The 230,686-nt window shown below is 69.6% G+C and carries 191 protein-coding genes and 3 pseudogenes (1 of these 194 cut by a window edge); 80 read left to right on the top strand and 114 right to left on the bottom strand.

What is annotated here, in order from left to right; all coding sequences use genetic code 11:
• From EMA17_RS23145 to pdxR, 3 genes are all read left to right on the top strand, one after another.
• Window positions 1–930, top strand: partial view of an acetate--CoA ligase family protein gene (locus EMA17_RS23145; RefSeq protein ID WP_126639029.1) — the end only. 1,179 nt of this gene lie to the left of the window's left edge; only the last 930 of its 2,109 coding nucleotides appear in the window; its start codon lies beyond the left edge, outside the window; it ends in the stop codon at window positions 928–930.
• An 82-nt stretch (window positions 931–1,012) separates the two neighbouring features.
• Window positions 1,013–1,594, top strand: a complete 582-nt coding sequence (locus EMA17_RS23140; RefSeq protein ID WP_126639028.1) for a GNAT family N-acetyltransferase — start codon at window positions 1,013–1,015, stop codon at window positions 1,592–1,594.
• A 65-nt stretch (window positions 1,595–1,659) separates the two neighbouring features.
• Window positions 1,660–3,060 carry a MocR-like pyridoxine biosynthesis transcription factor PdxR gene (gene pdxR / locus EMA17_RS23135; protein WP_246126832.1) on the top strand — a complete coding sequence of 467 codons (1,401 nt, stop codon included), beginning with the start codon at window positions 1,660–1,662 and terminating at the stop codon, window positions 3,058–3,060.
• Window positions 3,061–3,239: 179 nt separating this feature from the next.
• Here pdxR and EMA17_RS23130 read toward each other — a convergent pair whose 3' ends face one another.
• The 3 genes from EMA17_RS23130 to EMA17_RS23120 form a co-directional block, all read right to left on the bottom strand.
• The gene (locus tag EMA17_RS23130; RefSeq protein WP_126639026.1) at window positions 3,240–4,094 is read right to left on the bottom strand and encodes an NAD-dependent epimerase/dehydratase family protein; all 855 of its coding nucleotides are present in this window, start codon (window positions 4,092–4,094) and stop codon (window positions 3,240–3,242) included.
• A gap of 69 nt (window positions 4,095–4,163) precedes the next feature.
• The gene (locus EMA17_RS23125; RefSeq protein ID WP_126639025.1) at window positions 4,164–4,568 is read right to left on the bottom strand and encodes a cupin domain-containing protein; all 405 of its coding nucleotides are present in this window, start codon (window positions 4,566–4,568) and stop codon (window positions 4,164–4,166) included.
• 331 nt (window positions 4,569–4,899) lie between these two features.
• Window positions 4,900–7,569 carry a tetratricopeptide repeat protein gene (locus tag EMA17_RS23120; protein WP_126639024.1) on the bottom strand — a complete coding sequence of 890 codons (2,670 nt, stop codon included), beginning with the start codon at window positions 7,567–7,569 and terminating at the stop codon, window positions 4,900–4,902.
• A 507-nt stretch (window positions 7,570–8,076) separates the two neighbouring features.
• Here EMA17_RS23120 and EMA17_RS23115 point away from each other — a divergent pair.
• The gene (locus tag EMA17_RS23115; protein ID WP_218042991.1) at window positions 8,077–9,552 is read left to right on the top strand and encodes an FAD-binding protein; all 1,476 of its coding nucleotides are present in this window, start codon (window positions 8,077–8,079) and stop codon (window positions 9,550–9,552) included.
• Between the two features lie 104 nt (window positions 9,553–9,656).
• Here EMA17_RS23115 and EMA17_RS23110 read toward each other — a convergent pair whose 3' ends face one another.
• Entirely contained in the window at window positions 9,657–10,004 is a 348-nt protein-coding gene (locus EMA17_RS23110) for a DUF1330 domain-containing protein (protein WP_126639023.1), read from the bottom strand.
• A gap of 88 nt (window positions 10,005–10,092) precedes the next feature.
• Window positions 10,093–10,458 (bottom strand): SH3 domain-containing protein, encoded by a 366-nt coding sequence (locus tag EMA17_RS23105; RefSeq protein WP_126639022.1) that lies wholly within the window; start codon window positions 10,456–10,458, stop codon window positions 10,093–10,095.
• A 217-nt stretch (window positions 10,459–10,675) separates the two neighbouring features.
• Between EMA17_RS23105 and EMA17_RS23100 the strand changes: the two genes are divergently transcribed.
• Window positions 10,676–11,338 (top strand): hypothetical protein, encoded by a 663-nt coding sequence (locus EMA17_RS23100; protein WP_126639021.1) that lies wholly within the window; start codon window positions 10,676–10,678, stop codon window positions 11,336–11,338.
• 36 nt (window positions 11,339–11,374) lie between these two features.
• Here EMA17_RS23100 and EMA17_RS23095 read toward each other — a convergent pair whose 3' ends face one another.
• The 14 genes and pseudogenes from EMA17_RS23095 to EMA17_RS23030 all read right to left on the bottom strand — a co-directional run bounded on the left by EMA17_RS23095 (window position 11,375) and on the right by EMA17_RS23030 (window position 27,754).
• A complete protein-coding gene (locus EMA17_RS23095; protein ID WP_126639020.1) occupies window positions 11,375–12,475 on the bottom strand; it encodes a hypothetical protein in 1,101 nt (366 codons plus the stop codon).
• Window positions 12,472–13,107, bottom strand: coding sequence for a class I SAM-dependent methyltransferase (locus EMA17_RS23090; protein WP_126639019.1), 636 nt, complete (start codon window positions 13,105–13,107; stop codon window positions 12,472–12,474). Before EMA17_RS23090 ends, EMA17_RS23095 begins: the two co-directional genes overlap by 4 nt.
• 27 nt (window positions 13,108–13,134) lie before the next feature.
• Window positions 13,135–14,595, bottom strand: a complete 1,461-nt coding sequence (locus EMA17_RS23085) for an MFS transporter (protein ID WP_126639018.1) — start codon at window positions 14,593–14,595, stop codon at window positions 13,135–13,137.
• 413 nt (window positions 14,596–15,008) lie between these two features.
• Window positions 15,009–15,466 (bottom strand): annotated as a pseudogene (locus EMA17_RS23080) (GNAT family N-acetyltransferase); the annotation flags it as partial.
• A 96-nt stretch (window positions 15,467–15,562) separates the two neighbouring features.
• Complete coding sequence (locus EMA17_RS23075) at window positions 15,563–16,225, bottom strand: SDR family NAD(P)-dependent oxidoreductase (RefSeq protein WP_126639017.1); 663 nt, start codon at window positions 16,223–16,225, stop codon at window positions 15,563–15,565.
• A 63-nt stretch (window positions 16,226–16,288) separates the two neighbouring features.
• Window positions 16,289–17,551, bottom strand: coding sequence for an acyl-CoA dehydrogenase family protein (locus tag EMA17_RS23070; RefSeq protein ID WP_126639016.1), 1,263 nt, complete (start codon window positions 17,549–17,551; stop codon window positions 16,289–16,291).
• 85 nt (window positions 17,552–17,636) lie between these two features.
• Window positions 17,637–19,115, bottom strand: a complete 1,479-nt coding sequence (locus tag EMA17_RS23065) for an aldehyde dehydrogenase family protein (protein ID WP_126639114.1) — start codon at window positions 19,113–19,115, stop codon at window positions 17,637–17,639.
• A 2-nt stretch (window positions 19,116–19,117) separates the two neighbouring features.
• Window positions 19,118–20,236 (bottom strand): ABC transporter permease, encoded by a 1,119-nt coding sequence (locus EMA17_RS23060; protein WP_218042989.1) that lies wholly within the window; start codon window positions 20,234–20,236, stop codon window positions 19,118–19,120.
• The gene (locus EMA17_RS23055) at window positions 20,233–22,722 is read right to left on the bottom strand and encodes an ATP-binding cassette domain-containing protein (protein ID WP_126639015.1); all 2,490 of its coding nucleotides are present in this window, start codon (window positions 22,720–22,722) and stop codon (window positions 20,233–20,235) included. Before EMA17_RS23055 ends, EMA17_RS23060 begins: the two co-directional genes overlap by 4 nt.
• Window positions 22,723–22,835: 113 nt before the next feature.
• Window positions 22,836–23,960, bottom strand: coding sequence for a substrate-binding domain-containing protein (locus EMA17_RS23050; RefSeq protein WP_126639014.1), 1,125 nt, complete (start codon window positions 23,958–23,960; stop codon window positions 22,836–22,838).
• A gap of 197 nt (window positions 23,961–24,157) precedes the next feature.
• Entirely contained in the window at window positions 24,158–24,682 is a 525-nt protein-coding gene (locus tag EMA17_RS23045) for a nuclear transport factor 2 family protein (RefSeq protein WP_160161523.1), read from the bottom strand.
• Between the two features lie 95 nt (window positions 24,683–24,777).
• Window positions 24,778–25,668, bottom strand: a complete 891-nt coding sequence (locus EMA17_RS23040) for a TIGR03619 family F420-dependent LLM class oxidoreductase (RefSeq protein WP_126639012.1) — start codon at window positions 25,666–25,668, stop codon at window positions 24,778–24,780.
• Window positions 25,665–26,090 carry a cupin domain-containing protein gene (locus EMA17_RS23035; protein WP_126639011.1) on the bottom strand — a complete coding sequence of 142 codons (426 nt, stop codon included), beginning with the start codon at window positions 26,088–26,090 and terminating at the stop codon, window positions 25,665–25,667. The genes EMA17_RS23040 and EMA17_RS23035 overlap by 4 nt, the downstream gene beginning before the upstream one ends.
• 131 nt (window positions 26,091–26,221) lie before the next feature.
• The gene (locus tag EMA17_RS23030) at window positions 26,222–27,754 is read right to left on the bottom strand and encodes an acyl-CoA carboxylase subunit beta (RefSeq protein WP_126639010.1); all 1,533 of its coding nucleotides are present in this window, start codon (window positions 27,752–27,754) and stop codon (window positions 26,222–26,224) included.
• A 98-nt stretch (window positions 27,755–27,852) separates the two neighbouring features.
• Between EMA17_RS23030 and EMA17_RS23025 the strand changes: the two genes are divergently transcribed.
• Window positions 27,853–28,347: a MaoC family dehydratase gene (locus EMA17_RS23025; RefSeq protein WP_126639009.1), complete on the top strand. Its 495-nt coding sequence runs from the start codon at window positions 27,853–27,855 to the stop codon at window positions 28,345–28,347.
• Window positions 28,348–28,439: 92 nt separating this feature from the next.
• Here EMA17_RS23025 and EMA17_RS23020 read toward each other — a convergent pair whose 3' ends face one another.
• The 8 genes from EMA17_RS23020 to EMA17_RS22985 all read right to left on the bottom strand — a co-directional run bounded on the left by EMA17_RS23020 (window position 28,440) and on the right by EMA17_RS22985 (window position 38,717).
• Entirely contained in the window at window positions 28,440–28,916 is a 477-nt protein-coding gene (locus EMA17_RS23020) for a MaoC family dehydratase (protein WP_126639008.1), read from the bottom strand.
• Window positions 28,913–29,803 (bottom strand): HpcH/HpaI aldolase/citrate lyase family protein, encoded by an 891-nt coding sequence (locus EMA17_RS23015; protein ID WP_126639007.1) that lies wholly within the window; start codon window positions 29,801–29,803, stop codon window positions 28,913–28,915. Before EMA17_RS23015 ends, EMA17_RS23020 begins: the two co-directional genes overlap by 4 nt.
• A gap of 56 nt (window positions 29,804–29,859) precedes the next feature.
• Window positions 29,860–31,659 (bottom strand): acetyl/propionyl/methylcrotonyl-CoA carboxylase subunit alpha, encoded by a 1,800-nt coding sequence (locus EMA17_RS23010; RefSeq protein WP_126639006.1) that lies wholly within the window; start codon window positions 31,657–31,659, stop codon window positions 29,860–29,862.
• Window positions 31,659–32,498: a fumarylacetoacetate hydrolase family protein gene (locus EMA17_RS23005; protein ID WP_126639005.1), complete on the bottom strand. Its 840-nt coding sequence runs from the start codon at window positions 32,496–32,498 to the stop codon at window positions 31,659–31,661. The genes EMA17_RS23010 and EMA17_RS23005 overlap by 1 nt, the downstream gene beginning before the upstream one ends.
• Before the next feature lie 136 nt (window positions 32,499–32,634).
• A complete protein-coding gene (locus EMA17_RS23000; protein WP_126639004.1) occupies window positions 32,635–33,267 on the bottom strand; it encodes a TetR/AcrR family transcriptional regulator in 633 nt (210 codons plus the stop codon).
• An 89-nt stretch (window positions 33,268–33,356) separates the two neighbouring features.
• Window positions 33,357–34,862, bottom strand: coding sequence for a class I adenylate-forming enzyme family protein (locus tag EMA17_RS22995; RefSeq protein ID WP_218042987.1), 1,506 nt, complete (start codon window positions 34,860–34,862; stop codon window positions 33,357–33,359).
• 126 nt (window positions 34,863–34,988) lie between these two features.
• On the bottom strand, window positions 34,989–37,463 hold the full coding sequence (locus EMA17_RS22990; protein ID WP_126639002.1) for a SpoIIE family protein phosphatase: 2,475 nt from the start codon (window positions 37,461–37,463) through the stop codon (window positions 34,989–34,991).
• A gap of 183 nt (window positions 37,464–37,646) precedes the next feature.
• Entirely contained in the window at window positions 37,647–38,717 is a 1,071-nt protein-coding gene (locus EMA17_RS22985) for an alanine racemase (protein WP_160161522.1), read from the bottom strand.
• Window positions 38,718–39,301: 584 nt separating this feature from the next.
• On the opposite strand from EMA17_RS22985, the gene EMA17_RS22980 reads away from it, so the two are divergent.
• Genes EMA17_RS22980 through EMA17_RS22970 form a run of 3 tightly spaced genes read left to right on the top strand, consistent with a single transcriptional unit; the run spans window position 39,302 to window position 43,130 of the window.
• Entirely contained in the window at window positions 39,302–41,110 is a 1,809-nt protein-coding gene (locus tag EMA17_RS22980; protein ID WP_160161521.1) for a non-ribosomal peptide synthetase, read from the top strand.
• An 11-nt stretch (window positions 41,111–41,121) separates the two neighbouring features.
• Window positions 41,122–41,889 carry a thioesterase II family protein gene (locus EMA17_RS22975; RefSeq protein WP_126638999.1) on the top strand — a complete coding sequence of 256 codons (768 nt, stop codon included), beginning with the start codon at window positions 41,122–41,124 and terminating at the stop codon, window positions 41,887–41,889.
• Window positions 41,886–43,130 carry a cytochrome P450 gene (locus tag EMA17_RS22970; RefSeq protein WP_126638998.1) on the top strand — a complete coding sequence of 415 codons (1,245 nt, stop codon included), beginning with the start codon at window positions 41,886–41,888 and terminating at the stop codon, window positions 43,128–43,130. Before EMA17_RS22975 ends, EMA17_RS22970 begins: the two co-directional genes overlap by 4 nt.
• Window positions 43,131–43,187: 57 nt before the next feature.
• Here the strand turns inward: EMA17_RS22970 and EMA17_RS22965 are convergent, their stop codons facing one another.
• Together EMA17_RS22965 and EMA17_RS22960 are read right to left on the bottom strand one after the other, a co-directional pair.
• Window positions 43,188–43,979, bottom strand: coding sequence for an alpha/beta fold hydrolase (locus EMA17_RS22965; protein ID WP_126638997.1), 792 nt, complete (start codon window positions 43,977–43,979; stop codon window positions 43,188–43,190).
• 153 nt (window positions 43,980–44,132) lie between these two features.
• Window positions 44,133–44,738 (bottom strand): dihydrofolate reductase family protein, encoded by a 606-nt coding sequence (locus tag EMA17_RS22960; RefSeq protein ID WP_126638996.1) that lies wholly within the window; start codon window positions 44,736–44,738, stop codon window positions 44,133–44,135.
• A gap of 620 nt (window positions 44,739–45,358) precedes the next feature.
• Here EMA17_RS22960 and EMA17_RS22955 point away from each other — a divergent pair.
• Together EMA17_RS22955 and EMA17_RS22950 are read left to right on the top strand one after the other, a co-directional pair.
• A complete protein-coding gene (locus EMA17_RS22955) occupies window positions 45,359–45,916 on the top strand; it encodes a hypothetical protein (protein ID WP_126638995.1) in 558 nt (185 codons plus the stop codon).
• 137 nt (window positions 45,917–46,053) lie between these two features.
• Complete coding sequence (locus EMA17_RS22950) at window positions 46,054–47,067, top strand: hypothetical protein (protein WP_126638994.1); 1,014 nt, start codon at window positions 46,054–46,056, stop codon at window positions 47,065–47,067.
• A gap of 88 nt (window positions 47,068–47,155) precedes the next feature.
• On the opposite strand, the gene EMA17_RS22945 is transcribed toward EMA17_RS22950, so the two are convergent.
• Window positions 47,156–49,093, bottom strand: a complete 1,938-nt coding sequence (locus tag EMA17_RS22945) for a PD40 domain-containing protein (protein WP_160161520.1) — start codon at window positions 49,091–49,093, stop codon at window positions 47,156–47,158.
• Window positions 49,094–49,202: 109 nt separating this feature from the next.
• Between EMA17_RS22945 and EMA17_RS22940 the strand changes: the two genes are divergently transcribed.
• Complete coding sequence (locus tag EMA17_RS22940; RefSeq protein WP_126638992.1) at window positions 49,203–49,868, top strand: alpha-ketoglutarate-dependent dioxygenase AlkB; 666 nt, start codon at window positions 49,203–49,205, stop codon at window positions 49,866–49,868.
• Window positions 49,869–50,506: 638 nt separating this feature from the next.
• A complete protein-coding gene (locus tag EMA17_RS22935; protein WP_126638991.1) occupies window positions 50,507–51,310 on the top strand; it encodes an endonuclease I family protein in 804 nt (267 codons plus the stop codon).
• A gap of 125 nt (window positions 51,311–51,435) precedes the next feature.
• Here the strand turns inward: EMA17_RS22935 and EMA17_RS22930 are convergent, their stop codons facing one another.
• The gene (locus EMA17_RS22930) at window positions 51,436–52,740 is read right to left on the bottom strand and encodes a patatin-like phospholipase family protein (RefSeq protein ID WP_126638990.1); all 1,305 of its coding nucleotides are present in this window, start codon (window positions 52,738–52,740) and stop codon (window positions 51,436–51,438) included.
• Between the two features lie 242 nt (window positions 52,741–52,982).
• Between EMA17_RS22930 and EMA17_RS22925 the strand changes: the two genes are divergently transcribed.
• From EMA17_RS22925 to EMA17_RS22915, 3 genes are read left to right on the top strand one after another with little or no spacing between them, the layout of a single operon-like run.
• Entirely contained in the window at window positions 52,983–53,213 is a 231-nt protein-coding gene (locus EMA17_RS22925) for a hypothetical protein (RefSeq protein WP_126638989.1), read from the top strand.
• A gap of 23 nt (window positions 53,214–53,236) precedes the next feature.
• Window positions 53,237–53,902, top strand: coding sequence for an MFS transporter (locus tag EMA17_RS22920; protein ID WP_126638988.1), 666 nt, complete (start codon window positions 53,237–53,239; stop codon window positions 53,900–53,902).
• Entirely contained in the window at window positions 53,881–55,083 is a 1,203-nt protein-coding gene (locus EMA17_RS22915; protein WP_126638987.1) for a hypothetical protein, read from the top strand. The genes EMA17_RS22920 and EMA17_RS22915 overlap by 22 nt, the downstream gene beginning before the upstream one ends.
• Before the next feature lie 31 nt (window positions 55,084–55,114).
• Here EMA17_RS22915 and EMA17_RS22910 read toward each other — a convergent pair whose 3' ends face one another.
• Complete coding sequence (locus tag EMA17_RS22910; RefSeq protein WP_174861421.1) at window positions 55,115–55,903, bottom strand: hypothetical protein; 789 nt, start codon at window positions 55,901–55,903, stop codon at window positions 55,115–55,117.
• A gap of 187 nt (window positions 55,904–56,090) precedes the next feature.
• On the opposite strand from EMA17_RS22910, the gene EMA17_RS22905 reads away from it, so the two are divergent.
• Window positions 56,091–56,411 carry a PadR family transcriptional regulator gene (locus EMA17_RS22905; RefSeq protein ID WP_218042985.1) on the top strand — a complete coding sequence of 107 codons (321 nt, stop codon included), beginning with the start codon at window positions 56,091–56,093 and terminating at the stop codon, window positions 56,409–56,411.
• A gap of 102 nt (window positions 56,412–56,513) precedes the next feature.
• Here the strand turns inward: EMA17_RS22905 and EMA17_RS22900 are convergent, their stop codons facing one another.
• From EMA17_RS22900 to EMA17_RS22875, 6 genes are all read right to left on the bottom strand, one after another.
• A complete protein-coding gene (locus tag EMA17_RS22900) occupies window positions 56,514–57,002 on the bottom strand; it encodes a MarR family winged helix-turn-helix transcriptional regulator (protein WP_126638986.1) in 489 nt (162 codons plus the stop codon).
• 79 nt (window positions 57,003–57,081) lie between these two features.
• Window positions 57,082–58,614: an RNA-guided endonuclease InsQ/TnpB family protein gene (locus EMA17_RS22895; RefSeq protein ID WP_160161519.1), complete on the bottom strand. Its 1,533-nt coding sequence runs from the start codon at window positions 58,612–58,614 to the stop codon at window positions 57,082–57,084.
• A 169-nt stretch (window positions 58,615–58,783) separates the two neighbouring features.
• Window positions 58,784–59,857: a hypothetical protein gene (locus tag EMA17_RS51910; RefSeq protein WP_160161518.1), complete on the bottom strand. Its 1,074-nt coding sequence runs from the start codon at window positions 59,855–59,857 to the stop codon at window positions 58,784–58,786.
• Window positions 59,858–60,115: 258 nt separating this feature from the next.
• Complete coding sequence (locus tag EMA17_RS22885) at window positions 60,116–60,874, bottom strand: metallophosphoesterase (protein WP_126638984.1); 759 nt, start codon at window positions 60,872–60,874, stop codon at window positions 60,116–60,118.
• A 797-nt stretch (window positions 60,875–61,671) separates the two neighbouring features.
• Window positions 61,672–62,343, bottom strand: coding sequence for a hypothetical protein (locus tag EMA17_RS22880; protein ID WP_126638983.1), 672 nt, complete (start codon window positions 62,341–62,343; stop codon window positions 61,672–61,674).
• Between the two features lie 8 nt (window positions 62,344–62,351).
• Complete coding sequence (locus EMA17_RS22875; protein WP_126638982.1) at window positions 62,352–63,434, bottom strand: C40 family peptidase; 1,083 nt, start codon at window positions 63,432–63,434, stop codon at window positions 62,352–62,354.
• 519 nt (window positions 63,435–63,953) lie between these two features.
• Here EMA17_RS22875 and EMA17_RS22870 point away from each other — a divergent pair.
• On the top strand, window positions 63,954–65,045 hold the full coding sequence (locus EMA17_RS22870) for a RodZ family helix-turn-helix domain-containing protein (protein ID WP_160161517.1): 1,092 nt from the start codon (window positions 63,954–63,956) through the stop codon (window positions 65,043–65,045).
• Window positions 65,046–65,430: 385 nt separating this feature from the next.
• On the opposite strand, the gene EMA17_RS22865 is transcribed toward EMA17_RS22870, so the two are convergent.
• Window positions 65,431–66,321, bottom strand: a complete 891-nt coding sequence (locus EMA17_RS22865; protein ID WP_126638980.1) for a hypothetical protein — start codon at window positions 66,319–66,321, stop codon at window positions 65,431–65,433.
• Window positions 66,322–66,332: 11 nt separating this feature from the next.
• On the opposite strand from EMA17_RS22865, the gene EMA17_RS22860 reads away from it, so the two are divergent.
• Entirely contained in the window at window positions 66,333–67,373 is a 1,041-nt protein-coding gene (locus tag EMA17_RS22860) for an NlpC/P60 family protein (RefSeq protein WP_126638979.1), read from the top strand.
• A 155-nt stretch (window positions 67,374–67,528) separates the two neighbouring features.
• A complete protein-coding gene (locus tag EMA17_RS22855) occupies window positions 67,529–68,476 on the top strand; it encodes a LysR substrate-binding domain-containing protein (RefSeq protein ID WP_160161516.1) in 948 nt (315 codons plus the stop codon).
• Between the two features lie 98 nt (window positions 68,477–68,574).
• On the opposite strand, the gene EMA17_RS22850 is transcribed toward EMA17_RS22855, so the two are convergent.
• The 4 genes from EMA17_RS22850 to EMA17_RS22835 form a co-directional block, all read right to left on the bottom strand.
• A complete protein-coding gene (locus EMA17_RS22850; RefSeq protein WP_126638977.1) occupies window positions 68,575–68,985 on the bottom strand; it encodes a hypothetical protein in 411 nt (136 codons plus the stop codon).
• A gap of 138 nt (window positions 68,986–69,123) precedes the next feature.
• Complete coding sequence (locus EMA17_RS51905) at window positions 69,124–69,318, bottom strand: hypothetical protein (protein ID WP_160161515.1); 195 nt, start codon at window positions 69,316–69,318, stop codon at window positions 69,124–69,126.
• A gap of 130 nt (window positions 69,319–69,448) precedes the next feature.
• Complete coding sequence (locus EMA17_RS22840; protein ID WP_126638975.1) at window positions 69,449–70,126, bottom strand: response regulator transcription factor; 678 nt, start codon at window positions 70,124–70,126, stop codon at window positions 69,449–69,451.
• Between the two features lie 169 nt (window positions 70,127–70,295).
• Window positions 70,296–70,793 carry an ATP-binding protein gene (locus EMA17_RS22835; RefSeq protein ID WP_126638974.1) on the bottom strand — a complete coding sequence of 166 codons (498 nt, stop codon included), beginning with the start codon at window positions 70,791–70,793 and terminating at the stop codon, window positions 70,296–70,298.
• Between the two features lie 347 nt (window positions 70,794–71,140).
• On the opposite strand from EMA17_RS22835, the gene EMA17_RS56015 reads away from it, so the two are divergent.
• The 4 genes from EMA17_RS56015 to EMA17_RS22805 all read left to right on the top strand — a co-directional run bounded on the left by EMA17_RS56015 (window position 71,141) and on the right by EMA17_RS22805 (window position 76,398).
• Window positions 71,141–71,398, top strand: coding sequence for a WhiB family transcriptional regulator (locus EMA17_RS56015; protein ID WP_126638973.1), 258 nt, complete (start codon window positions 71,141–71,143; stop codon window positions 71,396–71,398).
• 1,010 nt (window positions 71,399–72,408) lie between these two features.
• Window positions 72,409–73,191, top strand: coding sequence for a glycosyltransferase family A protein (locus EMA17_RS22820; protein ID WP_160161514.1), 783 nt, complete (start codon window positions 72,409–72,411; stop codon window positions 73,189–73,191).
• Between the two features lie 480 nt (window positions 73,192–73,671).
• Window positions 73,672–74,841: a carboxylate-amine ligase gene (locus EMA17_RS22810; RefSeq protein ID WP_126638970.1), complete on the top strand. Its 1,170-nt coding sequence runs from the start codon at window positions 73,672–73,674 to the stop codon at window positions 74,839–74,841.
• 393 nt (window positions 74,842–75,234) lie between these two features.
• On the top strand, window positions 75,235–76,398 hold the full coding sequence (locus EMA17_RS22805) for a thioester domain-containing protein (protein WP_160161513.1): 1,164 nt from the start codon (window positions 75,235–75,237) through the stop codon (window positions 76,396–76,398).
• Window positions 76,399–76,535: 137 nt separating this feature from the next.
• On the opposite strand, the gene EMA17_RS22800 is transcribed toward EMA17_RS22805, so the two are convergent.
• The 3 genes from EMA17_RS22800 to EMA17_RS22790 form a co-directional block, all read right to left on the bottom strand.
• Window positions 76,536–76,883 (bottom strand): histone-like nucleoid-structuring protein Lsr2, encoded by a 348-nt coding sequence (locus tag EMA17_RS22800; protein ID WP_126638968.1) that lies wholly within the window; start codon window positions 76,881–76,883, stop codon window positions 76,536–76,538.
• Between the two features lie 348 nt (window positions 76,884–77,231).
• Window positions 77,232–78,758: an RNA-guided endonuclease InsQ/TnpB family protein gene (locus tag EMA17_RS22795; RefSeq protein WP_126638967.1), complete on the bottom strand. Its 1,527-nt coding sequence runs from the start codon at window positions 78,756–78,758 to the stop codon at window positions 77,232–77,234.
• A gap of 306 nt (window positions 78,759–79,064) precedes the next feature.
• The gene (locus EMA17_RS22790; RefSeq protein ID WP_126638966.1) at window positions 79,065–79,892 is read right to left on the bottom strand and encodes a hypothetical protein; all 828 of its coding nucleotides are present in this window, start codon (window positions 79,890–79,892) and stop codon (window positions 79,065–79,067) included.
• 431 nt (window positions 79,893–80,323) lie between these two features.
• Here EMA17_RS22790 and EMA17_RS22785 point away from each other — a divergent pair, with 431 nt between their 5' ends.
• The 7 genes from EMA17_RS22785 (at window position 80,324) to EMA17_RS22755 (ending at window position 89,803) form a co-directional block, all read left to right on the top strand.
• Window positions 80,324–82,042 (top strand): PucR family transcriptional regulator, encoded by a 1,719-nt coding sequence (locus EMA17_RS22785; protein ID WP_126638965.1) that lies wholly within the window; start codon window positions 80,324–80,326, stop codon window positions 82,040–82,042.
• Window positions 82,043–82,273: 231 nt separating this feature from the next.
• On the top strand, window positions 82,274–83,644 hold the full coding sequence (locus tag EMA17_RS22780) for a type III PLP-dependent enzyme domain-containing protein (protein WP_126638964.1): 1,371 nt from the start codon (window positions 82,274–82,276) through the stop codon (window positions 83,642–83,644).
• A gap of 31 nt (window positions 83,645–83,675) precedes the next feature.
• Window positions 83,676–84,107 (top strand): hypothetical protein, encoded by a 432-nt coding sequence (locus EMA17_RS22775; RefSeq protein WP_126638963.1) that lies wholly within the window; start codon window positions 83,676–83,678, stop codon window positions 84,105–84,107.
• A gap of 239 nt (window positions 84,108–84,346) precedes the next feature.
• The gene (locus EMA17_RS22770; protein ID WP_246126831.1) at window positions 84,347–85,360 is read left to right on the top strand and encodes an AAA family ATPase; all 1,014 of its coding nucleotides are present in this window, start codon (window positions 84,347–84,349) and stop codon (window positions 85,358–85,360) included.
• Window positions 85,360–86,529, top strand: a complete 1,170-nt coding sequence (locus EMA17_RS22765) for a DUF58 domain-containing protein (RefSeq protein WP_126638962.1) — start codon at window positions 85,360–85,362, stop codon at window positions 86,527–86,529. Before EMA17_RS22770 ends, EMA17_RS22765 begins: the two co-directional genes overlap by 1 nt.
• On the top strand, window positions 86,526–88,832 hold the full coding sequence (locus EMA17_RS22760) for a transglutaminase TgpA family protein (protein WP_126638961.1): 2,307 nt from the start codon (window positions 86,526–86,528) through the stop codon (window positions 88,830–88,832). Before EMA17_RS22765 ends, EMA17_RS22760 begins: the two co-directional genes overlap by 4 nt.
• A gap of 293 nt (window positions 88,833–89,125) precedes the next feature.
• A complete protein-coding gene (locus EMA17_RS22755) occupies window positions 89,126–89,803 on the top strand; it encodes a hypothetical protein (protein WP_126638960.1) in 678 nt (225 codons plus the stop codon).
• Between the two features lie 199 nt (window positions 89,804–90,002).
• On the opposite strand, the gene EMA17_RS22750 is transcribed toward EMA17_RS22755, so the two are convergent.
• Together EMA17_RS22750 and EMA17_RS22745 are read right to left on the bottom strand one after the other, a co-directional pair.
• Window positions 90,003–91,814, bottom strand: coding sequence for a hypothetical protein (locus tag EMA17_RS22750; protein WP_126638959.1), 1,812 nt, complete (start codon window positions 91,812–91,814; stop codon window positions 90,003–90,005).
• Between the two features lie 5 nt (window positions 91,815–91,819).
• On the bottom strand, window positions 91,820–92,620 hold the full coding sequence (locus tag EMA17_RS22745) for an ABC transporter ATP-binding protein (protein WP_126638958.1): 801 nt from the start codon (window positions 92,618–92,620) through the stop codon (window positions 91,820–91,822).
• 214 nt (window positions 92,621–92,834) lie between these two features.
• Between EMA17_RS22745 and EMA17_RS22740 the strand changes: the two genes are divergently transcribed.
• From EMA17_RS22740 to EMA17_RS22725, 4 genes are all read left to right on the top strand, one after another.
• Entirely contained in the window at window positions 92,835–94,118 is a 1,284-nt protein-coding gene (locus tag EMA17_RS22740) for a helix-turn-helix domain-containing protein (protein ID WP_307721557.1), read from the top strand.
• A 218-nt stretch (window positions 94,119–94,336) separates the two neighbouring features.
• Entirely contained in the window at window positions 94,337–94,912 is a 576-nt protein-coding gene (locus tag EMA17_RS22735) for a hypothetical protein (protein ID WP_126638956.1), read from the top strand.
• Window positions 94,913–95,639: 727 nt separating this feature from the next.
• A complete protein-coding gene (locus tag EMA17_RS22730) occupies window positions 95,640–96,305 on the top strand; it encodes a ParA family protein (RefSeq protein ID WP_126638955.1) in 666 nt (221 codons plus the stop codon).
• Entirely contained in the window at window positions 96,305–97,408 is a 1,104-nt protein-coding gene (locus EMA17_RS22725; protein ID WP_126638954.1) for a ParB/RepB/Spo0J family partition protein, read from the top strand. Before EMA17_RS22730 ends, EMA17_RS22725 begins: the two co-directional genes overlap by 1 nt.
• A gap of 371 nt (window positions 97,409–97,779) precedes the next feature.
• Here the strand turns inward: EMA17_RS22725 and EMA17_RS22720 are convergent, their stop codons facing one another.
• The 4 genes from EMA17_RS22720 to EMA17_RS55400 form a co-directional block, all read right to left on the bottom strand.
• A complete protein-coding gene (locus EMA17_RS22720) occupies window positions 97,780–98,421 on the bottom strand; it encodes a hypothetical protein (protein ID WP_126638953.1) in 642 nt (213 codons plus the stop codon).
• On the bottom strand, window positions 98,421–98,786 hold the full coding sequence (locus tag EMA17_RS22715; protein ID WP_126638952.1) for a hypothetical protein: 366 nt from the start codon (window positions 98,784–98,786) through the stop codon (window positions 98,421–98,423). Before EMA17_RS22715 ends, EMA17_RS22720 begins: the two co-directional genes overlap by 1 nt.
• A gap of 119 nt (window positions 98,787–98,905) precedes the next feature.
• On the bottom strand, window positions 98,906–100,369 hold the full coding sequence (locus EMA17_RS22710) for a hypothetical protein (RefSeq protein WP_126638951.1): 1,464 nt from the start codon (window positions 100,367–100,369) through the stop codon (window positions 98,906–98,908).
• A gap of 268 nt (window positions 100,370–100,637) precedes the next feature.
• Window positions 100,638–101,585, bottom strand: coding sequence for a transglycosylase family protein (locus EMA17_RS55400; RefSeq protein WP_281290531.1), 948 nt, complete (start codon window positions 101,583–101,585; stop codon window positions 100,638–100,640).
• An 855-nt stretch (window positions 101,586–102,440) separates the two neighbouring features.
• Here EMA17_RS55400 and EMA17_RS22700 point away from each other — a divergent pair.
• Window positions 102,441–104,840 (top strand): hypothetical protein, encoded by a 2,400-nt coding sequence (locus tag EMA17_RS22700; protein WP_126638950.1) that lies wholly within the window; start codon window positions 102,441–102,443, stop codon window positions 104,838–104,840.
• A gap of 121 nt (window positions 104,841–104,961) precedes the next feature.
• Here EMA17_RS22700 and EMA17_RS22695 read toward each other — a convergent pair whose 3' ends face one another.
• On the bottom strand, window positions 104,962–105,837 hold the full coding sequence (locus tag EMA17_RS22695) for a helix-turn-helix domain-containing protein (RefSeq protein ID WP_160161510.1): 876 nt from the start codon (window positions 105,835–105,837) through the stop codon (window positions 104,962–104,964).
• Between the two features lie 1,079 nt (window positions 105,838–106,916).
• On the opposite strand from EMA17_RS22695, the gene EMA17_RS22690 reads away from it, so the two are divergent.
• Window positions 106,917–109,679, top strand: a complete 2,763-nt coding sequence (locus EMA17_RS22690; RefSeq protein ID WP_160161509.1) for a helix-turn-helix transcriptional regulator — start codon at window positions 106,917–106,919, stop codon at window positions 109,677–109,679.
• 27 nt (window positions 109,680–109,706) lie between these two features.
• Here EMA17_RS22690 and EMA17_RS51895 read toward each other — a convergent pair whose 3' ends face one another.
• A complete protein-coding gene (locus EMA17_RS51895; RefSeq protein ID WP_160161508.1) occupies window positions 109,707–110,018 on the bottom strand; it encodes a putative quinol monooxygenase in 312 nt (103 codons plus the stop codon).
• A gap of 562 nt (window positions 110,019–110,580) precedes the next feature.
• Between EMA17_RS51895 and EMA17_RS22680 the strand changes: the two genes are divergently transcribed.
• Both EMA17_RS22680 and EMA17_RS22675 read left to right on the top strand, forming a co-directional pair.
• Complete coding sequence (locus EMA17_RS22680; protein WP_126638946.1) at window positions 110,581–111,678, top strand: VOC family protein; 1,098 nt, start codon at window positions 110,581–110,583, stop codon at window positions 111,676–111,678.
• Between the two features lie 121 nt (window positions 111,679–111,799).
• On the top strand, window positions 111,800–114,661 hold the full coding sequence (locus EMA17_RS22675; RefSeq protein WP_126638945.1) for a helix-turn-helix transcriptional regulator: 2,862 nt from the start codon (window positions 111,800–111,802) through the stop codon (window positions 114,659–114,661).
• 208 nt (window positions 114,662–114,869) lie between these two features.
• Here the strand turns inward: EMA17_RS22675 and EMA17_RS22670 are convergent, their stop codons facing one another.
• The 11 genes from EMA17_RS22670 to EMA17_RS22625 form a co-directional block, all read right to left on the bottom strand.
• The gene (locus EMA17_RS22670) at window positions 114,870–115,355 is read right to left on the bottom strand and encodes a DUF4913 domain-containing protein (protein ID WP_126638944.1); all 486 of its coding nucleotides are present in this window, start codon (window positions 115,353–115,355) and stop codon (window positions 114,870–114,872) included.
• Between the two features lie 52 nt (window positions 115,356–115,407).
• Window positions 115,408–117,162, bottom strand: coding sequence for a type IV secretory system conjugative DNA transfer family protein (locus EMA17_RS22665; protein WP_126638943.1), 1,755 nt, complete (start codon window positions 117,160–117,162; stop codon window positions 115,408–115,410).
• Window positions 117,159–118,754 carry a putative type IV secretion/conjugal transfer ATPase gene (locus EMA17_RS22660; RefSeq protein WP_246126830.1) on the bottom strand — a complete coding sequence of 532 codons (1,596 nt, stop codon included), beginning with the start codon at window positions 118,752–118,754 and terminating at the stop codon, window positions 117,159–117,161. The genes EMA17_RS22665 and EMA17_RS22660 overlap by 4 nt, the downstream gene beginning before the upstream one ends.
• Before the next feature lie 52 nt (window positions 118,755–118,806).
• On the bottom strand, window positions 118,807–120,306 hold the full coding sequence (locus tag EMA17_RS22655) for an SCO6880 family protein (protein WP_126638942.1): 1,500 nt from the start codon (window positions 120,304–120,306) through the stop codon (window positions 118,807–118,809).
• A gap of 31 nt (window positions 120,307–120,337) precedes the next feature.
• A complete protein-coding gene (locus EMA17_RS22650; protein ID WP_126638941.1) occupies window positions 120,338–121,966 on the bottom strand; it encodes a hypothetical protein in 1,629 nt (542 codons plus the stop codon).
• Between the two features lie 83 nt (window positions 121,967–122,049).
• Window positions 122,050–122,847 carry a DUF8175 domain-containg protein gene (locus tag EMA17_RS22645; protein ID WP_126638940.1) on the bottom strand — a complete coding sequence of 266 codons (798 nt, stop codon included), beginning with the start codon at window positions 122,845–122,847 and terminating at the stop codon, window positions 122,050–122,052.
• Window positions 122,848–122,885: 38 nt separating this feature from the next.
• Window positions 122,886–123,248, bottom strand: a complete 363-nt coding sequence (locus EMA17_RS22640; protein WP_126638939.1) for a hypothetical protein — start codon at window positions 123,246–123,248, stop codon at window positions 122,886–122,888.
• A 7-nt stretch (window positions 123,249–123,255) separates the two neighbouring features.
• Window positions 123,256–123,843, bottom strand: coding sequence for a DUF6668 family protein (locus tag EMA17_RS56010; protein ID WP_371863033.1), 588 nt, complete (start codon window positions 123,841–123,843; stop codon window positions 123,256–123,258).
• Between the two features lie 514 nt (window positions 123,844–124,357).
• On the bottom strand, window positions 124,358–125,260 hold the full coding sequence (locus EMA17_RS22635; protein ID WP_126638938.1) for a hypothetical protein: 903 nt from the start codon (window positions 125,258–125,260) through the stop codon (window positions 124,358–124,360).
• 310 nt (window positions 125,261–125,570) lie between these two features.
• Entirely contained in the window at window positions 125,571–128,426 is a 2,856-nt protein-coding gene (locus EMA17_RS22630) for a LuxR C-terminal-related transcriptional regulator (RefSeq protein WP_160161507.1), read from the bottom strand.
• 441 nt (window positions 128,427–128,867) lie between these two features.
• On the bottom strand, window positions 128,868–130,475 hold the full coding sequence (locus EMA17_RS22625; RefSeq protein WP_126638936.1) for a hypothetical protein: 1,608 nt from the start codon (window positions 130,473–130,475) through the stop codon (window positions 128,868–128,870).
• Between the two features lie 468 nt (window positions 130,476–130,943).
• On the opposite strand from EMA17_RS22625, the gene EMA17_RS22620 reads away from it, so the two are divergent.
• Window positions 130,944–131,399 carry an ATP-binding protein gene (locus EMA17_RS22620; protein WP_160161506.1) on the top strand — a complete coding sequence of 152 codons (456 nt, stop codon included), beginning with the start codon at window positions 130,944–130,946 and terminating at the stop codon, window positions 131,397–131,399.
• 50 nt (window positions 131,400–131,449) lie between these two features.
• The gene (locus tag EMA17_RS22615) at window positions 131,450–131,668 is read left to right on the top strand and encodes a hypothetical protein (protein ID WP_126638934.1); all 219 of its coding nucleotides are present in this window, start codon (window positions 131,450–131,452) and stop codon (window positions 131,666–131,668) included.
• A 54-nt stretch (window positions 131,669–131,722) separates the two neighbouring features.
• Here EMA17_RS22615 and EMA17_RS22610 read toward each other — a convergent pair whose 3' ends face one another.
• Window positions 131,723–132,190 carry a hypothetical protein gene (locus EMA17_RS22610; RefSeq protein ID WP_126638933.1) on the bottom strand — a complete coding sequence of 156 codons (468 nt, stop codon included), beginning with the start codon at window positions 132,188–132,190 and terminating at the stop codon, window positions 131,723–131,725.
• Window positions 132,191–132,251: 61 nt separating this feature from the next.
• The gene (locus EMA17_RS22605) at window positions 132,252–133,109 is read right to left on the bottom strand and encodes a hypothetical protein (protein WP_126638932.1); all 858 of its coding nucleotides are present in this window, start codon (window positions 133,107–133,109) and stop codon (window positions 132,252–132,254) included.
• 468 nt (window positions 133,110–133,577) lie between these two features.
• On the opposite strand from EMA17_RS22605, the gene EMA17_RS22600 reads away from it, so the two are divergent.
• The 5 genes from EMA17_RS22600 (at window position 133,578) to EMA17_RS22580 (ending at window position 139,151) form a co-directional block, all read left to right on the top strand.
• Window positions 133,578–134,147: a hypothetical protein gene (locus EMA17_RS22600; RefSeq protein WP_126638931.1), complete on the top strand. Its 570-nt coding sequence runs from the start codon at window positions 133,578–133,580 to the stop codon at window positions 134,145–134,147.
• A 669-nt stretch (window positions 134,148–134,816) separates the two neighbouring features.
• Window positions 134,817–135,824 (top strand): bifunctional DNA primase/polymerase, encoded by a 1,008-nt coding sequence (locus tag EMA17_RS22595; RefSeq protein WP_126639109.1) that lies wholly within the window; start codon window positions 134,817–134,819, stop codon window positions 135,822–135,824.
• Window positions 135,821–137,401 carry a DNA primase family protein gene (locus tag EMA17_RS22590; RefSeq protein ID WP_126638930.1) on the top strand — a complete coding sequence of 527 codons (1,581 nt, stop codon included), beginning with the start codon at window positions 135,821–135,823 and terminating at the stop codon, window positions 137,399–137,401. Before EMA17_RS22595 ends, EMA17_RS22590 begins: the two co-directional genes overlap by 4 nt.
• 102 nt (window positions 137,402–137,503) lie before the next feature.
• The gene (locus EMA17_RS22585; protein WP_126638929.1) at window positions 137,504–137,887 is read left to right on the top strand and encodes a DUF6009 family protein; all 384 of its coding nucleotides are present in this window, start codon (window positions 137,504–137,506) and stop codon (window positions 137,885–137,887) included.
• Between the two features lie 283 nt (window positions 137,888–138,170).
• Window positions 138,171–139,151: a hypothetical protein gene (locus tag EMA17_RS22580; RefSeq protein WP_126638928.1), complete on the top strand. Its 981-nt coding sequence runs from the start codon at window positions 138,171–138,173 to the stop codon at window positions 139,149–139,151.
• Window positions 139,152–139,227: 76 nt separating this feature from the next.
• On the opposite strand, the gene EMA17_RS22575 is transcribed toward EMA17_RS22580, so the two are convergent.
• A complete protein-coding gene (locus EMA17_RS22575; protein ID WP_126638927.1) occupies window positions 139,228–139,824 on the bottom strand; it encodes a hypothetical protein in 597 nt (198 codons plus the stop codon).
• A 557-nt stretch (window positions 139,825–140,381) separates the two neighbouring features.
• Window positions 140,382–140,828 (bottom strand): MarR family winged helix-turn-helix transcriptional regulator, encoded by a 447-nt coding sequence (locus EMA17_RS22570; RefSeq protein ID WP_126638926.1) that lies wholly within the window; start codon window positions 140,826–140,828, stop codon window positions 140,382–140,384.
• Window positions 140,829–141,065: 237 nt separating this feature from the next.
• Between EMA17_RS22570 and EMA17_RS22565 the strand changes: the two genes are divergently transcribed.
• From EMA17_RS22565 to EMA17_RS22555, 3 genes are all read left to right on the top strand, one after another.
• On the top strand, window positions 141,066–141,743 hold the full coding sequence (locus EMA17_RS22565) for a DUF1989 domain-containing protein (protein WP_126638925.1): 678 nt from the start codon (window positions 141,066–141,068) through the stop codon (window positions 141,741–141,743).
• 13 nt (window positions 141,744–141,756) lie between these two features.
• The gene (locus EMA17_RS22560; protein WP_126638924.1) at window positions 141,757–142,899 is read left to right on the top strand and encodes an oxidoreductase; all 1,143 of its coding nucleotides are present in this window, start codon (window positions 141,757–141,759) and stop codon (window positions 142,897–142,899) included.
• A 94-nt stretch (window positions 142,900–142,993) separates the two neighbouring features.
• Window positions 142,994–143,863, top strand: coding sequence for a polysaccharide deacetylase family protein (locus tag EMA17_RS22555; RefSeq protein ID WP_126638923.1), 870 nt, complete (start codon window positions 142,994–142,996; stop codon window positions 143,861–143,863).
• Between the two features lie 120 nt (window positions 143,864–143,983).
• Here EMA17_RS22555 and EMA17_RS22550 read toward each other — a convergent pair whose 3' ends face one another.
• Both EMA17_RS22550 and EMA17_RS22545 read right to left on the bottom strand, forming a co-directional pair.
• Window positions 143,984–145,402 (bottom strand): amidase, encoded by a 1,419-nt coding sequence (locus EMA17_RS22550; protein ID WP_126638922.1) that lies wholly within the window; start codon window positions 145,400–145,402, stop codon window positions 143,984–143,986.
• Between the two features lie 139 nt (window positions 145,403–145,541).
• Entirely contained in the window at window positions 145,542–147,020 is a 1,479-nt protein-coding gene (locus EMA17_RS22545) for a purine-cytosine permease family protein (protein WP_126638921.1), read from the bottom strand.
• 146 nt (window positions 147,021–147,166) lie between these two features.
• On the opposite strand from EMA17_RS22545, the gene EMA17_RS22540 reads away from it, so the two are divergent.
• The 3 genes from EMA17_RS22540 (at window position 147,167) to EMA17_RS22530 (ending at window position 151,790) form a co-directional block, all read left to right on the top strand.
• Window positions 147,167–148,726, top strand: a complete 1,560-nt coding sequence (locus EMA17_RS22540; RefSeq protein WP_126638920.1) for a PucR family transcriptional regulator — start codon at window positions 147,167–147,169, stop codon at window positions 148,724–148,726.
• Window positions 148,727–148,967: 241 nt separating this feature from the next.
• Window positions 148,968–150,089: a DUF6183 family protein gene (locus tag EMA17_RS22535; RefSeq protein ID WP_126638919.1), complete on the top strand. Its 1,122-nt coding sequence runs from the start codon at window positions 148,968–148,970 to the stop codon at window positions 150,087–150,089.
• A 453-nt stretch (window positions 150,090–150,542) separates the two neighbouring features.
• Window positions 150,543–151,790 carry an SLC13 family permease gene (locus tag EMA17_RS22530; protein ID WP_126638918.1) on the top strand — a complete coding sequence of 416 codons (1,248 nt, stop codon included), beginning with the start codon at window positions 150,543–150,545 and terminating at the stop codon, window positions 151,788–151,790.
• 80 nt (window positions 151,791–151,870) lie between these two features.
• Here EMA17_RS22530 and EMA17_RS55775 read toward each other — a convergent pair whose 3' ends face one another.
• The 8 genes from EMA17_RS55775 to EMA17_RS22490 form a co-directional block, all read right to left on the bottom strand.
• Window positions 151,871–153,196 (bottom strand): SDR family oxidoreductase, encoded by a 1,326-nt coding sequence (locus EMA17_RS55775; RefSeq protein ID WP_160161505.1) that lies wholly within the window; start codon window positions 153,194–153,196, stop codon window positions 151,871–151,873.
• 10 nt (window positions 153,197–153,206) lie between these two features.
• Window positions 153,207–154,178, bottom strand: coding sequence for a helix-turn-helix transcriptional regulator (locus EMA17_RS22520; RefSeq protein WP_126638916.1), 972 nt, complete (start codon window positions 154,176–154,178; stop codon window positions 153,207–153,209).
• Window positions 154,157–154,771 carry a TIGR03086 family metal-binding protein gene (locus EMA17_RS22515; protein WP_126638915.1) on the bottom strand — a complete coding sequence of 205 codons (615 nt, stop codon included), beginning with the start codon at window positions 154,769–154,771 and terminating at the stop codon, window positions 154,157–154,159. Before EMA17_RS22515 ends, EMA17_RS22520 begins: the two co-directional genes overlap by 22 nt.
• A gap of 115 nt (window positions 154,772–154,886) precedes the next feature.
• Complete coding sequence (locus EMA17_RS22510; RefSeq protein ID WP_126638914.1) at window positions 154,887–155,864, bottom strand: hypothetical protein; 978 nt, start codon at window positions 155,862–155,864, stop codon at window positions 154,887–154,889.
• Window positions 155,865–156,066: 202 nt separating this feature from the next.
• Window positions 156,067–157,011 carry a hypothetical protein gene (locus tag EMA17_RS22505; RefSeq protein WP_126638913.1) on the bottom strand — a complete coding sequence of 315 codons (945 nt, stop codon included), beginning with the start codon at window positions 157,009–157,011 and terminating at the stop codon, window positions 156,067–156,069.
• 330 nt (window positions 157,012–157,341) lie between these two features.
• On the bottom strand, window positions 157,342–158,064 hold the full coding sequence (locus EMA17_RS22500; protein ID WP_126638912.1) for a DUF3558 family protein: 723 nt from the start codon (window positions 158,062–158,064) through the stop codon (window positions 157,342–157,344).
• 158 nt (window positions 158,065–158,222) lie between these two features.
• Window positions 158,223–158,927 (bottom strand): L,D-transpeptidase, encoded by a 705-nt coding sequence (locus EMA17_RS22495; RefSeq protein WP_126638911.1) that lies wholly within the window; start codon window positions 158,925–158,927, stop codon window positions 158,223–158,225.
• A gap of 265 nt (window positions 158,928–159,192) precedes the next feature.
• Window positions 159,193–161,019, bottom strand: a complete 1,827-nt coding sequence (locus EMA17_RS22490; protein ID WP_126638910.1) for a type IV secretory system conjugative DNA transfer family protein — start codon at window positions 161,017–161,019, stop codon at window positions 159,193–159,195.
• A gap of 945 nt (window positions 161,020–161,964) precedes the next feature.
• On the opposite strand from EMA17_RS22490, the gene EMA17_RS22485 reads away from it, so the two are divergent.
• On the top strand, window positions 161,965–162,579 hold the full coding sequence (locus EMA17_RS22485; protein WP_126638909.1) for a cupin domain-containing protein: 615 nt from the start codon (window positions 161,965–161,967) through the stop codon (window positions 162,577–162,579).
• Between the two features lie 416 nt (window positions 162,580–162,995).
• Window positions 162,996–163,397 (top strand): DUF1266 domain-containing protein, encoded by a 402-nt coding sequence (locus EMA17_RS22480; protein WP_126638908.1) that lies wholly within the window; start codon window positions 162,996–162,998, stop codon window positions 163,395–163,397.
• A gap of 247 nt (window positions 163,398–163,644) precedes the next feature.
• On the opposite strand, the gene EMA17_RS22475 is transcribed toward EMA17_RS22480, so the two are convergent.
• Window positions 163,645–164,133 (bottom strand): hypothetical protein, encoded by a 489-nt coding sequence (locus EMA17_RS22475; RefSeq protein ID WP_126638907.1) that lies wholly within the window; start codon window positions 164,131–164,133, stop codon window positions 163,645–163,647.
• Window positions 164,134–164,448: 315 nt separating this feature from the next.
• Between EMA17_RS22475 and EMA17_RS22470 the strand changes: the two genes are divergently transcribed.
• Complete coding sequence (locus EMA17_RS22470; RefSeq protein WP_126638906.1) at window positions 164,449–165,384, top strand: SGNH/GDSL hydrolase family protein; 936 nt, start codon at window positions 164,449–164,451, stop codon at window positions 165,382–165,384.
• A 59-nt stretch (window positions 165,385–165,443) separates the two neighbouring features.
• On the opposite strand, the gene EMA17_RS22465 is transcribed toward EMA17_RS22470, so the two are convergent.
• Window positions 165,444–166,376, bottom strand: coding sequence for a LysR family transcriptional regulator (locus EMA17_RS22465; protein WP_126638905.1), 933 nt, complete (start codon window positions 166,374–166,376; stop codon window positions 165,444–165,446).
• 102 nt (window positions 166,377–166,478) lie between these two features.
• On the opposite strand from EMA17_RS22465, the gene EMA17_RS22460 reads away from it, so the two are divergent.
• From EMA17_RS22460 to EMA17_RS22445, 4 genes are all read left to right on the top strand, one after another.
• The gene (locus EMA17_RS22460; protein WP_126638904.1) at window positions 166,479–167,492 is read left to right on the top strand and encodes an MDR family NADP-dependent oxidoreductase; all 1,014 of its coding nucleotides are present in this window, start codon (window positions 166,479–166,481) and stop codon (window positions 167,490–167,492) included.
• Window positions 167,493–167,599: 107 nt separating this feature from the next.
• On the top strand, window positions 167,600–168,388 hold the full coding sequence (locus EMA17_RS22455; RefSeq protein ID WP_126639108.1) for an ArsR/SmtB family transcription factor: 789 nt from the start codon (window positions 167,600–167,602) through the stop codon (window positions 168,386–168,388).
• 94 nt (window positions 168,389–168,482) lie between these two features.
• Window positions 168,483–169,295, top strand: a complete 813-nt coding sequence (locus EMA17_RS22450; protein WP_246126829.1) for an alpha/beta hydrolase — start codon at window positions 168,483–168,485, stop codon at window positions 169,293–169,295.
• Window positions 169,296–169,327: 32 nt separating this feature from the next.
• A complete protein-coding gene (locus EMA17_RS22445; RefSeq protein ID WP_126638903.1) occupies window positions 169,328–170,218 on the top strand; it encodes a hypothetical protein in 891 nt (296 codons plus the stop codon).
• 37 nt (window positions 170,219–170,255) lie between these two features.
• On the opposite strand, the gene EMA17_RS22440 is transcribed toward EMA17_RS22445, so the two are convergent.
• The 8 genes from EMA17_RS22440 to EMA17_RS22405 form a co-directional block, all read right to left on the bottom strand.
• Window positions 170,256–170,948, bottom strand: coding sequence for a hypothetical protein (locus tag EMA17_RS22440; RefSeq protein WP_126638902.1), 693 nt, complete (start codon window positions 170,946–170,948; stop codon window positions 170,256–170,258).
• Between the two features lie 240 nt (window positions 170,949–171,188).
• Complete coding sequence (locus EMA17_RS22435; protein ID WP_126638901.1) at window positions 171,189–171,758, bottom strand: hypothetical protein; 570 nt, start codon at window positions 171,756–171,758, stop codon at window positions 171,189–171,191.
• Between the two features lie 472 nt (window positions 171,759–172,230).
• Window positions 172,231–173,703, bottom strand: coding sequence for a SulP family inorganic anion transporter (locus EMA17_RS22430; RefSeq protein ID WP_246126828.1), 1,473 nt, complete (start codon window positions 173,701–173,703; stop codon window positions 172,231–172,233).
• Between the two features lie 47 nt (window positions 173,704–173,750).
• Window positions 173,751–174,347, bottom strand: a complete 597-nt coding sequence (locus tag EMA17_RS22425; protein WP_126638899.1) for a carbonic anhydrase — start codon at window positions 174,345–174,347, stop codon at window positions 173,751–173,753.
• A gap of 830 nt (window positions 174,348–175,177) precedes the next feature.
• Window positions 175,178–175,885 carry a hypothetical protein gene (locus tag EMA17_RS22420; RefSeq protein ID WP_126638898.1) on the bottom strand — a complete coding sequence of 236 codons (708 nt, stop codon included), beginning with the start codon at window positions 175,883–175,885 and terminating at the stop codon, window positions 175,178–175,180.
• A 111-nt stretch (window positions 175,886–175,996) separates the two neighbouring features.
• Window positions 175,997–176,932, bottom strand: coding sequence for a DMT family transporter (locus EMA17_RS22415; RefSeq protein WP_126638897.1), 936 nt, complete (start codon window positions 176,930–176,932; stop codon window positions 175,997–175,999).
• A gap of 665 nt (window positions 176,933–177,597) precedes the next feature.
• Window positions 177,598–177,924 (bottom strand): rhodanese-like domain-containing protein, encoded by a 327-nt coding sequence (locus tag EMA17_RS22410; protein ID WP_126638896.1) that lies wholly within the window; start codon window positions 177,922–177,924, stop codon window positions 177,598–177,600.
• A 409-nt stretch (window positions 177,925–178,333) separates the two neighbouring features.
• Entirely contained in the window at window positions 178,334–179,248 is a 915-nt protein-coding gene (locus tag EMA17_RS22405; protein ID WP_126638895.1) for an MBL fold metallo-hydrolase, read from the bottom strand.
• A gap of 101 nt (window positions 179,249–179,349) precedes the next feature.
• Between EMA17_RS22405 and EMA17_RS22400 the strand changes: the two genes are divergently transcribed.
• The 3 genes from EMA17_RS22400 (at window position 179,350) to EMA17_RS22390 (ending at window position 183,225) form a co-directional block, all read left to right on the top strand.
• Complete coding sequence (locus EMA17_RS22400; RefSeq protein WP_126638894.1) at window positions 179,350–180,279, top strand: AraC family transcriptional regulator; 930 nt, start codon at window positions 179,350–179,352, stop codon at window positions 180,277–180,279.
• A 1,460-nt stretch (window positions 180,280–181,739) separates the two neighbouring features.
• Entirely contained in the window at window positions 181,740–182,156 is a 417-nt protein-coding gene (locus EMA17_RS22395) for a YybH family protein (protein WP_126638893.1), read from the top strand.
• A 511-nt stretch (window positions 182,157–182,667) separates the two neighbouring features.
• Window positions 182,668–183,225 (top strand): GNAT family N-acetyltransferase, encoded by a 558-nt coding sequence (locus EMA17_RS22390; protein ID WP_126638892.1) that lies wholly within the window; start codon window positions 182,668–182,670, stop codon window positions 183,223–183,225.
• Between the two features lie 226 nt (window positions 183,226–183,451).
• On the opposite strand, the gene EMA17_RS22385 is transcribed toward EMA17_RS22390, so the two are convergent.
• Window positions 183,452–183,862, bottom strand: a complete 411-nt coding sequence (locus EMA17_RS22385) for a carboxymuconolactone decarboxylase family protein (RefSeq protein WP_126638891.1) — start codon at window positions 183,860–183,862, stop codon at window positions 183,452–183,454.
• Window positions 183,859–184,608, bottom strand: coding sequence for a dienelactone hydrolase family protein (locus EMA17_RS22380; protein WP_126638890.1), 750 nt, complete (start codon window positions 184,606–184,608; stop codon window positions 183,859–183,861). The genes EMA17_RS22385 and EMA17_RS22380 overlap by 4 nt, the downstream gene beginning before the upstream one ends.
• A 137-nt stretch (window positions 184,609–184,745) precedes the next feature.
• Here EMA17_RS22380 and EMA17_RS22375 point away from each other — a divergent pair, with 137 nt between their 5' ends.
• Window positions 184,746–185,648, top strand: coding sequence for a helix-turn-helix transcriptional regulator (locus tag EMA17_RS22375; RefSeq protein WP_126638889.1), 903 nt, complete (start codon window positions 184,746–184,748; stop codon window positions 185,646–185,648).
• A 90-nt stretch (window positions 185,649–185,738) separates the two neighbouring features.
• Here EMA17_RS22375 and EMA17_RS22370 read toward each other — a convergent pair whose 3' ends face one another.
• From EMA17_RS22370 to EMA17_RS22355, 4 genes and pseudogenes are all read right to left on the bottom strand, one after another.
• Window positions 185,739–186,662, bottom strand: a complete 924-nt coding sequence (locus tag EMA17_RS22370; protein WP_126638888.1) for a helix-turn-helix transcriptional regulator — start codon at window positions 186,660–186,662, stop codon at window positions 185,739–185,741.
• Between the two features lie 840 nt (window positions 186,663–187,502).
• Window positions 187,503–188,348, bottom strand: a pseudogene (locus EMA17_RS22365) (ABC transporter ATP-binding protein); the annotation flags it as partial.
• Window positions 188,345–189,328: a FecCD family ABC transporter permease gene (locus tag EMA17_RS22360; RefSeq protein ID WP_218042982.1), complete on the bottom strand. Its 984-nt coding sequence runs from the start codon at window positions 189,326–189,328 to the stop codon at window positions 188,345–188,347. The pseudogene EMA17_RS22365 and the gene EMA17_RS22360, both read right to left, overlap by 4 nt.
• Before the next feature lie 155 nt (window positions 189,329–189,483).
• A complete protein-coding gene (locus EMA17_RS22355) occupies window positions 189,484–190,539 on the bottom strand; it encodes a FecCD family ABC transporter permease (RefSeq protein WP_126638885.1) in 1,056 nt (351 codons plus the stop codon).
• Window positions 190,540–190,545: 6 nt separating this feature from the next.
• On the opposite strand from EMA17_RS22355, the gene EMA17_RS22350 reads away from it, so the two are divergent.
• Window positions 190,546–191,601 (top strand): ABC transporter substrate-binding protein, encoded by a 1,056-nt coding sequence (locus tag EMA17_RS22350; protein WP_218042980.1) that lies wholly within the window; start codon window positions 190,546–190,548, stop codon window positions 191,599–191,601.
• 81 nt (window positions 191,602–191,682) lie between these two features.
• Window positions 191,683–192,639 carry an NADP-dependent oxidoreductase gene (locus tag EMA17_RS22345; protein ID WP_307721556.1) on the top strand — a complete coding sequence of 319 codons (957 nt, stop codon included), beginning with the start codon at window positions 191,683–191,685 and terminating at the stop codon, window positions 192,637–192,639.
• A gap of 169 nt (window positions 192,640–192,808) precedes the next feature.
• On the opposite strand, the gene EMA17_RS22340 is transcribed toward EMA17_RS22345, so the two are convergent.
• On the bottom strand, window positions 192,809–193,801 hold the full coding sequence (locus EMA17_RS22340) for a hypothetical protein (protein ID WP_126638883.1): 993 nt from the start codon (window positions 193,799–193,801) through the stop codon (window positions 192,809–192,811).
• Window positions 193,802–194,040: 239 nt separating this feature from the next.
• Window positions 194,041–194,415: a MerR family transcriptional regulator gene (locus EMA17_RS22335; protein ID WP_246126827.1), complete on the bottom strand. Its 375-nt coding sequence runs from the start codon at window positions 194,413–194,415 to the stop codon at window positions 194,041–194,043.
• Window positions 194,416–194,460: 45 nt separating this feature from the next.
• Here EMA17_RS22335 and EMA17_RS22330 point away from each other — a divergent pair, with 45 nt between their 5' ends.
• Window positions 194,461–195,396: an NmrA family NAD(P)-binding protein gene (locus EMA17_RS22330; RefSeq protein WP_126638882.1), complete on the top strand. Its 936-nt coding sequence runs from the start codon at window positions 194,461–194,463 to the stop codon at window positions 195,394–195,396.
• Between the two features lie 613 nt (window positions 195,397–196,009).
• Window positions 196,010–196,429, top strand: a pseudogene (locus tag EMA17_RS56395) (winged helix-turn-helix domain-containing protein); the annotation flags it as partial.
• Between the two features lie 68 nt (window positions 196,430–196,497).
• Here EMA17_RS56395 and EMA17_RS56005 read toward each other — a convergent pair.
• Window positions 196,498–197,316, bottom strand: a complete 819-nt coding sequence (locus EMA17_RS56005) for an alpha/beta hydrolase (protein ID WP_176605553.1) — start codon at window positions 197,314–197,316, stop codon at window positions 196,498–196,500.
• Window positions 197,317–197,998: 682 nt separating this feature from the next.
• Here EMA17_RS56005 and EMA17_RS22320 point away from each other — a divergent pair.
• The gene (locus EMA17_RS22320; RefSeq protein ID WP_126638881.1) at window positions 197,999–198,346 is read left to right on the top strand and encodes a hypothetical protein; all 348 of its coding nucleotides are present in this window, start codon (window positions 197,999–198,001) and stop codon (window positions 198,344–198,346) included.
• A gap of 166 nt (window positions 198,347–198,512) precedes the next feature.
• Here EMA17_RS22320 and EMA17_RS22315 read toward each other — a convergent pair whose 3' ends face one another.
• Entirely contained in the window at window positions 198,513–199,415 is a 903-nt protein-coding gene (locus EMA17_RS22315) for a serine hydrolase (RefSeq protein ID WP_160161504.1), read from the bottom strand.
• 537 nt (window positions 199,416–199,952) lie between these two features.
• Here EMA17_RS22315 and EMA17_RS22310 point away from each other — a divergent pair.
• The 6 genes from EMA17_RS22310 (at window position 199,953) to EMA17_RS56000 (ending at window position 204,910) form a co-directional block, all read left to right on the top strand.
• On the top strand, window positions 199,953–200,651 hold the full coding sequence (locus EMA17_RS22310) for a TetR/AcrR family transcriptional regulator (protein WP_126638879.1): 699 nt from the start codon (window positions 199,953–199,955) through the stop codon (window positions 200,649–200,651).
• Window positions 200,648–201,559, top strand: coding sequence for an NADP-dependent oxidoreductase (locus EMA17_RS22305; RefSeq protein WP_126638878.1), 912 nt, complete (start codon window positions 200,648–200,650; stop codon window positions 201,557–201,559). The genes EMA17_RS22310 and EMA17_RS22305 overlap by 4 nt, the downstream gene beginning before the upstream one ends.
• A 918-nt stretch (window positions 201,560–202,477) precedes the next feature.
• Window positions 202,478–202,825 (top strand): hypothetical protein, encoded by a 348-nt coding sequence (locus EMA17_RS22300; protein ID WP_126638877.1) that lies wholly within the window; start codon window positions 202,478–202,480, stop codon window positions 202,823–202,825.
• Window positions 202,826–202,869: 44 nt separating this feature from the next.
• Window positions 202,870–203,802, top strand: coding sequence for a WD40 repeat domain-containing protein (locus tag EMA17_RS22295; protein WP_126638876.1), 933 nt, complete (start codon window positions 202,870–202,872; stop codon window positions 203,800–203,802).
• Between the two features lie 239 nt (window positions 203,803–204,041).
• Complete coding sequence (locus tag EMA17_RS51890) at window positions 204,042–204,434, top strand: WD40 repeat domain-containing protein (RefSeq protein WP_160161503.1); 393 nt, start codon at window positions 204,042–204,044, stop codon at window positions 204,432–204,434.
• A gap of 86 nt (window positions 204,435–204,520) precedes the next feature.
• The gene (locus EMA17_RS56000) at window positions 204,521–204,910 is read left to right on the top strand and encodes an alcohol dehydrogenase catalytic domain-containing protein (RefSeq protein WP_126638874.1); all 390 of its coding nucleotides are present in this window, start codon (window positions 204,521–204,523) and stop codon (window positions 204,908–204,910) included.
• A 938-nt stretch (window positions 204,911–205,848) separates the two neighbouring features.
• Here the strand turns inward: EMA17_RS56000 and EMA17_RS22280 are convergent.
• A complete protein-coding gene (locus tag EMA17_RS22280; RefSeq protein ID WP_246126826.1) occupies window positions 205,849–206,193 on the bottom strand; it encodes a WhiB family transcriptional regulator in 345 nt (114 codons plus the stop codon).
• A 457-nt stretch (window positions 206,194–206,650) separates the two neighbouring features.
• Here EMA17_RS22280 and EMA17_RS22275 point away from each other — a divergent pair, with 457 nt between their 5' ends.
• Both EMA17_RS22275 and EMA17_RS22270 read left to right on the top strand, forming a co-directional pair.
• Window positions 206,651–207,193, top strand: coding sequence for an RNA polymerase sigma factor (locus tag EMA17_RS22275; RefSeq protein WP_126638872.1), 543 nt, complete (start codon window positions 206,651–206,653; stop codon window positions 207,191–207,193).
• Window positions 207,174–207,947 (top strand): hypothetical protein, encoded by a 774-nt coding sequence (locus tag EMA17_RS22270; RefSeq protein ID WP_126638871.1) that lies wholly within the window; start codon window positions 207,174–207,176, stop codon window positions 207,945–207,947. The genes EMA17_RS22275 and EMA17_RS22270 overlap by 20 nt, the downstream gene beginning before the upstream one ends.
• 136 nt (window positions 207,948–208,083) lie before the next feature.
• On the opposite strand, the gene EMA17_RS22265 is transcribed toward EMA17_RS22270, so the two are convergent.
• The 12 genes from EMA17_RS22265 to EMA17_RS22205 form a co-directional block, all read right to left on the bottom strand.
• Window positions 208,084–209,169, bottom strand: a complete 1,086-nt coding sequence (locus EMA17_RS22265; RefSeq protein ID WP_126638870.1) for a hypothetical protein — start codon at window positions 209,167–209,169, stop codon at window positions 208,084–208,086.
• A gap of 953 nt (window positions 209,170–210,122) precedes the next feature.
• Window positions 210,123–211,382: a HEAT repeat domain-containing protein gene (locus EMA17_RS22260; RefSeq protein WP_126638869.1), complete on the bottom strand. Its 1,260-nt coding sequence runs from the start codon at window positions 211,380–211,382 to the stop codon at window positions 210,123–210,125.
• Window positions 211,383–211,968: 586 nt separating this feature from the next.
• On the bottom strand, window positions 211,969–215,268 hold the full coding sequence (locus EMA17_RS22250) for a S8 family serine peptidase (protein WP_126638868.1): 3,300 nt from the start codon (window positions 215,266–215,268) through the stop codon (window positions 211,969–211,971).
• A gap of 91 nt (window positions 215,269–215,359) precedes the next feature.
• Window positions 215,360–215,923: a hypothetical protein gene (locus EMA17_RS22245; protein WP_126638867.1), complete on the bottom strand. Its 564-nt coding sequence runs from the start codon at window positions 215,921–215,923 to the stop codon at window positions 215,360–215,362.
• 143 nt (window positions 215,924–216,066) lie between these two features.
• Window positions 216,067–216,627 (bottom strand): SigE family RNA polymerase sigma factor, encoded by a 561-nt coding sequence (locus tag EMA17_RS22240; protein ID WP_246126825.1) that lies wholly within the window; start codon window positions 216,625–216,627, stop codon window positions 216,067–216,069.
• Window positions 216,628–216,851: 224 nt separating this feature from the next.
• Window positions 216,852–217,829, bottom strand: coding sequence for a serine hydrolase (locus tag EMA17_RS22235; protein WP_246126824.1), 978 nt, complete (start codon window positions 217,827–217,829; stop codon window positions 216,852–216,854).
• A 305-nt stretch (window positions 217,830–218,134) separates the two neighbouring features.
• On the bottom strand, window positions 218,135–218,884 hold the full coding sequence (locus EMA17_RS22230; RefSeq protein WP_126638865.1) for a sulfite exporter TauE/SafE family protein: 750 nt from the start codon (window positions 218,882–218,884) through the stop codon (window positions 218,135–218,137).
• Complete coding sequence (locus EMA17_RS22225) at window positions 218,881–219,756, bottom strand: fumarylacetoacetate hydrolase family protein (protein ID WP_126638864.1); 876 nt, start codon at window positions 219,754–219,756, stop codon at window positions 218,881–218,883. Before EMA17_RS22225 ends, EMA17_RS22230 begins: the two co-directional genes overlap by 4 nt.
• Window positions 219,753–220,190, bottom strand: a complete 438-nt coding sequence (locus EMA17_RS22220; protein WP_126638863.1) for a RidA family protein — start codon at window positions 220,188–220,190, stop codon at window positions 219,753–219,755. Before EMA17_RS22220 ends, EMA17_RS22225 begins: the two co-directional genes overlap by 4 nt.
• Window positions 220,187–220,711 carry a cupin domain-containing protein gene (locus EMA17_RS22215; protein WP_126638862.1) on the bottom strand — a complete coding sequence of 175 codons (525 nt, stop codon included), beginning with the start codon at window positions 220,709–220,711 and terminating at the stop codon, window positions 220,187–220,189. Before EMA17_RS22215 ends, EMA17_RS22220 begins: the two co-directional genes overlap by 4 nt.
• Window positions 220,708–222,225 carry a purine-cytosine permease family protein gene (locus EMA17_RS22210; RefSeq protein ID WP_126638861.1) on the bottom strand — a complete coding sequence of 506 codons (1,518 nt, stop codon included), beginning with the start codon at window positions 222,223–222,225 and terminating at the stop codon, window positions 220,708–220,710. The genes EMA17_RS22215 and EMA17_RS22210 overlap by 4 nt, the downstream gene beginning before the upstream one ends.
• 71 nt (window positions 222,226–222,296) lie before the next feature.
• Window positions 222,297–222,983 carry a GntR family transcriptional regulator gene (locus tag EMA17_RS22205; protein ID WP_160161501.1) on the bottom strand — a complete coding sequence of 229 codons (687 nt, stop codon included), beginning with the start codon at window positions 222,981–222,983 and terminating at the stop codon, window positions 222,297–222,299.
• Window positions 222,984–224,063: 1,080 nt separating this feature from the next.
• Here EMA17_RS22205 and EMA17_RS22200 point away from each other — a divergent pair.
• The 3 genes from EMA17_RS22200 (at window position 224,064) to EMA17_RS22190 (ending at window position 226,770) form a co-directional block, all read left to right on the top strand.
• Entirely contained in the window at window positions 224,064–224,672 is a 609-nt protein-coding gene (locus EMA17_RS22200; RefSeq protein ID WP_246126845.1) for a helix-turn-helix domain-containing protein, read from the top strand.
• A 538-nt stretch (window positions 224,673–225,210) separates the two neighbouring features.
• A complete protein-coding gene (locus EMA17_RS22195) occupies window positions 225,211–225,816 on the top strand; it encodes a hypothetical protein (RefSeq protein ID WP_126638858.1) in 606 nt (201 codons plus the stop codon).
• Window positions 225,817–226,008: 192 nt separating this feature from the next.
• Window positions 226,009–226,770: a DUF1266 domain-containing protein gene (locus EMA17_RS22190; RefSeq protein WP_126638857.1), complete on the top strand. Its 762-nt coding sequence runs from the start codon at window positions 226,009–226,011 to the stop codon at window positions 226,768–226,770.
• A 186-nt stretch (window positions 226,771–226,956) separates the two neighbouring features.
• Here the strand turns inward: EMA17_RS22190 and EMA17_RS22185 are convergent, their stop codons facing one another.
• Window positions 226,957–227,784 carry a glycosyltransferase family 2 protein gene (locus EMA17_RS22185; protein ID WP_126638856.1) on the bottom strand — a complete coding sequence of 276 codons (828 nt, stop codon included), beginning with the start codon at window positions 227,782–227,784 and terminating at the stop codon, window positions 226,957–226,959.
• A gap of 1,022 nt (window positions 227,785–228,806) precedes the next feature.
• On the opposite strand from EMA17_RS22185, the gene EMA17_RS22180 reads away from it, so the two are divergent.
• The gene (locus EMA17_RS22180; RefSeq protein WP_246126823.1) at window positions 228,807–229,757 is read left to right on the top strand and encodes a LysR family transcriptional regulator; all 951 of its coding nucleotides are present in this window, start codon (window positions 228,807–228,809) and stop codon (window positions 229,755–229,757) included.
• Window positions 229,758–229,853: 96 nt separating this feature from the next.
• On the opposite strand, the gene EMA17_RS22175 is transcribed toward EMA17_RS22180, so the two are convergent.
• Complete coding sequence (locus tag EMA17_RS22175) at window positions 229,854–230,366, bottom strand: hypothetical protein (RefSeq protein ID WP_126638854.1); 513 nt, start codon at window positions 230,364–230,366, stop codon at window positions 229,854–229,856.
• Between the last annotated feature and the right edge of the window lie 320 nt (window positions 230,367–230,686).

Below are 230,686 nucleotides of genomic sequence, written 5' to 3'. Positions count from 1 at the left end.
CAGGAGGCCGGCACTCCGGACACCGTCGCACACCTGGCCGAGGAACGACACGCGTGCACCGTGTTCGTCACCGGCGGGCTCGATCGGGATGTGCTGCCGCAACGGACCGCGCTTCGCGCCGCCGGCATCCCCGTCTACACCGCGCCCGAACGCGGCGTCACCGGATTGCGCGCCCTCCTCGACGACGCCCACGCCCGCGCCCTCGGCCGGATGTCCGCGATCGTGGTGCCCACGGACCCGACGGGCCCGGCCGTACCCGACCGCGGCGCGCTGGACGAGGATCAGGCCAAGACCGTCCTCGCCGGCCTCGGCCTGCGCAGCCCGCGGCGGATCGTCGCCTCGACCCACGCCCGGGCGCACGCCGCCATGGCCGAGCTCGGGAACCCCGTCGTGGTGAAACTGTGCGACGCGCGGGTGCTGCACAAGTCCGACATCGATGCCGTCCACGTGGGCGTCGCGACGCGGGCGGACCTGGACCACGCCCTGCGACGCATCGACGCGGCCGGCATCGACGCGAGTCCCCGCTACCTGCTGGAGGAACTGGCGCCTGCCGGTACCGAGTTGATCGTGGGCGCGGTGCGCGACGCGTCCTTCGGTCCGTTCGTGCTGCTCGGGGTCGGCGGAGTGGACGTGGCGACCCAGGCACCGCCCGCGGTACGGGCCGCTCCGCTGAGTCGGGCCGAGGCGCGCGAGATGTACCGGCAACTCCCCGAGCCCGTCCGGGCCGGGGCCCGGGGCAGGGCGCCGGTACCCGAGGAGGAGACGATCACCCTGCTCGTCGGGTTGGGTCGGCTGATGACGGAGAATCCGCATGTGGGGGAGGTCGACATCAATCCGGTCCGGGCCACGGCCGAGGGTCTGCTCGCGCTGGACGCCGTGATCCTCCCGCACCGAAGCCCCGATCGGGGGTCGACGTCCCACCGGGGATGAACCCGCCCGCGTCCGGGCACCGACGCCCGTACCCGAGACGTCGTCCATGGAACCTCGATGGAATCAGGAGAGCACGGCGAACATGAAGGAACGCGAACAGGTGTCGGACATCGAGATCCACCGTTTGTCGCCCGCCGACCTACCGGCGCGTCTGGAGGGGATGCGCGACGTCTACCGGGCGGTGTTCTGCGCGGAGCCGTGGAACGAGGACGAGACGGCGGCCGAGCGGTACCTGGAGCGCCTCGACGCCGACCGCCGACGTGACGGATTCGCCGTCACGGTCGCCGAGAACGACGACGTGCTGGGCTTCGCCGTCGCCTGGACGACGCCCTCGGTGTTCCCGACCACACGCAGCTACGCGCGGGTCGCGGCGATCGTGGGGGCCGAGCGCACCGAGGCATGGTTGTGCGGCGCCCGGGAGGTGGACGAACTGGCGGTGCGTCCCGGTGTCCGGGGCGCGGGAGTGGGCCGCGCGCTGCTGGCGGCGGCGACCGACGACGCCCCCTCCGGGAGGTGCTGGCTGCTGACGTCCGCTCACGTCGACCTGGCCGTCCGCTTCTACGAACGCGCCGGATGGCATCGCCTCGGCACCGACGACTCGGGCCTCACCGTCTTCGTCGGGCCGCGGCACCCCGCCGTGAACGACCCCTCCGCCGCCCGTTGACCGCCTCCCGCCGCGGGCATGGCGAGGGGGCGCGTGTCGCCGGCGTCGATCTCCACATCGACCTCGTGCGACGGGCGGCCGGGACCGGCCGCTCCCTCGAGGACGCGTTGCGCGAGGCGGTACGCTCGGGCCGGCTCGCCGCCGGGACACGCCTGCCGGGATCACGCGCGCTGGCGTCGGATCTGGGGCTGGCTCGTGGCACGATCGTCCGCGCGTACACCCAACTCGCCGCCGAGGGCTGGTTGATCGGCTCGTCGGGCTCCGGCACGCGTGTGGCGCACGTGAACGTTCCCGAATCGGTCGACGTCGATCGCCGGTCCGAGCGGGCGCCGACCGAACACCGTTGGCGGGTCGACCTGCGGCCCGGTCGACCCGACCTCGCGTCGTTCCCACGGACCGCGTGGGCGACGAGTGTCCGTCGCGTGCTGGCCCGCGCCGAGGCGGGAGTCCTCGACTACGGTGACTTCGAGGGGAGCGCGACCCTGCGCGCGAGCGTGGCCGCGTACGCCGCGCGGGCCAGGGGTGTGCGGGTCACTCCGGACGCGGTCGTCGTCACCGCGGGATTCAGCCACGGACTCGCGTTGCTGGCACGCGCGTTGCGGGACTCGGGGGTACGGGAGGCCGCGACCGAGGACCCGGGGCTCGCCCGGCATCGCGAACTGCTCACGGCGGCGGGCCTGACCTGCGTGCCGCTGCCTGTCGACGAGTTCGGCGCCGATCCGGCCGACCTCACCGCCGAAACGGGGGTCGCGTTGCTCACACCGGCGCACCAGCACCCCAGTGGTGTCGTGCTGTCGCCCGCACGGCGTGGCGAGTTCGTCGCCTGGGCCCGACGCACCGAGGGTTTCCTGATCGAGGACGACTACGACGGCGAGTTCCGCTACGACGGCAGACCGGTGGGGGCGCTCCAGGCGCTCGACCCCGAACGGGTCGTGTTCGCCGGCAGTGCCAGCAAGGCCCTCGCGCCGGGTCTGCGTCTCGGCTGGCTCGTCGTGCCGCCCGCGCTGCGCGCGCCGGTGTCGGCGGCGATCCGCGACAGCGGCGCGGGCGTGTCCGTGATCGAGCAGTTGACGCTCGCCGACCTGGTCGCCCGCGGCGACTACGACCGGCACGTGCGCCGCGTGCGCGCGGTGTACCGGCGGCGGCGCGGCGAACTCGCCGACCGTGTCCGCGCGGTCACCGGACTCGTGCTCGGGGGCGCGGCGGCCGGCCTGCACGCGTTGTTGCCCGTGCCCTCCGCCGAGCACGAACGTCGACTGGTCGCCGCCGGCGCGTACGTGGGACTGCGGCTGCAGGGCCTGCATACGTCCGGCTATCGCCATCCACCCGACCCCTCGGCCCCGGCCGCACTCGTCCTCGGCTACGCCACACCACCACCGCACGCCTGGAGACAGGCCCTGGACCTGCTCGGCGACGTGCTGGAGGCCGAGGGACCACGGGCGGGTCCCACCGCCTCCCGGCCCTGACCCGTCGACCGCCCGGCACGTGCCGACGGCTCCCGGACGTCGATACGCGCGGTCGCACGGCGCGGTCGAGGCCCATGCCGGGTCGGACGTGCCGGACGCGACGCCGTGGATGGGCGCGCGGCGCCTGGTCGGCGCCGCGCGCGGCGATCCGACCGGGCGGCCCCTCGGGGTCGTCCGGTCTACAGGGTGTCGAACCCGGATCGCCAGGAGGGGTGGGTCAAAGACCACCCGAGGTGTTTGCGGGCGAAATGGTTGTCCGCGCCTCGGGCCCAGTCGGCGCGGGGCGCGTCGCCCACCGTCGCGGGCGGTGGCGCGCCCACCGCTCGGGCGAACACCGGTGCCCACGCGTCGGCGGTCGCCGGTTCGTCGTCGACCACGTTCACGACGCCGGACGGCCAGTGCAACGCGGCCACCGCCGCCTCGGCGGCGTCGTCGACGTGTACGAAGCTCGACACGTCGCGCCCACCGGGCAGTCGGCCCGCTCGCGCGTCGTCCGCCTTGATTCCGTCCTTCGCGTACCAGGTGTCCGGGCCGTAGAGCAGGCCGTAGCGCAGCACCACCCACTCGGGTGCCTCGCGTACCGCCGTCTCCAGGGCGATCACACCCTCGATCGTGCCGCGCCGGGGCTGGGTCGTCGTGTCGTCGAGCGGCGTCGTCTCGTCGGCGGGCTCGTCACCCGCCTCGTACACCCACGCGATGCTCTGGGCCACGATGCGCCGCACTCCCGCCGCGTGGGCGGCGTCGACGAGATTGCGGGTACCGACCCGGCGCATCCTCGCGTTGGCCTCGAGGTCGGCCCGGGACAGGTCGGTGAGTTGATGCATCACGACGTCGGGTTCGGCCCGTGCCACCGCGCGGGCGAGCGACTCGCGGTTGTAGACGTCTGCGGACACGACCGTGACGCCGGGTGCGCGCGGGTCGACCGCGGCGTCCGCGCGGCGGGTCAGCGCGGTGACGCGATGCCCCGCGGCCACGAGCGCGGGCACGACCCGCCTGCCGAGGACGCCGGTCGAGCCGGCGAGGAGAACATGCATGTCGGGATTCGGCTTTCGGTCGGGGCGGCGGCGGAGGCGTCCGCGCCGCCGGCGATGCGCGGGCGGGGCTCACGGGGTCGGTCGAGGCGCCCGCCGATCGCGCCGTGCGAGCAGTTCCTCCTCCTCGACGATGGTGAGCATGGGTTCGCCGGGAACGCCGACCATCACCACCACGAAGCGGCTCCACGCGTCCGCGAGGTTGTTGCCGGCCTGATAGTGGATGACGTCGCCGCCCGGCTCCCAGAACGCCTCACCGGCACGGATGATCCGTTCGGGCTCGCCTTCGAGTTCGAACACCATCTCGCCTTCGAGCATGTAGCCGAAAACCGGACCCGAGTGTCGATGGGGAGGGGTTCCCGCGTCGCCCGGCGGCAATTCGACGGTCATGACCATCGCCTCGCCGGGTGTGGGCAGGAACGGCGGAATCTGGTGAAGGAGGGAGGTAAGTACGATCCCACCGCGCTTTTCGATCATGGCGACAACGCTAGGCGCGGATAGGTCCACGCAAGTGGTCCACTCGGACCCACATCGGGTGGACCGGTTGCCGCGCACGTGGGCGAACCCGTCCGGGTACCGCCGGAGCGAGGGCGTACCGCCGGAGTCCGCCGGCCTGCGGATGTCGGCAGCACCCGACGGAGCGCGCGAACGCCATGGTCCCGGCGAGCGAGTGGACCACCGGCGCGGGACGAGGACACGAAGCAATCCGAACTCCGGTCCGTGCCATCGGACGCCTCCGCACACCCGGTAGACCCGCGGACGTACTGCGGGCCGGTGTCGCGGCTCGCAGTACGTCCACCGGGACGGTTCACCAGTATTTGGTGAAGTCCGTCCCCTTCTTGATCAGGCGCAGGTAGCGTGCTTCGTCCTTCGCGGAGGCGTCCACCACCGTGCTGGTGAACGCGCCGTACGGGGTGGCGTCCTGTTCGACCTCGCGCAGTCGCGGGAGATGACCGCGAAGAGTCAACTCCCAGTACGTCACCGCGTTGATGTGGATCCGGTGCAGGTCCTCACAACCGGCGAACTCCAGGCGCCCGGGGAAGGCTTCGCTGTAGTCCTCGTCGAGTACGTTCCTGAAGTCCACCAGTCGCGCGTGCGGCCCGACCAGCAGTGTGTCGGCCTCGACCACGCAGTCCCGGAACGAGATTTCGCGAAGCCGGGTTCCGTCCCGGCCGTCGACGTCGACGAAGGTGCCGACGCGGATGTCCCGGGCGCCCCGGTAGTGGCCCTCCTCCAGCGCGAATCGCTCCAGCGCGGGGTGCGCGAACACGGACTCGTCGACCGTCGCGCCACGGAGGTTCAAGACGCGCAGGTTCGGGCAATGGGCGGCGAAGTCGAAACCCGAGAAGTCGGTTCTCGTGAAACCGAAGCGCTTCATCTCGAGGTGGTACAGCAGTGCTCCGTGCCGCTTCAGGAACAGGATCAGTCGCGCACGGTCGACCTCGTCGAGCCCGTCGACGATCAGCCGGAGGCGGCCGGCGCCGATCCCGGAGACATCGTCCAGGCGGTCCAGACCGTTGGGGGCGATGCGCCACTCGTGTTCGCCCGCTTCCTCGCACAGGGTGGCGAGGAATGTCGCAACGTCCGGGGCGAGGTAGGTCGGTGGCCGGTCGTGTCGGGTCACGAACACCTCGCCGGTCTCGCCGTCGACGGCCACCCCCCGGTAGGGGTCCTCGTAGAACGAACCGAGTTGCGACAGCCCGCCCCAGCCGTCGGGATTCTCGCCGCCCGAATACCGCTGAAGTGCCTGGTCGCCGTGGGTGATCTCGTGGGCGACGTGGAACGTGCCCATGTAGCGGGGGAGTCCAACCTTGGCGAGGACGGCTCGAAGGGTGGGGTCGATCGTGCCGTCGCCCAGGCGCTTCGCTTCCACGACGCACGGCTCGTAGTTGCTGTACGTATCGCGCAGTCGCTCGACCGCGGCGACCGCCGCGGCGGGGTCGGTGCGGGGCGGGGTGCGCTCGCCGTCCGGACGCAGCCCGGCGCGAACCGCCCGGTGGTAGGGGCCCGCGTATTCCTCGGCCAGCGCGGGCAGTGCGCGAAATCGCGGGTGTTCCCGCAGCGGGGCGAGGTCGTTGTCGTCGACGATCTCGCGTACCATCCCGGGCCGCACCCGCAGCGCCTGCTCGACGCAGTCCAACGCGGCGTCCGTCTCACCCGCCATGAGGCGGGCGTACCCCAGCCAGTGCCAGAGTCGACCGTCCGGGTGCTGCTCCAGCGCCTCGGTGAACACCCGGATCGCTTCGTCGTGTCGGCTCCGACGCAGCAGCAGCGCCCCGTGGTCGATCCAGGCGCCCACGGATCCGGAGCCGTCCGCCGTGGCCTGGGCGTAGTAGCCCAGTGCGGTGTCCGGGTCGCGGAGCAGGGCCTCGTGGACATGGGCCTGCAAGTGCCGGGCCGCGCCGGTCACTCCCCCTTCGGTGGCGGCCACGTCCGATTCCCGAAGCGCCCGGTGCGGATCGTGCCGGCACGACAGCCAGGCTCGCCATAGTCGGGGCAGACCACCTCCGGCGCCCAGTTCCGTCGCCCGCCGGAACGCGGTGTCCGTCACGTGGAGCAGGCAAGCGTCGTACGCGGCGAACCCGGTCTCCAGCCACAGTGCGCCGTCGTCGGGATTGCCCTGGAGCATCGTCACGATCTCGTCGAGGGGGCGGGCCGGGGGATTCGGCAGCCCCCGAAATGTGCGTACGACGAAGACGGGTCGTGTCGGTTCCCATGTGCGCTCGTACACGGAGGCGACGGTGGTCAGCGCCCGCAGGGTGTCCATGGCGCCGGGCGCCGTGCCCGCCAGAACGTCCGCGGCCTTCGCGGCCCGCGCCGCCGCCGGGTCGTCGAGCGGCGCGTCGGCAGGCAGGCGCGGATCGTCGAGCCCTCGCAGGTCCACGAGGAAGTCGAACTTCGACCACGACGTGTACAACTCGTCGGATCGCCACCGCAGTGCCTCCGGCACGCGCGGGTCCCCGGTGAGCACGTAGGCGCACCGCTGACGCGGTACGCCGGGGTGTTTGCGGGCGACCTCCGCGAGCACCTCGAGGCCGAGTTCGCCTCGCTTGGTTCGGCGCACCACGGCCCGCCATCCGCCTCGACGCATCGTCTCGGCCCAAGCCCGAGCGCGTGCCCGCGGTTCGTCCGCCGCCGGCGTCGTGCCGGCCACCACCGGGGCGTGATCCGTCGTCAGCGCCGCCAGGAGCGGCGTGGCTCGCGGATCCTCGGCCGGGGTCCGGGTGCGCCCCGGCCCACGCCCCAGCGAAAGCCACTCGCCGCCCGCTTCCCGGACGTACATGTGCGTCTCGCGTCGGATCCGGTCCGACCAGGGGCCGGCCGCGCCCGCCGCGATCATCTCGGGCCCGGCGAGCAGCAGGTCGACGAGCCGCCCGAACGTCTCGAAGCCGGCCTCGTCAATGAATGCGCGACCGTCTCGCACCACTCCGGCGAACTCGACGGCGCGGCCGTCGACGCACACGTCCAACCGGAGCATGTCCGGATTGGGAAGACCGGGTGCGTTCACCGAATACTCGCACCGGGGAGCCGATATCCCCTCTTCGCAGCGGCCCGCGACGACCTCCAGGACCGATGACGCGTCCGCGCGTTCGCCATCGACCGGCCGCCATCCGACTCGGTCGGCTCTTTCACACATGATCCGAATGCGGTTGTTCTGCCTACGAGTCAACAACACGAACAATGCCTCACTGTCGTTTCGGTGGTGCATGGATCACCGGCACCCTCACAGAGCGCACCGACGCTCGACGTCGCGACGGATCAGGGCTGCATCCGGCAGTGGCGAGAACGCCCGCCGCCGTGGGCGCAATGGCCGTTCGCGACGCGTTTGTCCGATCGGAAGCGCGCTTGGGGACACCAGGATCGGAACTACCGCCAAGGAATGTTGCGGTAGCAATCAATCGTGCGCGGAGTCGGATGAACGAGGTTCCGTTCCGTCGGGACGAACACCCTGTCGACTCGGCGAAGCGAGAGGAGAACCTCACCCATGTCCGATCGGAGTCTCCCCGACATCAGTCGCCGCACCTTCGCCCGCGGGCTCGCCGCCACGGCGACGGTCGTCGGCATCGATACCCTCTCCGGGCGGTGGATCACCCGGGCCGCCGCGGCCGAAGCCGGCTCTTCCGCGTTCGACGCGGTTCCACGCCTGGACGGTGAACTGCTGCTCGACGAGCCCTCGCGCCAGGCCGTCGCCGTGGACAACGGCAACCTGACCCGGGTGGTGCCGCGAGCGGTACTGCATCCGGGATCGACGGCAGACATCCAGACGATGATCCGGTTCGCCCGACGCAACGGCATCAAGGTGGCCGCGCGCGGGGCCGGACACACGACCGACGGCCAAAGCCTGTCCCCCGGGCTCGTCATCGCGACCGGATCGCTGAATCGCATCCACTCGATCGGACCCGCCGGCGCCGACGTCGACGCCGGCGTGCTGTGGAGTGACCTCGTACGGGCGACGCTGGCCCAGGGCCTGGTCCCGCCCCAGCTCACGGACTACACGAATCTGTCCGTGGCCGGGACACTGTCGGTCGGCGGTGTCTCCGGGCGCTTCGCGCAAGGCGCTCAGATCGACCGGGTCCGCCGCCTCGAAGTGGTCACCGGCACCGGCGAATCGCTGATCTGTTCGGCGACCGAGAACCGCGAACTGTTCGAGGTGATGCTGGGCGGCCTCGGGCAGTGCGGAGTGATCACCCGCGCCAGGGTCGACCTCGTCCGCGCACCCACGGCGGCGCGGATCCACACCCTCAGATACACCGACAACGCACGCTTCTTCCGCGACCTGCGCACACTGCTGCGCCGGGGAGAGCTCGACGAGGTCTACAACATCTGGGCGCCGGGGCCGACGGGTTGGGACTACCTGCTCCAGGCCGTCTCCTACTACGACGCCCCGTCGTCCCCGAATTCGGCTCGACTGTTGCGCGATCTGAGCGTCTCCCCCACCGAGGCGTCCGTCGTGGACCTGCCCTTCGCGGCGTACCTGGAGCGGATCAACAACGTCATCGACGCCACGAGCGGGTACGAACGCCTGGTCAAACCATGGTTCGACGTTTGGCTGCCCGACAGCACCATCGAAGGATTCGTCGGCGCGGTGCTGCCCACGCTGACCCCCGAGGACGTGGGTCCCTCGGGATTCCTGCTCCTGTTCCCGCAACAACGCGCCAAGCTCACCCGGCCCTTCTTCAACGTCCCGGATTCGAACACCTGGGTCTTCCTCTTCGACATCCTGACCAGTTCGCCCACCGATACCCCGCCGGCCGGCTTCGCCTCGGCTATGAAGGCGCGCAATCGCACGCTCTTCGACCGGGCCCGCGCCGCAGGCGGGACGCGGTATCCGATCGGAACGCTCGACTTCGATCGCGCGGACTGGAAACGCCAGTTCGGTGCTCGCTGGCCCGAACTCGTCAGACGCAGGCAGCGCTACGATCCGGACGGCATCCTCGCCCCCGGAGTCGGCATCTTCTGAGGCTGTTCGGGACGGAGCGGGAAGCGCCGACGACCGAAGGGACCGCGGGGCGGGCCACCGCCCCGCGGTCCCTCACCGACGCAACGATGGTGCCGCTCCCCGCCTCACCCGACCGAGGTCGAGGTGGCGCCGGACACGTAGCCCTCGGGGACACCGTCGACGATCACCAACGAGCTGTCCATGTGCGCCGTGCGCAGAGCGATGATGTCCCGGTAGGCGGGAGACTCGTACCAGGAGATCGCGGCGGCCCTGCTCGGGAACGCGATCACGACCAGGGACCCGGTCCAAGGATGCTCCAATACCTCCGACTCCCCTCCGTGGACGAGGTATCGCCCGGAGAAGGGAGCCAACGTGTCCTGTACACGATCGAGGTATTCGTCGACCTCCGCGTGCGGGGCTACATTCGCCAGGATCGCCACGACATACGCCGGCGGCACATTCACTTCGGTCATTCGAACCCGCTCTTCGTCTTCTCGTCTTCAGGGCACACCCGGATTACACGGGTTCCGCCGAGACCGTCCTCCCGTGGCGCCAGGGAGATCAGGCCGGAACGCATGTGGCGGCATAGTTGACCACCCACGTCGACGACACCCAGCCCCAGCGACCGTGACGGAAGCTGAACACGTACTTGTAGCCGTTCGTCGAGATCCGCAAGTCGGGACTGGCGCCCCAATAGCCCTGAACGGTGTTTCCTCGATACAGGGATCCGTAGACCGCGTACCCCGCGCCCGGCCCCGAGCGAAAATTCACCCCGTCCCCGGTGATACCGCCCACGCACTTGTACACCGACCTCACGTACGGCCCGGTCGGCACCGGGGCTGCCTGTGCGGCGGGCGCGAGGGCTGCGCCGCCACCGACGAGAACCATCGCCAGGGCAAAGCTCTTCGCTATCGCTGATTTGCTCATGTTCGCTCCTAGGGTGTAGAAGAAATGATTCGGCTCCGCTCGCCCGTCCCCATAGGAGAAATGCGTCGAGTACAGGGGTCCCATTCCGGGTGAGGACCCAACGGGCCGGGTACACGGGCAACTCGTCCGGCAACCATCGAAGGTCGTGTTCTTCCAAGCCAGGCACCGCGTCTCCGTCGAAGCTGAGTTTCCACTCACACCACACCGAGGACGGACGATGCGCTCTTTTGTCGAGGCCACGACGCGCCGCCGGAGCACGACCACCCTCGTCGCGGCTCTGGCCACAACGGCCGTCCTGGCCCTGGGCGGTTGCGGGAACAAGGACGACACCCCTTCGGCAGCCCCCTCGACCGCGTCGACATCGGCCACTTCCGCTCCCTCCCCGAGTGGGACGGACCGCACGAAGCCGACGTCCGCCGTGACCGCGCCCGCCAAGCCGACGGGGGTCGAGTTCCCGGCGCAGGTCGCGGGACACCAGCGGCTGGAGCAGAAGAACGCGCCCAAGGTGTCCTCACTGGTCGGTCTGCAGAACGCGCTGCACACGAAGGGGCTCACCCAGGTGCAGACCGCGGTCTTCGGGCCGAGCGCCGACAACGAGGCGAAGATGGTGTTCGTGTCGACGGGGCAGCCGGGCCAACTCGGGCCGCAGGCGTACGTCGAGAAGATCTCGTTCCCCCAGGCGAAGCCGGTCGACACCGGAAAGGTCACCTCGCCGGGCGCGTTCCGTTGCTGGGCGACGACGGGCGCCGACGCCGTGATGATGTGTCTATGGGGCGACGAGAAGAACTTCCTGGCCATGGGCACCGCCACCGGCTACGCCTCGACGCAGGAGCTGATCGACGCTCTCCTCACCGTGCGGCGCCAGATGTTCGGCCTCTGATCCGCGGCGCTCGACCGGCCGGGGTACACGCACCCGTCAACGGGACGTGATCGCTCGGAGCTCCATCTCGTGTCGCGCGTTCCTTCGTAGCAGCGCCTCCAGGTGGTACAATTCGGCGACAAGCCCGTCATCGTCGCCGTCGAGCACCCGGCGCGCCAGGCCGATCAACGAGTCGTCCTCGTGGGGCGAGGACCATTCGAACAAGAGATCACACAGCGCGTCGCCGCTCTCATCCGGCTCCGGCGCCATGCGCAGGCCGAGCCATTCCCGGTTCTCCCAATGACGCAGGAGAGCGGTGAACGTCGCGATGCAGTGCCGTTGACGCTCGGGGTCCGTATCGGAGTTCAACGCCGCGATCAGATCGGCGTACAACCGCGGCATGCCGAGCCCCAACGCACGCGCGCCCGCATACGCCCACCGGTCCGATCCCGTCCCGCCGCCGTACGCCTCCCAGTGCGGATTCCACAACAGTCGCGCGAACTCGGCGCGACCGGCGTCGCCGTGCAACGCGATGCCGAGAATCAGCCCGCCGTTGCAGTCCGTGGACGCACGGGTCTCGCCCCACTCGACGAGCCTTCCCAACCACGACGGATCACCCGTCTTGCCGGCGAGGACCGGCAGGAACTCGGGAAACAGGTGGGACCCGGCGTGCCGTTCCAGAGCCTCCGCGATCTCGGTGCGCAGACCTCGACACGACAGGTGCAGCAGGCCCAGGCACGCGTCCATCGACGTGTGGTACGAGTACGAGGACGCACCCTCGACGTGCTCCCACAGGATCCGTTCGGCCGACTCGCACCCCAGGTAGCCGACGGCGCGCAGCACCTCGGTCGGCACATCGTCGCGCAGCCGGCCCGCCTCGACACCGACGTCCAACAGGCGCTCGGCCACACCGATATCGCCGTACCGAGCGAAGATCGGAACCAGATTCGCGCGAGCCGCGGGATCGTCGACGAACACCGGGAGCAGCGCCTCCACGTCGGACCGCGACCCGTGTCGCAACACCACGTCCACGACCGTCGACTCCCACCGACAGGTCACCGTCGACGGATCATCGACGTACCTGTCGAGCAACGTCCGCGTCGCCCACGACACCGCCATGCCGACCACCACCTCCATCCGGACAACGCCGTTCGTCACGGCCGAGAACCCGGCCCTGGGCCCGGCAGGCGCGCGGGCCTGTCCGTCACCGTTTCGGATTCGTCCACACCAGGGAGTACCGCCACAACAGGTGCCGCCGCCACCGCACGCCCGGAAGCAGCTCGACGGCCAGGCCGCCGCATCGTGGCGTAACGCTCCGGCGGCGGCCAGACGATCGGGGCCGTGGGCGTGTCGTTGTTCCGGTTCCGCTTCGGCCGAACCCGACCGACGATCTGGGCTGCCACCTCGACCGGGATGTCCTTGGGCAGTTCGGGCCTGGCCATGCCGATGACGACCAGGACGCCGCCCGGCGCCACCAGTTGCCGCAGCCCGACGAGTCCGGCGCGGGCATCCATGTGATGCAGCGAGGCGACGGCGCTCACCAGATCGAAGCTCGACGGTGCCGGCCGGCCGGTGACCACGTCGCCGATGACGTAGTCGATGTCACCGGCTTCGGGGTGGGCTCTGCATCGTTCGACGCACGGCCGATCCCGATCGATGCCGACGACCTCGGGGATGCCCCTCCGGCGCAGTTCGCGGGTGAGGCCGCCGTTGCCGCAACCCACGTCCACCGCCCCCGTGCAGCCGGGCGGGATGGCGTCGAACACGAGCGGCTCGTACCTGGAACCCATCCGGCCGAGTATCCCATGGCACAGCCGTCAATCCGGGTTCGTCGGGGGCCGGTTGCCGGTGCGGATGAAGCGGGTCGAGAGGGTCAGGATCGCGAGGGCCAGGATGACGAGCAATCCCGGTCGGAGCATGGACAGTTCCGTGCCCGGCGTGATCGCGGCGGTGACGACGGCGAGGCCGAAGGCACCGCCGATCTGGAGCGAGCTGTTGAGCAGGCCGGCCGCGAGTCCCTGCTCCTCGTCCGCCACCCCGGCGGTGCCGGCGACCATGAGCGCGGCGATGCTGAAGGCGAAGCCCACTCCCCAGAGCACGGACGCGGGCAGCAGCACCGTCCACAGGTCGGGCTCGGGCCCGATGCGCAGCATCAGCAGGTAGCACGGCAGGAACGCGACGAGCCCGACCATCAGGACCCGGTCGACTCCGAACCTGTTCATCAGCGCCCCGAGCCCAGGTCCGACGGCGACCACCGTCAGGCCCGCCGGCAGGAGCACCAGTGCCATCTGCCAGGGGCGCCATCCCTGGAGATCCTGGAGGTACAGCGCGAGCACGAACTGGAAGCCCATCGCACCTCCGTACAGGAGGGCGATGCCGATGTTCGCGACCACCAGCGTTCGGTTGCGGAAGACGCCCAGGCGGATCAGTGGCTCCCTCACCGTGCGCTCGATCACGACGAAGGACGCCAACAGGAGTCCGGACAGGGCGAATCCGCCGAGAGTACGCGGCGAGGTCCAGCCCGTCTCCGCCGTGGAGACCACCGTGAACACCAGAAGCAGCATGCCCGCGAGCAGCGTCAGCGCGCCCCCGACGTCGAGGCGTTGACGCCGGGGGCGCGGCGGGTCCGGCGGCAGGAATCGCAGTGCGCCCAGGAGCAGCAGGACGGACAGCGGGATCGGCAGGACGAAGATGAATCGCCAGTTCAGCCCCGCGAGCAAGCCGCCCACCAGGAGCCCGGAGGAGTATCCCGAGGCCTCGAAGACGTTGAAGATCCCGAACGCCTTGTTCCGCTGCGGGCCTTCGGGGAACGTCGTGGTCAGCAGCGACATGGCCGCCGGTGCGGCGAAGCCGGCCGCCATGCCCTTGACGAAGCGCGAGACGATCAGCGGGGCCGCGGCGTCGGCGAACACGCCGAGCAGCGACACGATCGCGAACGCGGCCATCGCGAGCACCAGTACGCGCCGCCGGCCGAACAGGTCGGCCACCCGTCCGCCCAGCAGCAGGAATCCGCCGAAGGCCAGGATGTAGGCGCCCACCAGCCACTGCGCGGTGGCCGCGCTCATGCCGAGTTCGTGCCGAATCTCGGGAATGGCCACGACGACCATCGAGATGTCGAGCCCGTCGAGCAGGATCACCCCGCTGAAGATCAGGATCGAGATCCACAGTCTCGACGACCAGCGTGGGGAATCCGCGCCGATTTCGGATGACTCCGCCTCGGGTGTGCACGCCGCTCCGCTTCCCGGTCGCTGCTCGCTCGCTGCCGGACTGCTCGACATTGATGGGCTCCTCTCCAGAACGATCGGCCCCCGGGCACGCCGGCTCACGATTCGGTGGAGTCGAAGGTGGGCGCCGCACGGGCCGCGACGGTGCTCGTGGAGCATCGCGCGATCGAACGTCGCGCAATGCCCGACGGTGCCGTCGACTCCCCGGCGGGCGGGCCGATCACCAGCGTGCCGCAGCCGGGCGCGGGCACCCAGCCCTCTGTTCGGCGTACGACCGGTGTTCCCACCACCGCCGGGGTCAGGCTCGGCGCACCCGCGTGCGGCCGCACCGGGGCTCACGCGGGCGTCGGCCGGGGGGATCGGCTACCGCCGCCTCGAACCCCGGTGGTGCCGACGGGCGGGGCGCGCCGATCCGCGCCCCGCCCGTGCCCGGTCGCGTCGCCCCGCGGCGTCCCGCGAGCCGGTCGTCACCGGCGCTGCCACCGGTCTCGGGTGAGTTCGTACTCGACGTCGCCGTGCTCGGAGCCCTCGATCTCCTCCGGCCAGTCCTCGAAGAAGGTCCGGACGAAGGTCAGGCCCACCTTTTCCATCACCCGCCGCGATCCCGTGTTGACGGTCATCGTGTTGGCGGTGACCCGCTCGACGCCGAGTTCGGCGAAGCCCTTGTCGATCAGGGCGCGGGAACCCTCGGTGGCGTATCCGACTCCCCAGGGCGCCTTGCGCAGTCGGTATCCGAGTTCCACCACCGCGGGACTGTCGTCGACGAGGGGCGGAACGCGAACCAGCCCACGAACGCGCCTGCGGATCGTTCCTCGGCGATCCAATACCCCGGATGTCCCAGGCCCGGACGCACGTGCAGGAACCTCGGCAGGGTTTGCGACTCGATCGCCTCGCGACTCGTCGGCCGACCGCCGTCGATGAATCGCTTCGGGTCGACGGCATCACCGGCGGGCCCGTCCCGGCGTCGGCTCCGGCTCTCGGAGCGACTGCGGAACGGGCCCCGCCCCCGCGTGGCGGTCGATCAGGCCACGGGCTCTCCCGCGAAGACGACCTCGTGCTCCCATGCCTGCACGGCCTGGGTGTGCAGGCGCCAGTAGTGCTCGGCGATGGCGTCGGGGTCGTACTCGGTGCCGGGGGCGACCGGACCGCACACGGTGACCGTCGCGACGTGGACCCCGGCCGGCCCGTAGGACCGGCCCAGTAGTTCGGCGAACGCCCGCAGTCCGGCCTTGCCGAGCGACAGGCTCGTCAGAGTGGGTTCGGGGTTGGGCATTCCTCCCGTGAAGACGATGGTTCCCTTGCCGGCGTCGACCATCCGAGAGCCGATGTGGGTGGCCGCGGTCATCGCCCCGCCGACGTTGATCTTCCATGCCTCCAGGTGGTCTGCGATCGAGAGCTCGCCGGGAGCGTCGGCCCGGATCAGGCCCACGTTGTAGACGAGGACGTCGGGCACGCCTTCGTGGGCGACGGCGGTGTCCAACGCCTCGCGCAGCGCCCGCTCGTCGGTGACGTCGGCTCGAATGCCCCGAACCCGCGCGCCCGAGGCGGCGAGATCCGCGGTGGCACGGTCGATGGTCTCGGCCGTTCGTGCCAGCACGGTCACCGGCAGGCCCTCGTTGGCGAACCTGCGGGCGACGGACAGGCCGATGCCCGGACCGACGCCGACGACGATTGCACCGGACATGTGTTTCTCCTTCGAAACCATCGGTGCCGAACCGGCGTTCCGTCCGGTTCGGCACCTACACGTTCAATCACTTGCCGACACACGACCCTCTGCGGCCGCTGCCGCGTCGTAGGAGGGAAGAGTGAACAGTTCGTGCAACTGGCGGCGACGGATGCCCATGTTGCCTCCGTCGTAGAGCGGAAACGCCAACGCGTCCTGCATGAATCCCGTGAACGGCAGATCCGTCGCGTAACTTTCCACGCCGACGATCTCCATGAGGTCCACGATCACGCGCACCGCGGTCTCGGACGCGAAGATCTTGGACATGACGGGAATTTCCGATCCGAGCCCGCCGGTCGCCTCGAAGTAGTGGCACGCCTTCCACGTCAGATATCGGGCGGCCTCGATGCGCGTCTTGACGTCGGCGAGCCCATAGCCCACGTTCTGATGGGTGATGATGGGCGCGCTGCCGCCGCGACGTTCGGTGCGGGCGAACTCCAGTGCCGCGTCGAAGGCGGCCTTCATCACCGCGACGCATCCCGAGCCGACCAGGGCCGCGCTCCAGGAGAACGTCCGGGTCAGGATCTCGATGCCGTCCCCCGGCGCACCGAGGATGTTGTCGACCGGTACCCGTACCTCGTCGAAGGTGACCTGGGGGGAGAGCGCGGCGCGGTGGCCCATGGTGTCCAGGGCCCGTCCCACGTGGATGCCCTCGGCCGGACCCGGTACCGCGATCACGGCGAGCGAGCTTTGCGGCGGTCGGGTCGGATCCGTGCGACACACCACGGTGTACAGGTCGGCGCCGTTGCCGTCCCAGCCGGCGCCGTTGGTGGTGAACTGCTTGCGTCCGCTGATGACCCACTCGTCGCCCTCGCGGCGCGCGATGGTGCGAATGCCGCCCTCGGGGTCGGGGTTGTCGAAGTTCGCGGTCCCGCCGACCTCGCTGAAGGCGAACGCGCACAAGGGCGCGCCGTCGTCGACGAGGAACGGTGTCAGCAGTCGCGCCTTCTGTTCCGGCGTGCCCCAGTGGAGCAGCGGTTGCAGGCCCAGGCCGGAGGAGAAGAGCCCGCACGAGACGTTGACGTCCACGGCGGTGATCTCCTCCCCGGTGATCGCCAGGTCGAGCAGGCCGACGCCGGTTCCGCCGTCGGCCTCGGGGATCAGGCCCTTGAGGAAGCCCGCACGGACCATCTCCTCGTAGAAGGGCCGAATCGCCCGGAAACGTTCCTCCGGGGTGGGCAGACCGGCGATGGTGGCGGCGACCTTGGTCAGGTGAGCCTCGGCGAAGGCGCGGGCCTGGGCGCGGGCTTGCAGTTGTTCGTCCGTGAGAGAGAAGTCGACCGGCATGGGAGTGGCCCTTCGTGAAGATCGTGCGTTCCTGTCGCGTGGACCGGCGGTCGATGCGGGCCGCCGGTCCCGGTCCCCGAAATCCTCAGCCCAGAAAGATCGAGACGCCCTTGGTCTCGGTGTAGAGGTCGAGCGCGGATTCGCCGTGCTCACGGCCCCATCCCGATTGCCGATAGCCCCCGAACGGGAGCGCGGCGTCGGTGGTGTTGTACGAGTTGACGTACACCGCGCCCGCGCGCAACCGGCGAATCATCCGGTGTGCGAGCGAGAGGTCCTTGGTCCAGATGCCCGCGGCCAGTCCGTACGGGGAGTCGTTGGCGATCCGGGCGATGTCGTCCAGGTCGGAGAAGGGCTGGGCGACCAGGACCGGCCCGAAGATCTCCTCGCGGACCACGCGCATGTCCGGTCGGGTGTCGACGAACACGGTGGGGTCGAGGTAGAAGCCGTCCGTGTCGACCCGGTTGCCGCCCAGCAGCGTCTTCGCCCCTTCGTCGGCGCCGACCCTGAGGTAGTCGAGCACCCGGTCGAGATGCCGCTGCGACACGACGGGTCCCATCGTGGTCTCCGGGTCGAGCGTGGGTCCCACCTTGATCGCCCGAGCGAAGTCGCTCACGCCGTCGAGGACCCGGTCGAGGACGCGGTGGTGCACGTACAGGCGCGAGCCCGCGGTGCATGCCTCGCCGGCGTTGTAGAAGATGCCCTGCGACGCGCCGAGGATCGCCTGGTCCAGGTCGGCGTCGGGGAAGATGATGTTCGGCGATTTGCCGCCCAGTTCGAGGGAGACCTTCTTCAGGTTTCCGACGGCGGCTTCCACGACGCGCTTGCCGACGCCCGTGGAGCCGGTGAAGGCGATCTTGTCGACGCCCGGGTGCGCGGCGAGCGCGGCTCCCGCGGTGGGTCCGAACCCGGTGACCACGTTGACCACGCCCGCGGGTACACCGGCCAGCTCACAGATCGCGGCCAGGCGCAGCGCGGTCAGCGGCGTGTCCTCGGCGGGCTTGAGGACGACGGTGTTGCCCGTGACCAGTGCCGGGGCGAGCTTCCACGCCGCCATCAGCAGCGGAAAGTTCCAGGGGATGATCTGCCCCACCACGCCGATCGGCTCACGGAGGGTGAACGCGTGCCACTCCCCGGGTTGGGAGATGTCGACGGTCGATCCGCCCATGCGGGTGGCCCACCCGGCCATGTACCGGAAGTAGTCGGCGCTCAACGGAACGTCGGCCGCGCGGGAGGCGGTGATCGGTTTCCCGACGTCGATGGTCTCCAGCAGGGCGAATTCCTCGGCGTGCTCCTCCAGGAGGTCGCCGATCCGCCACACGACGCGCGAGCGGTCCGCGGGCGTCATCCGCGACCACGGGCCGCTCTCGAAGGCCCTGCGGGCGGCGCGGACCGCCAGGTCCACGTCGGGGGCGTCACCCTCGGCGACTCGGGCGATCTCACGACCGGTGGACGGATCGACCACCGCGAACGTACGACCCGAGACGGCGTCGGTCCACGCGCCGTCGATGTGGAGCTTGGGAATCACGGTCCCCAGGGCGGTATCCGCCTTGGCCAGGAGCGACATGGTCAACCTCTCGCTTTCGACGACGACAGACGGCTCTCGTCCGGGTCGGGTTCTGGTGGAATATCGGTCGGCTGTGAGGTTTCATACCCATTCATCTGGGTTTTCCGGGGCGCGGAGCCGGTGAACGGGCGGGTCGACCGGAGTCGGCGGGCGCCGGTGGCGGCCACGAGCGCGCAACTTTGCACGAGCAGTCGCAGCGAGGTGGGCAGCCCCATGGTGAAGAGCAGCTGATCGAGCTGCGACAGGAACAACGCGCCGACCGCGGTGGCCACGACGCTGCCCCGGCCGCCCGTGAAGGCGGTTCCGCCGATCACCACGGCCGCGATGACCGGCAGCAGGTAGCTGTTGCCCGCGCCGATGTCGGCGGTGCCCACGTAGGCCGCCAGCACCATGCCGGCCGCGGCGTAGCACAGCGCGGCGCACATGTAGGTCCCGATGGTGTAGCGGGTGACCCTGATCCCGGCGGCGCGGGCGGTGGCGGGGCTCGCGCCCGCGGCCACGAAGCGGCGCCCCACGACGGTGAAGCGGGAGATCACCGCCACCGCCGCCACCACGAGCACGGCGAGGTAGACCGTGTTGGGGATACCGAGACGGCTGCTCGACGCGGCGTGGTGGATGGAGTCCGTGACGGTGATCGGAAAGCCCGAGCTGTAGCTGTGCTCGGCGCCGACCAGCAACGAACCGGTGGCCAGGGTCGCCACCAGGGGCGTGATCCCCACGACCGCGACGAGCACGCCGTTCAGCGCTCCGCACACCAGCGCCACGCCGCAGGCGGCGAGGATCGCGAGCGGAATCGGCGTGCCCGACGCCGTCTGCTTGGCGAACACGAGTGCGGTCAACGACATGACACCGGGCACCGACAGGTCGATTCCGCGTGACTGGATGACCAGGGTCTGCCCGGCCGCCGCGAGGGCCAGCACGCTCGCGAACGGGAGCATGCTGGACAACGCGGCCGAAGTCAGGGTGCCGTCGGCGAAGACGGCGCCGGCGCCGAAGACGGCCAGGGTGGCGATCCAGATGCCCCGGTAGCCCTCGTGCGCCGCGCGCCGTCGGCGGGCCCGGGTCGGCCGCGGGTTCGTCTCGTTCGGTTCCGCGATGGTGGACGCGGCGATGTCGCTCACGACGCACCCGCCTCGATACTGCGGCGGCTGCGGGAGTAGGCGGCGACGGCCACGATGATCATGCCGCCGAGCAGGTAGGACTGCCAGGCGATGGTCAGGTGCAGGAACGCGGTCACGGTGGCGACCTGCTGGATCAGCAGCGCGCCCAGGACCGGTCCCACGAACGAGCCGCGACCGCCGAAGATGCTCGCGCCGCCGATCACGGCCGCCGCGACGCTGCCGAGGGTGTATGTGTTGCCGGCCGAGGCGACCCCGGAGCCGACCTGCGCCAGGAGGGGGATGGCGGCCAACGCGGCGAACAACGAGCAGGCGAGATAGGCCTTCAGACGGGTGAGGGCCGGGTTGACGCCGGTCGCGAACGCCGCGTCGGGCCGGGAGCCCACCGCACGGATGGACAGGCCCCACAGGGATCGACGCAGCAGTCGTTGCAACACGACGGCGACCGCGACCAGGCCGAGCAGACCGACCGGCACGAAACCGACGGCCGTGGTGATCCGGTCCGCCAGTCGCACCGAGATGAGGCCGCCGGGCGTGGGGCGCAGCGTGAGCGCTATGCCCTGGAGGGCCATGTAGGTGGCGAGGGTGGCCACCATGGCGGCCAGTCCGACGACTTCGACGAGGAACCAGTTCACCAGCCCGACCGCCGCCGCGATGGCGAACAGGAGCAGCCATCCGAGTGCCTGGTGCGCGGGGGCGGATCCGTCGACGAGGTAGTACGACTCGACGACGACGAGGAGGCCCATGAGGGGGCCCACGGACAGGTCGATCCCGCCGGTCATCATGACGAACTGCTGGGCGATCCCGGCCAGTCCGAGGGCGACGACCAACGTGAGCATGCCCTGCAGGTTGCGGTGGGTGAGGTAGGCGTCGTTGGCCACGGCGGCGTACAGGCCCAGGAGGGTGACCACCGCGCCCACCAGCACGCCGGGTGCGGAGTCCCGGGCCAACCAGGTGAGCAGGCGCGGGTTCGCGGTCGTGCGCCGTTCCCGGACGGTGGTGGCGGTGACGGCCGCCTCGGTGATGGTGTGCTCCGCGACCTCGCCGACGTCGAGGGTGCGCACGACCTGTCCCCGGGAGAAGATCATCACCCGGTCGCACAGGCCCGCGAGTTCCAGGCTGTCGGAGGAGAGCAGGAAGACGGTCGTGCCGGCGTCGGCGGCCTCGCGCAGGACGGTGTAGATGTCCACGCGTGCCCCGACGTCGACGCCCTGGGTGGGCTCCTCGGCGAGCAGTACCCGGGGTTTGGTGGCCAGGACGCCCGCCAGGACGCTCTTTTGCTGGTTGCCTCCGGAGAGGCTGGAGATGGGGGTTTCGATGTCGGGTGTCCGGATGCCGTATCGGGCGACGGCCGATCGTGCCGCGGCGGCGTCCGGTCGGCGTCGCACGAGGCCGTGGTGGGAGAGTTGCGGCAGTTGGCGCAGCGCGACGTTCTCCCGAACGGACAGGTCGGGCAGGATCCCCTCCCGATGTCGATCGCCGGGGATGTGGGCGATCCGCGCCTCCAGCGCGCGCGAGGGCGAGGTGAGCACGATCGGCCTGCCGTCGACGCGCACGTGCCCGCGGTTGGATCGGCGGCCGGCGAGGGCCCGCAGGAAGTCCTTCTGTCCGTTGCCGTCGACCCCGGCCAGCCCGACGATCTCTCCGCGTGCGGCCGTCATCGTGATCGGGGCGAATCCGGGGCCGGCGAAGTCGACGAGTTCGACGTGCGGGGTGGGGTCGATGTGGTCGGGGCGGTCGGGGAAGGCCATCTCCATCGGCCGTCCCACGATGAGGTCGATGATGCGTTGTTCGGACAGGTCGCCGGCCGACGCCTCGTGCGCCACCACGCGCCCGTCGCGCAGGATGGTGAGTTCGCCGGCGATGGCCCGGACCTCGCGGATGCGGTGCGAGATGTAGACGACCGCGGTTCCGGCGGCGGCGACCCGGCGCACGTGCTCGAACAGGCGGGCGGTGTCCTGGGCCGCGAGGTGCTCGGTCGGTTCGTCGAGAATCAGGGCCACGGGTTCGGCCGCGAACGCCTTGGTGATCTCGACCAGGAAGCGGTGCTCGGGGACGAGTTCGGCGACCCGGGTGCCGATGTCGAAGGGCACCGCGCCACCCCATGTCGTCAGTTGGCGTCGGGCCCACGCGTTCCGGTGGCCCGGGCGCGGCCGGTGGGCCTCCGGAACGCCGAGACAGAGGTTCTCCGCGACGCTCAGGTCGGGAAGCAGGGCCGGTTCCTGGCGGACGATCGCCAGGCCGAGGGTTCTGGCTCGTCGGGGTGTGGCCGGTCGCAGCGGTTCCCCTCCGATGGTCACCTCACCGGTGTCCGGTGTGATGATCCCCGCCGCGACCGCCATCATGGTCGACTTGCCCGCCCCGTTCTCGCCGACCAGACCGTGGATACGGCCGGGCTCGACGTGCAGATCGACGTCCGACAGGGCCTGTACTCCCGGAAACGCCTTGCTGACCCCGTGGATCGTCAGTCCTGCGGTCGACTGGAGCATCGGGTGTTCCCTTCCGAATCGTGGGGTGCGCCCGGCGCGCGGCCGGGCCTTCGTCCGCTGGGCTCCGGCGCCCCCGTTGGAGTCGGTCGCCGGATACCGGGTCGCGGGCATGCCTACTTGAAGATGGAGTCCAGTTCCGCCGGAGTCAGGCTCGATCCGAGGGAGGCGTCGGGCGGCAGGTTCGGCGAGCAGACCGGATTCTTGTTGGCCGCGGTGTCGACCTCGACGGGCATCGGAACCACGGACGGCTCGGTGTCGGTGATGTTGTTGAGCGCCGCCAGGCCCTTGCGCAGCGCGACGGCGGCGAGCTTGACCTGGCCGTCGATCGACATGTACGGGAAGGGCGTCGACTTCCAGTAGCACGCGGTTCCGTTGGAACTCGCGACGGCCGCCAGCGCCGGAGGTGCCATGCCGGCCTGCTTGTAGGCGTCCAGGGTGGCGTTGTCGATGGCGCCGTAGTCGGAGATGACCACGTCGATGCGCCCGTACTTGGCGAGCAGACCGGACATGACCTGCTTGCGCTTGCCGGGTTCCCAGTCGGTGTCCACGACCCGGTTCTCGACGAGCTTGACGTTGGGGTAGGCCGCCAGCGCCGCCTGCACCGGCTTGAAGAACTGTTGGCTGGACTGGGCTCCCGGAACGCCTCCCAGGAACACGGCCTTGCCGCTGGGGGCGACCTTGCCGATCCATTCGGCCCAGGCCCGGCCGGTCGCCTCGGTGTCGGGCAGGACCATGTCGGTGTAGTCCGTGCCGGCCTTGCCCCCGGGATCGTCGATCAGGGCGATGACCTTGGTGCCCGACTTGACGGCGGAGCGCATCGCCGACAGTTGGGCGGCGCCGAACTCGGCCATCACGACGATGATGTCGACGTCCTGCGCCACCAGGCTGTTGATGTCGGACAGTGACTTGGTCTGGTCACCGCCGGCGTCGGTGTACAGGGTCGCCTTGATGTTGGGACACTTCGCGGCCTCCTTCTTCAGCTCGGCCAGGGTGATCTTGGTCCAGCTGTCGCCCTTGCCCTTGGCGAACGCGATCTTGATGGGTCGTGTCCCGCACAGGGAGGCGATATCGCCCGGCGCTCCCGCGGGGGCGGCCCCGGGGGCCGGGGCGCCGTTGTTCGGGGCGCTGTTGCCGCTTGTCTCGGATGTCTTGGTTTCGGCGCAGCCGGCGAGCACCATGCCCAGCGCCGCGACGCCGGCGGCCCAGCCACGCGCGGCGCTCCAACTCTTGGATCGCATCTCGATCTCCCTCGCGATTGAAAAACTAACGATTGCTTTTCTTGGTTCGTCGCTTCGGGTCGACGAAAGGCGTCCGAGGATCGTCGTTCGCGAGACGGGAGTCTCGATCACTCCCCCGAGTTGATCGCTTCGACGCGCTGGACCGTTCGATCGGTCGTACCGGGACACTCCGGCGGGATCGATCCGCTCCGACGGTCCTAGACGGGCGATTCCTCGATGTATCGGCTCGGGACCCAGCCGCCCAGGTGGGTGGCGACGAGGTCCGCGTGCACCTGCACGGTGTAGAACTTCCAGACCCCGTCGACCCTGCGGTACTCGTCGGACTGCGTGCCGCCCAGCCAGGTCGCGGTCGGCACGCCGTCGACGTCGCGCGTGGACGGCATCAGCCACTTCCACGTGCCCGTCGCGGTCTCCAGGTCGTCGTTGACCCGGATGTCCAGCGGGATCATCACGTGCAGGACGAAGTCGTAGAGTCGGCCGTTGAGTTCCCAGAACCTCCGGATCTCGTCGTGACCGTGGTAGCGGGTCTGGCCGCGGCTTCCCGCCTCCAGGGGGTCGTCGATGTCGGTGAAGACCCCGAGCCAGGTCCCGTCCTCGCACCACAGGTCGACGAGCGCGTCGACGAGGTACCCGGCATCGGTCAGCTCGATGTGGTGCTGCTTCAGTCGTTTGATGTCCTCGATCGCCTCGAGCTTCGCGATGCGAGCTTCCAGAGCGTCCACGGGATCTCCCTGCACCATGATGTACAAACGATTGTTCGCATAGGACATACCCGACAGCGCGAGGTGTCAAGACCCCGATGTCGGGCACGTGTCGATCACCCCAGGGCGCGCCTGCACGCGCCCACCACGCCCGCCGCCTCGTCGAGGTCGCGCCACAGCGGATCGACGACGATCTCGTCGAAGCCCAGGGCCGCGTACTCCACGACGCGCTCCGGCAGATCGGGGAGGTCCTGGGGCGTGGTCGCGGTGATCCTGAGCACCGCGCGGAACCTGTCGCGCCCGCGTCCCGCCGTGTGCAACAGTTCCTCCGCCCGGCGCAGGCTCTCCCCGGGGCCTCGCGGCGACTGGCTCGGAGTCGCCAGCGCGATCCAGCCGTCGCCCATCGTCGCCGCCCGCTTGAGCGCGGCCTTCGACATGCCGCCGAACAGCAGCGGCACACCGCCGGGCCGGGCCGGCAGGGGTCGGCAGTGCACGCCCGGACCGTACCGGAAGTGCTCGCCCTCATAGGCGCGTCGATCCCCCGACCAGGCGCGCCGCAACACCTCCACGGCCTCGTGCATGCGTGCCACACGGGAGGGGAAGTCCCGGCCGAGGGCGGCGAACTCCTCGGCGAGCCACCCGGCGCCGACGCCCAGGAACAGCCGCTCGCCCGAGAGGCGGTCGATGGTCGCGGCGGTCTTGGCGACCTCGAACGGATGTCGTTGCGGAAGCACGAGCACCGACGGGCCCACCTCGACGCGCCGGGTGTGCGCCGCGATCCAGGCGCACGCGACCAGGGGGTCGAACACGTCGAGATCGGGAGGCCACGGGAACCTGCCGTCCTCCGCGTACGGATAGCGCGACGTGGCGCCCTCGACCAGGAGCACGTGGTCGGAGATGTGCAGGGAGTCCGCGCCCGCCTCCTCGGCCGTGGTCGCCATGGCCACCACGCCGGGCCGCACCGCTCGCTCCCCGGTGTTGGCCACCGCCACGCCCAACCGGGTCATCGCGCTCCTCCTGGAAGGTCGGCGTCGTCGACGTCCGGCAGATTGACCACGACGTTGTCCGGCGTGCGGGCGGTCAGCCACACCAGTTCCGCGTCGTCGCTGAGGTTGGCCTCGATGTGCGGGATCCTCGGCGGGACGAACACGAAGTCGCCCGCCTCCAGGTCGACGAACTCGCGGTACGCGCGCCCGAAGTAGATCCGCGCCCGCCCTTTGAGGACGTATCCGGCCGTCTCGGCCTCGCCGTGGTGATGCGGCACCGACCGGTACCCCGGGGCGTTCGAGACCTTGCCCAGCCAGATCCGGCTGCTCGGGGTGGCGCCCGGGCTCACCCCCGCCAGTCGTCGGGCGCCCTCGGACTGCGCGGTCTGCTCGGTCTCGGTGCCCGCGCGCACCACGAAGGGACGGTTGTTCTCGGTTGCCATGGTGAACTCCTGTGACAGGGGGGATGGGATGGACTCCGACTTCGTCGGGGTCGGGACCGCGGGCCGGCCGTGCCCGTCGTGCGCGCCCGTGGGGACGGGCACGCCCGTCGCGCCCGGGTGTCGCCGACGATTCAGACCGGGGTGATCGCCTGGCGTCGGGCGGCGCCTGTGGCGGGCCGGCGCCGATACACGTGCAATCTCTCGATCAGTTCGGCACGCAGATGGTTCGCGGGCACCACCGCTTCGACCGCGTTCTCGTTCGCGATCTTGAAGACGTCGATGTCGGCCGCGTACTCGGCCTGCTTCTCCGCGATGAATCTTTTGCGTTCGTCGGGGTCCGCGATGGCCTGGATGCGGTTGTAGTGGATGCCGTTGACGGCCGCGTCCGGTCCCATGAGAGCGGGTTTGGCGGTCGGCAGGGCGATCACCGCGTCGGGTCTCATGGGCGCTCCCGACATGGCCAGATAGCCGCCGCCGTAGGCCTTGCGGATCAGCACGGCGATCCTCGGCACCCGGCTCTCGGCGACGGCGAAGAGCATCTTGGCCCCGTGTCGGATGATGCCCTTGCGTTCGACCTCGGACCCGATCATGTAGCCGGCGATGTCGACCAGGAAGACGAGCGGGATGTTGTAGGCGTTGCAGATCCAGATGAACCGGGCGGCCTTGTCGGAGGAGTCGGGGAAGATGACGCCGCCGCGGGAGACGGACTGATTCGCCACCAGGCCCACGCTTCGTCCGCCCAGCCGGGCGAACCCGGTGACCAGTTCGGGGGCGAAGAGTTCCTTGTAGGGGAAGAAGCTGTCCTCGTCCACCAGCGCGTCGATCAACTCGTGGACGTCGTAGACCTCCGACTCGCTCAGTGGCACCACCTCCTCGACCGTGCGCGCGGAGCCCGGCGGCCGGGCGTCGACCGCGGGCGGGGAACCGCGCCAGTCGGACGGCAGATACGACAGCCAGACCCGAATCGCCGCTATCGCCTCCTCGTCGTCCTCGACGAGGCAGTCGCCCAGGCCCGAGGTGGTGCAGTGCATCTCGGCGCCGCCCATCTCCTCCAGGGTGACCCGCTCCCCCGTCACCATCTCGGCCAGGCGGGGCGATCCCAGGTAGGCGGTCGCGTGGCCGCGCACCATGACGGTGTAGTCGCACAGCGCGGGAACGTAGGCCGAGCCCGCCGGCGATGGACCGAAGAGCGCGCAGACCTGGGGAATCCGGCCCGACATCTGCACCTGGTTGTAGAAGATGTTGCCCCAGGCCCGGCGCCCCGCGTAACTCTCGAACTGCTCGTCGATGCGAGCGCCGGCGGAGTCGAAGAGATAGACCAGGGGCATCCCGGTCTCGTCGGCGATCTCCTGGGTGCGCACGATCTTCTCGAAGGTGCGTTTGCCCCAGGTGCCCGCCTTGACGGTGAAGTCGTTGGCGACGACGGCGACATCGCGCCCGTCGACCCTGCCGAAGCAGGTGACCACCGCGTCTCCGGGCAGCCCCTCGTCGAACCGCGCGAGCAGACCGTCCTCGAACGACCAGCCCTCGTCGAAGAGCAGCTCCAGTCGTCGACGCACCAGCAGCTTCCCGGACGCCGAGACCTTCTCCCGGGCCTCGGCCGATCCCCCGAGGCGAGCGTGGGCGAGGCGATCCCGCAGCTCGTCGTGCACAGTTCGCGCCATACGTCACATCCGATTCCGACGGGTTCGCCTGCTTGACCGCCCTCGAAGGTGCGCTTTAGCTTAGCGAACGAACGCTTGTAAGTTAAGGGAGGGATTCGATGTCCGTGGACCAACCGACGAAGATCTCGCGATTCGAGGTCACCGGTCAGTCGAGCCACTACTGGGAGGACCTCGCCGTCGGTGACGTCCTGCGCGGCCCGGGGGTGACGGTCACCGACGCCCACCTGGTGACCTGGGCCGGGCTCACCGGGGATTGGGTGTCACTGCATCTGGACGAGGAGTACGCGGCGAGCACCGGCTTCGGTGGTCGCGTCGGGCACGGCCCGCTCTCGTTGTCGCTCAGTCTGGGCCTGCTGACCCAGACCGGGTGGTTCGGCAACGTGCAGGCGTGGCTGGGGTTGGACGAGGTGCGCGCCCACGCGCCGGTCCGGATCGGCGACACCATCCGACCCACCGCCGAACTCGTCGCGGCCCGGCGGACCTCGAAACCCGGTCGGGGGCTGTGGACGCTGGCCTACACCACCGTCGACCAGCACGCGCGCACGGTGATGACGTTCACCGGCAGCTTCCTGGTCGCGTGCCGGGAGGTTTGACCCCCCTGTGACGCCGCGACGCGCGGACCGGGACGACGATCCCGGGCCGCCCGTCCGGCGTACGGGTCGAGGGCTCCCGCCGCAGGCGCGGCTCACGGACCACCGGATGCGGCGTCGGCCCCGTGCCGACGCCGCATCAGCGCGACCCGCCGCAGGCTGCACACCAGTTCCCCGTCCTGGTTGTACGCACGATGTTCGAGGCGGACGATCCCGGCGTCCGGACGGGACTTCGACAGCCGTTTCTCCAGCACCTCGCTCTCCACCCTGAGCGTGTCGCCGACGAACACCGGGCGGGGGAAGGACACGTCCTCGAAGCCCAGGTTTCCCAGGGTCGTGCCCAGGGTCAGGTCCGCCACGTGCAGTCCCGCCACCAGGCCCAGGGTGAACACACTGTTGACGATGCGCCGGCCGTAGATCGAGGCTTTGGCGAACTCCTCGTCCAGGTGCAGCGGTTGCGGATTCATCGTCAGCGTGGTGAACAGCAGGTTGTCGGTCTCGGTGACGGTGCGCGTGACACTGTGGCGCACGACCTCACCGACGGTGAACTCCTCGAAATGACGTCCGCTCACAGCGCTTCGACCTCCTCGTCGACGTGGGACGCGGCCAGCAGGTCTCGTGCGTGGCGCACGTGGGCCAGGTCGATGTGATCACCTTCGAACCGGACCGCGCCCTGCCCCGATCCGGCGGCGTGCTCGTAGGTCTCGACCAGTCTGCGGAGTCGATCGCGTTCGGCGTCGCCGATCGCGTACTCCTCGTTGACGACCTCGACGTGCGAGGGATGGATGAGGACCTGACCACCGAAGCCGAGCCCGCTGTTGGACCGGGCGAAGGCGCGCAGGCCCGCGAGATCGTCCACGTCCTGCCACAGGCCGAGGACGATGTGGCGCAGACCGGCCGCCCGGGCCGCGAGAACGATCCTGCTGCGCAGGTACAGCGTCTCCTCTCCGGTCGGCGTCCAACGAAATCCCACGTCGCGCGAGACGTCCGCGTCCCTGGCCGCCGCCGCCATCAGCGACGTCACCCGCGGGCCCGTCGCGATCGCGTCCACGGCCGAGATCGACCGCGCGGTCTCCAGGCAGGGCACGAGTCCCACCCCGCCGCGAGGCATGCCGCGCTCGATCTCGGCCGCCGTGACCAGCGCGTCGTAGGCCACCACGTCGTCGCGACCGTCGACCTTGGGCAGCAGCAGCCCGGTCAGCCCCGGATGCACGACGGCCGCGACGTCCTTCGCGAAGTGCTCGGTGTCCAGCGCGTTGACCCGCACGAACACCCCCACCCGGCCCCACCCGAGGTGTCGGATCACATCTGACACGGCCTCGCGTGCCCGGTCCTTGGCGGATTCGGGTACCGCGTCCTCCAGGTCGAGGATCAGCGCGTGGGCGCCGGAGCGCAGGGCCTTGGCCACCCAGGGCGGCTTGTGCCCGGGTACGAACAACATCGAACGGTACGGTTTCATGGCGACTCCCGGACGAAACGGCGATCACTCGGTGGACGACGGGGCCGGCTGCCCGGTCATCCCGGATCCGACGCGATGAGGGCGAGTGCCTCCCCGGCGGCCACGACGCTGCCCACCACCACCTTCAGGCCGGCCACGACACCCGCCCTCACGGCGCGGACCGGATTCTGCATCTTCATCGCCTCGACCACGAACAGGACTTGGCCCGCGGCCACGCGCTCGCCGTCGCCGACGTTCACCGCCACCACGGTCCCCTGCATCGGGCTGGCCACGGTGCCGTCGCCGACCGCGCCCGCGGCCTTGCGGGGCCCGCGGCCCGACCCACCGCCACGCGCTCGCCCGGCGACGGGGCCGAGCGTGGCGCCGGCGGCCGGAGCGCCCGAGGAAGGGCCGCCGTGGTGGGCGATGGTGTACGGGCGACCCGCCACCCACACCCGTTCCCGCCCGGTGCCGCCGTCCTCGCCCGGATCGTCGGCGATGTGCCCCTGATCGTCACGCGAGGCGGACGAAGGGAACTCCACGCGGGTCTCGAGCCAACGCGTCGAGATCGCGACCGCCGCGAAATCGGGATGGTCCAGCACCGCCGCGACGGCCGTCGCGGTGGTCGGCGGTCCCGAGATCACCAGTTCGTCGACCGCCGCCCGCAATCGACGCAGCGCGGTCGCGCGATCGGGGGCCCAGACCAGCAGCTTGCCGATGAGGCTGTCGTAGTACGGCTGGACCTCGTCCCCGCTCTCGTAGCCGGTGTCGAAGCGCACGCCCGGTCGCGGGGGCACCCGAAGATCCGTGATCCGACCGGGTACCGGCACGAAGAGCCCTCCGGCGGTGTCCTCGGCGTTGATCCGGCACTCGATGGCGTGACCCCGGGGCGCGGGCCCCGACTCGGTCACGGTCAGCGGCGACCCTGCGGCGACCCTCAGCTGTTCGGCGATCAGATCGAGGCCGAGGACCTCCTCGGTCACGGGATGCTCGACCTGGATGCGCGTGTTCATCTCCAGGAAGTAGAAGTCGTCGCCGTCGACGAGGAACTCCACGGTCCCCGCGCCGACGTAGTCCACCGCGCGCGCCAGCCGCACCGCGGCCTCGCCCATGGCGACGCGCAGTTCGGCGGACAGCCCGGGGGCCGGGGACTCCTCGACGAGCTTTTGGTGCCGCCGCTGGACCGAGCAGTCGCGATCGCCCAGCCAGATCGTGTGGCCGTGGCCGTCCGCGAACACCTGTACCTCGACGTGACGTGCCCCGCCGAGGAAACGTTCGACGTACACGTCCCCGTTGCCGAACGCCGCCGCGGCCTCCCGCGCGGTGGCCCGCAACGCCTGTTCGACCTCCTCCGCCGCGGCGACGGTGCGCATGCCGCGCCCTCCACCGCCGTACGACGCCTTGATCAGCAGCGGGTATCCGTGTTCCGCGCCGAAGGCCAGGACCTCGTCGGCGCGCGTGACGGGAGTCGTCGTGCCCGGGATGAGTGGTACGTCGGCGGCCAGCGCGACCTTGCGGGCCGCGACCTTCTCCCCCATGACGTGGATCGCGCCGGAGGAGGGGCCGACGAAGACCAGCCCCGCCTCCTCGACCGCGCGGGCGAAGTCCGCGTTCTCGGCGAGGAACCCGTAGCCGGGGTGCACGGCATCGGCCCCGGACGCGGCGGCGGCGGCGAGGATCGCGGCGATGTCGAGGTAGCTCTCGGCCGGGGTGATCCCGCCGATCGCCACGGCCTCGTCGGCGACCCGCACGTGCAGCGCGCCGCGGTCGGGCTCGGAGTACACGGCGACCGAGGAGAGCCCCAGTTCGCGGCACGTGCGCAGGACCCGGACCGCGATCTCGCCCCGGTTGGCCACCAATACCTTCGCGAAGGTCATCACGCGCTCGCTTCCTGGACGCAGGTGTTGCGACAGGTGCCGATGCCCTCGATCGTGGTCTCCAGTACCTGGCCGGCGCGCAGGAACTCGGGGGGTTTGCGCGCCGCCCCCACACCGCCCGGGGTGCCGGTCAGCACGATGTCGCCCGGGCGCAGCGTGGTGAACCGCGAGACGTAGGCGATGAGGTCGGCCGGCGCGAAGAGCAGTTGGGACGTGCTGCTGCGCTGCTTGAGCACACCGTCGACGGTGCAGGTGATCCCCAGGTTCGCCGCGCCGTCGAGTTCGTCGGGGGTGACCAGGACGGGCCCGAGCGGAGTGGTGGCGTCGAACGCCTTGCCCTGGAGCCATTGACCGCTGCGGTGCTGCCAGTCGCGCATCGACACATCGTTGGCGACGGTGAAACCGGCGATCGCGTCGCCGGCCTCGCTCACACTCGCATGACGCACGGTGCGACCGACGACGACGGCGAGTTCGGCCTCCCAGTCCACGGACGTGGACCCGCTCGGCAACACGAGGTCGTCATCCGCCCCCATCAGCGTGTCGCCGAACTTGGCGAAGAGTGTGGGGTACTCGGGGGGCACTCGGCTCATCTCGAAGATGTGGTCCCGGTAGTTGAGCCCGACGCACAACACCTTCGACGGTCGCGGGACCACCGGCGCGAATTCCGCGCGAAGGCCCGCGATCCTGGTGCCGGAGAGGTCGCGCAGGCCGTCGCCGCCCCGTCGGGCCGACGCGACGAGCAGCGATCCGACGTCGGGGTGGGGCAGAAGCTCCAGGTGGTCCGCGCCGACGACGACCGCGCGTGTGCCGTTGCCCTGCCGGACGGTGGCCAATCGCATGCGACACTCCTTGATACAAACGATCGCTTGTTTTTCAATCTATGTGGAACGCCCCGGATCGGTCAATGGGGGACGAACGACGAAGCGCCCGGCCCGAGCACAGGCTCGGACCGGGCGCCAAAACTGTTCCGGACGGTCAGGCCCCCACCGCGGAGGCGGCCTCGATGGCCTCGATCTCGTCGGCGGAGACGCCCAGTTGCCGCAGACACAACACGATGTTCTTGGCCACGATCTGATCGATCGACAACTCGCCCTGCGGCCGGTACCACGTGGACACATGCGTGCCGATCGCGACGATCGCGTACACGCTCAACCGCGTGTCCACCACGTCCGCCCGCCCCTGCGCCGCGGCCTCCTCGACCAGGACGCGCAGCACCTTCTCGTACTGGTCGCGCTTGGCCACCACGGTGCGGCGGTCCTTGTCGCCGAGGGACCTGAGCTCGGAGTTGCCGATGAACACCTCGCGAGCCTTGCCCGCGTGGAAGCGGATGTGGCAGTCGATGGCCGCCCGCAGCCGGTCCACCACGTCGGTCCGCCCCCGAAGCGCGGTGCGCTGAGCGGCGAGAAGGTCGTTCATCACGCCGAGCATGATGTTGCGGAGCAGGTCGTCCTTGCCGTTGATGTGGTTGTAGAGACTGCCCACCTGGATGTCGATCCGCGCGGCGACCTGCCGCAGACTCGTCGCCTCGTATCCATGCAGATAGAAGAGTTCGGCCGCTGCTTCGTGCATGGCGTCGGCGGTCCGTACGCCGCCGGTCGGGCGAGGCATGATCAACTCCAATCGGCTCGTTCGGTGAGGCGAGAACCGGATCCATCGTAGCGGACGAACAAACGAACGTCCGCTCAGCATGGGACGGCTCACCAACCGAGGTCGCTTTTGAGCCGCTCCTTGAGGGCCTTTCCGACCGCCGAACGCGGAATCTGCGACGCCTCCCGGAAGACCACCCGCTTGGGCACCTTGTAGGCGGCGAGCCGGGCGCGGAGGAAGCCCCGCAGTTCCGCCTCCGTGGGAGCGTGTCCGGGACGCGCGACCACGATCGCGCGCACCTCCTCGTCCCATTCCGTGCTGGGCGTGCCCACCACCATCGCCTCGATCACCCCCGGGTGGGTCAGCAACACCTGCTCGATCTCGGCGGAGTAGACGTTCTCCCCACCGCTCTTGATCATCTCCTTGGCCCGGTCCCGGAAGTAGAAGTACCCCTCGCGGTCGCGCACCGCGAGATCGCCCGTGCGCAGCCAACCGGCCCGAAATACCGCCGCGGTCTCCTCGGGACGGTTGAAGTAGCCGGACATCACGCTCGGCCCCCGCACGCAGATCTCGCCCGACTCGTCGGGGGCGACCTCCCTGCCCTCGTCGTCCTGGATCTGCGCCTCGACCAGCAGATACTCCTTGCCGATGGAGCCTTGGAGGTCCTCCCGCAGCATGTCGACCGGACGCAGTCGGGTCACCATGGGGCCGGCCTCGGTCAGTCCGTAGCGAAAGTACAGCGAGACGTCGGGCATCGCCTCCACCAGGGCCAGCTTGTCCGAGGTGCGGAGCAGGCCCGCCCCGCTGTGCAGGGCCCGGAAGAATGTCCGGAAGCCGGGTGTCTCGAAGGCGTTCGCGTTCATCAGGCGCCGGATCATGTTCGGCACCATGAACATGTTCGTCACCCGTTCCCGCTCGACGACGTCGGCCACCTCCGCCTCGTCGAAGCGGTGCAGCAGCACGCTGGTGGCCCCGGTGGCGTAGTGCGGCAGGAACCAGCACAGCAGGCCGGCGGAGTGGAACAGCGGCGTGGTGATCAGGCCGCGATCGGTGGCGGAACGACCGACGCCGCAGTCGATCACCTCGTTGCACATGTTCGCCAGGGCGGCCGCGTGCGAGAGCACGACGCCCTTGGAGACCCCCGTCGTGCCGCCGGTGAACAGGATGCACAGCGGGTCGCTCGGCGCGATGTCCACGGGCGGCGGCCCCCCGGGGCGCAGGAACGACTCGTAGCGCTCGCCCTGGGGCACCACCAGGCGCACGTCGTCCAGATCACCCGTCGCGCGCGCGGCCTCGAAGGCGTCGGTGAACATGTCCTCCACCAGCACGACCCGAGCCGCCGTCTCGTTCACGCCCGCCACCAACTCGGCGGTGGACCATCGCCAGTTGTACGGAACGAACACCGCGCCCGCGGTCGCGATCCCGAGGAACGCCTCCGCGCAGAACGCGCTGTTGCCGGCGAGGACCCCCACGCTGTCGCCGGGACGCACGCCGTTCTCGACCAGCCCCCGGGCCAGGGCCCAGGCACGGTGGGAGAGTTCCCGGTGGGAAAGCCTGCCCCGGGCGTCCACCACGGCTTCGCCGGACGGGCCGCGGCGTGAGTTGAGACGCACCATGTCGGCTACCGTGCGCATATGTTCCCTTTCATTGCTTTATCGAGCGTATTGCCCCAAAGGGTGGTGCGTCTCGCGGCGCGAGGCCCGCCATCGCGCGCCGGAGGCCGACGGCGGTCGGACCGACGGCTATCGACTCGTCACCGCGCACGCGTCGTCGACGCACACGTCCCACGTCCCGATCCGCATCGGCGCACGAGGGCCCCGTGCGGCGTCGTGCCCGACGGGAAGCGCCTGCTCGCACCAGATGGTCTTACCGATCGGCGACTGGCGCGTGCCCCAGCGTTGGGAGAGCTGCGCAACCAGCAGGAGCCCGCGCCCGCCCTCGTCGAAGGTCCGAGCCCGCCGCAGATGCGGAACGGTGTTGCTGCCGTCGGAGACCTCGCAGATCAGGGTGCGATCGCGGATGAGTCTGAGTCTGATGGGCGCCTCGCCGTGGCGGATCGCGTTGGTGACGAGCTCACTGACGACCAGCTCCGTACCGAAGACCGCGTCCTCGAGGTCCCATTCGGTCAGCTGCCGGGCCGCCTCGGCGCGCACGCGGGCGACGACCTCGGGCTCCGCCGGAACCTCCCACGAGGCCACCTGGTCGTCGCGAAATGCCCGCGGTCGGGCCAGCAGGAGCACCACGTCGTCCTTCGGCCCGTCGGGCAGCAGGGACGCGATGACGTTGTCGCAGATCGCTTCGAGCGAGGGGGCCGGAGCGGCCAGGGCGTGGCGCAGCTCGTCGATCCCCTGGTCCACGTCCCGATGGCGGGACTCGATCAGGCCGTCGGTGTACAGCGCGAGGACGCTGCCCTCGGCGAGTTCCACCTCGGTCGACTCGAACGGCATCCCGCCCAGCCCCAGCGGTGGCCCCGCGGGCAGGTCGAGCAGTTCCACCGCGCCGTCGGCACCGACCACCGCGGGCGGCGGGTGGCCCGCCCGCGCGACACTGCACCGGTTGGAGGCGGGGTCGTAGACCGCGTACAGGCACGTCGCCCCGATGTCCCCACCGGCCCAGTCCTCCTCGAGGTTGGCCTCCGCCGACAGCCGGATCACCAGGTCGTCGAGCTGGGTGAGCAGTTCGTCGGGGGCCAGATCGACATCCGCGAGCGTACGCACGGCGGTGCGCAGACGCCCCATCGCGGCGGCGGCGTGGATACCGTGGCCGACGACGTCCCCCACGACGAGCGCCACGCGCGCGCCCGACAGCGGAATGACGTCGAACCAGTCCCCGCCCACGCCCAGCTCGACGTCGGCGGGCAGGTATCGGTAGGCCGCCTCGGCCGCGGCCTGGTCCGGCAAACCCTGCGGCAGCAGACTGCGCTGCAGGGTGAGCGCCGCCGCGCGCTCGCGGGCGAAGCGCCGGGCGTTGTCCAGGCACACCGCCGCCCGGGCCACCAGTTCCTCCGCGAGCGCCAGGTCCGCCTCCTCGAAGGGCTCCTCGCACCTCGTGCGCCCGAACAGCACGACCCCCAGCGTCAGGCCGCGAGCCCGCACCGGGACGATCATCCAGGAGTGGAATCCGTACTCGGTGATCTTCGCCCCCCGGGCCGGGTCGGCGGCGACCCACGAGGCGATCGGTTCGTCCATCGTGCGATGCAGCGTCGATCGGCCGGTGGCCAGGCACACCGCCGGCGGGGAGTACTCGGTGTAGACGTCCACGTCCCCCAGCGCCACCACCGCCTCGGGCGCCCCGGGAAGCACGGACTGCTGGGCGACCCGCCGCAGCACCATCGTGCCGGTGATCGGTCCGGGAACGGGCTCCTCCCCGCGCAGCAGGCCGTCGAGCAGGTCGACGTCGACGAAGTCGGCGAGTCGCGGCACGGCGATGTCGGTCAGCTCCTGGGCCGTCCGCATCACGTCGAGAGTGGTGCCGATGCGCACACTCGCCTCGTTCAGCAGGGCCAGGCGCTCCCGGTCGCGAAATCGATCGGTGACGTCGAACGCCGTCGTACACACGCCGACGGCGTCCCCGTTTCGGTCCTGGAGCAACGACGCCGACATGGAGAACAGGTGATCGTGATCGGGGTCGGCGTGGGTTCGACCGCGGATCCGAAAGTCCAGGCACGGTTCGCCCGTCTCCAGGACGCGACGCATCCGCAGCTCCCATGCCTCCGCGTCGGGACCGCGCGGCAACCGTTGCGGACACGGACCGCACAGGTCCTCGGTCGAGACACCGCTGAGCGCGGACATCGCGTCGTTCTGCCACACGCACCGCAGGTTCGTGTCGTAGACCGTCATCGCCATGGGGGAACGGCTGCGCACCCAGTCGAGCATGGCCCGGTCCCCGGGCCGTGCGTCGATCCGCGACTCGACGAAGGTGACCAGCCACTGGAATCGGGCGCCGCCACTCGCCAGCCGCTGGGCCCGAAGGTGCACATCCACACGGCGACCGTCGCGATGGAGAAGCGGGAGGTCTCCGGTCCACTCCCCCACCCCGTGCGCGACGTCGCGGGCCGCGATCGCGTCGGCGGGTCGGGCCAGCAGGCGCAGCGCGGGGCGCTCGATCACCTCGCCCGCCTGGTATCCGAGCAGTACGGCCGCCTCGGGGTTCCACGCGGCGACGAGTCCGCTTTCGTCGATGACGGCCAGGGCAGTGGGGCCACCGAGCACGTCCATGACATCCACCTCATCGATGAGGGTCGCGGTTCGCACTCCTCCCGAGCGGCCGGTCCTGTCGACCAAAACGTGCAAACGCTTGTTCGTTAAACTACGCCTCTCGAGGCGGTCGGTCAACGTGATCACACGGATCTCGTCGAAGTCACCGTCGATCCGGCCCGCCGCCGGGGTATCGGCCCGGTGTCAACCGACGACGTGGACGGGCAGCGGTGCCAGGCCGTTGAAGCCGACGGCCGCGGTGGTCGTGGTGTAGGCGCCGACGGACCACACCGCGACGCGGTCGCCCTCGCGCAGCGCGGACGGCAGCCGGTAGGGGTCGCCTGCGCGGAGCACATCGGCGCCGTCGCACGTGGGGCCGCCGAGGAGCGCGTCCGAGACGGGCTCGTCGGGAGCGAAATCGGGCGCGGTGACCGGGTACTCGAATCTGCCGTCGCGGCCGTCCACCAGCCCGGCGTTCCAGACGCCCGCGCCGAGGAAGACCCATCGCACGGCGTCCTCGCGATGCGCCACGGCGTGCACGGTGGTGAACAGGACCGCCGCCTCGGCCACGAGGACACGGCCGGGGTTGATCGCCACCTCCGCCGGGGGTTCGTCGAATCCCCGCGCGACGGCCGCGCGGATCGCGGTCGCGAACTCCGTGAGCGGGGGCGTCGGCCGGCGGTCCCGGGCGGGCAGACCGCCGCCCAGGTCGAGGACGCGCGGGCTCATCCCCGTACGCCGCAACAGCTCCCACACGCGGGCGGCGGAGGCGACGGCGGCGTCCCAGGCGCGCGGGTCGCGCCGCTGGGTACCGATGTGCAGCGCCAGACCGACCACGTCGAGTCCGGCCCGTGCCGCCGACGACGCGATCGTCGTCGCCTCGCGGGGCAGGCAGCCGAATTTGCGGCCGGCCGGCGCCGGTTCGACCGCCAGGCGGATCAGCGCGCCCGCCCCCGGGGCCACCGCGCCGAGTCGACGGGCCTCGTCCGCGGTGTCGAGCGCGAACACGCGCACACCGCGGTCGTACGCCCGGGCGATGTCGCGGGTGGAGCGTATGGGGTTGCCGTAGGTCAGGTGCGCCGCGTCGGCACCGGCGTCCAGGCACAGGTCCGCCTCCGCGACGGACGCGACGTCGAAGCCGATCCCCCGCGCGGCGAACGATCGCAGCAGCGCCGGATGCGGGTTCGCCTTCACCGCGTAGCGGACCCGGAAGCCGGCGAACGCGGTGGCCGTCGCGGTGAGCGCGGCGCGGGCCGCGGCGACGTCCAGGGCCATGTGGGATGGTGCGAATGCCGGTCCTCGCGCCCCGGATCGCGGTGGTCGACTCATGCCGGTGACTCCTTCCTCCCGGCCCCGGTCGCGTCCCGGAGCGTGTCCGACCCCGTCCCCGCGTACGGCGCGCGACGGCCGCACGCGAACCGTGGGGAATATCGGATTTCGATGCCCAAGAAGGTAATCCCACCCGGTGGGATTCGTCATCCGCCGGACCCCGTTCGCGCGGATTTCCCATTACCCACTCCGGGTTTACCGGCACGTATCGTCGAACCCCGGAACACCCTGCGCACCGGCGGATCGGGAACTTCGCTCACGGAGCGAAATTGCCCGTAGACGGTGCGACAAGAACGCTTTCGACTGTTGCCGCGAGGACTATTGACGTGCCACGATCCTCCTGCTGCGACCCGCCGCACCTGCGGTGTCCGTCGCGATCCGCACGCCCCACGCCCTTTCGGGCCCTCTTGCACGATGGTCACCGGCGAAGTCCGGGGCATCGGTGCGCATTTCCTCCTTGCTTTCCTGCGCGACGGATGAAGGCGGTTGGCTGCCGCCGTCTCGACGCACCGCTGTCCGGAAGTAGGAATATGCTCGACGACACGTTTCTTCCTTTCCATTCCCTTGTCGCGGCCGTCGCCCGCGACGCGCCCGCGACCGTGGCCGTTTCGACCGCCGGCGGCCCGGTCACGTATGCCGAACTCGACGCCGGATCCAATCGGATCGCCCGACTGCTCCTCGCCCGCGGCCTGAGACCGGGGGAACGCGTGGTGGTGGGCCTCCCGCGCGGCGCGGCTCTCGTCACCTGCGCCCTGGGCATCTGGAAGGCCGGCGGGGTATACGTGCCGGTCGACGTCGACGACGCCTCCCGCCGGACGGTGGACATCGTCACCGAGTGCGGCGCGGCACTGGTGCTGTGGTCCTCGGACACGACGCCCCCGCCGTCGACCGTCGGCCGACGCCTCGTGGTCGACCCGGACGACGCGGCGGCACACCCCGCCGACGACCCGGGACTGATCGTGTCGGCCGAGGACGCGGCCTACGTGATCCATACCTCCGGGTCCAGTGGTCGTCCCAAGGGTGTGGTCGTGGGGCACGCCGGTCTGGCCAATCTCGCGCACGCGCAGCGCGAGGTGCTGGACATCGGCGCGGGTGACCGGGTCCTCCAGTTCGCGGCGGTCACCTTCGACGCCTCGATCGCCGAGTTCACCCTGGCGCTCGCGCACGGCGCGTCGTTGTGCGTGTACCCGCGCGAGGAACTGACGCCGGGCGAGCCGCTGGCCGGTGTGTTGCGGGAGTCGATCACCCACGCGATCGTGGTGCCGTCGGTGCTGGCGGTGCTCACCCCCGAACGTTTCCCTCGGCTGCGGCTGTTGGGTGTCGCCGGCGAGGACTGCCCCGCCGAACTGGTACACGCGTGGGCCGGCCGTCACCGGTTGACCAACCTCTACGGCGTCACCGAGTGCGCCGTGTGGTCGACGTACGCGCCGGCACGCGTCGAGGAGGGGCGCGTCCCCATCGGGCGGCCCGTCGCGGGCACCGCGGTGCGGGTGGTGGACCCGGACCTGCGCCCGGTGCCCCCCGGCGCCCCGGGAGAGCTGCTGCTGGGTGGCGTCGGCGTGGCCCAGGGATATCTGGACCGGCCGGAGCTCACGGCGGAGCGGTTCGTGGGACCGCTCGGCGGCGCCGACGGGGTCGGGCGCTGGTATCGCACCGGGGACCTGGTGCGTGAGCTGTCCGACGGGTCCCTGCTCCACCTGGGCCGGCTCGACGACCAGGTCCAGATCCGCGGCCAACGGGTGGAGCCGGGAGAGGTCGAGGCGGCCCTGACCGCGCTGCCCGGGATCCGGCAGGCGATCGTGGTGGCCCACGCCGCCCGGGGCGAGGATCGGCGCCTGGTCGCCTACGTCGTCCCCGAACCCGGCCACTCCCCGGTCGAGCGGGACACGCGCCGGGCCCTGTCCGAACGGTTGCCGACCCATCTCGTCCCCTCGATCGTGGTCACCGTGGACGCCGTCCCGCTCACCGCCCACGGCAAGGCCGATCGCGCGGCACTGGCGGCACGCGTACCACCGCCGCGGCCCGCGGCCGCGGCCGACGACCGGTCCGACCACCGGTGCGACGACGGGGTCGCGCCCGACGGGGTGTCGGAACGTGCCGCGATCGTGGCCGCGTTGATGGCGGAGGTTCTGCATCTGCCGGCGATCGGCATCCACGACAACTTCTTCGACCAGGGCGGACATTCGTTGAGCGCCGCCGATCTGCTGTCCCATGTGCATCGCCGGTTCGGGGTCCACGTCGGCCTCGGCGCGTTCTTCATCGACCCGACCGCGGACGGCCTCGCCGAGCACCTCGACGGGTTCGCGTCCCATTCCGTCGAGGGGCGACGACCGGCGTGAGGACCTTTCCGATGCTCACACCGGTCAACGATCTCGGCGACGATCCCCGCCGTCCGGTGCTGATCTGCCTGCCCTACGCGGGCGGCTCGGCACGGGCGTTCGGCGCATGGGGCCCGGCGCTGAGCGCGGCCGGTATCGGGCTGCTCGCGGTCCGCCTGCCGGGGCGTGAGGAACTGGTCCGGCGGCGGCCGTACACGCGGCCGAAGGAACTCGTCGCGGACCTCGCGAACGAGATCGCGCCGATCGCGAGTTCGCGACCGTACGCGCTCTTCGGCCACAGCATGGGCGCGGGACTGGCCCACACGCTCACGCACGAGATGTCGCGGCGGCGGTACGCGCTGCCCGACCCGCTCGTGGTCTCCGCGCACCGCGCACCGCATCTGCCCGCGCCGTGGCCGCCGACCGGAGATCTCGCCGACACGGAACTCGTGGATTTTCTCCGGGTGTTCGGGCTTGTCAGTGTCGCCGCCCTCGCGATTCCCGAACTGGTCGAGCTGCTGTTGCCCATGTTGCGCGCCGACCTCGCCCTCGCGGCGGCGGTCCCGTGCCGCCCCCGGCGGCCCCTGTCGTGTCGGACCGTGGTGTACGGCGGCCTGGACGATCCGTTCGTCGACGCCCCCGCGCTCAGCGCCTGGGGGGCCGCGGTGCTCGGTACCCCACACGTGCGCCGCTTCCCCGGCGGCCACCTCTTCCCCTGGGAGCATCCGGAGGAGTTCGGCCGGATCCTGCTCGCCGACCTCGCCGCGCTGTCGGCCACCACGGTCGGGGAGGCCGGATGAGCGCGAGCGCGTCGAGCCCACCGGCCCGGGACGAGGCGCTGCCCTCGCTGGTCGAGCTCTATCAGCCGCGACACGCGAGGGACCCCTACGCGCTGTATCGCCGTCTGCGCGAGGCGGGACCGGTGCACTGGGACCGGGCGCTACAGGCGTGGACGGTGATGGGTCACGCCGACATCCGCCGGCTGTCCCGTCATCCCCACCTGTCCGAGGATCGGGTCAGCGCGTACCGGGCCCGGCTGCCGCCGGATCGCCGTCGCCTGTTGGCGCCGCTGGCGGATCCGCTGTCGCGCATGATGCTGTTCCACGAGCCTCCCGAGCACACCCGACTGCGCGCGCCGCTGCGTGAACCACTGGGTCGACGGGCGGTAGGACCCTGGCGCGCCGTGGTCCGCGAACGGCTGCACGAGTTGCTCGACCGCCTGCCCGAGGGGCCCGTCGACCTGTTGCGCGATCTGGCGGACCCCCTGACCGCCACGATGATCGCCGAACTCCTGGGCGTGCCCGCCTCGCACCGTCGGCTCCTGAACGACTGGAGCAGTCTGCTCGACGAGTTCTTCGGCCAATCCACCCGCGAGCTGCCGCGTGTGGAGGCCCTGCGCACGCTGTTCGAGTCGATGCGCGGCGGGGGTGCGAAGGGCGCCGGCCGCCCGGTCGGGGGGTCGTTCCCGAACCTGTTCGCGGACGGGTCGGGCGATCTCACCGCGGACGAGTCGTTCGCCGCGTTCCTCCTGCTCGTCGACGCCGGCCAGGCGACCACGACCCATTTCCTCGCCAACGCCGTACGCGCCCTGCTGGAACACCCGGATCAGCTCGCCCTCGTGCGGGACCGGCCCGGGCTGCTGCCCGGTGCCGTCGCGGAACTGCTCCGCTACGACGGCCCGGTGCAGTTCGTCGCGCGGACGGTTCGTGCCGACTTCGACTATCTGGACACCCGCTTCCGGGCCGGCCAGACCGTGCTCCTGGTGCTGGGATCCGGGAACCGCGACCCGCTCGTCCACGCGGATCCGGACCGTCTCGACGTGACCAGGAGGGTCACCGACCATCTCGCCTTCGGACACGGGGCGCACTACTGTCTCGGAGCGGCGCTGGCGTTGTCCGAGAGTGAGATCTTCCTCGAGGTGCTGCTGGACCGGGCCCCGGGGATACGGGGCGCGTGGGACACGCTGGCGTGGAAACCCACGGTCAACTTCCGCTTCCTCACCGCCCTCCCGGTCGAACTGGGCACCGCGGGCGTCACATAGCGCGCCCCGTCGGGACGCGCGGTCGGCGACGCCCGCTCGACCATCACCGGACGGCCCCTACCGGCGGTGCGCGGCGGACGTGAGGAAGTCCAGGACGAGGGGGCTCGCGTGGGCGCGGAACTCCTCGAAGTAGGCGTGTCTGGCCCGCGGAATCAGATGTAGTCGGGCTCCGGGAACGCGCTCGGCGATCAGGGTCGCGTTGACGGTGGGGTTGAGCAGGTCGTCGCCGCCGTGCACGACGAGTGTGGGTGTGTCGATGTCGGGCAGGAGGTTCCAGGCGTCGTGCCGGTTGCTCGCCGCGAGGTGACCGCGCCGGGCGTGGGCGGGCATCGTGGGATCGCCGAGGGTGTGGTGGGGGCCGGGATGGTCGGCGAGCCAGGTCGGGGTGTACATCAGCTCCAGCAGGGCCCGTCGTGCGGCCGCCGGATCGGGCCGGGCCAGGGCACGGCGAACCTCGGTACCGCGTTCCACGCCGTGCGGCCCGCCGGGTGAGGTGCAGCCGAGTACCAGGGCACCGACCCGGTGCGGGTGGCGGGCGGCGATGTGTTGTGCCACCCGGCCACCCATGGACGTGCCGTAGACGTCGGCCCGATCGATGCCGAGTTCGTCGAGGACGGCGATGACGTCCGAGGCGAACAGTTCGGTGCTGTAAGGGAGATCGGGCCTGTCGCTGTCGCCCGTGCCCCGGTAGTCGAGGGTGACGGTGCTGCGGGCGGCGTGGAAGTCGGCACGGCAGGTGTCCCACCAGTGGTGGTTGTTCGCCTGACCGGCCAGGAGGACCAGTGGCGCTCCCTCGCCTCGGACCTGGTAGGCGATGCGAGTCCCGTCCCGCGTCGTCGTATGCGTCATGCGCCCCTCCGCTCCCGTGCACGGACAACCATCATCGGTCGCACCGTTTCCACGGATGGCCCCGGCCCGTCACATGCCCCCGACGCCCGGTCGACGACGGGTTCACCGGCTTGGGGTGGTGTCGGGAGCCGGTGAACCCGTGCGGTCGGCGCGCTATGCGACGTCCTGTGGCAGGTGGGCCTTGACGTCCTCGTAGCCGGTCTCCTCGGTCGGCGCGGTCCGGGCGTAGACGAGGTGGAGCACTCCGGTCTCGAACGCCTTGGACGACAGGAGTCGCAGCGGGATCGAGTCCTCGGCCTCCTCGAACAGGCGCATGCCCGAGCGCACGGCGATCGGGTGCACGAACAGGTGCAACTCGTCGAGCAGGTGCGCGTCCAGCAGTTGGCGGACGATCGAGACCGACCCGCTCATGGAGACGTCGCCACCCGGTTCCTCGCGCAGCGCGGTGACGGCGTCCACGAGTTCGCCCCGGAGCTGTTCGGAGTTGCGCCAGGTGAACTCGAGGTCCTGCTTCGAGACGACGATCTTGCGGGCGTCGCCGAACATGCGCGCGAACCCGGCGTCCGCGCCTCCGGCCGCCTCCCGCTCCGGCCACGCGCCGGCGAAGGCGTCGTAGGTCTTGCGGCCGAACAGCAGGATCTCGGCCGAGTTCGCGATGGCGGCGGCCATCTCGTCGTTGTAGTACGGGAAGTGCCACTTCTCGGGTGACTCCACGACGCCGTCGAGCGAGATGAACAGGCCTGCGGTGATCTTCCTCATGATTGCTCCTGCGGTCCGTGCTGACGGTTCCGGTGGTTGGACTGCGCGAACCCCTCGAACTCATCGACGCGGGCTCTTCGTCCCGATCCTTCGTGCGCGGGTCCGGCGACGACCGGCGCTCACCGGCCCGGCCCGTGACCCCGAGGTGGCCACGACGCATCGAAGAGATCATGACATTTCAGCCAAAGATGCACGCCAAATTCCTTTCTGGCAAGAACCCGGGTGAAAAGGCCGCGGTACGACGTCGCCTCATGCGCCTCGACGAGACGGTTCGGGCACCCGAAGGAAGCCCTCCCGTGGATCGACACCGTCCCTGACGGCGCGGGAAGGCACGACGGCCTCGGCCATGTACCGAAGCCGGCTTCCCGGGGACGGGGCCGGTCCCGGTGATCGTGGCATACGGATCGTTGGCGCCGGATGGACAAACGCGCCATCCTCACGTCCGGTGCGACCCGACGCGACACCGCGACTTGACGGCCGTAAAGTCCACACCACACGAACGAGTCACGGCGTGACCGTCCACCGGCGGCGGCCGGCGAGCTCGACCGTCGCGGGGCACCCGGTGCGTAGCCCGGGGATCTCCACCGCGGGCGCCGTGGCCGATGGGCGAGGACGGAGCGATGGCTTTCGACGTGGTCTGCCTGATCGCCGATTGGATCCCGACCGTCGCGGCCTGTCGGCAGTCGCGCGGCACCGCTTTCTATTGGGACGCACCCGAGAACCCGGACGGGGACGACCTTCGGTTCGCGAGCGAACGCCACCACCGGGGCTTCGACTTCCTCGAGGCGGGTTCCTACTACGAGACCCTGCGTCGCCGCTTGCCGAACCGTCCGCGAGTCGCCGCCGACGCCTTTATGGGGTCGGTGTACCACGATCTCGGCCCGGACCGTCCGGCGCCGCCCGACGATCTGGCCGAGGACGCCGATGTCGAACTCTCGCAATACGAGGCCTACTACTCGATGCGCCCCGCGCGTGTGCGCGCGGTTCTCGAACGCGCGCGATCGGTCCCATGGTCGGAGATCGAGCCGGTCGCGGCCGACATGGCGATGGCGTCACGCGTCACCCGACACGACGTCCGCGACTTCGAACACTTCCGCCGCGTCGTCGGGCTCCACCAAACCTGGCTGACGGAGGCGGCCCGAACCGACCGGGGCCTGATCGTCCTCCTCAGCGGATGACACGCGCGGTCCGGACGATCGGAATCGGGCGGCCGGGACTCGGAAGAACACGCCGGCCGAAACAGGAGACTCCCACCAGAGCGGTGGTGCTCCGGCGTCGCTCCCGTTCCGGGAGGGGTACGGGCTACTCTGCCTCGATGTACTCGGCCGCGTGCGACCATCTTCGCCGCGTCGACGATCGTGGTTCGTACGCGGAATTGCATCTCACGCTGGAGTGCGACCGGGCCGGTGTCGTGACGAGCCGCGACGTGGACGAGGACCACTGCGCGGCGGCGCTCGATCGCTGGCTGCGAGCACACCCGGGGCGGACCCTCACCGAGCTTGTGGTGACGACGAGCCGGGTACACAACGGCTCCTTCGCCCCGGTCGTGGACGTCCTCGCCCGGCACCGGCCCGAGATCGTGCGCCTGGGACTGGGCGCCCTCCTGTTCCCCGACTTCGAGCGCGGCGACCACGCCCCGACCACCCCATCGGGTGACGGCTCCTCGTGGCGGCTTTCGGTGCCGCTCGACCGGGTGTTCGCGGCGGTGCCGGCTCTGGGTGAACTGGTCGTGCAATGCAACGACATCGCCCTCGTGGACACGGGGCCCTCGCGCGTGTGGCCGAAGACCGCCCATCTGCGCCGTCTGGTCCTGCGCGACGAGGCGATCGACCCCGCCGTGGTGTCCGCGCTGGGCGCGGGTTCCTTCCCCCGGCTCGAATCGCTCGAATTGTGGCTCGGACGCTTCGGATACGGCTGGGGCGGCTCGGCACGGGACCTGCTCCCGCTGCTGAACGGTCCCGGCTTCGAGAGCCTTCGCCGGCTGACCCTGGTGAGCGATGTGAGCGACGAGCTCGTCGACGTGCTCGCCGACAGCGCGCTGGGGGCGCGATTGTGGTCCCTGCGACTGCCGTTCGGCGTGCTCGACGCCGACGCGGCGCTACGGCTGTGCGAACGCTGGTCCGCCTTCGGCGAACTGCGCCGACTCGACGTCACCGGCAACGCCATCCCCGCCGCGGCGGCTCGCGCGCTGCGCTCGAAGGCACCCGACGTCGTGAACCTGGGCCGCCAATACGTACACGTCGACGAGGACCCGTACTTCGCGCCGCCCCTGGTCTCCCTCTTCGACGCCTGGAGCAGCGACACCTGCGACGGCGGCCCGAGACACTAGCGCCCGCGCACGGGCGACATCGAGGAACAGGGATCGGACCGCGACGACGCCACGGCCTCACCCGCTCCGGTCGACTCGGGCCACGCGTTCACCCCGAGACATCGCCGGCCTCGGCGTCGAGGAGATCGGCGGCGGCACGGAAATCGGCCAGGACCCTCGGTTCGCCCCAGCGCACGGGCCACGCGTATCGACGCCCCACCGCCCAGGTGAGAACGCGGTCCAACGCCTCCTCCCGGTCCGACGGTGCCACCACGACGTCGGCTTCCAGGGTCGTCGCCCAGACACGATCGTCGAGGGGAAATGTCCGCGGCTCGTACTCGTAGGCATCGTGGCCCTCCACGGGACTCGGCCCCTCGGGGGTCCGGAGAAGGGTGAAGTCGCCGAAGACCCCGCCGGTTTCCGCGTGGACGAACCGCACACGCCGGTCGGCCACCAGGACGATGGTGTCGCCGGCGCCCCAATGCACCGCACGGGCGCCTTCGGCGGGGAAGGCCCGCAGCCGCTCGGGGTGGACGGGGTCGGCGAACGACAACAGTTCGACGGTGTCGGCGTCCGTCAGACAGGCCGCGCGATTCCCGTCGGGAGCCCAGGCCCACATGTCGCGGTCGCCGCTCCGCTCCTCGCCGTCCCGCCATCGCGGGTGCGAGATCGCCACGGAACTCGTGTGCTGCTCGGCGTCGAAGACGTGGACGAAGGAGGCCACCGGGTCCGAGCCGTGCGTCAGCACGGCGAGACGATTCGGACGTCCGTCGGCCCAGCGCAGGGTACAGGCGGTGCCCAGATCGAAAGGACCGCCCTCGCATCGGCCACTGTCGGCGTCGAGAAAGGACAGGCCGTCCGGAGTCACGACGGCCACACGATGCCCGTCCGGACCGAGCGCGGCGAGCGAAGCGGGGACATACCACCGCACCGCGCGGGTGCCGGCGTCCACGCAGATCGCGTTGGTGCCCAACAGCCGTGTCCCGTCGGGCGACCAGACCGGGTTCTCGATCCACCCGCCGACGTCGTCGTGGCCCTCGACGTGCCGAAACGCCTCACGGACGTCGTCCGAGAGCCCGCGCGCCATGGCGTACGGGTGATCGGCCGTCACATGATTCGGCAACCAGAACAAGGCACCGCGATCCAACGGGACGACGCAGCCCTGAAGTCCGCCGTCACCGTTGGTGGTGCAGTGGTGGTAGACGCTGCGCCCGTCCGGGGAGAGCGCGAACGACGACGGCCGGGAGTTGCCGTCCGACACGTCGATCGTCGCGACCGGCTCCACGTTGTGCGTAATGGGACTCCACAGCCCCACCACATTCGTGGCGTGGGCGACCGCGAGGCGCGAACCGTCGGCGGACCACTGGATCGTTCGCCCGTAACCGGGCCACCCGACGCCGCCGTCGACATCCGGGATCGTGTCGACACATCGCCCCGACGCGACCTCCCAGATCTGCAGGACGCCCCCGGCGTCGTAGTCGCCGTCGGGGCACCAACTCCCGGTGGCGAGGTACCGACCGTCGGGACTCATCGCGTGCCCCACGATCTCCGCGCTGTGGCCGAACGGATGCCACAACCTCGCCGCAGCCGTGGTTCGCAGCCGGCGAGTGGCCAGCCGGTGGGCCTCGGTCACACCTCGGTGCCGCTCCAGGTCGGCGAGACGGGCACGCAGCGGCACCAGGTCCCGATCCGGGACGAACGCGGACCAGTCGGCTTCCGCGACCAGTGTGTACCACGCGTCCGCGTCGGTGGGCACGGCGGACCGGGACAGGAACGGGGCCGGCTCCTCGTCCGCGGGCCCGGCTGCGCCTTCGCCGCGTGCGAGCATGCCGAGCAGGGCTTCCTCGTCGAACTGCGGTGCGCGGAGCATGTGTTCGGTCCGGGGTATGGGGCCCGGTTCGCCCGTGGCGAGAAACATCAGGTCCGTCTCGCCGGTCACGGCTTCGGTCACGCGGGCGCCCAGCGCCTCCAGGCGGTGCACCGCCTCCGTGTTCCCGATGGAGCGGAACTCCCCGAACAGCACAACCGATCGTCCCCGAAGATCCATGGCCGAGACCCTAACGGTGGACGCGGACACCAGCCGCTCTCGTCGAAGCCGCCGCGACGCCGCCTTTCTCGGAAGCCGCCCTGTCGTTCGCGAGCGGTAGCATCCGCGCATGAGCAGCATCGGGGACTCGGTGCCGGCCGCGGCACGGATCGACACCGTCCGTCCGGTGGATCCCGGCGTGAGCGGCTCGACCGCCGCCGCCGAGGTGCCCGGGCTGCGATGCCTCGCCGACTGGCTAACCGCCGACGCCTGCCGGGACCTGCTCCGAGACATCGACGCCGCGCCGTGGTCGACGCAGTTGCGGCGACGCGTGCAGCACTACGGCCGCCGGTACGAATACGGCCGTCGCCGGGTGGCGATCGACGGGGAGGCGACGGTGCCGCCGCTTCCGGCGTGGGCGCGGGCGGCGGCCGTCCGGCTCGTGCGCGAGGGCCTGATGGACCGCGAGCCGGAGCAGGTGATCGTCAACGAGTACCTGCCCGGACAAGGGATCAGCGCCCACGTCGACTGCGTGCCCTGTTTCGGTCCGATCGTCGCCGCGATCTCGTTGGGCTCCGGCTGTCTCATGGACTTCACCGATCCCGAGGGCGGCACGAAGCTCTCGGTGCCGCTCGCGCCGGGCAGCCTGCTGGTCATGACCGGTCCGGCCCGGTTCACCTGGCGCCACGCCATCGCCGCGCGCAGGAGCGACCCGGGCGTCGACGGCCGCGTCCCACGCGGGCGGCGCGTATCGGTGACCTTGCGCACCCTCACCGACACCGACACCGATCGGTGAGCGCCCACCCTTGCTCACCACTCCCACACCGACGTTCTTCGGTGTCGCGTTCTTCCTTGGCGACGTGGCCGCCGGTCGGCGATGGTTGACGGGCGGAAGCCATGGAATGTCGCAACCCCCCGTTGGCGACCTCGGGTTCCATGAGTACCGCAGGCGACTGCGCCTGGACGGGGCGCGGTCGCCCACACCGCGTGGCACCGCGCCCCGCCCGCACGCCGAAGCGGTTGCGGGCGGGCTCCCACGACGGCCGAACTCGCCGCGGTGATCGACTGTCGCCGTCCCGGGCCCCGTCGGTGGGCATGCCGCACCTCCCCGGTGCGATGGTCCGGTCCGGTGGATGTGCCGGCCGTCCGACTCGCTCGTGATCGTCGGGGCCGCCGGGGGATCTCGTCACGAGATGTTCACCCGATGGCCGGTCCCGTCGGTGGGAAGGGCCGGTCACTCTGGACAAGCGACGTCTTCTCGTTTCGCGTGTCCCGTCCAGCGGCGGGGTCCGGGCATTCGGGGTGAGCGGACGATCGTGATCGGCACGGCGGGAACGGCCCCCTCGATCGGGGTGGTTCACGCCACGGCACCCCGTCGACCGCACGGCGCGCGCCCCAACGACCCACGTCGCCCCCACCACCCGTGGAGCCCTCATGCGTCTCGGACCGCCTGTCGGAATCGCGCTCGGCGCGATGCTGATATCCCTCGTGACCCCCCTGACCGCACAGGCCGCCCCCGACGCACCACCCGTCGGCAAGGACACGGCCGCGGCGGACGACTACTACGCGTCGGCACTGGGCCTGAGCGGGCCCGCGTTGAAGGCCGCGCTGCACACCATCATCAGTCGCGGCACCTCCGCCGTGAACTACGACGGCGTCTGGAACGCGTTGCGTGCGACCGACGAGGATCCCGCCGACCCGTCGCACGTGATCGAGCTCTACACCGGCCGGTCGATCGCCAAGAATCGATCGGGCGGCGGCAACGGCGACTGGAACCGCGAACACGTGTGGGCCAAGAGCCACGGCGGCTTCGGAACCGCGACCGGCCCCGGCACCGACCTGCATCATCTGCGTCCGGAGGACGTCTCGGTCAACGGCGTCCGGGGCGACAAGGACTTCGACAACGGTGGTTCCCCGGTCACCGGCGCACCGGGCAGCCGCACCGACGGCGACTCGTTCGAGCCGCGCGACGCGGTCAAGGGCGATGTCGCCCGCATGATCCTCTACATGGCCGTGCGCTGGGACGGCGGCGACGGCTTCCCCGACCTGGAGCCCAACGACCGTGTGGGCAACGGATCCGCCCCGGCCATCGGACGAATCACCGTACTCAAGGCCTGGAGCGCCCAGGACCCGCCCGACGCCTTCGAGCGACGTCGCAACGACCTCATCCACCGCGACTACCAACACAACCGCAACCCCTTCATCGATCACCCCGAGTGGGTCGCGTCCATCTGGTAGCCCGACCCCACGAAGGTCGATCGCCCCGGGGGCGCGGCGAGGTCCAGGAGAAGGACGATGGCTTCCTTTGTTGCGCGCCCTCGTGCGCTGACCTCGGTAAGCGCCGCCGCGACGTCGGCTGCGGCTCAACTGCGCAGGGCGATGATCACCTTGCGGCCCGGGCGTTCCGCGGCGGCGATCGCCTGGAAGCCGTGCAGACCGGGCACCTCGATCCGCGTCCGCAGGCCTCGCTCGGCCGCCTGCCGGGCCGAGGCGTAGCGGTACGCCATCAGGCGCACGTCGCGGGGCAACGATCGCCGACCCTGGGTCAGGCCGGTGAGCCACATGCGGTCGCGGGCCGCCCAGTCCAGTCGCGCGCCGGCCGACAGTCCGACACGGGTGTCCGCGGTGGTCGGGAAGCGGGCTACGTGCCCGAACGGCATGCGCCGGGCGTCGCGTTCGCGCTGGGCGCGAGTGTTCTGCCGACCGTTCTGCGTCAACCTCGGGTTGATGATCGGATGGTCGGGGACACGTCCGTCGTTGAACAGGCTGGGCTGGTTGTCAATGTGGCCGCCGTCCGCCAGGAACACCAGGTGTCCGGTGTCCGGATCCTGGAGCACGGTCGGCAGGAAGAACGGCCACTGGCTCATGGACACGCGTGCCCAGAAGGCCGGACTGTGGTCGTCGATCTCCCCGGCCAGCCACGGAAGATGCTCGCCGACGGTGTCGGGGATCCACATCTGACGAAAGTGTTTCCAGGGGAACTGACGGCCGAAGAACGCCCACCGGAACAACCGTCGAATGGTCGGCGGGTCGCGAAGTTCCGCCGCGGTGAACCGTCGCGGGTGGCTGCCGGCCGTGCGCCAGACGACGACGCCGATGCCCACCCGGTGCGTGACGCCGCGCGGGGCGCTGTCCCCCGGACGGTAGCGCAGGTCGCGAAACGTCCGGATCCCCGCCCACTCCAGCCAGGCGGCGAGCCAGCGTTCGATCCCGTCCAGGTGGTAGATGCCCGCGAGGTCGAGGTTTCCACGCTCGTACCAAGTCGGGCCGCCGACCCGCGTGATGGCCTCGCCGGTCGGCGCTCCGGCGTTGATGATGCGCCGCCGGTGTTTGCCGATCCCGGCGGCGAGCGCCAGGCCGGGGATCGTTCCGCCCGACGCGAGGTCCAGCCGGATCGGGTCGACGATGTCCTCCAAGGCGTCAAGGACACCCGCCTGCCAACTGGCGCGGAAGCCGCTGGAGCCGACGACGGCGATGACCGGGGGGCGCCCCGTCGGTAGACGGTCGGGCACGTTGTCCCGATCGGACGGCGGTACCCGCCACACGAGTCGCTCGACGGCGGAGGCGCGAAGCGGGTTCACGGGCTTCCCGCGATCCTCGGCCGCAACGGCGGTGGACGCGGCGTCGACGTAGGGGGTGATCGTCGCAAGGGTCGCTCTGGCGACCATCCCCGGCCCGCCTGCACCCGCCATCATGTTCCTTCCGCCCGATCACCCGTTCACCGAAACCACCGGAGCCGGGCGTTGACCGCATCGCGTCGGGGGGAGCCGAAGCCGCGCGGCTTCGTATGGGGTCGGTGACGACTCGGACGACGGCGACGAACGCGTCGTCGGTGAGCCGTTCCGCGGCACCGAGTGGGTGATCAGTGTGAACGGAGCCGCGAGACCCGCCATAGGAAGAACGCGACCCGGTGCCCGACATCGTCCGGGAAGGGCCCAATGTCGCGCCCGAGAATCCGGATGGGGACGATCCTGCGTTCGCGCTCGATCCGGGGTGTCCGAAGCCGGCGGACGATCTCGCCGACTTCCGCCACTTCGAACATTTCCACTGGGCGCGGCTTCGGGCGGCCAGGGGATCGGCCGATGTCGGTCATCGCCGTGCGATCACGTCGCGTCCCTGCGATACGGCGAGGTCGCCCTGATCCCCGCGACGATCGCGATCCGCATGCTCTCGGAGCCGCCCACGCCGCAACGCCGGCGCGCCCGCCGCCCCGACGTGCTCGCCGCCCTGCGACCGGTGTTCGCCACCAGCGGCACCACCAGCTTCCTGGCGTTCGCCGTGATCGGGCTGTTCCCGACCCTCGTGCCCACGTACACGGCAACCCTGTCCGGCAGCACGAATCTCCTGCTCGGCGGAGCCGCCGTCGCGCTCGTGCTCGTGTGCTCCGCCCTCGCCCAACTCGCCGGCCACGGCAAACCGGCCCGGCGTCCGGAACTCGGCGGGCTGCCGCTGTCGGCACTCGGGTTGGTGCTGCCGGGTGTCGCCGGCGGCGTGTCCTCGCCGACGCTCCTCCTGGTCGCGACCGCAATCGCCGGCATCGGCCAGGGCCTGGCATACCTCGGGCGGCCTGACCACGATCATCCAGGCGGCCCCGGCCGATCGGCACGCCGACGTGGTCTCCGGCTTCCGCATCATCGCCGTCGGTTTCCTTGCCACCGACAAATCGGATTCCTCTCGGCCGTCCGCTACTTCGCCCACACCGTCGCCGCCGCGTGCACGATCCGCCTTCTCGCCCACCTGCGCCGAGGTCGCGTGACGGACCGGGATGTTCGGGTTCGGAAGGATCGTTCGAGGGATAGCATCCGTGAATGGGCAGCGTCGAGGTGTTGATACCGGCCGCAGGCCGGGTGGACGTCGCCGGCCTGCGCGCGCTCGACGCGGACGTACTCGCCCGCTACGCGGCCGACCCGACACACCCGTGGTGGCGACGCGGGCCCTGCGTGCGCGCACTGACCGGGCGGGTTCCGGAGCACCGGGTCGCCGACCTGGTCGCACGGGTCCGGGACCGGGACGAGGTGGCCGAGGTTCGCATCGCGCTACTCGAACTGCTCGTGGAACGGCCGGAGTTGATGCCCTGGCTGCGGGACGTGGACGGGCGGCGGGAGCGTTCGTACGGCCTGCCCGAGGCGATCCTTCGGGCCCGCGGCGAAGTCGGTGACCGCTCGGCCGCGCCCGAGTTGGCGACGCTGGCGGCGTCCGCGTGGCGACGCCGGCAGCGGATCGGCGAGGCCGGGCTGGAGGCCCTGGTCGCGCGCTACGGGGTCGAGCCGATCCTGACCGATCTCGGCGACCGGCCCGAGGATCGTATGTTCCGCGTCCGGATGCGCCATCGTGCCGGAGCGGACGTGACGGAAACGCTGACCGACCCCGACCGTGACGTCGCGTACCTCGCCCAGTCGCTCCTGTCGGATCCGGCACGCCTGCGCGGTTACCTCGACGAGGCGCCGACGGTCGAGGCGAAGTCGTGGGCCGTGTTCGCGCTGCATCGCCTCACCGGCGACACGGACGAGACCCGCCGCATCCACGCCGCGCTGGGGCACCCGCGGGTCGAGGTGTCCGGCCTGGACGACGAGGTCCGAAGCGCGATCGTGCACGAGTACGCGGGTGGTTGCCAACGGCGGAGCGATCCGCGATGGCGCGTCGAAGCCCTGTGCGCCGAGCCACCCGCGCGTCCCGACGTGGACGGGCAACTGCGCCGCGCGACGGCGGCGTTGACGCGGGCGGGCCTCGCGCCGATGCCACCGGTCTCCTGCGGCGATCACCATCGACAGGGCGACGGGACCTACCACGTGATCGTGTGCGACGAGGGCGAGCTGCTCATCAGCACCCTCGGCCGGTTCGCCACCGGCAACGAAGACCACCCTGTCGCCCGTCGGGCCCTCGAGGCGGCCGGCTTCCGCTGGATCGACGACGCCACCGGCGCGATCCGAGTCACCGATCTGTGCGTCTACCACTTCGGCGACCGCGAGCCCCTGACCGTCGACACCCTGCTGTTCCACTGGCAGGACTGAGCCATCCGTCGACACCCGATCGAGTCCGGTGTCAGCGGTGGGCCGGGTTCGCGGTCGTGCGTCCGCGGGTGGGTCGTCGCGGGGTTGGCGAACGTTCCCCCGACGAAGGCCCCCCACCCGGTGGCCGGAGCCGGCGCGCCCGGTGGAAGAACGGGTCGACGGCGACCACGCAGAACGCGTGCATCGGTCGGTCCGCGCCGTCGGGGTGGAAGAAGCCGACCATGTCGCCGAGGAAGCTTTCGCCGGTCCGGTGGATGTGGCGGTCCCCGGCCACCCGGTCTCCGACGGCGGTGAGCCAGTCCCCCATCATGAACAGGACTTCGGCACGGGCGGTGATGACCATCGTCGCGGCGCATTCGGCGAGGCGGGCGGGGTGGCGGTCGGCTCGGCGCAGGACGTCGTCGTCGCGGTCGGCCGGTCGAGGTGCCGGAGCCGTCACACGCGACGGCGTCGAGGTTCGGCGCATCCGATGCCGCAACTTCGGCCAGTCGCGGGTCCGCAGTCCGGTGTCCTCGCGGGCCACGAGCAAGGGCAGCGGACGAATGTCCCGCCCGGCGGAGGTCGCCATCGGTCGCGCGCCCGGCGGCACCGGGACGTGGATCGCGCTGTGCGGGCTCGTGGCGGCGACGCGGAACAGCGCGCCCAGCCGCAGGAGATCGGCGCGATTCGCCTTCAGGTACGCGACTCGCAGGTCGGGCGGGTGGACGACGGTGTCGCGGAGCATGTGTCCGGTGCTCAGGATCCGCCCGAGTCCGGACTCCGGGTCCGCCACGGGATGACTCGTCACGCGCAACCGCATCCGACCGTCGCCGACTTCCATGCGGTCAGTAGAGCACGTCGACCGGGGGTGACCAACCGCTTTACCGCCGTGGGGCCGGCGGGCGGGTTTGTACAATCGGGTCCGGTGGCGTCGAGGCCAAGGTACGTCTCGTGGAACACGACACCTGGAAATCCCCGATGCCACGGCCCGAATCGCGCGAGACGCGTACCACTCGGGAGAGGCGCGCGTGACGGGCGATACGGCACGCGAATCGTTGAGTTCGCGCGTCCTGCGGGTGATCGACGAGCGCGGCGCCGTGCACGGCGCGGGGGTGCTGCGGGATCTGACGGAACACGGGGACGTCGTGACCGCGGGGATGGTCTATCCGCTCCTTTCCCGGCTGGAGGCCGAGGGGCTGTTGGAGTGCGATCGGCGGGTGGTGGAGGGTACGACCCGACGGGTGTACCGGCTGACCGCCGTGGCGAGGTCCGCGGCGGAGGAGGATCGGCGACTCCCGACGGAGTCGCCGGGCGGGGCGTCGTCCGCCCGGTCCCCCGCCACGACGTAGCGTTCGCGCCAACCGATCGTGCCCTTGGCGACCGTGCCCCGGAGCGGTTCACCCCTCGATGAGCGCCGGCCTCGCCCGCTCGCCCGCGCGATCGTCGTGGGTTCAGTCGGCGATGGTCTCGGGTGGTAGGGCGGACAGGGTCCGCAGCGCGTTCAGGAAGCCGAGTCGGTCGGCGTCCGGGAGGCGCGCCAAGAGGCGTTCCTCACGGACGCGGATCCCGGATCGTACGGCCGCGCGTACCCGGTGGCCCTGCTCGGTCAGCGACAGCAGGCGGGCGCGCCGGTCGGCCGGATCGGGGCGGCGACGGATCAGGCCCCGCTGTTCCAGGTCGTCCAGTACGGCGATCACACGCGTCTTGTCCGCGCCGATGGATTCGGCCAACGTGGCCTGGGAGCGCACCGGTTCGTCGCCCAGGGCGAGCAGCACCGTGTACGCCCACATGGTCAGGTCGTGTGCGCGCAGCACGGGGAGTTCGGCGGCCATCAGAGCCCGTCCGAGCGGTACGACCATCGCCGCCAGGTCCGGACGGTCCGGGTCGCGGCGGGTGGGGGCGAGGGCGTCGCCCGAGTTCGCGCGCTGGGTCTGGGCCATGGCACAACGATACTCACCGGCCGACGGTACGCCGCCGCGTACCATCGGCCCGATGGGCCTCGGGGCGAGGGTGCCCGGGTCATCGGGTGATCGGGATGCCCGCACTGGTGGCGGTCTCCGACTCGACCGGGGTGGACCCGGTGACCGACGGATTGCTCCGTCGGGGTGACCCTTGCGGGCCTTCTCGCTTCCCCGTGGTCGCGTTCGGCGCCGGTGAGGCGTCGGACGAGACCACTCCACGAGCGTTTCGCGTCTCCTCTGTGTCAGGGGCGACGTGTACCGATCGATGTGTCAATCGTTCGATGTTGCGCGCCGAGTTGACGGCGCGGCGTACGCGCAGGCCGCACTTCCCACACGCGAAACGATCGGTGCCCAGGCGCGGGGGTGGGTTTTCCCACGCGCACGACGAACAGATCGCATTGGTGGGCGTTCCGGGGGCGAGGTGTACGACGGTCGAGCCGTAGCGGCGTGCCTTGTAGTCGATCTGGCGGCGGGTCTCGCCCAGGGCCGCGTCCCGCAGGAGGCGGTTGAAGCGGGACTTGACGCCGACGTTGGTTCCGGGTTGCTCGACCGTCCCGCGCGCGGACGCGCTCGCCCGGACGAGATCGAAGCGTTCGAGGCCGATGACGTCGAAGGTGGTGGTGATGCGCTTGGTGAGTCGATGCAGATGCCCCGCCCGGCGTTCGGCGACGCGGGCGTGGATCGCGCCCAGTGCCCGGGCGGCCCGGCGACGGCGCTGTGAGCCGCGGACGGTGCGGGAGAACCTGCGATGTGCCTTGCGCAGGCGTCGGGCGTCTCGTTCGATCCACCGCGGGTTCGGCGTCGTGTCGCTGTCGGGCACGGCGGGATCCAGTGGTCGGGAGAGCGTGATCAACCATCGCACCCCCAGGTCCACCCCGACCGTGCCACCGGCGCGCCGCGCTCGCGTGGGCGGGCTCGCGTCGGTCACTTCGGTCAACACGCAGGCGTACCAGCGGGATCCGCGACGCGTGACGGTCACGTTCTTGATGGTCGCGATCCCCCGCGTGATCAGCCGTCCCAGTCGGCGGGCCGAATCGTGCAGGCGCACCGAGCCGATGCGGGGAAGGCTGATCCGACGGTAGCCGTCCAGGCGCAGGCCGATGCCGTACAGACGGAACGAGTCGCGGGCCCTGCCCTTGCGCTTGAAGCGGGGCATGCCCACCCTGGGGCCCGCGCGTTTGCCGGCGACGGACTTCACCCAGTTGTCCCAGGCGGTGTCGCAGTCCGTCATCGCGGATTGGAACGCGTGCGTCGAGACCTCGTGCCACCAGGGGCAGGGCGGATGCGGCCCGTACGCCTGGGGCTCGGGAAGGTGGCGACGGGAGTCGCCCTTGATCCTGTTCAGATGTTTTTGAATGGCCGCCTTGCTCGGAATGCGAACCGTCGTCGCCTTTTTCGCCGAAGCCTCGGTGTGCCCGCTCTCGATCAATGCCGAAATCTCCGCTCTGCGAAGATCGTAGGCCGCGATCTTGTGCCCCAGGGCCCAGTTGTAGGCCCATCGTGCCGCGCCGGCGTGGCGCGTGAGGTTCATCTCCTGGTCGGCCGTGGGATCGAGCGTGAATCGAAAGGATCGGATGGTCGTCTCGACCATGCCGAATTCCCCCTTCGTCGCGATCGCTCGATGCACTCGGGCCATCGGGTGACGGCCGAAATACATCCCATCAAAAGGGAGAGGTCGCGGCTCGGAAATACCCGCCAAGCCGTACGGTCGATCGCGGCCCCGACGCGGGCGTTCCCGGGACCGCGACCGAACGTCCGCGTCAGATGCCGTCGATGCCGCGTCGCCGCCGGGCGTACAGGGCGGCCGCCACCCCGATCGCGAGCAGCGCGACGCCCGAGAGAATCAGGGGCAGTTCGTTGCCGCCGCCACCGGTCTCGGCGAGCTCCGACCCGTCGTCGCCCTGGGAGATGGGTATCACGGACTCGCTCGCGGTCGGATCGTCCGACGTCGTGGGCGTCGCGGTCGACGTCGGGGTCGGCGATCCGGTCCCGGTCGGCGTGGCCGTGGGCGACGTGGTCGGCGGTGCCTGGACGTCGCTGGTGTAGTGCGCCCGAGCGGTGGCCCGGCTGGGATCCTGCTGCCAGTTGGGGCCGCTCACCTCGAGTTCGAGATCCTGTGCCTTGCCCGAGAAGACGGCCGGGACCTTGAAGGCCGCCTGGCCCGTGGTGCCCGCGATCGCACCGAAGGTGCACTGTACGACCGTCGGTTGCACGTCACACGTGCCGTCGCCGGTGGAGGGGCCGGTGAAGCGCACGTTGGACACGGCGGTGATCTTGAGCTTCGCCGGGCTCGGGTCCTTGCCCAGGTTGGTGACCTTGAACGGGATGCCGCCGTCCTGGACGACGCCCGTCTGGGTGTTCACGTAGACGAGGCTCTGCGCCAGCGGCTCCAGTTGGCTGCGGTGGTTGACCGAGACGGTGCCCTTGAGGGTCTTGCCGGTCTTGTCGGTCACGGTCAGGTTCACGTTCTGCGGAACCGTGACCCCGGCAGCGGCGGTGAGCGCGAAGTTCCACAACTCGCTGTCGAGCCCGAGGGTGTTGGCCGCGCACGTGTACACCAGGCCGGACCCGGAGCAGGTGGAACTCGGCTTGATGGTCACCCCCGTCAACGCCTTGTCGAAGGTGAAGGTCGCGGTGTCTCCCTTGGGCGCCTTCACGGTCACGGTCTCCGTGTCGCCCGGGCGTACGTTCAAACGCTCGCTGCCGTTGTCGAAGGCGGGTTCGGCGACCGGCGCGGCGGTCACCAGCGCCGCCGCGCCCATCTGGACGCCGACCAGGACGCCTGCCGAGACCGCGAGTGCGGCGACCCGTTGTGAACGTCGATTGCGGACCACTGATGGCATCGTGTTCCCCGATTTATCGCTCTTGTCCGCGCATCGTTCGCTTCGACCGGACGCGGAGGGACAAATGATTGATAGCACGGTTTTCGGCCGGCCGCATCGACGCATTTATGGCGTGTTTTTACTTTTTCTCATCCGATATCACGCATTCAATGTACGCCTTGAATCGACTCCGGATACCGCTGCCGTGACCGTTTCCGATCCGGCATCGGGATGTCTCGACGAGGCTTCCGGAAACCGTCTCACGGCCACTCAGCGGAGAACCCGGTAATGGGTGGTCAGTCTGCCCGCGTCGTCGAGGACGTGGAAGGCGAGCGCGGGCGGGATCGTGCGGTCGACGGAGACGTCCCCGACCGGGTGTTCCCAGGGCAGCCGGGCTCCCGAGACCACTCCCGGCGCGACGATCAGCGGCCTGCCCGCGAACGTCGTGGCCACCGGAGCGTGCGCGTGTCCGCACAGGAACGCCACCACGTCCGGCCGATCCGCGACCACCTCGGCGAGCCGGTCGGCGTGGAAACGCCGGACCGGCTCGGCGTCGGGGGCGCCCAGTTCCACCGGCGGATGATGGAAGGCCACGAACACCGGGGAGGCGCCGGTCGACGCGTCCAGGATGCTGCTCAGCCAGGTCAGCGTCTCATCGGTCGGCGGTTCGTCGACGCGGCCCGGACTCAGCCAGTCGCACAACACGTATGTGGCGTTGGCCGAGCGGTACACCCGGTTGATCGGAGCGTCGCTGTCGACCCCGCCCGCGTCGCCCAGCAGTCCCGCACGAAACAACCCGCGCACATCCTGGTTGCCGGGCAGCGCCAACACCGGATGACGAGAGGTCAAGAGCGTGCGGGCCCCGACATACTCGGCCGGCAGGCCGTTGCCGGCGACGTCCCCGGTCACCAGGATCGCGTCCAGGTCCCCGGGAAACGCGTCGAGATAGCTCATCACGGTGCGGGCGCGCGCGGCGCTGCGGCGCGTGCCGTCGATATGGATATCACTCACGTGCGCGAACACGAACATGCGACGGATCCTCGCAAAGGGATGGAAGGCAAACGGGGCGGGTACCGCGATGCCGTCGACACGGCACCCCACGACGGCGGGCGCGAGACCACCCTTCGCCGCCACCGGGACCGTGCCGCCGGTGCGTGGGGCTGGGCGACGGGGTCGTGTGGATCAACGCTATGCGTCCGCACCGGCCTCGCGGCACGCCGCACATCCCTCGCAGACCACCGGTCCGTGTGAGGTAGCCCAAGACCTTCTTGTGGTGTCGTCGGGGGCCTCGGATCCCGTCCGCGCATTCGTACACCGACGTTCCTCGGTGTCGCGTTCTTCCTTGGCGGCGTCGCCGCCGTTCGGCGATGGTTGGCGGGCGGGAGCCATGGAATGTCGCGACCCCCCGTTGGCGACCTCGGGTTCCATGAGTACCGCAGGCGGCTGCGCCCGGACGGGCGCGGCCGCCCACATCGCGTGGCGCCGCGGGCCCGCCACCCCGGAGCAGTCGCGGACGACCTCCCACGGCATGCGAACTCGCCTCGACCACATGAGGTTTCGGGATACATCGCACCCCGGTCGCGGGATTCGAGCCGGGTGATACCGCGGTCTCGATCCCGGCCGGTGTGACACCCGGGTGAAGGGTCGCACCGGGTCCGCGACGAGCGCGACCGGTCGCGATGAACCGGGACACGATCCCTCCACACCGGGAACTCCCTCGCGGGGAGCGCCGGATCCGGCCCCGTCGAGCGGTGACCGAGCCATCCTCGACGTCGGACATGGTCGCCTGTCGAGCCGCCCGCGCATAGGAATTCCGCGACAGTCGATCACCCCGCCCCCGTCGACGCCAACGTCCGTCGGCAGACACCGGAGGCACTCGAAGCATCCGAACGGGGGAGGAGGTAGAAGACGACGTCCTCGGAATCGGGCACCTCGACACCGAGGCCGCAGACCGCCAACGCCTCGGCGAGTCGCCGTTCGTCCCCGGCCCACTGCAGGGGCAGGGGCAACAGCAGGTCGCAGTCCCGATCGAAGCAGTTCTCGTGATTCTGTGTCGTCCAGAACACGGCGCCCGCGTCACCGCCACGGCTTCGGACGGACGCCCAGCCGTCCGTGTTGGCCCAGGCCAAGGCTCCCTCGGCGACATAACCCCGCGCGCGGAGCCCGGCGAACACCCGCATGATCCTCTGCAAGTCACGCGCGGCGGTGTCCTGCGGCAGCAGGGTGGCGACGCCCTCGTCCTGTGTGAGGGGGATGACGAGGACGAGGCCCTGGGCGGCGAAGGCGACCTGCGCGTCGGCGGCGCTTCCGCGCCAGGTCACTCGCAGTTCCCGAACGACGTTGCCGTCCGCGTCGAAGCTGTCGTCCTCGTCGACGGGCAGCCGCAGAAACGGGTTCGCCTCGGGCACGTCCTCCTCATCCGCTTCGAGCACCGTCCAGCCGATGTCCTCCAACGTGTCCAAAGCGGCGTCGTACCTCCCGGTCGTGGACTCCGTCACCGGGGTGGCTATCCGGGCCGAATCGCCTTGAGGAACGGCATCGAGTCGACCGGGTCGATCTTGACGGCCACCCCCGGGCGCGGGGCGTGGATGATCTGCCGGTTGCCGATGTACAGGCCCACATGCCGGTTGTCCGGGTAGAAGAAGACCAGGTCCCCCGGCAGGAGAGCGCCTTTCTCCACGCCGGGGCCGTCCTTGATCTGGGTGTACGTGGTGCGGCTGAGCTTGACCCCCGCGGCTGCCCAGGAAGCCTGGGTCAGACCCGAACAGTCGTAACTGTCTGGCCCTTCGGCGCCGGAGACGTACGGCTTGCCGATCTGTTCGCGGGCGAACTCGATGGCCTTGCCGGCCCGCCCCGACACGGGTACGTCCGCGGACGGAGTCGTCGGTTTGTCGCGCGAGCCGTGCGGTGTGTCCCGGGCGACGTCGGTCGCGCCGTGCTCGTCGGAGGCGAGAATCTCCTCCTGCTGCTTGCGAGTGAGCGTGTTGAGCAGCCGCTGCGCCTCGCCGAGCTTCCTTTGGATCTCGGCCCTGCCCGTGGTCAACTCGGTGCGCAGCTTTTCCAGTTCCGCGAGTTGCGAGGACGCGTCGGCACGGTCCTGGCGCAGTACCCGGGCCCGGGTCGCGATCTCGCGGAGTCGGGCGACCTGGCGCTCGTCGAGTTGCGCCATCAACTGGGCCTTTTGCAGATATCCTTCCGGGTCGCCGCTCAACGCCAGGGACAGTGCGGGCGGAAGTCCACCGCCCCGGTAGGCGTCGGCCGCGAGTACGCCGATCTCGTCGCGCAGGGTGTTCAGCGCCGCCTGCTCGTCGGTGATGCGGGCCTGGGTGCGGTCCACCGTGACCTGCCGGCTCTTGACCTGCTCCTCGACGCCGTTGGCGGCGTCGGTGGCCTTGACCACCTCGCCGTGCAGTCGATTCACCTCCTCCTTGACCTGCTGGAGCGAGGGAGCGGGGTCGGCGTAGGCGGCGCCGGAGAAGGCGACCACTCCGGTCATCGCCGCGGCGGCCGTGACCACGGTCGCCGCGGTACGGACCGCGCTGGGCGGCTTGGGCTTACGGTGCTGTCCGGATCGACGTTGGGACGCCACGGGCGACGACTCTCCTTAGTGGGTCGATTCCATGGACCCGAATGGGCCTCGATGAACCGATGAACCTCGTTGCGACACGACATCGAGCTGTCGAAATCGGTGGAACGAACAGCCGACATCGGGCCGACCAGCGGGCACAAACGTCGACGCAATCACCCGAGTCCGTACTCGGCGACGGCCAGACTATCAAGTCCTCGAAGGCCATCGTATTCACGATCCAAAAACGGCCGGCAGGACTCCGGTTTCGACTGCGCGGATAGGAAAAACGCGTCGATCCGACGAGGAGAATATCGAAGGGTTTCCCGACTTGAACATCCGCACTCGCCGACGCATTATTCCGAGCGGTGTCTCCCTTTCCGGATCGGCCTCGACGAGGGGGCGCTCATCTCGAAGCGGGAATTTCGGACTTCCCGACGGATACGAGCACACTTGGATCCCCACATGTCTCGCACTTCGCCTCCCACTTCCGACCGTCGCCGACCGTCCGTGAAACGCCGCCGGCTCGTTGTCGCCGCCGCGGTGTCGGCCGTCGTCGTGATCGGCGGGGCCGTCGCCGCGATCTCCTCCGGTGACTCGACCGGCAATGTCGCCTCCACGGCTCCGTCGCCGAACACCACGCCCGACTCCGTCGTCGTACCGCTGCCCGGCGCGACCGGCCCCGAGCCGGCGGCCTCCCCCACCCACGCCCCGTCGACCCCGGCGAACGACCCCTCTGCGGGCACGCCTGTGACGTCCGGTTCGAACAAGCCCGAAGGCGCGTCCGGTTCGGACACCGCCGGCACATCCAAGACGGGGTCCACCTCGGCGGCCGAGGACAGGACCGCGGCCGGCGGCGCCGGGACCCGATCGGGAGCGAACCTGGCCAAGCACGCCGGCGACTTGGAGATCAACGTCGACGGCACCTCGATCTCGAACATGAACATCCAGGGCAACCTGTTCGTCGTCGCCAACGACGTCACCGTCACCAACGTCAAGGTCGACGGTTATATCGCGATCAACCGCGGTCGCACCGGAATCGCGCCGCTTCCGGTGAAGCGCAACATGAGATTCACCAATATCGACGTGCGTACGATCGACAACGTGGGGCTGGACACCGTCGTCGTCGACCGGGCCCGCTTCCGCGGCGCGACCGACACCACGCACTTTCAGGCGACCAACTACCGACGGGACGGAAAATTCTGGAAGTGTGACGGGCTGACCCTGAGCAACTCCGTGTTCGACCCGCCGCCGCCGGTCACGAACTCCGAGGTCCACATGGAGGCCCTGCATCCGATGGGGTGCAGCAACCTGGTCATCCGTAACAACGTCTTCGACATGACCGCGCCGAACCCGCGGACCAAGGCACAGACGACCGCGATCATGATGCTGCAGACCTGGAACGACCGGGTGAACGAGAACGTCGTCTTCGACGGCAACGAGTTGCGCGGCGGCGGCTACTACCAGCTCTACCTGCACGCGAAGAACATGAGCGTGACCAACAACCGGTTCCACTCCTACCGCGAGGGCGCGCCCGTATATCCGCCTTCGGCGAATCCCGAGCCGTACACGCCCTTCACCCAGTCCGGAAACACCCTGGACGGCAAGCCCATCACACTGACCAACAACAAGTAACCCAGCCGGAGTACGCCTCGGGCCACTCACCGTCGGGCGTGATCGCTCACCCGCCTACGGCGTGCGCCGCACCGGGTTCGTCGCCGAGGCGGGATGGGCCCGTCGTGAACGGGTGCCGTGGTTCCCATCATGTCGCCGTCCCCAAGCGCCGGACGACACGACGGGAACCACTTCCCGAGCGACCCGGTCGATACGCGCTCCGGGGAAACCGGCCGTCGCACGCGCCTGCCTACGACCGATGCCGGACGACGCGCCCTGTCCGGGCCGCTCGCCAACGATCTCCGCCGAGCCGCCGCCGCGCATGGACAAACGCGCCACCACGTCCGACGCGATCCCGACACGACGGGACGGCATCGCCCGGGTTCTTCCGATACCTCGTGCCCGGTCACCAGTCCCGCTGATCGACGCGCCACACACCATCCGGGGCACGCACGACTTCGACCACGGCACTGAACTCCTCGACGACGTCCTTCCGTCGCTCACACCTGGTCACGACGCGGCCGTTCACCAGCACCGACACCGCGCTCTCGGTCGCCGGCGCCTCACGGGGGACGGTGCCGTCGACCTCCTCCGCGGTGGTCGCACACCGTCGCTCGACGAAATCCGACCACCGTGCCGCACCACCCTGGCGAAACGGCTCGTACTCGGCGGCCAGTCGGTCGGTGACGACGGGGCGTATCCGGTCGACCCACGCACTGGGCGCGGAATCCGTCCAGCTCACGGAGCGGTACCGGACGAGCCATTCACGGGCCGCCGCGATCGGCCCGTCCAGGACCGGCTCCCGGCTCGCGGACGACGACGGGACACCTCGCCCTCCTTCCGTGTCACGGGGAATCGGCGTACTCGTTCGGCCGGTAGGCAGCGGCACGAACACGAACGAGCTCGACGGGCCATCGACGGGGACGGGGCTCGATCCCGTGTCGGCGCCGCAGGCAGTCAGCGACACGACCACAAGTGCGACACCGAGCACGTTCCTCGCGCCGTTGTCCCTTCCGCGCCCGGTCGGCTTCATTTCGCCCCGTTCCTGTTCGCATTCCGGCACAAGTCGGCCGGTAATTCTTGCGTGCCGCTCCCGGACGAGGAAAGCAAAAACACGACATTTTCCATCCACCTGTCGAGCGATCGACCGATCCCCGGGAACCGTGCGAATAAAGGCGCATTTTTCCGTGTGCGATTTCCGCCCGCGTTGCATCCTGGCGTATCGATGGCCACTCACGGTGCGACCTGCCCGCCACCGTGCAGAAATGGACGAACGTCCGAATCGCACGTAGAACACGGTGATCGATCGTGAAGAAATGGCTGGCGCTGGGATGCCTTCCCGGTGCGCTTTTTGTCGTATTTCTCACAATCGTGACCGCCGTCATCGTTCCCTCTCAATTCGCGACGTCCGAGGCAGCGGCCTCGGCCGGGCAGCACGGTGTTGCCTGCAGCCCGGACGGGTCGAACATTCCCAACGGCATCGCGGGGTTTCGGGGAGAACAATTGCAAAATGCGTCTCTCATCGTCGCGGCCGGGAAAGAGATGAATCTTCCTCAGCGCGCATGGGTCATTGCCGTCGCGACTGCGATGCAGGAAAGTACGTTGCGGGTTCTGAATCACGGCGACAAAGCCGGGCCAGATTCACGAGGCCTCTTCCAACAGCGCAACTCGTGGGGATCCCTGCAGGAGCGCATGGATCCGAAGAGCAGTGCGAAGCTCTTCTATGCTCGCTTGATCGCCCTACCGAACTGGGAATCCCTGCCGCTGACGATCGCCGCCCAGAAGGTGCAAATCTCCGCTTTCCCGGAGGCATATGCAAAATGGGAAAAGCCGGCCAATCAAATAGTCGGCGCGATCGAGGGAGTCAAATGCCGGCAAGTCGCCCTCGCGCCGATGACTCCGAAACAGGAAAGCACCGTCATCGGAGCGGCCATGAAACAGGTCGGCGTAGCCTATTCATGGGGCGGCGGAAACGCGACGGGGCAAAGTTACGGGATCAAGCAGGACGCGAAGAAGATGGGATTCGACTGTTCCGGATTGGCGCTCTACGCGTATGCGCAAATCGGCGTGACTCTGCCACACAACACACAGGAAATATGGAGAAAATTTCAGCCCGTCATTACCGATCAGAATTCACTGAGACCCGGGGATCTGCTGCTGCTCGGCTACGGAAAATCCACATCCCAGATCCATCACGTCGGCATCTATCTGGGAGATGGCGCGGTCGTGGAGGCTCCGCACAGCGGCGCCAAGGTGAGGGTGATTCGTGACGTCTTTGCTCCGGGCGCCTATTACGCCTCCGAGTTCGTGGGGGCGGTGCGCCCGGGGAGTCGATCGCTCCTGGTATGAGCGAGCCGACCGCAAACGCCATCGCTCGCATCCGAAGCGACGCTTCACCGGCAACCGCTCCCCCTCGGTTCGACCCCTCGGCCCCGGACACGGGCTCCGCTTCCCGGTCGCCGTCGTTCCCGGTACACCACCTTCACCAACCACGAGAGGCACACGTGCTCGATATCCAACGGCTGCGGATGCTGCGCGAGTTCGGGGTTCAGGGCACGCTGGGTGCCGTTGCCGCGACCATGTCCTCCACGTCCGCCTCCGTCGCGCGCGAACTCGCGCTCCTGGAGGCGGACATCGGCGTTCCCCTACTGGAACTGGCGGAGCGACGGGTGCGGCTGAGCGTGCAGGCGGAGATCCTGGTGGCCCACACGGAGGCGATCCTGGCGCGGCTGGCTCAGGCGGAGGTCGATGTGGCTGCGTCGCCCGCGGCGTTGATCGGGACCGTACGGGTGGCGGGATTCAACATAGCCGCGCCGTCGCTGATGTCGGCGGTGCTGAACCTGTTGCGCGGCAGGCATCCCGAGCTGCTGGTCCGACTCACGGACCATGCGCCGGACGCGGCCCCGGCCGCGTTGTCGGCCGGGGAGATCGACATCGCCCTCGTGGAGGAGTATCCGGGTGAGCCGCCCGCGTGGCCCGCGGACGTGGAGGTGACCGAACTCGGGCACGACAGCGTGTGGTTGGCGCTGCCGCCGGGAACAACGGTGAACCGGGACCGCCCCTGGAGCACGATCGTGGCCCTGGCCGAGCAGCCGTGGGTGATGGAGCCGATCGACACCCCTTCGCGGCGCTGGGCGGACGCCCTTCTCGCGCGTGCGGGCATCGAGGCGGACGTGCGCTTCGAGTCGCGCGATCCGACGGTGCGCGTGCGATTGGTCGAGGACGGCCACGCGGTCGCTCTCCTGCCCGATCTGGCCTGGGGCGACGGAACGCCGACCGGACCGACCGTGTCGATCGGGGAGGCCGGTCGACGAAGTCTGTCGATGACCGTGCGGCGGGACCGGAGTTCGCGCCCGGTCGTCCTCGCCTTCCGCCGGGCGGTGCGGCATACCCTCGAGCAGGCGCTCCGCGCACGTCCGGCCGGAGTCACGCGAACCCCCCACCGGACGTGATCCCCGTCGTGACGAGACCGGATCCGAAGGCACTCCCGTCGACACGCTGATCGGCCTCGCCGTTCGGCGCGGCGTCGGGGTGGGATCCCGGCTCGGGGCTACCCCCGCGTGCTGGAGGAGTGCGCGTTGCGGGTGGTGGATGCACGGGGGATGAGGGGGTAGGTCGTGGCGAAGAGGTCGAGGACTTCGGGGTCCGATGTCTCGATGTGCCATCTGGAGCAGTGGAGGGCTTCGATCGAGAGCACGGTCTCGCCCGTGGTGACGGTCGCGCCCTCGACTCGGCCGTTGATGACCCGGGTGTCGGGAGTGATCAGCGACAGGAGCCCGAGGGTGGAGATCCGGTCGCGGGACGACAGGGTCTCCAGCTTCGGGGCGTGTGGGTGGCCCGGCGTGATCTCCTCGATGTCGCACGACCATTCCAGGACGAGGCCGCGAGATCCGAGGCGCAGGAGGATCTCCGCGAGGGGGATGTGCGTCGAGTCCCGCCACGCGGAAAAGGAGATGAGCATCGGCCACTCCCTGCTTCGGATTCGAACGTCACGCTGATTGCGGAGCAAGGGGGAGAAACGCGCCCCCCGCGCGCCCGGGTGCCGGTGGCCATGGCACGAGGTCGGACACACCGGCCCGAGCGCGCGAGGACGGGCCGCTCAGTACTCGCGGTTGTCGGTGCCGTATTCCCGGTTGTCGGTCCCGGCGCCCGCGCCGCCGGCGTCGTCGGCCGAGGTCGTCTGCGTGACCCGCGTGCCGTCCGTCCGGGCGGGCGGCGTCTCCGCGCTCGTACCCGCCGCGAACGCGGCCCCGCTGCCGCCGACGACGAAGGCCGCCGCCACGGCGCCTCCCACGATCCACCTGCCGACTCGACTCACGATGAAGTCCCCCTTCGTACAAGGGCGTTGGCCTTGACGCCCGCGCCCGGCGGGCTCATCCTCGCGCACCGGCGCTGACCGAACGCTGAACGCGGACGGGTCCGGCTCAGCCGCCGTCCACCGCCAGTCGGTAGCCCCGGTCGGGCAGGGTCTCGATGGCCGCCCGGTCGAACGGTCGGTCGAGTTTGTTGCGCAGACGCCTCACGTAGACCTCGACCAGGTTCGTGGCGCCCTCGAAGTCGTCGCCCCAGACGTGTCGCAGGATCTCCCGCTTGGACAGCCCCTGGCCGCGACGGCGGAGCAGGAACTCCAACAGGGAGAACTCACGACCGGTCAGCGTGATGAGGGTGTCGCCGCGGCGTACGCACCGGGTGGCCGGGTCGAGGGAAAGATCCCCGGCGACGAGTACGGCGGGGCGTTCCGGCGCGCCGCGACGCATCAGGGCGCGCAGTCGGGCCACGAGTACCGCGAACGAGAAGGGTTTGGTGAGGTAGTCGTCGGCACCCTGGTCGAGCCCTTGGACCTCGTCGCGTTCGCCGGACCTGGCCGTGAGGATGAGGATCGGCGTCCAGACGCCGTCGTCCCGAAGGGTGGAACACACGCGATATCCGTCGAGGCCGGGTAACTCGACGTCGAGGATGATCGCGTCGTAGGGGTTCTCGCGGCCGAGCCAGACGGCGTCCACGCCGTCGCTGACCGCGTCGACCACGTACCCTTCGCCCTCGAGTCCCCGACGCAACGCGTCGGCCACGTGCTCTCCGTCCTGGACCACCAGAACCCGCATGACGACAGTGACCCTCCCCGCCTTCGAGCGGTTCGCGTGCTCGCGGGTCAGTGTCGTCGCGCGCCGGACATCCCCACATGGAAGAACACGACAGCCCCAGCGTTTCGAGGGGTGGCGCCAAGCCGAAGTGGGTGCCCGATCCCGTGGGTTCGGCGTACGCGCCACCGGCTCACGCGATGGCGGCGCAGGACGTGGGTCGGCTCTCGATGCGCGCGTCCGTGTCCGACTCGGCTCGCGTCGCCTCGGGAGGAATCTCCGCCCACACCGTCTTGCCGCCGTCCTGGTGACGTTCGACGCGGCTTCGGCCGCCGACCTCGGCGAGTACGGCCCGCACGATCGCCAGTCCCCGCCCGCTCGTCGGCAGTCCCGCCCGGGTTCGGGCACGCAGGCGCGGTCGCCCGGGATGGCGGTCGCGGACTCCCAGGCGCAGCGTTCCGTCGTCGCGCTCCTGGAGCACGATGGCGATGTCCGGGGTGACCCGGCCGGCGTGCTCGACGGCGTTGGTGATCAGCTCGGAGGCTACGAGACGGATCGATTCGCCGGTCTCGGACCGCACCGGGACGCCCCAGCGGGCGAACACGGTCAGCACCGTCTGCCGGGCACCCGCGACGCGGCACCCCAGCGAGGGGATGGTGAACATGTAGGTGTGTGCTCGGATGGTCGTCATGATCGTCTCCCGGGTCTGCCGCCGGTCGGCCCCGTAGCCGGCCGATCCCGAACCCGTCCTCGCCCCGAGCACGCGACGGACTCTGCGACGATCCTGCGCTCATGCCGTTGGCGATACATGACCCAAGTGGCCAATATCGGGTATTTCGGTGATCGCCGTCGAAGGGACGAAGGAGTGATCGCGGCCGTGATGTGGCGGCTTCCTACAATCGCGCCGCGCCGCACGGCCGGAAATCTTGGCACTCACGGTGCGACACCGGACGCGTCGAGCCGAGCCCCGTCGGGCCGGCGACCATCGGTGGGGGGTGACGCCGTGTCCGCCGCGAGACACCACCTGCGGAGACAGCCATGGGACTGAGCCTGCACGACCACATTCGACGCATCGGTGCCTCCATCCCATGCCGCACGTGTGATCCCGAAGTCTTCTTCGACGAATCGGCCCGCGGCATCGAGAAGGCCAAGAGGGTGTGCCGCCACTGCCCGCTTCGCAGGTCCTGCCTGACCGAGGCGCTGGCACGCAACGAGCCCCGCGGTGTGTGGGGCGGGGAGCTCCTGCGCGACGGGGAGGTCATCCGACCCAGGGGACCTCGCGCCGTGTCCCGATGAGACGGCACGCCTTCGGTCGTATTTTTCCGATCCCCACGGATGCGCAACGCCGATCGTTGCCTGAGATGCCCATATTCGTCCCATCGGGAGCTTTCGGTGGAGGTGACGCGGCCAGTCGACATCGTCCACCGTCCGAACCGGGAGAGGAGACGTGCCCGTGCCCCGGCACAAGCGCCGCCGACACCTGCGCCTCCCTGGCCTGGACCACGCCCGCCCTCGCGGCAGACACCGCCGCTCGCCCCTCGTCCCCAAGCCCCTGCTCGCCGCCTTGGCGATCCTCGTCGCCGTATCGGTCACCGGCGCGGTCGTCGCGCACACCCGGCCGTATCGAGCGGACCGCACGGGAGCAAGCGACACCACCACCGTCACCGCGCCCGAACGCACCCCGTCACCCACGGGGTCCACGACCACGGCGAAACCATCCGCCCTCACCCCGACCCGGCCGCCGAGCACGACTCACTCGTCATCCGTGCCCTCCGCGACCGCCCCGGGCACGCCGCGCGCCGCGGCCACCCCCCGGGCCACCCGGAAACCGGCCACGCCCCGGAAGACCGGCGGCACCCCCACACCACGCGGATCGTCCTCACCTCCTCCGACGGTCGCCCCCACCCCCGGCCCTGCGCACACTCGCTCCCGAACCCCTCGATCACCGTCGACGTCGGCCCCACCCTCGCGGACCCCCCTCCCCTCCTCCGCTCCCCCGTCCTCGACCCACCCGACGACGTCACCACCGCACGACCCCTCCCCCACACCGTCCGACAACACCACCCACCCCCAAGCGCGGCACACCGTTCGACCTCGACCGTGACGACGTCCGGACGGACACATCGAGGCGCGCGACCTTCCCGCCCCGACGGCGCCCGATCCGTCACAGGGGTCGCCCGGACGGCTATTTCCTATCGCCCCGACGACGCCCCGAGCACGTTGTGCACGTCACGATCCGGTCGGCACGGTCGCCGACCGGTGGCTCGACGTGCGGCGATTCGGCGATGGAAAGGGCAAGTTCGAGGATGGCAGGCGCAGATCTCACGGTCATCACTCCGGTGCACGACGGGGCGATCCCATTCCTGGCCGAAGCCGGGCGCTCCCTGGGTCGGCAACGGACACCGATGGAATGGATCGTCTCCTACGACGGCGCGACCATCCCCCGGGAACTCCTGGAGATCGTGGCGCGTGTGGAAGAGCCGTCACTGACGGGAATCAGGGTGATGGCCACCGGCCGTCCCAGCTGTGCGGCGGTGGCCCGAACAGTGGCCCTGGGTCAGGTGACGACACCGTGGCTGGCCACCCTCGACGCCGACGACGTGTGGCTTCCGGGCGGGCTGGACGCGTTGTTCACGGCGGTGTCGAACGACGACGCCGTATGGGGTGCGGGATTGACGGTCGATCTGGTCGGTGACCGCATGGTGGCGTTCCCGGATTATCTGAAGCCCGGGCGGCAGGCCCGCGGCGCGATCTACGACCGGTACCGGGAACTCGGATTCCCTCCCTTCTGCGGAGCCGCCGTCGTGGCCGAGACCGACGCGGTCCACCATGTCGGTGGATGGCCGGCGCTGCCGGTGTCCGAGGACACCGCCCTGATGCTCACCCTCGGCGAACACTTCGAGTGCCACTACCTGGCCCGAACTCCCGTGTACGGGTACCGCCGTTGGCCGGACCAGACCACCGCGCAGCCCGACTACTCGGACCGGCGCGACGCGCTCCGCGCCCACCACGCACGGCGTATCGCCGCGCTTCGGGGTGGTTCCGTGTTCCGCACCCGCCGGCATGTCCCGATGAGCCGGGGTGCGTAGAAGGTGCGAGCGGAGGGTGAGTTCCGCCGCTACGTCCGGACACCGGCGTTTGACGGGAATTTCCTATACCGCCCCCGGGCCGGGCCACGACGCTGTGACGGCGCTCGCACGCGGACGGTGCCGGGTCGCCGATGTCGTTGTCCGGGATTCGTCGAAGGGTTCGAGGTGCCGTGACACGCCCGTCGACGTCCCGGGAGTGGTTGGCGTCGGCGACCGGGTTCGCCCCGCCCGACCACGCGCGCCTACCGGTGGTCACGCACCCCGACACGGCGGGACACGTCGTGGAGGCGCCGGTCGAGGCCACCGTCGTGTGGGACGCCGTCCGGGCCGTGCCCCATCCGCACCACCACGACGGCACGGTCGCACTCGTCGCGTGCTCCGTCGACGAGACGACGACGTTCGGCGACCCACCCATCGAGCCCGCTCCGGCGCCGACCTCGAGTCCCCTCGATCCGGCCCGAGAAAGACCCAAGGGAACAGATGTCGATTCAGACCGTGGGCGTCGAAGAGGAGTTCCACATCGTGGACCGACGGACTCGACGCCTGAGCCCGGCCGCGACGGAACTGCTCGCCGAGCTTCCGGCGGCCGTATTCACCCGTGAGGCCAAGGAAACCTGCATCGAGACGAACAGCCGTCCGCACGCGAACCTGTCCGACCTCCACGCCGACCTCGTCGCCTCGCGCACACTCCTGGCCGACGCCGCCGAACGCGCCGGCGTGGCGGTCATCGCCTCGGGCACCGCGCCCATCGCGCACCTGGACGACGCGCCGCAGAGCGCCGGCGAGCGATACGTCGCCATCGCCCGCGACTACGCCCGGGTCGCCAGGGAGCAGGTCATCTGCGGTCTGCACGTACACGTCCAGGTCGACGACCGCGACATCGCCGCCCGCGCCATGGCCTGGATCTCCCCGCATCTGCCCACGCTGCTCGCCCTGTCCGCGAGTTCGCCCTACTGGCTCGGACAGGACACCGGCTACGCGAGCTGGCGCAACATGGTGTGGCAACGATGGCCCTCGGCGGGCCCGGCCACCGGATTTCGCTCCGCCCGTGAGTACGACGCCCTGGTCGAGGGCCTCGTGCGGTCGGGGGTGATCACCGACACCGGCATGTACTACCAGGACCTGCGGTTGTCCGCGCACGCGCCCACCATCGAGATGCGCATCTGTGACGCCTGTCCGGACGTGAACACCTCGGTGCTGATCGCCGCCGTCTTCCGCGCGTTGGTCCATAGGGGCGTCGCCGCGGCGGCGAACGACCGGACCATGCCGAGCTGTCCGGAGGTGTGGCTGCGAGCGGCCACCTGGCGTGCCGCACGTTCGGGACTCGACGGACTCCTGGTCGATCCGACGACGATGACCGCCGAATCCGCGCGCACCACGGTGTGGAGACTCGTCGAGGACCTGGCACCCGAACTCTCCGCCGCCGGCGACCTCGCATTCGTCCGGCAGGCCACCGCGGACCTGCTCGCCCAAGGCGGCGGCGCGCACGACATCCGCCGCAGCGCCGCCGACCCTCGACACGCGGTCGATCTGCTCATCTCCCGGACGAGGACGTTTCGCCCGGTCGGCTCCGACGCGCCGACCACCGGTGGCCGCGACCCCGCGGCCGTGACACCGCGTCACCTGCTCCAACCGCCGTTGGTCGGCTGACCCCACGACCGTCGTGGACACGGACGGCGGGTGTTCTTCCCCGTCGCCCGCCGTCCGTGTCCACGACGAATTCCACACCGGGCGAAAGGCCCGTACGCACAGCGTTCTCCACAACAACTCGCATCGCGCTCTTCCATCCGTGAATAACCTCGAGGCATCGGATCGGTCGACCCGATCCGCGATTTCGCACGGCGATTCCCGATGACCCTCCGCATATTCTTCGACACGAAGAAAACAGTTCGTGTGAATTTCGCAAACCCAATCCCTTCCCGGCTTGCGAAAACCCGGGTGGGATCTCCTACGATCAAGCCACTGTCCACTCGGGGCCGCCACGCGAGGCGTGAAGCCGGCACGAGTCGATTTCGTTTCGGCATTCATCGAGGGGATTCCCACATGTTCCGAGTACCCGGACGGAGCGTCGCACGCCTGTCGGCGTGGACCGCCGCGATAGGTGTGACCGGTGCGATCGGCTTCGCGGGCACGGCTCGGGCCGACGGAGTGAGCGGCACCCTCGAGGGTTTCGGGGCCGACCAGACCACCCTGGTCTCGGTCAAGGGACCGGACCCGAGGATGAACCGCACCCTCCCCATGGGCTACATGAACCTCAGGCTCGACGGCGGAGAGGTGATCAAGGTCTACTGCGTCGATCTGCTGCACGACGTCACGGACCGGTACCAGGAGTCCTCCTGGGAGGGAACCTGGCTCGCGGACAAGGACGTTCCGGCCGTCGACAAGGCCAAGCTCAAGTGGATCCTCGGCAACTCCTTCCCCACCAAGACCCTGCAACAGCTCAAGGACGCGTCCGGGATCGCGGGCCTGGACGCCGGTGAGGCCGGCGGCGCCACCCAGGCCGCGATCTGGCACTTCAGCGACGGTGCGGAGATCGACAACGCCAAGGAGAAGAACGAGGACGTCAAGAAGCTGTACGACTACCTGATCAGGACCGCGAAGCCCGACGACGGCTCCGAACCGAAGATCTCCCTGACGATCACCCCCGAAAGACTCACCGGCAGCCGTGCCGACAAACCCGGCATCGGTCCGTTCACGGTGACCACCAGCGCCACCGGCAAGGCGATCTCCGCCGCGCCGACCGGCACCTCCGGCACCAGGCTCGTGGACAAGGACGGCGCCACCGTCACCGGCCGGCTCGGCGACGGCGACCGGGTGTGGATCGCGCCACCCGAGGGCACCGAGGCCGGCGAGGCGACGCTCGAGGTGTCCGGCAAGGCGAGCGTCGAGGCGGGCCGCGTCTTCAAGGGGCTCAAGCCCGGGCAGCTGGTGATCGCGGTCGGTCAGCGCGACATCAAGGTCGAGGACAGCGCGAGGGCCGGCTGGACGGCCAAGCAAACGCCACCCACCCCCGGCGGAACCACGGGCGACACCGCGATCCCGCCCACGCCGCCCACGCCTGCCAAGGGACCGGAGTTGGCCGAAACCGGCGGCAGCGGGGTCGACACCCCCGCCGTCCTCGCCGGAGGCGCCGTGCTCGTCGGCCTCGGCGCCGTCCTGACCCACCGCGCGGTGCGCCGTCGCGCCACGAAGACCCCCGCGTCCTGAACACACCGGCCGCCCGCAGAGGCCACGCCACGCTTCGAGCGCGGGGCATGAGGTGAGCCGTCGCCCCGGTCACGCCATCGTGACCGGGGCGACACGGCATCCGATCATCGCCGCGGGTCGGGCGTCGGGCCCGCGTCCTACAGCGAGTGCGTCGCCTCGTACCGCGCCAACACCTCGGTGGACAACCGACCCCGGGTGTTGACCTCGATGCCGTGCGTGCTCGCCCACGCGCGTACCCGCGCCGGGCTGGGCCGCAGGACGGCGGCCTGCCCCTTCCCGGCGTTCCGACGCCGGTTCGTGTTCGTGCCGATCCTGCGGGCGGCGCCGAAATACGGCCCCAGTACGTCCAACAGCCCCTGAAAGCTGTCGATACCGAGATCGATCTCGTAACCGATGCCGTCCAAGCTGAAGGTATGCGTCACCACGTCCGCCCCCTCGCCGCCGGTGATGTCGTCGATATAGAGCGTGACCACGCGTCGAGCCATTGTCAGGATCCTTCTTCTCCGAAATCCAGCGACCGCACGACGCCGTCCGCCGAAACCACAGGTGACACGCACAACACTTCCACGGTGCTCCGATACGCGGATTCTCCGCGGACCGGTATCCGGGATATCCGCTCCGGTTTCCCCCCGACTCGCCGATACTCCGTCGCCCATGGCCCACCGAGCCGCGAAAGCGTCGGATCCGACCCATCCGCACCGAATCGCGCGTCACGTCCGCGCGACGGGAAACCTTCCCGGAAGGCGAACGGGGAATCGCCGATTCACCGACCCTCCCACGACACGCGGCGCCCCGGACCGGTTCGATCCGCGGCACCCTCGTGGTCGCTCGCCCTACCGGATCCGCCGATCTTCCCGGAGGACGTACGCGGCGCCGACATCCGTGCCGTGGATGGCCGGCGGGTTACCCCGCCGAGGTGACCCGTTCGGGCCTTCTCGTTTCGTCGCGGGCGTGTCCCGGACACGAATGCCCTCGGACGCGCCCCCTCCACGAGCGTTTGACGTCTCCCCTCCGTCAGGGGCGACGTGGTGCGTGTGCCGTGCGATCCGATGGATGTTGCGGGCGCTGTTGACGGCCCGGCCGATCCGGAGATCGCACGCGTGACAGGTGAACAGGTCCGCTCCGGGGCGTAGGGGTGGGTTTTCCCATCCGCACGAGGAGCAGACACGATTGGTCGGCGTACCACGATCGACAACCACGGGTGTACAGCCGTACCAGCGTGCCTTGTACAGGAGTTGACGGCGGAACTCGCCGAGCGCGGCGTCGTGGAGCAACCGGTTGAAGCGGGCCCTGACCCCGCTGCCGATGTCGGCGACGCCGGCCGTGGCGGCGGTGAGCGCGACCAGGTCCAGGTTCTCGATCCCGACCACCGCGAAGGTGGTCGTCAGTCGTTTGGTGATCCGGTGGTGGTGGGTGGATCGTTGTTCGGCGATGCGGGCGTGCAACGCGCCGACGCGTCGCGCGGCCCTGCTCCGGCGGTTGGAACCCGCGCGCGTGCGCGCGTATCGGCGCTGGGCCTTCGCCAACCGGTCCAGGTTGCGTTCCAGCAGGCGGGGATGGGGGATGCGGTCGCTGTCGGGACGATCGGGTTCCAGCGGTCGGGAGAGGGTGGCCAGGGCCCGCACGCCCAGGTCGACGCCCACGGTGCCGGCCGCGCGTTGCCGGCGGGTGGGCCGAGCGGGGATTTCCTGCTCGACCTCCGCCAGGATCGAGGCGTACCAGCGGTTCCCGGCGCGGGAGACGGTCACGCACTTGAGTACGGCGTGCCCGCGATCGATCAGGCGGGACAGCCGCTTGGTGGACTCGTGCAGTCGCACCGAACCGATTTTGGGAAGCAGGACACGACGGTACCCCTCGGGGCGCAGGCTCTTCCCGTACAGCCGGAACGCGTCGCGGGCACGGCCCTTCTTCTTGAACCTGGGCGGCCCCACGACGCGGCCGGCGCGTTCGCCGGACAGCGACTTGGCCCGGTTGAGCCAGGCGATGTCGCAGTCGTCGAAGGCGGACTGGAAGGCGTAGGTCGACACTTCGTGCCACCAGGGGCAGGGCCGATGCGGACCGGGGGCGTCCGGGGGCGGCAGGTGCACGCGAGAATCGCCCTTGAGGGCGTTGAGCTGTTTCTGGAGTTGCGCCTTCGTGGGCACGCGCGTCGTCGCGGCCCTGGCCGCGGACGCCCGGGTGTGCCCGGCCGCCACGAGTTCGGCGATCTCGGCGCGGCGTGTCTCCTGAGCGGCGAGTTTCAGGCCGTGGGCCCAGTTGAACGCCCAGCGAGCCGCTCCCGCGTGTCGCTGGAAGGCCCGAAGCTGGGTCGGTGTGGGATCGAGCGCGAATCGAAACGCGCGAACCACCCGCTCTCGCACCGCCGCCCCGCCTTCCGTCCGTCATGCGGATCGCCGTCTCCCCGCCTGGGCCGAAAGCCTGGCGAGGCCGGATGGACGTCGGAAAGGAAATCCACGACAGGGAACACGACGGGAGCCACGACAGGCGCGACGCCGGTTCCGCTGCCGCCATTCCGGTCGACGGACGCGGCGTGTTTATCCAAGGGGGTCGGATCCCGTCGCGGCCATGATCGCGACGTGGTGTCCATCGCCCGGGCCGCGCCCCGATACGACGATCCTGTGCGGGGTTCGCGCGCACCGTACCCCCGCCCCGCCGTTCGCATCCGCTCAGCGCGCGGGGGGCTCGTCCCGGTGCCATCGCAGCACGAGCGCCTCTCCCGGCATCAAGTGGCTTCGGATCACGTTGAGTTCCGTCACGCCCGGGGCACGGTCGACCCTCGTTCCCACCGGTGTCTCGCCGCCGTCGTGATGCTCCTGGACCGCGGTGCACGCGTCGATCCGTTGCGGGCCTCGGTGACGCACGCGCAGCCACAGTTGTTCGGTGGGACGGGCGATGGTCTGCCGCCAGAAGAGTCGATCGTCGAACACGCCACCCGTACACACGTATTCGATGCGGGCGGTGTCCCCGGGAGTGAGCGGCTCGGGCAGACACACGACGAACTTGCTCAGCGTGCTCGTGTCATGCAGTCGCTCCAGCCGCTGCCCGTCACCGGAACCGACCCCGTGCGACAGCCGCACGTCGAAGCGGCCGACGGTGCGTTCGAACCAGAAGTCGTGGTGCAGGCGCGTGACCGGGTGGGCACCGAGGTTGTGAACGTTCTCCCGCACGCGTACGACGGCTCGGCCCCGCGTGTCGATGTCGATGTCGACCGCGCGCGACGTCTCGATCACGGCCTGGGTGAACAGTCCCAGTCGCACCGTCCGGCTGCGCGGATTCAGGCCCCGTGTCAGGCGCGGATCAGGCAACGAGCCCTCGCCGGTGCCGTACTCGCCGGCCTGGGACGACACGCGCGACCGCGCCGACTCCCAGTCGCGCGGCGCCAGACCCAGCATGGCGCCGGGGATGCGCAGACCGTCCGCCACCCGCTCCAGCACCGTATGCCGCTGTGCGCACACCCTGCCCTCGACGTAGTCCGCCACACGACTGGGCGTCATCTCGCACAGCCTGGCGATTCTGCTGTGGTACAGACCCACGGTCTTCGCCAGCCGAAACACCGCCCCGACGTCACGTGCCGCGCACGCCGCGATCATCGCCGGATCCGTCAGAAGGCGCGTGGGCAGGGGGGCGGAGGCATCGAATGCGTGCACCGTGACTACTCCGAACTGTGGCAGCGGCGTTCGCGAAGGCGAACGGCCATCCGAGGCGGCGGCGCGATCGCCGGCGTGGATCCCACCCGACGCCCTGCCGCCATCGGACATACGCCGACACATGACAGGCGCCGAATCGGGATGCCCACCATGATTCGGTCCGGCCCGACGACACGGCTTGGACAGACACGACACAGGGCCGTCGGCACGTGACGATCCGCGGCACACGAACGGGCACAGCGCCGAGGCGGCCCTCACCCGTCGACGAAAGGACGACCATGCCAGAGACGCCGCACCCCCTCGCGACCGTCACTCTCGCAGGGGTGCTCGCGCTGGTCGGCGACGAGGTGATGGAGGTGGTGTACGCACCCGGGGGCATCGAGGTGCCGGTCACCGGAGTGGATCTGTTCGCCCCCGAAGACGACCACGGCGAACGGGGCGGCCGGGGCCGACACCGGGTCCTGCTCGCGATCGGGGTGCATCCGACGTCACCCGCCGTCGCGACCGTCCTGGCCGCCGCCCGACGGGCCGGCGCCGCCGCGGTCGTGGTGCGCGGCGGGCCCGAGCCGATACCCGCCCTGCTCCACGCGGCGATCGAACGCGAAGCGGCCGTCGGCGAGTCGCCGATGCCGGTCGTGCTCACCCGGGGCCCGGACTGGGACTGGGCACAGGTCCTGGATCTGCTGCGGACCTCCCTGACGTACACCTCCGTCAGCGGGACCGACGCCGCGGACGAATTGCCCATCGGCGATCTGCCGGGTCTGGCGAACGTCGTCGCCGACATGGTGGGCGGGGCGATCACCATCGAGGACCCGCAGTCGCGTGTCCTGGCCTACTCGCGCATGGACCGCGAGCCGGACCCGCTGCGCCGGTTGACCATCCTGGGGCAACGGGTACCCGCCTGGCGGGTGGCCGAGTTGCGCCAGAGCGGCTTCTTCCGAACCCTGTGGGCGAGCGACGACGCGGTACGGCTGCCCGCCGACGATCGCCACGCCGAACGCCTGGTGATCGCGGTGCGCGACGGCGCCCACGTGCTGGGCTCGATCTGGGTCGCCGCGGACGGCCGACCGCTCACCGATGCCGCCGCCGGCGCGCTGCGGCTCGCCGCCCGGGCCGCGGCCCCCCATCTCGTCCACCACCGCACCCGGGGCCGGCCGCGCGAGCGCCGACGCGAGCGGGCCCTCGGCGTGTTGCTCGACGAGGGCACCGCGGCCCGCCGGCCGGAGTTGGCCGGAGCCGCCCGAACCCTGGGACTGGACGTGGACCGGCCGTACTCGGTGACCGTGGCCGAGGTGCGCGAGCGCGGATCGTCCGAGGCCGACGCGCGCCCGGATCGGTCCCCCGTCGATCCCGGACCGCCGAGCCCGTCCGAGCAGCGACTGTTGGACGTCCTGGCGCTCCAGGCGACGGCCTCGGCACACGGCGTCTGCACCACCCGCGTCGGCCACCGACTGTTCGTGGTGGCCCCGGTCGGGACCGAGCCCGTGACGGCCCGGGCGGAGCAACTGTTGTCGACCGTCGCCTCGTTCCCCACCTGCGTGGTGTTCGCCGGTGTCGGCCCCGTCGCGGGCAACCTCCTGGAACTGCCTGCCGCGCGACTCGGCGCGGAAACCGCGTTGCGGGTGCTGCGCCGGCGCGCCGCACTCGGCGCGGCCCCGCCGACCTCGGCGTTCGTGTCGGCCGGCGACGTGGTGGTCGAGGCGACGCTGCTGGAGGCGTTGGAGCGGATGAAGCCGGTGTGGGAGGCCGCCACGAGCCCGATCCACACGATGCTGGACCACGACCGGGCACACGGCTCGCACTACGGCGCCACGGTGTCGGCCTACCTGGAGGTGTTCGGCGACACCGCACGGGCGGCACGGCGATTGCACATCACCCGGAACACGCTTCGCTACCGACTGCGGCGCGCGCACGAGCTGTTCGGGGTGGACCTGACCGATCCGGGCACGCGCCTGTTGGCCGAGTTGGGCCTGCGTCTGATCCGCGGGCACCCGTGATCCCTCCCCTCCCTCAAGATCGTTTCGTGGCGCGCGGCGGCACATCCCACAGCCGGCTTTGGTGTCGCGGGGTGATGACGTCGCACGTCCACGCCCCGAAGCTGGAGGACACGGCGGACGGGACCGCCGATCAACCCCGTCGGCACGTCGCACAGACGTGCCGACGGGTGCCCGGATCCGCTCCCGATGCCGACTTTCCCCACGCCGATCCCAGGTTCGAGGTGCACGGCAATGATTCCCGCTCCCACCCGCGTGCGACCGACTCCCAGGAACGTGGCCCTGGGCGAGGCCGTGCGCTTCGGTCTCCTGGGCGCACACGCGCCCGTGATCGGCCTCCTCGACGTCGACGGCGTCCTGCGGGCCGTCGACGAGTTGCGCACCGCCTTCGAACCCGCCCCGGTACTGCACACGTTCGCCGCGAAAGCCTGCGCTCTGGTGCCGGTCCTGCGACTGATGGCACAGGCGGGCATGGGCTGCGAGGTGGCGAGCGCCGGCGAACTGCACCTGGCGCTCGCCGCGGGGTTCCCACCCGAGCGGCTGATCCTGGACAACCCCGCCAAGACCGTCGAGGAACTGCGCTTCGCCCTCACCCGAGGTATCGCGATCAACCTCGACAACTTCCAGGAGTTGGCCCGGGTCGACGCGCTCAGGTCCGAGGGCGTCGGCACCGGCGCCCCGATCGGATTGCGGGTCAACCCGCAGGTCGGCACCGGCAGCATCGGCGCGATGAGCACCGCGACCCAGACCTCGAAGTTCGGCATCGCGCTCGGCGACCCCGGCGCGGTCAACGCGATCGTCGCCGCCTTCGCCCAGCGGCCCTGGTTGAGCCGACTGCACGCCCACGTCGGCTCACAGGGGTGTTCCCTGGAGTTGATGGCGGCGGGCATCAAGGCCACCTACAAACTCGCCGAGCACATCAACACCCTCCTGGGGCGCTTCCAGGTACGCTCCCTGGACATCGGCGGGGGCCTGCCGGTCAACTTCGCCGACGACGAAGTCAAACCCACCTACGCGGACTACGTCGACGTACTGCGCGCGCGAGTCCCCGGCCTCCTCGACGGACGCTACACGCTGCTCACCGAGTTCGGCCGCTCGCTGGTGGCCAAGAGCGGCACCGTGGCGAGCCTGGTGGAGTACACCAAGACGTCGGGCGGACGGCCGATCGCGATCACCCACGCCGGCGCCCAGGTGGCCACCCGTACCGTGTTCATGCCGAACGCCTGGCCGCTGCGCGTCGGCGCCCACGACGCGAACGGCCGACCCAAGGAAGGCCCCACGGTCCCCCAGGACATCGCGGGCCCCTGCTGCTTCGCGGGCGATCTGACCGCCGTGGCACGGCCGTTGCCGCTCCTGGAACCGGGCGACGTGGTGGCCCTCCACGACACCGGCGCCTACTACTTCTCCACCCACTTCGCGTACAACTCCCTGCCGCGACCGGCGGTCTACGGCTATCGGGTGGGCGAGGACGACCGGGTACGGTTCGCGCCGATCCGAGACGCCCAGAGCATCGGAGAACTGGTCCAGGAAGGCGGCGACGAACACGGCGATTCCCTCGTGGGCCTCCTCGACCCGGCGCCGGAAGAATCCGAACCCGCCGGTTGATCCACGCACCCTCACCACCGGGACCCTCATCATGCTCGTACCCACGGCCCTGCTGACCCTGCTGTGCCTCGGCAGCGCCACCGCCGCGATCACCGTGCCCTGCGCCCTACGGGCCCGCCGACGAGCCCTGCGCGCGGAGAGCGCGCGGCGGATCGACGCGGCCGAACACGCCCGCGTCGTCGACGCCTTGGCCGCCGCGGAGCATCGGGCGCTGCGCCGGGAGAGCGGGCTGCGCGTCCTCATGGACGAGAGCAAGCACCTCGTCGGCGTGCGACTGCCCGGCCTGTTCCGGCACCTCGCGGATCCCGACGAAGCCATCCCACCGGTCCTGCACCCGCATTTCGCAAACAGCGAGCCCGAGCGGCTGCAGCGGGAGCTGATGGACCTGGTGGCTGCGGCACTGCGTGCGGAACGCGTCGGAGCGCACACGTCGGGCCGGCTCCGGTGCGGCCGGGACCATTGACGGCGCCACGGGAGCGAGTGGCGGATTTTTCCTAGGGCCCCGGCGGTCGCCTCCCCCACTATGGGCCCGCGAGCCACGGACGCGCACACCGTGTCGAGACCACCCGTCGGCATCGCGCTCGCCGTGGTCGCGGACAGCGAGCCCTCGGCCGGCCCCGCCGCACACGTCGACGACGGCCGACCGCGGCGCGAACGACGCGGCGTCCGATCGGCCCGCGGCGCGATTCGATCTGGAGCACCGTGAGCACTACCGCGAACCCGACGCACGGCGAGGCGTCCGTCGAGGAGACGTTGCGACTGTTCCGGGAGTGCTTTCGCGCCCTCGGCGACAACATCGCGCGCGTGCTCGTCGGCAAGCGCGAAGCCATCGACCTGACCCTGATCTGCCTGCTCTCGGGCGGACACCTGCTGGTGGAGGATGTGCCCGGGACCGGCAAGACGACCCTGGCCAGGGCACTGGCGGCGTCGCTGGACGCATCATGGCAGCGCGTGCAGTTCACCCCCGACCTGCTGCCCTCGGACATCACCGGCGTCTCGATGTACCGCCAGACCAGCGGCACCTTCGAATTCCTGCCCGGCCCGGTCTTCGCGCACATCGTCATCGGCGACGAGATCAATCGCGCCTCCCCCAAGACCCAGTCGGCGATGCTGGAGGTGATGGAGGAGGGCCGGGTCACCGTCGACGGCGTCCCGCACGCCGTACCCCGCCCCTTCATGGTGGTAGCCACGCAGAACCCCGTCGACATGTCGGGGACCTATCCCCTGCCCGAGGCCCAACTCGACCGCTTCCTGATGCGCGTCTCGCTCGGATACCCCGACCGTGCCTCAGAGGTCGCGGTGGCCTCCGGCATGGGCGGCGCGCCCTCGGTGGAGACCCTTCCCGTCATCGCGACGGCCCGCCACGTGGAGGAGTTCACCGCGCTCGCCCGCCACCGGGTCGCCGCGATCGCGCCGGTGGTGGACTACGCGGTCGATCTCGCCCGACTCACCCGCGAGTCCGAGCACACCCGACTGGGCGCCGGGCCACGCGGCAGTGTCGCGCTGGTGCGCGCGGCCCGGGTCCGCGCCGCGTCCCTGGGTCGAGGGCACGTACTGCCCGAGGACGTCAAGGCACTGGCCGCGCCGATCCTCACCCACCGGCTGCTGCTGACACCGGACGCCGAGCTGGCCGGAGTCACCGCCGCCGACGTCCTGGCGGACGTACTCGCCCGAGTGCCCGTCCCCCGGCCCGCCCCGAACCGGAACCACACCTGATGCTCTCACCCGGCGGACACGCCGTGCTGGGCACCGGGGTGCTCCTGAGCGGCCTGGGCTGGGGACTGGGCTACCCCGAGGCCGTCGACCTGGGTGCCGCCTGCCTGCTCGCGGTCGTGCTCGCCGCCGCCTGGGCCTATCCGCGACAGTCGATCCGGGCCCGACGCGAGGTGGTACCCGCCAAGGTGGCCCGCGGCGACCCAACCGAGGGCGTGGTGGTGCTGTCCAACACGGGCACCCGCACCGTCCGCGGACTGCGTGCCGAGGACTTCGTCGCGGGAGAACCGGTCTACCCCGTCGCCCTGCCGCCGGTGCCGCCGGGCGGACAGGTACGCGCCCGCTACCCCCTGCCCTCGCACCGGCGCGGCCGGGTGCCCGTGGGCCCGATGCACCTGATTCGCGGCGACCCGCTCGGCCTCGGTCGGCACGCACGCGTCCACGGCGACATCGAGACCCTGTTGGTCCGCCCCCGGACCGTCCCACTGCCGGTGCTGCCCGCCGGACGAACCCACCACCTGGAGGGTCCGACCTCGGACACCGCCCAGGACGGCACCCTGACGTTCCACTCGCTGCGCGAGTACGTCCTCGGCGACGACCTGCGCCGCGTGCATTGGAAGTCCACCGCGCGGATGGGGAGCATGATGGTGCGCCGCATGGTGGACGTGAGCCTGCCGGTCACCACCGTCGTCCTCGACACCGACCCCTCCGCCTACGAAGACCGCGGCGGCCCCCCGGTGTTCGAGGTCGCCGTGGACGCCGCCGCGTCGGTGGCCTGCGCGGTCGCCCGGCACCACTTCCCCCTGCGCTTCCTCACCGGCGCCGGCCCCCTGGACGACGACCGGGGACGAGGCCCGGACGCCGGCCGCATCCTGGACCTTTTGGCCCTGGTGGAGACCGACCCGGGACACACCCTCGCCGCCGCCCTCGACGCCCTGGAACGCCTGCGGCCCACGGACACCCTGGTCGTGGTCACCGGCACCACCGCCACGATCGGCCCGAACAGGCTGGGACGCCTCGGGCGCCGCTACGACCGAGTGGTCGTGATACGGATCGCCCCGGCCCACCACCGGCACCCCGCGCCGAGCGCGCTGCCGCCCGGTGTGGTCGGGATGGACGTCACCGGACTGGACGAACTGGGCGTGGCCTGGCGGGCGGAGGCCCAAAGGTGACCGCGGCACGCCGACGCGCGACCCTGCTCCCGGTGCTGATGCTCGCGACCTGCGTCGGGCTCGCGTTCCATCGTGTCCTGGGCGTCCGGGAGGTCCTGGGCGTCACCGTGCTGTGTGCTCTCGCACCCACGGTGGTGGCGCTCGTGTCCTCGGGAGCCCCGCGGCCCGACCCCGCCTGGGCACACCCGTCGAAGCCCGCGCGCGAGACCGGCAAACCCTTGTGGCCGTCGCTGGTCGCCACCCTCCTCGCGTGGACGTTCGCCATGTCCGCCACCCTGTACCGCGACCGCGCGGCGGCCCGCGTCCTGCCCACCCCGGACCTGATCCGGCGCATGAGCACCGACCTGATCGACGCGCCGCGCACGATCCTGACCACGGTGCCACCCGCGCCCGCACGCCCGAACACCCTGGTCCTGGTCGCCGCGTGTGTGTGGTTCGCCGCGTTCACCGGGACCGAACTCGCGCTGCGCACCCGCACGTTGCTCGTGCCCGCCATCCCGGCCGCGCTCGCCCTGGCGGTTCCCGTCACGCTCGGCGTGGGAGGACCCGGAAGCAACACGATGATCGTGCCCGCGCTGATCGCCTCCCTCGGTCTGCTGCTGCTCGTGCGCGCCCCCGTCACGCGAACATCGGTGCGCACGACCGCCGTCGGCGTTCCGCTGGTGGCGACGATCGTCGTGCTCACCGGAGTACTGGGCCCGCTGCTGCATCGGGCCAACGCCCGGCAACCTCCCGATCTGCACGAGAAGGTGACCCCGCCACCGGGCGCACCGCTGCACGCGGTCAACCCGCTCGATCGCGTCTCCGCGTGGTTGCAGGAACCGGACGTCGCGCTGTTCACCGTACGGGGGAAGGACACCGAACCGCCCTCCGGCGGCGAAGGCTGCTGGCGGCTGGCCGTGCTCGACGACTACGACGGGGTCAGCTGGCTGCCGCCGGCCGGTCTGCGGCCGACCACCGGACGAATCCCGCGACAAAGCGGCCTCGCGCCGGAATCGAGCACACGCGCCGTGTACGGGGTGACCATTCAGGAACTGGACGGCATCTGGCTGCCGGAAGCCGATCGACCGGTACGCGTGGACGCGCCCGGTGTGGAACTGCTGATCGAACCGGCCGGCGGCGTACCGGCCACCGGCTCGGGGCTGCGCCCCGGTCTGCGCTACGAGGTCGAATCCCGGATTCCCCACCACGATCCGGACCGGCTGCAATACCTCCAGGCGGCCGACGACCCCGGGGCGACGTCGCTGCCGACGCCGCGGCTCGGCGACGCCGACGACTCCCCCACTGACTTCTTCCGCGAACAGGCCATGATCGCCACGCGGGGCAGCACCTTCCCGTACCAGCAGGCACTGCGCCTGGCCGATTGGCTGCGCGGCACCTACACGTACGACCGGGGGGCCGTGCCCGGCCACTCGTACCGCAACCTCCGGTTCTTCCTGGAGACGTCCAGGGCCGGCACATCGGAACAATTCGCCGCCGCGTTCGCGGTGATGGCGCGCACCCTCAACCTGCCGTCCCGCGTGGTGGTCGGCTTCACGCGCGGCGACGATCGCGGCGACGGCTCGGTCCAGGTGCGCAGCGGTGACGTGATCGCCTGGCCGGAGATCGAGTTCGCCGACGTGGGCTGGGTGCCGTTCGCGCCGACCCCCGGGCCGACGGCCGACTCGCCCGCGGCGTCGCCGATTTCCCGGGCGGGCGAGCCGGAGCAGGCACCGGAGCAAGCGGCCCCGAAGGAGGCGTCGCGTCGCGAGAAGGACGCCCGGATCGCCGCCGAACCGCGTCCCCCCGCCGGCCACGACGGGCCGACGTCGCGGGCGCACCGCCCCTGGCGACCGCCCCTGTGGTCGATGGCGGCGGTGCTCCTGGGCACGCTGCTCGTGGCACACGTACTGATGGCGGCGGCCGCGCCGCGGCTTACGCGTCGTCGACGTCGCGGCCGACGCGATCCCCACGATCGGGTGATCGGCGCCTGGGAGCAGGTCGGGGATCGACTCGTCCATGCGGGGATGTCGGCGGACGCGACGCGGACCGTGAGCGAGGTGGTCGCGTACGGCGTAGCCCGCCTGCCCGAACCGGGTGGCAGTGGGTTGTCCGAACTCGGCCTGTTGGTCAACGAGTCGGTCTACGCCGGCCGGCCCGTCGAAGCGGCCGACGCGGATGCCGCCTGGCTTCGTTGCACGGCGGTCGAGGCGGCGTTGCGCCACGCGGACGGACTCCCCCGACGGCGGGTGCGGGTATGGCGACGACTGCGCCCCGGCGGGGTGTGGGCGACGCTGCGGGCGAGGGACGGGAGGCGGAGATGATGGCGACGGCCGGCGAACACGACGTGCAGCGGGTGGAGCCGGGCTCATCCGGGCCCGATGGGAAGGCGGATCGGGGTATGGAGAGCCGGGAGTGGACCGGACCGAGGCTCACCGCTCCGCCGGGGTGGCCGAGCGTGGCGACACCACCGAAGCCGATCGACTCGCCGGAATTCCGACCGGAGTCGGCCACGTCCGGGGCGTCGCGCTCGGAAGCGGTGCCCTCCGAGACGGTTCCGCCCGAGGCATCGCGATCCGAGGCATTCGACGAGTCGACGGCGATACCGGCCACGGAGGTGTCCGCCACTCCCCCGCGGTCGTCCGAGTCGGTCGACTCCGCGCCCGCGCCGGACGCGGACGACGCGCCGCTTCCGGACGTGTCCCCGGCCGCACCACCGGACGCGGAGGCCGTGTTCGGTTGGGACTTCACCACACCTGCGGGTCCGGAAGGCGACTGGGCCTTCGGTTCGCCGAAGGCGCGTCGATCGTGGGTGTTGTGGACCGCGATCGGTGCGTTCCTGGTCGTCGCGACGGCCGTGGCCTTCGTGCTGGTCTCGGGTGACGGCACCTCCGAACGAGCGACGTCCCCGAAGTCCGCGCCCCCACAGACGGCCTCCGCGATCGGCCCGGAGTTGCTCGCCGCGTATCAGCCGCAACAGGTGACGCGACGACGCTTCGAAGGCAGCGTGCAGGTGTCATGGTTGCCTCCCACGCGCATCGACGGCGTCGCGGGATACCTCGCGATCGCGCAGAGCCCCGCCGGGGAGTTCCAGAACTCCTCGACGGTGCGCGCCGACGAGCAGATGACGGTCCTCGCGGGGAACGCCGTGACCGCCAACTCCTGTGTCGTGGTGGTGACACTGATCAGTGCCGAGCCCGCCATGAAGGTGGCTCCGAGTGAGCCGGTATGCGCGGCGGACAACCTGGCGCCGAATCCGGCACCCGCCACAACCACCGTCTCGAAGTCCCCGTGAAATGCACGGTCTTTGATCACTACATCGACATTTACCCTCGCGTCTCCTCCAACTCCCCCGCGCCCCCGCCCTGTTCATGCCTCTGACCTGCGCTTTTATCGCGATTCGCGCCTACCGGCCGAACGCCGACTCCCCGAGGTGATTCCCTGGCGGCACGTGCGATCGACGCTCAGATCGTCGTACAGGGCATCGTTGCAGGTCAGAAGGATCGCAGACGGCCCCGGTAGAGGATGCCGGAGAGACCGAGGAGCATGATCCCCAGTCCGTACATGAAACCGATGACCAGCCACTGCCAATTGTTCGGCAGATGCAGGGCGAGGAACCACACGGGCGCGATGGTCCCGTTGATCTTCATGATCGTGGGCACCAGCGCCTGGGGGACGCACGCGATCAGCCCCAGCACGGCGCACATCCACACCATCGGATGCCTTTGCCCGACTCGCTCCCCCACCGGCGACGTCGCGCCGGCTCGGGATGTGTCCGAGTTCGATCCCGTGCGCATGAGGTGCAGGAGTTCCGGCCCACGGGCGATCAGTGTGCGCCGCGCACGCCGTCCGCAGTACAGGGCCGACAAGCACGCCACGAGCACGCACAACACGGCGCCGACCCCGACCGTCGACGCGCTGCCCACACGTTCGCCGACCCACATCACGCCGAACCCCGGGCAGGTCACGGCGCCGATGCCGATCAACACGACGAACGCCTGGCCGGTGACGTTGCCGTGATCCAGGGGTGACGACTTCCGACGCCGCGGATCGGGGCCGGGAACGAGTTGTTCGACGCCGACGAGGAGCATGAGCCCGACACCGCCGGCCAGCGCCCCGAGTGTGGCGGCGACGGCCCAGGGCCATACGCCGGCGCGATCGTTCAGCACTCCCCCACCGAGCATGAGGACGATCGACGACGGCCCGAACAGGGCCATCCACGCGAGCGCCCGCCCGCGTACATCGCGACGCGCGGCCCCGGGAACCAGCAGCGTCAACCACAGGGCGGTGCCGTCCTGCCCGTACGGGTTCGCGGACGTCACCGCCCCCATCACGGCGGTCAGGGCACCGGCGAACGGCAACAGCGCCGTCGAGTCGAAGGCCAGTGGCAGCGCGCAGGACATGATCGCGAACGCCGGTGCCGCGACGAGGGTTTGCACCCGCAAAGGATCACGCCACCAGGCCCGCCACTCCCGCGACACCACCGCGGCGGTGGCTTCGTCGCCCCGGAACCCCGGTCGCATCGCCGGACGTGAGCCCCGCACCGCACCCGAACGTGCCCGCCGGCGGGGCCCCAGGGAGCGCGACCACAGCGTGAACAGCACAACGATCAACACACACAGACCGGCCAGATCCACGGCGACGACACCCCAGTCGGCACGGCCGGCGGCGTCGATGGCCGCCAATCCCCAGCCCGACGGCAGGGCACGTATCACCCACGAGACCCGCGGCGACAATCCGCTCACGAGAACCTCGTCCAAAGCGACGAAGACGATCCAACCGGACTGGCTCGCCACCAACATCGCGGCCGTGCACAGACCCGCGACCGCGGCACCGAGACGTGAACCGGACACCGCGCGAAGAGCACGCCCCGTCAACTGCGAGAGCACAACCACGAACAGGACCTGGAGTACCACGACCGGGACGGCCACCATCACCGGCGCCACCCCCAGACGGGCCGCGAACACCACGAGAGCACCGAACGCGATCAGGGCCACCCCGGTGGGTATCCCGACCAGGGCGGCCCCGAGCAGGCCCAGCGCCAAGACACGACGACGAAGCGGAACAAGCGCGAAGCTCTCCGGGCCGAGAACCGGCTCGCCGCTCCACACGGGGCCGAGCATCCACCCGAAGGTCCACATGGCGAGAACGAGCGCGAGAAGGTCCACAAGGGCCCCGGGGTGCCCCGCCTCGCGTGTGGCGAGCCAGATCGTGCACGACGCCGGACACAGCCCGGCGAAAGCACCGACGAGCATCCACGAGGCCCTGGAGTCGGTCATGCCACGCCGCATGATGGTGAGCTTCATGCGGATCAGGACACCAACCACGGCAGGACCTCCCCCTCCGCCCGCGTGCCTCCCACCAGCTCGACGAAGGCGTCCTCCAACGTGCCGTGCCCCTTGACGAGGTGCAGCGGGCCGGCCGCGACGACGTCGCCCCCGGCCATCACCGCGACGGTGTCGCACAGTTCCTCGACCAGCGCCATGACATGACTGGACAGGAGCACCGACCCGCCGCCGGCCACGAAGCGCCGCAGAATGTGCTTGAGACCGGCGGCCGAAACGGGGTCGACCGCTTCGAACGGCTCGTCCAGCACCAGGAGCTTGGGGGCGTGCAGCAGTGCCGTCGCCAGGCCGATCTTCTTACGCATCCCCGTCGAGTAGTCCACGATGGGCGTGCGCTGGGCGTCCATCAGGTCCATGACGTCCAGCAGTTCGTCCGTTCGCAGTGCGGCCGTCGTGCGATCGAGACGGCGAAGTCGGCCCAGGTATGTGAGCAGTTCGCGACCCGTGAGGTGTTCGGGCATGGCCAGACCGTCGGGAAGCACACCCAAAAGCTCACGAGCCCGGCCGGCCTGTTGCCACACGTCCGCCCCGAACACGTGCGAGGTTCCCGCGTCCGGACGCAGAAGGCCGACGGCCATCGACAGGGCAGTCGTCTTCCCCGCGCCGTTGGGTCCCACAAGCCCGAAAAAGGAGCCGGGTTCGATGGTCAAGTCGAGGCCCGTCACCGCGATCCGCTCCCCGAAGACCTTGCGCAGCCCGTCGAGGCGCAGAGCTGGCGCGGAGGAATCGACCTCTGCGGACCTGCCGCGCTCACCCCGCCGCGTCATGGGCTCACGCTTCCCTCTCCGTCACACACGATTCCGTCCCCGGCCGCCGGGGAGGGCGGCCCGAGCCTCAACCAAGGCATCCTCGCCCCCCATGGCGGCACCGAGCCAGGAAAAACCCGACTGATCGGGCGACCGCCACAACCGACCCCGACCCGCACGGGGTCGTCGGCGCCTCCCGCGGGCGTAGCCTGGCGGTGGTTCACACACAGGCAGGGTGGCGCCCCCGCCGTACACCGCACCGCCCCCGGGGGCAGACCCGAACCTACGGGTAGGGGACACAGTGGCTGACGATCGCGCACAGGAGATCGGCCGGCGCATCCGCGACCGGAGAACCCGACAAGGCATGACCCGCGCTGCGGTTGCCGCAGCCTGCGGGAAGAGTTCCGACTGGCTCAAGAGCATCGAGATCGGCAAACGAAGCACACCTTTGCCCATGCTCCTGCGCCTGGCCGACGTTCTGCACGTGGCGGACCTGACCGAGTTGGTCGGCCGACAGGTGCGCACCATGGACTACGCCCGGCCCGGACACGACGGTCTCGACACCGTGCGTCGCGCACTCACCGCATATCCACTGGCCGGCGCAACCGACGAACCGCCCACACTCGACCGCGTGCGCGCCCGACTCGACGGTGCGTGGCGCACGTGGCACACGTCGCCCCACCAACGGACCGAGATCGGTCGCGTACTTCCCGGCCTCGTGCACGAGGCCGAGCAGGCGGCCGACACCCACAACGGCCACGACAGGCACACCGCGCAAGCCCTGCTGTCCGAGGTTTACCACCTGGCGCAGGCGTACCTGGCCTGGCAGGCCGAGCCGCGGTTGGTGTGGCTCGTTGCCGATCGCGCGATGGCCGCCGCCCGCGCGTCCGGCGATCCGTTGGCCGTTGCGGGCGCCGCCTTCTACCTCGCCCATCTCATCCGAGCCTGCGACGGAGGCGACGAAGCCCAGGACCTGGTATCCCGCGCGGCCGAGTCGCTGCGCCCCCGACTCGGCGACGACCCGAACCGGCTGTTGCCGATATACGGACACCTGTGGCTGTGCGCGGCGTTGACCGCCGCACGTGAGCGCCATGAGGGTGAGGCCCGTAGGCATTTCGACAAGGCCGCCGCGATCGTGCCGAAGCTTCCCGACGGCTACGCCCACCCTTGGCACGGCTTCGGCCGGGCGATCGTCGACCTGTACGACATCATGATCGACGTCGAGGTCGGGCAGGCCGGCGAAGCGCAACGCAAAGCCGACCAACTGGACCCGAGCAGCATCCCCAGCGTCGAGCGCAGATCTCGGCACTGGATCGAACTCGCCCGCGGGGCGCACCACCGCGGCGATCATCTCGCCACCGCGAGCCTGTTGCACAAGAGCTGGCGTGCCAGCCCGGAAACCCTGACCTACTCCCCCAGCGGCCGGTCACTGATTTCCGGCCTGGTCGACAACGGTGGAGCGACCGTGCGTGAGGACGCGCTCAAGCTCGCGACCCGCGTCGGACTGATCGCCGCGTAGCACGCCAGGTACACATCGCGACCGGGGACGATCCGTCCCCGGTCGTCGCATTTACGGCCCGATGCTACGGACATGGACACGTTGCCGGCCGACGAGTGCCACGCACCACGTCTGCGACACGAGCCCCCGGAGCGCACGTGTCCACCCTGGGGACACCCGAGTGGCGTCCGGATCCACCCTCGCCATCAAACCGTGCTCGCAAGAATGTTGGAGTCCACATGACCGACGTCGGGACACTTCACGGGGCCGTCGTGTCCATGGCCGCCTGGAGCATCCATCTCAACCCCGTCGACGGTCACCTGCGGCCGTGGCGCCTGGCCGTCGTGTCCGCCGCGTTGGATGTGCCGGGGCCGCTCGAACGCGCGGCGTTCCACCTCAGCGACACGGACGTGGCGGTCCTCGCCGGCACGGTGCTGCGTCCACCCCGTCCCGAGGACCGGCCACCCGGCAGAGCCCGGGTGCTCCGGGGCGGAATCGGTTTGCGACTGCGGCTGTTCGTCCACGCGATCGATGGCGACCGGCCCGAACCACGCGGCCTCATCCACCTCCGGGAACACCACCGCCAAGTCCTCCTCGACGACATCGCCCGACACCGCCGAGACCTGATCCCCACCGCCACTCCGCCCGACCCCCGGCTATGCCTCGACCCGATGCCCGTCATCGGACTCACCATCGACCAGGTCGCCGCACTTCGCGACCGCTGCGACCACTGGCTGCACAGCGAAGGCATCCGCGCCGCGATCACGGATCGCGAACTCGCAGCGCGCGTCCAGGCCCGGGCCGCGGACCGATGACCCAGCGGACAGCGCCCGATCCCCCCACACATCGGATCGCCCTCGAACGCCCGACGGTTGCCACTACGGCGGACGCCTCGATCCGAGTCGGCGAAAAACTTGACGGCCGTAAAGTTCCGCTGCCGAGAAGACGCTCGGAAGCCGCCCAGCGGGAGCGCGGCAACTCCGCCGCTCCCCCACCGAGATCACGGATCGCGAGCAGCTGCCGAGGCAAAACTTGACGGCCGTAAAGTTCGGACCCTCGCGCCACGCGCACCCGAGCACACCCGGCAACCTCGCATGGGCACTCGGAGAAACTTGACGGCCGTAAAGTTCGACTCCTGCGCCACGCACATCCATGAACCCCCCGGAAGTCCCGTGCAGGTGCTCGGAAAAACTTGACGGCCGTAAAGTCTCGGTGCCGGCCCACCTCCGGACACCGCCCACCCCGGCACGCCAACTCGTCACTCCCCCACCGAATTCAACGGCGGCGCCCCCGCTCCCGGGCGAAACTTGACGGCCGTAAAGTCCGGCTCCGGGCCACGAACGCACCTGGATTCCTCCCCTGATGGCTCGCCCGACCACGAACTTGACGGCCGTAAAGTTCGGTTCGGCCCCGACCCGCATCCGGCGGCCATCGGAGTGCCATCCCGTACGCACCGTCGGGTCGCCGACGCATGGGGGACACATGTCTGCCAAACTGCCATCTGCCCGAAGTACCGGAACCCACGGGAAGCAAACGGAGCACATGGTTGCAAGCGTGTATGTCGTCTCGGTCGACCCTCAGGCGTCCACCGTCTGGTGGGCCGACCGCATCACCGATCTGCCCTTCGATTTCTCCCAGGAGCACGAGACTCCCGAACACCTGAAGCTCCTGAGCGGCGACTCCGCTCTCGTGCACGTCATCGCCAATCAAAAGGGCGGTGTCGGAAAGACCACCACGGCCCTCAACCTGGCCGCCGTGGTGGCGTCCGTCCTCGAAACGAGTGACAACGGCCGCCAGCACGTGTTCATCGACACCCCCGGCAGCCTCCAGGACGAAGACCTCCTGCGCCAGGCACTCGCCGTCGCCGACGACGTGATCGTGCCCCTTCCGCCGGAGCCCCTGGCGTTCGACCCCACGGCACGCACCATCGCCAGGGTCATTCGTCCGACGGGCTTGCCCTTCAAGGTGACCATAAACAACTGGGATCCCCGCGACGGCTCGGTCGACCTGGACCAGACGCGAGAGTACGTCGACGCCCAGGGGTGGCCCCGTACCAAGACGGTGATCCGTCGGTACAAGGTCCACACTCGCGCCGCCGCCGAGGGCCAGGTGGTCACCCAGTACGCCAAGAACAGGGTGGCGATGGAGGCCCGTGAGGACTTCTTCCGCCTCGCGCTCGAACTGGGCTACGGCGGGGGGAACGCCTGATGGCAGGCAAACGCACGAGCCTGGCATCGCTCGCCGGTGAGAAGGTCGAAGACGTCCCCGGCCGCAGCACCCCCACGCTGGTACGTCTGAAGCTCGAGAGCATCGTCCCCACCCCGCTCAATCCACGCACCAACTTCGGCACTCCGGAGGACCTGGCGGAACTCGCCGGGAGCATGCGCCGGCGGCAACTCCAGCCGGTCGTGGTCGTGTCCCGGGTGCTCTACCTCAAGCTGTTCCCGGAGCACACCGACGAGGTGGGCTCGGCCACCTACGTCATCGCGAATGGCGAGCGGCGCTTCCGTGCCGCGACCCATGGTGGCCTCGGAGTCATCGAGGCGGTGATCCGGGACGAGGTGGCCGCGTCGCGGCGGGAGTTCCTGGACGCGGTTCTTTCGGAGAACATCGACCGCAAGAACTTCGATCCGATCGAGGAAGCAGAGGCCGTGGAGGCCATGGTTCTCGAATTCGGCAGTGCCCGCAATGTGGCCGAGCACCGGGGCAAGCACGAGGCGTGGGTGTCCCAGCGCCGCTCCCTGCTGCGCCTGGGGCCGGCCCTGCGGGAGTTGGTGAGTTCGCGGCAGATGCCCGTCGAGAAGGCGCGCAAGCTGGCCAAGGCCACCAAGGACTACGGACTGGACGAGGCGGGGCAACTCGCGTGGTGGGCACTGGAGCAGGATCGGCCCAGGCCCGCCCCGCGTGCCTCGGCGCCGAGCGTCGCACCGGAGGCGCCTCCGGTTCATGACGAGGCTGCGGCTGCGCCGGCGGCACAACCGGCCCCCGTGCCGTCCATCCCTTCGGCTCGTCCGCAGGAATCCGTACCGGTAGTGCGGGACATCCCGGAGGCGCCGTCCGCACCCGCGCGGTCGACCGAGAGCACGGGCAACGGATCCACAAACTTGACGGCCGTAAAGTCGCCGCCCGCACCGGTGGTGGATGACCCGAAGGAGCGGCACGAGCCGCAAAACTTGACGGCCGTAAAGTCGGACACGGACACGCTCGGTCTGCCGTGGCACTCGCCGACGGCCCTGGACCGGTTGTTGCGTCGGCACATGACGGCGGAGCATCGTTCGCAGTTGATCGACCTCTTGAGCGTCGACGCGTGAGCCGGTCGGCTCCGCCGCCCGTCGGGTGTCGGAGCCGACCCCACACGACCACCGTGCCCGAGCGTGGAAGCACTTCCGCCGCCATCGGGCGAACGGCGTCCGTGGCGGCGGGCCCGAGAAAAACTTGACGGCCGTAAAGTCCGACCCCGGCGTCTCGCGGCGACGCGCCCAACCTGCGGCCCCGCCACGCGCACCCCACCGCCGCGACCCGGCCACCGTGTCTGTCGCGTTCTTCCAAGTCCGCCGGACGGCGCCCGGGCAATATGGATCCACCCCGGACGACATGCCGTGCCGACACCCCGGCACCGCCTGCCGGTGAAGGCGAGTTCAATGGTCGCGGTCCGGCACCGCGAGTGAATCGCGCGGATCGCTCACAAAGCGGTCGCGCCGCGGTCGGTGTCTCGCTTGGCGATCCGAGGAAGCCGACAACTGTTGATGTGCGCCGTCAGCCCCTTCGCGGTCGTGAAGGCGACATCCCGAGCCACGCACGGTTCGTGCACGACGCAGCGGTGGGTGAGGATTCCGGCCGGGTCGCTCCAACGGATGTCCCACACCTTCGCACCCTCGTGGACCATGTCGGCGTGCGACGTTCGGTGGGCGTAGGCGATCGCCATCGGTCCACCCCGGGTGGACCGATGGGGGAGTGGACACACGACTTCGGGCTTCCCCGTGGAAGAGCCGCCGAGTGCTCGGCCCTCACCGGCCGACCGTACGTCCGTCGAACCCGCCCCCGGCGCGTCGCGATCGGACACGGACGGGAAGGATCCGGCGTCGGTGGCGGAGCCCTCGGTCACGCCGCCCGTGAACCCGGCGACACCGGAGTGGGCCTCGGGCAGCTTCTGCCCCCGGTCGTACAACGCCGCCACATCCGACAGCGCGATCTCGCATCGGGCACACAGGTCGACCCTCCGCGCGGGCCCGTCCAGGGACAGCGAGTGGGAGGTGATCGCGGGCACGTCCAGGATGCCGTGCATGTCGCACCAGTCGCAGACGCTGGCGATGGTCTGTGCCATCAGACCCCGCCCCGATCACGCCGGCCGACGGCTCGCCGCTGATCCGCCTCGATGCCCATACGGATACTCACCACGCGTAGAACTCCGCGGCCGTCACCGGTGATTCGGCCACGGCCGGGGGGCATCCGGTAGCCGTCCGGATAGTCATAGGTGTTCGAGACGATACGTCCGAACGCGTCGAGGACCTGGTACCGCTTCGTGGGGCAACGTCGGCAACGCAGGACACGGTCGAAGCCACCGTCCTCGATGACTCGCGCGCTGTGCGGACCCCAGTTGTGTCCGAGTTCGCGGCACCGCAGCCAGGAAACGGGTATCTCCGCGGCGTAGCTGCGCACGGAATCGAGGTCGGCCTGTTTCGAGTCCATGGGCGGCACTGTAGTGACCGACCGGCTCGACGGACCAGGATGCGTTTCGGGGTCTCTTCGCTTCGTCCCGAATACTTGGCCCCGGTCTCGTCGGAGCGGTTCCGAGGCCGCGAATCCCTTCATCCGTCACCCACGAAGGGGTAGAGGATGACGCGCTGGGGCGTCTTGGCGGTGGGGGAGCGAAACAGCGCCATACCGCCGACCAGTGGGCCGACGGGCGCGACGACCACGTCCGGGAGTACGTCGGTGCGGCCGGTGGCGATGTCCAGGGTGGCTCCCAGCGGGGGCATGTTCTTGAGCTGGGAGTCGAATTCGCTCTTTTCCAGCGTCCCGTACGCCAGGCCCCGATCGGTCACCGTGCCGAACATGACGCCCTTGAGCTTTTCGTCCGGCCCCAGGCAGACCGCGCGTCCGGCCGAGAGGTCGGCCACGAGCGGGCCCGCCGCGACGTAGCGTTTGTTGGGTGATGTCGTGGGGACGAGCGGCAGTTCCTTCGTTTTGTTCAAAAGATCCGGAAACGCGGTGCAACTCACCGAGGTGATGACGGTCCCGGTGCCGAGGTCGTGCACCGTGTAGAGCACGGGGTCGCCCTTGAGCGGGTCCTGGTCGCGTTTCCACCACAGGGCCACCAGTGCCGTCGACGTCGTACCGAGCGGGATCCCCATCGGCTGATCGGCGGGGGCGACGTTCACACTGGACCACTTCCCGGATATGCCGAATTCGCGAACGCAGTCCTTGCACAGGCGGCCGGAGGAGGAGGACACCTCGTCGGAGGTGGTCTGGCTGAGCATCCCGGCCCTGGTCGGTCGCAGCATGCGAGTGGTGACCTGGCACGGTGAAGTGCGTTCGGGGCAGGTCGCGGTGGCCTTGGTGACGGCCGCGACGTCGGTCGTGGCGCCGGTCAGTGGATTCCACAGGACCGAGGGCGGTGGGGTCGCGGTGGAGGTGGCCGGGGACACCAACACTCCCGCGTCGCCGATCCGCACGGTCGCGTCACGCTCGTTGTCCTCGACCTGCCGCTCGAAGTGTCGTGTCGGCCGCACCCCGGTCCCGGAGGCGGTGGTCGGATACGCATCGATGCTGACCACGCGTTGAGCCCGAACCCGACCGGATTCCGGCGTGGTGCCCCGGCGTACCAGCAGGACGTACTCGCCGGCCTCCGTGTCGACCACGTGCAGTTCGGGGGAGTCCTGGTCGAGCAGCGTACCGGGGGGTTCCGAGGACCACAGGATCGCTCCGGTGCGGGCGCTGCGACCGACGACGAACGGGACGTCCGGGCTCTTGGCGGGGCTCGGGCGTCTACTGGGCGTGGGTGTGGCGCCGCGGGGCGGGATGGTGTCCCGCTCACCGTGGGAGTCGTGCACGTCCACGACGGCGCCCGCCTTCGGTGCGAAGGCGAACACCCGGTCGGCTTCCTCGAAGACGCGCCCGTGGTTGTTGTCGAATCCGTCGGGCACGTTCAGCTTCTCGCTCGCGGGAAGCGGGGACGCGCTGGTGGGGTTCACCGGCTTTCCCGTGCCGGCCGAGCCCACGCACGCGGTCAGGAGCAACGCCGTCGCCGCCATGACCACCAGTCTGCGCATCGTGCTTCCGGCGTCCGCCGCCGTGCGCCTTCCGGCCGGCCGCGTGGCGAGGTGTGGTCGCGAGAGGTGACGCATGCGTCCACCGTCACAGCTCTCGACTCGGTGAAACCGGAAAAAGGCGCCAGGCCGAGACACGGTCGGCACGTCGTTGGGCAACGTCCCCCGCGAAGAGGGCGGTTCGCCGTCCGGGGACGATCGACGAACCGCCGACTCTCGACTCGGCCGGCCGGCTGGCGCGTGTGCGGCCCATGGCCGTCGCGGGGCGGGGTCACGCGGGGCGGATCGCCCCGGTGATGGCCATCGTGTCGAAACGGTCGTAGCGTACGGATGCGTTCGAGTGCGGCGCGTGGATGATCCGGCCTTCTCCGACGTAGATGCCGACGTGCCCGGCGGATCGGTAGAACACCAGGTCGCCTCGGCTCAGTTGGGACAGGGGGATCCGTGTTCCCTTCGCGAACTGGGCATAGGTGACGCGTGGGATCGAGACGTTCGCGGCGGCCCATGCCTGTTGCACCAGGCCCGAGCAGTCGAACGCGTCGGGACCCTCGGCGCCCCATCTGTAGGGTTTGCCCAATTGTCGTTCGGCGAAGGCGATCGCCGCGTCGGCCTTCGACGCGGTCGCGGTGTCCGACGTCCGCGGTGTCGCGGATCGGTCGGGTGTGCCCGACAGCCGCAGGCGTGCGCCGGGGTGGATCAGGTCGGGGTCGCCGCCCACGGTGGATCGATTGAGCGCGTACAGCGCCGGCCAGCCGCCGGGCACCTTCATGGCGCCGGCGATGCGAAAGAGTGTGTCCCCGGGCTCGACCACGTAGGTGGGGGAGTCGGCCGGCGACGCGGGTTCCCGGGTGCGTGAAGTGACCTCCGCGGTCGGCGTCGGCGCGGGCGTCGTCGCGGCCGGGGCGGTGTGCGATCCGGTCAGGCCCGCCCCGCGGGAGCATTGTGGCCAGGCGCCTGGCCCCTGCCCGACGAGGATCCTCTCGGCCACGGCGATCTGCTCGCCCCTGCTCGCCAGGTCGGCGCGTGCGGCGTAGCGCGTGCCGCCGAACGCCTCCCACGTGCTCTGGGCGATCTGGAGTCCGCCGTAGTAGCCGTTGCCGGTGTTGATGCTCCAGTCACCCGAACTCTCGCAGGCGGCCACCTTGTCCCACGCGGCGGCGGAGGCGGCCGACGCGTGGCCGGCCAACAACGCCGGGGCCACCACCGCCGCCGTGAGCACGGAGGCGAGCGCGGGGCCGCGTGAGGAGGGGGGAGGTACCCGGCGGTGCCGCCCCGGATGATGTGCGCGTCGGTGTCTCCCGGTTCCGGAAAGCATGACAAGGCTTCCTCTCCCACGCCCGCGAGGTGAGCTGTCGGGTTCGGGCCGAAGTCGCCCGGTCGCGCTCGCGCGACTTCACCGCGACCGCCGTCGAGTCGACCCGGTGCGGTGTCGTGCCCGGTTCCCCGGCTCCTGCCTGCGGATGTCGAGCCGTACGTGCGCCGGTGGCAGGATTGGGCGTGCCGACGCACGTATGGGTGGTTCCTCGCCGGCGAACTTGCCGTCGGATCCGGCGGGTTGCGCGCCGAGGCGCGTCGTCGTGCGCCGGCTCGGCGGCCCCGGGGAGCGAGGCGCCCCGGGGCCTCAATTCTGCGACCGGAATTCGGTACGCATAGGAGAAAAGCGACGCGACGGACGCGGTCGCCGTGCGAACCACCCCTCCGGATGCGTGCGGTGATGCCGAGACCCGGCGACGCCGGGGGAGTGGCACGTCGCGGCGACCGGCTCGCGAGTTCCCCAACCGTTCCCGGCTCGACCGGGCCGGAGGAACGTCGGATCCCCGCACGAATCGGCGTGTTTCTCCTGTCGCGCACCGCAGGCGCGCGGCCATGCTGCGCGACGGGACTCGTGCGGTTCCGGACATCGACGAGGGACGGGGGAGTGGCCATGTTCCAGCGACGGTCGCCCGGTTCGAACGACATCGGTCCCGAGGTTTCGGGACCGGGAACGAACGCGGGCGCCGGGCCCGCCGGTTCGGTTCGTCGCCTGGTCGAGCGGATACGTTTGGGCCGCCGAAGTCCCACGGCGGTGGTCGCCGTGCTCGCGACCGGGGCGCTGATCGCCGCGTCGGCGATCGTCGGCGTGGGCGCGATGGGCGCGGACGCCGCGGTGTCCGACGTCGGCGCCTGGTTGCCGAGCAACGCCAGGGGCACCGTGACGCACGTGAACGGACTTTCCGGGCGGGTCGACGGCCGGGTGGCCCTGGCCCGGTCGAACGACTCGGCCCTGGAGGTGAGCAACGACGGCGACACCGTCCTGGTCCTGGACCGCAAGACGGGACGGGTCACTCGCATCGACCCCGCGCTGCTGACGGTCGCCCAGACCTCGGACGCCGGCAACCCGGCCGACGACATCGCCACGGGCGGAGGTCGCTCCTGGCGCATCTCGGCGGGCCGGGGCACCGTCCAGGCCATGGACCCGGTCACCCTCGCGCCCCTGGGCGCCCCGGTCGACCTCGGCGCCAAGCCGCTCGGACGCGCCCAGGTGGACGCGGGCGGCACGCTATGGGTGCCGATCTCGGCCACCGGCGAGGTCGTACCGGTGCGGGAATCGCAGAAGGGGCCGGCGATCAAGGTCGCCGAGCCGGGGGGCAGGATCCTGGTGACGCTCGCCTCCGGACGCATCGTCGTCACCGACGTGGTCGGGGCCAAGACCATGGTCGTCACGGACGGGGGCGTCGGGCTGTCGATCACGCTGCCGACCGACATGACCAAGGGCACGGGGGACAAGCTCTCGACGCCGGACGCCACCGAGGGTCCGGTGGTGCCGATCCTCGCGTCGGACACCGGCACCCTGACCCTCGTCGACATCGACAACCGTTCGGTGAAAGCGGTTCCGCTGCGCATCGACAACCACGAGTACGGCGGCCCGCAGGTGCTGGGGGTGCGCGTGTACGTGCCCGATCGCACCACGGGTTCGCTGGTCGTCTACAACACCGCGCAGGCCAGGTTCGAGACCCCGATCAAGGTCACCGGCGTCCCGGGGCCGTTGCAGATCACGGTGCGCGGCGGCCTGCTGTGGGCGAACGACGCCAACAACGCGACGGCCGCGGTGGTCAACGTCCAGGGCCGGGTGCACGAAATCGGCAAGGACGGCACGCCCGGTCGGGACACGCCCGGCGACCGGTCGATCCCCGGCGAGACGATCCCGTCCGCGCAGACCCCCTCCGGGTCGGCCCAGCCGTCGCGTCCGCCGTCGACGTCGCCCGGTCCGCAAGAGCCCGCGGAGGACACGGCGCCGCCCGAGGAGCCGATCACGGTGCCCGCGCAGGAACCTCCGACGTCCCCCGAGCCCCCGTCGAACCCGCCCGAGACGACCGGGCGCGCCCCGAAGCCGGAACGGTCGGCCCCCCCGCCGGCACCGCCGCGCCAGGTGCCGGGGCCGACAGTGACCGTCACCGCCACCGTGACACCGTCGTCCACGCCGGCGCGGCCGTCCAAGTCCGCGCGACCGTCCGCACCGACGGCCACGGCGACCCCCACCGGGACAACCACGTCGTCCGGGCCCCCCGCCTCGTCGAAGCCGACGCGGTCGTCGAGCCCGACCCCGCCCGCCTCCTCACCGCCCTCCGAGGCCCCGATGAAGCCGCCGGGTGTACCCCAGGCCGCGGCGAGCAACGGCAAGATCACGCTGACCTTCACCCCGGCGGCGGGAGCGACACCCACGCGCTACCGGCTCGGCGGCTCCGCGGAGGGTCTGACCCACACCCCGGACTCGATCGCCCCCGGCGGCGCCAAGATGTTCACCGTCTCCGGCGGCAAGTGCGACACCGAGTACAGCTTCTTCGTCATCGCCGACTACCCGAACGGCTCGATGAACTCCGCTCCGTCGACCCCGATTCGACCCTGCACCGCCCCGACCGCCCCCAAGGGGCTGAAGATCACCCCGGGCCAGGGGGGTCACGGGGCCACCTTGGCCTGGAGCGCCTCGACGAACACCGGCGGCGCCCAGGTGTCCTACCAGGTGGCCGTACAGGGCCTGCCGACCGCCACGGTCACCGCCGCCACGCACGTGGTGGGGCAGCTCAAGAACAGCCACGCGTACGCGGTGTCCGTCGTGGCCGGGAACGCCGCGGGCAGCAGTGCCGCGCTCACCGGATCGATCGACCTGACGCCTCCGCCCGTCGACTTCAACGTCGGACCCAACATCGCCAACGGCGTGACCATCGGCATCCACCCCGGGCCCAAGGTCTCGGCCCGCAGCCCCCAGATCCCGGCCGGATACACGGGGAAGATCACGGTTCACTGCCAGACGCGCGGGCAGCGGGTGACGCGCGATCGAGGTGACGAGCCCGCCGCTCCCAGCGACATCTGGGACAGGGTGACGTACACCGCGGGAGGCGCACGCGTCCAGGGCTACATGACCGACCTGTACGTCAGAACCCCGAACTCGGCCGCCGGAACGTTCTCGTCGGCCCGGCTGTGGACCTGCGACTGACCGAAGCGGGTACGAATCGGCCGCTGCGGGAGGGTAGTTCACCGCAGCGGCCACACACGGGCGGTGTCGCGGCGCACCGGTCCGGGCCGAGCCGGATCCACCACGACGCGCCGAAACGGCGTTACGCCGCCCGTTCCGCGGTCGCCGCGGCGGTCGATGCGCGCACGCGGTTGCGGGCGTAGGAGGACGGGGTGACGCCCACGATCTGGGTGAAGTCCCGCGCGAAGTGCGATTCGTCGAAGTAGCCCAGATCCACCGCGATCTCCGTCCACCGCTGCGGCAGACCCGCGGCCAGACGGGCGGCGGCCGTCTGGAGCCGGTACTGCCGAAGCAGCCACTTGGGGGAGATCCCCAGATAGTGCCGAAACAGGCGCTGCAGGGATCGGGTGGACAGGTGACTGTGCCGGCAGACCTCACTGACCCGGGTAATCGACTGCTCGTCGCGCATCATGTCGACGATCTCCTCGACACGGCTCAAACCCTGGTCCCGTTCCTCACCGTGTGACATGCGCAGTCTCGCCCGCACATGTCGCTCGACCACGGCGATCCGCGATCCTGTGTCGGTCGCGGCGCGCAACGCCTCCTCGAAACGGCGGACCTCCGCCGTGCCCCACGACTCGGCCAGCGGCCTGGACCTGTCGGTGTACTGCACGGCCGTTCCGCCCAGCAGGCCGAGCGCGGCACCGGGTCGAAACGCCATGCCGAAGGCGCTTCCCGTCCCGGAGAACCGCACCGTCAGGCGTTTGCGCTGCACGCCGTAGGCCGACACCCGGCCGGAGCCCAGGACCAGGTTCGTCTCGGGATGTCCGATGAAGACCGCCGATCCCTGCTCACCGGGCGGGACCTTCCATCGCACCGTCCAGAAACGGTCGATCACATCGGCGAGTTCGCTTCCGCACGGGTGCCGGTCCGCCGAGATTCGCACATTGCGCATGCCCACGATTCCGATCGCGGGCAGGACCGACCAATTCGTATCGCTCGGGACGGGGTACTGCATGAAGACTCCGATCGAGCCGGCGCCTGATCTCGCGAACACGGAAACAAGCCGTCGCGTCAGACACCGACCGCAGTGTGGTCGGCACGTTCGAGGCGTGGGGTGTTTCGTCGCGGGGGTCAGCGCGTGTCGGAGCGGGCTCGCTCGGCGAGGAACCGGTCGTGACGTCGTTCCTCCGGAGCCGGTGCGCCGGTTGGGGCCGACGGGCCGGTCGGCGGTGCGAGGCGGCATCGGATCCGAGCGGCCACGACGATCGCCCTGTCGCGGACAGGCGTGACGCGCCGCCGACGGCTGTGCCCGTCGCGTGTGCTCGTGGGGTCGATGCCTCGAGTCCGGTTCGACGTGTGCCCGACGGTCGCCGACGACCGTCGCGAGGCCGGTGCGTCCGGTGCCCGGGACCCGGGTGTCTCGGGCGGTGTTCCAGCCGCGAGGGGCCCGTTGGGTTCAGGCGGTGTCTCGGCCGTGAAGGGGCCGGTGGGTATGGGTGTACGTGACCCGGGAGAAGCCGGGCCGAGGGTGGAGTTCATGGATTCTTCGCGTTCCCCGTTGCCCGACGTAGAGGGTTGGTCGAGCGAGTGAAGATCTTGTGATTGCGCTAGAACCCTGTCGCGATCATCCGCCGGGAGCATGGCCCAGGTGGCCTATTTCCGGTCTCCGCCCTGTCCCGTCCCGGCATCCGCGCGGTACGGCGGCCCGGATCGTCGCCCCTCGCGGGCACACGGGCACTTGGCGTGTTTGTCCGATGCCCGCCGGCACCGGCAGGGCCACGATGTACATACGGCGACCGACGTTGCCTGTGCCCCCGTCAGGGCCGCCCGGTGCCCCACGGCGCCCGCGCGCGAGTGCTCGGCCGACGGAGCGCGGCTCTCGCCGACGCGGCCAACCGGCCTCCGGTGTGACGCGCGACGACGGTCTCTTCGAACAGGCGAGGAGTTGGTCCCGGCGTCGATTCCCGGGACGACCCGGGTCAACGGAGGCGAACCCATCGATACGTGTGGTTGCGACACACGACGGCGAACCGCGGCCGGGAGCCGGGGGCCGCTTTCCGGCATCGATCGTACGGCGCTACGGTCGGAGCACACGTGAGCACCGATCGACCCGCGCGCGTCGCCCGGCCCCGGTCCGAACCGCCCACGTCCTTCGTCGGGCGACGCCACGAACTGGCGGAACTGAAGCGGCTGTTCGAGAGCGGGCGACGGCTCGTCACACTGATCGGGCCCGGCGGCATCGGCAAGACCAGGCTCGCCGAGCACGCCGCCACCGCGTTCGAGGCGGACATCGACCGGGTCACCTTCGTCGACCTCGTCACCGTGACGGATCCGTGTTCGGTCGCCGCCGCCATTCTGGACGCGTCGGCGGTGGCGGCCTCGGCCGGCAGCTCGCCACTGCTCGCCGTGGCCGAGGCGTTCGCGGACCGGCACGGACTGCTCGTCCTGGACGGCTGCGAGCACCTGTCGGCCGACGTGGCCGCGGTCGTCGACGTCCTGGTGTCGCGGTGCCCGCGCCTGCGGCTGCTGATCACCAGCCGGGAACCGCTCGGACTGCCCGGCGAGACCGTCCTGGTGGTGCCGCCCCTGGCCGTCGACCCTTCCGGAGTCGACGGCCGGGGCGATCGTGGCGACGCGGCCCGACTGTTCATCGACCGGATCCTGTCCGGAAAACCGCGACAACACCTGACGAGCACCGAATCGCACATGGTCGACGACGTCGTGCGCGAACTCGACGGCATCCCGTTGGCGATCGAACTCGTGGCGGCGTACGCCAAGACCACGGCGCTGGCCGACATCCACGCCTCGGTCCACCGATGGCGACTGTCGGCCGACGACCCCACCCGCCAGGAACGACACCGCACCATGCGGCGTTCGCTCGACTGGAGCCACGCCCTCCTCTCCCACGACGAGGCGCTGCTGCTGGCCCGGCTCTCGGTGTTCGCCGGCGGCTGGACCCTGGAGGCCGCCGAACGCGTCTGCGCCGACGCCGCCCTGGCCGAGCCGGCGATCCTCGACGCGCTGACCGGCCTGCTCGACAAGTCCCTGATCACCCTCCGACACGGCGTGTCCAGTGTTCGCTTCGACCTGCTCGGGGTGGTGCGCGAGTACGCCGCCGAACTTCTCGCGGACCCGGACCGCGCCGAGGTCGTCGCACGCCATCGACGCTACTTCCTGGCCCTGGCGGAACACACCGACGTACCGGGGGAGTCCCACGACCCCGCCCGCCACGAACGCCTCGACGTGGAGGCCGCGAACCTGCGCGCCGCACTGGACGAGGCGTGTCGCCGCGGTTCGGCGGACGCGCTGCGCATCACCGCCGCGCTGGCCCTGCACTGGCGGATCCGGGGCCGCTTCGCCGAGGGGGCCAACGCGTCGGCCCAGGCCCTCGAGGCGGTCCCCGAAACCGCGAGCGGGGCAAGGGCCAGGGCGCTGGCGACGCACGCGACCCTGGTGTTTTGGACCGGGGACCTGACCCGGGCCAAGCTCAGCGCCCTGGAGGCGATCGAGGTCGCCCGCGTCGTGGGCGATCGCCGGGCACACGCGCACGGTCTGGCCAGACACGCGACCGCGGTGACGATGGCCCACCCTCGCGATGCGCAACCGGCGCTGCGGCAGGCGGTGCGCCTGGCCCGGGAGGTGGACGACCCGGTCGCGTTGTGCGACGCCCTCAGCGGCCTGGCGATGAGCTACCACTGGCAGGATGACTTCCCCCGCATGATCGAGGCGATTCAACGCAACGACGAGGTCGCCGCGTCGATCGGCCTGGACAGCGCTCGCTTTTGGACCGCCTGGGCCCTGACCCACCGGGCGCGGCTCACCGAAGGACCGCGGGCGGCGTGGGCGCGGGCGGCGGAGATGGCCGCGCTGGTGAACCGGGACGACGCGCTCGTGCGCGGCGTCGCGACGGAGGTACGGGCGATCATCGACGTGATGGCGGGCCATCCGGCGAGGGGATACGCGATCGCCGACGCTCAGGCGGCACGCTCGCGGCGGGAGGCGCTGCGTTGGGGCACGGGCATGTTGCGGCACGCCATGGGCCTGGCGAAGGTCGCGCTGGGGGACTTCGACGCGGCCCGCGACCTCGGGGAGGGGTTGTACGCGCGGGAACAAAACGGTGCCGGATATCTGGCGTGGCACGCGCAGGAGATCCTGATGCTGGCGGCGCTCGGCTCGGGCGACCCCGGCGCCGGCCGGGTTCACGCCGAGCGCATCGTCGCCATCGCGGACCACCTCGGCAACCGGCGGGCCGACACGGTCGCGCGCGCCGGGCTGGCCCGGGCCGCACTGCTGGAGCGGGACCTGGTGGACGCGGACGCGCGCGCGCAGGAGGCGTTGGCGGCGTGTGTGCGGCACGGGTGGTGGGTCGACGCGTTGGGGATCGTCGAGATCGTGGCGGCGGTGGCGGTCGAGCGTGGTCAACCCGACCGCGCGATACGTCTGTTCGCGGGCGTCGGCGCGGCGCGGGCCCAGCGCGGACTGGTGCGTTTTCGCTCCGAGGATCCGTTCTGGCAGTCCCGTCTCGACGCCGCCCGCGCCGCCGTGGATCCGCCGGCCCGCGCGCGGGCGGAGGCGGCCGGCGCCTCGCGATCACTGGAACAGACGCTGGAGTACGCGAGTCGGGGCAGGGGCAGCCGCAAGCCCCGGGGCCGCGGCTGGACGGGCCTGACCCGGATGGAACGCCAAGTCGCCGAACTGGCCGCCCAGGGCCTGCCCAACGCGGCCATCGCCGCCGAACTGTTCATCGCGATGGGCACCGTGAAGAACCACCTGGCCCACATCTTCGGCAAGCTGGAAATCACCAACCGCACCGAACTCGCCGCCCGCCGAGACCATTTGAACCGCGTCTCCTCCTGACCCCGACACGCCGCACCCACGTCGGCGTCACTCGGGCGGGACCTCGCGTGGTCGGTCGTACATGCGCACGTCGTGCGCGGTGATCAGCGGCAGCAGCCGGGCGAGGCCGATGTCGCGGTAGTGGTCGCAGGCACGATGGGCGGCGAATGCCGCGGAATCCACGTACTTCTCCAAGAACACGAATCGCTCGGGCACGTCCTCGGAGCGGAAGATCTCGTAGGACAGACAACCAGGCTCCTCGCGACACGCGGCGGCGAATTCCCGCATGACACGGCCGAACGCGTCGACATCCTTCGGGTCGCACGACACATCGGCGACAACCAGTACATACGAGTCCATGGCGCACACCCTACGACCGACGCGGCACACATAGGCGGAGCCGAGCACCCGTGGCGGGAAAGTCGGGCAGGTCGCCGTGAGGCGGGTGTTCCGGGTGTACAGAGCGCCTTCGAGACGTGGGGGAGCGGACGGGCCGCGATCCTGGACGCCGCGGACGGCCCTCGCCGTCGTGGGTGGGGACGGCGATCGCGGCAGCTGCACGCCCGGCGAGCTCGATGTCCGACGCGCTCGTGCGGGCCGACCACCGCGCCCACCGACATCACGTCCGGGGCGGTGCCATCGAGGACGACGAGACCCCACGAGCGACCTTCGGTGGCCGCCGTACGGTCGCCTTTTTCCAAGTCGGCGGACCTCGACCGCAAACACACTCGTGACGACGAATCGGAAGGAGCGTTTCCGATTTGCGACGGCAACGGCGAAACGCGGTCGACGGCCGGTCGACACGACACCCCGGCCCTGTTCGTGCATCGATGGACGGCTCCTCCCCGAATCGTTCGCGATCCCGCGTGCGAGTGGAGCGTTGAGATCAGTGGTCGAATACCGGCAATGGGCGGACCCGGGCATGGCCGTCGATCACGTCCGGATCTGGACCGACGACCCGACGGGCAGGGCCCGTGAGATGGTCCACCGCTACGGGTTCGCGGTGGCGGGAGGCTGCAACGACGGGGAGAACCCGGGAACGCTGTCGGTGGCCGTTCGTCAAGGCGACGTGGTTTTGCTGTTCACCCGACCCGGACCCGACCAGGTCGAGGCGATCGCGGGCCTGGAGCGACACGGCGAGTGCGTCGGTGACATCGCGCTACGCGTGTCGGACGTGGACCATGCCTTCCGACGAACCCTGGACGCCGGCGGCGTGGCCCTGTTGCGCCCGCAGCCCACGGCCGACGGGTGGGGCGGTCGCATCGCGGCGATCGCCGGCTTCGGCGACGTACGGCACACGCTCATCCAGGTCCCGGAGAAGTACGACGAGGGCGCGTACGTACCGGGCATCGGTCCGATCTCCGCTTTCGTCGGCGCCCGCCCGCGGCACGGTGTGCGTGCCATCGACCACTTCGCCGTGTGCCTGCCGAGCGGGCAACTCGCCTGCACCGTCGACTACTACCGGCGCGTCCTGGGCTGCGTGGCGACCTCCGCCGCGCGCGTCGCCGTCGGCGGCCGGGCGACACGCTCCCAGGCGGTGCGAAGCCGCTCCCAGGCGCTGACCATCACGTTCGTGGAGCCCGAACCCTCACACGCGCCCGGGCGGATCGACGGCTTCCCGCGCGACCACGACGGGCCCGGCGTCCGGCACATCGCCCTGGCCTGCGACGACATCGTCGCCGCCGTCTCGGGCCTCGTCGACGACGGGGTTCGCTTCCCGACCACACCAGCCGCCCGACGCGAGCCGGCGAGAACCCGGCCCTTCCCCATGCGGCACTCCCGCGAAGCGCTCGCCGAACTCGGCGTACTCGTGGACCACGACCACGACGGACCACTCCTTCGGATCGTCGCCGAGTCCACCCACCCACGGGGGACCTTCTCCTGGGAGATCATCGAACGCCCCGGCACGCGCACCTTCGGTAGGGACGACGGCACCGCGCTCCGCGAGTCGGCGCGCCCGACCCGGGGAACCGGTCCGCCGGCGTGGCGGGAACGCCCACCGAATCGACGACGAGCGTGACCCGCCCTCCCACCGGGATCGGCACTCGGCTCCTCGGGTAGGTACAACGGTCCGATGCCGAGGCGATCCGATCGTGCGCATACCGCGTGGTACCCGACGACGCGCCACGACGATTCGTACCATGCAGGGGTGGATCTTCCATCCGCTCCCTCACACCGGCCGCAGGCACGCGGCCCGGCGCCGGACCGCTCCGCCGCGCACACCCGACGTCACCGTGACCGGCGCGACGATCGGCGGCGCCACCATGGGTGAACCGAGCGGACACCCGCGCTCCGCGCTACCGGGCCAGGCCACCAGCTTCGTCGGTCGACGCACCGAACTGGCCGATCTCGCGGCATTGTTGGCGAACGGCCGCCGACTGGTGACCCTGGTCGGCGTCGGCGGCATCGGCAAGACCCGGCTCGCGGTGGCCTCGGCCGCCGCCTGGGCGAACACGTTCGAGGCAGCGACGATCTTCGTCGACCTGGCCGTGCTCGACGACCCGGAGCTCGTCGAGACCGCCATCCTCGAGGCGGCGGGCCTGTTTCCCGGCGCGGGCCGCTCTCACCTCGACATGACGATCGAGCGCTTCGCCGCCGAACGCGCGCTGTTCGTGCTGGACAACTGTGAGCACCTGCCGGCGGAGGCCGCACGCGTCGTGGTGGAACTGCTCGGGGGATGCCCCCGGGTACAGGTGCTGGCCACCAGCCGCGAACACCTCGGCGTCCCGGGAGAGGTGATCTGGTCCGTACCCCCGCTCGGCCTGGACACCGCGGCACCGGCCGACGGCGTGAGCGAGGCGGCACGACTGTTCGCCGAGCGCCTGCCCGCGACCTCCGCGCATCCGATGGACCCGGCCGAGGTGGAGCGCCTGGTCGGGGAACTCGGCGGAATCCCCCTCGCCATCGAACTGGCCGCCGCGCACGCCCCCAACCACGACCCGGCCACCGGTCCCGCGCGGGCCTTCCCGACGAACGAGGAACCGGACGAGCCCCCGGGACGACACGCGACGATGCGCCGGTCCCTGGATTGGAGCCGCAGCCTCCTGGACCCGTACCAGGCACTCCTGTTCGCTCGGCTGTCGGTGTTCGCCAACGGCTGGACACTGGAGGCCGCCGAGTACGTATGCGCCGACGAACGTCTCCCCGGCCCGCTGATCCTGGACGCCCTGACGGCGCTCCAGAACAAGTCGCTCGTCGTGGTGGCGAACGTGAACGGACACAGCCGCTTTCGCATGTTGGAACCGGTTCGACAGTACGCCGCGCAAACCCCCGACGCCGTGGCGGGCGATCCGGCCCTGCCGGCGCGCCACCGCCGCTTCTTCACCGACCTGGCCCTGCGGGCCGACCGCGAACAGTGGGCGTTCGACGAGGTCGGACGCAGCCGCCTGGACGAGGAATCACCGAACCTGCGCGCCGCGTTCGACCACGCCTGCCGGCACGACGCCCGAGACGCGCTCCGCTCGGCGGCGTCGCTGGCGCTGTACCGGCGACTTCGCGGACGTCTGCGCGAGGGCGCGGACGCCACCGGTCGGGCCCTGGCGCTGCCCGATGCCGAGGGTCTGCCCGAGCGGGCCCTCACCCTCGCGATGCACTCCACGCTCGTCTTCTGGATGGGGCGTCTGGAGGAGACGAGCGCGAGTGCCACACAGGCGATCGAGGTCGCGACCGCGTCGGGCGACGGACGAGCCCACGCACACGCGTTGGTGCGCCTCGCCACCGCCCTGATGATGATGGATCCCCGCACCGCCCAACCCATGCTCGAACAGGCGGCCGATCTCGCCCGGACGGCGAACGACAGCGTCGCGCTGGCCGACGCGCTGAGCAGCCTGGCCATGAGCTACCACTGGCAGGACGACTACGCGCGCCTGTCGGAGGTCGCGGCGATGGGCGACGCGGTGGCCGCGCCCATCGCCTTCGACACCGTCCTGTCCTGGAACCTGTGGGGCCGCGGACACCGCGCACGCCTCGCCGGCGACATGGCCGGCGCCCGCCGCGCGGCCGACGAACTCGCCGCGCTCACGTTCGGGGAAGACCTCCTGGGGCTCAGTGCCCTCACCGAACTCGCCGTCCTGGTCGCCGTCATGTCCGGAGACGACCCGGACACGCAGCGCACGATGATCTCTTCCCGAACGGGGCGCATGGCGCACGAGGCCACCCGCTGGGGAGAGGGAATCCTGCACCACGGCCTCGGCATGGTGGAGTTGGCCGCCGACCGCCTCGACGCGGCCCACGAGTGCGGCCGAATCCTCTACGAACGAGAGCGGCACGGATCCGGCTACCTGGCCTGGCACGCCCAGGAGATCATGATGCTGGCCGCCCTGGCACAGGGCGACCACCACCGCGCCCGAGCGCACGCCGAGGTGGTGCTGTCGATCGCGGATCGGCTCGGCAACGCCCGCGCCGCGGCGGTGGCCACCGCGGGCAGGGCCCGCGCGGCACTGCTGACCGGTGACCTCCAAGAGGCCGAGACCGGGGCACAGGAAGCCCTGGCGCCCTGCGTGGACAACGGCTGGTGGGTCGACGCGACCACAGCCCTGGAACTCATCGCCATGGTGGCCACACGCCGGGGCCAACACGACCGCGCGGTCCGGGTATTCACGGGAGTCCGCACCTTCCGCGACCGACACGGCCTCCACCGGATCCCCCGCGAGGAACCGTTGTGGACACAGGAAACCGCCCTCGCCCTCGCGGGCCTGGACCACGCCGACCGCGCCACATCCGAAAGCGCCGGCGCCACGATGTCCCTACCCCAACTGGCCGACTACGTACGCCGGGGTCGAGGCAGCAAGAAGACCCCGACGGACAACCCCTTCGGCCTCACCCCGATGGAACACCGAGTGGCCGAACTGGCGGCCCGCGGCCTCCCCAACCGCGACATCGCCCGGGAACTCTTCATCGCCCCGGGCACCGTCAAGAGCCACATGTCCCACATCTTCGCCAAACTGGCCATCACCAACCGCACCGAACTGGCCACGATTTTGCGGCGGGCAGTGGAGGATTGAGATATTCCTATATTATCGGCTCCATCGATGCGCTGAGACCACTTGCGATCTCCCTGGCCCCGGGAAGAACCGCACCCAGATGAGTTGCGTAACCTATCTTTCTGGTCGATGCTTCCATAACCTTCGTGGCGTCCCCAAGCACACGAAGGAAGCCTCCGTATGCATTTCCGGTTTCGAGCGCATCACCCGCCATACAATCCTCCCGAGACTAGAATCCCATTCCGGGGTTGAGCTCACTATTCTTGTTGAGACCATCCGTGTCCGACCGTTGCGTGCCCTCTTTCTCCGCCATCTTTTGTTGCTGGTAGATGGAAGTGTCGACACGGAATGCCGCATGATCCAGGAGACCTTCGGGAACCGCGACGAGAGGCAGAGGGGGCAGAGGGGTGGAGTTGTGCCCATCTCTCGGGTCGCATAGCGCAAACGGGCCGTAGTCGGGATCCATCATGAGTCGCAGGTGCGGATCCGCATGTTGAGTCCACCATACGGACATTCCCAGACTGACGTCGTTGCGCAGGTACTCGAACGAACGCCACATACTGCTCAACCGTGATACCGCCTCGGGATGAGCCCACCATTCCGGGCACCACAGTGCCACGGCCCGATTCAGGCGACGCCTGATCAGGGGCGCGAAGAACACTGTAACGAATTCCTCGAGCGAGGTGAAAAATATCGGCTCTTCGGATTCTCGCACTCTTCCTCTTCCATCCGTTCGAGAACGGCCACCTTGAATCAAGAGTTTTCTTTTATGACGCCTTCATGACATGGGTACGATGTCCTTCACCCTGCGGTGCGAATTGAGCCAAAGACAGGCGAATCTCGTCGGCATAGCTCCCCTCCCACCACGGTACGGGCTTGACCAGAACAGGTTTGGTACCGCTGAACTGCACGAATGCTCGCCCCCTCGGCATTGAGGCGAGGTCGGCCACGTCGAGAACGGATTCGGCTCGGGATGCTCTACTGATGTTCTTCTCGAAAAAGTCCGACGACTTCCTCGAGTAACTGATGGTCCCCGGCTCGAAGGTACCCGACGCACTGGAGAGGTCGCCCAAAAACTTGGTATCGAGAACGCCTCCACCGTAGACCCGAACATTCGCCGCGCCCCACATTTTGGCCATCCCGACATCCCCCCACGCCGCCACTCCCTGAGCCCACGACTGGAGAATCGTCATCATCACCACGCCTCGTGACCCGAAGTGCGAGTATTTATCGGGCAATGCCTTCCACGGGCATACGTTCGCCGCCTCGTCCAAGACGAAAAGCATGGGAATGGGGAGTCGACCGTCGGGCTGGTCGAGTCCGGCGTTCTCCGCCTCCTCGGCCAGAGCAGCCGTCAACGCCACCACCAGCGGCGCCGCCATCTTGTTCGTCTCCTCGGAGAGGAGGTAGATCGTGTCACCGCCGCGTACGAAGGCCTTGTAGTCGAACGATGGCCGATTGGGCTGATCTCCTGGAGTCACCCAAGCGGTCACTGTGGGTGCGATCAGGAAGGAAACGATCTGAAGAGCGGTGCCGTACACGCCGGCCCGCTGCCGATCAGGGGCGGTGATCACACCGTCCACGGCGTCCGCCGAGGGTGTATGCCCAGCCGCGCGCAGGATTCGCTCGGGAGTGGTGTCGGTCGGCCGTGTCAGCCACGTGTACACGCGCGTGATCTCGTCACCGTTGACCGAGGCCGCCAAAAGCAGATTGGAGATCAACGTCTCCGCCGCCGGTTCGAAGTAGGCGTCACTGCGAGCATGCGACGGTCGATTGATGGATGCGAACCGGCCGGCCAACTTGGTTGCCTTGACGATACTGTCGCCGACATAGGTCAAGGGATCCCAATACCAGGTGGGTTTGCCTCCCGCCTGATTCTGGGGATCAAATATCCACACCTCGCCGCGCCTGGACCGAGATAGGCGTGTCGCGTCGACAATGTCGCGTTTATTGGATGTAACGACAACCGCACCGGGCGCTGCAACGATATTCGGAATGGCACGTGCCGTCGTCTTGCCTGTCCGCGGCCCCCATATGTCGACGTGCATGTCCTCCCATGAACCCCATACATCGATCCCGTGCCGCACAGCCCTGCCAATGTAGACACCCGGCATCTCCCGAGCCGACACGCCGAAGTTCTCGGCCTTGGAGCGAACACCTTTCGTGGTGGCCGCTGTGAGCTCCCGAGGACGTGCGAGATACGGGACCGCCCGATCAATCGGCACCTGCTTCCTGCGCAAGCTCATCACGAGCGCGGCGAATGCCCCGAGAACACTTGAAGCAGCCACACCCAGCACTGCGGTGATCAGCGTGGCGTCGACGCCCGGCCACCGATAGTCGCCGACAATCATAAGAAACACGATGGCTGGTGGTGGCGGCGGTCCGGACTCGTTCGGAGCGGTTCCTGCTGCGGCCCCGAGCCACATCACGCCGGTGACCACCATGAGCACCGCCAGCACGGTGCCTATGAGATACCAGTCGGTAAACGGATCCGGACCGCGTTTTCTCTTCGTCGCACTCATGGGGTCTCCCTTCGGGTGTCGTCGGGAACCCTGGTCCATCTACGATTCGTGTCGTTGATTCCCAGTTCAGCCTCGGTGAGTTCGACCTCGAGGGGGATACCGGGACGCCCACCGACCTTGACCATGAACTTCCCTCGACCGGGTGGAGCCGCTCCCCGTCCGGCGGCGTCGTCCCAGGAGGGAGGCGTCGACCAATCGACCAGCATTTGTTGTTCCGCTCCGGTCAGATGCACCACCTCGTTCAGCTGAGGCATTTCGGCCGCCGGAAGCCCGCCGCAGATCACCATGCCCGCGCGTTCGACGAATCCCTTCGCTTTCATGCGGTCCTCCTCGGCAGCCAACGCGAGAAGATCCGACATGGTGTGCGTGATCATGGCCAGTCCCACACCTCGTTGACGATTCAGACGCGTCAACGCGTCCACTCGGTCCACGAGCCCGCGGCCGGAACGCAGCACGCGCCACAGCTCGTCCAAAATGACAAAGTAGTGACGTTGGGGTTCCAGACCGGCATCGGAAAGCGCGTGGGCGACCGAGATGGCCCCGAACCCATAGCTCCAGCACGCGAGCAGTGCCGCCGCCTGGAGTTGGGCCTCCGAGTCGTCGATGGTGCTCACGTCGAAACACACTGGACGGTCACGGCGCATGGGTTCGGTGGTCGGGCGCGCAAACAACTCACCGAGCCGACCACCCCCCAACAGGCCTATCAGGGAGGCCTCCAAGTCTTCGGTGATCTCGCGATACCGCGCCATCTCACCCCGGTCCAAAGCCGCATTGCGAACCGGATCCGGCGCTTCTTGCAGCAGACGAAGCAGATCCGAGAGCACCGGAACCCCCGTATGCCGTTCGTGAAGCACCTCGAGTGCCGTATTGAGGATGGTTTCCTCACGATCGGTGGGAGGGTGTCCACGCAGTACGGTGATCAGCGACGCGACCGCCGTCAGGCGACGCCCATGGGCCTCCGCCAGCAGAGCCGTTCGGGAACTCATCGGCAACCTCAGAGCCGCCTCGGTGACCTCACCGGGATCCAACACATTGAGATACCCGCGCCCACGACCGAGTGGAATGACCTGTCCGCCCAGCGCATGGATCAGGTCCACGTAGTCCGGCTTCAGATCTCCGAAGACCACAGGATGAACCCCGTACCCCGCCAGGCCAAGGGCTTGACGACGAACGACGGTCGACTTACCGAGGCCAGGTTTACCCAACACGAACTCGCTGGGGTTCAGCACGAGGTTGGCCCGCGTGAACCAGTTGACGGGGTCGCAACAAACAGTCGAACCGCCGGCCAGCGAACGTCCCAGCGGAATCCCGATGCTCGGCGTACCCGATCCGGATCCGAACGGCCACAGTCCACAGACCTGGACGGTGGTTCCCCTCCATTCCGCCGGCGCCTCCACATACGAGGCGGCACCGCGACCCCAACCGGCGAAACCACGAGCACCTGCCCGAGAAATCCGAACCGTGGGACCTTTCACTTTCCCGAACGCCCGTCGTCGCCCGCGCGCATCGACGGAGCGCCGGTCATCGGCGGGCACGTCCCGTATGGACTCCTCGGTCAACTGTTCGCTGATGCGAGTACGTTCCTTCTTCACGACACAAGCCCCTGAATAGGGTGACATTCACTGCATGAGGGAAGTTGTTGCATCACATGGCCTCTTGGACGGACTGTGGCACCTTCAAGTGCTGGGGCAGAACCAGGCCGAGTGGAAGAGCTGCGGCGAACGCCGAGGCCTGGGAGCCGTACACACGCCGGACCAGAATCCGTGACGATGCCGTGAGGTTGTCGATGGCAGACGCCGCGAGTCGCACATCCTCGGCTTCCTGCACGGTGGCGGTGATCAGCATCGCGAAACGCACGAGCCCGGCGCCGGTTGCCTCCTCACGAGCCGCCTGTTCCGCGGCTTGTACCGCGACGGAATCTCGGGCGTTGCCTCTTTTCGACTGTCTGGCCTTGAAGATCGCGTCCTTGCGGTCGCGTTCCACCAGGTGCGCCGCTGCTGCCGGATTGTGAGGGCGGTACAGAAGGGTGACCCTCTTGCGCATGATGTCCGGATGTGGGGCAACCAGTCGGGACAGCACACTCGAATAGACTTCACCCCGTGGGGCTTCCGACATTGCCCAAGTCACCGAGAAGGCGCTGTCGTGACGGTAGTAACCCCACCCCTCCTGTGTCGCCGTGGGACCTGCGTCATCCCAACGGAGATCGCCTCGAGCGGTGGCGTCGACTCTCTCGATGAAGGGCGCGACGGTGGGGTCATAGGCGATACGAACCATTTGCGTCATCTCGGGGCCGGTCATCGGGCGGGCCGGGCCCGCGCCCGTCATCTGCAGGCTGTTGCACAAGCCCGGCAGCCGCATCCCCAGGTCAACCGCCATCTCCTGTGCCGTGCGCTTCGCTCGTGTTGCGCGAGCGGCACCCGAGTAGGTCAGCGCCACGCGTGTCGTCACCTGCGCCGAACCGCGGCCGTAGACCTCGGTCACCTCTTGGAGAACCTGCTTGGCGAGTGGGGGCGCGTCGGGATGGAGGCTGAATTCCAGTTCACTGCGAAGACGCTCACCCGTATCCGGGGCGGATTCAATCGTCACGGAAGCAGCGACGATGCCCGGTTCATGGCCTATCTGCGAAAGCCACAGTCCCCAATAGGCGACCCATACGTCGACTTGTTCGACATCGACCAGTGAAGCACCGTCCGCACTACAGGTCAGGACGATGGTGTGATGATTGGTCGAGGGCGTGGTGACGATCGCGAAAGGTCGACCGTAGGCGTCGTGCGCCTCGTACAGGGCGCTGGTTGCGAGCAATCCGGGAAGCTTGCAGGTCCCCATGGGGATGCGACCGAGAGGTCCGGATCGATAGAGGTGCTGTCCCTGCGCTTTTCCCTGCGCCCAGGCCATTCGAGCGACGATCCACTTGAGGCCGTTTCGACCGTGCTTGTCCCGAAACACCAGTGGTGACAAAGCGAGGGCGATCAATCCACCGACCACGAGCGCGGCTTTGAAGGAGAACATCGATACGATGATCATGAAGAGCAGGCCGACGATCCCGGCTGCGGTTCCTGCGAAACCGAGACGACCGAGGCCCGGAGAAGTCGGCTTACGCCAGTTTCCGTAAGTGCGAGTTTCCTGTCTCGAGGTGTCGCTCAACGTGCCTCCTCCATTCCCGATTCCGGATGATCTACCGATGACGAATAAGGTTTGCCCCGGAGGCAACGACCCTCGCCCCGGTCGTGAGTGTGAAGGAGGTTGCCTCGGTTCTTGCCGACGTGGAGCCCGTGGCGGGACCGATGATGGTGAAGACGAATCGCACCGTGGCGGGACCGAGCCATGTGACAAGGACCAAGACGATCAGGCCGCGGAATTGCTCTGCCCACTGCAGTTGAGCACCGCCGGGTGGCGCCCATAGTTTAGCGCCGGCCACGAATATGGTCACAGTTGCGGGCTTCAAAAGAACAAAAGCTGCAAGACCGGTGATATTGGTCCGAAGAAGTGCCCTTCCATATGCCGTCGAGGAAACCGACGCAAAAAGTGGCATGACGCCCACCATCACCGGGGCGATAAAACTCGGGACCGTCATCATTCCGAATTCGACGACATTGGAGGGAACAATTATGACGACAGCCATCATGAAAACGGGGAACGACGTGATCTGATCCAGACCCTGAGTAAACTTTCCTATGGCGAGTTGAAGTTCCTGATCCGGGTCAGCGCCTCCTCCAGCGTCGGGGGCGAGGCCTTCGAGCACGATCCAATCGCTGTAACCTTGCCCCATTCGCACTGTCACATTGACCAGGAAAACAGTACTTCCGGCGACCAGAATCAAAGTGAGCACACCTTTGATGGCATCCTTGACCGAGCCGACATCTCGGCTGAAGGCCAATTTCACACCCGCAAGGACGACACAGAGAATGGACAGGCCATAAGTAAGTGCGTTGGTATGCCTGGTCAAGAAACTCACTGTATTGCCACTGCACGGCAACGCTGCATGCCGCACCTTGACCGGTTCCTTATCCGGTTTGCAGTCCTTGTCATTCGTCGAGATCAGAGGGTCCGGCGCCGTCACCCACCAGAGCGTGGTGATCTGAACGGCGTCCAGACTCGCGTCACGAATCCATCCGATCGGGTCCTCTACAAAGTCCTTCTCCTCTCCTTCCTTCTTCCCCTCCAGGGAGGTGGGGTGATTATTTGTACAGATGGACCCCCCATTCCTACTGCAGGAAGGAAGAGTCCCAGGGTCGAGCGGCCTCGACATTGCCGTCCATTCCGGATGTTCATTGAGGCATATACCCCGCAATTCTGGCACCGGAATCTCTCCGCACGGATTATTCCTCTGCTCGAGTAGATTTTTCACATAGATACATCTACTGAATTCTCGCTTCAGGCCTGCACCACCATGGGTTCCATTCATGAGATCGCATGGGTCGGGGGTGCCTTCCGAGCCCGGCATGACGAACGAACGATGCTGCTGAGACGACGTTGGATCCGGCTTTCCGATGGAGTTGGCCAGAGCTTCGCCTTTCACTTTACTTGCACGAACCCAGGCGTCCTGGGCTTCCTGAGCATTCGGGCTTCCGAGTATGTACACCCCCGACACCTTTTTGTACGTCGGCGGGTCCCCCGGCTTGGTCGGAGCACAGTAGTAATACCACCAGGTACCCACCACATTATCCGGCATCCACATGCATGTATTATCAAAAGGTTGCTCAATGGGGCGAAGGGTTGGAGCAGTTGCAGGCTTCGGAGTCACGGCGGAGCCGGTGTGGAATCCCTGCAAAATAAGAAGTACGGCCACGGCAAGAATCACCACGCTCATACGATGCAGCAGCGGCGTCCCGAGAGCAGAGAATCGCGACGTCCACGTACTCTCCCGAGGGAGTCTTGATTCAGATGTCATCGCCTGGCATCCCCCCACGGAACAAAATCCATCAGCGAATTCAGGCGTTCGACCGATGTGGAATCCGTACCATTCGCTCCAAGTACCAGCTTCCAATCGCCGTTCTCCCACACGACGGTCTGATGGAACGCAATGAGCAGACCTTGCATATCTCGACGTGCTATCGCTATCTCCGCCGAATCGCCGGTGTAGCGAACGAATTTAAATCCGGCCAGTTGGGTCACTTCGCCCGACCTCGGGATCGCCGGGGTTCCTGCTTCCAGTTCCTCGCCCAGTCGAATCATTCGATATCTCTCGACTTCAGAATTCGAGACAACCTGATACTTGACGACGCTGTTCCATTCCGGCGAAAGGATGAAGCGGGCCGTTATATGGGCGACAGCGAAAAGAGCTCCGGTCGGCGTATGTTCGAAACAACGCGCGACCTCGCCTTGGATCCGCTTCGGGCCCGCAGCGACGGAATAGGGAAGTGAAAGGGTACGAAAGATCTCCCACCTGACACCGGACGGAGCAGTCGCCGGGCGGACTGCATCGTGCAGTGCAGATATCGGACATGGTCCCGCAGAGCCCGCCGCACGATCGATCGGAGGCTCCGTGACAACTACCCCGACCGCTGCAGGGGAATCCTGGTCTCCTTTCACGGGCGGAGAAGATCGATAACCATCGAAAGCAATGACCGCCACGCACAGGACAACGAAGATCATCAAAAGAGCCGAGGCAATGAACCCCGGCTTCATGAAGGGACTGCGCTCCTCTTCGAGTGCAGTATCGAGGCCGCTCCGTTTTCCTTTCATGCGAAACCCGTGCCTACTTCTGTGTCGAATTTACTTTATCAACCCGCACCAGGCCCGTCGATCACCCAATTGAAAATGGATACGACACTGCCGGACATGACAACCGCCGTAACCGAAAATACGAAACCTTTGACAGGAGCCTCACCTCCGTCTTTGTGTGCCTTGACAATCATGGCAACACAAGCCAGAGTGGAGAAGAATGCGAGAATCAATATCGTCCAGACTACAAAGCCAATGATGCGCCCCAGTTGCTGATTCATGTCGTCCGTGACATTGTTGTCGAAATCGACTGGTTGGGGTATGTCCTGAAGCAGGCCAAAGGCTGACGAAGGCTCGATCGAGGCACTACCCACAAGCATATGGAATAGGTTGTGAGTGGTTGAAAACAGGTCGATAAGCATGCGTGTCTCAATTCTTGCCGACATATGTCAGCAAAGCCTTGGCAAGCCGGGACAAGGAAGCCGGCGAGTGGGACGGGGAGGCCGTGCCGAATCGCCATTCTTCGATCCACGGCACGGTCCATATCGCCGGAAAGGCACCGGTAAGCAATCGCAACAGGTCCCTCAAGGGGCGAGGCAGCGTTCCTGGGGCATCCGCGACGACCACCAATCCGAGGAGATGGACCTGCGGTATGGTCCCCGAAGCCCATTGGCGAGCTGCACCCTGTGCCGCGCGTAGTCCCGGAGCATGGGATCTGGCCACGAGTAGTACCCGGGACGCGGAGTCGTCTGTCGGCACGGGCCAACGTCGACCCGCGTCGATTCCCGCCGGGATAGTGGCAGCGAGACTGCTCACGCCGGCACCCCCATGGCAGCCCGTCCACCACCATGGCACATTCCGACTCGACGGTACGCTCCATTGGGGAAGTCGGCCCGCAGGATCACCAGGCAAGACGTACGAGCGCTCGGCAGCCACATGATGTGATTTCCTCTTGCCGGTTGGAGTACGCGCCTCCGCCTCGAGAGGCACTTTCGCTGTGATCCATGGGTTGCTCATCGGAGGCTTGGATGTCATGGCTTTCCTCGTGATTGCGTACGGCGAAAGCCGGCAAGTCGAAGCCCTCTCGGGATCCGATCCAGGTTCGATCAGACTTTATCGACATCCGAGAAAGACGCCTTCGCTTCGCCATGGCGAATTGCCGTCGTGTCCACCCACACCTGGGTTCAAAGGCCGGTGGGTCTTCACGCGCAATCTCGACGGCGGAGTATCTCCCGTCGGGCTTGGGCAAATGGAGTCGTGATGATCACCTCGTCAATCCGACGCCTGCGGCAAGTTGATCCCGTCGCGCCGAGTGATCGAATCCAAGCGACGCCCGGTTTTACGAACGCCTCCGTTCGAATGGCTTCAAAGTCAGTATCGACGAGGTGCGATCCGCAAACCTAGTAAATTCGCGACACGTTACACGGTGCCGATCGGAGGCACGGCCGGGTCCCTGGGGCACCGCACAGCCAATCCGTGGAGATTTACGGGGCAGTGGAGATACGGAATATTTGATCGAAACCTGGGTATTTCACCCAATAAGCACAAAATGGATTATTCCTGAAGCGCTGCCGACGAGGAGCGCCCCCACGAGAGCATGCAACACCCCACCGCCGACGTGACCGCCGCTTTGATACGCCATGGCCAACTGCGCTACGCACCACAACACCGCCATGAAGCAGCACAGTATTCCGACCCAGACCGCCAACCCCAATAGCTCCCCGATGGGTCCGGCAAAACTCGATGGGGCAGAATAGTCGTATCGGCTGTATGAATTCTTGTCACCCCGACCCCCACCGCGAAGCTCGAACCAATAGTTGGCATTTCTGCAGACAATTTGATCGGAGGGCGTGAGAACCGGCACTGTAGATCCGGGAAGTCGGTGCTTGCAAGGATTCGTTTCGAGATTTTCGAAGTTTGATTTCGTTACATCGGCGCACACATCCAGATCACTGGTTCTCGTAAGAGAAAGACATGGATTGCTATTTATGGTTCCCGTGTCGGGGCCACCATTTTTTCGATAGCGTTCAAGCCATGCCACCATCCGAGTTCGTCCCTCGTCCCACTGGCATTCGGCGATTAGATTCTGGGCCGTCAAGTCCTCCGCATATTCATTCTGATAGCTGCCGCCCTGCTTTTCCCAGAAGCTTGTCGAGGTTTCATATTTCGGACACCAAAAGCGCACACCCCAGCCTTTTCGCCTGACCTGGAAGCTTTCAGGCCCTCGACCGTTGCAGAATATTCCGAAAGTTATTCCTTCGAGATCCTGCGGAATCAATATGCAGTTTTTCCATTCATCTCGATACCCATCATCGTAGGCATCGGCCTGTGCACTGGAGACGCATGCGAGTGATATGACGACGAGGCACAGCAATGATCCGAGGAACCGCCTGCCGGCGCCGCGGGAGACTCTCGCGCCCAGCGAAAATCGCAACCCGAATCTCGGTACCTCTCCCCGTCGCGTTGTGCCAGACACCATGACTCCTGTACACGAGGTGCTGTCGGAAACAGGGAATCTATGGACTCGCTTGTCGGGTCGGATACAAGGGCCAAGTCCCACTTCCCCAAGTTATCCTGTGATCAGCATTGGCGGACGCATAGGAAAAATGCGCCGTCCTGGACCCCGGGACCGCGTGCACCATCTTCGAGAACGCGGCACCGTCTTCCCGACCTGCCTGTAGCAGGTCCGATCAATATCGTGATGCCACTGGCCTACCTCTGTCATGTGGACCGTGCTAATCCCCTCATGTGTGAGGACGGCGGGCGTGGATGTAGGCGGCGAGTTCGGTGCGGTTGGTGAGGGAGAGTTTTGTGTAGATGTGGGACAGGTGGATCTTGACCGTGCCGCGGGAGACGAAGAGTTGCTCGGCGATTTCGGGGTTCAAGAGGCCGTCGGCGGCCAGGAGGGCCACTCGGGTTTCGGTGGGGGTGAGGCTTTCCCAGCCTCGGGTTGCCCGGGCCCGCGGGTTGTGGGTGGTGCGGGCGTGGTCGGCGGCCTGTGACAGGGACATGGCCGCGCCCTCGGCGAGGGCTCGACGACGGTCGGGCTCGGACAGGCCCTCGCCGGCGGTAGCGCGGAGGGCTTCCCAATAGGTGGTCTCGGCGGGGACACGGACCATGCCCCGTGTCCGACGGGCCGTGTCGACGGCCGCGAACAGGCGCGTGGCGCGTGCGTGTTCGCCGCGTTCCACGGCGGCGGCCGCGGTGAACTCCAGGGCGGTGACCGCCTCCGGCCACCATCCCTCGTCGAGGGCGTGGGCCAAGACCTTCAGCGCGGCCGGTTCCGCGCTGCCGGCGTCCGGGACGAGCAGGGCGGCGCGAGCCTCGCCCAGGGTCGCGATCGCGAGCGCACGATGGTTGCCGAGGCGGTCGGCGACACCGACGACGTCGGCGGCATGGGCGCGGGCCGCCGCCGCGTCGCCATCGGCCAGGGCCGCGAACATCAGGATCGAGTGCGCCTGGGCGGCCAGATGCGAGGAGCCCCCGCTCTCCCCGGCGTCGAGCCGCCGGGCGAGGTCGCGGGCCTCGTCCAGGCGGCCCGCCGCGAGTGCGGCGAAGGCGAGTGCGTAGGTGAGCAGCCCGGTGCCCCAACGCATGGGTTCCTGCTCCAGGCGCGCGAGGTCGGCCAGGGCGAGCGCACGCGCACCGGCCGCGTCGCCGCGCATGGCGGCAACCAGTGAGAGCACCTGGATCCGACAGCTGCGGGTGAACGATCCCGCCTCACCGTCGCCGTCCGAGTCCGCCGCGTCGTCCTCCGGCGGCGTCATCGCGCGTGCCAGCCGTACCGCCTCGTCGAGATCGCCCCTCGCCCGCGCCCCGTGCGCCAGGCACCACAGGGTCAGCGACCGCACACTCTGAAAGTCGACCGGCACGGCGACGGCCAGCGCCTCCTCGGCCGTGCGCGCCATGGCGGCGAAATCGTCCTGCCACAGCAGGGTCATGGCCAAACTGCCCAGGGCATCGGCGAGTGCCGGGACGTCGTCGCACGCCCTGGCCAACTCGACCGCCTCGCGCAGGATGGGCTGCCCGAGCGGTGGATCGGTGATCGCCGTGAAGTTGGCCAGCCGCAACAGGGCATGCGAGCGGGCCCGCTTGTCCCGAACCACCTTCGCGACCTCGATCGCCTCCGTCGCGGCCGCCCGAGTGGTCTCGAGGTCGCCCATCCAAAAGGACAGGGTCGCCCGAACGGCGAGCGTCATCGCACGCGCCGGATGCGGCACGGAAGGAACCGCGGCCAACGCCCTCGCCGTCGCCTCGACCCCCTCGGCCAGGGAACCCCGCGCGCGCCAGTACGAACCGAGGGCGGCGGTGATGCGCAACGCGTCGGTCGAACCCAGCCGGCATCCCTCGTCCAGGGCCGCCCGCAGGTTGGGCATCTCCACCTCGAGCAACCGGCGTTCCCGAGGACGCAGGGCCCACAACCCCGCGTCGGCCCGCTCGGCGAAGCGCACGAAATACGCCAGATGACGGGCCGCCGTATCGACCGGGCCACCCGGCGACGCCGACTCGGTCGATCCCACAGACTCCACCGACCCCACCGACCCCGTCGGCCCGCCCGACTCCGGAAACCCCATCGGCAAGGCCGCAGCGTACTGCCGCATCGGCGAAAGCATGCGAAAACGATCCCCCGAAGACACCGCGAACCGCACCACCAACGACTTGTCCACCAGCGCCGTCAACGAGGCGAGAACCCGTTCGGCGGTCAGCTCCCCACCGGCACACACCTCCGCCGCGGCCTCGGCGGTCCACCCCTCGGCGAACACCGACAACCGGGCGAACAGCATCTTCTCCCTCCCGGAGAGCAGGGCGTAGCTCCAGTCGAGGCAGCGGTGCATCGTTTGGTGGCGGGGCTGACCACGCGCCGGACCCCCGCTGAGGAACCGCAGGTCCAAGCCGGCGGCGATCTCGCCGAGCGTCATCATTCGCGTGCGGGCGGCGGCAAGTTCGATGGCCAGGGGAAAGCCGTCCAACGCCCGGACGATGTGTTCCACCTCGCTCCACATCGACTCGGAGAAGTCGAGATCCCCACACACGAGGGAAACCCGATCGACGAACAGCCGCGCCGCCTCCGAGGGCCCGGGGGAGTACCGGTCACCGACGGCCAACGGCGGCACCCGCCACACCCGCTCGCCGTCGGTACGCAGCGGAATGCGGCTGGTCGCCACCACACGCACATCGGGACACCGCTCGATCAACGTTCGGGCCACCCGGGCTGCGGCGAACGGGAGGTGTTCGCAGGTATCCAGCACCACCAGGGCCGAACGTTCGCACAACCGACGGGCGGCCGTGCGCAGGGGTGTGTGACCGGGACCGGCCTCGGGGGCGACCGCGTCCGAGACCGCCGCGTCGACCAGGTGCTCCTGACCCAGGGCCCCCAGGTCCACGAACACCACATCGGCGGGCGGTTGCCCGACCTCGTGCGAGGCCAGCCGCAGGGCCAGCCGGGTCTTTCCGATGCCGCCCGGTCCGACCAGCGTCAACAGGCGACGGTCACGACGCAGGAGTGCGCGCAGCTCGCCCAGTTCCCCCTCGCGCCCGACAAAACTCGTCAGGATCACCGGCCAGGGCACCTTCGCGGCGGAATCGGCGCTACCCACCATCACGGCCTCCCATGAAACGCCGAATACCCGTGATGGTCCCCGCCGATGCGACAACCACCACGGTACGCGCCGGCGCCGCGACCGGGGCCGTCGTCGACGTCCGCGCCGCACTCCGATCGCCCTGCCCGGTGCTACCGCCGACTCCCGCCGATCCGGTAGGCGAACGTCGCACCGGATCTCCCCCCGAATCGCCCACACGAGTGGTGACCTCGGCGCGGAAGCAACCGCGTCGAATCGTCGCGGACGCGCGGACGACCTATGACGGTTGCCAGGACAGGGCGCGCTCATGCTGGTCGCCGAAGCACATCGGTGGCTCGGACAAACACGCCACGACCGCACACCCTCACGTCCTGCGGGTTGATGCGCCCACAGGTGAAGGCGTCGCGGGCGTCAAGGCCCGGGGGGTGGTGGGAGCGCCGAACACCCGTGACGTCGGTGCGGCTACCGGGGGAGTCGGCTCGCGACGAGCTTGGTCATGACCTGATCCAAACGCGGCAGTCCGGTGGTGTCCGGAACCGCCCCGGTGCCCAGTCCGCGAGCCGGGAGCGCCTCGAGGCGACCGGCCACGATGCCGGGAGTGTTCACGTCGCCCGCGAGCGCGACGTAGACGGAATACCCCGTCGCGGGCTTGCCGTTGCCACCACCGGTCCGGAAGGTGACCGCGGGTTTGCCGGCCACGTCGACCTCCCGGCGATCCGCGGAGGATTTGGAGTCGCCTCCGTACGCGCGGGCCATCGCGCGGGCGTCGACGTCGACGCGCAGTACGGAAGTGTGCGTGGGCTCGACGAAGAAGCAGCTCTGCCCCCAGAGCACGGCCCGGTACGCGTCGCCCAACACCTCCCTCACCGCGTCTGCGGCGAGGGCACATCCCATGCGGGGGTCGTCGGCGCCGTCGAGCACACCCTGGATCGTCGCGGGAACCGGCAGCGAGTCGTACGGCGTGCACGGGAACGAATCGTCGGCGAGGAAGTCGACGCACGCGCCCACCGCCGAGGAGTCGGACTCCTCCGGCGCGTAGAGCAGCCGCCGCGCCGGTTCCTGCCCGTCGGGCGTCGCCGCGCCGTCCAGCAGCGGCACGATCCTCGCGGCCAGGTCGGCCGCCGCGTCGCAACTTTCGGCCTTGAGGGCCACCACGGTGAAGCCGTTCAGCGTGCCGCCGAGACCCGACGCCCCCTGGCTCCATTCGAGTTTGCAGGCACCGGAGTACGTGGTGACCCGTGCCTGCCTGGTGCCGACGGCCCGGGTCACCACGTTGGTCCCGCCCATCGGATCGGTGGTGTATTTGACCTCCAGGTCGATCCCGCGTCGCAACACCTTGGTGTCCTTGGGCGTCGCCGTGCAGCTGTCGAGCGCGTAGATGCCGTTCTCCGCGATCGTGAACCGTTCCGCGTCGGCGGCCAACGCCCCGCGCATGACGGTGCACGCCTCCCGATCGACCAGCGGGCGCTTCCCGGGATCACCCTCGGCCGGCCCGCCGCCCGCGAGCAGTCCCGCGCCCGCCTCGGCGAAGGCCTTCACGGAGCCGCACGCGTCCCCGGTGGTCCCGTGCGCGAGTTCGTAGGTGAACCGGATCGACAACGTGCGGCCGACCGGCAGGTCCACGCGGCACCGCGAGGGCAGTTCGGCACGATCCAGGTACGCCTTCGCCCGGCCCGCGGTGATCGGTTCCGCACGGTATCGCTGCGCACGACTCAGTGAATATCCCGCCTGCACACTGATCCGACTGCCGATCAACGGCTTGTCGGTCACCGTGCAGGAGTGGGGGCTGTCGGGCAACTGCCAGAGTTTGTCGGCCATGCCCGTGCTCGCCGTCACGGACCGGTCGATCAACGCGCAGGCGTCCAGGCGCCGCAGAGCCGCACGCGCGGCGTCCACGGGGTGATCGTCGACCGGGGCCACCGTGGCGACATCGGCCGGTGCCGGCCCCACCGAGACCGATTCCCGGGCACCCTCCCCGGGCACGGGACCGCCACCGCCGTCACCGCTGCATCCCGAGAGCGCCAGGCTCACCGTGACGCCGACGACCCAGGCCGTCCATCCCTTGCGCATGCGAGGTCTCGCCCTCCGATCGGGGATGCACGCGACGGCGCACACGGGGAAGTCTCGACGCCCGGACGACGACACCACGCCTGTTGGGGCAACCATGGTGGGTGACCGGCGATCCGGGCGTCTGCGGACGACTCGCGTCGTCATCCGGGAGTTGTGGCTGTACGGGCCCCCGGTATCGATGACGACCAAGCCATCGCGACGCAGTCTCGACCGGGACGGCCCGGACGGACTTGCAAATACACGACGGCGCCGAGTCGCGATCCTCGTGGTGGCGACAGGGGCCGTGCCGTACATCTCACGGTGTACGGAAGCCAAAACCACTATCGGCCACTTGGGTGATGTTCGGCGTCCTCGACGCTCGCATACTGATGAACCCTCTCGTCCACCCCGGAGCGACGAGAGCCCCGAAGCCGGGCCGTCCACGGCTCGACCAGGAACGAATCAGGGACCGAGATGATCCCAGCCGGCGTGCGCAGACACATGTTCGCGATCCCCGCGATCGAAAGTCGAGTCGCGGACGCGCGCCGCCGGACCGTGCGTGTGCTGACCTCCTGGGGCCTGCGAAGGCACGACGAGGAGACCGTGCGGCTCGTGGCATCGGAATTGATCACCAATGCCGTCAGCCACGCCGGTCATCTCACCCCTTTCGTGACCGTCCTGCTGGAACTCGACGGTGTCGGCCGGTTGCGCATCGGCGTGCGCGACTGCCACCCCGGACCACCCCTTTCGAGCGGGTCTTGCGACGACGAAGACGTCGACGGACGGGGTCTGATGATCGTGGAGGCCCTCCTGGAGGAGTACGACGGCGGGATTACGATCGAATGGCACGACCCGGGCAAGACCGTCTGGGCCGTTTTCGGCCCGCCGGCCCGTATGGCCCCGTCGGTCGCGATACCGAGGCAGCGACAGGTCCGCCTCGGCTGAAGCAAGCCCCGCGCCCCCATGGCGGGCGCCGCACCGCGAGGTGGCAACGCATGATCACCGATGACATCGACGGCGCCGCCGCCGCTCGACCCGAGCCCACCCCGACCACGCGGGAACGGGCCCGCCGAACCGTCGCCGCGCAGGCGATCGACGCGGCGGACTGCCGGCAACTCCTGGACATGCTCGCCCTGTTTCCCGAGACCGACGCCGACCACGACGAGACCACGCCCGGCGCGGCGGTCGCCCTGTTGTCGTCGATCATGCGCTGATCGACCGCCCCGGCGGACCCGTCACGGGTACACGCGGTGGACGCACGGGTGAACTCAGTGCCAGTCCTGTGCCGCATAGACGTACAAGAGCAGGGCACCGCACCCCATCGCCGACACCGCGACCGCCCGAGCCAACGCGCCGTCGTGATCCTCGCGATCGAACCCTTCGCTCTCGTAACGACGATCGTCGAAGACGACGTACCCACAGGCCGTATCGAGCCAGGTCCGGGTGCGGACATCGTCGGCCTCGGCGCGGTCGACCACCTTGGGCCAGGTACGCAGGACGGCCCCGTCGCGAATCACCGCGATCTTCTGGGCTCGGCGCAGGATCGTGTAGCCCAGGGGGATCGCCTCGACGACATCGGCCCAGCGAAATCCCGGTGTGTCGGGCGGGTGTGCCGTGTGGGCGTAGCTCATGATCCCCCGGCTCAGCAGCACGAACTGGGTGGCCCCGATGGACACGTCGAACGGATCGATCCGGTGCTCCCCGGACGGAAAGGGGTGATAGGCGGGCGTTTCCATACGCTTCCTCGGGAGCTGGATGGGCGGTGACGACGAGCACGGTCCGCGGGCGAAGCCGGGACTACGGGGCCGCGGGAGTCGTCGTCACGGGTACGCAGGCGCTTTCCGCGGACACCCGGAGTTCGAGGCTCGCTCCGCCCTCCCCGGAGGTCTGCCGGGTGGTGTGGACCCGGATCCGGACGCCCTCGCGGGTCACCACGTTCACCTGGGGATCGTCCCGGGGCGTTTCGGGGGCGACCGTCCAGTCGGGGCCGGGGATCGGTGTCAGTCGGGCGAAGAAGCCGGCGACGTCGGTGGACACCGGCAATTCCGCCTTGGCGACCGCCCGCCAGGTCACGCCCAGGCGTCCCTCGTTCGGCGTCCGGCAGTTCTCCGGCGGGACCGCGTCGGCATCGGACATGCTGCCGCTCTCCGGAAACAGGTCGTCGCGGGCCGCGACGCCGGCGGCCCGAAGGAGCTCGCGAACGACGGGGGTGGCGAGCGCGAAGGCCCGTTCCAACGACTGCCGCTGCCCGGGTTCCGGGATCGGCAGCGGGGCGTTGCCGAGCATGCTGCTGCGGGTTCGGACGCTGCAGCGGTCCAGTTCGGCACGCACCACCGCCGAGTCACCCGTCACCCGAACACCGATCTGGTAGTGGTCCGGCCCGAGCAGGGCCAACGTGAACCCGCCGTGCTTTTGGGGCTGCCAGCCTGCGGCGAGTGCCCTGGTTCGGATCCCGGCCACCGACGACGCGGGTACGGTGCTCGTGCCCTTGGCGAGCAGCGCGCTGTTCGGGTCGCCGTCGAACAGACTTCCGCAGGTTTTGGCGCTGAAGGTGGCCGGTCCCACAAGGGCGGTGACGGCCTGCCGGAAAGCCTCGGGCGTGTTCGTCGGTCGTTGTGCGGCACAACCGCTCGCGACCAGCAGGGATAGCACCACCAGGCTCACGATGCGCCGTCGCCGTCGGCGAAACGGCACGGAGCCGACTCCGTCCCGCCTCGCGTCGGCGAACTCCGAGGACCGGGATCGACGCACCACTTCTCCATTCCGCTCACGAGCGTGGCGGCAGGGGCACGGCCGCACGGGACAGTGTGCGGAATGCGTCGATGCGAAAATCGGACAAACGCGCCTGAGTTGATTCGGGTCCCGCCCATCTCCACCGCGCACAGGGGCAGTGGACGATGCGCAATGAATTTTGCTCCGATATGGATTTTTTTATACGTTTCGTGACTGCTGTGGACGCGTTTGTCCAAGTGTCCGGGGGCATCTCTTCGCAAGATTTGTCCGTCCGAGGTTTTTCGACGAAGTCGAACGGGTCCGAGGGGCGATCGCCGGGTCGTCGCGCCGCCACACGCGGTGCGAACGTGTCGCCGCGCGTCGTGTCCGGCGGCCCGCGTGGGGGTCCCAGTGAACGAATTCCAGGAAGACGCGCTACCGGGCGTCAACGGCGCACCGCCGAACGCTCTGGTCGTCACCCTCACCACCGGCGACGGCTCGCCGGATGTGGGAGGAGCCGGCCTGCTGGCCGTGGGATGTGCGATGACGGGGGCGGCGCTGCACCCCTGGCACTACGTGTACGGAAATCACGTCGAGACCACCGACGGCGTACTGCGACTGACCGGGAGAACACGACTGCTCGTGAGCCTGATCGTGGCCCTGCCCACACTGGACAGGATCGCGCTGTACCTGGGGGTTCCCGGCACACCGGCGCCGCACCCGAAGCGGCCGTCCGGCCTGCGCCTGAGACTGGAGGACTACAACACGGGATCGGAGTACGCGACCGCCGAACTGCGGAACCCGACGGCCGGACGGTTTCTCGGCTTCGGCCACATCGTGCGCCGCCACGGCGGATGGGCCTTCCGATCCGCCCGGTTCCCCGAGCCGTTGACGTCGAAGGCGGTCGGCGACGCTCACGGGATACTCCCGGGCATGCGCTCTTCCGGGACCTACGCCGGGATGTCGTCCCACGGTTCGTGACAGCCGGCCCCGGGAGGACGGCCTGTCCGACGACGACCCGAGGTGGACGGGACAGCGTATGACAGGGACTCTCACCGGTACCGTCCGAGTACGGTCCCTCTCCTCCACCACGGGAAAAGGCCAGGTCAACGACCCGCGCATAGATCAGTCGGGGGCCGAAGGGACCAAAGGGACCAATTTTCCCTTTTCGAGGAACGCGTGCGGGGAGGCACTCGGGCGAACGGCGCAACACCCGGCCGACACAACCATCAACGATCGGACATTACGGTCCCTTCGGTCCCTATGATCCCTCGACGATCACCGAAACGGCCCCGACCTGCGCCTTCGACAGGGACCGAACGCACGGGACCCGACGCGGGGCCGGTCCCCGCGACCCATGGAGAGCTCGGCGAGGCGGCCGCGTCCGCACCCAAGAGAGGGACCGAAGGGACCGAAGGAATGAAGTGGGCGTGGCATCACACGCAGGTCCGGAGCTCTGCGCTAGGCTCTGACTCTCATTCGCAAGTTGAGTCCCTTCAGTCCCTTCGGTCCCTCCGCGCAGCGCCGCGAGCTGCGCTTTCTCGGTGAGACCGACGACGATTCCGCAAAACCGCCGACAAGGACGAGCGCGTGCGACGCCACGACGAGGACGGAGTTCCCAGGCCACCGGGGGTCGTACAGTCCCTCGACGTGGCACGGTGGTGCGCGCGCAACGGATGGCCCGTGCATCCGCTGGCCCCGAACAGCAAGATCCCGGCGGCCAACTGCGACGCGTGCCGAACCGGCACCCATTCCCCCCGACAATGCCCGTGCCGCGCCGCCGGCCGCTGGTGCCACGGCTTCCACGCGGCCACCACCGACCCCGCACGCATCGACGCCTGGTGGGGGTCGACACCGGGGTTGGGCGTGGGCGTGTCCTGCGGCCCGGCCGGGCTCGTCGTGATCGACGTCGACGCCCACCAGGTCCCGGTACCCGACCGCGACCGCCTCCTGCCCGGAATCCCGATCCACGAAAGCATCGACCTGACCGGGCTCGCGTCCGGCTTCGACACCCTCGCCCTGCTCGCCGCCTACCGCGAACACCCCGACCCGGCGCAAGACGCCTCGACCCTCAGGATCCGAACCCCCTCCGGCGGCCTGCACATCTGGTACCGAACCACGCGTGCCGAGGCCCGCTACCGATCCTCGACCGGATCGAGCACCAAGGTCGCCCTGGCCTGGCAGGTCGACGTCCGGGCCGAGGGCGGCTACATCGTCGCCCCCGGGACACGCACCCCGGCAGGGGAGTACCGCGCGATCGGCACCACGCGCCTGCCCGCGCCGCTCCCGACCTGGCTCGCCGCCGAACTCGACAGGACCGGGCACCCCGTGACGCCACCACCCACGAAGGTCGCCCGCTCCCCACGCGCCGCCGCCCCGAAGGCGAGCCGTCGGGCACTGGACGCCCTGCTGGCCGAGGTGGAAGCCTGTGCGGCGACCCCTGAAGGAGCCGGATTCACGGAGAAGCTGAACCGAGCCGCCTATACCGCGGGGGGACTGGTCGCGGCGGGCCGGGCCCGGGAGGACCGGATACGCGAAGTCCTCCTCGCCGCCGCCCGATCGGCGCGCCCTCGCCAGGAACACCGCAACGCGACCATCGTCGCCTCCGCCCTGTCCGCCGGTATGCTCCGGCCGCTCCACCCCCGAGGACGTTCATGAGCAGCGCCGCCGACAGCACTCGCTTCGATCCTGTGGACGCGGGCCGACAGATGCGCGCCATCCGGGACCAGGCGACGTCCGTGGGCGTCCCCGCGCAACACGGCGCCTCCGACGCGCGAGAGCCCACCCATTCCACGACGGGACAACTGCCCGCCCTGCTCACCGACCGCGGCAACGCGAAGTTGTTCGCCACCATGTACAGCGACCGATTCCGTCATGTGGAGGGCCTGGGCTGGTATGCCTGGGACACCTACCGCTGGAAGCGCGCCGGTGGTGAGAAGGCCGCAGTGTGGGCGGCCGGCGACATGGCCGAACAGATGCCCGCCACCGACGTGGAGGGCCGCTTCGGCAACCGCGAACTCACGGCGCACCGAGGGCGGGCGATGTCGACGTCGGGCATCAAGGCGATGCTCACCCAGGCCAAGGCCTCGCCCGCCCTGGCCCTCGACCCGGACGTCCTGGACGGCGACCCCTACTCCCTGTGCACCCCCGCCGGCGTGGTCGACCTGCGAACGGGAGCGTTGCGCAAGCCCGATCCGCTCCGGGACATGCACTCGCGGGCCACCGGCGTCGCCCCCGAAGGCATCCCCACACCGCGCTGGCACCGTTTCCTCGCCGACACCTTCGGCGAGGACGCCAAGGGTGTGGAAACCATCGACTTCCTCCACCTGCTCCTGGGTTACTCGATCACCGGGGACGTCGGCGCCCAGGTCCTGCCGTTCCTGTACGGCACCGGCGCCAACGGCAAGAGCGTGCTGCTGGACGTGATGACGCAGATCCTCGGCGACTACGCCCAGGCCGCCCCGCCCGGATTCCTGATGGAAAAGGGCAAGTTCAGCGAACACAGCACCGAACTGACCGAGTTGCACGGACGCCGCATCGTGGTGTGCAGCGAACTCAAGCCCAACGACAAGTTCGACGAGGCCCGCGTCAAGCTCCTGACCGGCGGCGACCGGATCAGCGCGCGCCGCATGCGTCAGGACTTCTTCAGCTTCACCCCCACCCACAAGCTCTGGCTGCTGGGCAACCACCGCCCCGAGGTCGGCACCGGCGGGCATGCCTTCTGGCGCCGGATGCGCCTGATCCCCTTCGAACGCGTCGTACCCGCCTCCCGCAAGATCGACAACCTGGCCAAGGAACTCGTCGACAGCGAGGGCCCGGGCATCCTCCAGTGGCTCGTCGAGGGCGCGCGCCGCTATCTGATCACCCGGGATCCGTTGACCGGGCCGGTGTCGGTACGGACCGCCACCGAGGCGTACGCCACCACGGAGGACCACATCGGACGCTTCCTCGGCGAATGCTGCATCCGGACCTCGAACGGCGAGCGCACGGACCTCAAGGTCGAACAGGGTCTGCTTTACGCCACCTACAGCGCGTGGTGCAGCAGCGGGGAGGAGGCCCGACCCGCCAGCGCACGGGCCTTCGCGAACCGGGTCCGCCAGGAACTCGGCCTGGCCTCACCTGCCGACATGACGAAGTCGAGTGGCCGCAAGTACTACCCGGGCCTGGGGCTGCTACCCGAGGACGATGCCGATCCATCGGCCCTTTTCTCCGAAAACGGGCGTCATGAAGGCTGATGTACTCCTGCCGCGGGCACGCACCCTCCAACTACCATGGACCCATGAGCGGGGAAAGCTCCCGCGAGAGACACCAGCGACCGAAAGCGAGAAGGGCCGGCCATGAGCTCGCTACTGAATGAGGGCGATCTCCTCCATGAAGACAACGTGGTGTGGCTGGAAAGTCCCGACCACCTCGACTATGTGCGCCAGGCCCTCGACAAGACGATGCGCCGGCGCGGGAAGCCCCGCTACGAACGCGACGGCCGCCTGGTCGGATACACCGAACTCGGCAAGAGCGCCGAGGCGGATCCCGACAGCGGCCTGCAACTGCGCAGGGTCTTCTTCCTCCTCCCGCACGACCGGGACACCGCGCCCGAAGGGCCCTACGAGGCCGGGGCGCCCGGCGAGGCGGTGGACCCCCGCACCATCGCCCCCAGGCGCGTCGGAAGGAAAACGCCGCGATCCCAGCGCGGTTCCTCTGCGGTTTCACCCGCAAGCCACTGAACGCGCCGCTTCCTGCCCTCCGTGACGCCGATTGATCGTCCTTGTCACGCCCATTTGTTCGACCGGGCCGAAGGTGCGGTTTACTCCCGATTCGAGACCATGGCGCATTCGGTAACGAAAAGGGGCGATTTCTTCCTGTCCGGAATTTACAATCCTCGCGGACGGCCGAAGAGAAAGATCGTCGTGCGGCGACTTCGTCTCCGGACGCGTCGCGGTGTGCCGGCCCGGTTCCGCCTCCGACACGCCTGACGTTTCGACGATCCACTCCCTCGACGGAGGTCCCATGGACACAGACCCCGTCGTACCGGCATGGCCCATCGTCCACATCGAACTCCTTTCGGACGACGTGGTACGCGTGGACGGCGAGGAGATCGCCGTGCCTCCGGGCGACTCCGCCCGACAGGCGGCACTCGCGAAAGCCGCGGAGACGGCACGGTTGTTGCGCCGCCCGGTCCGCGCCGAAGCCGTCGAGCCGAACGGAACGACCTTCCCGCTGATCGTCGCGGCGGATGCCACCGTGACCGAGGCCGGCGAACCCAGCCCCGCTCCGGCCGCCCGCCGCAGGCTACTGGGGCGAAGCAGATCCGCTCCGGCGAAAAAGGCCCCAAGCCGGCCCTCGGCCCCCGTGCCGACGATCCCGCCCGCTCCGGAACCGGACCAACGGAACAACGCCGCCCCAGCCCTCGGCATCCCGACGCCACCAACCCCGGCCCACCCGATCGAAATCCCCCACGACCGGCAGCCCGGCCGCCCACACACGGCGGCGAAGAACACATCACCGGTGGCACCCGTCGCCCCGCCGACACCCCGCCACAGCCCCGCCATCACCCACCCTGAGGACGAGCCCGAGGCGTTCACCGCGCCCGGCACGCATGCCTCCGAGCGGGTCGCCCAAGTCGCCCGAGCCGTCCAGGCAGGCGACCTGGACGAGGCGATGGCCCTGGCGGTGTCCTGGGAGACGGATCAGGAAGCAACCGCAACCCCCGACACCTCCGGCCTGGCACGCGAGGTACAGGCGTACGTCACCCTGCTCACCGGCCGACCCGAGGTGGCGGTGGGCCTGTTCGTCAGCGCCATCACCATGCGCAAGAGCACGCCGGGGGACACGGAGGCGATCAGGCTGGCCGACAACGCTCTCTACAGCTGGCTCCAAGTACCCGACCACCGATCCCGCACGGACCTGGGGGAGTTGGTCCTCTCCGCCTACGCCACGACAACCCCCGGCCACCCCGCAGAACAGTTCATCCGCGGGCACATGGCCTGACAGGACTCGGCAAAAAACCGGTTCGGACCCGGACCTCGAAGGAACCGGCGCCACGGTCGACGCACCGTGGCGGGCGTCAGTGGACGAGGACTATGAGGCCGCGATTCAGGTCCGCAGCCTCGGCGAGCCATTCCCGCTGCCTGTGAACCACCACGTGGACGAAGTACCAGGATTCCATCCGATCGGTGGTGCCCACTTCCCGTTCGATCTCCTGGAGTTCGCCGACGATTTCCACCTCGTCCCAGGGGATTCTCGAAGCGCGTTCCAGGGCGACGCGGACCGTCAACGGCCGCATCGAGAAGGCGATGGCCCTGTCGGGTGGAGCCGGTCTCCCCGGCCGACCGGCGTCCTCCCGGATGTCGTCCGCATCTCCCGCGTCGGGCCCCGGCCACAGCATGCTCAGGAAGGCATCCACGGGGCCGAACAGGTAGTGCGGCAGAAGAGGCCTCAGAAAGGCGTAGTAGTCCCGCGCGTCGAGGAAGTGGCTGCCGGGAGCGAAGTCCCGCTCGATGGCGAACGGCAGCGGCTCACGCTCGACCCACGGCTCCTCGGCGACGGCTCCCACCGTGGGACCACGACTGCGGTCCCAGTAGAAGTCCATACCGCGGGTTGCCCGGTAGGCCGCGACCGCCGTCTCCCATTCGGCGATCAGACCTGTGACGTCGGTACTCATTCCGCACGGACACTACCGCGCCACATCGCGGTCGTGGGACTCGCCGTCCGGAAGTACTCATCGGGCGGGCACCGACGGTGACGGAGGGACCGAAGGGGGACTGGGGACTGGGGGAGGGTTCGGTCCCTGTTTGGTCCCTCGGCAAAAGCGCAGGTCAGAGCCTTGGGTCGGATTTTAAGGGACTGAAGGGACTGTGGTTTGTAGTTATGAGCCGCATATCCCTCATACAGAGTCTTCGTGCGTACATACGCGCGCACGCACAATCGCCTGAACAGGCAAAATGAGTCCCTTCGGTCCCTTCGGTCCTTGCCGGATTCAGACGTAGGGCTGTGACCTGCGCTTTTGTGGGGGGACTGAAGAAGGACCGAAGGGGGACCGAAGTACGTCCGGCCCCTCCTTTCGGTCCCGCCGGTCCGAGGGTGCTCTCACAAGGCACAGCGAATGATGTACATGGCTTTCTTTTCCCGAGTTGTTACATACAGGGCAAAAAGTGAAAAAAAGGTGCCCCCGTCCTCCTCTCCATCAGGCTGTCTTTTCACTGTGGGTGACGGAAATGCTCACGGATCGCCGAACAGCCGAGCTGTGTACGGCGCCAACTCCCTGTCGTTTGCCAGGGCTTCCCGTGCCTGCCGTAGTGCGCTCAGGTACGAGATCCGAGCCCGTAGCGCGACCTCGAACCCGTGAGCCGTGATGGAGGCGTGGATTCCGCGCCGATCGTCCGGACAGGGGTGTCGTTCGACGAGTTCGCCTTCCACGAGACGGTCGACGAGCCGACTTACGGAACTTTGCGACAGGGAGGTCGCGTCGACGAGTTCGTTGAGGCGCAGCGGTGTGCCGGGTGCGGCCCGGGCCAGGGCGCTCAACGCCGCGTACTCCGAGGAAGTGATGTTGTGCAGGCGAACCAGAGTCGCATTCACCTCCTGCCGCATGGCCTCGTCGATACGGTGCAGCGCCCGCCAGTCGATCTCGGGTCGGGCGGGTGGTGGAAACGGAGACGGTGGCACGCGGGTTCACTCTCCTCGTGACCATGGCAGCACGACGCAACGCGTCTTGGGCGGCACCGGGGCGTGGATCCGATCGATGCATGTACACGTAAAGGTTTTTGGGGCCCTCGTCGGGAGCGTGGCTCACCTTACGAGCCCGGCCCGTTTTGCCAAAGGTGCGAAACGACACCGTTCTCGCGTATTCGGTGGGCGAATCGCCACTGTGGATCGAGACCATCGGCTGTTTCGCTGAGCCGCATGGAACCCACCTCCCTCGTGAACCGCATCGAAGTCCCCGCCCGGCAGGGCCGGGCCGTTCGGGTCGTGGCCGGCGGGCGTGTGCGCGTGGTGGACGTGGCCGGCCGACAGGTCGGGGACGTCTTCACGTTCGCCGCCGACGACCTCGGGGAATACCTGAGCGCCTCGCACACCCGAGCGACGCTGAGTCGACTGTTCCCCGCCGTCGGCGAGGACTTCGTCACCAACTTGCGCAGGCCCATCCTGAGGCTGGTCGAGGATGCCTCACCCGGCCGCCACGACATGCTCATCGCGGCCTGCGACAAGGCCCGCTACGCGGCGCTGGGCGCCGCCCCGGACCATGCCTCGTGCGCCGACAATCTGCGGGACGCCCTGGCGGACCTGGGCCTCGCCTCCATCGTGGTTCCGCAACCCGTGAACGTTTTCATGGACATTCCGGTGGACACCGCCGGTGGTCTGGACTGGTTCGAGGCCTCGACACGTCCCGGAGACAGCATCACCTTCGAGGCTTTGATCGACTGCGTGGTGGTGGTCTCCGCCTGCCCGCAGGACATCGTCCGTATCAACGACGGTGTGCCGTCCGCGCTGGAACTGCACCTGTGGGATCCCGATCCTCGGCCGTCCGACGCGGCGAGCGCCGTCGACACATCCACCCACGCGACCCAGACTCGACGCTAGAACGGATACTGCGATGAACACGGACACTTCAGTGGCCGAAAACCGGGTGCACGCGGCCCTGGCCCCGGCGCGTCTCGGGGGCCTCGACCTGGCCAACTCCTTGGCGGTCGCGCCGATGACGCGAGTCTCCGCGTCCGAGGACGGGGTGGCCACGGCCGAGATGGCGGACTACTACGCGGGTTTCGCCCGGGGCGGCTTCGGTGTGGTGATCAGCGAAGGCACCTACACCGACACCCGGTTCAGTCAGGGGTACCCGAACCAGCCCGGCATCGTCACCTCACGACACGTCGAGGCGTGGAGTCGGGTCGTCGAGGCCGTCGGCGCCACGGGGACCCCGATGATCCTGCAACTGATGCACGCCGGTGCGCTGTCGCAAGGCAGTCACTACCGTGAGGACACCGCCGGTCCCTCGGCGGTACGACCCCTCGGCGAGAAGATGTCGGAGTACGGCGGCTCGGGCCCATGGGACGTGCCGCGCGCCATGAGCCTCGACGACATCGAGGAGGCGATCCAGGGCTTCGTGGCGTCCGCGGTGAACGCGAGTGTGGCCGGATTCGCCGGGGTGGAGATCCATGGCGCGAACGGATACCTGCTGGACCAGTTCCTCACCGACTACACCAACCGGCGCACGGACCGATACGGCGGCGGCGTGGCCGACCGGGTGCGGCTCGTCGCCGAGGTGGTCGAGCGTGTCCGGCGGCACACGAGGCCGGAGTTCGTGGTCGGTGTGCGGTTGTCGCAGACCAAGGTCAACGACTTCGCCCATCGCTGGGACGGAGCGAAGGCCGCCGAAATCGTCTTCGGCGCCGTCGGCGCGGCCGGCGCCTCCTACCTGCACGTGGCCAGCGAGGGCCGGGACTGGCTCGAGACGGCCAGGCTCGACAACGGCGAGACCATCACGGCGGTGGCCCGCCGGGTTTCCGGTCTGCCGGTGATCGCCAACGGTGGGATGCATAATGCCGATCAGGCCGATCGCCTGCTCACCGAGGGCCACGCGGACCTGCTGTCCCTGGGGCGTGGCGCGCTGGCCAACCCCGACCTGCCGCATCGTCTCGCGAAGGGCGAGCCCCTGGAGGCGTTCGATCACATGATCCTGCAGCCGCGGGCGGACCTGGACAACGCGCGGCAGTGGCGGGAACGGCGCGCCGCCGCATAGCGCGCGGTCCGGCGACGTCCACGGGGAGCCGCGTCGCCGGACCGCGCTTTCGCGCACCACACCCACGACGACCACGACGAAAGCGGTATCGGCGATGAACACCGGTTGGACGGGCGGCGCGGCTGCGGTGGCCACCTTGACCTTCGATGTGGACGCCGAGGCGCCGATCCTGGCGCACGGACACCACTACGCGGAACACGCCTCGACGATGTCGCACCAGGCGTACGGACCGGATGTGGGTGTCCCACGCATCCTCGACCTGTTGGACGTCACCGGCGTGCCGGCCACGTTCTTCATCCCCGGGTGGGTGGCCGAGGCCCGGCCCGGGCTGGCGGCGCGCATCGTCGCTCGCGGCCACGAGGTGGCCCACCACTCGTACAGCCACCGGCCACCGACCGGGATGGCCCCCGGAGAGGAACGGGCCGACTTCGAGCGCGGCATGGAGGTCTTCGCCGCGCAGGGCATCGAGATCCTCGGACATCGCGCCGCGAACTGGGAGGCGTCGTGGGAGACCGCCACGCTGGTGGCCGAGCACGGACTGCTGTACGACTCGTCGCTGATGGGCGACGACCGTCCCTATCGTGTCACCACGGTGGCCGGGGGCGTCACCGAGTTGCCGGTGCACTGGTCGCTCGACGATTGGGAGCAGTACGCCTTCCTGCCGTCCCCGCACGTCGGTTCCGTCATCGAGTCGCCGCGCAAGGTGTTGGAGATGTGGACGGACGAACTCGACGCGATGGCACAGTTCGGATGCCTGTTCAACCTGACGAACCATCCCTTCCTCACCGGGCGCCCCTCGCGGGCGATCGTGTTGCGCAAGCTCATCGAACACGCGCAGGAACGCGGTGACGTGCGCTTCATGCGTTGCGGCGACCTGGCCCGTCAGGCGGCGGCGGACGAAACCCTGGCCACGCGCCCGCACATCCCGCCGGCGGCCTCTCCCGAGGTGTTCCCGCCCCGGTAGGCCCCGAGCCGCGTCCCGGGCCGCCTGTGGCGACCTCGGGGCACGGGCGGGCCATTCCCGGCTCCACACCACACACCACTGGGCCCGAGACCGCGACACGCGGTCTCGGGCCCAGTGGTGTCACGGCTTCGCCGGTCCGACGTGCACGTGACCACTCCCGAGCGAGTCGAACCGTGCCTCGGCCACCGCGAACAGCCTCTCCTCGTCGCCGACTCGGCCGACCAACTGAAGACCGACGGGGAGCCCGTCGACACTTCCCGCGGGAATCGTCAACGCGGGCAGCCCCGTGAGGTTCCAGGGCCACGTCAGCGCGAGCAGCGTCTCCCGGACGCCCACCCGGACACCGTCGACCTCGATGTCGCGGGCCCCGACCTCCGGAGCGACCACCGGCACCGTCGGCATCGCCAGGACGTCCCAGCGTGCGAGCAACGCCTCGAACGCCGGTGCGGCGGCGCGTCGTTCACGTACGGCCCGGGCCACGTCCCGACGCCCCACACGACCGGACTCGCGCAGCCGTTCCAAGACCTCCGGGTCGAACAACCCGGGAGCCCGCGCGACCCGTTCGGCGTGCAACGCGTACGCCTCGGCGCCCTGGAGCGCGACGAACGCCGCGCGCAGTCGGCGCAGATCGGGTACCGACTCGCCCGGCACGCCCTCCACCGGGCCGACCAGGTCCTCCAGGCGGGCCCGGACCACCGCCTCGACACGCGCGTCCACGTGCGTGTACGGCGACGGATCGAGCAGGCCGATCCGGGTTCCCACCACGGATTCCGCCGGCGTCCCCATCCGGTCCCCGCGCAGGATCCGGTACACGATCGCGCAGTCCCGCGCGGTGCGGGCGTGCACACCCACATGGTCGAAGGAGGGCGCCAACGGGAAGACCCCGTCGAGCGCGAGCGCGCCATGGGCCGGCTTGAACCCGTGGATGCCGCACAACGCCGAGGGAATCCGCACCGACCCTGCCGTGTCGGTGCCGAGCGCCACCGGCACGATGCCGGCCGCCACCGCCGCCGCGCTGCCGCCGCTGGACCCCCCGGTCATGCGGGCCGGGTCGTGCGGGTTGCGGGCGGCGCCGTTCAGGGACCGATCCCCGGTGGGCCCATACGCCAGCTCGTGCGTCGTGGTCTTGCCGACCACCACGGCACCCGCCGCGCGCACATCGGCCACGCAGCGCGCGTCCGTCGGGGCGACGCGGTCGCGGAAATGGGCCGAACCCCGCCTTGCGGGCAGTCCCGCCACGTCGATCAGGTCCTTCACCGCCACCGGCACACCGTGCAGGGGACCGCGGTCCACACCCCGACGCAGTTCGCGTCCCGCCTGCCGGGCGGCGGCGAGCGCCCCCGGCTCGTCGACGGCGACGAACGCGTTGAGCGTCGGATCGAGAGCCTCGATCGCCTCGAACGTGTGCCGGACCAAATCCTCCGGCGTGCTCCGCCCGGTCCGTAGATCCTCTGCCAGCCCCGTCAGGTCGCGCTCGGCGAAATACCCGAGGGCGCCCGGTGAAGTCCGCGTCGTGGACCGCTGTCGCGTCGATCGCATCGGATGATCTCCTTCCTCGATGCCTCGCGAACCCTTCGCGAAGCCGGCCTCCTTCGCGCACCGCCCGCGCCCACGCACCGAGGGCCACCCGGATCCCGGGTGGCCCTCGACGGTCGGCCCGGATGTCGGCCGAGGCCGGTCACAACACGGCGACGGAGGGATCCCCCGACACCGCCGGCTCCACGGATGTGGCGGCCTTCGGCCCGGTCACGCGGCGGCGGGCCGGCCGGGTGAGCACCAGGTACAACCCGCCGGCCACGACCGACCCGGCCAGCCACGACAGGTCGATGTCGCCCAGTGCCCGGGCGAGCGGGCCGCGCATCGCGGGCACGACCCCGTACTGACAACTCCAGGCCGCCACGATGCCCAGTGCCAGGCTCACCAGGCCGCTCCGGTTGAACGCCGCGAGCCGGGACCCGTGACCCGTCGTGTACAGCGCCGCGACGTCCGGACGTCCGCGAGCGACGACGAAGAAGTCCACCAGGACCACCCCCGCCCACGGGCTGATCCACACCAGAATCGACACCATCCAGTTGTCGAACGCGTGCGCGAAGCTGTTCGATCGCAGGAACACCACGAGCACGAGCGAGGCCACCACGCCCGACGCGAGCGTGACCTTCCAGCGCTGCGTACGCAGGCCGATCGAGAGCGCGGCCAGGGAACACGAGTACAGATTGAGGATGTTCGTGGCGATCGGCCCGTGCATGACCAGCAGCAGGACCGGCAGCGCCATGCCGCCGAACGCACCGATCACCAACTGCGAGGGGTCACCGCTGGAACCCGAACTCGCCAGGCACGCGCCCAGCGCCGCCAGCCACACCGTGGGTACGTACATCCCCAGCGCCGCGGCCCACACCACCTTGCGCCCGGACGTACCCGGGCGCACGAATCGGCTGTAATCCCCCGAATACGGCAACCACGTCACGCTCCACCCCACCCCGATCGCGGTGACCAACTGGGTGACGGCGGTGATCTTCGCTCCGGGCGTGGTGGCGGTCGCGTGCGTCCAGTTCGGGTCGACCTGGGTGAGCGCGACCACCGTCATGCCGGCCATGACCACGACGGTGAGCGGGACCGTGTACTTCTCGAAGGTGCGAATCGCGTAGAACCCGAAGAGCGCCAGGGCCAGTTGCGCGACCATGATGACCCCGGCCACCAGGTACTTCAGTCCACTCCCGCCCCGGATGCCCATCTCGTCGAGCATCGCGAGCGCGAGGTCCAGCACCACCCAGGTGTTGACCCCCACCCAACCCATCGCCAGCAGGCCCTGGATCACACCTGGCACGACCGCGCCGCGCCGCCCGAACGCGGAGCGGCCGAGCACCATCTGGTTCACCCCGGTGCGGTGCCCCATGAGATTGAACAGCCCGAAGATCGCGCAACCGAGCAGGTTGCCGAACACGACCACGAGCAATGTCTCGACCAGGCTCAGGCCGAGTGTGACGCCCAGGGCACCGAGTACCCAGTTGATCGGCGCGATGTTGGCGCCCGCCCAGATCCAGAACTGCTCCCAGGCGGTGGAATCGCGGCTCGCGGCGGGAATCGGGTCGATCCCGTGCGGGTCGAAGGCGGCTTTGGCCGGACCTCGGACCGTGTCGTCTGTGGCGCTGGGGGACATGGAACTCCTCCACTGCGTGTGTCCGGATCGACGGTGAATCGGCGATGAATCGACGGTGACGAGGTTCACGGAACCATCGCGGCACCCTCCTCGGTGAGTGGAGGATGAGTGCGTATCCGCCGAGAACAGGTGGTTGAATACACACCATGTTCACCATGCGTGCACTGGTCGAGGCGCGGGAGTTGCGTCTGGTGGTCCTGGTACCCGGGCCACCCGGCGCGTTGGACGCCGACGTCGACTGGGTCCACAACACCGAACTCTCCGACCCCTCGCCGTATGTCGGACCCGGCGAGTTGGTGATGACCAACGGTCTGTGGAGCCAGGGCACCCCCGCAGTCGACTTCGTGGCCAACCTGGTCCGCGCGCGGGCGGCGGGCGTCGTGTTCGGCCTGCGCGACTCGGTCCGGCGGACCCCGCCCGATCTCGTCGACGCCTGTCGAGCCGCCGATCTGCCGCTGCTGGAGCTGGCCGTCGAAGTACCCTTCACCGCGTTGTCCCACGCCGCCGCCGCGGCCTACGCGCGCCGGCGACAGGGCACGCTGGAGGCCTCGGTCCGCCGGGCCGACGCGCTGACGGACGTCATCTCCGGCGGCGGGGGAACCGCCGGCGCGTTGCGGGTGATCCGCCGGGAACTCGACCTGCCACTCGCCGTGGTGGACCGCGCGGGGCGAGCCCTGGCCCAGGTCGGCGTGCGATTGGCGGAGCACGAACGCACGACCGTCGCCGTCGCGCTCACCCGACGCCCGCCGCCGCTGGAGGTGCCCATCGGTTCCGAACGCGGCGCCACCCTCTTCCCGATCGGCGGCTTCGGCGCGCCCGCGGCGGCGCTCGTCTGTTTCCGCCCGCCCGCGCACCTCGGCGAGTTCGAACAGGGCGCGCTCCAGCAGGCCGCACACTTCCTGAGCCTGGAGATCGCCCGCAGGCGGGCCGAGCAGGCCATCGAGAACCGGTTCGCGGGCGAACTCGTCGACATGATCCTGTCCGGCATGGGCGCCCCACACGAACTGACCCACCGCCTCGAGGCCTTCGGCGTCGACGCCCGCGCTCCGCTGGCGGTGTGCGCGCTGGCTCGGCGCGGCACCGACGGAGACCAGCAGGACCTCGCCGACGCGGCCGCGGAGGCCTTCGCCTCCGACGGCGTGCCCGCCGTACTCGCCCCGGGCAGCCGCGACATCGTCGGAATCCTGGTGTGGCGCACGCCCGAGACCGAATTGGGCGCCTGGTTCGACCGATTCGCCGCGCGTTTGGAGGAGGCCGGTTCCGGTCCGGTGATCCTCGGCTTCTCCAGCGTCGCGGCCGGCAGTTCCCAACTGCGCACCTCGCTCGTCGAGGCGCGCCAGGCCTGCCGAATCCTGATGCGTCAACCGTCCGGCCCCCGCGTCGCCTCCTTCGCCGAACTCCCCTCCTACGCGGCCCTGCTGGGCCGGCTCGACGCGCCCACCCTGCGCCGGATGGCGGACGGTCTGCTCGGCCCGTTGCGCGAGCAGGACGCCGCGCGCAACACGCACCTGGAGCCGACGCTGCGGGTCTTCCTCGACCAGGACGCGCAGTTCGCCGCCACGGCCGAGATCCTTTTCGTGCACGTCAACACGCTCAGGAAACGGCTGGCCCGCATCCGCGACCTGACCGGCCGCGACCCACTGCTCACCGAGGGCAGGGTCGACCTGTTCCTGGCCCTGCAGGCCGACATGATGACGGGGCCGTGACCACCGGCGATCGCCGGTGGCCTCGTCGACTCGGACCCGACCGCCCCGAGACCCACGCCCGGGCGACCCCACCGACGTCGCGAACGCACCGTGTTCGGGTCGAGCGGCCGTCGGTACCGACCGACGACCGGTGTTCGGAGCCCGACGACGTGTGACGTGTCCGTCCAAGCCGGGACGGGTGTGGGCCGGTCATCGTCGGAGGTGTCGCCGTCCTCTCGCGGAAGGGTTGGGGGTCGAGGTCGTGGCCGAACACATACCGAAGATCGTGGCCGGGTTGGCGGAGCTCACGCACGTCGCCGACGTATGGGCGGAGATCGACGACCGGATCGCCCGGGGGGACGCCGCGTTCGCCGCGGACCTGGGGATCGCGGCCTTCGAGACGTACGGCTCCGAGTCGAACATGTGGCAGTACACCGCCGTCCTCGACCACGTGCTTCGCCGTTTGAGCGCCACCGCGGGTCTCGAGAACGTGGTCCAAACGCTGCGCTTGGTCGCGGCGATCGACCGGGCGACGCTCGATCGGCACGTGGCCTCGTTGTTGGCGTCCGGCCAGGACACGCGGAATCTGACCGTCGCGTTCACGAGCCCGGCGCCGGAGGAGCTTCGGGCCTGCCTGGTCCACGAACTCGTGCTCAGGGGCGTGGACGTCGAGCGTATGCCGGGGATCGCGGAGTGGGCGACGTCGCCGCACTGGCGCGGCCATCCGCTGGGCCGACTGCCCCTGACGCCGTCCGAGATGGAGGCGGGCGCGGACCTTCCCGTCCACGGCGACCACGGCAGGAACCACACGACGCCGTTCGGCCCGCCGGAGGTATCGGCGTCGACCGAAACGGTCGCCGAAGCGCGCGTCCCGCCGGCCCGGGAGACCACCGCTCCGGACACGGCCGCGGCGATGACGCGGGCGGTGGCGAGCTGGGTCGAGGAGTCCAATGGGCGGGTGGAGGCGCGGGTCTTCGAACTCGCCGAGCCGGTGGAGGTCGTGGCGGTCGCGCAGGTGTTGCCCACGCTGGGGTTGGACTGCCTGCGCGGGGCTGGGACGGACACCGCCGTGTCGGTCGCCGCCGGTCCGCCGGCCCGGGCCTGGCGATCGCTCTTCGTCGCGGCGGCCGGGGGAGGGGCGTACACCTTCGGCTCCGGTGGCGCCTACGGCCGCCTGGCGGCCTGGCGGTCCATGGTCGCGCTGGCCGGATGCCCCGAGGGTGCGGCGGTCGACGAGGTCCGGGCGCGGGTGGGGGAGTGCTCCTGGCATGTTTTCGGGGGCGACACCCCGTGGTTCGCGCAGGTTGCCTGGGATCTCGGCGTGATCGCCCTCGGTGCGGACCGACGGCGACTGGCCGTATTGGCCGCGACCGACTCCGACTGAACCTCACGCGGCGCACCTCGAGGTCGCGCGCGGCCGACGCGGACTCGGCGCGTTCTTACTGTCCGCCGCGACGCCGGTGGGTCGATCGTGTCGGGGCATCCGAGCGACGCGGCTCCCGGTGCGCCGCGAGCCGACGACCGCCCGGCGAGATCGGGCGAGGAAGCGAGACGACGAAACCGTGAACGAGCCGGATCCACCGCCCTCGGCGGTACGAGGACATCGGCCGTCCCCGGCGTGCGGCGACCACACGAACCCGCCCGAGGACACGCCTTTACCGGAACACGGCGATGCGCGGTGTCCGCCGTGTGGCACCTCGCGTGCCGCCGCGATCGGTGGGACCCGCCATGACGTCACCCGCCGCGATGCGGCCCGCCTCGACGGAATCGCCCGCACCTGTCGTCGCCTCGGCCGAGGTGTCGCCCCCGAACACGCGCCACCGGTGGGGAGTTCTCCCTGAACTCCACCGCTTCGCTGACCCTGTCCGCGCTCGTTCTGGTCGCCGTCCTGGCCTTCGCCGTCGTGCGCCCGCGCGGGTGGCCGGAGGCCGCCGCCGCGGTGCCGGCCGCCGTGATCGTGGTCGCCTCGGGGGCCGTCCCGCTCGACGACGCCTGGGCCCGGGTGTGCACCCTGTCGCCGGTGATCGCGTTCCTGGCCGCGGTGCTGGTCCTGGCCGAACTGTGCGCCGAAGAGGGGCTGTTCGTCGCCACCGGGCACGCGGTGGCGCGGCTGTGTCGGGCGCGGCCGGGGCGGCTGCTGCCGGGGGTGTTCGTGGTGGCGGCGGTGATCACGGCGGTGCTCAGCCTCGACGCCACGGTCGTCCTGCTGACCCCCGTCGTGTTCGCGACCGCCGCACGGGCGGGTGCGCCGACCCGGCCGCCCGCCTACGCCTGCGCGCACCTGGCCAATTCGGCCTCACTACTGCTGCCCGTGTCCAACTTGACCAACCTGCTCGCGTTCGCCGCGAGCGGGTTGTCCTTCGGCCGGTTCGCCGCGCTGATGGCATTGCCGTGGGTGGCGGCGATCGTGATCGAATACGCGGTCTTCCGTTGGTACTTCCGGACCGACCTCGCGGCGCCCCCCGCGCCGACCGTGGAGCCGCCGCGGCCCGAGGTCCCGTTGTTCGCGCTGCTCGTCCTGGCCTCCACCCTGGCCGGGTTCGTGGTGACCTCGTTCGTCGGCGCCGATCCGGTGTGGGCCGCGCTTGCGGGTGCGGTCGTCCTCGCCGCGCGGGCCCTGTACCGCCGCACGGCGAGCGTGCGCGGACTGCTGACGGCGGCCGATCCGCTGTTCTGCCTCTTCGTCGCGGCGCTCGGCGTGGTGGTGACGTCGGTGGTCGACAACGGCCTGGGCGGGGCACTGGGGCGGATACTGCCGGCCGATTCGTCCTGGCCCGCGCTGTTGGCAACCGCCACGATCGCCGCGGTCCTGGCCAACCTGATCAACAACCTGCCCGCCGTCCTGGCCCTGCTGCCGGTTGCCGCCTCCGGACCCGGCCCGGGTCCCGTGCTCGCCGTCCTGATCGGCGTCAACCTGGGCCCGAACCTGACCTATGTCGGCTCGCTGGCCACCCTCCTGTGGCGCAGGGTGCTGCACGACCACGGCACGAACGTGCGCCTCGGCGACTTCACCCGCCTCGGCCTGCTGACCGTTCCCACCACGCTGCTCGCCGCCACCACCGCACTGTGGCTGGTGCTTCCCTGAGGCCGTGTACCCACCGCGCCCGTCGATCGGTGCCCCACGCCGTGCGGCCACGAACGCGAGGCGGGCCGCCGTGAGGGCCTTCAACCAGCCGGCACACACCCGAGGAGGCCACCGTCGACGACGAGGTCCTGACCGGTGATGTACGAGGCGTCGTCGGAGGCGAGGAACGCGACTGCGGCGGCGACCTCGTCGGGACGGCCGAGCGTGCCCAGGGGCACCTCGCGGGCGTTGCGGGCACGTTCGGCGGGTTCGGGGTTGGCCTCGCGGTAGATCTCCGTGTCGATGTAGCCGGGACTGACCGAGTTGACCGTGATCGCGCGCGGCGCGAGTTCGGCCCCGAGGGTACGGGCGAGGTTGTGTACGGCGGCCTTGCTCGCGGAGTAGATCGACGCGATCGACAGACCGCGGTGCAGTGTCCAGGAGGCGTTGAGGACCACCGAGCCCCCGTCGCGCAGCAGCGGAAGGGCCTTGTGGACGGTGAAGAAGACGCCCTTGAAGTTGACTTCCACGGTGTGGTCGAAGTCGGTCTCGACGAGTTCCACGCTCGGCTTGAAGACGCCGACGCCGGCGTTGGCGAAGACCACGTCCAACCCCCCACGCCACGCCCGGATCCGGTGCATCAGGTGGTCCAGGTCGGCGGACACGGAGACGTCGGCGGCAAGGGCCAGGACACGTTCGCCCGCGTCCAACCGCACGGACGCCGCCGCCAGCCTCGCCGCGTCCCGGCCGGTGATGACGACGTGGGCTCCCTCGTCGAGGAATCGTCGTGCGGCGGCGAGTCCGATGCCGCTGCCGCCGCCGGTGATCAGGACGGTCTTGTCGGTGAATCGCTTCGTGGCCCGATCGTCGCCGTCGGCGGGGCCCGCCGACCGGGGCCGGTCGATCATGGGTCCGTCACCACCACCCTCGGCCGTGCGGTGGATTCCGTCCGCCTCGGGCGGGGCGTCGCCAGGTCGATCGGGTCGTGGCAGGCCCGTGAGGTGGGCGAGGCGCCACTCGTCCGTCCACTCGGTCGGGCGAAACGTCGTCGGATCCAGTTTCACCACGGTGCGCAGCCCCGAGGCCAGCAGCGTCCCGTCGGGCTTGCGGCAGGTGAATCCGTAGCGGATGCTCGTGCGCCCGAGGTGTTCGAGGCACAGTTCGACCTCCATCGTCCCCTCGCCGACGAACGGCGCGCGGAAGTCCGCCTCGACGCGGCGCACGGCATGGAATTTGTCCGGATTCACGGCGAGGTCGTCGGCCCAGTGGAAGCCCCGGCTCTCGTAGAACGCGGCGACCGCGCGCTCGACGTGTACGTGATAGCGGGCGTTGTGCAGGATCCCCATCGGGTCCAGTTCGTCGAAGTGCACACGAGCCCCGTACCGGAACGGCTCGGTCGGTCGCGGCTGCGGAGACGGCTCCATCATGTCCATAAGATTAGCACGATCGTTCGTACAAAAAATGAATCGGTGGGATCGGGACCGCGTGACTTCGTCGGCGAACGCGGCGCGGCGCGTGCGGATTCGCCGCGAACAGCAGCCGGTCCAGTCGCTCGCGCGTGGGCGGGTCCGCCGGGGTGTGGACGATCACGTGGGTCTCCGGGGTGACGGCGGTCAACCTGGTCGCGACGAGATTCAGCGACCCCACCTCGGCGTTGCGGATTCTCCGGATCCGCCGCTGCGGGGAGGCCACCTCACGACGACCCCACATGCGCGCGAACTCGGCACTCCCGCGCATCAGTTCGTCGACGAACCGGGTCCACTCCGGCTCACCCACGTGTCGACCGAAGGCGGTCTGCAACTCCGCGACCAGGTGGGTCGCCTCGTCGTCGCGATCGACGAACAGGTCGCAGGAATCCGTCGCCTCGAACAGCGCCGTCACGACATTGCGCCGGTCGCGGGGCCTGGCGACCATCATCGGAAAGACCCTGTCGTACGCCGCGTTCGAGGCCAGTACGTCGAAGCGGGCGTTGTACACCGCCGCCGGGAGAGCGCGGAGATGGTCGAGGATCTCGCCGAATTCCGGGGGAAGTTCGACACTCTGCGCACGGACTTCGCGCTCGATCCCGGACAGGCGGTACAGGTGGGTTCGCTCCGCCGGATCCAGTCCCAGCGTGCGCGCGATCGCGTCCAACACCTGGGCGCTCGCGTTGATCGCACGCCCCTGTTCCAGCCAGGTGTACCAGGTCAATCCCACACCCGCGAGCAGGGCCACCTCCTCGCGACGCAGCCCCGGGGTGCGTCGCCTCGGGCCCGGGGTCAGGCCCACCTCGCCGGGGGTACGTCGTTCGCGCCGGCTGCGCAGGAAGGCGCCCAACTCGGTGTGCCGGCTCGACGATCCGGCCGAGCGGGATCGGCGCGCGGACCCGCCCACCGCTCCGTGGGGGCTCACCCCGTCGTCGCCGGCCATCGCGGCGAACGGCCGAGGTACAGCAGGATCCGGTCGAGCGCCCGCGTACGATCCCAGCCGTCCAGGCTCGGCGCGAACGCGGCGCCCGGGCGCAGGCGGTGGTCGGTGTCGGGGACGGCCAGCGCGATCGGCAGCCCCGCCGTGACCAGATCGGCCTCGGGTTCGAACGGCACGCCGAGCGCGCGGGCGACGTCCCAGCCGTGCACGAGGTAGTCGATGAAGTGGAAGCCGATCGCCTCGACCGCCGGGAAGCCGCGGTCCACGCCGAACTCGGGCAGGTCGAATTCCACCTCCTCGCCCGCCACTTCCGCGAAAGCGGCGATCAGCGCGTCGGCCGACTCCCGGTAGGTGGCGGCCGGGTCGGTTCCGAGCGGCGCGATCGCCCAGTGCGTCCGGTCGCCGCCGTCCCCGGCCGCGGCCTTCCCGAAGCCCCGATGTTGCGCGGTCATGTGTCCGAGCAAATCCGCCAGTGTCCATCCCGCGCACGGCGTGGGTCGATCGAGGTCCGTGGACGCGGCCTGCCCGACCAGCTCGACGCTGTAGCGCACGGCGCGTGCGTCGAGCTCGCGGATCCGCTCCAGTTTCGTATGCATGAGCTTATGATAAGCAGCCGCATATGATTAGGCAACGGCATACCCGCCGACCCCCACCCACCCGCCGCCCTCCGAGACAGCCCTCTCCCGGCTACACCGCCCCCCGCGGGACATGTCAGGCGAGGCGCCAGTGCCGCAGTCGGGCGGTCGTGCCGCCCGGTGGACGGCTGGTGGTGGTCCATGTGCCGTCTCCGGTGGCGGCGAGCCAGTACCACTCCTGGTCGGCAACGGGGTATGCCACGCGGGCGATGAGCTGCAGGTTGTCGGCGTCCAGGAGTTCATGGGTGATGGGTTCCCGGGTTGCTGCCAGGACCAGGTTCCGGTCGAGGAAGAACGCTTCGTCGTAACTGTCGTGGTCCGTTGCCACCTCGTCCTCGTCGCCCTCGTCCTGCGGGTATTCGGCATCCGGTCGTCGGAGTGGGTTCATGTAGAGAGAGCCACTCGCATTCCCGAGCCACGTGGTGCGGTCCGGGTGAACATCGAGGGGACGGCCGACCCCGTCGGAGTCCTCGCCCTCATCCCAGAGGCCGCACCAGCCGTCCACGTCATGACCGTCGAACCCGGACGCGCCGTAGTACTGGCCGTCCGGAAATATGAGCCATTGATCCTGAGAATGTGAAAACTCTGATTTCGTGACGGTCAGGTCGGGCAGGGAGACCGTCCATCGCGCGCTTTCATATCCGGCGTCTTCGACCTCGGTGTCGTTGTCGGCCATCCCAGGGAACACGTGGAGTTCGTCACGGGTGGGGTGGAAGAACGCACAGACCACAACAGGGTCCCCGTCCACGTTGATCAGAGCCGGGTGGTCGGCTTCCCAGACAGTGTCGCCACCGGGCCCGACGCAGGTGGTGTGGCGCGTGTCGGAGAAAACCGCCCAGCGTCCGCTGGGATGGACGTCCCAGGAGTACCTGGTACCGCGGAAGCGGACGGGGATCGGGAAGCGCCGGCGGACACGCAGATCCGCGTCGAACAGCAGGATCCGGTACGAGGGTCCGTAGGCGGCCCAGCCACCCCTCACCCTCCGTACCTCGGCTCCGACAGGCTCGTCGGACTCGTGGATCAACTCGGCCTGCCTGAGCGGGATGTCCGTCATGGCGCACAGGCTAGGTGCCGGGCCGGACACGACCCCGTCCGCGCAGACACCGCACAGCGAGGACCCTTTCGCCGACTCCGAAACGTCCGGGCAGACGACCTGACGGCCGAACGAACACGGAACTCCACTCCAGCCGCGGATCCCGACGTCGCGAGTTCGTAGCCGATGCGACGCGCGGGCATGGGTACTCGGTCACCGGTGCTCAGAAGCGCAGGCCGACGGAACCCACACCCGGCCGACGGGGGCCGGGAGCCGGGATCACCACGCGGGCCGCCGTCGGCCGACCCTTCGCGGGCCGCAGCCGTACGGTGTCGCAGTCCGCCACCGGTACGCGCGCGGCGGACACCCGGAATCCGCTTACGCACAGGGCCTGGATCTCGGCCCCCGCGCCCAGGGGCGCGGTCGGTTCGAACGTGGTCGAGACCCGACCGCCGGGTTCCAACCGAAACCGGTCCACGAACAGCGGATCCGCGCCGCCCCCGCGCACCGACCTGCCGGGCGCCACGTGCAGGTGGACCAGCGCGGCGTCCACCGCCCGCGCGTCGGCGACGGCCTCGGCCACCACGACACACCACTCGGAGCGTGAGATCGTCCGGGCGTCGATCTCGGGCCCGGGTTCCCCGTGGGACCGCCGAACGGCCCGGCCACACACGCGACAACCCACCGTCGTCCCATCCCCGTTCCCGAGGTCGGCGCCACCGTGGACCACACGCTCACCCATCGACGCGCACCGATCACCATGCTCCGAGGCGTCGTCCCGCGCCGGGTGATCGCCGCCGGTCGGACCCAGCGCCTCCCACACGTGATCGAACCACCCCGCGGACTCCACCAGGGTGGTCAACGCCTCGGCCCAGGCCGACGCGTGACCGGCCACCCCGTCCGGACAGGGCACGATGGTGGCCTTCGGGGGCGCCGCGCGCAGGGCCGCGCGGATGGTGGTCAGCGCACGGCCTCCGTGTGCCTCCAGGCGCCGCACCGCATCCCCACTCGGCCCCACCGCCGCCCCGTTGTCGAGGCGAGCCCGCAGATGGCGGTGGATCCGCCCCACCGTCGCGATGTTCTCCAGCCAGGATTCGACGCTGGTGCCCGCCGAGGCCCAGCCGGTGGACTCGCCGCCGAGTCCGTCGTGATGACGCGTGACCGTCATGTGCTCTTCCCCCGGGAAACGCGGCTCGGACGATGTCGCCCGGCCGAAAACGTACGGCGCGAACGGCCGGACGACGTCGACGGAATCCGCCGCCGCATTCGAGTTCACCGCCCTGCGCGGCGCTCCGGAAGGCCGACCGCCCCCCATACGGCCATGCTGCGCAACCGGTCGGGCGCTGCCAACCGTGGGCAGAATGCGAGATGTTGCGGGTGGGCCACACACATTCGAGGGCTGAGCCGCGCCGCGAACGGCGTTCGGGTGCCCGAGGGGGCGTCCCACCCGGACGCGGTCACGAGCGCCGGGGCACGTCCCGTCCGTGCCCGCGTCGATTCAGGAGGGGATCTTCGCCGTCACCACGGCCATCAGGCGCTTCGCCCGGGCGCACGGCTCCTCCGAGGCGTGCGTGCCGTCGCTGACCGCGAGCGTGACCGTCCCGCCTCGCCACGACGTCGACACCCCGCACGTGTCCGGGGCGCTCGCGTCCGGAGGATTCACCTCGACCCGGCGCCCGGACGTGGTGTAGGAACTCGGCAGCGGATTGGGTGCCCCCGAGCGAAAGGCGATCCGCACGATGACGGCGGAGGAGTTGCGCATGACCTCGGCGAGTCTGTCGGCGCCCTGTGTGGCCATCCGGAGATCTCCCGCCGGGCCCGGCGGGAAGTCGCCGCGCTTCGCCTCGGGGGGAGGGGTGTAGCCCGCGTTGAACTGCATGCTCGACCACTTGCACACCCGATCCCATCCGTCGAGCCGATCGGGCCGGGGGATCGCGTCGGAGCCGCGCAGGCGAAGGTCGGCACCGGTCAACAGGGCGCAGGGATCGGGGGAGTCGGCGGGGCTCGCGCCCGTGGCCGTGGGTGTCGATTCCGGCGACGGCGCGCGCGATGCCATCGAGGGTTGCGCGGCGGCCGACGAGGGCGCGTCGCCGGGCGTGGGCGCGTTCGACGCCCCCGCCCACGAATGCCCCGCGTCGTCGCAGGCCGCGCACGCCAGGACCACCGCGCCCACCACGAGAGCCGCGCGCACGTGCGGGCGGCGCCGAACGACGGTCGTCATGCCCACCCCCGAGAGGAAGTCCGCCTCGCCCGAGACGACTTCGCACCGCCCCGGCCGCGTGAGGCCCCGGAATAGGGAATCCTGTCCCGATCCCGACCTCCGGCGCACGGAGAAACCCGACCCACGACCGACGCGCGGAGCGGTGCGGACGGCTGTGCCTACGTACCCGGCTTGTTGCCGAAGACGACGACCTTGTCACCGGTGCGGAGCGTGTCCCAGTAGGCCTTGGCGTCCTGTGGGCGCATGTTGACGCAGCCGTGCGAGCCGGGTGCGGACCACATCGGGCCGTCGATGGCGTGGAAGGCGATGTCCCCGTCGAAGAACTGGCTGTGGGGCATGGGCACGTGGTAGATCGAGGACACGTGGTCCCGGTGGCGCCAGAAGATCCGGAACCGGCCGGGCCTGGTCTCGAAGCCGTCGCGCCCGGTGCGCACGGCCACCGGCGCCCGCACCACGTCCTGGCCGTTTTGGATCCAACTGATCTGCGCGGTCAAGTCCACGCACGCGACGCGGCCGACGTTCGTGGGGCACAGCCCCGCCGCGTTGGGGTTGCGGGCGGCCGCGTTCTGCCGCGCCACCGACTCCGCGACGCTCGCGGTGATCGGACCCGCGTAGCCGACGGCGGGCGTGATCGACTGCGCGACCTGGAAGGCGCGGATCGCCCGACAATCGGCCGCCGAGGAAACCCCGTCGACCTTCAGCCCCAGCGCCGCCTCCACCCGCCGCTGATGTGTGCCCGTCCCCGTCCCGCACGACGCCGCCGCCTGTGCCGGCGCCGCGACGACCGCGCCCAGCGGCACGAGCAGACCGGCGATCACCGCCGACAGAGCGATCCGACGTGTCGGGTTTCTCCACCCACGCATGTTCGTTCCCCGTTCCGTCCTCGTGTGGTGAGACATCTCGCAGCACTCGCCCGACCCACCGGAGCCGCACGGGACCCCGCCGAGTCGACGGCGACACCACTCAAGGGCAGTCGAGCCGGACGCGGCCAGTAACTTCGCGACACGGATCGTAGCCACGGCCGGCGGTGCGGGTCGCCGGGGAGGCGGCGCCCGGCAGGGTGCGTCGACCTCCAGGGCCGCACACCCACCCGGCGCTGACGCCGCCGCAGGCAGCGTGCCGCCGAGGTCAGCGCCGCCCACCACGACGACGCGGGCCACTCGCGGGCCCGGCGACAGCCCCCACCCCGGCCGATGTCGCCCGCCGCGAAGGTCGTTCGCGCACGACACGGGGCCGCGAGGCGGCGGCGCGTACCCACGGGTTTGCCCGAGCCGACGGGGAGTGGGCCGTGATCGACGCCCGGACCGCGTCCGCGTGCGGCCCCTGCCACCACGGCAGCGGCTCGACCAGCACCGGGCGCCGCCCACTCATCAGCACCAGCGCCCGCCCGCGCGGCATCGACACCAGGTCGGCGACATCCAAGACCGGCTCGGACCGAGACGAACGCCCGACCGAATCGGGCCACCACGCCGACGAACGCCGCGTGGTGCTCGTGGTGCGCGGCTCGAACACACCCGTGGCGGCGGACAGTTCGCCCAGGAAGCGAGTATCCGATACGCCACCGCCGTAGACCCGGACGTTGGCCGCGCCCCACAACTTGGCCATCCCGACCTCGCCCCACACGGCGGCGCCCTGCGACCAGGACTGCAGGATCGTCATCATCAGGATGCCCCGCGAGCCGTAGTGGCTGTACATCGTGGGGAGTTCCTGCCACGGGCAGACGTTCGCGGCCTCGTCCAACACGAACACCGTCGGCACGGCCAACCGGCCACCCGGACTCTCGATCGCCGCACCCTCGCTCGCGTAGGCGATCGCCGTGGTCAGCGCCAACACCAGCGGCGCCGCCATCTTGTTCGTCTCCTCGGACAGCAGATAGATCGTGCCGCCGACCACGGAGGCGAACCGCGCGTGGGAGAACTCGCGCCGCGCGGGATCGCCACCCGGCGTCACCCACCGCGTGACCTCCGGCGCGGACAGGAACGACGCCATCTGCAACGCCGTCCCGTACACCCCGGCCCGCTGTCGCCCGGGTGCCGTCAGCACCCCCTCCACCGCGTCGGCCGCCGACGCGTGCCCCCCGCGACGCAGGATCCGAGCCGGTGTGTCGTCGTTCGCCCGGGTGAGCCAGGTGTACACGTCGGTGATGGGCCGCCCGTCGACGGAGGCGGCGAGCATCAGATGACCGAACAGATCCTGCCCGGCGGGCTCGAAATACCCGTCACTGCGCGTGTGCGAGGCACGATTGACGCTCGCGAAGATCGACGCCAACGTGATGGCCTTGACCACGTTGTCCCCGATGAACGTCAGCGGATTCCACCACCACGTCGCCGGCTCGCCCGCCTGGGCCTGCGGATCGAACACCCACACCGGGCCCCGACGCGCACGCACACCACGCGTCGCGTCCAGGATGTCCCGCTTGTTCGAGGTCACCACCACGGTGCCCGGCGCCGACACCACGGCCGGGATCGCACGCGTGACGGTCTTGCCGGTACGCGGCCCCCAGATGTCCACGTGCATGTCCTCCCACGAACCCCACAGGTCCCGACCGCCGCGCACGGTCCGTCCCACCCGCAACCCGGGCCCCGCCCCGCGACGCACCCCCATTCGGCGCGCCGCCGCCCGAGCGCCGCGCGTGGTCGTCGCCCGCAACTCCCACCGGGAGGCCAGGTATCGCACGGCCCGGTCGATCCGGTGCACCTTCCGCCGTCGCACCTCACGTCCGATGGCGAACCCGCACGCGGCCACCACTGCCGCCGGCACCGCCGCGGCGACGGTCGCCCATACACCCGGCCAGGAGTACTCGCCGACGACCCACGCGACGACGAACGTCGCCGGAGGCGGCGGCGATTGCGCCCCGTGCAAGCGTGCTCCGACGTCGGCCGCCAGCCACAGCCAGACGCAGACCAGGACGGCGCCGCCCACCAGGACGACGAGGGAAACGACAGGATTGTGCATGGAGGGGCCTCGGCCCCGATGGGTGGCGCTCACCGCGTGTCCGCTTTCGATCGACCGAATACCGGCAGGGTTCGATCGCGCAGATCCACCGACTATTCGCCGACGACGTTCCCGTCACCACACCGCGGGCGGGGCCTCACTCCCGTGCCGACCCACACACGGGGACAAGGCCGCCGAACCCGACACCACACACGCGGCGAACACGAACGCCGCCGCCCTTTCGGCGGAAGCTACGCGTACCCGCCGCGACAACGGGTCCCCGGCGGAACCGCGCGGTGACACAGGCGATGACGGCACCACACACCACGCCGACCGAGCCGACCGATCGAGCCGGCCGGCGAACACGACAACGCCGGGCGCGACCCACCGCCGACCCTGTCCATGTCCGCCGACCTCCGAGACGAGTGCGATTGCCCGGCGCTCGGATCACCCCACGAAGGTCGACGATCGAACGAGCGCTCCCCCGATCCTAGACACCAACCGCCGACTTCACGCCACACGACCCACGACGACACACCCGCCGGCGGGGCAACCGGCTTGACATACCCGCCCGTCACTGGTTGTGTCCCTCGGCGTGAACGGTCACACGATCTTGTTCCGACGCACCCACGTGGACCTCGTCCGGCACGCGGGCTGCCTGTGTAGCGGCCGGCGCTGACCTCGCCTCCAGCCCTTTCCCAGCGCGCTCTTCGCCGTTCCCCCCGGCCGTAGCCGTCGAAGCGATCGAGGGCGTCGAGGGGTGGCCTTCGTCACCCTCCGCCGTTCGTCGCCCCGAGGGCCGGCTGCCGCATGCCCGATCATCCCCACCCGACCGAGCGTCGAACTCCCGACGCCCGGTGCCGGGTCGACCCCTCCCGCGTCCGTAGGCGGGTCGACGCCGCAGGTCCGATCGGTACATGACGGGGTCCACCGCGAAGTGCCGCCGCACCGATCCGAGGACCCTTCATGCCCACACCTGCCACCGCGTTCGGCCACCCCGTCGTCCCCGGCCCTCGAACGTCGTCCGGCACGAGCGCCGAGCCCGCGAGCGCCGACACCGCGACCACGCCGGACCCGACCACCCGCGCCGAACGGCCGACGGACCCGCTCCTGGGCTACGCGGTCGAGACGGCGGCCGATCCCACACTCCTCGACCGACTGCCCCTGGACGCCACCCGACGCACCTGGATCCGCCTGTCCGCACCGGCCGGATGCGACGCCTGGCTCATCGGCTGGCCCCCCGACACCCGCACCGGGTGGCACGACCACGGCGGCTCACGCGGCGCGTTCCACGTCCTGCGCGGCGAACTCGTCGAATCCACCGTCCGCGTGAACACCCTCCCCACCCGAATCCGGGAACGAGTCCCGATGGCCCCGCACCAACCCCCGCCCCTGCGCCTCACGACCGGCCGAGGCCGCTCCTTCGGCCCCTCCCACGTCCACGACGTCCACAACGATTCCCCCACGACCCACGCCGTCTCCCTCCACCTCTACAGCCCCGCGCTGCCCCTGATGCGCCGCTACGCGATCACCGACGGCGACTTCCTCCTGCAAACGATCGAACACGCCGAGGACTGGTGACTTTGTCCCCGACCACGACCGCCGCCGGATTCGCGCCCGTGTCACGGCAGTTGCTCGACGCGAGGTCGGTCACGGGCAGCTCGGGAAGGGAGCACGCCGGCCGCCCGAGCGCGGACGACGTCAGCGCTCGGGCGGCCCGGCCGTCACCGCGTCCGCGGTGTCCACGAGTTCGGCGAGGGAGCCGGGAAAGTCGGGAAACAGCCGTGCCGCACACGCACCGGTTCCGTCGGGCGGTCGTCGTGCTCGGCTGCGGGACGCGTGCCAGGCGATCGGCCACCACCGCACCGCCCGTCCCGACCAGGAACGCGGCGACGGCAGTCGGAGTCGAGGCGTGTGCCAACCTGCCGCGCAGGTACGTCAACCCGTCGAAGCGGCGAGCGTCTCCCGGGCCGTATTGAGCCCTCCTTCCCTCCACCGTGCCGGATCCGCGCGATCGCCAGGAGTTTCCCGACCCCGTCGGGCGCATCCTGCGCTACGAGGAGCGTTTTCGCGCGGACGGCCTGCTCGCGCCGGACCAGGTCGTGACTTCGGTGGCGGCGTTCGACTTCGCCCGCGCGGTGACCATGGCCCGATGGGCGGTGGGAGCCGGCTACTGCACGGTGGCGCAGGCGGTCCCGACCATCGTCGAGGCCGGTCGTCTGTGCCGCGCGGTCTACGCCTCCTGGGAGGCGTTCTCGGCCGGTTACACGCTGGGGCGCGTGTTGTGGTTCGACGCCGACACCTACGGACGGTGGTACCTGGAAACCCTCGCCACCCACCACGTCCTCACCAGAGGACGACACAGCCCGTGGACGACGCTGCCGTGGACACAGCCGTGACGGACCGCCGACGGCAACCGACCACCGCAGGCGCTCCCACACGACTCTCCTGTCCGATCGAGCCCGGCCCCGCGGTGGCCCCGCGACATCGGTGCTCAGCGAGATTGCGCGGCGAGGCGGTCCCGGAATATCGCCGGACCAGCCCACGGCGACACCTCGTAGCCGAAATCGCGCGCTGTTTGCCAGTCGAGACGCACGTTCGAACATCGTGGTCCGGGCGGACGCGGATCGCCTTGGCGACCTGGGGTCACTCGTCGCCTTCGTACGGGTTGTAGACGAAGCGCCTGCTCTCCAGGTCCAGGCTCACGGGCAGGGCTATGGAGGTGAGGAGTTCGCCGGCGCGGTTGGTGGCCCGCCAGAGCCGGAAGTCGAGAAAGCGCAGGTAGCTCCGCAGCGTCGATTCGTCCGCACCTCGCCACGGGGCGAGCCACGGGTCGTCCCAGTCGACGTTCGCGCAGTCCGCGCCGATGGCCGACAGGGCCTCCACGTATCGAGCGGTGTCCGATTCCTCGTATGGGCCCTCGTGCGGATGGTGCGGACAATAGTCGAACTCCGGATCCGCCTCGGCGAACCGCTCGACGAACGTACGCAACGGCCCCAGGCCGGGCCCGTCGACGATGGTCCCGAGGTAGTGCGGATACGAATCCTGCACGTCGTCGAGCACGATCCCAGCGATCAACACCCCGTCGAAGTACACCAACACTTCCGCGTCCCGCAGCACCGATTGCCCCCTCATTGCGAACACCACCGTTCCATGCGAACCGCCGTCCCACGCGATCTCGTTCCTGTCCGCCCCGTCACGTCGTCCTCCCATGTGCCGGCGCGTCCGGACGAGGCGCCGCCGACAACGTGGCGACATGGCAACCGGGTTGGTTGGCCGAACCTCGTGGGCGTTCGGACCCATGCCACCATCCCTGTCGTGGTCAGGCTCGGGCCTGTCGTGTCCGTACAAGCCGACGCCGCCCCCGCAGGGCTAGCTTGCCCGGTGCCCGACCGGCCGCCAAGTCGTCGGTCGTCGCTCGGAGTTGCTTCTCGGGGGAGTGTGTTTCACGTGTCGGTGCTGCGATCGGCGATGGCCGGTGTGTGTGTCCTGGTCACCCTTGCCGGGGTGACTTCGTGTTCGTTCATGAAGGATCTCGGCTCGAAGTCCGACGCGGGCAAGCCCGCCGAGGCGGTCACGTCCACGCCGTCGCGGGTACCGGTGACCGCGAAGACGAGTTACGTGGCGTTGGGGGATTCGTACGCCGCGGGGGTGAAGATCTCGCCGATCGTGGCCGACGCGCCCGCCGGGTGCAGTCGTTCGCAGGTGAACTACGCGCATCTGGTGGCCCAGCGCAAGGGCATCGTCGACTTCGTGGACGTGACGTGCAGCGGGGCCACCACGGTCGACATGGCGGCGCCGCAGAAGGTGGCCGGTTCGCCGCCACCGCAACTGGACGCGCTGCGATCCGACACCGGGCTGGTCACCCTCGGGGTAGGCGGCAACGACTTCGGGTTCACCGAGGTGCTGCGCACCTGCGGGGAGAAGGCGCTGAGCCTGTCGTTGACCCCGTGCAAGGACTTCTACACGGCCGACGGCCGCGACGAACTGGCCCGCCGGATCGAGGAGATCGGACCCCGGATCGCGGGCACCCTCGACGCGATCAAACGACGTGCGCCCAAGGCGCGCGTCCTTGTCGTCAGCTACCCGTCGATCCTGCCCGAGTCCGGGTTCGGCTGCCCCACCCAGGCGCCGTTCGCGCCGGGCGACCTCGGCTACCTGCGCACGTTGGTACCCGGGATCAACGAGGTTCTCGCCGAGCGCGCCCAGGCAGCGGGCGTCGAGTACGTCAACCTTTACACCCCCAGCCTGGGCCACGACGTCTGCCAGTCGGACGACACGAAGTGGGTGGAGGGTGCCCGTCCCGCCGCCGGCGCCGCCCCGGTCCACCCCAACGTCCGCGGGCACCAGAGCGCCGCCGAGACGATACTTGCCCACCTGGGCTGATCGCCCGGGCGCGCCGCCGAAGCGCGAGGTGGCCCACCATCGGTGGGGCCTCGTCCGGCCTACGCTCGGGCACCCGTCAGCAGGGGGAGCATCCCCGCGGCGCGGGTGTGGCGGAGTTCGTGGACGAGGGCCCGGACGGCGGTGGAGGCGGCGAGTTCGGGGGTGGTGACGTAGCCGACCGAACGGGTCGGGCGGGTGGGCCCCAGGTCGGTGATCCGCACGGTGGATGGTGCTCCGGTGAGGGAGAGCGCGGGCATGATCGCCATGCCGAGGCCGCCGGCGACCATGGCCAGGACGGCCCCGTCGTCGTCCGCCTCGATCGTCGCCCTCGGGATCCAGTCCTGCGTCGCCCACCACTCGCGGGTGTACGAGGAACAGTTCTCGATCCAGTCGACCAGCGGCAGGGACCGGGACGCACGATGTCCGGCGGGGCGCACCAAAGCATAGGGCTCCTCCAAGAGGATGCCGGTGACCAGTCCCGGTGGCGTCGGGGTCGCGGTGCCCAGGGTGGCGATGCCCACGTCCGCGCGCCCGGCGGCCACCTCGCCGGCGGTGCCGGGGCCGACTTCGCGCACGATCCGCACGTGCGGTTCGATGCCCGGTCGGCGGGCGGTGAGACGTTCCAGCACGGGCGGCAGCAGGTGCAGGGCGGCGCTGCGAAACGCGGCGATGTGCAACGGTCCGCCGGCGGTGTGCTCGTCGGTGCCGGTGCCCCGGCCCGCCGCACGGGCGTCGACGAGCAGGACGTCCAGCATGCGCAGTACGCGTCGGGCGTGGGCAGCGGCCGTCGTTCCCGCCGGGGTGGGTCGGGCGCCGGTTCGGGCACGGGCGAACAGGACGGTGCCGACCTTGCGTTCGATGCCGCGCACGGCGTGGGAGACGGCCGATTGTGTGGTGCCGAGGACCTCGGCGGCGGCCGAGAAGCCGCCCGACTCGGCGGCGGCGACCAGGATCCGGAGCTCCTGGGGGGACAGGTCGGAGGGGGTGGTCATCGGGGCTCCCACCTGCTGCCATGAGGGCGTCTCATGGATACGGGCTCGTCATGAGCGCAACCCCCTGCCCGGCCCGGGCATTCCTGCCTACGGTCTCGTGCCATGAACGCGCTCCTGCCGAACGCCACGGCGGTCACCGTGCACCAGATCGCCCGCCCCGACGGCTTTCCCACCGCCGCACACTTCCGCTTCGTCGAGACGCCGCCGCCCGAACCGGTGCGGGGCACGGCGCTGGTGGAGAACCTGTACTGGTCGGTGGACCCGTACCACCGCGAGATGATGGACGGCGCGTTCGCCCTGAACGCCCCACTGGAAGGCCGTACGCTCGGCCGGGTCGTCGCCTCGCGCGATCCGGCGCTGCCCGAGGGGGCCGTGGTCTTCCACCGCCGGGGCTGGCGTACGCACGCGGTGGTCGCCCCCGACGAGACACAGGTGCTCCCGGACCTGCCGGGCGTACCCCTGTCCGCGCACCTGGGCCTGCTCGGCGGGACGGGACTGACCGCCTACGTCGCCCTCACCCGTATCGCGCCACTGCGCGGCGGCGAGAGCCTGTTCGTGTCCGGTGCGGCGGGCGGCGTCGGCACCGCCGTCGGCCGGTTCGCGCGCCTGATGGGCGTCGGGCTGTTGGTGGGCAGCACGGGATCGGCGGCCAAGGCGGCGTACCTGACCGAACGGGTCGGCTACGACGCGGCCTTCGACTACCGGCGGGGCGCGGTCGCGGACCTGCTCGCGCGGGCCGCCCCGGACGGGATCGACATGTTCGTCGACAACGTCGGCGGCGACCACCTCGAAGCCGCGGTCGGCGCCCTGCGCGACCGGGGCCGCATCGTCCGGGTCGGCACGATCAGCCAGTACAACCGCCCGGACACCCCGCCCGTGCGCTTCGACCACGCGGACTTCGTGGAGAAGAGCCTGCGCATGGAGGGATTCCTGGTCCGCGACCACACGGACGCCCGCGAGGAGCTGTACGCGTTCGCGGCGCCGCGCCTGGCCGACAGGAGCCTGGTGTCGGACGAGACGATCGTCGTGGGCTTCGAACGGATCGTGGCGGCGTTCGAGTCCATGCTGCGCGGCGGCAACGTCGGGAAGATGATCGTCGAGGCGGCGACGGCGTAGGCGAGCGAGGCGATCGCCGAGTCGTGGTGTGCGTGCCCGGCTTTCCCGGATTGCAATATGCAGGTAATCACCTGCATAATCGAGGGGTGAGTTTGGAAGCACACACGATGGACTCGGTGTTCAAAGCGCTGGCCGACCCCACCCGCCGACTCCTGCTCGACCGTCTGCACGCGCACAACGGTCGGACGCTGCGCGAGTTGTGCGAGCACCTGGCGATGGCCCGCCAATCGGCGACCCAGCACCTGGACATCCTCGAGCGGGCCAACCTCGTCACCGTCGTACGACGCGGGCGGGAGCGGCTGCACTACCTCAATCCGGCACCGATCCACGAGATCGAGGAACGCTGGATCTCCGGATTCGACCGACCCCGTCTAGAGACGATCGACGCCATCAAGAAGCAGGCGGAGGAATACGCCATGACCGACACCCCCACCCCCGAGGTCGTACCGAACTACGTCTACGTCACCTACATCAAAGCCGGCGCCGAGCAGGTGTGGCGGGCGCTGACCGACGCGGACCTGACGGCGCGCTACTGGGGACACGCCAACGTCTCCGACTGGCAACCCGGCTCCACCTGGGAGCATCGCCGCGTCGACGGCTCGGGCGCCGTCGACGTCGTCGGCCGTGTGATCGCCACCGAACCGCCCACGCGCCTGGTCGTCACCTTCGAGGACAACCCCGACGCCGCGCGGGAGCCGTCCGTCGTCACCTTCCTCGTCGAGCCGCACGAGGACATCGTGCGCCTGACCGTGACCCACGAGAACCTGCCCAACGCCGAGATGCTCGGCGGTATCTCGCAGGGCTGGCCGGCCGTACTCGCCAACCTCAAATCGCTCCTGGAGACGGGAGAGGTACTCCCGCAGGCCCCATGGGAGATGTCCTTCGCCCGCGGCTGAACCCGACCACGATCGGGTCGGATCCTCGCTGTGTCGTCGAGGCCGTCGCCTTTGTCCTTGCCGCCTCGGGCGCACAGACGAAAACGTGGTGCCGGTGCATGATTCGAGCGATCGACGAGACACGATCCGAGACGCCCTGGCGGCGGGCTCGGCCCCGTTCGCCGTACGCGGCGGGCGAACGGGGGTCGTGATGGCGCACGGGTTCGCCGGGACCCCGATCAATCTGCGGCCGTGGGCGGAGCACCTGGCGAGCGCGGGGCACTCCGTGGAACTGCCGTTGTTGCGAGGACACGGGACGCGATGGGAGGACCTGGAGGCCACACGCTGGTCGGACTGGTACCAGGGTGTGGAAGCGGCGTTCGCCGACCTGCGTGGGCGATGCGATCGGGTCTTCGTGTGCGGATTCTCGATGGGCGGTGCGCTCGCCCTCCATCTCGCGGCCACCCATCCCGACGCCGTGACGGGCGTGGTGCTCGTCAACCCTTCGGTGGGAACCCGCAGTTTGGGCCCCAGGCTGTTGAACCGCGTGCCGGCGATCGCCCGGATCAAACGAACCAGCCACGGCATCGGCGGCGACGTCAAGAAGCCGGGCGCCCGGACCACCGGATACGACAAGGTGCCGGTGCGCGCCGCGTACCAGCTGACACGACTGTGGCGCACCGTCCGCGATGAACTGCCCCGCGTCGTCGCGCCGACGCTGCTGTACCGCAGCCGAGTCGACCACGTCGTCGACGGACGCTCCGCCGAACTCATCCGTGCGGGATTGCGCAACGCCGAACTTCGGGAACACGTCCTGGACGACAGCTTCCACATCGCCACGATCGACCACGACGCCGAGGAGATATTCGCCGGCAGTCTGGAATGGATGCGCACATACGGCGACACCACTCACCCGGGGGCGGCCTGAAAGGCGCCCGCGGGCGAGCGCCCACGTGTGGCATGGCGAATGTTCGCGGCGCGCTCGTGGCCATGCTCGCTCGCGAGTTCGGCGAGGGGGTCGATACCGAGGACCCCGTTCTGCACGACGGTCGCCTCGTCGGGCACTTCGCGCTCCGCGCGGTCGAGTGGCTGCTGGACACCGGCGGGTTCGGTGCCGACGACGCCCGCTACACACGGCTGTGGGAGCGGCTGGGGGCGCGTGCCACCCTCGATACGCTCGCGAGCGCGCACCGGCGGCACGAGCGGGCCTGGCTGTCGGATGCCGACGTGGTCTGGCCGCTGCCGCCAGGCACGTACGTCGAGTTGATCCAGGAGGCGCTCGGCAGCGACCTTGCGAACCTGCCGATGGCGATCGAGCCGCCTCCGCCGGGCCGGGCCGCGGTCCGGTTCGCGGCGCCGTTCGACGAGAACATCGCCCGGTCCATCGCGGCGCGGACCGACTTCGAAGGCCACCTCGATCCACGCTCCTGGGTGATCCAGCGGTGCATCGGTCACGATCCACGCGCGCCCGACCCCACGGACACCCTGGACCGCTTCGTCGCCCACTGGTCGTATCGGCGCAGCGTCCTCAGCCCCTGGGTGGAGGTGAATCGGAGCGATGCCGTGGACCACCTGGTCAGGCTGCAACGCACCTCACTGCTGTACACGAGGCCACCGGGGCGGCGTCCGAGCGCGGACGTCGCGCGCGCCCGAGTGGAACTGTTCCTGGCCTGCTTCGGCGACGACACCCGGTTCTTCACCAACGGCCCCTGGTACGGGAGCCGGCGATCCGAGGCCGATCGCGACTTCCGCAGCCCCGACTTCGGCATCACCGACGCGACGGTGGACAGCGGGGTGGTGATGATCGACGCACGGGTGGCCGGACTCTGGTGGCACGCCGAGCAGGTCTGAACGCGCTCGCGGGCGGCGCCGGCGGGCCGCCGGACGCTCAAGGGCCGTAGATCGCCCGACGCAACGAGGCGACCTCTCGCACGAGTCGGTCCATCGAGGCGACCTTTTGCTTGACGCCCACGGCGAGGAAGTGCGTGTCGTCGGCCCAGGCGCACAATCCCGTCGCGTCGGCGTTCCAGCACCGGAAGGCGCCATCGGGCAGCGGAGAGGTCACTCGTACCTCCCCCTCGACACCCGAGATCTCCTCGAGGTAGACCCGGGGCACGCTCTTTCCGGGGCCGGCGATCGTGATGAAGGCGAACCGATCGGCGACTCGGGCGTCGGTGCCGTAGACGGCCGTACGCATGCCGGAGAGGTCGGGGTCGTGCGCCGTGTTCTCCCGGCCCACGAAGCGCGCGACGTCGCCGTCCGGGTCCTGCGGCAGTTTCGGGAGGCCGAAGAGCACGGCCGGAAGCTCGGGTTGCTCGCGTCCGGACGGGGCCGAGGTGGGCGCGGCGGGACGCGAGGCGGCGGGTTCGGGACCCGCTGTGGGAGTATCCCCGGGCACCCAGGAGGCGGTCTCGCCACCGCGGGCGGCGTCCTGGTCGGGGAGCGCGAATTCGCCACCACCGGAATCGCCGCACCCCGTCGCGCCGACGCCGAGCAGCAGCACGACCGCGCCCACGGCGACGGGGCGCAGGCGGCGCGCGACGCGGCGAGGGGACGCGGAGGCGGAGGCTCGGGGACGCATCGGCGGATCCGATCGGGACGGAGGCGGCGGGAGGACGGCAAGCTCCTCCAGCGTGCCGGGGCACTTCGTGGGCGGACTTGGACAAAGGCGTCCGCGTGCTCGTGCGGGTCCGCCCGTGCGGGTCGATCGCCGACGCGATCCGGCTTCGCGGTTCGGGTTTCCCGGTGTCGAGGACACGATCGTCGGGATGCCGCGGCGAGTGTGACCCGCCCGCCGACGGGCGGGCGGGTCACACTCGGACTACGACCGGTGGGGCACCAGAATGTCTGCCTTCGGAGTGGGTGGGGGTGCGATGTTCTTCAGGAACTTGGAGTCAGGGCGCTTGGGCTCGGGTGGCGGCGGCGGTGGCATCCACGGCTGACGGTCCGGCGCGCGCCAAACTTTGGTGGCGGGGGTGGATACGGGAGGAGCGGGTGGCTGTGCCGGCTTCGGAACCGCCTTGGGCTTCACGGTCGGCGTCCGGGGACGCTGAGTCGTCGTGACCGAGCCGGAGCCGGAGCCGCCCAATCGCCCAACCTTCGTGGAGCAGAGGGGGACACCCGGCACGCGTTTCCCGTTCCCGCCGACCGTGATGTGTGTGGCCGGAAACCAGCCCCAGCCGTTGTTGGAGTAGGGCTTGTCGGCCATCGTGAGCAGCCAGTAGTTGTTCGTTGCCGACCCGACTCTCGGGTTCGGAACCGTCGACCACGCCTGACAGACGAACCAGCTGCGCCCCTTGTTCAGGTGGCCCGTGGCGACGAGTCCTCCGCCGGCACCCCGGGTGTCGATCACCTCGCCGTCCTGGTAGGCGATGCAGTACGACGTTTCCACGGGTCCACTCGCTCCGGAGTCCCTGGTCTTCCCCGATCGCACGCAACTGGAAGTGTTGTCGTCGGTGGTGACCGCGGTGGCGCTGCCGGGAAGCAGCAGAGCCGCCGCCAGACCTCCCAGGACGGCCCCAACGGCCGTCATGGGTCTGCGAGTTCGCATCACATGAGTCTCTCTCGTGAGGTATGCGCACCGACTGTGAGTGCGCAGTCGATGCAACCGCCGCGCGGAGGGCTTGAATTGGAGAATGGCGACAGCATGGTCGATCGATCACGACGCGTGCGGTTCGGACGGTGCGCATCCGAACAACCCGGATCCGGCGACGCCGTTCGCCGGAGCAACGTCGGATCGGCGTCCGTCGGGGCAGGGAGCCACCGGCCCGGCAGGCCCCGGATTCCACCCGGCCGCCGGTACCCGCATCCCGTCGACCGGCGGTCGAGCCCCCCGCAGCCCCTGTCCTGCCCCGGCCGGTGGCCTACCCGGCCGGGCCCGGTTCGGGCCGGGCGTTGACCCGGACCGGCTCGACACCCTCGGCGCTGTGGCGGGCGGCCCAGTTCTCCAGGGATGTCCGGCACGCGTGGTCGAGGTGACGCAGGCCGGACATGTGCACCTCGATGGGCCGGTCCTGCGGCAGGGCTTCCAGCGCGTCGAGGATCTTCGGCAGTCGCAGGAACGTGGCGTTGCCGGTCAGGTGGGCCTGGATCGGCCCGGCGCCCTTGTCGATCACGTCCACGCGCACGTGGGAGGTGTCCCAGGCGGTCTTGACCACGGCCAGGGCCAACCCGATGAGAACGCCCTCGAACATGCTCACCGCGACGATGGCGACGGCGGTGACCACCAGGATCAGAGCCTCGCCGCGGTGTCCACGCCACAGTTGCCTCAACGCCGCGAGGGGGATGAGCTTGCAGCCCGCGTGTACCAGGACGCCGGCGAGTGCCGCGAGCGGGATGACGCCGAGGGCCGCCGGCAGCAGGGCCGCGAACAGGAGCAGCCACACGCCGTGCAACACGCGCGACGCCTTGGTTTTGGCGCCGGCCTGGACGTTGGCGGCGCTGCGGACGATGACCGCCGTCATCGGCAGCGCGCCGAGTACGCCGCACAGCGTGTTGCCCGCGCCCTGGGCCATCAACTCCTTGTCGTAGTCGGTGCGTTGCCCGTCGTGTAGTCGGTCCACCGCGGCCGCGCTGAAGAGGCTCTCTGCCGAGGCGATGAGGGTGAACGCGAGGACGGTGCCGATGAGACCGACGCCCGCGAGCTCTCCGAAGTCCGCCACGTCCGGTGGCTGGACGGCTCCCTGCAGGCCCTGCACCTCGATTTTCGCGACGGGCGGTCGGAGGAGCATCGAGGCGGAGGTGGCCAGAGCGACGGCGGCGAGCGGGGCGGGGACGATCCGTGCGGGGGCGGGGAGTCTCCTCCACAGGACGAGCACCGCGATCGTCCCCGCCCCCAACGCGAACGCGGCTTGCGCGGAGCCGGAACGGGCCGTGTCGAAGAGCATGTCGGGCAACCCGGTGATCTTCTCCAGTCCCCCGGAGGGGGCTTTCGTGTCGGCCATGGAGTAGAGCTGACCGGCGATCAGGACCAGCCCGATCCCGGCGAGCATGCCTTCGACGACGGCCACGGAGATGGCCCTGAACCATCGGCCCAGGCGCAGGGCGCCCATGAGCAGTTGGAGCAGCCCGGCGGTGAGGACGATGACGCCGAGGAGGGGCAGGCCGTACTCCTGTACGGCCTCGTAGACGAGAACGGTGAGCCCGGCGGCCGGGCCGGACACCTGGAGGCTGCTGCCCGGCAGCAGACCGGTGAGCAGGCCGCCGACGATGCCGGTGACCAGCCCGAGTTCGGCCGGTACGCCGGATGCGACGGCGACGCCCACGCACAGGGGCAGGGCGACGAGGAAGACGACGAGGGACGCGGTGAAGTCGTGCCGCAGATCGGAGGTTTCCACGTTCCCGCGGCCGCGGAGCAGGGTCGGCCATCGCCGTTCGGGCGCGTTCACAGGGCGAGGAAGGCGTCGGCGTGTGCGCTGTGGGCGAGCACGGAACCGGTGTGGATCTCATAGAACCAGCCGTGCAGGCGCAGTCGCCCATCCGCCAATCGGCGGGCGACACACGGGTAGGCGCGCAGCCGGTCGAGCTGGTCCAGTACGTGGGACTGCACCGCCTCGGCGACATCGGGGGGCCCGGAGTCGATGCCGTCCGGCAGTGGTGCCGCCTGCCGGAGCCAATCCCGGACGGCGGGCAGCGCCGTCAGATCCTCGCTCCGCGCCATCGCACCGACGGCGCCGCAATGCGAGTGACCGCACACGATGATGTCGGCGACGTCGAGCACCTCGACCGCGTACTCGATGGTGGCCGTCTCGCCTGCCGGATGCGGCTGGTCGTGGCGGGGGACGATGTTGCCGGCGGTGCGCAGCTCGAAGAGTTCCCCGGGGCGGGCCCCGGTGATCAAGGAGGGAATGACCCGGGAGTCCGAGCAGGTCACGAACAGGGCGTGCGGCGACTGCCCTTCGGCGAGCCGACTTAATTCCTCGGGCCGCCGGGCGGCCGCTCGGCGCGGGAACGCGCGGGCGTGGTCGACGAGATGCTTCATGTGAGGGTGCCTCCTGAGCGCCCTGCGGGCGCGTCGGTGTGACGGATGCGTCGGGAAGCGACGCGGATCATTGCGGGCGTGAGGGAGTACCGCCGAGGGCGAGCGTCCGGTGGTGGACGCGCGGCGGCACGGGGATGGGCGGGACCGTGTTCGGGAAAGCGGATGCCCGGGCGGGCGCGGGCCCGGGGTGTGGGCGACCGCGCACCGATTCAGCGATCGAACACCGCGAGAACGCCGAACGTTCTCTCCTTTGGCGATCCATGCCCGGCGGTCACCGACACGGCGGGTTTCGCCGTGGGACAGGACAGCCTCCGAGCGTTCGGGAGGTTGCGGTTCCGGCTGTGCTCGGCTGTCGCTTCGGGCTGCGGGAAGTGGCCGCACGCCGGGGCGGTTCGGGGTCGGGTGGCGACGGGTTCGGCCACTCGCGCGCGCGATCCGCAGGCTTTGTGGGCGTGCACTCGCCGGGCCGGCTCCACCGTGGTGGGCACGACCCCGGTCATCTGGACCATTCTGGCTCGGGTCACTACTCGGCTCCTCGTGTAGCAGAGTCGGGCCGGACTCGGGTCGGACGGTGAGAAATACGTGGTGGATTCGACCCTGCGGTCTCCACGACTACGAGCATATTAGTCACTCGTAACAAACGAATCGTTAACGTTGGGTGACCCGTCGGGGCCGGCGGTCACGCAAGGTCGCCGTAGGTGTCACGTACGCTGCCGAACCGCCTCGGTATCCACTCGGTGAGCTCGGATGCCCGCACTCGTCGACGAGTTCCGCCCGCCGGGCGGATTCCTGGCCGCCCGGGCGCCACGCCGAATCGGGCAACCCGCACATCACCGCTGTGCACGGCGCGGTGAACGTCGCAGATGAGGATGGACATCCGGGTCTTTTCTGCCGAGGTACGGGCCGCCGTGGTCGCCGCCGCCGACGCCCGGTGGGCGCAGGTCTCGAACATCGCGGTGAAACGTGAGCCAGGTGCCGCGGTCGGGGTACGTGTCCGTACCCTCCCAGGGTTTCGGCGGGCCGGCCATCACGTAGGCGGGCACCGCCACGCTCATCAGGTCGACGCGGCCAACCCGGCTGTGCGGGAGGTATCGCACGAGCTCGGCGAGTCCTTCGGGACGCTCCTGGAGCAACAGGTGGAGTAGACGTTGCAGCATGTCATCGTCGAGGCGCCGACTGGGGACCGTCCCGAGCGCATGCCCCACGGACGGGCCGTTGCGCAGGTGGGGCCAACGATTGCCGGGCGACCACAGTGCGGCGGCGGTCGCCAGGACGACGGCTGCGGCCGCGTACCCCTGACACGCTTCCCCGTCGGTGACGTCGGCCCGGTCCCTTCCGTCCAGTGGATCCGGGAGACCCGAATGAATGATCGCCGCCTTCACGGTCGGCCGGTGAACGGCCGAAGCCAAGGTAGCCGCACCGGGCCAGGCATCGGAGAGCCGTCTTGCCTGTGGAAGCCATTCACCTTCGGGCTCGAGTTGCTTCGCCGTGAGGTGTCTGCGGAGCCGGTCCAGGTACTCGGCGTGTGCCGTCGACACGACGCCTACTCGGATCGCCGTGCGGTGGGACCACGGTCATCGCAATCGATCGACATGACTGCACCATGGGGCCTCGTGCAACCGGAAGCGTCGCGTTGCCTGCGCGCCGATCTACAACTGCTGCTGTTCGGGTGTGCCGGTCGATTCGAGGGGCGGTTGGGCGTCGGCGTCGGCGTGGGCGGGGATGATCGGGGTGTCGCCGCGACGGGTCGCCAACCAGGCTCCGGCGAGGATGAGTACGAACGAGGCGCCGATCGCCCAGGTGAACCTTTCGTCCAGGACGAGGACACCGGCGACGACCGCGACAGCCGGGATGACGTACGTGATGACCGTGGCGCGGGCCGCGCCGACCTCGCGTATGAGCTCGAAGAAGAGCACCACCGCGATCGCGGTACAGACGAGGGCCAGCACACCCAAGGCCCCCAACACCTTGGCGCTCGGCATGCGCCCGGGCCATTGCGCCGCGGCGGGCAGGACGTACACGAGCGCGCTGAAGCCCAGACACGCGGCGGTCATCGGCAAGTTCGGCACGTCCTCGAGTCCGCGTTCGACGACGATCGCGGCGGCGGCGTAGCACACCGCGGTGGCGAGCACCTCGACGATGGCCCATGGGTCGCCGCTGTCGAGGGTGGGCCCGGCGAGTACCGCGACACCGCCGAATCCGACCGCGAGGCCGATCCAGCGCACAGCGCCCATCCGTTCGGCCCCACCAGTCAGGTACACGAGCACCGCGCCGAAGATCGGCGTCGACGCGAGCAGCAGCCCGGCGGTCGAACTGGACAACCTTCGCTCGGCGTCCGAGAGCAACCACCAGGGCACGACGAACTCGGTCATCGCGAACATCAGCAGCGGCCACGCGTGTCCGGTGAGTCCGCGAAACCCGTTGCCGCGCAGGGCGAACGGCAACAGGATCAGGGCGGCGAGCCCGGTACGCGCGAATACCAGTACGGCGGGCGACACCTCGTCCACCGCGACCTTGATCAGCAGGTAGGGGATGCCCCAGAACACGCACATGCCCGCGAACAACAACGTCGCACGACGACTCACGGGCGTCCCCCCATCTCCTCGGGTTGCCGACGTTCGTTCCCGTATCGGTGCCCACAGGCAGGCTCATGCTCGCCGACCACCACGCCGATGTGCCAGGGACGAACGCGACACCAAAGGCATCGGCGCACGGCGGGACGTGGCGTCGTACGCGATGTCCCTCGCCGGATCACTTGATCGTCGCTGTCGAGGCCGTTCTGCCCACGCACGCGATCCGTTTCGCCCGGCAGCGAGCGTTTCGCTGGATGGCGCGTCGTGCCCGGAGCAACGTTCGCGTTCGGCGATACCCGGTGATGGCTTTGGAGACGCACCTGCCCGGCGCCTCGAAGCTCTATCGGTGGCAATTCGCACAGCCACTGAAGCCGGTCCGGCCGGTCTCGTCATCGGCGGTTTCCGTCCGACCAACCGTCACCGAGCACGCCGTCCGCCATCACCTCGTCGGCACCGAGGTGTCCTGTCGGCTGTCCCGCCTGGCCTCCGGCCTGATCGAACCCGCGCCGACGCTCCACGCCGCTACATCCGCAGGCGCCGCGAAGGGAGGAACTCGCCCGACACGCAGCTGCGCTTGAGCGCTGCCAGTGCCCGATCTGCCCGGCCCTGGGCTTGCTCGGTGGTGCTCCCATCCGGGGAGGGCGAGGCACGACCGTTCCGGTGGCCCTCCCGGACGGTCACGCGGATTCGACGGGGAGGCCTGCTTCGACCCAGTCCTGGATGCCTTCACGGTACTTGCGGACGTTGGTGTAGCCGATGGCGGTGAGTCGGTCGGCGACCTGGCCGCTGTTGGGGCAAGCGGGGTTCGAGCAGTAGGTGACGATCGCGGCATCGAGGTCGGGGAGCAGCGAGGCCGCCTTCTCGTCGACGTCGGTCGGGGTCAGCGGGAGGGCGCCGGGCAGGTGCTGCCGAGCGTGGTACTCGCCGCCCAGTGCGTCGAGGACGGTGACGGTGCCCGCGTCGATTGCGGTTTTGAGTGCGTCACGGGTGATGAGCGCGGTCATGGTCCTACCTTCCAAAGAAAACGGACTTCAGTCCGCTTGTGTTCTCCCGAGATTAACGGACTGTGGTCCGGATTCGCAATCCCAGCGCGGACGCCCGCGCATGTCGCCCCGGAACGAGCGACATGACGCCGGTCGCGCTGGTGGTTACCGCCGTCGATCCACGGCGTGCTCGCGGCTGCTGCCGACCCCGAAGACACCACCCACACCCTGCCTGCGAGACGAGCGCCCGAACCCCGTCGCTCCGCACATCGGTGCGGCCGTGCACGCGGATCCAATCCACGCACGGCCTCGTACCAGTCCGACCGACGCGTGGTTTCCGGATCCGAAACGAGCCGCAGCCGGATGCTCGGCCCACGGACGCAGGCTGATCGGAGTTCCAGTGGCCGAGGACGTCCGCTGGACCGCACATTCACAGCGTGCGGTAGGCGGCCCACGGTCCGAGGGTGAGGCCGCTCCCCGCGCGTCGGACCTCCACGGCGCCCGCTCCACCGAAGTGCGCGGGGATGACCAACTCCCGCTCGTCGACCGCCCGTTCGAGTACGCGCCGCCGACTGGCCGCCGCCCCTACCGGGTCCAGGCACAGGCAACTGCTGCACGCGGGGGCGAGGATCTGTACCGGGTTGTGGACCAAGTCGCCGACCAGGACCGCCCGTTCGCCCCCGGAGTCGACGCGCAGCACGGAGGAGCCGGGTGTGTGGCCCGGGGCCGATTCCAGTGTGAGTGCGGCGTCGATGCGGTGGGTGCCGTCCCACGATACGACCTGTCCGGCCCGGTGAAGGGGAGCGATGCTGTCCTCGTAGATCAGCCGGTCGTCCACGCGCAGTCCGCCCCCGTACGCGTTGGCCGGGCCGAAGTGGAAGTCGTCGGCGGCGGGCAGCAGGTATCGGGCATTGGGGAACGTCGGTACCCACTCGCCCGCGGGGCCCGTGGTGTTCCAGCCGACGTGGTCGGCGTGGAGGTGGGTGTCGACCACGATGTCCACGTCCTCGGGGCGGATTCCGGTCCGCCGAGTCAGCCGGTCGGGGAAGTCGCTGCGCCAATGGTGAAACACCGACCCCGGACGCTCACGATCGTTACCCACCCCCGGGTCCACCACGATGATTCGGCCGCCGCTGCGCAGGATCCACGTCTGCAACGCGACCACCGCCTGGTCGTCGTCCGGGTTCCAGTGGTCCGGGGCGAGCCGGTCGCGGTTCTCCTCCCACAACCCCTCCAGCGCGTCGGGCACCAGCGTGCGGGCCGGTATGTACGGCCCCTGCCACTCCACAAGGCGGATGATCTCGACGTCTCCCAGCACGATGCTCGGTGCGTTCTCGGTGTCCATGCCGTCGACCCTAGAAAGCATGGATGAAGCTCTCAATGTCTCGAAAGCTCATCCGGATACGCGTACATCTCACTCCTTCGACTCATGGATACCCTGAGCCCATGGATGTCGTGAGCGACGCGATAGGCGCCGTACGGATCGGGCGCCCCTCCTGCACCCGCGTCGGCATCAGCGGAAGCTGGTGCACCCGGCTTGCCCCGTACGACGGGGCGGGTTTCCACGTCGTACTCAAGGGCGGATGCCGCCTGTCGCCCGACGGCCCCGGCCCCTCGCTCCTGCTCGGCACCGGCGACGCGGTACTCCTGCCGCACGGCGCCGGGCACACGATCGCCGACCGCCACACCGAACCGGACGCCGCCGCACCGGAACGGGCCGTCCCGTTCGAGCAGTGGCAGGCGACACGTCCCCCCGACCACCCGGAATCGCACACCGACGAAGTGCGGATGTTGTGCGGCAAGTACCGGCTCGACCGCGCCCGGATGCATCCGCTCATGGCCGAGCTGCCCCAGGTCGTACACCTCCCGCACCAGGTGGGCGGCCATCCCGCGCTCCGGTCCGCCATCGACCTGTTGGGCCGGGAACTGGGCGAACGGCAGCCCGGGGCCTGCGTCGCGGTTCCCAGCCTGCTCGACCTACTCCTCGTCTACATGATCCGCGCGTGGATGAGCGAGGACACGACGGGAACCTGGCCGACCGTACTGGGCGATCCGGTGACCGCCGCCGCACTCAGGGCTCTGCACTCCGACCCCGCGGCGCCCTGGACCAACGACCGCCTCGCCGCCGAGGTCGGCGTATCCCGCCCCACCCTGGCAAGGCGCTTCGCCGTCCTGGTCGGCCGCCCCCCGATGAACTACCTCACCTGGTGGCGCCTCACCCTCGCCGCAACCCTCCTGCGCGACACCCCCGACTCCCTGGCCACCATCGCCCGCCAAGTCGGCTACGGCACCCCCTACGCCCTCTCCCACGCCTTCAACCGCGAGTTCCACACCACCCCGGGACGCTACCGCGCGGCGCCGTCCCGACCGGACTGAGAAGAGACCGGCCACCGGCACCAGGAGTATGGGGAGTACACACGCGGACGGACCCGAACTGGACCCGACGACGCGCCCGTCACCGACGATCGGGACGCATCGAACAGCACACCGGCCGCAGCCGGTTCGAACGCATCCGCGCTCCGCGTGGTGACGCGGCCGGCGGTGTGAGCCGGAGGCGAGGCCGTCAAGTCCGCCTGTGGTGCCGCGAGAACGTACAGGTAAAGCTCGGGGCAGGGACCTTCCGGTCGTCGACCACGTCGTCACCCGGGGCCGCGCGCACCCCACCCACCGGGGCCTGATGCCGACCGCGCTCCTGCACGCGCCCGTCGCGGAACCCGCCGACACCGGCAGCGCGCGGCGAGCCGCTGCGTGCGGAGCACCGGAACCCGCGGTTGTGCGCCGGGCTGCTCAATTCGCGACAGGGCAGCGGTGGTTGGCGCGTTTTTCCAAGAAGGATCCCGTCGCCGGGACGACGATCTGCATAGTCGAACCGGAAAGTTGCCATCCGATTCTGGTCGTCCAGTGTCGCGACGGAACAGCGCCCTCTTCGACGCTTCCGGCAATGGCAATAGCCGACACCCCCGTGATCCGGATCTCGCCTCAAAAGCCCCGTGCTGCTCCGACACGGCCTTCGAACACATCCGATCCTTTCAATTCCCTCCGAGGGTTTTCCCTCCCAGGGCCGGCTGCCGATCCGGGTCTCGATCGACGACCCCGGATACCCCCTTGGTTGCAAGACTTCACCGAAATCGTGGCGGGACGGTCGCGTACTCGCCAATGACGCCCCTCGTTTTTGGAAGTGAGAGCCCATGCGCGTTCGAAGAATCCTTATCGCCTTGTTCGTCACGGCGGGCCTGCTGTCTGAGTCTGGGTGTGGTCGGCACCCAGAGCGCCTCGGCCGCGTCGGGATGTTACGGCAGTGGCCCTCGGGTGCGGGATGGAAACGGCAATCTCCAGTACACCAGGTACTGCTATGCCTATTTGAAATCCAATATGTACGACTGGCGGTACGGCGCCTCCCCGACCGCGATTATGGAGGCGGGGGAGAGCTGGTTCGTGTGCCAGTCCTATTTTCCGGGTCACGAGAATCCGTGGACTGGGAACGACAGAAGAAACTATTGGTGGCTCTGGAGCCAGGGCGATACCAAGTGGAGCCACAACGGATGGGGATGGTTCCCCGCCAACCGCATATCCGGCGCGGGAACCGGGGCAGCTCCCGGCCTTCGCGTGTGCTGATGTCGAACCGGCACCCGGCAGTCACGGTTGATGTGTCGGGTCGGGGGCTCGGACTGCGGGCAGACGGCCCCGGGGACGCACGCTTCGCTCGACGCGGCACCTGCTCGCCGATGGTGTGTGCCCAACGCGCCACCCTCGTCCCGGCCTCGCGCCGCCGCGATGAGTTCTCGCCGTTCCGCGAGTCCTACCCGGACACCTTGCCGCCGAGGAGGAGCGCTCCCATGAACGACGAACAGCTGATCCGTGATCTCATCGAACGCTGGGCCGGCGCCGTGCACGACGGCGACCTGCCCACCGTGTTGGCCGACCACGCGCCCGACATCGTCATGTTCGACGTCCCGCCCCCCGAGCAGGGTGTGCGCGGCATCGAGGAATACGCCGAAACCTGGCCCGGTTTCTTCGAATGGCAGGCGTCCGGCGCGGTCTTCGAGATCGAGTCGCTGGAGATCACCGCCGGCACCGACGTCGCCTTCGCGATCGCCCTGCTGCGCTGCGGCGACCACACCGATTTCGAACGCCACCCCGACCGCCGCCTACGCCTGACCCTCGGCCTCACCAAGACAAGCGGCCGCTGGACCGTCACCCACGAACACCACTCCTTCACCCTCCTTCCGAGCGACCAAACCCCGGCCGACTGACCACCCGACCACCGCGTCCCACACCCGACCGGCCGTCACTTCGGACCACCCTCGATCCCGGCGACGGCGCGCGGCGCCGGGGACTCGTCGGTCCGCACGCCCGATCAAGGGTGTGGGCCACTTCGCGGACCAGGTAGTGGCCCGACGGGTCGTGAGCACATTCCGTCGGGCCATCGAGACCGGCGCGCAATGGTGTCGAAGCCCGGTCGATGACGTCGCCGACGCTTCGCGGCCCCAAGTGCATGCCGGCCCGGGCGCAGGGGCGGAACAGGGCCGGGTCGTCGGGTCCGGTGAGCCTGGCGACCCGGACCCGCTCGAACTCGCTCGGGAACGACGTCACGCCGGCTGCGGTCCGACCGGGTCGGGGCCCGTTCCGATGTCGATCCGCAGGATGGGGCCGACCCCGGAACGGGTCCGCTCTCGACGTGGTCCACGTGGTCGGGCGACGAGCGGTGGTCGACCCGGCGGATATTGCCTGGCAGAGGCAGTCGGCACGGGCGAGGATCGCACCATGAACATGTTCCTGGGAACCGATCGGCTCGTGTTGCGCAGGTTCACCGAAACCGACGTCGACCACCTGTTCGCCCTGCACAACGATCCCGACGTCATGCGCTTCATCAACGGCGGCCGGCCGACGACTCGCGAATCGATCGAGACGGAGACCGTGCCGAAGTTCCTCCGGGTCTATCCGGGCCTGGGACACCCAGGGTTCTGGATCGCCGAAGACCGAGCAGATGGTTCGTTCATGGGCTGGTTCGCTTTTCGCCCCCTCGTTGACAACAGCCCCGCGGTGGTCGAACTCGGCTACCGGCTGCGCAAGGCGGCCTGGGGCGGCGGGTACGCCACCGAGGGCTCCCGTGCCCTGATCCACAAGGGCTTCGACGAACTCGGGGTCCAGCGAGTGACCGCCAACACGATGACGGTCAACACGGGTTCCCGGCGCGTGATGGAAAAGGCGGGCCTGACCTTCGTCCGCACCTTCTTCGAGGACTGGCCCGAGGAGATCGAGGGCTCCGAGCAGGGCGACGTCGAGTACGAACTCACCCGAGCCGACTGGGAGCGTCTGTGAGGCCCGACTCGTCGGGGCGAGCGCCTGGGGCGCGATCGGCCCGGGGCGGTGTCCGGATCGGCGCACCGCCCCGCGGTCTCGGGCCCGTCCCGGTCCCCGTCGCGATGGACCAAGGTGTGGACGGCCCGGAACGGGGCGGTGAGCTCGCCGTCGTCCCCGTCGACGACGACCACCGGGGATCCCGGGACGTCGGCGATGGCGAGACGGTCCGCTCCGAGGCTCATGCTCACTCCTTCATGTCCGGGGGTCGCGCCGGGACCACGCCGCGGCGTTCGAAGACATCGCACGCGAGGTCCATGGCGGCGAAGACCCTCGGGAAGCCCGCGTAGGGCAGAGCCTGCATGATGGCCTCCACCAGTTCCCCGGGCGACAGGCCCGCGTTGAGGGCGGAATCCAGGTGGGATTCGATCTGTGCGTGCACGCCGCCCAAGGCGATCAACGCGCCCAGGACGACCAGTTCGCGTCTCGCGGCGTCCAGGCCGGGACGGCGGTGGATGTCGCCCCAGGCGAACTCGATGGCCAGTCGGGGCAGGTCGGGCGCGATCCGGGCGACCCGTGCGTAGGTGTCCCGCCGCCGATCGTCGGGGCCGGCGAGTTCCGCCTGTCGTGCCAGGCCGAGGGCGAGTCGGTCGTTCATGCCACCGCCCTCGTCGAGTTTCGGGCAGTGAAGTCGAGCACACGGTGCCACGCATCGACACAGGCACCAGTCCACTCGTCGAAGGCCACGTCGAAGAAGGAGTGCGGCGCACCCTCGTACACGTGCATCTCATAGTCCTTGCCTGCGCGGTCGAACCCGGCGGCGAGCGTCTCGAACTCATTGCGGGAGGTCGCGACGTCGTCGCCGGCCAACAACATGAGCAGCGGCGCGGACAGTTCCGCCGTGGCGTTGTCGAAGAAACGCGGTGGCCCGTAGAAGCCGATCGCGCCGGCCAGGCCGGCCTGGCTCGCCGCCTGCCGCCACGAATGACTCCCACCCAGGCAGAACCCGACGGTGAAGACCGGCCCGGGACTGTCCGCGCGCAGTGCCGCGACGACCGCCGCGACGTCGGCGTCCACGTGATCGGCGCTGAGCAGCGGCAGGTGCTTGAGACCGTCGAAGTCGTCCCGACGCGGCGACAGGCCTGCGGAACGGCCGTAGTAGTCGAAGACCACGGTGTGGAATCCGGCCTCGGCGAAACGACGGGCGAGGTCCTCGTAGAAGGGATGCAGTCCTCGGACATCGGGGAGCAGCACGATGTTGATTCCGTTCGGTACGGCCGGCGCGGCCCGATACGCGCCGAAACGGTTGCCGTCGGCGGCGGTGAGGGCCACGGGCCCCTGGTTGGCGACGGAGCCGGTGACGACGGGAGAGGCGGGCGGGCGGCTTCCGATGGGGTGGCACATGATCGTGATCCTCGAAGGTCGATGCGAGTGAGCGTGATCCGAGCCTGACCGGGGTCGTCGACTCCACCCAGTACCCCGGTTGTACGGGTACCGGCAGGGCCACCCTGGTTCCGCGTCGTGACGGCATACTGGAGGACGTGGACGTTCCGCAGACACTGGGTGGATTCCTGCAGTCGCGACGTGCGAGGGTCGCCCCCCAAAGCGCGGGCCTGCGAGGTGGCGGTCGGCGTCGGGTTCCGGGCCTGCGCCGCGAGGAACTGGCCCAACTCGCCGGCATCAGCGTGGAGTACTACCAGCGCCTCGAACAGGGTCGGGCGGTTCGCCCCTCGGACGCCGTATTGGACGCGCTCGCCCGCGAACTCGGGCTCGACCGTGCGGAGCGTAACCACCTGCGCGCACTGGCGCACCCTCGACGCGAGTGTGCGAGCGAGTCGCCTCCGGCCGCTTCCCGCATACGTCCCGAGCTACAACGCGTGCTCGCCCTGATGGATCGTGTCCCGGCACTGGTGGTCAACGATCGATTCGACGTACTCGCGGCGAACGCGCTCGCGCTGCGCCTGTTCGTGGGGATCGCGACCGTCGAGCCGGCCGCCCGCAATCTCGCTCGCTATCTCTTCCTGGATCCGGAAGCGCGCGACTTCTACGTCGAATGGGACGAGGTCGCGGCCGCGACGGCGGCTCAACTCGGACTCGCGGAGGGGCTTCGACCGGGGGACCGGGAACTGGCCGCCCTGATCGCGGAGCTTTCGGCGGGAAGCACGGAGTTTCGGGGATTCCGGGACACCGGCGACGTCGAACAGCGCTCCCACGGCACCAAGACGTTTCGCCATCCCGCAGTGGGGGTGCTCGACCTGCACTACGAGAACCTGGACCTGGTAGGGGATCCGGGTCGACGGCTGGTCACGTTCAGTCCGCGGGCGGACGGCGCCGCCGAGGCGGGGTTGCAGCTCCTGCGTTCGTGGACGTCACCGGATCCGGCGGTCCTCCCGGGTGCGGAGGAAGCGGCGGACCTGATGATCGACGAGGTGGGTCGAGGCTGACGTTCTCGGCGAGGGCACCGCTCGCCGCCCGCACGCGCAGTGGCGGTCCGGGTGCCCTCTCGCGGTGGTACCCCGTCGCCTTCGATCGGTTCAGAGCCGTCGCAGATCGGACTGGGGGACCGCGGCGTCCGCACCCCAACTGGCCAGCAGGCGCAGGTTCTCCGCCGAGACGGAGCCGGGCTCGGCGTGATGGACGGTCAGCGACTGCTCGGAACCGTCGGACAGTGGCAGCGTCTCGAAGGAGAGGGTGAGGTCACCCACCAAGGGGTGTCGCAGGCTCCGCACGCCGAAGTTGTTCTCCCGGACGTCGTGACCGGCCCACATGCGGCGAAATTCCTCACTTTTCACTGACAACTCGCCCACGAGTGCGGAGAGTTGTGGATCATCGGGATGGCAGCTCGCGTGCAGGCGAAGGCCGCCGACGATGTCGGCCGCTCTGGACTTCCAATCCACGAACAGTCGACGATGCTCGGGTTGCAGGAACAACAGGCGCGCCCAGTTGCGCTCCCGAGGCGGCACCGCGTCCCAGTCGCCGAACAGCGCCGCCGCCGTCCGGTTCCAGGCGAGGATGTCCGAGCGCCATCCGCTCACGTACGCAGGCACGCCCTCCATGGACGCCAGCAGTTCCCGGATCGCGGGGCGCACGTGCTGCTGCTCCGGCATGCGCGTCTTGCGGCGTTGGCACTTGACCAGGTGCGTGAGGTACGCGTGCTCGCTGTCGGTCAGCCGCAGGGCACGGGCGAGCGCGTCGATCACCTCGTTCGAAACGTTGGGCCCCCGGCCCTGCTCGAGCCGGGTGAGGTAGGCGACCGAGACACCGGCGAGTTGGGCCAACTCCTCGCGGCGAAGTCCCGGCACTCTGCGATTTCGCCTCGTGGCGGACGGCAACCCGACGTCCTGTGGTCTCAGTCGGCCCCGGCGGCCGCGCAGAAACTCACCGATCTCGGCACGCGGATCGATCGGCTGCTCGCCGCCGGGATCCGCCGCCTCCTCCGTCACGGGTCGATCGTTCATACGGGCCAGTATCGCCTGCCACAGCCGCGCTCGGGCCGGTCGAGCCTGTCTCTGGCAGTAGTAGGAACACCGGTCGTAGGCCGAACAGGGATCTGGGTGACCTCCCCTTGTTGCGACAGCCTGGTGCCGGCTCGCCACCAGGGACGTCGCCGAGGCGCACAGCCCGCCGTCGGGCGCTCGACGGGCGACGTCGCAGTCGGCCATGGGCGACCGCCGAGACCCCGCAGAGCGGGTGCCGGTGCTCGGGCTCGATCGTTTCGAACCCGAGATCAGCCGTTTCGGAAAGGGAGAAATCGATGTCGGGCAGTTCGGCTCCGAGCGAGCGGCGACCGGGAGGCGATGTCGCCGCGTTCGAGGCGGGTGCATCCGAAGCCGCACGCGAGGCGACGGGGGCATCCGAGGTCGAAACGGCTTCCCCGCGCCGGCCGGCGAGGCTGTGGATCTCGATCCTCATCTACAGCGGGGTCATCCTGCTTGACGGGCTCGACAGTTCCAACCGGGCCTCATCGTCATCCTGGTCTTCGCGATCCTGACTGTCCTGACCCAACTCACCCGCCCGCGCCCCGGAAGCTGACCACTCGCGAACCCCGGCTGCGCCCACGCCTGTCGTCGTGTCCATCCGCCACCTTCGCAGGTCCTGTTCGATTGCTCGGCTGTAGCCCACCCGCAGGCGAGAGCGGCCGGCCGCGCGCTCTCGCCCCACCCCACCGCACCGCCGTCGGCAGTCGCCGTCGGTCGTCCTCTTGCCGACGGCGCTGCGGCTGTCAGTGGTCCCAGACCCAGACCCTGTGGGTCCGAATCTCGCCGCCGAGGGTCTGCGGGGGAGACGATGAGGGTTCGCCGAGGGGGGCGGCGCCCCAGGGGTACGACCACAATGCTCCCGGTCTCGTCGTCGTGGCGTATGCGTGCACGCAGCGCGAACACGTCGAGCAGCATGTCCTCCGTGAGGACGTCCCTCGGTGTGCCCTGTGCGACCACCCGGCCGTCCTTCATGGCCACGAGTCGAGTGGCGTACCGGGCGGCGAGCGAGAGTTCGTGAAGCACCATCACCACGGTGCGATTCGTCTCGGCGTGCAGCTCCTCCACCAGATCGAGGACGTCGATCTGATGGGCCAGGTCGAGGTGTGTGGTCGGCTCGTCGAGCAAGAGCAGGCCGGTTTCCTGTGCCAGTGTCATCGCGATCCAGGCCCGCTGTCGCTGTCTTCCGGACAACTCCTCCATGGGCCGTTCCGCCAGTTCGTACATGCCGGTTCGCCGTAGCGCCCGCTCGACCGCCGACTCGTCGTCACTGGACCAGCGGCGATACCACGATTGATGCGGATGGCGCCCTCGGGCGACGAGGTCGGCGACGGTGATTCCCTCGGGTGCGACGGGCGACTGGGGCAAAAAACCGACCAGTTCCGCCACCTGTCGTCTGGCGATGGCGTGGATCGGGCGGCCGTCCAGGAGCACGGTCCCCTTCCTGGGGCGAAGCAGCCGACCGAACGCGCGCAGCAGGGTCGACTTCCCGCATCCGTTCGGTCCGATGATCGCGGTCACCGACCCTTCGGGAATGTCCAGGTCGAGATCGCGCACCACGGTTCGATCGCCGTACGCCAATTCGAGGTTGCTCGCGCGCAGACGCGCACGGGGTGGAATGGGGGACTCGTGCTCGCCGGGGAGGCCCCGGTCCGGACCGGCGTTCATCTTCCGTGTGTCTTTCCGCTTCTTACCAGCAGATACATGAGGTAGGGGGCTCCCAGGGCCGCGGTGAGGATGCCGACGGGCAACTGCTTGTCACCGAACGCGGTGCGCCCGAGTACGTCGGCCCAGATGGTCAGCGCGGCTCCCAGCAGGGCCGAAGTGAGCAACGGCGGGGTCGCGGTCCGCAGGAGGCGCAGCGCCAGTTGAGGGCTGACGAGCGCGACGAAGGCGATGGGTCCTGCGGCGGCGGTGGCGGTCGCCGTGAGAACGACGGCGGTGAGCAGGAGCATCGATCGTGCGGCGTCGAGTCGCACCCCCAGCGCTCCGGCGGTGTCGTCGTCGAAGTTCAGCGCGCCGAAGGGGAAGGAGAGCATCGACATCGCGGGCAGCGCCAGGGCCAGGGCCGGCGTCACGGCCACGGCGTCGTCCCAGGTGGCGGCGTTGAGGCTGCCGGTCAGCCACACGATCGCGCGTCCGGCGTCGACGATGGAGGCCTTGATGAGCAACCAGGACACCAGGCTCGACAACAACGCCTGGATTCCGATGCCCACCAGGAGCACCCGATTGCCGGACAGACCGCCGCGGAGAGCGAGGAGGTACACGGCCGCCGCGGCCGTGAGGCCGCCGACGATCGCGGCCGACGGGATGCCGATCCTTGCCAAGTGGCCGCCGACGGCGCCGTAGCTGCCGCCGAGGACGATCACGGAGACGGCCCCCACCGCGGCTCCCGAGGTGACACCGAGAATCTCCGGACTGGCCAACGGGTTTCGCGCGATGCCCTGGACGATCGCACCGGAGAGCCCGAGAGCCGCCCCCACCGCGGCGCCGACGACCACGCGCGGGAGACGGAACTCGATCACGATCATTCGATCGACGGCGTTCCCGCCGCCGAGGAGGATACGGACCACGTCGAGGGCGGGGATCGGGACGTCGCCGTGGGCCACGCCGACGATGAATGCCGTGATCAGGGCCAGGACGACCACGCACGGGACCAGGAGTACCCGGGGCCGGCAACGGGCGGAGAGCGGGCCGACCCTGAGAGCGATTCCCCCGACCCCGCCGTCGCGGCCGAGCGATGCCCGGTTCGCGGTCGCCGGTTCGGACGCCGCTGTCGACGGTCGGGGCCTGCGTACCGCCTTCACAGGCGCGCCGATCGACGTCGGCGGACCAGGTGGATGAACACGGGCGCGCCGACGAAGGCGAGCATGATTCCCGCAGGAAGTTCTCCCGGCCTGGCGACCAGTCGACCAAGGATGTCGGCGCCGAGGAGCAGGATGGCGCCGAGGAGCCCGGCCTGGAGGAGCATGCGGCGGTGGTCGGGACCCACGCGGGCTCGTGCGATGTGCGCCGCCATGAGGCCGACGAATCCGATCGGCCCGCACGCGGCGACGGCCACGCCGGTCAGCAGTGTGATCGCGAGCATGCCGGTGAGGCGGCCCAGGCCGACGCGAACGCCGAGGGCTCGAGCGACGTCTTCTCCCATCGACAACGCGTTGAGCGTCGAGGCGTTCGCCGCCGCGAGAACCAATCCCACCACGACGAACGGAAGCATGTCGTAGGTGATGTCGGCGGGACGCCCGCCGACCGAGCCGACGGTCCAGAAGCGATAGACGTCCAAGGCCCGTTCGTCGAGCACCAGCATCGCGGCGGTGAGCGCGCCGAACAGCGCGTGTGCCGCGGCGCCGCCCAGCGCGAGGGTGATCGGGCTCGCTCCGCCGCGCGCGGATCTGCCGACCGCGAAGACGACCACGCCCGCGAGCATGGCGCCGAGGAAGCCGAACCAGACGTATCCGTGGAGGGTGGTGATCCCGAGCAGGAAGATGCCGGCCACGACGAACAGGCCGGCGCCCGCGCTGACTCCGAGCAGGACGGGATCGGCGATCGGGTTGCGGGTGTGCCCTTGCATCAGTACCCCCGCGACGCCGAGCGCGACACCGGTGACCAGGGCGAGGCAGGTGCGCGGGAGGCGCAGCGACCGCACGATCACGTCGCCCTCGGTTCCGGTGGGGTTCCAAAGTCCGTGCCAGACCTGCGGAATCGTGAGTGTCTTCGTGCCGAGCGCCACGCTGCACACGACGGCCACGGCGACCAGGGCGATCAGGAACGCCGGCCCCTGCCCGTGACGCGTCGGGCGTCCTGACGCGGAGTGCGCGTCGAAAGTGTCGACATCGGCGCCTTTCTCATATCGAGCCATTGTTAGGTGAGCCTAACCTTGCTCGAACTCGTCGAGTCGAACAAGGGAATCACCATGCAATCTCACTGGTCCACCGTCCTTCGGCGTGGTGCGATCCTTACGGCAACTGCGGCACTGCTGTTCGCGACGTCGGCCTGCGGGGATTCGGACGACGCCACGAGCGCGAGCGAGTCGTCCTCGAAGGCGTCGGAGGCGACCTTCCCGCGCACCGTCGACCACGCGATGGGCCGCACCGAGATCCTCGCCAGGCCCAAGCGTGTCGTCGCGCTCGACATGACCTTCGTCGATGCCGCGCTGGCGCTCCGGGCGGAAGTCGTCGGTTTCACCACGCCGGCCGGTTCCGGGGACAAGCTTCCTTCGTACTTCGGCGACGACGCCCGTACTTACGCGCCCGATGCCAGACCCGTCGGCACGCTGAGCGAACCCGGTCTGGAGAAGATCGCCGCTTTGAAGCCGGATCTGATCCTGTCCGCGAAGGTGCGGCACGAGAAGCTGTACAAGCAACTGAGCGCCATCGCGCCCACCGTGTTCTCGGAGAACACCGGCGCCGGTTGGCAGGGCAATCTGGAGCTGGTCGGCCGATCACTCGGCCGCGAGGACACCGCAAGAGAGCGGCTCGCCGCCTTCACCACCCGCGCTCGCGCGATCGGGGACAACGTCCGTCGGGCCCGGGGAAAGAACCCCGAGGTGTCGGTGGTGCGATTCGTGGACGGCCCCACGCGTGTGTACAAGGAGGACACCTACATCGGCGTCGTCGTGAACGCCCTCGGCTTCGCCATGCCCGCCGCCGCGACCGGCACCGGGTTCAACACGGAGATCTCCGACGAGGAGATCAAGAAGATGGACGCGGACGACATCTTCATCTCCACGTACGCCGACAAGGACGGCCTGTCCAAGCAGACGAGGGAGAAGTTCGCCGCCAACCCCTTGTGGAAGCAGCTCAAGGGCGCCGTCCACGAAGTGAACGACACGACTTGGATGAGCGCGGTCGGTCTGTACGGCGCCGACTCCGTACTGGATGACATCGCTCGCGTGTACCGGGTCCGCGACGCCCGGCAGTGATCACGCGGTTCGCGACCTGTTTCCGCAGACGGTCGTAGCGCCGGCCGCGTGTACGGCATATCGGGAAGCGCCTCCGCGTTCATGTCCCGATGGAGAACGATTTTCCCAACGAGAGGGCTTCACGGCATGCGTGCGATTCGCATCGACGGCTTCGGCGGATTCGACAGGCTGCGGGTGGAGGATGTGTCCGAGCCCCGCCTCGGGATCGGAGACGTTCTCGTCCGCACGATCGCGAGCGCGATCAACCCTGTCGACGACAAAACTCGTCGCGGTGGGATCGCGGGGGCCATGCCGGCGCCGCCCATGGTGCTCGGCTGGGACGTCGCGGGCGTCGTGCTGGATCCGGGTGCGGCCATGGACGATCTGCGGGTCGGGGACCGGGTTTTCGCGATGGTGCCGCAACTGGCGACGGGACACGGCACGTGGGCCGACCTGATCGCGATCCCGGCCCACCAGGTCGCACGGGCACCCGAAGGTACGAGCCTGGTCGAGGCGGCCACCCTGCCACTGCCCGGACTGACCGCGTGGCAGGCGCTGGCTGGGCTCGAACTGCGTTCCGGACAGCGGCTGTTGGTTGCGGGAGGGACCGGCGCCGTCGGTGGCATCGCGGTCCAGCTCGCGCGCCACGTCGGGGTCGAGGTGCACGCGCTCGTCTCGCGGCCCGCTCAGGTCGCCGCCGTCCGGGCGCTGGGTGCCGAGCAAGCTTTCGACGACCCGGCCGCGCTCGAACCGGGCACATACGACGCGGTCTTCGACACGTTCGGCGCCCCGGTGCTCGACGCGATCGCCGACGGCGGGCGTTACACGTCGGTCGCCACCGAGGCCGGCCCCGTCCCCGATCTGTCCCATCGCAAGGTCCGCACCACGCTGCACCAGGTCTCTCCGGACGCCGGGGCGCTGGCCGAGATCGCCCGGCTGGTCGACGCGGGCGCCCTGCGTGCGCGTGTGCACGCGGCCTTCCCGCTCCACCGCGTCCGCGAAGCCCACGAACACTTCGCCCGAGGAGGGCTCACCGGCAAGATCGCTCTGACCTTCTGACCCACACCCCTGGCACGGGCCGCGAAGTCCTCGTCCGCGTGATCCACACGGGCTCGGGCGATCGGGGTCGACGACGCCTTGGACGCGGACCCGGTCGACCGGCTCCACTCCCACCTCGACAACAACGGTGTCCGTCAAAACGGAACAAACTCAAGGACGTCAGCCAACGTCAGCCGTCGACGATCGCCAGTCGGCAATGGCGCAGAAGGTCCGAGGCGTCGGACAGCGCGCGAGCGCCCCGGTCGCGAATTTCGAGCAGTTCCGCGTTCCACGGCGATGCGGTCGCCGCAGCGTCGGTCGTCAGATCGTGCTCACCCGTGCGCGCGGTGACGGCGAGGTGCCCGGCGAAGCCGAATGGCAGCCGCTCGAAGCTCCACCCCGGCCAGGCGGTTGCCGCCGCCATGGCGCGCGACGGCGAGATGCGCGACTGATCCCAGTAACGCACTCGTCGCCCGGGGATGTCGATGACCACGCCGGTATCGATGGTCTCCTCGTGGGGCATCGGATAGGGCTGTTGGGCGAGCAGCGCGGGGACGATGCGTTCGCCGTGGGCCGCGAGCCAGTCCACGGTGTCGCGGGTGGTGAGTTGATAGTCGAGCACCAGACGGTCCGGCCGGATGACGCTGACGACCGCCGAAGCGGGTGCCCACCAGTCGGCGATGCCTTCGAAGTGGCGGACGGACACCACCTCTTGCGCGGGGTTCCAACCGGCGTACCAGCCCTCGCGGGACGTCAGGGGAGCGATCGGAAGCGAACGCGGCCTCTCGTCGCGCCGGACGAGAACAGGGGTCGCTCCGGGGATGACCTCCGGGAAGTCCCCGGGCCCACCCCACGCGTAGCGGACATCCCAACCCATCCACGTCGCAGTCCCGGCCAGTCGCGCCGCGTGACTGTCGATATAGGCCGCGCTCGGGAGGGCGAGGTCACAGCCGTAATAGCGCATGCGGTGGTCGACCAGGTCGAGGGCGAGCCCTCGGCAGAAGGACGAGTCGACGGATCCGGCGGCTCGGTCGTCGTCGACGGGTATGCCCCTGCGTCGGCTTCTGTCGATGAGCCGGGCACGTTCATCCGGGTCCCACACTTCCCAGGAGCCGTATTTCTCCCACGTCACCAGGCACGACGCGTCTTCGTCCCGCAGGAGGTAAACGGTCCAGCAGCCCATGGCGGAAAACCTACTCCTCATGGGAGGACAGGGAGCCAACCGAGCGTGCCGGGTTCGACGGAGGCCGCAGGTACGTCTCTGCGACGACCGCCGCCTCACGACGGCCACGCCCGTGACCGATCGGGCGTCGCGAAAGCCGACGTTGGTCACGCAAGCGCAGGCCGCACACTGCTGTCGGCGCCGCCGCGAGGAGGCCGCTGGGGGTCATGCGGTGCCTGGTCCGCCGGCGAAGGGGCGGCTCAGGCGTCTCGGACGAAGCTCGCGCAGTCCGGACAGTCGTCGAGGTATCGATGCCGACACTCAACGGTGTGTCGCAGGAAGGTGATCGCCTCCTGCCTCTGTGCGATCTCACCTTCGAGGTGGGTGATCTTCGCCCTCACGACCGCCTGGGCCGCCGACTTCGTCGGCGCCATGGCTGCGGTGACCTCGGGCAGGGAAAGACCGACGCGACGCAGTTTCAGGACCGTGCGTACCTGCTCCACGGCCTTGTCGTCGTAGACGCGGTAGCCATGGCCGTCGCGGCCCACGGTCAGTGCCCCGACGTCTTCCCAGTGCCGCAGCACGTGAGCCTCGATCCCCAGCTCGGCGGCCACCTCCCCGATCGTCTTCACCATGTCCGCCTTGCCTTCATGTCGACCTGAACCTCTAGCGTCTCGATCATGCCTGATCTCACCGGCCCCATGGGCAACCCCCGCCGTTCGTCGATCCTGGTCACCGGCGCCGCCGGCAACCTCGGCCGCGAGGTCGTCGACCGCCTCCAGTCGCACGGTGCCCTCCCGCGATGCCTCGAGCGCGATGGGACCGGCCGACGTTCCGGAGTCGAGTGGGTGGTCGGCGATCTCACGGACCCCGCCGCGATGCGCGCGGCGCTCGAGGGCATCGACACCGTGTTTCTGATCTGGCCATTGCTCGACGCGGCCCCCGCCCATGATCTCGTCGCGGAACTCGTCGCAGCGGGCCCTCGCGTCGTCTACCTGTCCTCGACGGCCATAGACGACGAAGCCGCCCGCCAGAGTGATCCCATCGTCCAGGTGCACGCGGACATGGAGGCCCTGCTTCGCGCCGCCGATCTGCGCCCCGTGGTGCTGCGCAGCGACACACTGGCCTCCAACGCCCGTGGCTGGGTGTCGCAGATCCGGGTGGGTGACGTGGTGTCGGGCCCGGACATGGCGCGTACAGCCGTTGTCGACGAGCGCGATGTCGCCGGCGCGGCGGCGGCCGTACTGCTCGGGCGGCACGACCGATGGGATGACGGGCCACACCTGTTGACCGGTCCCGAGGTACTCGGTCGTGCCGATCAGGTCGCTCTCCTCGGTACCGCGCTCGGGCGCCGATTGCGTTTCCGAGCGGTGGCCGCCGACCTCGCACGGTCACGCATGCTCGGGGACGGACGTCCCGAGCGGCTGGTGGAAGCGCTGATCGCCGCCTCGACGCGCCGGCCGGAGTCGAACCGCGTCACCGATCACGTCGAGCGCCTCACCGGCCGACCGGCCGGGACCTTCGCGAGGTGGGCCCTCGACCATGCGGCCGAGTTCGACCGAGGGACAACCGCCGCCCCGCCGAGCGCGCACGATCCGGCGACGCCTGGCCGATGATCGACGATGTCGAAAGGTCGAACCCCGCGTGAAGGCGAACCCCGCGCGCGGGGCACCCCTCGGGCGAACAGGCCCGGGCCACCGGCGGTCCGGGGCCGGCCGGTGGACGAAGCGGCCACACCTCGAAAGCCTCGGGGAAGGCGCGACTGATCCTGGTCCCGCCTCGGACCGACGCGCGAACCGGATCGCGCGTCCCGCCGACCGGCGGTGATCCCCGGAAACCTCCGCGAGCCCCCTCCCGTCGCCCCAGCACGGCGACCGGGACATCCACGAAGCCTGCGCCGTGCCCGGCCATGACGGGGTCAACCCCGGTCAGACCCCCTTGCGGACAGCGATCTTCCATCTGCGCGAGCGCTCGGCTTTGGTGGTGCTGGACACCTGCGAGCACCTCCCGGCCGTGGCCTCTCGCGTGGCCCGCATCCTGATCGAGGAGTGTCCCGGAGTCCACGTCGTGGCAACCAGTCGCGTCCCCTTGCGCACCCCGGGAGAACTGGTGTGGCCGGTGCCGCCCTTGGCCGTCGGCGGCCGAGAGTCGGCGAGGCCCTCGGACGCGGCCCGCCTGTTCGTCGACCGGGTCGCCCTCGTGCGCGGTGACCTCGAATTCTCGGCTTCGATGTGGGCCGAGGTGGAACACATCGCGCAGGCCCTGGACGGCTTCCCGCTGGCGATCGAACTCGCCGCGGCCCGGGTGCGGATGATGACACTCGGTGAGATCGCCTCCGCCCTGGATCTGCGCATCCTCAGTGGAGGCCCGACGCGGGGCCAGGCCCGCCACCAGACCATGCGCCGCTCGCTCGATTGGAGCTGCGCCCTGCTCTCCGAGCAGGAGAAGTGCCTGTTCGCACGGCTGTCGGTATTCGTCGAGGGATGGACCGCCGAGGCCGTGCAAGTGGTTTGTGTCGACGGACATCTGACTGCCGATCAGGTGCTCGACACGTTGACGGCGCTGGTCGAGAAGTCCTTGGTCGTGCGGTCCGCACCACCCTCGGGCGACCGATATCGCCTGCTTTTGCCGATGCGGCAATACGGGGCGGATCTGTTGGCGGCGAAGCCGGTTCCCGCGCGACCGGGAGAGTCCACCGCGGCATCCACCGCCGCGCGTCATCTCGCGTACTTCGTGCGCTTCGCCGAACACGCCGATGTCCGCCTATGGGCACTGCGCCCGAGGAAACACCACCTGTTCGACGCGGAGATGCCCAATTTGCGGGCGGCGTTGGCCGAGGCGTGCCGCCGGGGCTCGACCGACGCGCTTCGCATCACGGCCGCCCTCGGCTCGCACCGGCGCACCCGGGGTTCGCTGGACGAGGGTATCGAGGCAACCCGAAGGACCCTCGCCGCCGTACCCCGTACCCCGTACCCCGTACCCCGTACCCCGTACCCCGTACCCCGTACCCCGTACCCCGTACCCCGTACCGCGCACCCCGCGCGCGCGATGACCCTCGCGGTACAGGCCACCCTCACCTTCTGGGCGGGGGACCCCGCCGCCGCCCACGCCGCCGCGATCGAGGCGATCGAGATCGCCGACCTGATCGGGGACAAGCGGGCCCGCTCGCACGCGCTGCTCCGGCTCGCCAAGGCCACGGCGATCACCGATCCCCAGCTTGGACAACCGATGCTGCACGAGGCGGTCGAACCGGCCGACGCCGGGCCGGATACGGCACCCAGGTGTCGGGCCGCCAGATGGAGTGCGAGTGCTCCGCCCATCGAGAAGCCGCACACGAACATCTCGTCGCACCTGTCGCGCAGCTTGGTGAACGCCGCCTCGACGGCCCCGTACCAGTCCGACCAACGCGTGGTCTTCAAATCCTCCCAGCGCGTTCCGTGACCCGGTAGGAGCGGCAGTACCACGGAATGATCCGCGGCCAGGTACTCGGCCCATGGGCGCAGACTGATCGGAGTTCCGGCGAACCCGTGGGCCATCACGACCCCCGTTCGTCCACCGCCGGCGGCAAACGGGTGGGATCCCTCGGTCGGTTCATCCCGCGAAGGGTTCTGGTGCTCTGTCGGCTCATGCACTGACGGGATGATTCCCGGCTGCGCATGCGGGGGACACGGACAAAGGCGTCGGTCGTTGCTCGAGGTCGCAACCGCCGGCGGTGGGTGAGTGCCGAAGCGAAGCCGGGCGGACGGCCGTGCACGGTCGAGCCGAACGGTGGGACGGGCCGGGTCGGCCGCCGGACGCATTTGTCCAAGTCGGCGCGGGATGAGCGCTGAACGATGGAGGCGCTCGTCCCCTCCCGATCGGATTCCCACGATGCGCTCGCAACCACTTGTCCCCGGGCACCGTCGGAGAACTGCGCACCGGCTGCGCCCGGTTGTCTGGGGAGCGGCGGCGATGCTTCTCGGTTTCGGCGTGGTCGGGTGTGGTGATTCCGGCGGGGGGAATCCGCTTGTCGATGCGGGAGAGGCTCGCAGCGAGGTCGCCTCCCAGGCGCCCGGCGAGGCATCCTCGACCACTGCCGCGTCCGAATCCGCTGCCCCGCGTCCTGGGGCCACGACTGGGCCCTCGGCTCCACCCGCGCTCGCGCAACCCGAGCTTCCGGTCACGCTCTTCGGTCTCCAAAGGCTGCCCCAGGATCCGGACGGCGACGTCGCACGTTTCGTGGGCCGGGAGAACGCGGCGCACGATCCCGAACTCTCCGGCATGCGAACGGTGGTCTACGGCACCGACACCCGCGATTCCGGACGGTTCGCCTACATCACGATCGCCGGGCCCGGAGAGACCAAACCCCGTCTCTACCTCGAGGAACTCTCCGGCCTCGACGGGGAGGTTCGGGTGACGTCTCCGCTGCCCGGGGCGTTCCGGTGTTGGAACTTCGACTCGACAGGCGTGTGCGCCTGGGCCGACGACACACGCTTCCTCGCGGTCGGTGCCAGGCAGAACGTCGCCCCGTTCGAGACGCTGGTGCGCGACATCACCTCGATCCGTCGGACGATCTACGGCTCATGACCACCGTGGTGGCGCAGGGGTCTGTCGGGCGACCCGTGCGCGACGTGTTCGCCCAGGGCGCCGGCGCTGCGACCCGACGTGGGTCGCGAGGCGCCAGGGCGCCGACACCAGGCCGCCCGGGTCCGGGCGCGCGGGCCGAATCGAACCGGTGACGGCCGAGCCTGGATCAGGCGAGTTCGGCGTGGACAGCGCGGGAAACAACCTCGATCGCCTGTATGGACTTCCGCATCGTCGGCTTTCCCTCGGTCAACACCGCGATCGAATACTCGGATCGTCCTCCCCTGAAGAATCCGACGCTGTGGACTCGCCACGATCCCGACGATCGTTGCAGCCAACCATTCTTCAGGTATGCCGATTCCTTGTCGTGCGCTCCCGCCGTGACACCCCAACGCTGTGATTCGGTGACTCGGCTCATCATCTCCGCCGCTTTCGCGCGAGAACCTTCGTGGACGACGGGATTGTCGTACGCGAGCACGGCCAACAGCTTGATCTGATCGGCGGCGCTGGTCTGGGTCAGGCCCCAGACGCCATCCCGATCCGGGACGGTCGTGGTGGCGCCGATCATGCCGAGGAAGCCGGATATGCGGGCGACGCCGAGTCGATGCCAGAGCTCGGTGGTCGCCTCGTTGTCCGACTGCTCGATCATCCGGGCCGCCAACTCCTGCTCATCCCAGGTCAGTTCGCGGCCCTCGTCCTCGGCTCTGCGCAGAAGCGCACCGAGAACGGCTATCTTGACGACGCTGGCGGAATCGAATCTTCGCGCCGAATCGTAGGTGCAGGTCGTGTTTCCGATGCGCTCGTGTATCGCCACGGCGATGTGGCCGGGATGTCGCTCCACGGCCCTGCCGATGTCGCGCGAGAGCGAAGCGGCCAATTGCCTGTCGCCGGACGAACACTCGACGCGCGGACCACCGCGATCCGTTCCGGGCGCGTTTTCCCATGGCCGCCACAGAACGACCGTGAGGGAGACCAGCGTACAGAGGACGGTCGCGTAGACCAGGACCCGATCACGAGGCCGCTTCCGTGCGAGCTCCCCGTCTTCTTCGCGAAGTGGTGAGTGTTCCGTCATGTGACCGGCCTCCATGGTGACCCAGCGAGTTCCGATGACCGAACCTGGCACGGAGGCCGGATGGGCGCTTGCAGGAACCCGCCAACCGCTCGTGACCCGGTGGGCGAGTCCAGCGCCGACGAGGCCACCGCAGGCCTGCGCCACGTGGGCCGGCAGGACGAGGAGCGGGTGGCCGTGTCCGTGGGTCCCGACGGGAATGTCGTCGCTTTGTGGGCACGGCGCGGTGGCCTTCCGGTGCTCGTGTCCGCGACAACCCGTTCGGGAGGCGCGACGCTTCCGGACCCGCGTGTGCCACGGCCGGTGACCGTCCGCGTCTCGACGCACACGCCCGAGCCGACGGGGTCCGTCGAACTCGCCGGCCTCGAACCGGCCCATGTCACCGTCCAGCCGTTGCCCGAGAACCGGATTCTGGTGGGGACGCCAGAGCTCGGCGGCATCCGGACGGGCTCGACGGCGCCCAGCGGCGCGGAGCAGTTCGCTCCGCGATTTTCACCATAGGTGCGGAGCAAATCGCTCCGCAAAGGTTAGGGTGGACACATGACGAGTTCGCGTTCGTGGCGCAGCGACGAGGTGGCCCGTAACGACCGGGCCCTGCTCAAGGCCGCGCGTGAGGTGATCGGCGAGGACGGCGCGCACGCCTCGGTGGCCTCCATCGCGGCGCGCGCCGGGGTCGGCGTGGGAACCCTCTACCGGCGCTACCGAACCAAACGGGAACTCTTCCAGCGTCTGTGCGAGATCGCGCTGGGCGAGTACCTGGCGGCCGCGCGGATCGCGCTCGACATGGACGATCCATGGGAGGGCATCCGGCATTACGCGAAGACGTCGATCCACTCCGGGCCGGGGTCGCTCGCGCCGATCGCCGGGACGATCGAGACGACCGACGCGATGAACTCCCTCGCCGAGGAATCCGACGGCGCGGTGGCCGTACTCGTCGAACGCGGCCACCGCGCCGGGGTCCTGCGCGAGGGGGTGAGCGCGGCGGACCTCGAGCTGCTCATCGAGCAATTGTCGACCTCTCCGCTCGTGGAGCACCTCAACCGCCAGGGGCGCGCCGACCTGATGCAGGCCGCCCGGCAGGCGCGAGAACGCATCGTCGACATCGCCCTGGACGGCCTGCGCGCGACCCCTGCGGGTCCGGTGCCCGGGACCGAACCCGGATACGAACTGTTCACCGAACGGTGGAACCCGCACCCGCGAACGGGTCCCGCCGTCGCGACCGAGGAGGAAAGTCGATGAGAGCCGCAGCCCTGACCGAGTACGGCCCACCCGAGGTCCTGCGCAGTGTGGAGCTTCCTGACCCTCGGGTGGGCCCGGGCCAGGTACGTGTGCGCCCTCGGATCGCGGGCGTGCAACCCTTCGACTGCGGGGTCCGCACCGGTGTCTTTCCCCGCACGCTGACCGGAGACTTCCCGATCGTCCCGGGCAACGAGTTCGCCGGCACGATCGACCGCATCGGGCCGGGCGTCACCGGATTCGCGGTCGGGGATTCGGTTCTGGGGTTCTGCACCCTGGGCGCCTATGCCGAGAGCCTGGTCGTCGCCGCGGATCAGGTCGCGCGCAAACCAGGCGGCATGTCGTGGGAGACCGCCGGCTGCTTCTCCGGTTCCGCCCAGGGGGCTCGCAACGCCTTCGCCGAGATGCGGGTGACAAGCGGGGATGTGGTCCTGATCAACGGGGCCTCCGGGGGACTGGGAACCATGGCGGTGCAACTTGCCCGCGCCAAGGGCGCGGCCAAGGTCGTCGGCACCGCGAGCGAGGCGAACCACGACTACGTCAGGGCACTCGGTGCCGTCCCGGTCGCCTACGGACCCGGCCTGGCGGACCGACTGCGTGCGGTGGTCCCCGAGGGATTCGACACGGCTCTGGGCTTCGAGCCGGACGGCCTGCGCGCGTCCCTGGACGTCGTCCACGACCGGACCCGAGTGGTGACCATGGTTTACTCCGACGAGATCGCCGCGCTGGGTATCCAGGACTGGACCGGTGTGCGCAGCGCCGAGGGCATGTCCGAGATGCTCGCCCTCTACGAACGCGGCGATCTGACCGTACACGTGCGTGCCCGCTACCCGTTGGCCGATGCCGCCGCCGCACACCGGGACGTCGGTGCCGGGCACGGCAGAGGGAAGGTCGTCATCTCCATCGCCTGAGCGCCCAACCGAGGGACGAGACCTGCTCCGCGGGCCGGGCCCGAGGATGCCCGAGGAGGAGCGGTTCCTTTGGATCGTCGACTCATGCAGCCGGAGCGCTTTCGGCGATGATGTGGTGATACGACCGGGTCGGCGATCGTGCGGCCGAAAATCCGGCTGTTGTATCAAGTCGAGCGTTTCGGCAACCGGTTCGGCCGCGTCGAGGCCGATATTCTCGCGCATCCGGTCCGGGACTTCTTCGGGTGACCTGGGCAACCGTGCCGGATCCTCGGCAATTTGGTCCGCATTCGGCGACAGTATCCATTTCGGTTCGAAGGCGCAGTTGTCCGGGACGTCGAACTCGGTGGGCGCGTTCATCATGAAGCGCACCGGGAATTACGTGCCCTGCTCGGGTCGGTGCATGAGGCCGCGCAACTCGACCGAGGCATCCAGTGCTTCCCGGGGTGTTGGATTGTGGATAGGAAAAACGCGCCGAACGAGAAAGGCGTCCGCGAGAACGATGAGCGGAGGTGAGGGCCGCAAGTGCTAGCTTCGGCACGTGAATTCCGAAGGCATCGCGCACACGACTCCCACAGGTCCTCGGACGGAGGGTCAATCGACCCACCCGGATGAGCTCTTGACCGATCCCCATTTTCTTGTGCACGCGGATCCGGACCGGGTTCTCACGTTGTCACAACAGGCCGAGGGGGACGTCGCACGACTGTCCGCCGCCGTCTATCGAACCTCGTCAAGGCTGCATCGCACGGCTGAGCCCGCCGTGCGCCGCGCGGTCCTGGCCGTGGACGCGGCTCGCTGGGGGGCGGGATCGTTGAGCGATCGGTTTGCCGAAGTCCCGATGAGGAAGGGAAATCGACGCCGTTTCGGGTCTCCTGGGCAACAGGTGCCCGATTGGACGGTGCGGTGTTGTGGAGCGCCGAGATGGATCGCGACGAGTGGGGTCACGCCTGGTCGGCCGCTGCGCTGGTCGCGGGTGTGGTCGACGGGCGTGCGGTGGTGACAGCCGTTTGGTCCGTCGGGAATAGAGCACGCACGTGGGATGTATTGACCGGTGAGACCGTCCGTCGCCTTGCCATGCCACAGGACGTCGAAGCACTGGAATACGTGGAAATAGATGGTCAATCATCGTTCGTGGTCAGCGGGACCAGCGTCGTCGACGGCTTGAGCTTGCCAACCCCATGGCGTATCGACTGTGTGACCGGACTGCCCATCGACATGCCGAAGGGTCGCCGTCAACCGGGGGCCGTGGACTGGCGACAGCGGTCCTGAACGGCCGCGCGATCGCGATATCCGGGGGCCGTGATAACGGCAGGTTGCAAGCGTGGGACCTGGTTGGCGGACACCCGCTCGGGCCGCCGTTCGAGAAGCACACCGACCCTGTGGAGAATGTGGCGACCGCCATGCTGGACGGTCGCATTGTGGCGGTTACCGGAGACCGCAGTGGCGTTGTTCGAGTGTGGGATCCCGTGGAGGGTCGGGAGGTGCGCGAACCGCTGCAGGTCGCGGTCCACTATCGCAACAATCTGGTCACGTTCACGCTCGACGGCCGCCCCTCGGTGATCACCGACGGCACGAACGCTGGGCTCGTACTCCACGATCTGGACACCGGCGAACCGGTTCGGCAACTGCTACCGGACTCCAGGCTCGGGCTGGGGCCTCAAGCGGTGGCGGTTGCCGAGCCGGCGGGGCGTCCCGTTGTCATCGCCGGTGGATCGGGCGCGTGCCATGTCCTGGACCCGGCCACCGGGGACCCCCTGTGTGATCCGTTGCCGGTCGGAAAAGCCGACCCGGGCTTGGTGACGGTGGTCGATGCGGGCATCGGCCCGGTCGTGGTCGCCACCACCTACGCCAAAGTGTGGGCATGGGATCTGGCGGCCGCGTGCGAGGGGAGGGAGGCCGTGGGCCCGCGTGTACTTCCCGGCACGCTCACTGCCTTGAGCGTCGATGAATCGAAGGGAGTAAGCAGCATCGTCAGCGAGCACGCGGACCATGAGCGTATGGCCGGTCACAGACTCGGCACCAGTTACCTGTGCGTTACCGACCTCGCCGAAGGGACCCCGGTGCGACCGCCCGTCGAGCTACGCGGCGAAGGAGCGACGCGACTCGACCTGACTCGAATTGCCGGGGAAGCGGTTGCCGTCGTCGATGCCGCCAAGAAGCCGAGGCTGCTGCGTGTGTCGGACGGCACACCGATCGCGACGGCGTTCACCAACGCCCCCGCCTCAGAGGGTCGGTTTCCGCGATAGCCACGGGCTACTTGAAAGATCGGCCGATTGCGGTCGTTGGTGGAGATTTCAACGAGGGTCGTGTCTGGTATCTCGACGACGGGGCGATGTGTGGTGTGACCATGGGGCGCGGGGGTTTCTCAAAGCGGATCACCGCCGCGGCGATCGGAGTCGTCCGAGACCGTCCGGTGGTTGTCTTTGCCCGCCAGGGCCCAGGCTCCGGTCCACTCCACGTGTGGTGGGCGTCCAGCGGACGGCGCGTGTGCGAACCGGACTCCGGCCACCGCGGGAACGTACGCGCCATCGCGTTCACCGATCTCGACGCCGGCCCCGTCGCGGTGACCGCGGGCGACGACCGCCTGGTCTGCGTCTGGTCCCTGTCCATAGGCAAACGCGTGCGCGCCGCCCTTACGGGCCACACCGCGCCCGTCCGCGCCGCCGCGACCCTGCGCGGGGTGGCGCGCCCGGTCGTCGCCACGGGCGGCGAGGACGGGACAGTGCGCCTGTGGGATCTCGACCGCGAGCGTCAACTCGCCCGCCTGGACCTGCCCGATGCCGTGACCAGCCTGGCGCCCACCTCCGATGGCCGCCTCGTCGTCGGATTCGGCCAGGACCTGGCCGTGATCGCGCCACACATCGACTGGGATCGCTGACTCGTCCCGGCCGACTCGTCCCGGCGGACGTGGGGCGTACCGTCCCTGGGATCTGCCGCCTCGCGCCCAAGTCGAGGTCGTGACCGATGTCGAAGTCGTCATCGCGGATGTGCGACCGTGCCCGGTGGCCCGGGCGCGGTTGTATCGGGAGCTGCCACCGGTGGCCCCACCACCGAACCGAGACGATCTCGAACAGCGAACAGGGCGATTCCTACTCGCATTCACGCCGACCTACGGGAGCCACGTCGAGAGCCCGGAGACGTCCTGGTCCGCACGATCGCGAGCGCCGTCGACCCGGTCGACGACAAGACTCGGGCCGGCGGGATCCGCGGCGACATGCGGCCCCGCCCATGGTGCTCGGTTGGGACGTCGCGGGCGTAGTGCTGGATCCGGGTACGGCGTCGCAGCAATTACAGGTCGGGGACCGAGTGTTCGCGATGGTCCCGCAATCGGCGACGGGACGTGGGCGGACCTGATCGTGGTCTTCAGTCACCGGTGACTCGATTCCGCGCCCCCGGCTCGCCGGCGTCGCCTTCCGGCTCCGCCAGGAACGCACCGACCGAAGCGGGCTCGGCGGCGCCGAACCGCTTGTGGATCGCGACGGCCCTCCGGAGCTCGGCCGGCACGGCGCGCCGGCCCCCGGTCCCCGCCGGAATGCGCGCATCACCGTCCGGGGCTTGTGTCTCTCCGTCGTCGCCGCCGCGCCGGTCGACGAACTCGCGTTCGCCGGCGGGAGCGAGCGGCTCAACGTACGCCCGGGCGACACGGAGAACGTGATCGTGAAGGCCCCAAGGGGGATACGGCCACCTTCACGTTCGACAAGGCGTTGACCGGGGTGGACCATCAAGCCCGGTTCCACCTGCTCCGGCAGCGGCCTGGTGTACACCTGTGCGGCCAATACCATCGGGCTCGACAGCGAATCGTGGAATTTCGCGCTCACCGCCGGCGCCGGGGTCACGGTCCCGCAGAACGCCGACCTGACCGTGGTCGACAAGAACGGCAAGACCGTGAAGGGCAGCGTTTCGGTCAACCACCGCGGCCAGTTGGAGCCGCCGGCCCAGAGCCTCGTCTATGCGGAAACGAGGTCCCCCTGGCAATCGCGAGTGCCGCGCTCCTCGTGGCCGGTGCGGCCGCTGCCCTGTACGCCAGGCGTCGACGCACCTCGGGAGTCGCCTGACGCGGATTGTCGCCCCGTCGCGAGACTCGGGACGCGGAACACGGCCAAGCTTTGCCGCGTCCCGCATCGCGGTTGCCGAGAAACGATCCCGTCTCCGGTCGCTCGCATCGCAGGTCGGCTCCAAGCCATCCGCGGCGTCACCGAAGTCGCGAACCAACGCGTCCGGATCCGTCTCGGTGGTCTCCGCGCCGCGGCTCCTCCGCCGCCTCGGCGATAGTCCGAAAACGTGGACGATTCTCAGCAGGCTCGTCGAACCGGCTGCCTCGGCGCGGCCGGGCGACTCGGTGATGGCGAAGCGCTCGTCAGGCTGCCCGTCGTGCGAACCACCGCGCCGTTGCGCAGTAGTTCCCCACCCCAGACCCCCCATGACTCATTGCGGGCCAGGGCCTCGGTCAGGCAGAGCGTATTCAACAGGCACGCTCGGCACGTCGACTTGGCGCTCTCGATGCCTGTGAACGTCTCGTCGAAGAAGGCCTCCGGATCGCGTGAGCGGCACGGCACCGCGCCGCCCAGTGCTCGTATCCGGTCATGCAGAGTCGGCTCCGAGTACACCTCTCGGGCAGCACGTCTCGCGGTGAACATGGTTTCTCTCATTCCGTGTTTCGGGCAAGGGCGTGGGCGCCGTCCTGGACGCCCGCACCGCATCCGGCAAGCGTGCTCCCACGTACGTCGGTGCGCTTGTAGGAAGCCGCCGGATCGCGGACCCAACCACCGGCGCGCGCCGCGTCTTTCTCCGTCGAGTCCGCGGTCGGCGCGAAGCCGCACGCGGACACGCATAACGTGACCGGCATCGAGGAGTCCGCCCCCGGCATGGACCCGTCACCGGCCCATGGCACCCGACGGTTCGCCGGGTCGATCGTGAAGGGATCGATTCACGGACGGCGATACCGGATGGCCATCGAAGCCTCCCACCGGAAGGCGTTGGGCTTCACGAGAAATCGTTTGGTCGAGGTAGCCAACCCCTCGCACGGGATGTTCGTTCTATACGGGTGTGACGGAGATCCCGACGAGGGTTCCGACGCGCGAGCGGGGAGGACGGATGGGGGTTGACGCGGAAGCTGTGCGGTCCTTGGTGGCCGCTCGCGGCCAGGCACTCAAGCGCTACGCCTTTTTGTTGTGTGGGGACGACGACCGGGCCGACGACCTCGTCCAGGAGGCATTGGTCCGTACCCTCGCTCGGCAGCACCCGCGCGACCTCGCGGAGTTGGAGGCGTACGTCCGCCGGGTCGTCGTCAACGTCGTGATCGACGAGGCCCGGCGGGCGGGTCGGTGGGCGCGCTTGCGACCGATGCTGCGTGCCCGGCAGGTGCTGTTCGACGTTGAGGGGCCGGAGTCGCAGGTGTCCGCGCGATTGTGGACGCGCGAGTTGTTGCGGCGATTGCCCCCGGGGCAGCGGGCCTGTCTGGTCCTGTACTACCTGGAGGATCTTCCGGTCGCCGAGATCGCCAACATTTTGGGGTGTGGCCAGGGGTCGGTGAAGAGCCAGTTGAGCGCCGCGCGCGGCGCGTTGCGGCGGATGTCGACGGGTGCGGGCACTACGAACGGAAAGGAGGAGGCAGATCATGAGCTCGAACGGAGATGACATCCGCCAAGCCCTGGAGACTCTTTCCCGAGAGGCGAGCCCGCTCCGGGAGATGCCCGGGGAGGCGCTGGTGAAGGAAGCCGGCCGACGGCGGCGACGGCGCCGGTTGCGTGGCGCGGGGATGGCAACCGCGGCGGCGATGACGCTGACGGTGTGCGGGGTCGGGGTCTTCGCCGTGGCGGCGCGCAAGTCCACGTCCCCCCATCCGTCGGCTGCCGTGCCCGTCCCCGGCGACACGCCTTCATGGGGTGCGCAGGAGCCGGGCCTGTTCACGTGCGGTCGACCGATCGGGCTTCCCACTACCGAGCGGTTCGACGGGGTCGGTCTGTCGCCGTTGACCGTCGAACGTCCCACCGAGGCACCGGACGGTCCGCCTCGGGTCACGGCCGCACTGAGCCTGCCCCGACCAGTGGGCCTCGACTCCACCGAGGTGTATCCGACCGTGTTGGTGTTGTGGGACGAGGTCGTGGTGGGCGGCCCGATCCAGGCCGGGGGGACTCCGGCGGGGCGTCCGCTGCGCAGCCCGGATTGGCCTCTTGGGGATCGGACGATCCGGCAGTTGGCCCCCGACTGGCTGTGTGGAGCGGCGACCTGGCAGCAGGTATGGGCGGATCCGGGCAGGTACACACTGGCCCTGGTGATGACACCGCCGAAGGCGCAGGGCACCCGGATCGGCGATCGCCCGCTCGACGCTTCGAACCCGTTGTTGATCGCCAAGCTACCGCTCGCGATTGCACTCGACCCACCACCGTGAGGCGTGCATCGAGTCGCCACGATGCTTCGCGTCGCCCACGTCCATCGCTGGGGGCCGCCAACGCCGCCCGGCGTCAGGGTTCCCCCAGTGAGGAGCGCGCCTCCGCCCGGATCGACGAGCGCAGTGAGTGGGAGTGCTACAGGCGTGGTTCGTCGAAGAAGCGTCCGGAGGTGACGTGTTCGTAGAATTCGCTGATGCCGCTGCCGGTCAGCGGACGCGGCGAAAAGCCATCGAAGTACGTCAGAGGTACGCACACAGTCAGCAGCAGCGCCCCGAAGGCGACTCCGAACTGTGCGGATTTCACGTCGAGTTGGTAGTCGCCGAACCAGATCCACAAAACGATGAAGAAGTTGACGATCAGGAGGAAAGCCCAGCGCTCGCGGTCCCAGCCCGCGAGGGTCGCCATGGCGGGGGCAAGTGCCGCCAACACCGACATCGCCGGCAGCTTGGGTGGGCGGTCACCGGTCCGCACGAACAGGAGCAGCGCGATGGCGATCAGGACGACGAGGGGCAAGAGGTACAGGAAGACATCCCATCGCGAGTACAGCTTCCAACTGTTGGCCTGTGACCGCGAAAACACTTCGAGGGCATCCGGTCGTACCGGGAAGTGGGCGGCCTCCAGTTTGCGCTGCAACGCGAGCGAGGTTTCCGGCGCCGTCGGCTCGATCGTCAAAATCAGCAACCCGGTCACACAGGCTGGGGCGGCCGCCACTATCGCCCGAGCCGGCGCCAGCGTCCGTAGACAGGCCACGAAGAACAGCGGTAGCACGGTCAATGCGGCTATCTCGTGCACACACATCGCCAGTACCAGCAGCAGGGACGCGGGGAGCCACCGACCCCGGCCGAGCATCCACAGCGCGCCGAAAAGCAGCAGATAGAGAATCTGGTCGAAGTAACCGACCTCGTGAAACAGGTAGCCGCCGGTAGGCAACAGGAAGAACCCGAAGACGAGGAGGCGCCGCGCGGGAAGGTGTGTGGAGACCGCCTGAGAGATCAGTACCGCCAGCAGGCCCGCGAGTATCAGGAACGACAGCAGCGCGTATATCCAGTACGGGTACCCGGCCGTTTCCGCGATTGGGTTCATGACCGTGCCGACCAGGAACCGGCGGTGGAAACCGTCCCGGAACGACACCGATTGCAGACTCGCGGACCAGGCACTGGGCATGCGCATGCCGGTGTACGCCGCGACCAGCACAGAGACGGCGGCCACCGCCGGGGTCATCGGCCGGACTCGCCCCGGTCCGGGTGGACCAGGTGCCGACCGCGACGCGAGATGCCCGACGGGCTTGACTGCCGGCATCTCGTCGTTCGCCGCCGAGCGGGCTCGGCGAAGCATCGGGAACACGAAACCTGCCCTCGAGTCGGGGACTTGTTTGGGAAGCAACTCGCTGAAGAACCGCGACGAAGGACGTGTCACGACAGCCGATCCGGAATTCGTCCGGCCAAGTTCCCGAGCGACGAACACGGCCCCTTCCGGTCGGTCGGAAAGCGGCGCGAGGCCGTGGAAGGAGAACCCGGTTCCGGGGCGGTGCCGCGACGAAACCTCAGTAGTGCTCGCCCGACCGAGCGGAGTTGCCGGCACGGGGCGGGGCCGTCACACGTTTGCGAAGTACTCGCCCCGTTGCCGGCCTGTGAGAAGCGACGAATTCCGTGGCGACTACGGGGAGAAGAAGCGCGGCTCCGAACGCTTCATCGCCCGGTCGGCTGTGGTTCGCGACAGTGGGATCCGGCCGCTCGGCCCTGTGTTGCCCCAGTTCACCGCAGGACGCCGGGTCGATCCGTTGCAGGGTGCTCGGCCGGTCGGACAGGTGGTCGGTGTCTCGGCATCACACACGCACGGCCGCAGCCGGCGATAATCCCGTCGACGTCAGGATGGATCGGCACGTGACGCCTCTCGTACCGGGTGGGTTGCCCGTCGAGCGAAAGGGCGGCCGGCCGTCGCGAGATGTCCACACGGTTCCAGCCTCGGTCACCCGTGCGCAGACGGCTTGGAAAAACCCGTCCCTTGCGACGTCGGCGGGTTGGCGTGTGGATGCGACGGGCGGCGGAATACCGCGGTCACCGGAGCATTGAAATGCCACGAGGTGTCCGTGCGGAACCCAGGCGCGCACACGACGTTGCGGAGAGCCGTGGGTTGATCGCATCCGAAGACGTTTTCGCCTTCGGGGTGTCCACTCAGAAGGGAGCGTCTTCGGCGGGCTCCGCCGCCGATCCGACGTAGCGCCTGCACGCGGCGCGGTCTCCGGGCAGGTTGTACGGCCTGAGCATGAGGCGGAAGTTCGCCCACTGCCAGGTGTGTTCATCCAGCTCGGCCAGGGCGCGTACGACCTTGCGCGTCACGGCGTCGAGCTCCTTGTACGGGGGGAGGGGGTATGGCCTGTCGGAGCCGAAGGCTGTGTGCAGCGCGGCTGCGGTCACGGCGAAGGCCGACGGTCCCGACGTCCGGGCCAGGCCCGCCAGCAGAACGTCGAGGGCACCGATCCCGATGGCCCGGTCGGCCGCGACCAGGGCGATCGAGGCATAGCCGCGCAGGTCCCCTTCGTGGAATGGAATGCCGGGTACGCCCTGTTCGGGAGGGTCGACCACGGCCGCCGCCAGGATCTCGACCACCTCCTCGTCCGGCGACCCCAAACGCGCCAACCCGGTTGCGGCAGCCCAGCGCACCACGGGTTCGCCGGCGCTCAGGCGCCGACGCAGTACGCGTGCCGTCCCGGCGTCGTCCGCGGAGGCCATGAGCGCGGTGGCGATCAGGGCGGTGGCTTCGACCGAGGGCAGCGGTTCCACGGCGAGCAGACCGTGCAGCCGCGGCAGGATGTGCTCCGACTCCTCGGGGAACCAGGCCAGCGTATACGCCGCTTGGGCGCGGACCCTGGGATCGGGATCGTCGAGCAGGACAGCCAGCCGCGGCACCTGCGCCCTGACCGCGTCGTAGACGGCCGACTCGTGGCGTGCCGACTCGTAGGATTCTTCGGGATCGAACATGCGCAGCCGCATTTCGCGCACTCGACGGTCTCCCTCGTCGACCGCTTCGTCCACCCACTTCTCGAGGCGGCGGCGCATTGTGTCGCGGTCTCCGGAGCGTAGTTCCTCGACCTCGGCCCGCCGGCCCGTGATGTCCAGGCCCTGGGGGAGGTGGCTTTCGTCGAAGCCGACCGTGAGCGCGCCGATCAACGCGAGAATCTCGGCACGGCCCGGCGTGGCCGTATCCGCCGCCAGCCCGACGAGGAAGGGTACGGCGTACGTGGAGGCTTCGTAGCGGGAGCCCTGGTGGAAGATGTTTCCGTACAGGGCCCCCAACGCGCTCTCGCAGGTCGCGGGATCATCCGAAGTCAGCGCGCGGATCTGGGCCGGCACATCCCCGGCGGGACCGTACGCGTGTCTCAACCCCGCCCAGTCGACGGCATCCAGGCCGTCCAGTGCATCAAAGGTCGTCATATGCAGTCATTGTTCATACTCGCTTTCCATCCCAAGGGCAGGACCGGGAGTGAAGTCACGTGATCGCGATGCCCCGGCGGAGCGTGAACGGCAACTGGAGCGTGAGAATCGGAAAATCCGCGAGGAGAACGCATTTTCGGCGAAGCGGCGATGGGTTGAACCGGTCGATGCGACAGTCCCGGGAGAAGAGGTGCTCGGGTGTTGCGTGGCGAGGATTGGGCGGCCGGGTATGTCGGACGCGCAGAAGACAGCGCGGGCCACGGCATCGACCTGAACCATTCAATATTCCGAGTCGCGGCGGCAAATCATAGGAAGAACGCGACACCACGCCGAACCACGGCTCCGCGGTCAACCCGATGACGTGGCTGCGCAGCCACGGCGTCAGCGTCTGACGGCAACGCGACGGGCCCGACCGCGAACCTCCCGCTCCGGCCGGGCCCACCGCGTCGCGAACCGGGCCGTCGCCGTCATCTGCCCGCCGCGCACAAGCTCGCTCGCGAGCGTCTTGACCGAGCCCGAGGCGAAGTCTCGGATCAACCGAACATGCTGGACGCGGTGTCGGGGGAGGCCCGGCGCCAACTCGCCGTCAGAACCCGGATCGCCCTCCCGGCCGCGGACTCAGGGCGTACGCACGCTCGATGATCTGGGTCATCGTGTTGCCGGCGGAGTCGTGAGTCGTGGTGCGCAGGGCGACGAAGTCGCCGCCCGTTCCCGGGGGCGGGAGCACAGCGACGAAACGCCCGCCCCCGACGGGCATGGACGTCAGTCGTCGCCACGTCGTTCCCTCGTCGAACGACGCCTCGATCGTCGATGCCCGTACGTCGGCGGCATTCGTGCCCTCGACGGTCATCCGCAGCACGGACGGGTGATCCCTCGGAAGCAGATCGTCGGTACCGAAGTCCCCGTCGAGCCGGGTCGCGAAAAGCGGGGCCACTTCCTTCACGCACTCCTGCTCGGTGGGCCGCGACGACACGAAGGTCCACTCGGCCCGGACCCGGGTCGCGGTCACCGCCTTGTCGCGCCGGCCCTCCAGACGCATCGTGTATCGCGCCGGGCCCGAAAGCAGACCGCCGAGTTCCGCCGAGGACGGGGTGTCACTGGAGGACACCTCCAGATCGTCCCGAAGAAGTGTGACCCGTCCGGTCCACGGTCCTGCGGTCGCGGATCCGGTGTGCCCCGGGGCGGACGCGGAGAAGGGATGGAGCTCCGCGTGGATCGCGTCGCCGCATCGGGTGCTTGCGACGATCGGTGAGAAGGCCGGCGCGTTCCACGTCTCGACCGTGCGTCGACCGGGGGCATACCGGGTGACGGGTCCCGTTTCGTCTCCCGCGTCGGATTGGAGATATCCGGACCATGTCATGCGTGGGCCGGCCGAGAAGTACTCCGTCGTGGTACCCGGAATCGCGACGTCGTGGAACCACCCCGAGCCAAGACCGCTTTCGTCCAACTCCGACATCCGGGAGAGCGAACCCGACACCGAACGGTTGTCACCGTGGATTCGCGTCCGCACCTCGGCGAGGTCGCGCGTGCGCACCCGGTAGGAGGGATCCTTCGGAATACCTCCTTCATGCAGGAGTGTCAGGTTGTACGCGGTCCGCGCGTCACTGCGAAATTCGCGCATGACGAGCGAGTACGACCTGGACGTGACCTTCTCGGTCGGAACCGCGTACAACAGGGTCTTGGGGTCGGTGGCCGTAATTTCGCCTTCCTGCGGCACACCCGCGATCGTCTGGGCCACGGCCAGGCGCCGCACTCGCAGGCCCACGGTCGAGTTGTCGAGGTCGACGGTGACCGGCTTGCCCGCTCGGGCGTCCAGGGCGAGGGAGACGTTCCGTGCAACGGTCACCTCGGGGGTGCCGGCGACGGTCCAACTCGCCGCGTCGGTGCCGGCCGGAGTGCGGATCATCGCGTCCACCCCGTACCGGCCCTTCGGCACTCGAACGACGAGGGAGTCGCCCGCGCGGGTGGGCCGGAAGGACTCGCCGCTGCGGAGGTCGACGAGCCGCACCGCGCTCGTCTGGGGCAGACCACCGTTGCGATCACGTACGTCAAGGGTCACGTCGTACATTTCGGACTCGGCGTGGGCACTGATCGGAACCCGTACGGTTCGACCGTTCGTACCGGTTGCCAGCAATATCGCCCCCAACGGTGCCTGTCCGGTTCCGGACGCGGTGAAGGTCACCGTGACGTCGACGGTTCCGTGGGCGGGCACCGTGACGTGCGTGCTGTCGAGGGTGATCGCGCTCGTTCCTTCCACGCGCAGGTCGAGCGATTCCGGCGTGTCGCCGTCGTTGCGGTAGGTCAGTGGGTGGACGACAGGGCTGGTATGCGGCCATTTCGAGAACAGGGAAAGCGTGCTCTGCTCCGCGAATACGTTCTGGGTGACGGCGCGGGTGACTTCGACGCGACCGGCACCCTGGGCGAATACATCGGTGTCGGGCGTGGGTTCGGCGGTTCCGATCAACGCGGCCTTGAGACGATCCGCACGCCACGTGGGGTGCTGTTGCGCGAGCAGCGCCGCCGCGCCGGCTACATGCGGAGTCGCCATCGAGGTACCACTCAAACGGGTGTGGGAATCGCCGACGGGTGTACCGGCGTGCGTGCCGGCCGCGCGGGCCGCGGCGATGGCGACGCCCGGCGCGGTCAGTTCGGGTTTGAGCGCCTGGTCGCCCAGCCGCGGTCCCGTGCTGGAGAAGGGGGCGACGGAGCCGTCGCGGTCGATCGCGCCGACGGTCAACGCCGCGGTGGCGGCGCCCGGCGCGCTCACCTTCCCCCCGATCGGACCGTCGTTGCCGGCGGCGACCACGAACAGTGCGCCTGTGGTGGCGGTGAGCCGATCGACAGCGAGAGACATCGGGTCCTTGCCGTTGCCCGGCCCGGATCCCAGGCTCATGTTCACCACCCGGGCACCGTTGTCGGTCGCCCACTGCATCCCGGCGATGATGCGTGATTCGCTGCCGAAGCCCTCGTCGTCGAGCACCTTGCCGACCAGCAGTGTGCTGTCGGGCGCGACTCCTTTGTACGAGCCGGAGGTTGTGCTCGATCCGCCGGTGACGATCGAGGCGACATGGGTGCCGTGTCCATTGCCGTCCCGGACCCCTTTCACGTTGTCGGTGAAGTCGGCGGACTGCGTGACGGCGTCGACGAGATCGGGATGGGTGGGGTCGATTCCCGTGTCCAGGACCGCGGTTCGTACGCCCTGTCCGCTGTAGCCGGCCTGCCAGGCCGAGGGCGCGCCGATCTGCGGCACGCTGAGGTCCAGATCTGCCGCGACCCTGCCGTCGAGCCAGATTCGGGTGATTCCGGGAGCTGCCACTCGTGTCTGCGACGATCCCGTGGTGACCGACTGCCAGAACTCGCCGGTGGTCGACTTGGGCTCGAGCAGGGCACGCGCGCCGATACTGGGCAATTCCCGGCCCGGTCCTCGTCTGAGGACCCCGGGATCATCGGACTGGACGATCAAGGGAACGGTGGGTCGTGACCGGTCGTCGTAGCCCGCGCGAAGCAGACCGGTCACATCGAACAGTCGGGCGTCCAGGACGCCCTGGTCCAAGAGGCCCAGCGCGTCGGCCGGCACCACGGACACCGACGCCCCGCTCCGCCACTGCGTGAACACCATGCCCTCACGGCCGGGTCCGGGCTCGACGGACACCGCCGTGACACGTCCCTTGGAGAGCCGGTCGACACGGACGCGATCGCCGGTCACCAGCGTGACTTTGTCGTGGGCTTCGCCTGTTTCCGGTCGACCGGTCGGTGTCCGGTCAGCCGGCGCCGATAAACCGACAGCCGACGCGCCGCCACCGGACACGAGCGTTGCCGTGAGCACGATCGCCGCCGCTCCGATGCTTGCCGATGTCTTGCCGGATCGCTTCCCGTACCGATGCACGGCATCCTTTCGTAGATCGATGAGCGGCTGTATTCGGCCGCGGTCTGTCGTTGACTGCGTGAGCGAGGACGCATCCTCCGCGCTCGGAGCTCTACCGCCCGCCCGACGGGGTGTTGCTCGCGAGCACGGTGCCGTCGGCGGCGTAGCCGGTGACGGTGATCCGCCCGGGGGGTGCCAGGCGCATGGGGGGTGCGGCGGGGTCGCGGGGAACGTAGAGATGGAAAGCGGCCCATCCGGGCGCACCGCCCAGCGTCACCACGTCGGCGCGAAGAGTCCGGCCGTCCTGTTCGATGGTCACCGAGTCCAGCGGTGCGGTGCTTCGACAGGTCCCCACGTAAAGGGTCGCCTTCGAGTCGCCGAAGGTCCGAGACGTGAACGAAAGCGGCGCGTCGCGTGAGGACAACGGGTTTCGGTGCTCCAGCAGATGCTTCTCGTGCGTCCACACGTCCGTGGTGATGCGACCGTCCGAGGTCAGAGTGATCGTGCTGCCTTGTCCCACGTCCACGCGTTCGCCCGAGTCGACCACCCGAGGTCGTCGCGGAGCCGTCTCCGTCGGCGTGTTCGTGGTCACGGGTGTCGCCGTCGGGGCAGTGGGAGAGGACGAGGTCTTCGTCGAGGTCAGGTCGAGTCCGACGGTCAGGACCGACGTGATCACCACGGCACCCAAAACCGTTGCTCGAGTCGCGCGCCGACGCCGGCGCAGTGCCTTCGCGCACCGGACCACGGTTTCCACCGGGGCGGGGTGTGGAGGGAGGTCGGTCGTGGCCGCCCGCAATCCGTGCAGGAGCGGGTCGTCTGTCATGTGGGATCGGGCCTTTCCAACGTGTCCGGCTCCCGCCGACGGTCGGTGTCCACCGACCTGCCGATGAGGCCTGTGAGTGTGGCGTCGCCACGAAGCTTGGCCAGTCCCCGGGTGACCTGACTGCGTATCGTCGACGGCCGAGTGCCGAGGACTTCCGCAGCCTGCTCGTGACTCATGTCATCGAGGAAGCACAGAGCGATTGCGGCGCGTTGGCGGATGGGGAGTCGGGTCAGCGCGTCCAGGATCACCCGGCGATCCTCGAAGCGCAGTGTGGCGTCGCCCGTCGCGGACTCCGGTGGGCGGTTGGTGAACCACTCGCGAACTCGGCGCCGGCGCAGACGGTCCGTGTTGTGGTGGAACATCATCTGCCATACGTAGTTGTCCATATGGTCGCTGCGCTGTACGCGATCCCACTTGATGTAGACGCGTGCGAGCGTTCCCTGTGCGAGTTCCTCGGCGTCGTGATGGTTGCCGGTGAGCGCGTAGGCGGTGCGCAACAGCCGGGGCCAACGGCTGACCATGAAATCGCGAAACTGCTGTTCGAGCAGGTCGTTCAAGCTTCCTCGCCCGGAAACGTGTGCTGTGGTGGGTTGTGCCGGACGCACGGCTTCGAACCGCCACAGGAGCGGATGAGACGGTCCCATCCACTTTTCAAGACGCCTGTCGCACGGCACGTGCTGCTCGGGGAGTGAGGATCTTTCGCGCCGTCGTCGACGATCGCGAAGAGCGCGGGATGGGCCGGTCGCCCCCGGAAGCGGGGGCAACCGGCCCCGAGAATGGATCAGTTGGCGTTCTCGCCCGTCGATGAACCGTCGGAGGCGGTCGGGAGGTCGATGGGGTCGGTCCTGTGCGTGTAGCCCGGAATCGGGCGGCTTCCCCCCAAGTGCGCGTGCACCTTGGCGGCGATGTCCTCGATATCTCCCACGCTGGTGGACATGTTCGCCTTGTCCGCGGTCAGTACGACCATCCCGTAGTCGTGTCCGCGGCCGGTGAAGACGCCAAGGCTGTGCACGCGCCAGCCTCCGGCGGACCGCTGGAGCCACCCGTTCTTCACGTGCACGGTCGCGTCGTTGGGGGCACCGGCGGGCGTTCCCCATCGCTGGGCGGGAATCACACGATTCATCAGGTCCAGCGCGTACGTGCGGGAATCCTCGTCCAGGACCGGGTTGGCGGAAGTCAGCAGCCTCGTCAGCTTGATCTCGTCGGCGGCGTTGATCTGGGTGAGACCCCAGTACCCTTCCGTGTCGGGCACGGTGTTCGTCATGCCTGCCAAGCGCAGGAAATCGTTGATGCGGGGCAGTCCGAGCTGTCGCCACAGGGTGGTCGTCGAGTCGTTGTCCGACTCGGTGATCATCTTTTCGGCGAGTTTGCGTTCGGTTTCGGTCAGGTCGCGGTTCTCGTCCTGGGCGGCGCGTAGGAGGGTGCCCAGGACGATGACCTTGACGATGCTCGCGGAGTCGTAACTCCCGTTCGCGTCGTACGAGCACTCTGTGTCGGTCGTGCGGTCGTACAGGGCCAGGGAGGTGCGCCCGGCCTGCGCCTCGATCAGATCCGTGAGGTCCTTGGCCAGTCGTTCCGAGAGGAGCCGGTCCGCGGATATACAGACCACCTTGGCGGTGGGCCAATCGGCCGATGCTCCTCCGCCCGTACTCGCCGTCGCCGGATGCGCGGCCGTCGCGACGGAGAGGAGCGTTGCGAGGGCCATCCCCATGGTGAGTGTGTGTCGCTTGCGGCGCCGGACGTGCGTGTGCACAGACATCTCGAGACTACTTTCCTTGCGGTGAGGTGAGCCGGAGCCGGGAGGCCCGGCGACACCTTTCGTCGATTGCCGGGACATCGGAGAAGTCTTCGCCCCCGAACCCCGGAAGGCGGGTCATCGCCTTCGCCGATAGACGGTGCCGAGTCCCACGGCCGCTGCACACGCGACCGGCTTGTTACCGAACCGCGACAGTGGCGATCCCGCGTCGAGCCGGCACATACGTGGGGATCCACTCCCGCGACCCCCAGGGCGAAGAGGTGGGGAAAAGTTCCCTGATGCATCCCGTCCGCGGCACGGTTCGCCGATCACAGCCACAGCGCGATGGCGACGACCGCGCCGAAGACGACGATGACCACGCGGAGCGGACCGGGTGCGAGCCGGCGCGCGACGCGGACTCCGACGTGGCCGCCGATCAGGCTGGTCGCAGCCATGATCGCGGCCGCGTCCCACCGGACGGGTCCGAAGGCCGCGAAGAACACGGTCGAGCCGACGCCGATCACCAGGGACAGCACGTTCTTGAGGGCGTTGACCTGGTGGAGCCCTCGATCGAGAAGCAGTCCGAGAACGGCGAGCATCATGATGCCGATGCCGGCCCCGAAGTATCCGCCGTACAAACCCACGACGAACTGGGTCGGGACGACGAGGCGTCCGTCCCGGCCTTCCGTTCGACGGCGCGCGACGACGCGGGCGAGTCGTGGCTGGAGCGCCAGCAGCAGGCAGGACGCGAGGACCAGGCACGGTGCCAGTGCGTCGAAGACGTCGGCGGGGCCGATCAGCAGCAACGCGGCTCCGGCGACCCCGCCGAGGGCGCCGACCGAGGCCAGGCGGGGGAGTCCTCGGGTCTGGCTTCGAATCTCGTTGCGATAGGCCACCGTGCCCCCGACGTACCCGGGGAGCACGGCGACCGCGTTGGTCACGTTGGCGGTGACCGGCGGATACCCCACGGCCAGGAGCGCGGGGAAGGACACCAGGGAGCCGCCGCCGGCGATGGCGTTGACCAGACCGGCGATCAGTCCGGCGACGGCTACCAGGACGAACTCCGCCCAACCGGTCACGACGGCGAGGTGACCGTGCCGACCTCGCTGACGAGTCGGCCGATCCCCTCCACCGCGACCGCCACCGTGCTGCCGGGGCGCAGGAATCGACCGGATCCCCAGGCCACGCCCGGTGGTGTGCCGGTGCCGATGACGTCGCCGGGTTCGAGGGTCAGGCCGGTGCTGATCGCGGTGATCAGTGTCGCCACGTCGAAGATCATGTTGGCGGTGGTGTCGGACTGGCGGATCTCGCCGTCCACGGTGGTCTCGATGGTCAGGTTCTGGGGGTCCGGTATCGCGTCGGCGGTGACCACCCACGGCCCCAGGGGGGCGTATCCGTCGGCGGACTTGCCGACGAACCACTGCTTGTGGCGCTGTTGTCGGTCGCGAGCGGTGACGTCGTTGAGGATGGTGTATCCGAAGACGTGGTCCAGGGCTCGTTCCCGGCGGATGTGACGGCCCGACTTGCCGACGACCACGGCGAGTTCACCCTCGTAGTCGAGTTGTTCGGTGAATTCCGGGTCCCAGGGAATGGTCCCCTCGTGCCCGGCGAGGGCGGTGTGGGCCTTGGTGAACCAGATCGGCTCGTCGGGGATCTCGAACTTCACCCCTTCCGCGTGCGCGCCCTCGCGCACGTGCTCGACGTAGTTCTTGCCGACGCACAGGACGTTCTTGGGTGGGCGAAGGATGGGTGGGAGCAGCCGTGTCCCGGTCAGCGATCGCAGCCGTCCGCGAAGGAGTTCCGTCTCTGCGGGGTCCAGCGGTTGCGCGATCAGAGCCGCGACGTCGGCGGCGTCCTCGCGGCCCGGGAGGGAGCGGACCGGGGCGAACCGGTGGTCCTCGATCAGGGCCGCCGACGTGGTGCCGTCGTGGGGGACGGTGGCGAGCCTCATTCTCGTCCCTCCCGCGGAGGCACCGCCGCGACGGCGCTCATCTCCAGTTTGAGCCGCGGATCCACCAGGCGGGACACCTCGAGCAGGGTGCCGGCGGGAAATCGGCCCTGGAAGTAGGGGGCCATGACCTCGCCGATGGCGTCCTGGTCGCCCATGTCGGTGACGAAGGTGTCGGTGCGGACGACGTGCGCCCACGTGGCACCCGCCGCTTCCAGACAGCGGGTCAGGTTGTCCATGACCAACCGGGTCTGGAGGCGGACATCCTCGGGAGGGTCGAGTTCGTCGTGCTCGTGCGGGTGTTGGTGGTACAGGGGGAGCGCGGTCGCACCGGAGAGGAAGAGGAGATCGGCGCCGGCACTCACCCGGATGACCGGGGTGTAGGGCATGAAGAAGTCGGTCTTGTCGACTTCGACGGGAGAATGGAGGAAGGTCACCGGCGTGCTCCCGTGCTTTCGATGGCGACGTTGTCGGCATAGGGATCGGCGGGCATCGGGCCCTGCTTGATCTCCAGCAGGCGGGTTCCGTCCTCCAGCGTCTCGACGGAGTGCCCCTCGTAGAGCAGGACGAGGTCGCCCGATTCCAGGGTCACGTGTGCCACGTGTTCGCCCTCGCGGGTGAAGATGCCGATGGAGGCTCGGCCGCCGAGGCAGATCATCACCTGGTGACGTGTCTCGCTCTGCGGTGCCACGTCGTTGATGTGGTAGTGCGGGCGGACGTACGCTCCCGCGGGTCGCGCGAGCACGGTGAGCTGCAATGGCAGGTCGTCGGACGTCAGGTGGGCCTTGGTGGTTCTCTCCAGTTCGGGACTGGCCACGCGGTAGTGGCGGGCGAGCCACTCGCGCTCCTCGGCGGTCTCGAACGTGGGCGGGTAGGCGGCGAAGTCGTCGAAGTCGGCGCGGACGACGAGTCCGATCCGGCGTCCGTCAGGGGCGAGGTATTCTTCGGCGGCGCTCATGAGGTACTCCCGATCGGTCGAAGCGGATTGTTTTCGGTGGTGACGGTCTTGTCGGCGACAGGGGTTTCGTCGCCCGTGGCCGTGGCGGTGATCAGGGCGCCGGAACGTACGGCGCGCAGCGCGCCCACGCCCTCCAGGGCCAGATAGAGGAATCCTCCGGCGAGCAGTCCGGCCGGATAGGCGAAGTCGGCTCCGTGCAGCCGCTCGGAGACCGAGCCGAACAGGACGTTCAAGGCCCCGCCGCGCTCGCCGAGTTCACTGCCCAGGGTGGTGTTGGAGAACGGCAGGCACACTACGTAGCCGGCGACCAGCGACACGAGCGCGTTCCAGCGCCAGGGCAGGGAGCTCACGGGCGCGGTCGCTGCCCGCGTCATCTCGTCCCCTCGCGGCCTGCGCCACAGGTAGACCGCCCAGATCCCGACGAATGGGCCCACCCAGTAGGTCGCCAGGAGGATCAGATTGGTGGCCTTCTCGGCGAGGTCGCCCGCATTGAGGTAGAGGGTCAGGCCGAACGCGACCGCGGCGACCACGGCGGTCATCACCGGCCGGGGCAGTCGTACACCGGAGGCCAGCATCTGGAGACCGGCCGAGTACTGCGCCACGGTGGCGTTGGCGACCACTCCCAGATAGAGGGCCAGCAGCACCAGCGCGCCGCCGGCGCCGCTACCCATCAACGCGTCGATCGACGCCATCGGCGCGGAACCGCTCAGCAGCGCGCCCGCGGCAAGTCCCAGGATCTCGATCCAGACACAGGCCAGCGAGATGCCGGCGAACACCGACCAGAACAGTCGCCGGGGCCGCACGCTCGCGGGCAGGTAGCGGCAGTAGTCGGGGGCGTTGTGTGCCCATCCGAAGGCGAAGCCGAAGCATACGGCGGCCAGGAGCCCGAACGCGCCCCACGCGTTCGGGCCGAAGGTCGACTGCGGAATCGATACCCGGTCCGCTTTGGCGATCACGACGGCGGTCACCGCGACGAAGCCCGCGCCGACGACGACGACCATGGCGTGTTCGAACAGGTGCATGACCCGATAGCCGGCCACGCTCACCGCGGCCTCGAGAGCGAACACCAGGCCGATGGCGACGTACTCGTTGATACCGAAGGCGACCTGGAGGGCTTCGGCGCCGAAGATCGCACCGAGCGCGATGAACGCGACGCTCGTGAAGGCGGCGATCGGCCCGAGCACCACGATGCCCCGGCCGAACGGGGAACGGGCCTGGGCCAGTGTCGCCAGGCCGGTCGTCGGTCCGGTCAGGCCGAGCGCGGCGGGCCCCAGTGCCCCGAGCGTCGTGCCGACGACGATCGCGGCCGCGGCCTGGCCGAAGCCGAGACCGATGAAGTCGGTCGCTCCCAGGGCCCCGAGGAAGAACGCGGTGGGGACCAACTGGGCCGCGAACCAGAGCAATCCCACCCGCCCGACGGACCCGTGCCTGTCGCCGTCCGGCACGGCCTCCAGCCCTCGTCGCTCGAGTACCGCGCCGGCTCTGTCGTCGTTGTCGTCCTGTCTGACATTCATCACGTTCGCCTCCTGATCGAAGGACGGCGTGACCGGGGCCGAGGGCGTAGACGTGCGCCGACGGCGGCGGTTCAGTCGTCCGACTGGGATGTGTGACGCTCGTACACCCGCGCCGCGCACATGACATGGCGACCGGCGATCTCGTCGGCCGCGTCCGGGGTGCCGGCCGCGATCGCGTCGAGCAGTTGTCCGTGCTGAACGAGCGCCTCCCGCGCCCACTGTGCGTCGTGCAGGTTGCTCAGGCTGGAGACCGCGATGCGATCCCACAGCCGCCCCAGAGCCTCCTCGAGCAGCGGGTTCCCGCTCAGCGTCGCGATCGCCCGGTGCAGTTCGAGGTTGGAGCGGGTCATCTCCGGGAGATCCAGCGCCCGAGTGGCCTCCTCCATCGCGCTCGCCGTGCCGCGCAGCGCCACGATCTCGGACGGGGCGATGTGTCCGGCCGCCTGTCGCTCGGCGGACAGCCGGGCGGCCAGCGACTCCAGCGAGGCGCGGAGTCGGTAGGAGTGCCCGACGTGCGCGGCGGGCAACGAAGCCAGGACGACGCCACGTCCGCTGGGTCGGACCAGACCGTCCGCCTGCAATCGGCGCAGGGCCTCGCGAACGGGCGTACGGCTGACTCGGAGCTCCTCGCTGAGCTCCAGTTCCGCGAGGCGATCCCCCTGTGCGAAGCGCCCGGACAACATCAGTGCCCTGAGCTTGCGGTAGGTGGCCTCGCCGGCGCTCAGCTCGTTCGTCGATTCGGTGCGCTCCGTCGTCATGCATGCAATGTATACATTGCATGCCGAGAGGGCAATGGAATGACGCACATCGGGTGACAGCACGGAAAACGGCCCGAGTCCACCGTCCATTACGCGCCCCGAGGCGACCCAGAAGCCACTACCCAGGCATCAGGGTCGGGTTCAGTCGCGGGGACGCACCCGCTTCGGACGGCGTGCGGTCTCGACCCGCCCCCACGACTCGTCGTGCCCGACTGGTCGTCCGACCGGCCCGGCGCGGGTGATGTCCCATCCGGGCCGCGACGTGCTCTCGGGGGCGGCTCAAGGGGAGGCTCCGCCTTCGAGACACCGTCCTATTCGCCCTCCGAGGGTGGGTCGACGCCGTCGTGTCGCTTGCGCAACCATTGCGGGCTCGTCGACCAACCGTGCGCAACTGACCGCCGCATGGCGCCGGGTGAACGGGATGAGCGAAGAGGCGCCGCGCGGGCCGCGTCGTCGAGGCGGTCTGACGGAGCCCGGGTAAACGAAGCGGGCTCGACGAGCACTGGTCGACGGGAGCCCCCACGAGGGCCCATCGATTCGGACTGCTTCGACGTTCCGACTTCGCACCCGGCGGGCGACCCCAGAGCGGGCCCATGGCGAGGGACCGGCCGTGGCGACCACCCCATCCGAGGGCGGCCACGATCGGCAAACTTCCCGAATCGATGCGCCTTCAAGATTGTTGCGGTGCGAGACGCCACCGGGACGTGCGCGACGTCGGCCCCTTCCACCAGACGGACCCGACCCCGGCCACCACGCTTTCGGGCCATGACGACGGCATTTTCCTATGAGTCCCATGGGTGGTCCGGGAGTCTGGGCAACACCGAGCCGATGGCGGTCCGGGACTCGTCCGAAAGGCCGACGAGCACCTGCGTGTGAGCCCACTCCCCGGCGTGAAAGTGACGAAGTCGAATAATGCGAGAGGCGTTGGACCGAGTCGGCAGGCCACGGGGCGAGGGGACCTACTCCGTTGGTTTCGCGATCGACTCGGTGTTCCAACAGGACCACCCGGCCCGCGACTTCGCGCGGATCGATCGTCGAGGGTGGAGGCCGCACGGGGCGGATGGAGATCCGGCCGTGCTGATGATCGATCGTGGACTTCCCTGGGCGCGTTCCCTCCTCGGGCCACTGTCCGCAGCGGAGGGGGTCCATCGATTGGACGTGCCGACGTTGGTTGCCTCCCTGTCCGTGTGGCTCCACTCGCCAACCCCGGCTCACCGGGTGTTGGGGATCCACCGCAACACCCTCATCAACCGCGTTCGCCTGCTCGGTGACCTGCTCGGACTCGACACGACGAACCTGGCCACCAAGGCGACCCTTTCGCTGGCCCTTCGCATCCACCACGCATCCCACGAGCCCGCCTGGGCTCCTGTGGCGATGGCACCCGGCCTGCCGAGCGAACTCGTGACTTTACCCACCGTGCGTGCCTGGGCACGAAGGCGGCTTCACCCACTTGCACAACTGCCCTCCGAAACCGGGATCCATACCCTCGTGACGTGGATCGAGAGCGGGGCTCGAAATGCTCCTGCCGCCTCGGCCCTGGGCGTCACCGAGGCGGGTCTGCGCAAGAGAATCAAGCGCATGGACGACGCGCTCGGACAGCCTCTCTCCACCGATCCGTTGGCCAGATTCGACATGTGGCTGGCACTTCGGGCGTGCGCGCAGCCCCACGGCGCCCGTGGCGTCGGGTAACCAGCAGGCGCGCCCAGCAGGAGGCCGCGGAGCCTGATTCGCCCTGCCGTCGCCGACTTTCTCATGCGCCAGTCGTGCCGGGCATCCTTGTACGCGATGGCCACGGCCCGTTCCCCGAACAGCTCCGGACTGCCTGCGTCGAGCAGCGCATTCCACAGCCGAACATCGGTTTCGGTGTCGAGCGGCACGGTCGCCAACAGCAGCAGCAGGACATGTCGACGCAATGGGAGGAACGGCTGCCGGCTCGGCTGTCGGCTCGGCTGTCCGAGACGGACCGGGTCGGGTTCCTGCGCCCGTTGCGGACACTGTCCGAATTGCCCCCGACAGCGTCGGCGACTGATTCGAGCGGCTTTTCGCGGTGGTGCAGGGGGACGCGGTGTCGGGTGGACAGCTTCGTGGGCGGGCGTGATTTTCCTAGTTGTCCACATCGAGTCCGCACTGATCATGGTGTATGAAGATGCGAACTATGGTGGCCGCCTCGGTCGCCGTGCTGAGTGTGCTCGCCTCCGGTTGTGGGAGTGGTGGGGACGGTGGGAAGGTGGCCGACCGGAGCCACGAGACGGCCGAGGAGGCGCACAGTCCGACCGCGGCGGAACGCAGTGACGCGTCCGTCGCCTCCCCCGCCGACGCGCCGCCGAGTTCCCGGTCGTTGGAACCTTCGAGTGGCGCGTCGTCCGGCGACACCACGCTCACCAAGGCCGGCACCCGCCTGAAGCTGGGTGAATCAGCCGTCGTCGAAGTCACGTCGGGCACCAAGAAAGGGCTCGTGCGCATCAAGCCCATCACGATCGAGAAAGGATCGATCCAAGACCTCGTGCAGAGCGGGTTCACGTTGAAGGAAGAACAAAAGAGCGCCGTCCCGTACTACGTACGGGTCTCCTACACCAACGTCTCGGACAGCGACCTCTCCTACACCGGACCGGAAGCCGCGCTTCAGGCCGTCGATGATCACAAGCAACGAACCTCGCCCGCGATCCTGTTCGGGAAGCTCGAGAAGTGTCCAACCTCCACCTTCGCCGCGTTCACGAAGAACGTCGCACACGAAGACTGCCGAACGTTCCTGCTGCCGGCGTCCACGTCGCTCGACGCCATCGCCTACCCCATGCCGGATTTCAAGTCGGCGCCCATCGAGTGGCGTCGCTGACCGCCCGGTGATCGGGCGGGTCCCGCCTCCGGCAGCGGCGCACGGCCACGCGCGCCGTGCCCGTCATTCACGACCTCCGCATCATTGGTGACCGGAGAGGACCCACGCGCCTCGGTCGGCGATGCGATGACCACCCACTCCTGTCGATCACGCCGACGGTGACAGTGCGCGCCCAAGGGAAGGAGAAGAGAGATGGTGTTCGGACGACGGAAGAAGCAGCCCGGACCGGAAGCCGTGATCACCGACGACGACGGTTACCACCAGGGTCCGATTGCCTTCGGACTGGGATGTGGGGTGCATCTCTCGATCGTGAACCGGGTCGCCTGGAACAAGATCGGGCCATATTTCGAGGGCCCACGCCGTGACCGAACCTCACTGGACCTCATGTGGGGCGTGCGTGATACGCACGGATGGGAGCGGGCCACCGCGAGCCTGTTCCGGGCAAACCATATTCCCAAGGATGCCGAACTAGCCTTGGACCTGCGCAATCGGCACCGCTACGCGGATCCGGCGCGTTGGCGACTCGAAACGGAAAGGCTGCTCCCCACCGCCGTACCGGAGGTGTCCGATCGTCAGGAGTCACCCGACCCGATCGGGCGTATCCTCCGCTACGAGGAGCGTTTCCGAGCCGACGGTCTGCTTGCGCCGGGCGAAGTGGTCACCTCCGTGGCGGCGTTCGACTTCGCCCGCGCGGTGACCATGGCCCGTTGGGCGGTGGGCGCGGGTTACTGCACAACAGCCGAGGCAGTACCCAAGGTGGCCGAAGCGGGTCGTTTGTGCCGCGCCGTCTACGGCACGTGGGAGGCGTTCTCGGCCGGGTACGCACTGGGACGCGTGTTGTGGTTCGACGGCGACAAGTACGGATCCTGGTACCAGGAGGTACTCACGGCCCACCACCGCCTCACCAGCGACCCGCGCAGTCCGTGGGTGACCCTGCCCTGGACACCGACGTGACGAACGGCCGGGTCTCCATCGATGTGGATCGGCGTCACGGGAACGGCCACGACCGGAGCGAAAGGTCGCGACCCGCCTGCGGTGCCGTACACCGCGACCCATTGCCGTCGGCGGGACATGTTCCGTCACCGAGCCGGGACGCGGGAAGCCGCGCGGGCTCGTTCGGGGGGCACCGGAGTCTCGGGATCACCCGTCGCTCCCGACTTCCTGCCGACCGGCCGGCGACCCGAGTGGAGGGCGCACCGCGTCGCGCAGGGCGGCGATCCGGCGGTGATAGTGCGTCGCCGCGATGCGCTGCCGCATCGCGTGCTCGGGAAGCGACGTCGTCTGGCCCTCGTACTTCGTGTATCCGTACACGGGCTCGCCGGCTTGGTAGTAGCCCTCGTGCACCTCGTTCGCGGCCAGGATCAGCACGCTGTCCTCGCAGGCGGGCAACGCGGGCCAGCCGCCCATCTCCCACAACGTCCGCGTCCGCCAGACCATCGCTGCGCCGACGAACGGCATGAATCCGAGCAGTTCGCGTGCCTCGAGCACGGCTCCCGGCGCCACCGGACCGCGAGGCAGATGGTCAGGGAAATCCACCCTTCGTCCGTCGACCAGGTCCACGGACCGTCCGGCGCACCAGGCGGCCCCGGTGCGAACCGCGGTCTCGAACAGGGTGTCCAGGCCGCCGGGGAGCCAGACGTCGTCGGCGTCCAGTACCGCGGTCCACGGCGTCCCGACCCGACCCAGCGCCACGGTGCGCGCGGTGGCCGGCCCGGACGTGCCGCCGGCGGCGACAAGTGTCAGGTGCGGTACAGGCTTTCGGCATTTCCGGTCGACCAGATCGCGCACCGCCGCAGGGACCGTGTCCCCGTCGAAGCAGATGATCCAGTGCACGGGGACCATCTGTTCGGCCAACGACGCGGCGGCCGCCGGGAGAAACCGCACCGCGTCGTCGTGAACCGCCGTCAGGACGGACAACATCGGATGGTTCAGATCCCACGCGCGGGTCGGGAGGTCGGCTCGGGACATACGTGACGACACCTTTTCGGCAAGGTCTGCGTGCCCATGGGCACAACCCGTTCGCGGACATGACCCGAAGGCACGTGCGGTGACGGCACGCGACGATCGCGCCGCCGCTCGCCGGCGGGCATCGACCCGCCGGGCTCGACGCACGGCTCCGGGTTGTCAGTCTGGCCGGCCGTTCCGCGTGGGCACTAGGAGGAACACGTCGCGTCGGTGGATCCGCCGCCGTGGCGGCGGGAAGGCGACGGAGCGCTGTCCCGGCGCGGTCGACAACGGCCGTCTCGGAGCCCTCGCCGCGTTTCGCAAATGAATGTGCCTCACTCGACTGGAAGACCTGCCTGAATGGCAGTGTGGCGCCTTTTTGCTCGTCGTCCGGTTCCGATCCCATCCAGGATGGACGTTCGGACGGGCCGCCGGTCCATGGCGCGGCGATCGGGGGCCCGTGTCGGGTGGTCGAAGGCTCGAGCCCCGGTGGCGGAAGCCGCGAACGGGTCACGTGAAGGATGGTGATGAGGAAGTCGGGGACACGAGCAGCCGACACCGCACAGGGCACGACGCAGTGTCGGAGACCGCGTACACGCTCACCTCGACCTGGTATTCGGGCCTGTTCCCCCGGCACGCCGCAGTCCTCCTCGTCCGCTGCGCGAACAAGTTCCCGCGACTGCGTCACCCGCGCGTCGACGGCGGCTACCGCGACCGGGAATACGCGAAAGGCATCCGTGAACCCCGCGGAACCACCATCGGGATCGCGCGATGCCGGACGGCGGCTCCGGCCCGACCCGGGTCGGACCGGCGGCCCGCCCCGAGAGTTGCCGTTGTTTGCCGTCCCCGCATCGGCGCGACCCGGCTCGATGCGTCGTCCCACGACACGAGGACCGCGGACCTGTCTCCGGCGGCCGTCGCTGTTTCGTGGTTCACGCATCCTCCGACAAGCGCGCGGTTGTTGGCCGCGCACATCGCCGGATCCGAACCCTGCGCAAAGGTGAAGCATGTTCGCATCCGATCCCGTACAGGGACCCGCCCCGCTCATGGATACGACGCTGGATCAACTCAGAAGCCTGATCGCGGTGCGCGATACCGGAAGTGCACTGCGTGCGGCTCGACTTCTGGATCGTGACCAGTCGAGTGTGCAAAAACAGATCGACACTCTGAATCGCAACCTCGGCGCTTTGTGCGGCGAGCCACTGGTGCTCAAGCAGGGGCGCGGCAGGGATGTGGTTTTCACCGGTACGGGAGAGGCGCTGGTCGAGGCCGCTCGGGACACACTGGAGAATTGGCGCGATCGGATCCGGATGTGCCGCGATCGGGCCGGGGCATTGGTGGTGGTGGGAACGACCCGCTTCACACTTGGGGCACTGACCTCGGTCGGAGCGGTCGTCGCGGACGAGTTCCGACGGCGGGACGTGGAACTCAGGATCGAGCACGTCCGCAGCAAAGATGTCCTGCCGAAGCTCCGAAGCAAGGAAGTGGACCTCGTTTGCGGCAGCATCGCCCTACCCGAAGGCCACGGGGCACCCGCCGATTGTGAGGTGAGGGAGTTCTCGAGAACAGGCCCGTCCGTCCTCACCAATCTCTCGACCCGGCTCCTGCCCGGGCCGGAGGTGAAGGTCAGCGCCTTGCGTGAACTCCCACTCGTGGTGCCGGATCACGGTCTGATCGCGGACTGTCTGCGCGGGTGGTTCGGCGGCGACCATCGCCGCCAGTTGAACATCGCGGCCCAGATCGACGCGGTCACCTACGGACTCGAACTCTTGTGCTCCGCACTGCCCGTGCGTGGCTGCATGCTGGTCACACACGGGATCGGCGAGATGGTTCGAGACGGTCGAATGGCGACGGGCGGCGGTCTTCGCGTGCTTCCCGTAGTCAACGACACGCCCGTGCGGATGCAGATCCTGACCGGGGCGTTTCGACGGCGCGACGACGCCGCGCGGGATGGCAGCCATCCGCTTTCGATGTTGTGGGCCGCGCTGGCCCGGTAGCGTGACCCGCCCGATGCGTCCATGACAACGGTTCGCTCACGACGCCCGAAGCGCCGCCCACCGAGCGGTGGGCGGCGCCGTTAACCGCGAGGTCGGCTAACGCTGCCTTGTCTTGGCCGCGGCCAGGACCCCGAACAGGACACCGAGAGCAGCGCCCGCGACGACGATCCACAGGCCCCCCATCGCGGAGAAGTCGAATTGCTGGAGGAGTCCGTCCAATTCGGTGGATGACATTCCGCCGCTCTCATCCTCGATGGAAACCCTTGCCAGCCGCTCGGGATTGGCGATGTTCCATGCCCCGAACACGACTGCGACCAGCGACGGAACTGCCGCACTGCCACTGATGATCGGCTTCCGTGCCACGACGCCGACGATGAAGAGCACCATCGCGACGACGGCGGCGGCCATCGTCCATTTACCGTCTCCGTCGGTTCCCTTGATGGTCTCGACGGAGCCCTCCAAAGACGCCTCGACCCACGGCAGGAACGAGCCGAGCAGTACGAGCAGCGAGGCGCCGATACCGAAATACGAAACCTTACCGTGCGGGCGGCGTCCGCCCGAGGAGCTCGCGCCCTGCCGGGCATCCGAATTATGAAGATGGGTGCTCATGGCCGAGGAGGCTAGTGCGTAGTTTTGCGGGATGGCAAATCTACTGTCCACTTTCCGCAACGGCGGCCGTTATTTCATGGATGCGTGCCCGATTCCGATCTCCGGGCAAGTTCAACTTGTCTGTCGATCATTTACTGCTCCCACTTTCGTCTCGGTCCCGACCGGATGCCTGTCGAGACATATCGAGCCGAGGTATCCCGCGGTCGGATCCGGTCCCGGAGTCCGTGCGATCGCATCCGACACGTGCTCGCTCGCGTCGCTCGCGTGACCTTGTTCCAGCCACGTGTGGCAGGTCGGACCCACGCCCGCGCGCCGGGGCA

The organism is Embleya hyalina (genome assembly GCF_003967355.1).
In the GTDB taxonomy this organism is placed as follows: domain Bacteria; phylum Actinomycetota; class Actinomycetes; order Streptomycetales; family Streptomycetaceae; genus Embleya; species Embleya hyalina.
The sequence above is the reverse complement of the archived record's forward strand: the minus strand, read 5'-3'. Positions and strand labels throughout refer to the sequence as shown.

Bases quoted from the DNA above. Each gene is read 5' to 3' on its own strand.
- EMA17_RS22945 (WP_160161520.1), bottom strand. From the start codon at position 49,093: ATGGATCTTCGGGGACGATCGGTTGTGCTGTTCGGGGAGTTCCGCTCC.
- EMA17_RS23120 (WP_126639024.1), bottom strand. From the start codon at position 7,569: ATGCTCCGGTTGGACGTGTGCGTCGACGGCCGCGCCGTCGAGTTCGCC.
- EMA17_RS22540 (WP_126638920.1), top strand. From the start codon at position 147,167: ATGTTCACCATGCGTGCACTGGTCGAGGCGCGGGAGTTGCGTCTGGTG.
- EMA17_RS22885 (WP_126638984.1), bottom strand. From the start codon at position 60,874: ATGTTCGTGTTCGCGCACGTGAGTGATATCCATATCGACGGCACGCGC.
- EMA17_RS23050 (WP_126639014.1), bottom strand. From the start codon at position 23,960: ATGCGATCCAAGAGTTGGAGCGCCGCGCGTGGCTGGGCCGCCGGCGTC.
- EMA17_RS22745 (WP_126638958.1), bottom strand. From the start codon at position 92,620: ATGACGCGGCGGGGTGAGCGCGGCAGGTCCGCAGAGGTCGATTCCTCC.
- EMA17_RS22505 (WP_126638913.1), bottom strand. From the start codon at position 157,011: ATGACGGTCACGCGTCATCACGACGGACTCGGCGGCGAGTCCACCGGC.
- EMA17_RS22575 (WP_126638927.1), bottom strand. From the start codon at position 139,824: ATGAGTACCGACGTCACAGGTCTGATCGCCGAATGGGAGACGGCGGTC.
- EMA17_RS23025 (WP_126639009.1), top strand. From the start codon at position 27,853: ATGTCCGTGGACCAACCGACGAAGATCTCGCGATTCGAGGTCACCGGT.
- EMA17_RS22550 (WP_126638922.1), bottom strand. From the start codon at position 145,402: ATGCGATCGACGCGACAGCGGTCCACGACGCGGACTTCACCGGGCGCC.
- EMA17_RS22495 (WP_126638911.1), bottom strand. From the start codon at position 158,927: ATGCGTGGGTGGAGAAACCCGACACGTCGGATCGCTCTGTCGGCGGTG.
- EMA17_RS23085 (WP_126639018.1), bottom strand. From the start codon at position 14,595: ATGTCGAGCAGTCCGGCAGCGAGCGAGCAGCGACCGGGAAGCGGAGCG.
- EMA17_RS22725 (WP_126638954.1), top strand. From the start codon at position 96,305: ATGGCAGGCAAACGCACGAGCCTGGCATCGCTCGCCGGTGAGAAGGTC.
- EMA17_RS22895 (WP_160161519.1), bottom strand. From the start codon at position 58,614: ATGGTCGAGACGACCATCCGATCCTTTCGATTCACGCTCGATCCCACG.
- EMA17_RS22820 (WP_160161514.1), top strand. From the start codon at position 72,409: ATGGCAGGCGCAGATCTCACGGTCATCACTCCGGTGCACGACGGGGCG.
- EMA17_RS22750 (WP_126638959.1), bottom strand. From the start codon at position 91,814: ATGAAGCTCACCATCATGCGGCGTGGCATGACCGACTCCAGGGCCTCG.
- EMA17_RS22485 (WP_126638909.1), top strand. From the start codon at position 161,965: ATGCCCACACCTGCCACCGCGTTCGGCCACCCCGTCGTCCCCGGCCCT.
- EMA17_RS22370 (WP_126638888.1), bottom strand. From the start codon at position 186,662: ATGAACGATCGACCCGTGACGGAGGAGGCGGCGGATCCCGGCGGCGAG.
- EMA17_RS22790 (WP_126638966.1), bottom strand. From the start codon at position 79,892: ATGACGCCCAGTCGTGTGGCGGACTACGTCGAGGGCAGGGTGTGCGCA.
- EMA17_RS22445 (WP_126638903.1), top strand. From the start codon at position 169,328: ATGGCGAATGTTCGCGGCGCGCTCGTGGCCATGCTCGCTCGCGAGTTC.
- EMA17_RS22910 (WP_174861421.1), bottom strand. From the start codon at position 55,903: ATGGAAGTCGGCGACGGTCGGATGCGGTTGCGCGTGACGAGTCATCCC.
- EMA17_RS22780 (WP_126638964.1), top strand. From the start codon at position 82,274: ATGATTCCCGCTCCCACCCGCGTGCGACCGACTCCCAGGAACGTGGCC.
- EMA17_RS22270 (WP_126638871.1), top strand. From the start codon at position 207,174: ATGAGCTCGAACGGAGATGACATCCGCCAAGCCCTGGAGACTCTTTCC.
- EMA17_RS22990 (WP_126639002.1), bottom strand. From the start codon at position 37,463: ATGGACGTGCTCGGTGGCCCCACTGCCCTGGCCGTCATCGACGAAAGC.
- EMA17_RS23090 (WP_126639019.1), bottom strand. From the start codon at position 13,107: ATGGGTTCCAGGTACGAGCCGCTCGTGTTCGACGCCATCCCGCCCGGC.
- EMA17_RS56010 (WP_371863033.1), bottom strand. From the start codon at position 123,843: ATGAGCAACCCATGGATCACAGCGAAAGTGCCTCTCGAGGCGGAGGCG.
- EMA17_RS22695 (WP_160161510.1), bottom strand. From the start codon at position 105,837: ATGCAGTACCCCGTCCCGAGCGATACGAATTGGTCGGTCCTGCCCGCG.
- EMA17_RS22975 (WP_126638999.1), top strand. From the start codon at position 41,122: ATGCTCACACCGGTCAACGATCTCGGCGACGATCCCCGCCGTCCGGTG.
- EMA17_RS22805 (WP_160161513.1), top strand. From the start codon at position 75,235: ATGTTCCGAGTACCCGGACGGAGCGTCGCACGCCTGTCGGCGTGGACC.
- EMA17_RS22615 (WP_126638934.1), top strand. From the start codon at position 131,450: ATGATCACCGATGACATCGACGGCGCCGCCGCCGCTCGACCCGAGCCC.
- EMA17_RS22950 (WP_126638994.1), top strand. From the start codon at position 46,054: ATGTACTCGGCCGCGTGCGACCATCTTCGCCGCGTCGACGATCGTGGT.
- EMA17_RS22455 (WP_126639108.1), top strand. From the start codon at position 167,600: ATGGACTCGGTGTTCAAAGCGCTGGCCGACCCCACCCGCCGACTCCTG.
- EMA17_RS22300 (WP_126638877.1), top strand. From the start codon at position 202,478: ATGGATCGCGACGAGTGGGGTCACGCCTGGTCGGCCGCTGCGCTGGTC.
- EMA17_RS23065 (WP_126639114.1), bottom strand. From the start codon at position 19,115: ATGTCGCTCCTGGCCAAGGCGGATACCGCCCTGGGGACCGTGATTCCC.
- EMA17_RS23100 (WP_126639021.1), top strand. From the start codon at position 10,676: ATGCGCTCTTTTGTCGAGGCCACGACGCGCCGCCGGAGCACGACCACC.
- EMA17_RS23015 (WP_126639007.1), bottom strand. From the start codon at position 29,803: ATGAAACCGTACCGTTCGATGTTGTTCGTACCCGGGCACAAGCCGCCC.
- EMA17_RS22565 (WP_126638925.1), top strand. From the start codon at position 141,066: ATGGAACCCACCTCCCTCGTGAACCGCATCGAAGTCCCCGCCCGGCAG.
- EMA17_RS22785 (WP_126638965.1), top strand. From the start codon at position 80,324: ATGCCAGAGACGCCGCACCCCCTCGCGACCGTCACTCTCGCAGGGGTG.
- EMA17_RS23075 (WP_126639017.1), bottom strand. From the start codon at position 16,225: ATGTCCGGTGCAATCGTCGTCGGCGTCGGTCCGGGCATCGGCCTGTCC.
- EMA17_RS22970 (WP_126638998.1), top strand. From the start codon at position 41,886: ATGAGCGCGAGCGCGTCGAGCCCACCGGCCCGGGACGAGGCGCTGCCC.
- EMA17_RS22305 (WP_126638878.1), top strand. From the start codon at position 200,648: ATGAGAGCCGCAGCCCTGACCGAGTACGGCCCACCCGAGGTCCTGCGC.
- EMA17_RS22720 (WP_126638953.1), bottom strand. From the start codon at position 98,421: ATGGCACAGACCATCGCCAGCGTCTGCGACTGGTGCGACATGCACGGC.
- EMA17_RS22490 (WP_126638910.1), bottom strand. From the start codon at position 161,019: ATGCACAATCCTGTCGTTTCCCTCGTCGTCCTGGTGGGCGGCGCCGTC.
- EMA17_RS22915 (WP_126638987.1), top strand. From the start codon at position 53,881: ATGGGCAGCGTCGAGGTGTTGATACCGGCCGCAGGCCGGGTGGACGTC.
- EMA17_RS23055 (WP_126639015.1), bottom strand. From the start codon at position 22,722: ATGCTCCAGTCGACCGCAGGACTGACGATCCACGGGGTCAGCAAGGCG.
- EMA17_RS22215 (WP_126638862.1), bottom strand. From the start codon at position 220,711: ATGAGCGCCGCCGAAGAATACCTCGCCCCTGACGGACGCCGGATCGGA.
- EMA17_RS22260 (WP_126638869.1), bottom strand. From the start codon at position 211,382: ATGACGACCTTTGATGCACTGGACGGCCTGGATGCCGTCGACTGGGCG.
- EMA17_RS22955 (WP_126638995.1), top strand. From the start codon at position 45,359: ATGGCTTTCGACGTGGTCTGCCTGATCGCCGATTGGATCCCGACCGTC.
- EMA17_RS22610 (WP_126638933.1), bottom strand. From the start codon at position 132,190: ATGGAAACGCCCGCCTATCACCCCTTTCCGTCCGGGGAGCACCGGATC.
- EMA17_RS23125 (WP_126639025.1), bottom strand. From the start codon at position 4,568: ATGATCGAAAAGCGCGGTGGGATCGTACTTACCTCCCTCCTTCACCAG.
- EMA17_RS22765 (WP_126638962.1), top strand. From the start codon at position 85,360: ATGCTCTCACCCGGCGGACACGCCGTGCTGGGCACCGGGGTGCTCCTG.
- EMA17_RS22315 (WP_160161504.1), bottom strand. From the start codon at position 199,415: ATGACGGAACACTCACCACTTCGCGAAGAAGACGGGGAGCTCGCACGG.
- EMA17_RS22930 (WP_126638990.1), bottom strand. From the start codon at position 52,740: ATGGTCGCCAGAGCGACCCTTGCGACGATCACCCCCTACGTCGACGCC.
- EMA17_RS22390 (WP_126638892.1), top strand. From the start codon at position 182,668: ATGAACATGTTCCTGGGAACCGATCGGCTCGTGTTGCGCAGGTTCACC.
- EMA17_RS22205 (WP_160161501.1), bottom strand. From the start codon at position 222,983: ATGACGACGGAGCGCACCGAATCGACGAACGAGCTGAGCGCCGGCGAG.
- EMA17_RS22180 (WP_246126823.1), top strand. From the start codon at position 228,807: ATGGATACGACGCTGGATCAACTCAGAAGCCTGATCGCGGTGCGCGAT.
- EMA17_RS22735 (WP_126638956.1), top strand. From the start codon at position 94,337: ATGACCGACGTCGGGACACTTCACGGGGCCGTCGTGTCCATGGCCGCC.
- EMA17_RS22775 (WP_126638963.1), top strand. From the start codon at position 83,676: ATGCTCGTACCCACGGCCCTGCTGACCCTGCTGTGCCTCGGCAGCGCC.
- EMA17_RS22920 (WP_126638988.1), top strand. From the start codon at position 53,237: ATGCTCTCGGAGCCGCCCACGCCGCAACGCCGGCGCGCCCGCCGCCCC.
- EMA17_RS22665 (WP_126638943.1), bottom strand. From the start codon at position 117,162: ATGAGTGCGACGAAGAGAAAACGCGGTCCGGATCCGTTTACCGACTGG.
- EMA17_RS22585 (WP_126638929.1), top strand. From the start codon at position 137,504: ATGAGCTCGCTACTGAATGAGGGCGATCTCCTCCATGAAGACAACGTG.
- EMA17_RS56000 (WP_126638874.1), top strand. From the start codon at position 204,521: ATGTCGAAGTCGTCATCGCGGATGTGCGACCGTGCCCGGTGGCCCGGG.
- EMA17_RS56015 (WP_126638973.1), top strand. From the start codon at position 71,141: ATGGGACTGAGCCTGCACGACCACATTCGACGCATCGGTGCCTCCATC.
- EMA17_RS22340 (WP_126638883.1), bottom strand. From the start codon at position 193,801: ATGGGCTGCTGGACCGTTTACCTCCTGCGGGACGAAGACGCGTCGTGC.
- EMA17_RS22850 (WP_126638977.1), bottom strand. From the start codon at position 68,985: ATGCTCATCTCCTTTTCCGCGTGGCGGGACTCGACGCACATCCCCCTC.
- EMA17_RS22510 (WP_126638914.1), bottom strand. From the start codon at position 155,864: ATGACGGACATCCCGCTCAGGCAGGCCGAGTTGATCCACGAGTCCGAC.
- EMA17_RS22680 (WP_126638946.1), top strand. From the start codon at position 110,581: ATGGCCGTCGATCACGTCCGGATCTGGACCGACGACCCGACGGGCAGG.
- EMA17_RS22265 (WP_126638870.1), bottom strand. From the start codon at position 209,169: ATGACCCCGGCGGTGGCCGCCGTCTCTGTGCTGGTCGCGGCGTACACC.
- EMA17_RS23110 (WP_126639023.1), bottom strand. From the start codon at position 10,004: ATGACCGAAGTGAATGTGCCGCCGGCGTATGTCGTGGCGATCCTGGCG.
- EMA17_RS23035 (WP_126639011.1), bottom strand. From the start codon at position 26,090: ATGGCAACCGAGAACAACCGTCCCTTCGTGGTGCGCGCGGGCACCGAG.
- EMA17_RS22425 (WP_126638899.1), bottom strand. From the start codon at position 174,347: ATGAAGCATCTCGTCGACCACGCCCGCGCGTTCCCGCGCCGAGCGGCC.
- EMA17_RS22995 (WP_218042987.1), bottom strand. From the start codon at position 34,862: ATGGTGCGTCTCAACTCACGCCGCGGCCCGTCCGGCGAAGCCGTGGTG.
- EMA17_RS22590 (WP_126638930.1), top strand. From the start codon at position 135,821: ATGAGCAGCGCCGCCGACAGCACTCGCTTCGATCCTGTGGACGCGGGC.
- EMA17_RS22555 (WP_126638923.1), top strand. From the start codon at position 142,994: ATGAACACCGGTTGGACGGGCGGCGCGGCTGCGGTGGCCACCTTGACC.
- EMA17_RS23005 (WP_126639005.1), bottom strand. From the start codon at position 32,498: ATGCGATTGGCCACCGTCCGGCAGGGCAACGGCACACGCGCGGTCGTC.
- EMA17_RS56005 (WP_176605553.1), bottom strand. From the start codon at position 197,316: ATGGCCCACGGGTTCGCCGGAACTCCGATCAGTCTGCGCCCATGGGCC.
- EMA17_RS22355 (WP_126638885.1), bottom strand. From the start codon at position 190,539: ATGGCTCGATATGAGAAAGGCGCCGATGTCGACACTTTCGACGCGCAC.
- EMA17_RS22500 (WP_126638912.1), bottom strand. From the start codon at position 158,064: ATGACGACCGTCGTTCGGCGCCGCCCGCACGTGCGCGCGGCTCTCGTG.
- EMA17_RS22410 (WP_126638896.1), bottom strand. From the start codon at position 177,924: ATGACCGCGCTCATCACCCGTGACGCACTCAAAACCGCAATCGACGCG.
- EMA17_RS22715 (WP_126638952.1), bottom strand. From the start codon at position 98,786: ATGGACTCGAAACAGGCCGACCTCGATTCCGTGCGCAGCTACGCCGCG.
- EMA17_RS22190 (WP_126638857.1), top strand. From the start codon at position 226,009: ATGGTGTTCGGACGACGGAAGAAGCAGCCCGGACCGGAAGCCGTGATC.
- EMA17_RS22395 (WP_126638893.1), top strand. From the start codon at position 181,740: ATGAACGACGAACAGCTGATCCGTGATCTCATCGAACGCTGGGCCGGC.
- EMA17_RS22405 (WP_126638895.1), bottom strand. From the start codon at position 179,248: ATGGACACCGAGAACGCACCGAGCATCGTGCTGGGAGACGTCGAGATC.
- EMA17_RS22560 (WP_126638924.1), top strand. From the start codon at position 141,757: ATGAACACGGACACTTCAGTGGCCGAAAACCGGGTGCACGCGGCCCTG.
- EMA17_RS23040 (WP_126639012.1), bottom strand. From the start codon at position 25,668: ATGACCCGGTTGGGCGTGGCGGTGGCCAACACCGGGGAGCGAGCGGTG.
- EMA17_RS23070 (WP_126639016.1), bottom strand. From the start codon at position 17,551: ATGCCGGTCGACTTCTCTCTCACGGACGAACAACTGCAAGCCCGCGCC.
- EMA17_RS22900 (WP_126638986.1), bottom strand. From the start codon at position 57,002: ATGGCCCAGACCCAGCGCGCGAACTCGGGCGACGCCCTCGCCCCCACC.
- EMA17_RS22630 (WP_160161507.1), bottom strand. From the start codon at position 128,426: ATGGTGGGTAGCGCCGATTCCGCCGCGAAGGTGCCCTGGCCGGTGATC.
- EMA17_RS22935 (WP_126638991.1), top strand. From the start codon at position 50,507: ATGCGTCTCGGACCGCCTGTCGGAATCGCGCTCGGCGCGATGCTGATA.
- EMA17_RS22345 (WP_307721556.1), top strand. From the start codon at position 191,683: ATGTCCCGATGGAGAACGATTTTCCCAACGAGAGGGCTTCACGGCATG.
- EMA17_RS22175 (WP_126638854.1), bottom strand. From the start codon at position 230,366: ATGAGCACCCATCTTCATAATTCGGATGCCCGGCAGGGCGCGAGCTCC.
- EMA17_RS22810 (WP_126638970.1), top strand. From the start codon at position 73,672: ATGTCGATTCAGACCGTGGGCGTCGAAGAGGAGTTCCACATCGTGGAC.
- EMA17_RS22515 (WP_126638915.1), bottom strand. From the start codon at position 154,771: ATGCATACGAAACTGGAGCGGATCCGCGAGCTCGACGCACGCGCCGTG.
- EMA17_RS22335 (WP_246126827.1), bottom strand. From the start codon at position 194,415: ATGGTGAAGACGATCGGGGAGGTGGCCGCCGAGCTGGGGATCGAGGCT.
- EMA17_RS22520 (WP_126638916.1), bottom strand. From the start codon at position 154,178: ATGGCCGGCGACGACGGGGTGAGCCCCCACGGAGCGGTGGGCGGGTCC.
- EMA17_RS22310 (WP_126638879.1), top strand. From the start codon at position 199,953: ATGACGAGTTCGCGTTCGTGGCGCAGCGACGAGGTGGCCCGTAACGAC.
- EMA17_RS22440 (WP_126638902.1), bottom strand. From the start codon at position 170,948: ATGCGTCCCCGAGCCTCCGCCTCCGCGTCCCCTCGCCGCGTCGCGCGC.
- EMA17_RS23000 (WP_126639004.1), bottom strand. From the start codon at position 33,267: ATGCCTCGCCCGACCGGCGGCGTACGGACCGCCGACGCCATGCACGAA.
- EMA17_RS23030 (WP_126639010.1), bottom strand. From the start codon at position 27,754: ATGGCGCGAACTGTGCACGACGAGCTGCGGGATCGCCTCGCCCACGCT.
- EMA17_RS55775 (WP_160161505.1), bottom strand. From the start codon at position 153,196: ATGATGGAGCCGTCTCCGCAGCCGCGACCGACCGAGCCGTTCCGGTAC.
- EMA17_RS22275 (WP_126638872.1), top strand. From the start codon at position 206,651: ATGGGGGTTGACGCGGAAGCTGTGCGGTCCTTGGTGGCCGCTCGCGGC.
- EMA17_RS23140 (WP_126639028.1), top strand. From the start codon at position 1,013: ATGAAGGAACGCGAACAGGTGTCGGACATCGAGATCCACCGTTTGTCG.
- EMA17_RS22280 (WP_246126826.1), bottom strand. From the start codon at position 206,193: ATGTTCACCGCGAGACGTGCTGCCCGAGAGGTGTACTCGGAGCCGACT.
- EMA17_RS22460 (WP_126638904.1), top strand. From the start codon at position 166,479: ATGAACGCGCTCCTGCCGAACGCCACGGCGGTCACCGTGCACCAGATC.
- EMA17_RS23105 (WP_126639022.1), bottom strand. From the start codon at position 10,458: ATGAGCAAATCAGCGATAGCGAAGAGCTTTGCCCTGGCGATGGTTCTC.
- EMA17_RS22730 (WP_126638955.1), top strand. From the start codon at position 95,640: ATGGTTGCAAGCGTGTATGTCGTCTCGGTCGACCCTCAGGCGTCCACC.
- EMA17_RS22210 (WP_126638861.1), bottom strand. From the start codon at position 222,225: ATGAATGTCAGACAGGACGACAACGACGACAGAGCCGGCGCGGTACTC.
- EMA17_RS23010 (WP_126639006.1), bottom strand. From the start codon at position 31,659: ATGACCTTCGCGAAGGTATTGGTGGCCAACCGGGGCGAGATCGCGGTC.
- EMA17_RS22965 (WP_126638997.1), bottom strand. From the start codon at position 43,979: ATGACGCATACGACGACGCGGGACGGGACTCGCATCGCCTACCAGGTC.
- EMA17_RS22675 (WP_126638945.1), top strand. From the start codon at position 111,800: ATGCAGGGGTGGATCTTCCATCCGCTCCCTCACACCGGCCGCAGGCAC.
- EMA17_RS22835 (WP_126638974.1), bottom strand. From the start codon at position 70,793: ATGACGACCATCCGAGCACACACCTACATGTTCACCATCCCCTCGCTG.
- EMA17_RS22940 (WP_126638992.1), top strand. From the start codon at position 49,203: ATGAGCAGCATCGGGGACTCGGTGCCGGCCGCGGCACGGATCGACACC.
- EMA17_RS22710 (WP_126638951.1), bottom strand. From the start codon at position 100,369: ATGCGCAGACTGGTGGTCATGGCGGCGACGGCGTTGCTCCTGACCGCG.
- EMA17_RS22800 (WP_126638968.1), bottom strand. From the start codon at position 76,883: ATGGCTCGACGCGTGGTCACGCTCTATATCGACGACATCACCGGCGGC.
- EMA17_RS51895 (WP_160161508.1), bottom strand. From the start codon at position 110,018: ATGGACTCGTATGTACTGGTTGTCGCCGATGTGTCGTGCGACCCGAAG.
- EMA17_RS22225 (WP_126638864.1), bottom strand. From the start codon at position 219,756: ATGAGGCTCGCCACCGTCCCCCACGACGGCACCACGTCGGCGGCCCTG.
- EMA17_RS22380 (WP_126638890.1), bottom strand. From the start codon at position 184,608: ATGTGCCACCCCATCGGAAGCCGCCCGCCCGCCTCTCCCGTCGTCACC.
- EMA17_RS22545 (WP_126638921.1), bottom strand. From the start codon at position 147,020: ATGTCCCCCAGCGCCACAGACGACACGGTCCGAGGTCCGGCCAAAGCC.
- EMA17_RS22330 (WP_126638882.1), top strand. From the start codon at position 194,461: ATGCCTGATCTCACCGGCCCCATGGGCAACCCCCGCCGTTCGTCGATC.
- EMA17_RS22385 (WP_126638891.1), bottom strand. From the start codon at position 183,862: ATGAACGACCGACTCGCCCTCGGCCTGGCACGACAGGCGGAACTCGCC.
- EMA17_RS22840 (WP_126638975.1), bottom strand. From the start codon at position 70,126: ATGCGGGTTCTGGTGGTCCAGGACGGAGAGCACGTGGCCGACGCGTTG.
- EMA17_RS22625 (WP_126638936.1), bottom strand. From the start codon at position 130,475: ATGCGCAAGGGATGGACGGCCTGGGTCGTCGGCGTCACGGTGAGCCTG.
- EMA17_RS22985 (WP_160161522.1), bottom strand. From the start codon at position 38,717: ATGGCCCTGGACGTCGCCGCGGCCCGCGCCGCGCTCACCGCGACGGCC.
- EMA17_RS22580 (WP_126638928.1), top strand. From the start codon at position 138,171: ATGGACACAGACCCCGTCGTACCGGCATGGCCCATCGTCCACATCGAA.
- EMA17_RS22185 (WP_126638856.1), bottom strand. From the start codon at position 227,784: ATGTCCCGAGCCGACCTCCCGACCCGCGCGTGGGATCTGAACCATCCG.
- EMA17_RS22400 (WP_126638894.1), top strand. From the start codon at position 179,350: ATGGATGTCGTGAGCGACGCGATAGGCGCCGTACGGATCGGGCGCCCC.
- EMA17_RS22960 (WP_126638996.1), bottom strand. From the start codon at position 44,738: ATGAGGAAGATCACCGCAGGCCTGTTCATCTCGCTCGACGGCGTCGTG.
- EMA17_RS22465 (WP_126638905.1), bottom strand. From the start codon at position 166,376: ATGACCACCCCCTCCGACCTGTCCCCCCAGGAGCTCCGGATCCTGGTC.
- EMA17_RS22235 (WP_246126824.1), bottom strand. From the start codon at position 217,829: ATGTCTGTGCACACGCACGTCCGGCGCCGCAAGCGACACACACTCACC.
- EMA17_RS22640 (WP_126638939.1), bottom strand. From the start codon at position 123,248: ATGCTTATCGACCTGTTTTCAACCACTCACAACCTATTCCATATGCTT.
- EMA17_RS22645 (WP_126638940.1), bottom strand. From the start codon at position 122,847: ATGAAAGGAAAACGGAGCGGCCTCGATACTGCACTCGAAGAGGAGCGC.
- EMA17_RS22475 (WP_126638907.1), bottom strand. From the start codon at position 164,133: ATGAGGGGGCAATCGGTGCTGCGGGACGCGGAAGTGTTGGTGTACTTC.
- EMA17_RS22980 (WP_160161521.1), top strand. From the start codon at position 39,302: ATGCTCGACGACACGTTTCTTCCTTTCCATTCCCTTGTCGCGGCCGTC.
- EMA17_RS23130 (WP_126639026.1), bottom strand. From the start codon at position 4,094: ATGCATGTTCTCCTCGCCGGCTCGACCGGCGTCCTCGGCAGGCGGGTC.
- EMA17_RS23115 (WP_218042991.1), top strand. From the start codon at position 8,077: ATGTCCGATCGGAGTCTCCCCGACATCAGTCGCCGCACCTTCGCCCGC.
- EMA17_RS22200 (WP_246126845.1), top strand. From the start codon at position 224,064: ATGATCGATCGTGGACTTCCCTGGGCGCGTTCCCTCCTCGGGCCACTG.